Source organism: Pseudomonas fluorescens (assembly GCF_902497895.1).
GTDB lineage: Bacteria > Pseudomonadota > Gammaproteobacteria > Pseudomonadales > Pseudomonadaceae > Aquipseudomonas > Aquipseudomonas fluorescens_BP.
In genome coordinates this window covers 57,672-238,214 of record NZ_CABVHQ010000001.1, presented here as the reverse complement: position 1 = coordinate 238,214, position 180,543 = coordinate 57,672, and the positions used below count along the sequence as shown (strand labels likewise).

The following is a 180,543-nucleotide window of genomic DNA, read 5'->3' as shown; positions in this document are numbered from 1 at the left end:
GGCTGCTCCTAGTACGAGAGGACCGGAGTGGACGAACCTCTGGTGTTCCGGTTGTCACGCCAGTGGCATTGCCGGGTAGCTATGTTCGGAATAGATAACCGCTGAAAGCATCTAAGCGGGAAACTAGCCTCAAGATGAGATCTCACTGGGACCTTGAGTCCCCTGAAGGGCCGTCGAAGACTACGACGTTGATAGGTTGGGTGTGTAAGCGCTGTGAGGCGTTGAGCTAACCAATACTAATTGCCCGTGAGGCTTGACCATATAACACCCAAGCAATTTGTTGACTCGAAAGAGCACCAGATTGCGGTGTGTGAAGACGATACAAACCGAAAGTTTGCACGAACACACAAATCTATCGCATACCCATTCGCTGGAGCGTGATCTCGCAAGAGACGACGACCCGGCTCCCGAATTTCTTGACGACCATAGAGCATTGGAACCACCTGATCCCATCCCGAACTCAGCAGTGAAACGATGCATCGCCGATGGTAGTGTGGGGTTTCCCCATGTGAGAGTAGGTCATCGTCAAGATTGAATTCCGAAACCCCTATCTGCGTATGCAGGTAGGGGTTTTGTTTTTGCGCGCGATTTACAGGAGCTGCCGCCAGGCTGCGATAAGGCCGCAACGGCCTTCAAGATTCGCCAGGATCGTTGTTTCTCGTGTTGCCTGATCAACCGTTACCCCTCCCAGTACTAAAGGAGGTGCCAATGGAAGCGAAAGGACCATTCCAGTCTGGCGTGGTTGCTTTAGGCTCAATCCCACGATTTAACGATACCGGCTGCGATGGCCCATTCACCTCTGCATCTTAAAACACTGTTCGCCTGAACACTTGATGCAGCACCGTCTCCCCGCTGAACTTCGTCAATGATGACCATCAGACGAGCCTCACAGCCTGCGATATGAGTAGAAAACCTCACCTGATTTCCAGGTTTGCAGAATAAAAGAGGATTTATCATGAGCAGCACCTTCTTCATTCCATCCGTGAACATGATGGGTATTGGCAGCCTTGACGAAGCCATGCTCGCCATCCGCAAATATGGTTTCCGTAAAGCCTTGATCGTCACCGATGCAGGCCTGGCTAAAGCCGGTGTAGCCGACAAGGTAGCGAAACTTCTGGCTCAGCAGGACATCAACTCCACCCTGTTTGACGGCGCCAAACCGAATCCGACGGTCAGCAATGTCGAGAAGGGCCTTGAGCTGCTTGGCCGTAGCGACTGTGATTTCATTATTTCCCTGGGCGGCGGTTCGCCCCATGACTGCGCCAAGGGCATTGCCCTGTGCGCCGCCAACGGCGGGCACATCAGCGATTACGAAGGCGTGGATCAATCCGCCAAGCCACAAATGCCGTTGATCGCGATCAATACCACCGCCGGCACGGCGAGTGAAATGACCCGGTTCTGCATCATTACCGACGAAGTCCGGCACGTGAAAATGGCCATCGTCGACCGCAACGTCACCCCGTTGTTGTCGGTCAACGATCCTTCGCTGATGGCCGCCATGCCCAAAGGCCTGACCGCCGCCACCGGCATGGACGCACTGACCCACGCTATCGAAGCCTACGTGTCGACTGCGGCAACGCCGATCACCGATGCCTGTGCACTCAAGGCTGTGGAGTTGATCTCGGCCAACCTGCGCACCGCCGTTGCCACCGGTGACGACATGACCGCCCGGGAGAATATGGCCTACGCGCAATTTCTTGCCGGCATGGCCTTCAACAACGCTTCGCTGGGCTATGTCCACGCCATGGCGCACCAGCTGGGTGGGTTCTACGACCTGCCCCACGGTGTCTGTAATGCGATCCTGCTGCCCCATGTCGCCAGCTTCAACGCCAGCGTATGCCCGGCCCGGTTTAAAGACATCGCCAACGCAATGGGTGTCGACACCCAGCATCTGGATGCGGAAAAAGGCGCCGCCGCGGCCATCGCCGCCATCCGCAAACTGTCTGCGGATGTCGGTATTCCGAGCGGCCTCGCCGAACTGGGCGCCAAGGCCGACGATGTGCCGATCCTGGCAACCAATGCCATGAAGGATGCCTGCGGCTTTACCAATCCGCGTCCGGCCAATCAGGGTGAGATCGAGCAGATTTTCCATACTGCGATGTAACCCTTATTCAGGACGAGACACAGCCAAATCAAAAGCCCCGCCTTCGTTGAAGTGCGGGGCTTTTTTTCGATGTGTGACGCGCAAGGGCCTGGCGTTCGCTCAATAATGGCGTGGGCAAGCCACGCTGCAAAATAAACCGGCGAATACCTGCCCACACCTATAAGGGAACACCATCCGTGGCCGATAGCCTGACATGCAGTTGTCTCCCTGCGCTGCATTTGTCTTTTGGTTCATCTTCCTACTTGCCTGGAATCTTCGATGTTCGCGTACCACCAAAAAAGCTTTTTGATCGTCGATGATTTCTCTGATTTCCGCAGTTCAGTCCGGTCGATGTTGCGTGAGTTGGGGGTCAAGGATGTCGATACGTCCGACACCGGCGAGCAGGCTCTGCGCATGTGTGCGCAGAAGCGCTACGACTTCATCCTGCAGGATTACCATCTGGGCGACGGCAAGAAGAATGGTCAGCAGGTGCTTGAAGACCTGATGGTCGAGAAGCTGATCAGTCATGAAAGTGTGTTCATCATGGTGACTGCCGAGACCAGCCAGGCCATGGTGCTCAGTGCCCTTGAGCATGAGCCGGATGCCTACCTGACCAAACCGTTCAATCGTTCAGGCCTGGCCCAGCGGTTGGAGAAGCTGGTGCAGCGCAAGACTCTGCTCAAGCCAATCCTGCAAGCCCTCGACCGCGGCAAGCCCACCGAGGTGCTGGCGGCCTGCACCGCGCTCTGCCAGCAGGAGCCACGGTTCGCCCCGTTGTGCCTGCGCTTCCGGGCCGACGCTCTGCGCGACCTGAATCAGGATGAGGCACTGGAGCGCTTTCTCAACGCGATTCTGGCAGACCGTCCGCTGCCCTGGGCCTATGCGGGGTTGGGGCGGTTGCTGATCAAGCGTGGTCAGGTTAGCCAGGCGCAGACTCTGTACGAAACGGCGCTCAAGGTGTTCCCGATGATGCCGGCGCTCTACGACGGCATGGCGGATGTGCTGGTCGCCCAAGGAGACTGCAAACGCGCACAAAGTGTGCTGGAGGAGGCCGTCAGCTTGTCGCCACTGGCTGTGCGCCGCCAATCGCTGCTCGGCAAGCTGGCGTTGGCCAACGAAGATTTTGAATGTGCCTCGAAAGCCTATCGCCAGGCGGTAGCCCAGGGACAGCAGTCACGTTTCAAGGACCCGGAGTGCAATCTCGGACTGGCTCATGCGTTGATCAGTAAAGGCAGTGAAAAAGGGCTGGACACCCGGACCCGGCTGGAGATCAATACGACTCTGAGCGCAGTTGCCAAGGAGCACGTCAACGATCCAGGGCTGCAGGTGCGGACACGACTGATGAAAGCCACCAGCCTACTGATCAACGATGCCGAAACCGCGGAGAAACTGACTGAGCAGGCGCTGGCCCGGCTTGAAGGCATGGAGAACTTCATGAGTGCCGAGGCGGCGCTGATAGTCGCCAGACAACTCCAGCAACTGGGGCATCCGCAGGCTGGTGAGTCGGTATTGAAGAACTGTGCGGAAATCTACGGTGACGACCCGCTGGTGATGCAGGGGATTGCCAGGCTGACCGACGACCCATTGATCCTCAATGCCGGCACCACCGCAGCCGATCTGAACCGTCAAGGCGTGCGCAGCTACAAGGCGGGTACGCTGACCGAAGCGAGGGCGCTGTTCCGTGGCGCGCTGTTGTTGCAGCCGAAGAACATCAGCATTGCCTTGAACATGGCGCAATCGCTGTTGCACGGTGCCGACGCCAGTCTGGATACAACCCTGCTCGAGGAATGCCGGGTCTGCCTGAAAATGGTCGGCATGATGCCCGAGAGCGATGCGCGTTATCCGCGTTACCAGAAGTTGCGAAGCAAGGCGTTTGGCGAATGAACGACACTGAACAGGGGCTGGATTTTTCCACGGTGATGGCCTCCACCGTGCACGACATGAAGAACTCTCTGGCCATGCTCATGCTGACCCACGCTCAGTGGCTCGCACGTTTGCCCGACTCCCAGCGGCAAACTGCCGAGCAGGGGGTGATCGAGTACGAATTCGCGCACCTCAATGGCCTGCTGGTGCAGTTGCTGGGGTTGTACAAACTGGGGGTCAACCAACTACCTTTGCAGCCGGACTACCATGAGCTGGATGACTTCATCGAAGCGCAGCTGGCTTGTCACCAGGACGTATTCAGCAGCAGAGGGATTGTCGCGAGCTATGAAGTCGATGACTTCAGCCCCCTCGGTTTCTTCGATCGAGAGCTGATCGGCTCGGTGCTGGCCAATATCATCAACAACCTCATCCGCTATGCCCGCCATGCCCTGTTGATCAGCGTCCGCGAGCAGGACGGGCAGTTGGTATTGACCGTCAACGACGATGGGGACGGTTACCCGGCGCAGATGATCGAACGGCAGGCGGATTACGTGCAGGGCATCAACCACAGCAGTGGCAGCACCGGCCTGGGCCTGTACTTCGCCGCCCGCATTGCCCGGCTGCATCAACGCAACGGCGTGCGCGGGCGTATCGAGATCGGCAATGGCGGCCCCTTGGGCGGCGCATTGTTCAGCCTTTATCTTCCGTGAGCGCCGCCGACGTCCAACGACCACCCCTGCGTAACCTCCACTGGAATCCTGAATTATCGTTTCAGCCTGCATTTCATGGCTGACTGACACCTTTATCGCTGCTTTTTGCCTGTGAGTGCTTGATATCCCGAACGGGTGGTGCGTATTTTGTACAGGTCGCCGTTCGCGGCTTGTACAAAAACAACAAGGATTGAGTCATGACTACCGATGGCCACAGTTCACTCGCGCAGCGATTGACGGGCATTGATGAGATTGAATGTGTCACTCCGGATCTTAATGGTGTGCCACGGGGCAAGGTGATGACCGCCGAGGGTTTCCTTGAAGGGCGGCGACTGCAGATGGCGCGGGGAGTGCTGCTGCAATGCATCATGGGCGGTTATCCGCCGGCGCGTTTTTACGGCAGCGATGACGGCGACCTGGCGCTCAATGCCGATCCGAAACATATCTATCGCCTGCCCTGGAGCAAGCAGCCGCGGGCGTTGGCGATTTGCGATGCGGATGAGTTGACCGGGGAAAGCTCGCGTCTCTCGACTCGCGGTCAGCTCAAGGCGGTTATTGCCCGTTACGCGGCGCGAGGGCTGGCGCCAGTGGTGGCGACCGAGCTGGAATTCTTCGTGTTTGCGCCGAACACCGACCCGACTCAACCTTTCCAGCCGCCGCTGGGACTGGACGGGCGCCGCGAGCAAGGTCATTCGGCCTTCAGCGTCAGTTCCAACAACGGCTTGCGGCCGTTCTTCAGTGAAGTTTATGAGTGCATGGCGGCGCTGGGCTTGCCGCGCGATACCTTCATGCACGAGATGGGCGTCAGCCAGTTCGAGATCAATCTGCTGCACGGCGATCCGTTGCTGCTGGCTGACCAGACATTCCTGTTCAAGCACCTGCTCAAGGAAGTCGCCCTCAAGCATGGTTTGACCGTGGTCTGCATGGCCAAGCCGCTGGCACATACGCCGGGCAGCTCGATGCACATTCACCAGAGCATTGTCGAGCTGGGAACCGGGCGCAATGTGTTCAGTGACGACGCCGGGCAGCCGACCGCGACCTTCCGTCATTTCATCGGTGGCCAGCAGGCGGGCATGGCGGATTTCACTGCGCTTTTTGCGCCGCACGTCAACTCCTATCAGCGCTTGTGCCATCCTTACGCTTCGCCGAACAATGCCTGCTGGTCCCACGACAATCGGGCCGCAGGATTGCGGATTCCGGCCAGTTCGCCAGTGGCGCGCCGGGTCGAAAACCGTTTGCCGGGCGCCGATGCCAACCCTTATCTGGCAATTGCCGCGAGCCTCGCTGCCGGGCTCCACGGCATAGAAAACCAGTTGGAACCGACGCCGGCGATCCAGGGTGAATTCGCGGTGCCGGAAAGTTTGTCGCTACCTTGTACCTTGCACGCGGCTCTCGAGCGTCTGAAACGTAGCCAATTGGCAAAGGAACTGTTTGGCAAGGAGTTCATCGAAGGCTACATCGCTTCGAAGACTCTGGAACTGACGAGTTTCTTCGACGAAATAACTCCCTGGGAGCGGCGTGTTTTAGCAGCCCAGGCATAACCGACCCGTCGCCGTCGGGTTATCTTTGTGGATAGCTCGATACTCACCTCAAGGAGCCGCTCGGAACGCCGATGCGCCAAATCTGGAAATCCTTTCGCGCGCTTTATTTCGCCTCGCTGATGATGCTTATCGGCTCGGGCTTGCTCAGTACGTATCTGGCCTTGCGCCTGGCTGCCGACCATGTCGACGGCCTGTGGGTCGGTGCGTTGATGGCTGCCAACTATTTCGGCCTGGTGCTGGGCGGGAAAATCGGTCACCGGTTGATTGCCCGGGTCGGGCACATCCGGGCTTATGCGACCTGCGCCGGGATTGTCGGTGCGGCGGTGCTGGGCCATGGGCTGGTGGATTGGTTACCGGCCTGGTTGTTCCTGCGGGTGATCGTCGGCCTGGGCATGATGTGTCAGTACATGGTCATCGAGAGCTGGCTAAATGAGCAGGCCGAAGCCAAACAGCGCGGCCTGGTATTCAGCGGCTACATGATTGCGTCTTACCTGGGGCTGGTTCTGGGGCAGCTGATCCTGGTCATGCACCCGGCACTGGGACTGGAATTGCTGATGCTGGTCGCCCTGTGTTTTGCCTTGTGTCTGGTGCCCGTGGCCATGACCCGGCGCATTCACCCGGCGCCATTGCATCCGGCACCGATGGAGCCGCGATTTTTTATCAAGCGAGTCCCGCAATCCTTGAGCACCGTGCTCGGGTCGGGATTGATCGTCGGTTCGTTCTACGGTCTGGCGCCGCTGTATGCCTCCCAGCAGGGGCTTTCCACCGAGCAGGTCGGTCTGTTCATGGGTACCTGCATCTTTGCCGGACTGGTGGTGCAGTGGCCGTTGGGGTGGTTGTCGGATCGCTATGATCGAGCCCTGCTGATCCGTTGTTTTGCAGTTTTTCTGGCGCTGGCCGCCTTGCCTCTGGCGATCATGCCCAAGGTGTCGCTTGAGGTGCTGTTTCTCGCCGGTTTCCTCTGTTCATTGGTGCAGTTCTGCTTATATCCATTGGCGGTGGCGTTTTCCAATGACCATGTCGAAGGCGATCGGCGGGTGTCGCTGACGGCGATGCTGCTGGTGACTTACGGTGTCGGCGCCAGCATCGGGCCGCTGGCGGCCGGGGTGCTGATGAAGCTGTTCGGCAGTCATATGTTGTATGCCTTCTTCAGCTTTTTCGCCTTGGTGCTGGTGTGGCGTATTCGGCCTAAGGCCGTGACCAACCTGCATCAGGTCGAGGATGCTCCGCTGCATCACGTGGCCATGCCGGACAGTATGTCGAGCTCGCCTTTGGTGGCAGCGCTTGACCCGCGGGTCGATGAGCAGGTGGTGCAGGATCAAATGCAGAACCAGCCAAGCCCAGAGCCTGAGCCTGAGCCGGAACCTGAAGCGGAGCCTGATCCTGATCCGGACGCTCCACCTGAGGAGCTCGGGGAGGATCACCCCCACGGTCTGAGTGCCGCAAGGCCCTAGTGGTCGGTGTGGCGAGTGCAGGCCACTGGAACGAAAAACGGGCAGTCACCGCAAGGGACTGCCCGTTTTTATATTGCGCCATCGGCTTCACATATCGTCTTTGTCGAAGCGGCGTGCTTCACGTTGCAGCTGATAGACGAACCGCTCGACCTGCCGTTGCACCAGGCCGCTCATGTTGTGGAAGCGTACTCCGGCGAAGGTGATATCGATGCGCTCTTCGTAATGCAGGTAACGCAATTCCACCGGCGCAGTCATGTTGCCGAAGGGCAGGGCGGCGATGAAACGGTCGTAGACTTCGCCAAGCTGCAGACGGCCAGAGATATCGCCTTCAAAGCGCAACTTGCAGCCGGTCGCCGAAATGTCCAGCAGCTTGCCATTGATCGGGGCCTTGAGTTTTGCACCGCCGAGCTCGACGTTGACCAGTTGCGCCAGTTTCAGCGCCGCGCGAAATGCATTGCGCCGTTGGTGATAGACCACTTCGACCGGCATCGTGCCGCGATAGCAACGACTGCCATTGGATTCGTCGATGGTCAGTGTGCCGTTGCTGTCCCAGGCGATTCGCACGCCGTCATGGAAGCCCTCGACGCGAAACGCTTCGCCATTGAGCAGGTAGCGCTCACCGTCGCGAGGAATCATTTCGTCCAGGGCGATCATGTTGCTGTCTCGATCGATTTCGACCAGATAGCTCTGAAAGCGCTGAGTGCGCTCGTGGAAAGTGATGATCAGTGGGTCATGGCTCTCATGCAGCAGCCGCAGGTTGGCGGCGATTTCCAAAGGGGTGGTGAGCACCTTCGGTGGCTGCGGAGCATCTTCCGCGTTTAAGGCATTGAACACGGTTCATCCATCTCCAGACAAAATACCACTACACGCAATGAGCTGGCATTTTGCCAGCAAGTTTCGCGCCTTGATAGGGCGCGCTCATTAGGATTTCACGCTTGACTGAGCGGGCGCGGCTTCGCCAGCAGGGAGGTTGATCCACGGGCATCATAAAGGGCAGGCGGTTCACCACCGGTGAGGATCCGCAACTGATTGGCCGTGGTGGCTTGCTGAACCTGGATCGAGCGACCGTTGAGTTCGTTGGCTGCCTGGCATTGGGCCAGAAGCTGGTTGAGCGCATCGCTCTGCGCCATCAGCTGATCGCCAATGGCCGATTGCCCGGCGAGTTGTTCCAGGCCGCTGCGATTGGCAGGCAGGTTCAGGCTGACAAGGATCTGGCTGCGTTTGCGGCCATGCTGTTCAAGCAAAATGATCAGTGCCTGCTTCTGCGCGAGAATACCTTCGAGCAGTGGCATATCGCGACCGTGCAAAGCCAGAGATTCGGCTTGCAGCAGCTCCAGCAACTGCCCCGTTGGAGCAAAATCATCAATGATCAGTTGCAGTAAATTAGTATCGTGCATGGCTGGCCTTGGGTTTTAAGCGTCCAAAAGCCTGGCGCAGGCCGGTGGCTAGCGCTGGGCTTCGAAGTTGAGCAGTTTGCTGGCTACACGGTTGCTGTCGACTTTATAGCTGCCATCGGCAATCGCTTGCTTCAATTCGGCCACTCGGGCCTTGTCGACAGCAGGTTGATCGCGCAGCTTGTCAGTGACCTTCTGCAACTGTTGAGCCTCATTGCTGAGGTGTACCGATTCCCCGCTTTTACTGGTACCGGCCTGTTCGCCCGGGGTATTCACCGGCGCGGATTTGCCGGCGTCGCCGGTTTCCCTGATGCCGCTGGTACGCGTACTGCCTGTGAGTGTGGGGGAGTTATTCAACCGGCTGAAATCGATGACCATAATGGAAAACCTCTGGGTATTTGGACGCTTGCCATGTTTTCGGCCATACCCGGAAAAACTTTAGGCCCAATTATCGGTGAGCGCGCGCGCAGCGACTCTTGCCCTGCTTGAGGCACAGTTTAGGGAAGGCCGGGGCGTTGCGCCAGTTCCCTACATGGCGACCTCGACCTGACCCGGGGCGATTACGCGCGCCCTGATTACCCGTTGAGAGTTCAGATTCTTGACCCGGATCTGTTCGCTCAAGCCACCGTTGGACAACGCTTCGCCGGGCATCCGCACGCTGAGGGTCCCGCTGCGGGCGGAGATCACCACTTGATCGCCTTTGCGAACGACCTCCGCTTGCTCCATGTGGATAAGCGTGATGACCTGGTCGCTGACCATTGGTCGGAGAAGTTTCTGGCCGATGGCCTGATCGACAGAGGTCAGATAGCCCTGATTGATCTGGCTGATGTCGCGCTCGCGCAAGATAACGTCTTGCGAGCCGATGATTCCCGTGCGTTTCAGCGGGCGGGTGGTGGTGACAATTTCTCGAAACAGACGCACCTGAGCCGGGACGAACACCGTCCAGGGCGAGGCGCCATCGCAACGCACGCGCACGGTGACGCGGCCCAAGGGCAGCGCCGGACTCTCCAGGGTCGCTGTCAATTCCTTGTCGCACATCGGCATGCGCAGGCGCGGGTCGAGTTGGCTGACCTGGATTTCGTAACGTCCTTCGGTTTGGCTGGTTGCCAGATAATCTTCCACGGTGAATTCAAGAAAGCCTTGAGTGACGCCGATAAGTAGATCAGGCAAGGTAACCGTATCCGCAACGGCAGGGCTGCCAAGGTTGAAAAAACACAACGCAGACAGCGCGCAAAGCAATTTGCGGTAGTGTGATGTCAGGCGTCGGAAAAATGTCGTATGTGTGTTCATAAGAGTTAAAAAGCAAGCGCCGTGCCGTTTAGTGATGAATGTGCGTCGCAACACACTTAGCGTTGGTGTAGGAGTCTGGGCATGGCTGGTGTAATGGATTCGGTAAACCAGCGCACGCAACTGGTGGGGCAGAATCGCCTTGAACTGTTGTTGTTCCGTCTTGACGGCCAGCAGCTGTATGGGATCAACGTGTTCAAGGTTCGCGAGGTGCTGCAATGCCCCAAGCTGACCCTGATGCCCAAGTCCAGTCCTGTCGTGTGCGGTGTGGCGAGTATTCGCGGGGCAACCATTCCGATCCTTGATCTGGCGATGGCAACCGGTTCAGGTCGATTGCTCGATCAGAGCAATCCGTTCGTGATCATCACGGAGTACAACACCAAGACCCAGGGGTTTCTGGTCAGGTCGGTGGAGCGCATTGTCAACATGAACTGGGAGGAGATTCATCCACCACCCAAGGGCACGGGGCGCGATCATTACTTGACGGCGGTGACCCGGGTTGACAATCAGTTGGTCGAAATCATCGATGTCGAGAAGGTCCTGGCTGAAGTGGCGCCGACCTCGGAAGCCATTTCGGTGGGTGTGGTCGACGTTGAAACGCAGCACAAGGCGGTTTCCCTGCGGGTGCTGACGGTCGACGACTCGTCGGTGGCGCGCAAGCAGGTCTCGCGTTGTCTGCAAACGGTTGGCGTTGAAGTCGTGGCGTTGAACGACGGCCGGCAGGCGCTGAACTATCTGCGCAAGCTGGTCGATGAGGGCAAGAAGCCGGAAGAAGAATTCTTGATGATGATTTCCGACATCGAGATGCCTGAAATGGACGGCTACACTCTGACGGCCGAGATTCGCAACGACCCACGCATGCAAAAGCTCCATATCATCCTGCACACTTCGTTGTCCGGTGTGTTCAATCAGGCGATGGTGAAGAAGGTCGGTGCTGATGACTTCCTGGCCAAATTCCGTCCTGATGACCTGGCATCCCGGGTAGTTGACCGGATCAAAGCAGCAGACATCAGCTAGGGGCATCTGCCCCTGTGTTCAACACGATTTAAGAGGCGGTACCTTTGTCTACGGGTAATTTGGATTTCGAACAATTTCGGGTCTTCCTGGAAAAAGCCTGTGGCATCTTGCTCGGTGAAAACAAGCAATATCTGGTGTCGAGCCGTCTCAATAAACTGCTGGACCAGCAAGGTATCAAATCCTTGGGTGAGTTGGTTCAACGTATTCAGACCCAGCCGCGCAGTGGCTTGCGCGAGAAGGTGGTGGATGCCATGACCACCAACGAAACCCTCTGGTTTCGCGATACCTACCCGTTCGAAGTGCTGAAGCACAAGGTGCTGCCGGAGGCGATCAAGGCCAGTCCGGGGCAGCGCCTGCGCATCTGGTCGGCGGCCTGCTCGTCGGGGCAGGAACCCTATTCGTTGTCCATGTCGATCGATGAGTTCGAGCGAACCAGCCTGGGCCAGTTGAAAATGGGCGTGCAGATCGTCGCCACGGATTTGTCCGGCACTATGCTCAACAACTGCAAGACCGGCGAGTACGACAGCCTGGCCATTGGCCGTGGTCTATCTGCGGAGCGTCTGCAACGTTACTTCGATCCCAAAGGTCCGGGGCGTTGGGCAATCAAGGCGCCGATCAAGAGCCGGGTGGAGTTCCGTTCGTTCAACCTGCTGGACAGCTACGCCAGCCTGGGCAAGTTCGACATCGTGTTCTGCCGCAATGTACTGATCTACTTCTCCGCCGAAGTGAAGAAGGACATCCTGCTGCGGATTCACAGCACACTGAAGCCGGGCGGTTATCTGTTCCTTGGCGCTTCCGAGGCGCTCAATGGCTTGCCGGATCATTACCAGATGGTTCAGTGCAGCCCGGGGATCATTTACCAGGCGAAGTGATTTGTCCGGCTACACCAAAAACGGGAGTCCTGAGGGACTCCCGTTTTTTTGCCGGCAGAAAAGCAAAGATCGCAGCCTGCGGCAGCTCCTACGCCGACCGCATATCCCTGTAGGAGCTGCCGAAGGCTGCGATCTTTTCGGCGGCCATCACACCTCTCCAAGCGGCAGAAAAGCGGCAGACAGCGGAAATCAGTTGCCGCTTTTCTGGCATTGCCACTTTGCCGATGCCCGCAAAGCCCCGGTTTACGGGCTTTTTTGATTTGGCACGAGGCTTGCTATGTCCCTCTTACGAAAAAAACCGGTCACCCAAAGGTCACCCGACATGAGCATCAGCTTCGATAAAGCGCTCGGTATCCATGAAAAAGCCCTGGGCTTTCGCGCTCAGCGTGCCGAAGTTCTGGCCAACAACATCGCCAACGCCGACACCCCTAACTACAAGGCTCGGGATCTGGATTTCTCTGCCGTGCTTGCCGCGCAGAATGAAAAGACCAAGAGCGGGACCTTCGGCTTGAACATGACCAATAACCGGCATATCGAAGCTGAAGGTTTGGGCAAGAGTGACGAGTCGCTGTTGTATCGCACGCCGATGCAACCGTCGATCGACCAAAACACGGTGGACGCTCAGCTGGAACAGTCGAACTACGCGCAAAACTCGGTCAACTTCCAGGCCAGCTTCACCCTGCTCAACAGCAAATTCAAAGGGCTGATCTCAGCCCTGCGCGGAGAGTAAACCATGTCCCTAGCCAGTGTTTTTAATATTGCCGGTAGTGGCATGAGCGCTCAAACCACGCGTTTGAACACCGTCGCCAGTAACATCGCCAACGCCGAAACGGTGTCGTCGAGCATCGACCAGACCTACCGCGCTCGTCATCCGGTATTCGCCACCATGTTCCAGGGCAGCCAGAGCGGCGGCAGCGATTCGCTGTTCCAGAATCAGGATGCCGCCGGCCAGGGCGTGCAGGTACTGGGCGTGGTCGAAGACCAAAGCAACCTTGATGCGCGCTACGAGCCCAATCACCCGTCTGCTGACGCCAAGGGTTATGTCTACTACCCGAACGTCAACGTGGTCGAGGAAATGGCTGACATGATTTCTGCCAGTCGATCATTCCAGACCAACGCCGAAATGATGAACACCGCCAAAACCATGATGCAGAAGGTCCTGACGCTCGGTCAGTGATAAGGGGCGACTCAGATGAGTGTTACCGATTCCACCAGTGGCGCGAGCCTTGGCGATATTCTCAACAACACGTCGAAAACCACTAAGTCGACCACCGACGATCTGGCGTCGGCGGCCAGCAGCACGGCTGGCAGTAAAGCGTTGGGAAAGGACGCTTTCCTGCAGTTGCTGGTGACTCAACTGAAAAACCAGAACCCGCTGGAGCCGCAGGACAACGGTGCGTTTGTCGCGCAGCTGGCGCAGTTCAGCAGTCTGGAAGGCATTACCACGCTGAACGATTCGGTCACCTCCCTGGCCGGCAATTACAAGTCGTCCCAGGCCCTGCAGGCCTCCTCGCTGGTCGGTCGTTCGGTGATCGTGCAGACCGACTCCGCAGTGATCGACCCCGCCAAAGGTCTCACCGGTTCGGTCGCCCTGGGGGCTTCGGTGTCCAATGCCACAGTGACCATCTCTGACAAAGAGGGCAAAACAGTCAAAACCATCGAGCTGGGCGCTCAGTCTGCGGGTAATGCCGACTTCGTATGGGATGGTGTTGACGATAAAGGGGTCAAGGTCGAACAGGGCACCTACACCTTCAAGGCGACGACCAAAACCGACGAGGGCACGACGGCATTGCTCACCTATCTGCCAGCGACCGTCAACAGCGTGTCCCTGAGCCAGACGGGCGGCGAGATGATGCTCAACCTCGCTGGCCTGGGCAGCATCGCCCTGTCCAAAGTTCAAACTATTGGTCTATAGAGCCGGCTAACGCGGCACAAGGAGTGAGATATGTCTTTCAATATTGGCCTCAGCGGGCTCTATGCAGCTAACAAGCAACTGGACGTTACCGGCAATAACATCGCCAACGTCGCCACCACCGGTTTCAAATCCTCCCGCGCGGAATTCGAAGACGTGTACTCGGCAACCAAGCTGGGTACCAGTAGCAAAACTGTCGGCGGCGGCGTCAACCTGGCCAACGTTTCCCAGCAGTTTGGCCAAGGTGAGGTCAACGGCTCTGGTGGCATGCTGGACATGGGGATCCAGGGCGGCGGCTTTTTTGTCCTGGATGACAATGGCTCGCGCAGCTACACCCGTGCCGGTACTTTCCAGCGCGACAAAGACGGCTACGTCACCACCGCCGATGGTTCTGCGCGTCTGCAGGGTTATGGCGTGGATGCCAATGGCAAGGTTATCAATGGCGTGCTGACCGATTTGCGTATCAACCTGTCGAACCTGCCGCCCAAGGCTTCCAGCAAGGTCGATTCCAGCAGCAACCTCAAGTCGACCAGCGACGTTATCGATCAGGTGGCCAAGCCCTTCGATCCCAAGGATACGTCGAGCTTCACTTCTCAGTTCACCACGATCATCTACGATACCCAGGGCAATTCCCACCCGATGGATCAGTATGTGGTCAAGACCGCTGCCAACACCTGGAAGACCTATACCCTGATTGATGGTCGTAACCCGGACGGTACGCCAGTGACCGACACCGGCACCGGCACCGGCACCGTCGCCGTTCCGCCGGTGGCTTCGACCATGTCTTTCGATTCTTCCGGAGCGCTGACCGGCATCGTTACCCCACCCAGCGTCGTATCCAATACCACGTTGACGATTCCAGGCACCGGGGCTGGAGCCTGGGTGCCAGGCACGATGATCAACGGTGTCTGGTCGCCGAACGGGGCTGCGGCCAACCCGACCGGTGTCGGCATCAACATGGCGAACATCACCCAGTACAACTCGGTCACCTACCGAAATCCTCCGGTTACGGACGGCTATGCCACCGGTGAAATCACCGGGCTGAAAATCGATGGCAGTGGCGTCTTGTTCGCCAACTTCAGCAACGAGCAGAGCCAGGCGATCGGGCAGATCTCCCTGGCCAGCTTCAACAATGAACAAGGTCTGATACCGGCTGGCGGCACCAGCTGGAAAGAAACCTTCGCTTCAGGTACGCCGGGCTTCGACGCACCCCAGGTCGGTACCCTGGGAGCGATCGTTGCCAACTCTCTGGAAGGCTCCAACGTCAACCTGACCAGCGAACTGGTGGACCTGATCAAGGCGCAAAGTAACTACCAGGCCAACGCCAAGACCATCTCCACCCAAAGCACCATCATGCAGACCATCATTCAGATGGCCTGATGCCGGATAGCTGACTCACTGCAAAACGAGCCCCTCGATCGAGGGGTTTTTTTATGGGTGTACGCAACCCTGTAGGAGCTGCCGCAGGCTGCGATTTTTTGATCTTGCTCCTGAGCAATCTTCAGAATCGCCAAAAGATCGCAGGCTGCGCCAACTCCTGCGCCGACCCGGTACATCCCTGATTGATCGGGTGTACGCAATCCCCCTGTAGGAGCTGCCGCAGGCTGCGATTTTTTGATCTTTCGCTTGGGACTCAAGTGGACCTGGAAAGATCGCAGCCTCGTTTCACTCGACAGCTCCTACACCGCTCCTACCCAGCTCCTACGCCGACCGCATGCCCCCGCAATGTCGTGGGCGCAATGCCAGGCAGTGGTGAAGATCCAGGGTGGGAGCGGAATTTCTCCAGACAAAAGAAAACCCCCGACAGGTCCAGAGGACCCATCGGGGGTTTCGAGCAGGCGCCTCGCGGCGCCTACCGGCTCAGCTTATTGGCAAGCTTCGCAATCCGGCTCGTCGATGGCGCAGGCCTTCGGCACGGGTGCCGGACCGGCAGGAGCTGCCAGGACCGAATCGTCACCGTGGTTACCGCTGGAAACCGCGTTCAGCTTATTGGTGCTGATGGTCGACTTCTCGGTGCTGGTCGCGGCTAGGGCACGGAGGTAGTAAGTGGTTTTCAGGCCACGGTACCAGGCCATGCGGTAGGTCACGTCCAGCTTCTTGCCCGACGCGCCGGCGATGTACAGGTTCAGCGACTGAGCCTGGTCGATCCACTTTTGACGGCGGCTGGCGGCGTCGACGATCCACTTGGTGTCCACTTCGAAGGCAGTCGCGTAGAGCTCTTTGAGTTCTTGCGGGATGCGTTCGATCTGCTGCACGGAACCGTCGTAGTACTTCAGGTCGTTGATCATGACCGAGTCCCACAGATCGCGAGCTTTCAGGTCGCGAACCAGGTACGGGTTGATCACGGTGAATTCGCCCGAGAGGTTCGATTTCACGTAGAGGTTCTGGTAGGTCGGTTCGATCGACTGCGATACGCCAGTGATGTTGGCGATGGTCGCGGTCGGTGCGATGGCCATGATGTTGGAGTTACGAATGCCTTTTTGTACTCGGGCGCGAACCGGTGCCCAGTCGAGGGATTCGTTCAGGTCGACATCGATGTACTTCTGGCCACGCTGTTCGATCAGGATCTGTTGCGAATCCAGCGGCAGGATGCCTTTGGACCACAGCGAGCCCTGGAATGTCTCGTAGGCACCGCGCTCATCGGCCAGGTCGCAGGAAGCCTGGATCGCGTAGTAGCTGACCGCTTCCATGGACTTGTCGGCGAATTCGACGGCAGCATCGGAACCGTACGGGATGTGCTGCAGGTACAGCGCGTCCTGGAAGCCCATGATGCCCAGGCCGACCGGACGGTGCTTGAAGTTGGAGTTCTTCGCTTGTGGCACCGAGTAGTAGTTGATGTCGATCACGTTATCGAGCATCCGCACGGCGGTGTTCACGGTGCGTTCCAGCTTGGCGGTATCGAGCTTGCCGTCGGTGATGTGGTTCGGCAGGTTGATCGAACCCAGGTTGCAGACAGCGATCTCGTCCTTGTTGGTGTTCAAGGTGATTTCGGTGCACAGGTTCGAGCTGTGAACCACGCCAACGTGTTGCTGTGGGCTGCGCAGGTTGCATGGATCTTTGAAGGTCAGCCATGGGTGGCCGGTTTCGAAGAGCATGGAGAGCATTTTGCGCCACAGGTCTTTGGCCTGGATGGTCTTGAACAGCTTGATCTTGCCCGGGTACTGGGACAGGGCTTCGTAGTACTCGTAGCGCTCTTCGAAGGCCTTGCCGGTCAGGTCATGCAGGTCCGGTACTTCGGACGGCGAGAACAGGGTCCACTGGCCGTCATCGAAGACGCGCTTCATGAACAGGTCAGGGATCCAGTTGGCGGTGTTCATGTCGTGGGTACGACGACGATCATCACCGGTGTTCTTGCGCAGCTCGATGAACTCTTCGATGTCCATGTGCCAGGTTTCCAGGTAGGCACAGACAGCGCCTTTGCGCTTGCCACCCTGGTTGACGGCTACGGCGGTGTCGTTCACCACTTTCAGGAAAGGTACGACGCCCTGGGATTTGCCGTTGGTACCCTTGATCCAGGAGCCCAGCGCACGAACCGGAGTCCAGTCATTGCCCAGGCCGCCAGCGAATTTCGACAGCATGGCGTTGTCGTGGATCGCGTGGTAGATGCCCGACAGGTCATCCGGCACGGTGGTCAGGTAGCAACTCGACAGCTGTGGACGCAGGGTGCCGGCGTTGAACAGGGTCGGCGTCGAAGACATGTAGTCGAAGGACGACAACAGGTTGTAGAACTCGATGGCACGGTCTTCTTTGTTTTTCTCTTCGATCGCCAGGCCCATGGCCACGCGCATGAAGAAGATCTGCGGCAGTTCGAAACGGATACCGTCCCTGTGGATGAAGTAACGGTCGTACAGGGTTTGCAGGCCCAGGTAGGTGAACTGCTGGTCACGCTCGTGGTTGATCGCCTTGCCGAGTTTTTCCAGGTCGAAGGTGGCCAGCACCGGGTTCAGCAATTCGAACTGGATACCCTTGGCGATGTACGAAGGCAGGGCCTTGGCGTACAGGTCGACCATTTCGTGGTGAGTGGCGCTGTCGGCGACTTCGAGGAAGCTCAGGCCTTCGGCACGCAGGGTGTCCATCAGCAGGCGAGCGGTCACGAAGGAGTAGTTCGGCTCACGCTCGACCAGGGTCCGGGCGGTCATCACCAGCGCGGTGTTGACGTCTTTGAGGGCTACGCCGTCATAGAGGTTCTTCAGGGTTTCGCGCTGGATCAGGCCACCGTCGACTTCTTCCAGGCCTTCGCAGGCCTCGGTCACGATAGTGTTCAGACGACCCATGTCCAGAGGCGCCAGGCTGCCATCGGCGAGGGTGATACGGATCGATGGGTGAGCTTGCACCGGCTCGTCGGTCGTGGAGCGAACGGCACGCTCTTTGGAGCGGGCGTCACGGTAGATCACGTAGTCGCGAGCGACTTTCTGCTCGCCGGCACGCATCAGGGCCAGTTCGACCTGGTCCTGGATTTCTTCGATATGGATAGTGCCGCCCGATGGCATGCGACGCTTGAAGGTCGCGGTGACTTGTTCGGTCAGGCGGGCAACGGTGTCGTGGATTCGCGACGAGGCAGCGGCGGTGCCGCCTTCAACTGCGAGGAACGCTTTGGTGATGGCGACGGTGATTTTGTCATCGGTGTAAGGAACGACAGTGCCGTTACGCTTGATCACGCGCAGTTGACCAGGCGCAGTGGCGGACAGATCCAGATTCGAATCGGTGGCCTGCGGCAAGGTGCCCTGCGGGTTCTCGCGAGTTGTGTCGGTTTGCATGGGTGTCTCCACGTTCTCTATGTTTGTTTGGGCACCATCACGGTGCCCACCGTTCCGTCCTGAAGCACTACAACCGGCAAGCGCCGGGCATAACCACTTCGGGACAGGAGGAAGGAGCTCTTTCGGGCGTCGCTTCCATGCCGAAGTCTTTGGTTTCCAGCCGCAGGGCTGAAAGCCGAATTCTTGAAGGTGACACTAATCAGTACCGCAACACCCGTACCGTTTTCGCCGTCAGCGGCGGGAAAACAGCAGCCATCCGCAGGCGCGGTTTGGTCTTCGGAAAAAGTGTTTGGTTCAACCAAACAGAAGCAAGAAAGCGCTTGAGTTCCTTGTCTGATTTGTGTTTGGTTTTTTTGTGCAAAACCCTACATGTAGGGTTTTTTTATCGCCGGGCTACAAGATAATGCGTTTTGGCCCCGGATTGCAACGTGCTACCTGTGGATAAAGTGTGGGTAAATTGTGCATGAAATCCGCAAACATCGCGTAGGCCTTGAGTGCGCTGGAGTAGACCGTTTGTCATTGATTTTTGCCGCCGAAAACTGTCCTGGGCGGATTTTTGCGGGCGCGAACCCTATCACAAAAAAAACCAGTTACCGAGCGCATTTGCCGGCTTGTGTACTCCAGGGTGGCCGTTGCTACAATCGGATGTTCTATAGGCTGTATTACCCACTCCAATCATTACAAAAAGACGGGTGGATCCTTCCTGAATGTGGTTTTGACAAGCAGAGGTCACCGGTGGAGCAAGAAGCCTGGCAGGTATTGATTGTCGAGGATGACCAGCGTCTGGCTGAGTTGACCCGCGAGTACCTGGAGAGTAACGGACTGCGGGTGGCTATCGAGGGCAACGGAGCCCTGGCGGCGGCGCGGATCATTGCCGAGCAGCCGGATCTGGTCATCCTCGACCTGATGCTCCCCGGTGAAGACGGCCTGAGTATCTGTCGCAAGGTACGCGATCGTTATGACGGGCCGATCCTGATGCTCACTGCGCGTACCGACGACATGGACCAGATCCTGGGCCTGGACATGGGCGCCGATGATTATGTCTGTAAACCGGTGCACCCGCGCTTGCTGCTGGCACGCATCCAGGCCCTGCTGCGGCGCAGCGAGCCGGCGGAACCGGCGGCGCCGGAAAAACTCCGGCGTCTGCAGTTCGGCCCGCTGGTGGTGGACAACGCTTTGCGCGAAGCCTGGTTGCATGACAATGGCATCGAGCTGACCGGTGCCGAGTTCGATCTGCTGTGGCTGCTGGTGGCCAATGCCGGGCGGATTCTTTCCCGTGAAGAGATTTTCACCGCACTGCGCGGTATCGGTTACGACGGACAGGACCGTTCCATTGATGTGCGGATCTCGCGCATCCGTCCGAAGATCGGCGATGACCCGATTCATCCACGGTTGATCAAGACCATTCGCAGCAAAGGCTACCTGTTCGTCCCTGAAGCCTGCACAGACCTGCCGCGGTGAACTCGATTTTCCTGCGCATCTATGGCGGTATGTGCGCGGCGCTGATTCTGGTGGCGGTGCTTGGTGTACTGGCCTTGCACCTGCTCAATCAGGTACGCGGCGAGCAGTACCGTGAGCGTCTGGCGCACGGTACGTTTTCATTGATGGCCGACAACCTGCAACCGATGACCGAGATGGAACGGCGCCGGGCGCTGCTGGTGTGGGAGCGGTTGCTGGGGATTCCCCTGGCCCTGCAGACCTTCTCCCAGACCAGCCTCGATCTGGGGCAGCGCAATCGCGTGCTGCGCGGTCAGGCGCTGGTCGAACAGACCGGTCCGCACGCGGCGAAGGTCTATCGGTTGGTCAGTAATAAAGAGCAGCTTGTGCTCACTGGTGAAGTACAGCAAATCAGCGAGCAACTGGCGCGGGCCACTATTTACCTGTTGGCCGATGAGCTGGTGCGCTTCCCGGTAGCCGAGCAACCGCACCGCCTGGCAGCGCTGAAGGCGGACAAGGGCTTTGGCTTCGAGCTGCAGCTGGTGACCCTGGATCAGGCGGACATGGATGAAGACCAGCGTCGCCGGGTCTCCGAAGGCGACACGGTGATGGCGCTGGGCAAGGGCGGCGATTCGATTCGAGTATTTGCCGGAATGGTCGGCACACCCTGGGTCCTGGAAATCGGTCCGCTGTATCAGATGAACCCTTATCCGCCCGAGTGGCTGGTGTTGATTGCTGCGCTTGGCCTGAGCCTGATCGGCTTGATTGTGTATCTGCTGGTGCGGCAACTGGAACGACGCTTGAGCGGGCTGGAGTCGGCCGCCACGCGGATTGCCCAGGGCAGTCTGGAAACCCGCGTGCCGGCCCGGGGGGCTGATTCGATCGGACGTCTGGCCGCTGCATTCAATGGCATGGCCGAGCACTTGCAACGCTTGCTGGCGATTCAGCGCGAACTGGTGCGGGCGGTGTCCCACGAGTTGCGCACGCCGGTGGCGCGTTTGCGTTTCGGTCTGGAGATGATTGGTTCCGCCACCACCGAGCAGGCGCGGGAGAAATACCGGGTAGGCATGGACAACGATATCCAGGATCTCGACCGGCTGGTGGATGAAATGCTCACTTATGCCCGCCTGGAACAGGGCTCGCCGGCACTGAACTTCCAGCGGGTCGATCTGGATGCGCTGGTCAATCAGGTGATCAGCGAACTGGCGCCGTTGCGCGCCGACGTCAAGGTTCAGCGGGGTCTTTGTCTGTCGGCCGCCGACTGTGACGACGCCTGGGTCGAGGCCGAGCCGCGCTACTTGCATCGCGCGCTGCAGAACCTGGTGAGCAACGCCATGCGCCACGCCGAGTCGCAGGTGTCCATCAGCTATCAGGTGGGTCAGCTGCGCTGTCGGGTGGATGTCGAGGACGACGGTCCGGGAGTGCCGGAAAGCGCCTGGGAGCGAATCTTCACCCCGTTCCTGCGCCTGGACGACAGCCGCACTCGCGCGTCCGGTGGGCATGGCCTGGGGTTGTCGATTGTGCGGCGGATCATCCACTGGCATGACGGCCGGGCGTTGATCAGCAAGAGCAAGAACCTCGGAGGCGCCTGTTTCAGCCTGAGCTGGCCGCGGCATCAGGAGAAGAGTTGAGAGGTTTTGGCTGACCGTGGGAGCGAGCTTGCTCGCGATGGACATTAACGATAACGCGGTTTTCTGAATAACCGCGCCGACCTTGAGTCCATCGCGAGCAAGCTCGCTCCTACATAGAGGCGCTAAAAACCTCAGGCCTTGATGCTCACCAGGCTCAACAACTGCCCATCCCTCACGCTAAATTGCGCGTCGAGCTCACTGCCATGGCGCCATTCGCTGGAAAGATCGGTCAGCAGGCGCAGGCGAGCCTGCCCGCTTTCGCTCCATTCAAGCAGTTCGGCATGCTCGAAGTAGAAGCGTTGCCGGACGATCGGGTACAGCGCCTTGAACAGGCTTTCCTTCACCGAGAACGTCAGCGTCACCAGCAGCGCGATCTGCTCGGCGGGGCCGGCGGCCATGCGTTGCAGTTCCGCCGGGATGAGGATTTCACCCGCCAGCCGCCGGGCGCGCTCGACGTTGAGCAGGTTTTCCAGATCCATCCCCAACCCGCGCCAATGTTCCTTGCGCGCCACAATGGCCGCAGCCCGGCCGGTGCTGTGGGTGATCGAACCGCAGAGGTGCGCCGGCCACACCGGTGCGCGGTCCTCGCCAATGGCCGGGCAACAATCGAGTCCCTCAAGCTGCTGCAGGGCCGCCCGGGCACACAGGCGCCCGGCGAGAAACTCCGCCTGACGCTTGGCCACCGAACGCTGAATGCTCGCGGGTGGCTCAATGGCGCTGCGGCGGAAATCATCGGCTGTCAGCTGTGATGGATCGAAATGAGTCCCCAGCAGCACCGTGCCCGGCAGAGCGTCAGGCAACGGCCAGTGGGCATCGAGTGGAGTGCAGCAGGTGGGAAGGGTCGGGTGTGGATTCATGTCGGGCATTTTGCCGGGTTGCGGCGAAGCTGGGTAGTAGCCTGTGGCGAGGGAGCTTGCTCCCGCTCGGGTGCGCAGCAGCCGTAAACCGGCTACCGCGAGCTATCTGAAGAATCCCGATGGCCGGTTTGGGGCCGCTTCGCGACCCAGCGGGAGCAAGCTCCCTCGCCACAGGATTGATGTGTGGCTCAGGATTTTCTTGCTGGCAGGCCGATCACCCAAGGATCTTCTTGAGGAACGCCTGCATATCCGCCCACGAGCGCTCGTCGGCCGCCTTGTTGTAGGCGATGTCAGGCCCGCCATGTTCGCCGTGGCTCAGGCGATCGGAATCCGGGTTGCTGAAGCCATGTTTGGCGCCGTCGAGGCTGACGAATTTATAGTCGGCTCCGGCCTTGTCCATTTCGGCCTTGAAGGCGCTGACGTTATCCGCCGTGACCAGGCTGTCCAGTACGCCGTGCTCCACCAGTATCTTGGCCTTGACGCTACCAGGGGTGGCCGGGGTGGTGGTTGCCAGCGGGCCGTGGAAACTCACGACGCCGGCCAGCGGCACGCCCTGACGCGCGGCATCCAGCACGACTTTGCCGCCAAAACAGTAGCCGATGGCGGCGAGTTTGTTCGGGTCGGTCTGTGGTTGTTTTTTCAATAGCTCAAGCCCGGCCTTGAAGCGCGCACTGGTTGCCGCGCTGTCTTTGGTCGCCGCCTGCAGAAAGGCCATGGCGTCTTTCGGGTGTTCGGTGTTCTTGCCATCGCCGAACATATCGATGGCCAGCGCGCTGTATCCCAGGGCGGCCAGGTCACGCGCCCGGCGTTTGACGTAGTCGTTCAATCCCCACCACTCATGGACCACGACTATGCCGGGGCGCGGACCCTTGAGGCTGTCGTCATAGGCGTAGTAACCGATCAGCTTGCTGCCATCGGGACTCTGATAGGGGATTTCCTGGGTCTTGATCGCCGCTTGGCCCAGTCCGCTCAGTGCCAGTAATAGCAAAGCCAGTAACACGCGCATGGTCAGCCCTCCTTTGAAAGGTCTTCTGAAAGCCTAGTCGATTTGGTTCAGCTCGGGTTCAGAGAGTGTTCAGCAGGAGTTCAGGAGGCGCTGGTTAGTCTGGCTTCGTACCCAAACAGCGCAAAGCGCATAAGGAAATCAACCATGACGACTTTCACGAAATTCATTCTGGCTATCACTGTTATTGGCGCCAGTGCCGTGGTCCAGGCTTCTGACAGCAACTTCGCCAGCCTGACCCTGGGCCAGACCAGCGACAAGGTGAAAAAATCCAGCCCGGTCAACAGCAACCTGGACCGTCCCAATGCCGACGGAGTGATCGGCAAAGACACCACCTGGGGTCTGCGCGTTGGCCGGCAGAATGACGAGGGCCGTATTTACGGCACCTATGACAATGTTTCCGGCGCTCACAACGGCCTGAAACTGCGGCAGGAAAATCTCCTGGGCAGTTACGATATGTTCCTGCCAGTGACCAGCAGCACCAAACTGTTCGGCGGTGGTTCGGCCGGGCTGACCAAACTGACTCAGGAATCCCCGGGCTACAGCCGTGACAGCAACATCGGTTATGCGTTTGGCGTGCAGGCTGGTGTCTTGCAACAAGTTTCGCAAAACACCTCGATAGAACTGGGTTACCGTTATCTGCGCAGCAATGCCAGCACTGAAATAAGCGAGCGTGGTGGCAGCAAACAGGGTTCGCTGGGCTTGAACAGCAGCGCACAAACCTACCTGTCCGCCAATTACGCTTTCTGAAGACTGGTCCGGACTGGATCGACGCCGGATCGGCCGACGGGGACCCGGCGTTACCTTATAAGTGATCAGGGCGCGATGAAGCGCCCATGGAAATGTGGGTTTTGCCTGGGAGAGCGTTATGAAACTGCTGGTAGTCGAAGATGAGGCGCTGCTGCGCCATCACCTGCAAACCCGACTCACGGACAGTGGTCATGTGGTCGAGGCCGTGGCCAATGCCGAAGAAGCGTTGTACCAGAGCGAGCAGTTCAATCATGACTTGGCCGTGATCGACCTCGGCCTGCCGGGCATGGGGGGCCTCGATCTGATTCGTCAGCTGCGTTGCAGAGGCAAGACTTTCCCGATCCTGATCCTCACCGCCCGCGGCAACTGGCAGGACAAGGTCGAAGGCCTGGCCGCCGGCGCCGACGATTATGTGGTCAAGCCGTTCCAGTTCGAAGAACTGGATGCGCGTTTGAATGCCTTGCTGCGCCGCTCCAGCGGATTTACCCAGTCGACCATCATTGCCGGGCCTTTGCTGCTCGATCTGAATCGCAAGCAGGCAACCCTCGACGACCAGTCGCTGGCCTTGACCGCCTATGAATACCGGATTCTCGAATACCTGATGCGCCATCACCAGCAAGTAGTGGCCAAGGACCGCTTGATGGAGCAGCTGTACCCGGACGATGACGAGCGTGATCCGAATGTGATCGAGGTGCTGGTCGGGCGCCTGCGACGTAAACTGGAGGGGCCGGCCGGATTCAAACCGATCGATACCGTGCGTGGCCTGGGTTATCTGTTCAACGAGCGCTGCCGGTGATTCGTTCGTTACGTTTGCGCCTGATGCTGGCGGCGACCACCTTGGCCGTGTTGTTCATGCTGGCGCTGTTGCCAGCCATGCAAGGGGCGTTCAGCCTGGCGTTGCAGGAGTCCATCGAGCAGCGTCTGGCTTCGGATGCGACTACACTGATTTCCGCCGCGCGGGTCGAGAATAACCAATTGCAGATGCCGGAACAGCTGCCGGATGAGCGCTTCAACCTCACCGATAGCCGTTTGCTCGGCTACATCTATGACCGCGAAGGGCGTCTGGTCTGGCGCTCGAAGGCGACTCGGGAAGAAAACATCAACTACATGCCGCGTTACGACGGGCGTGGCAATGAATTCTCACGGTTTCGCGAGACCAATGGCCAGGAGTTCTTCGCTTATGACGTCGAGGTCAAATTGCTCGGCGGCAAAAGCGCGGCGTTCAGTATTGTTGCCCTGCAACCGGTACGCGAGTATCAGCTGACCCTGGAAGGGCTGCGGGAAAATCTCTACCTGGGGTTCGGTGCCGCGCTATTGGTGTTGCTGGTGCTGCTCTGGGTGGGTTTGACCTGGGGCTTGCAGGCCTTGCGGCGCTTGAGTCAGGAACTGGACCAGATCGAGAGCGGCACCCGTGAAAGCCTCAGCGAAGAGCACCCTCGTGAGCTGCTGCGATTGACCGGCTCGCTGAACCGCTTGTTGCACAGCGAGCACGAGCAGCGCAGTCGTTATCGCGATTCCCTGGATGATCTGGCCCATAGCTTGAAAACCCCATTGACGGTCTTGCAGGGGGTCAGTGAGGACATGGCCCGGCGCCCCCAGGACCGGGATCAGGCCAGGGTGCTGCAAACCCAGATCGAGCGCATGAGCCAGCAGATCGGCTACCAGTTGCAGCGCGCCAGCCTGCGTAAAAGCGGTCTGATACGCCATCAGGTGCGCCTGCAACCGGTGCTGCAAAGTCTGTGCGACACCCTGGACAAAGTTTATCGCGACAAGCGGGTGCGGGTGTCGTTCGACCTGCCGGAGCACTATTACGTGCCGATCGAGCAGGGCGCCTTGCTCGAGTTACTCGGTAACCTGCTGGAGAACGCCTACCGCCTGTGCCTGAGCGAGATCCGCATCAGCGTGCGCGAAACCTTGAGTGGTGCCGAGCTGTGCGTGGAAGATGATGGCCCCGGTGTGCCGCCGGATCAGCGTGCGCGGATACTTCAGCGCGGAGAGCGACTGGACCGCCAGCATCCGGGGCAGGGGATAGGCCTGGCGGTGGTCAAGGACATCATCGAAAGTTATGGCGCGCAGTTGACGCTGGATGATTCACCCTTGGGCGGGGCGGCGTTCCGGATTCATTTTTTGGGGGGCTGAATGCATTTCACCCGTCGAATGGGGCGAACCTGAAAAGATCGCAGCCTGCGGCAGCTCCTACGCCGACCGAGTACACCCGTGATTCATGGATGTACGACGACCCCTGTAGGAGCTGCCGCAGGCTGCGATCTTTTGATCTTCCGGCGCTCAAATCTCCTGCGCCCGATAAGCCCCCGGTGTCAGCCCGGTCCATTTCTTGAACGCCCGGTGAAAGGCCGAGGGCTCGGAAAAACCGAGCTGCTCGGCGATCTGTTGCAACGACAGATCGGCGCGTCTGAGGTGATAAATCGCAATGTCTCGGCGCAGTTGGTCCTTCAATTCCTGAAAGCTCGAACCTTCTTCGCGCAAATGCCGGCGCAGGGTTTGCGCACTGATGTGCAGGTGTTGAGCGACCGATTCAAGATCCGGCCAGCGCGCGCTGTCACGGCTGAGCAAGCGACGTAACTGGCTGCTCAAGCTGTCGCCGTCATCGGGTCGCGACAGCAGATCGGCCGGTGAGCGTTCCAGGAAGCGCTTGAGCGTGCGTTCGTCCTGCAGCAGCGGCATGCTCAGGTAGCGACTGTGAAACAGCAGGCTGCTGTTGGATGTGGAAAACTCCAGCGGACAAGGGAACAGCAGGTCGTACTCGGCGCTGTGTTCGGGCCTGGAGTAGCTGAATGTGGCTTGCTCCAGGCGAATGCGCTGGCCAATCAGCCAACTGCCGAGTCGATGCCAGATCACCAGCAAGCATTCGCTGAGAAAGTGCTCCGGGTCCCAAAACTGCGAATCGTCCAGACTCAGCCGGGCCATTTCACCCTCGCGGACCAGGCTCAGACGGGGAGCGTTCGGGAACAGGCTATAAAATAGCAAGCCGCGGCTGAGTGCTTTGTCCAGGGTCCGGCAATGGATCGCGGTGTGGCACATCATGGCGAAGGTCCCGCGTTTGCTCGGGCCGTGGCCGAAACCCAGGTACTCGTCATCCAGTGCCTGCCAGAGCGATTGCAGGAGCGCGGTGAATTGTTCGGGGGCGATACGCGCTTTGGGTTCGTCCAGCAACTCGGCATGGATACCAAGCTGTTGCAGCAAGCCCGAATAGTCATAGCCCTGCCTGCGCGCACCACCGAGGGCGGCGCGGGCAAAGTGACTGGCGATGGTACGTTCGCGCATGAGGGTAGATCCGTCCATTGAGGGACGGATGTTAGCCACGCCCCCCGTCGATGGACAAGGCGGATATCCGCCAAATTGTAGGGCGATGATCTATCGATAGGCGGATATCCGCCACATCGAGCCCGGGGAATGTTCCGGTCAACAACTGGCTACCCCGGATGGCTGAAGGCTTTCAGGGTTTTTCGGCAAGGTGGCACGGGCTTTGCGATAGGAGTGACAGAGGTCTGCCAGCGTGCAGCTCGCCAAAAACAAATCCCTCCAATGCAGGAGGGTTCGCACTTTAGGTGTCGTGGGCGTCAGTCGGATGATTGCCGGGCGACACACTTGAGGAACTCTGCAATGACGACTCGCCAGCCACTGTACAAATCCCTGTATCTGCAGGTAATCGTTGCCATCGTTTTCGGCATTCTGCTCGGCCACTTCTACCCTGAGACCGGCGTGGCGCTCAAGCCCTTCGGTGACGGGTTCATCAAACTGATCAAAATGGTTATCGCGCCGATCATCTTCTGCACCGTCGTCAGCGGCATCGCTGGCATGCAGAACATGAAGTCGGTGGGCAAAACCGGTGGCTACGCGCTGCTGTACTTCGAAATCGTCTCCACCATTGCCTTGCTGATCGGTCTGGTGGTGGTCAACGTCGTACAGCCGGGTGCCGGCATGCACATCGACGTGACGACCCTGGATGCCTCCAAAGTCGCCGCCTACGTCACTGCCGGTAAAGACCAGAGCATTGTCAGCTTCATCCTCAACGTGATCCCGAACACCATCGTCGGCGCCTTCGCCAATGGCGATATTCTGCAAGTGCTGATGTTCTCGGTGATCTTCGGTTTTGCCCTGCATCGCCTCGGTGCCTACGGCAAACCGGTGCTGGACTTCATCGATCGTTTCGCCCACGTGATGTTCAACATCATCAACATGATCATGAAACTTGCGCCAATCGGTGCCTTCGGCGCCATGGCCTTCACCATCGGTGCCTACGGTGTCGGTTCGCTGGTCCAGCTCGGCCAGCTGATGATCTGCTTCTACATCACCTGTCTGGTGTTCGTGCTGGTGGTTCTGGGCAGCATCGCTCGTGCCCACGGCTTCAGCATCCTCAAGTTGATCCGCTACATCCGTGAAGAACTGCTGATTGTCCTGGGTACCTCTTCTTCGGAATCGGTTCTGCCACGCATGCTGATCAAGATGGAACGCCTGGGTGCGCAGAAATCGGTAGTGGGTCTGGTGATCCCGACCGGTTACTCCTTCAACCTCGACGGTACTTCGATCTACCTGACCATGGCCGCGGTATTTATCGCTCAGGCGACTGACTCGCACATGGACCTCACTCACCAGATCACCTTGCTGCTGGTGCTGCTGCTGTCCTCCAAAGGCGCCGCCGGTGTGACCGGTAGCGGCTTCATCGTGTTGGCCGCCACCCTGTCCGCCGTTGGCACCCTGCCAGTGGCCGGCCTGGCGCTGATCCTGGGTATCGACCGCTTCATGTCCGAAGCCCGTGCCCTGACCAACCTGGTGGGTAACGCGGTGGCGACCCTGGTCGTGGCCAAGTGGGTCAAGGAACTGGACGTAGACACGCTGCAGGCCGAACTGGCTTCCGGTGGTCGTAGTATCTCCGACACCCGTGAAGAAGACGATCTGGGTGTAGCTGAGGGCCCGACCCCAGCGTCCGTCAAGTAACACTGTGTTGTAATGAAAAACCCGCTTTCGGCGGGTTTTTTCATTTGCGGGGTTTGAGCGTAACGGTCAGTCCGGCGGATGCGTGTGGTGATTGCCCCAGGGCTGCCGGGTGCTTACTCTGGGAGCAACCGATCGAATGGTGAAGCGCTCATGCAAGGTCCTCTGGCAACACTCAAAGTACTGGATTTCTCCACCTTGCTACCGGGGCCGTTCGCCTCGCTGTTGCTGGCCGATATGGGCGCCGAGGTCTTGCGCATCGAATCGCTGACCCGCATGGACTTGTTGCGGGTATTGCCGCCCCATGACCAGGGGATTTCCGCCAGCCATGCCTACCTCAACCGCAACAAGCGCAGCCTGGCGCTGGACTTGAAGCAACCCGCGGCGCTGGAGGTGGTCAAGCAACTGGTGCAGGACTACGACATCGTCCTGGAGCAGTTCCGGCCGGGGGTGATGGAGCGTCTGGGGTTGGGTTACGAAGCCTTGAAGGCGATCAATCCGAAACTGATCTATGTCTCTATCACTGGTTATGGCCAGACCGGCCCGTACCAGGATCGCGCCGGCCATGACATCAACTACCTGGCCTTGGCCGGGCTGGCCAGCTATACCGGACGCCGGGACAGCGGCCCGTTGCCCCTGGGGATTCAGGCGGCGGACATTGCTGGTGGATCGCTGCACGGCGTGATCGGTTTGCTGGCGGCGGTGATTGCCCGGCAGCACAGCGGTCAGGGCCAGTACCTGGACGTGAGCATGACCGACTGCGCGTTCAGCCTTAACGCCATGGCCGGTGCCGGTTACCTGGCCTGTGGGGTCGAGCCCGAGCGCGAGAACCAGATGCTCAACGGTGGCAGCTTCTATGACTATTACCGCAGTCGCGACGGCCGCTGGTTATCGGTGGGCAGTCTTGAACCGGCGTTCATGCAGCAACTCTGCACAGCGCTGGGACGTCCGGAATTGGCGGCACAAGGTTTGTCTCCCGTACCCGCACAGCAACAAGCGCTCAAGCTGGCATTGCAAATCGAGTTCGAGAAGCATGATTTTGCCCAGCTGTGCGAGTTGTTCGCCAGTGTCGATGCCTGCGTCGAACCGGTGCTCAGCCTCGCCGAAGCCGTCGAGCATCCACAGCTGAAGGCTCGGCAACTGGTCAGCCAGGTGCCTCGGGGTGATGGCAGTACCCAGCCGCAGATGGCTTGTCCGTTGAAGTTTTCCGGCGGATTGCCTGAGCCCCGGCATATTGGCGCGACCGTGGGCGCGCATACCGAGGAGGTGTTGGCCGAACTAGGGTACAGCGCACAGCGAATTGAAGAGCTGCGCAGTGCCAGGGTGATTGGTTAGCGCAGTATCCCTGCGGGAGCGGGCAAGCCCTAATGCCAGTCAGTTAAGACGTTACGCGAACCGTAGCAGCTGGCGAAGCCTGCGTCCGGCTGCGCAGCAGTCGTAAAATCAGGCGCTGCGGTATTCCAGACAAACCGTGCAAGCAGGATTTGCGACTGCTTCGCAGCCGGACGCAGCCTTCGGCAGCTGCTACGGGGGACAGTGCTGAACCTGAAACTCCTTAACTGACTGGCATTAGGGCAAGCCCGCGAAGGCGTCCGAATGATCTGCAAAAATGTCGGCCAGAATCACTCCACCCGCATCTCCCCACTGAACACCAATGTATTGCGACAGCGCCGGCACAGATACCTGCGCCCCTGCCGCACCAGGCTGTGGCGCTGGGCCGAGAACGGGAAGTCGCTGTCGGCGCACGGGCAACGGTAGATGTAACGGGTGGCGGTGCGGCGCTTGATCGCATAGGTGTGACAGCGATTGGGCGGCAGCTCATAGACCCCGCGCATGATCAATTGCCACTCTTCGCCATGGGGCTGGATATGCTCGCCGAACAGTTGATGGGCGATCAGGTGCGCGACTTCGTGGGCCACGGTCTGCTTGAGGAAGTCTTCGCTATTTTCCCGGTACAATTGCGGATTGAATCGCAGCAGGTTTTCATGCAAATGCGCAACGCCGGCTTTCTGGCCGCGCAGCTTGAGGCTGACCACCGGGCGTTTGAAAGGTCGTTTGAAAAAGGATTCGGCTAGTTGGAAACAGTCTTCGACGCGTGTATTGAGTTGCTCGGGCATGCTGTACGGATCTCCAGAGATGCCGAGTATGCCGCAAACCCGGCGCATTCCGAATCGTTCAAGCGCTCAATGGTCATCCATCATTAAAAGGCCGCCTTGCGGCGGCCTGTGTTGGCAGATTTCTATTTGTTTTATAGACAGCGTCTGTTGCCCTGGTGAATTGCCCCGTCAGTTGGTATAGACCGGGCCGACGCCCAGGCCCCAGACAATTACGGTAAAGGCCATGATCGCGACCAGCACGACCAACCCTACGGCCAGCACCGAGCTTGAAAACAGAAAACCCTCATCCGATGGAATGTTCATGAAGGTCGGCAAGCCGACATACAGCAGGTACACCGTGTAACAGATCGCCGCGGTACCGACGATCATTCCCAGCCACATGTGGGGATACAGCGCCGCAAGTCCTCCGACGAAGAGAGGCGTAGCGGTGTAGGTGGCAAACGCGACGCAACGAGCCAGGCTGGGACTTGCGTCATAGGTCCGGGCCATCCAGTGAATGAAGGCGCCCATCACGGCTACGCCGCCGAGCATGGCCAGGTAGGACATGATTGTCATCCACAGCGCACTTTCCTGAGTGAGCATGACCGGCGCGCGGTTACCAATAACCCAGCCGACCTGAGTGGTACCGATAAAAGCTGAAACTGCTGGAATCGCTGCGAGGATCAGCGTGTGGGTGAGGTACATGTGGCTGATGCTTTCCTCTGCGTCGCCACGGATTTCTCGCCATTCTTGATCAGGGTGGGTGAAGAGCCCCACGACGTGATGGATCATGCCAGTCACTCCTATTGTTATTGCCATCGCCCCCCAGTGGAGCGCTTACGGGCCAAGCGGCCTGAGCAAGTAAAGGTCTATATGTGTGCGACCTTATGTCGCAGTATAGAAAGGAGTTGCTTGCAACGGTACGGCGCTTTAGAGCAAATCGCGCTGTAAAAGCGTGGCTTAATCGCGGCATCTTCTGGAAACATGCAACTCTTTGTGGTGGCGGAGCTTTCTGTGGCGAGGGGGCTTGTCGGAACGCCGCATCGCCCCGTTCGGCTGCGGAGCAGTCGTAAAACCTGCATATGCGGTGTGTCAGGAAGAACCGGTTCTCAGGTTTCAGGGCCGCTCCGCGCCCCAGCGGGGGCAAGCCCCCTCGCCACATTAAGCCCCTCACCATAGGGGTTGCGATGGTCTGCCGGGATCGTCAGGGCTCTTCGCTGCCAGAAGATTTTTGCGTAAAATACTCGGCTTTTCGTCACCCACCTTCGCGGATTTCAGCGCCATGGGCACTCTTACGGTCAACCAGAACAAGCTGCAGAAACGCCTTCGTCGGCAGGCCGGTGAGGCCGTCGCCGATTTCAGAATGATCGAAGACGGCGACAAGGTCATGGTCTGCCTGTCCGGTGGCAAGGACAGTTACACCCTGCTCGACGTGCTGCTGCACTTTCAGAAGGTGGCACCGATCAGGTTCGAGATCGTTGCAGTGAACATGGACCAGAAGCAGCCGGGTTTTCCCGAGCATGTGCTGCCGGCTTATCTGAAAACCCTGGGTGTGGAATTCCACATCGTCGAAAAAGACACCTATTCGGTGGTCAAGGAGCTGATTCCCGAAGGCAAGAGCACCTGCTCGCTGTGCTCGCGCCTGCGCCGTGGCACGCTGTACACCTTCGCCGACGAGATCGGCGCGACCAAGATGGCCCTCGGTCACCACCGTGATGACATCGTCGAAACCTTCTTCCTCAACATGTTCTACAACGGCTCGCTCAAAGCCATGCCGCCCAAGCTGCGCGCCGATGACGGTCGCAACGTAGTGATCCGGCCGCTGGCGTACTGCAACGAGAAGGACATCCAGGCCTACTCCGACTTCAAACAATTCCCGATCATCCCGTGCAACCTCTGTGGTTCTCAGGAAAACCTGCAGCGTCAGGTGGTCAAGGAAATGCTTCAGGAATGGGAGCGCAAGACCCCGGGCCGGACCGAAAGCATCTTCCGCAGCTTGCAGAACGTCATTCCGTCACAATTGGCAGACCGCAACCTGTTTGATTTCACCAGCCTGCGGATCGACGAAACGGCCGCCTCGCGATTCGTCAATGTGGTGAACCTCTGATCCATATTGCGGTGCTGTGATTCTGATTGGCGGCGCTCCCTTGAGCGCCGTTTGTGTTTTTTGTCATTAGGAGAGGGCATGCGCGATTACAAGTGGCTGCACGAATATTGTCTGAACCGTTTCGGTTCGGCGGCCGAACTGGAAGCCCATCTGCCTGTCCCCAAGACTGCGGCGCAATTGCGCAAGATCAGCGATGACCGTTATCTGTCGACCCTGGCGCTAAGGGTGTTCCGCGCCGGCCTCAAACACAGTCTGGTGGACGCCAAATGGCCGGCATTCGAAGAGGTGTTCTTTGGCTTCGATCCGGAGAAAGTCGTGCTGATGGGCGCCGAGCACCTTGAGCGGTTGATGCAGGACACACGGATCATTCGCCACCTGGGCAAGCTCAAGAGCGTGCCACGCAATGCGCAGCTGGTACTGGATGTAGCGCAAGAGAAGGGCAGTTTCGGTGAGCTGATCGCCGAGTGGCCGGTGACCGATATCGTCGGCCTGTGGAAATACCTGGCCAAGCATGGTCACCAATTGGGTGGTTTGTCGGCGCCGCGCTTTCTGCGGATGGTCGGCAAGGATACATTCGTGCCGAGCTACGATGTGGTCGCGGCGCTGAATGCGCAGAAGATCGTCGACAAGGTGCCGACCAGCCTGCGGGATCTGGCGATCGTGCAGAACGCTTTCAACCAGTGGCATGCCGAGAGTGGCCGGCCGATGTGCCAGATCTCGATGATGCTGGCGTATACCGTCAACCATTGAGACCGAGTCATTACAGGCGCAACGTCCCCCCGTAGCAGCTGGCGAAGCCTGCGTTCGAGCGCGCAGCGCTCGCAAAACCTGACTCCGCGATTTTTCAGGTTAATTGCGGTGGCAGGTTTTGCGACGGCTGCGCCGCCGAACGCTGCCTCGCGTTGCTCGTCAGCTGCTACGGGGGGCCGCGGTGTCCGGTCAGGTGGTGGCGACCCCACCTTCCCCCGCCAACTTGCGATTGAGCTGAAACCGCCAGCGCACGTACAGCAACGCGCTGCAGAACAGCGCCAGGCTGGCGGCCATTTCCAGCAGACCAAACAGCTGTCGGTTCGGGTCGTAGGCGGCCAGCGCGCCCTTGATGAAGTACAGATTCACCACAAAACACATCCATGAATGCCCGCGGGCGCTGCCGCTGAGCATACCCGGTGCCATTAGCAGCAGCGGCACCAGTTCGATCAGCAGAATCACCCATGGTCGCGCGCCATGCAGGTCGGCGACGACCAGATAGTAGGCGCACAGCAGGCCGATCAGGCCGAGAAAGCAGATCAGGCTCAGTACGCGAGCGACCCGCACGCGCGGCTCCAGCCATTCGATTGGCGGCAGGATCTTGGGCTTTTTAGCCACGGTTGCTCTCCAATTGCAGGGCGGTTTTCGCCAGACGCAGGCCCAATGCCCGGCACAGCGCGATTTCGTGTTCGTCCAGTGCGCTTTTGCCATCGGCTCCAGCGTGGTGGCTGGCGCCGTAAGGGGTGCCGCCACCGCGGGTTTCCAGCAAGGCCGATTCGCTGTAGGGCAGGCCGGTAATCAGCATGCCGTGGTGCAGCAACGGCAACATCATCGACAGCAGGGTGGCTTCCTGGCCCCCGTGCAGGCTGGCGGTGGAGGTGAAGACCCCGGCCGGTTTGCCGACCAGGGCGCCGGTCAGCCACAGGTTACTGGTGCCATCGAGAAAGTACTTCAATGGCGCGGCCATGTTGCCGAAGCGGGTCGGGCTGCCCAGGGCCAGGCCTGAACAGTTCTTCAAGTCGTCGAGGCTGGCATAGAGTGCGCCTTCTTCCGGGATGCTCGGCGCTACTGCTTCACATTCGGTGGAAATCGCCGGCACCGTACGCAAACGTGCTTCTAGCCCGCCTTGCTCGATTCCGCGAGCAATCTGCCGGGCCATTTCGCTGGTCGAGCCATTGCGGCTGTAATACAGCACCAGAATGTACGGCGCACTCACGGCAGGAGCTCCAGCACTTTCTCCGGTGGACGACCGATCACGGCTTTATCGCCGATTTGCAGGATCGGTCGCTCGATGAGTTTCGGATGAGCGGCCATGGCGGCGATCAGTTGTTCCTCGCTCAGGCTGCTGTCCGCCAGGTTGAGGGTCTTGTATTCGTCTTCGCCGGTGCGCAGCAGTTCTCGGGCTCTGATGCCCAATTTGCCCAGCAGGCTCTGCAGCTGCGGGGCATCCAGCGGGGTTTCCAGGTAGCGCACCACGGTTGGAGTCAGGCCACGGGCTTGCAGCAGTTCCAGCGCACCGCGGGATTTCGAGCAGCGCGGGTTGTGATAAAGCGTCAGATCGGTCATGTGCGGGTCGCATCTTGCGTAAGGTGGCAGCTATTCTACCTGTGTGACGGGCAGTCCTGAACCTTGAGAGGCGATGGGCCTGCGTCAAGGTGGATTCAGAACCGGTTTTTCGACAAGGACCAAGACATGACCAGGCGAGTGACAGTGACATTGGCAATCATCACAACCTTGCTGCTCGGCGGTTGTGGCAATGACTATGGCGTCGATCAACAGGGGCAGAAGATCGCATCCGAGCGCCTGGACAAACAATGGCTGGTGCTCAATTACTGGGCCGAATGGTGTGGCCCGTGCCGAACCGAGATTCCCGAGCTCAACGCATTGTCCGAACAGTTGAAGGGCAAGTCGATCGATGTATTCGGGGTCAATTTCGACAATGTGCAGGGCGATGAACTGAAGAAAGCCAGTGAAGCGCTGGGGATCAGATTCACTGTGTTGGCCCAGGACCCGGCCGACTATTTCGAGTTGCCGCGCAGCGAGGCATTGCCGGTGACCTACATCATCGATGACAAGGGCAAGGTGCGTGAGCAGCTGATGGGCGAGCAGACGGCGGCGGGGGTGATGGCGAAGCTTGAGGCGTTGCAGGCGAAGAATTGAGGGGGCCTGTGGCGAGGGGGCTTTTTGTGGCGAGGGGGCTTGCCCCCGCTGGGGCGCGCAGCGGCCCTGAAACCTGCAACCCCAATCTTTCAGAAACACCGCATCTGCCGGTTTTACGACTGCTTCGCAGCCGAACGGGGCGATGCGGCGTTCCGACAAGCCCCCTCGCCACAGCAAACTCCTTCGCCACAGAAAGCTCACAATGGTTCGTGTTTAACCCTCTTCCCGCCACCAACGCAACGGCTTGCCTTCGGCCGGCCAGAAACGCACTTGCTCGATCGGCGAAATGTCCCAGTGTTGCACGGTTTCCAGTGATTGCAGGAAACGCTTCTCCTGCTCCATCAATGCCGGTGCGCACAGTTTGCGAGTGCTGCCGACCTTGCCGAAGCTGAGCTTGTCGCCTTCCAGGGTGTAGGGGGCGAACCAGTGGTTGCAGCCGGCAGTGCCATAAGCCCGACCATCTTCACCGAGGGTGATGGTCAGGTGGCTGCGGTCGATCAGCGGACGTTCGCCGATCCACTCAAGAATGTAGCTGTGTTCCTGTTGCAGCTTCACCGGTTCAGCGGCGCAACCCAACAGGCCAGCGCCAGCCATCCCCATGAGGGCAAGGCGTTTCATCAGTTTGCCTCCTGGCATTTGCGGCACAGGTGCTTCTCGTCTTTGCTCACCCAGCCAAGTTCGGCAATGCGCGCCGTGGCGGCAGGCTTTTGGGCCTTGTTGCCGAGTTTGGCGTCGACCGCAAACTCGAAGTTCAGCTCGGCCGAACAGCTGTCGCAGTTGACCTTCCAGGTGTGAATCGCCAGTTCACCGAACACCGGGCCACTGGCCACGGCAACCCATTGGCCAATCGGGTTGATCAGGTGACGGACTTTTTCCACCGTCAGGCGCATGGACAAGTCCTTGCTGCCTTTCAGGGTGACCACCAGCACGTCGTCGTTGCGTATCGAGCCACCGTTGCCGGTGACCTGATAGCGACCCGGCACCAGGGCACGGCATTCGATCAGGGTGTGTTGCGGGCTCATCAGGGTGTAGCGGAAATCGTGTTCGACCATGGGTCCTCCAAGTATGGGCGCTATGCTAGCACGCGGACGAATCCAGCATGGCCCGGGCGAATGACCTTCGATCAGCCAGGCGACCCGTGATTTCAGGCTTGCACCAGATTCTGCGGGGTGCCGGCGGCCCACGCGGCAATGTTTTGCAAGGTTGTCGCGGCAATCGCGGCCAGGGCTTCGCGGGTCAGGAAGGCCTGGTGGGCGGTGACGATGACGTTCGGGAAGGTCAGCAGACGCGCCAGCACGTCGTCCTGCAGCGGCAAGTCGGAGCGGTCCTCGAAGAACAGCTGGGCTTCTTCCTCATACACGTCCAGGCCCAGATAGCCCAATTGACCGTTCTTCAGCGCGTCGATCAGCGCCGGGGTGTCCACCAGGCCGCCGCGACCGGTGTTGATCAGCATCGCCCCGGGCTGCATATGGGCCAGTGACTGTTGGTTGATCAGGTGTTTACTGTCTGTGGTCAGCGGGCAATGCAGGCTGATGATCTGCGCTTGCGCCAGCAGGTCGGGCAGACTCAGGTAGCGGGCGCCAAGAGCTTCCACCTGCGGGTTGGGATACGGATCGTACGCCAGCAACTGACAGCCGAACCCGGCCATGATTCTGGCGAAGGTGGCGCCGATCTGCCCGGTGCCGACCACGCCGACGGTTTTGCCCACTAGATCGAACCCGGTCAGCCCATGCAGGCTGAAATCGCCTTCACGGGTACGGTTGTAGGCCCGATGCAGGCGCCGGTTCAGCGCCAGAATCAAGGCCACCGCATGTTCGGCCACCGCGTGGGGCGAGTAGGCCGGAACCCGCACGATGCTCAGCCCAAGGCGTTTCGCCGCCGCCAGGTCGACATGGTTGTAGCCGGCCGAGCGCAGGGCGATCAGTCGGGTGCCGCCGGCCGCCAACTGTTCGAGCACCGCGGCGCTGAGGTCGTCATTGATGAAGGCACAGACCGCTTCGTGATGCTCGGCCAGGGCCACCGTGTCCAGGCTCAGGCGCGCCGATTGGAACTGCAACTCGATACCGGCCGGTAACACGGTGCCGAGGAAGCTGTCGTGATCATAGGTCTGGCTACTGAAGAGAATCGTGCGCATGGCTTCATCCTTGTTCCGGGTGCGCCGAGCTTAACGCTCGGCTGCTAGTGGGTCAGGCACTGATGCGGGCTTCGCTGGCCAGGCGGTTGATGGCGCGGTCCAGTTCATCGAGGGCCGCCCAGGCTTTTTGGTCGTCCTGCTTGAGCAGGGTTTCACTGCGCTGGCAGGCTGCACGCAGTTGCGGTACACCGCAGTAGCGGGTGGCACCATGCAGGCGATGGACCCGCTCGATCAGTGCGTTCTGGTCACTGGCTTCACGGGCGATACGGATCGCTTCACGGTCGGCCTCCAGCGAAGCGAGCAACATGGCCAGCATGTCGGCTGCCAGATCGGCTTTGCCGGCCGCCAGACGCAACCCTTCTTCATGATCGAGCACCAGCAGTTCGGCGCCATTGACGTAGGACTCGCTGGGGCGCTCCGGTCCCTGATTGCGCAGCGCCAGCCCGGTCCACTTCAACACCACCTGCGCCAACTGGCGCTCACTGATAGGTTTGGTCAGGTAATCGTCCATCCCGCTTTGCAGCAAGGCGCGTTTTTCATTGGCCATGGCATGGGCGGTCAGGGCAACTATCGGCAGGGGAGTGCTGTGGCGTTCGCTTTCCCACTGGCGAATCACCTCGGTGCTCTGGCGTCCGTCCATGCCGGGCATTTGCACGTCCATCAGCACCAGGTCGAAGGCTTCCTTCTGTACCGCCTTGACCGCGGCATAGCCGCTCTCGACCGCGAGGACCTTGGCCCCCATGTCTTCAAGCAGGGTTTGCACCAGTAACAGGTTGGCCGGGTTGTCATCGACGCAGAGCACTCGCGGCGCGCGGCTGGAGAGCGGCTCGCCGGGTTCGTTGCGCAACGGCCGGGGGATGACCAGATCGGCCAGGGCCCGGCGCAGTTTGCGGGTGCAGGCCGGTTTGGCCTGCAGTTGACTGTGGGGGTTGGGTACCGAGAGATGAAACAGAGACTGTTCAGTGGTCGGGCAGAGCACCAGCACCTTGCAACCCAAAGTTTCAAGGTCCCAGATGTGCTGATTGAGACGCTCGGGCGGCATGTTCTGGGTGGTGACGCCAAGCACCGCCAGGTCGATCGCCTGATCGGTCTGGTGGGCGCTGGTGATGCCGTTGGTCAAGGCTTCCAGGGTGTTGAACGGAGTGACTTCCAGGCCACAGTCTTCCAGTTGATGCTGCAAGGCCTGGCGGGCCAGTTCGTGGTTCTCCAGCACCGCCACCCGCCGACCGAGCAGTGGCGCTGACGGCAGGTCTTCAGCATCGTCGCGGGCTTTGGGCAGGCTCAGGCTGATCCAGAACTCGGAGCCTTCGCCGGGCGTGCTCTCGACGCCGATCTCGCCGCCCATCTGTTCGATCAGGCGCTTGGAAATCACCAGCCCCAGACCGGTGCCGCCGGGTTGCCGGGACAGTGAATTGTCGGCCTGGCTGAAGGCTTGAAACAGTGCCCGTACATCCTGGTTCGACAAGCCGATGCCGGTGTCCTGAATGCTGATGCGCAGTTGCACACTGTCGTCATGTTCTTCTTCGAGCATGGCGCGGGCGACGATGGTGCCTTCGCGGGTGAACTTGATCGCGTTGCTCACCAGGTTGGTCAGGATCTGTCTGAGTCGCAGCGGATCGCCGATCAGCGACAACGGCGTATCGCGATAGACCAGACTCACCAGTTCCAGCTGCTTGGCATGGGCCGCCGGGGCGAGGATGGTCAGGGTGTCCTGCAGCAGGTCACGCAGGTTGAAGGGAATGCTGTCGAGCACCAGCTTGCCGGCCTCGATTTTCGAGAAGTCGAGAATCTCGTTGATGATCCCCAGCAGGTTGTCGGCGGATTTTTCGATGGTGCCCAGGTAATCCAGTTGGCGGGGCGTCAATTCGCTTTTCTGCAACAGATGGGTGAAGCCGAGAATGCCGTTGAGTGGTGTCCGGATTTCATGGCTCATGTTGGCCAGGAACTCGGATTTGATCCGGCTCGCTTCCAGCGCTTCCTTGCGCGCCAGGTCCAGCTCGATGTTCTGGATTTCAATGGTCTCCAGGTTCTGTCGAACGTCCTCGGTGGCCTGGTCGATGCTGTTCTGCAGTTCTTCCTGGGCATTTTGCAGGGTGCTGGCCATGCGGTTGATACCCGACGCCAACTCATCCAGCTCCTGGCTGCCGAGCCCCGGCAGGCGGGTTTCGAGATTGCCGTCCTTGAGTTGGGCGACGGCGTGTTTGATCCGGCTCAGCGGTCTATTGATGCTCCGGCTGATGTGCAGCGCCAGCAGCGTCGTGCCGGCCAGGCCCGCGGCAATCAACAGCAGGCTGACAAACAGGTTGCGATAGCCACGCAGCAGCATGCCGCTGTGGGACAGCTCGAGTTCGACCCAGCCCAACAGTCGGTTGGCTTCATTGGGTATCAAATCGCCGGCCAGGTTGCGGTGCCGGCCGAACACCGGCAGCAGGTAACGAGTCGCGTCGTTGCCGCTGCGTTGCAGCATGTGGCTGCTGTTACCGAGCGGCGGCTGATTGAGCATGCTCGGGCCGGCATGCGCCAGTAACGTGCGGTCGGGCGCGAGAAAAGACACGGCACGAACATCCATCTGTTCCAGGGCTTGAGTGGCGATGCGCTCCAGCAGATCGGTATTGTCATGGCCCATCGCGGGGGCCACCAGCGGTGCCAGTTGTTCGGCGATCATTTCGCCACGCTGCAGGAGCTGGGTTTGCAGGTCGGACTGCTGCATCCAGGTGAAATAACCGCCCAGCACCAAGGCCATCAGGCTGGTCGGCAGCAAGGTCAGCAATAGCACGCGGCCCTTTATTCCCAGTTTCTCAAGCACGCAACTCTCCTGCTTCCACGCTGTTTTTTTGAATGACAGACGAATGACTGACCCACATGCACCACCTGCGCAGTGTAGCCATTCGCAGACCGGCAATCTTCGTAGAGTAACGCCATTGTTCCCCTGCTACAGCAAGTGCCGTGCCCTTGATTGCCAGGCTCGGGTTGCTCGCGGGAGAGCAATCTTGAATAATCGTCAATTGAGAATTATTTGCAGAAGCTAATGACTCCCGTATCTGTTGGCCTTCCCCGTATTCTGGCGATTGAAGACGACCTTGTGTTGGGTGCTTATGTCCATGAGCACCTGGAGCGCTGCGGTTTTCAAGTGACCTGGTGCCAGAACGGCTGTGAAGGGCTGACGATTGCCCGGCAGCACGCCTTCGATCTGGTGCTGATGGATATTCTCCTGCCGGGCATGGATGGCCTGGCGGTGCTGACTCGTTTGCGCGAAAGCCATTCGATTCCGGTGATCATGATGTCGGCATTGGGCGCCGAGGCGGACCGCATCAGCGGCTTTCGGCTGGGGGCCGATGACTATTTGCCCAAACCCTTCAGCATGGCCGAGTTGCGAGTGCGCATCGAAGCCATTCTGCGTCGGGTCGCGCTGGATCGCCGGCAGACTCCGGCCCCGCTCGACAGCGACAGCCAAAGCCTGCGCTTCGACGATGAAGGGTGCGATGTCTGCTACGCCGAGCAATGGGCCGGTATGACCCGCAGCGAGTACCGGCTGCTGGAGACCCTGAAGCGCAATGGTGAGGAAGTGCTGAGCAAGGCCTTCCTTTATCAACATGTCCTGCAACGCGGTTATGCCCCCCACGACCGCAGCCTGGATATGCATATCAGTCAGATCCGCCGCAAGCTCAAGGCTATCGGCTACAGCGAACGTGAGGTGCGCACGGTCTGGGGCAAGGGTTATGTGTTGAGTGCGATCGATGAAATGCTCTGATCTGCCAGGCCGGCACTCGCTGTTCTGGAAGCTGGCTTTGTTGCTGGTGGCGTTCTGTCTGCTGATGATCTGGCTGAGTTGGTCCTGGGGTCGGTACATGGAGAAGAAGAATCTTTTCTTGTCCGATGAAGCCCGGATCACCCTCAGCAGGTACGCCGCCGAAGCGGAGCAGGCCTGGGTTCAAGGCGAGGGTGCCGGTGTCGATGCCTGGGTGCAGGCCATGGGCGAGCGTGAACGCAACTGGGTCGGGGTCATCGGCCACGATCTGCAATCGCTCGGCAGCTACCCGCTGAATGAAGCGCAGAGCCAACGCCTGACCTTTCTGCGGGGCCTGGATTGGCCGATGAGCCGGCGTACCCGGGGTTTGCCCTGGTTGAAAATTCCCTTCCCCGACGATCCCGCCGCCGGCAGCCTGGTAATCGAACTGCCGCAGCGTTTTATGCCCGGACGTTACCGGGTGTTCTGGCGGGTGGTGACCAACGGGGTGATCCCCGGGTTGTTCACGCTGCTGCTGTGCGTCGGTCTATATCGTTTGCTGGTGGTGCCCTTGAATAATTTGCGCGAGCAGGCCAACGCCTGGCGTGCCGATCAACTGGGCGCACGCCTGTCGACCCAGACCACCAGTCGCTCCGATGAGTTGGGTGAGCTGGGGCGGGCTTTCGATCAGATGTCCGAGCGCCTGCAAAGTACCGTGGCGTTGCAGCAACAATTGCTTCGGGACCTCTCTCACGAACTGCGCACGCCTTTGAGCCGCTTGCGCGTGGCCAGTGAAAGCGAGCAGAGCCTGGAGCAACTGCGCGAACGCCTGGGGCGGGAAGTCGACGGCATGCAGCGGCTGGTGGAAGACACCCTGCAACTGGCCTGGCTCGACACCGAACGCGCGCCGCTGGCCGAAGAAGAGATCCAGGTCCAGGCGCTGTGGGAAATGCTCACTGAAAACGCCTGTTTCGAAAGCGGCTGGCCGGCGAGCCAGTTGCAATGTTCCCTGGAGGCTTCCTGCTGGGTGCGCGGCCATCTGAACACTTTGGCCCAGGCATTGGAAAATATGCTGCGCAATGCCATCCGTCATTCTCCGGCGGGTGGCATCGTGCGCCTCGACGGTCGCCGGCAAGGCGCTTATTGGCATCTGTGGCTGGAAGATCAGGGTGGCGGCGTGGCCGAGGAGGCGCTGGAGCGAATTTTCGCGCCGTTCACCCGACTCGACGGCTCGCGTCCCGGCGACGGTGGGTTTGGCCTGGGCCTGAGCATCGCGCGCAATGCCGTGCAGCGTCAGGGCGGTAGCTTGTGGGCGGAAAATACCGGGCAGGGGCTGCGGTTGAACATGCGGTTGTTGGCCCTTTGATCGGCGCACACCACCTCGCGCGTAGGAGCTGCTGCAGGCTGCGATCTTTTGATCTTGCTTCAACCCACGAAACCACTGCTTATACCTATAAGCCATAAGCACCACACTTTGCGTGATATGGACTCCAGGCGTTTGTCGGTATGATAGTCGCCCCCGCAGTCTGGATTGCGAATACGCCATGACCTTGCAGTACCCAACCATCGCCGATTGCGTCGGCAACACTCCGCTGGTCCGTTTGCAGCGCCTGCCCGGCGCCACCAGCAACACCCTGCTGCTCAAGCTCGAGGGTAATAACCCGGCGGGTTCGGTCAAGGACCGTCCGGCGCTGTCGATGATCGCCCGCGCCGAGTTGCGCGGGCAGATCCACCCCGGCGATACGCTGATCGAAGCAACCTCGGGTAACACCGGGATCGCTCTGGCGATGGCTGCGGCGATCAAGGGCTACAAGATGATCCTGATCATGCCCGACAGCTCCAGCGCCGAGCGCAAGGCGGCGATGACCGCCTATGGCGCCGAGTTGATCCTGGTCAGCCAGGAAGAGGGCATGGAAGGCGCTCGCGACCTTGCCGACCGGATGCAGGCCGATGGCCGCGGCAAGGTGCTCGACCAGTTCGCCAACGGCGACAACCCCGAGGCGCACTACACTGGCACCGGCCCGGAAATCTGGCGCCAGACCGAAGGCAGCATCACCCATTTCATCAGCTCCATGGGCACTACCGGCACCATCATGGGCGTTTCGCGCTACCTGAAGGAGCAGAACCCCGAGGTGCAGATCGTCGGGCTGCAGCCGATGGAAGGCTCGGCCATTCCCGGCATTCGCCGCTGGCCGCAGGAATACCTGCCGAAGATCTATCAGGCCGATCGGGTCGACCGGATCGTCGACATGGCCCAAAGCGAAGCCGAGGACGTGACCCGTCGTCTGGCCCGCGAAGAAGGCATTTTCTGTGGCGTCTCTTCGGGCGGTGCGGTGGCAGCGATGCTGCGTCTGTCCCGGGAAGTCGAAAACGCGGTGATGGTCGCGATCATCTGTGACCGTGGCGACCGTTACCTGTCGACCGGCATTTTCGACGCGCCCAACTGATGGCCAAGCAAGAGAGAGGCCTGCGCTTCCAACCGACTGGTGGCAGTCGGGCCCCACAAGTGCCCACTGGCAAAAAACAGCGCTTGACCATTGAACGACTGGCCAACGACGGCCGGGGTATCGCCTTCCTTGAGGGGCGTACCTGGTTCGTTGCCGGCGCCCTGGCCGGTGAAGAGGTCGAAGCGCGGGTCCTGGGTGCCCACGCTAAAGTCGTCGAGGCACGCACCGAACGGGTATTGCTGGCCAGTGATCTGCGCCGTCCGGCAACTTGCGCCCATGCCGGACGCTGCGGCGGTTGCAGCGTGCAGCATCTGCCCCATAGCGAACAGCTTGCGCTGAAACAGCGCATGCTCGCCGAGCAGTTGTCGCGAGTTGCCGGTGTTGAACCCGAAGAGTGGGCTGCACCCTTGAGCGGGCCGGAGTTTGGCTACCGGCGTCGTGCCCGGGTGGCGGTACGTTGGGATGCCAAGGCAAAAAAACTCGAGGTGGGTTTCCGTGCGGCAGGCAGCCAGGACATCGTCGGCATCAATGATTGTCCGGTACTGGTACAGCCCTTGCAGCCGATCATCAAGCGCTTGCCGGAAATGCTGCGCCGCTTGAGCAAACCCCAGGCGTTGGGGCATGTCGAATTATTTCGGGGCTCATCCAGCGCAGTTTTACTGCGGCACCTGGCGCCGCTGTCTGCCGCTGATTTGACCATACTCAAGGAATTCTGTGCCTTCCATGAAGCCCAATTGTGGCTGCATGGCGAAGGCCAGCCGCAACCGGTCGAGCCGGATCAGCAATTGGGCTATCGTCTGGAGACCTGGGATTTGCATCTGGCTTATCGGCCAGGCGATTTCATCCAGGTCAACGCCGGGGTCAATGAAGCGATGATCGCCCAGGCGCTGGAGTGGTTGGCGCCGAAGGCTGACGATCGGGTCCTCGATTTGTTCTGTGGCCTGGGCAATTTTGCACTGCCTCTGGCTCGTCAGGTCAAGGAAGTGGTAGCGGTGGAAGGCGTGGCGACCATGGTCGAGCGTGCCACCGAAAATGCGGCTAGCAATAATCTGCATAATGCAAAGTTTTTTCAGGCCGATTTATCCCAGCCCTTGGCCGATACCGAATGGGCCGGCGAGGACTTTTCTGCGGTACTCTTGGACCCACCCCGTGACGGTGCTTTCGAGGTGGTGCGCAAGCTCGCAACCCTGGGTGCCAAACGGTTGGTGTATGTGTCGTGCAACCCAGCGACTCTGGCCCGCGACACGGCTGAATTGATCAAGCAGGGCTACCGGTTAAAACGTGCCGGGATCCTCGATATGTTTCCTCAGACGGCACATGTCGAGGCCATGGCGTTATTTGAAGCGAACTAGGATGGTTCTGGTCCGACTGGCCCGCTGATGCATGACCCTCGCCAGCCCAGCGAGGGAACATTGGCAACGAAGGGTCAGCGATTTTGACGCATTGAATGTGCGTCATAGGGAAGGTAAGCAAGATGGTACAGGTGAGAGCACACCAGCCGATCAACACCGACGGCAGTATCAATCTCGAGGCATGGCTCGATCATGCGGTCAGTGTCGATCTGGCGCTGGACCGTGAAGCCTTGAAAGAAGCCTGCGAGTTCGCTCGCGAGGCCGAGCAGCAAGACAATGCGGCGAAGAATCTCTGGGCCGAGGGGATGTCGAGTTTCCGTACCGGTCTTGAGATCGCGGAAATTCTCGCCGACCTCAAGCTCGATCAGGATTCGCTGGTGGCCGCGGTGCTGTACCGCGGAGTCCGTGAAGGCCAGATCCAGCTACCGGTGGTCAGTCAGCGTTTTGGCCCGGTGGTGGCCAAGCTGATCGACGGCGTGCTGCGCATGGCGGCGATCAGCGCCAGTCTGAGCCCGCGCCAGTCGTTGGTACTCGGCAGCCAGGGCCAGGTGGAGAACCTGCGCAAGATGCTGGTGGCCATGGTCGACGACGTGCGTGTCGCGTTGATCAAGCTGGCCGAGCGTACCTGCGCGATTCGTGCGGTGAAAACCGCCGACGATGAAAAGCGCAACCGGGTCGCCCGGGAAGTCTTCGACATCTATGCGCCCCTGGCTCACCGTCTCGGGATCGGGCATATCAAGTGGGAGCTGGAGGATTTGTCCTTCCGTTACCTGGAGCCCGATCAGTACAAGCAGATCGCCAAGTTGCTGCATGAACGTCGCCTCGATCGCGAGCGGTTCATCTCTGATGTGATGAACCAATTGCAGAGCGAGTTGCAGGCCACCGGCGTTGATGCCGACATTAGCGGCCGGGCCAAGCACATCTATTCGATCTGGCGCAAAATGCAGCGCAAGGGTCTGGAGTTCAGCCAGATCTACGACGTGCGCGCGGTGCGGGTGCTGGTGCCGGAAATGCGCGACTGCTACACCGCGCTGGGTATCGTCCATACCTTGTGGCGGCACATCCCGAAAGAATTCGACGACTACATCGCCAACCCTAAAGAGAACGGCTACCGCTCGTTGCATACGGCGGTCATTGGTCCTGAAGGCAAGGTGCTGGAAGTGCAGATCCGCACCCATGCGATGCACGAAGAGGCCGAGCTGGGCGTTTGTGCCCACTGGCGCTACAAGGGGACTGACGTCAAATCCGGTTCCAATCACTACGAAGAGAAAATCTCCTGGCTGCGTCAGGTGCTCGAGTGGCATGAAGAACTGGGCGACATCGGTGGTCTGGCCGAACAACTGCGGGTCGATATCGAGCCGGATCGGGTGTACATCTTCACCCCGGACGGCCATGCCATCGACTTGCCCAAAGGCTCGACACCGCTGGACTTCGCCTACCGCGTGCACACCGAAATAGGCCACAACTGCCGCGGTGCGAAGATCAACGGGCGCATCGTTCCGCTCAACTACAGCCTGCAAACCGGTGAACAGGTCGAGATCATCACCAGCAAGCACGGCACGCCGAGCCGCGACTGGCTGAACCCGAACCTGGGGTACATCACCACCTCACGGGCACGGGCGAAGATCGTCCACTGGTTCAAGTTGCAGGCCCGTGATCAAAACGTCGCCGCCGGTAAAACCCTGCTCGAACGTGAGCTGGGACGGTTGGGCTTGCCGCAGGTGGATTTCGATAAACTGGCCGAAAAGGCCAACATGAAAATCGCCGAGGACATGTTTGCCGCGTTGGGAGCCGGTGATTTACGCCTGGCACAACTGGTCAATCTGGCCCAGCAACTGGTCGAGCCGGAACGCGGCAATGAACAGCTGGAACTGATTCCGCGCAAGGCCACCGGTTACAAACCGGGCAAGCGCGGCGACATCCAGATTCAGGGCGTCGGTAACCTGATGACCCAGATGGCCGGCTGCTGCCAGCCACTGCCGGGGGATGCGATCGTCGGTTACATCACCCAGGGCCGGGGCGTCAGCATTCACCGTCAGGACTGCGCGTCGGTCTTGCAATTGGGTGGCCGTGAGCCGGAGCGAATCATCCAGGTCAGTTGGGGCCCGGTGCCGGTGTTGACCTATCCGGTCGACATTATCATCCGCGCCTACGACCGTTCCGGATTGCTGCGCGACGTCTCGCAAGTGCTGCTCAACGAGCGGATCAATGTACTGGCGGTCAATACCCGTTCGAACAAGGAAGACAACACTGCGTTGATGTCCTTGACCATCGAGATTCCGGGGCTGGATGCGTTGGGTCGGTTGCTGGGGCGTATCTCCCAGTTGCCGAACATCATTGAAACACGGCGCAACAGAACGCCTTGAAATGCGATCCCTGTAGGAGCTGCCGCAGGCTGCGATCTTTTGATCTTGATCTGCGGTGCTCCTGAAAAAAAGATCGCAGCCTACGGCAGCTCCTACGGGGAGCGCGTTTCAACGAGAGTTATTGATGTACAACCTTGAAGACTTGCTACACCTGATGGCCCGGCTGCGGGATCCGCAGTACGGCTGTCCGTGGGATCTCAAGCAGACTTATCAAACCATCGTGCCCCACACCCTGGAAGAGGCCTACGAGGTCGCTGACGCCATCGAGCGCGGTGACTTCGATCACCTGCAGGGCGAGCTGGGCGATTTGCTGTTCCAGGTGGTTTATTACAGCCAGCTGGCCCGGGAAGAAGGGCGCTTCGAATTCGACGGCGTGGTCGATAGCATCACCCGCAAATTGATTCGACGTCATCCCCATGTGTTCCCGACTGGCGATCTGTATGCTTCGCTGGATATCCCGCGGCTCGACGAAGATCAGGTCAAGCAGCGCTGGGAGGAGATCAAGGCCGAAGAGCGAGCGGAGAAATCCGCGGCGCCGCAACAGCTGTCCTTGCTTGACGATGTACCCGCGGCGCTGCCGGCGCTGTCCCGTTCGGCGAAGTTGCAGAAGCGTGCAGGACAGGTCGGTTTCGACTGGCCGGATGCCTTGCCGGTGCTGGATAAGGTCCGCGAAGAACTCGATGAAGTGCTCGAAGCTATGGCCGACGACGACTCGGTAGCGATTGCCGATGAAGTCGGCGACCTGCTGTTTTCCGTGGTCAATCTGGCGCGTCATCTCAAGGTTGATCCGGAAACCGCACTGCGTGGCGCCAACAGCAAGTTTGAAAGACGCTTCCGATTTATCGAACAGGCATTGCGCGACACCCACCGTCCCATAGAAGATTGCACCCTCGAAGAGTTGGACGCCTTGTGGGGCGAAGCCAAACGTCAGGAAAAGAATTTGCCCAGCTGCGGCTGAGCCGTTGCCTAAGTGAGTAAGTACATGAGCCTTTCCCTTCGCGACCAGTTGCTCAAAGCAGGGCTGGTCAACCAAAAGCAGGCCAAACAGGTCGGCAAAGAAAAACAGAAACAGCAGCGCCTGGTGCACAAAGGCCAGATTGAACAGGACGATACCCAGCAGCGACTGGCCCAGGAAGCCCTGGCCGAAAAGGTCAAGCGCGACCAGGAGCTCAATCGTCAGCAACAGGAAAAGGTCGAGCACAAAGCCCGTGCCGCGCAGGTCAAGCAATTGATCGAAGCCACGCGCTTGCCGAAGCTGACCACCGAGGACTACTACAACTTCGTCGACGACAAAAAGGTCAAGCGCCTGTCGGTGAACACGCTGATGCGCAACAAGCTCAGCAACGGTTCGCTGGCCATCGTTCATCATGGCGGCGGCTACGAAGTGATCCCCCGTGAGGCGGCGCTGAAGATCCAGGAGCGCGATCCGCAACGCATCGTGCAACTCAATGTGGTGACCGAAGCGCCGGATGAAGATGATCCGTACGCGGCTTATCAGATCCCCGATGATCTGATGTGGTGATGGGCTAGGGATTTGTGTGGTCTGTCCGGGCCTCATCGCGAGCAAGCTCGCTCCCACACTGGATCTGTGTCGGACATATGATGGTGTGATCGACACAAAACCTGTGGGAGCGAGCTCGCTCGCGATAGCGGTCTGACAGGCAACATCCAGACGGCAGACGAAAAAAGCCCCGCAATCGCGAGGCTTTTTTTATTTGGTGCGGATCAGCTGCCTTTGACAGTCTTGCCGTTGACGTCGCCGTTCAGGAGCATGATGTTGTACTCCTTGCCGTCGGTCTCGACCTGTTGCAGGCGCACCAGCAAGTAATCCCAGTCCTTGGCGAACCACATCACGGTGATGCGTTTGCTTTGAGTAGGGTCACGCACGCGCTCGACCTTGATCGCATCGATCTGGCCGGCCTTGGTGTCGACTTTTTCGGAGCCCAGCACGCGGAAGTCGTAGGTGTCGACATCGCCACCATCCACCACCTGGTAACTCATGCTTTTCTTGCCGGCGGCTACGTCATGCTGCAAGGCGAGCTGATAGGTGGATTTGTCGACCATGCCGCGATTCAAAGGCAATTTGACGGGGTCGCCGCGATCGGTGCCGGTGACCATTTTGGTCGACCAGTCGAAATCCAGGTCGGCCTTCTTGGCTTTACCCAGGCCGCCGCGCTCGAAGTGATACGACTGCGGCAGCAGGGTGTCCTTGTCCAGCGTCAGCGTACTTTCTTCGGTCAAGCTGGCGATCATCATGGATGCCTTGAAACTCATGGTCCATGAGCCGTCGGCATTTTTTTTCAGGCTGCGTTCTGCCGTGCCGCTCATGGGAAGTTGCTTCCAGTCGGCGGTATAGCTGGCGGAGAAAGGTTGAAGTTCTGCGGCCTGCACAACGGGCAGAGCAAACAGAGCACAAGCGAAGAGCAGGACGCGACGCATAAAATCTCCTAGTTTCGAATCAAGTGGCCACTGGCCCCCAGTAACTGTCCATCCAGTATTGCACCCTGTTCGCCAAGCGCTAACCGGCCTTCGGCAAACCAGCGCACGGCCATCGGGTAAATCCGGTGTTCCTGGACATGGACTCGCTGCGCCAGACTTTGCGGCGAGTCGCCTAACTCTACCGGGATCAATGCCTGTACGACCAGTGGTCCGCCATCGAGTTCCTCGGTCACGAAGTGCACGCTGCAGCCGTGCTCCGTGTCTGCGGCCTCCAACGCTCGCTGATGAGTGTGTAACCCTTTGTATTTGGGTAGCAGCGAAGGATGGATATTGAGCAGGCGACCCTGGTAGTGACGCACGAAATCAGCGCTGAGAATGCGCATGAATCCGGCCAGGACCACCAGCTTGGGCTCGAAGGCGTCGATCAGTTCGATCAACGCGGCATCGAAGGCCTCGCGACCTTCGAAAGCCTTGTGATCCAGCGTGCGGGTTTCGATACCCGCATCGAAGGCGCGTTGCAGGCCGTAGGCGTCGGCGCGGTTGGAGATCACCGCGCGGATGCGGGCCGGGTTGTCCCCGGCCTGACTGGCGTCGATCAGAGCCTGCAAGTTGCTGCCGGAGCCGGACAGCAGCACCACGACATCACAGGTTGCTTGCATCCGTTCTTGCATCCGTTCTTGCATCAGTGAACCTTGAGGTTTTTCAGCTCGACCGAAGCTGCGCCTTCGGCGGCAGTCGCGATCTGGCCGATGACCCATGGTTGCTCGCCGGCTTCACGCAGAACGTTCAGGGCAATTTCAACGTGCTCCTGAGCCACGCAGATCACCATGCCCACGCCGCAGTTCAGCACGCGGTGCATTTCCACTTCTTCAACGTTGCCTTTCTCTTGCAGCCAGTCGAACACAGCCGGGCGCTGCCAGCTGGCGACGTCAACCACGGCCTGAGCGCCTTTTGGCAGCACCCGCGGGATGTTGTCGAGCAGGCCACCACCGGTGATGTGGGCCATGGCCTTGACCGCGCCGGTGTCCTTGATCAACTTGAGCAGCGGCTTCACGTAGATACGGGTCGGGGCCATCAGCAGGTCGGTCAGCGGCTTGCCGTCGAGCTGGATGTTTTCGATGTCGGCACCGGACACTTCAATGATCTTGCGGATCAGCGAGTAGCCGTTGGAGTGCGGACCGGAAGACGGCAGGGCGAGCAGGGCATCGCCGGCGGCGACTTTCGAGCCGTCGATGATTTCGGATTTTTCCACGACGCCGACGCAGAAGCCGGCCAGGTCGTAGTCTTCGCCTTCGTACATGCCCGGCATTTCAGCGGTTTCACCGCCGACCAGGGAGCAACCGGACAACTCACAGCCAGCGCCGATACCGGTCACTACCTGGGTCGCGGTCTCGACATTGAGTTTGCCGGTGGCGTAGTAGTCGAGGAAGAACAGCGGCTCGGCGCCACAGACCACCAGGTCGTTCACACACATGGCAACCAGGTCGATGCCAATGCTGTCGTGTTTGTTCAGGTTCAGCGCCAGACGCAGCTTGGTGCCGACGCCGTCGGTTCCGGAGACCAGAACCGGTTGTTTGTAACCGGCCGGGATTTCGCAGAGGGCGCCGAAACCGCCCAGGCCGCCCATGACTTCCGGGCGCGCAGTGCGCTTGGCGACGCTCTTGATGCGTTCGACCAATGCTTCACCGGCGTCGATGTCTACACCGGCGTCCTTGTAGCTCAGGGAGGGTTGCTTGCTCATGATCCAGGCCTTTAGGGGGGATTCAGGGGTAACGACCGAGTCCAGTGGGACCCACTGAAACAGGCGAAGGGCAATTGCCGACGCGAATTTCCGGGTGCCCGACTGTTGCCGGTCTGCGAAGGCGCGCGATTTTATCAGGCTTGAGGGGCAGCGGCCATCCTCGGGCCGACGGGCAGGGACATATCACGTTAAAAAATCCGTTATTACACAAGATGGTCGCCTCTTCCGTGACTGTATAAGGTATAGACATTAACCAGCTATGGTTACGACTGTTCGAAAACTTACCAAGGTCCTGTGAATGTTTTGCCAGGCGTTGTGGTCACAGCCTTGCTCAATTCTGTTCATGCGGCCTGTTCCAGCCGCTTTTTGCCGTCAGGAATACTCCATGCGTCTGTGTAAATTACTAGTTGTGGGCTGTTTATCTTTTTTCAGCCTGGCGAGTCATGCCGAAACACTCAATGGGTTGTATCAAGTACGCGAACCGGTCAGCAGTCAGACCCCGCAAGAGCGCGATCAAGCCACGCAACGCGCTTTGGATACCCTGGTGCTGCGCCTGACTGGTGATGCCAAGGCGGCGCAAAACCCGGGGCTGGCGGCTATTCGCAAGGATCCGCAGCAGATCATCAGCCGATACGGCTATGACGCCGGGCCACCGGAAAGCCTGAAGGTGGATTTCGATCCGGTCAGCACCGATCGGGCCTTGCGTCAGGCCGGGTTGGCTTTGTGGGGCAGCAATCGCCCGTCGATTCTTGGTTGGTGGCTCAATGATTCAGCTGAAGGCTCGAGCCTGGTCGGCGATGGTCAGGCCAGCGCCGCGCCGCTGCGTCGTGCAGCCCAGCACCGCGGCTTGCCGTTGCGCCTGCCGTTGGCTGATTTGAATGAACAGATTGTCGCTACTGCACCGCATCTTGAGGGAGCCGACCCGGCCCCGCTGCGCGCGGCCTCGCAACGCTACGCCGCCGACGCCTTGCTGGCGGTGCATGCCAATGAGGAAGAGGGCGGGCAGTGGCAGGCCAAATGGCGTCTGTGGCTGGGTGATCAGCGCGAACAGGGCACTGTGCAAGGCGCCGACCCTGCGGCTCTCGCCGATGCGGTGTTACTGGCCGTCAGTCAGAAACTGGCACCACGCTTCGTCGCCAAGGCCGGAGCCTCCACCGAGCAGCTGCTGGAAGTGCAGGGCATGACCCTGGAACGTTACGCGGCACTCGGGCAACTGCTTGAGCCGTTTCGCGCGAAACTGCTGCGCGTCGAGGGCGACCGGGTTATTTATCAGGTCACTGGCAGCGCCGAACAATTGCGCGCGCAGTTGGGCCTGGCGAAGCTGCAAGAGGTGCCTGCCGGGCAACTGGCGCCGCCAGTGCCTGCTCAGCCAGCGGTCGCAGGCGCGGTGCCGGTTGCTGCGCCAGCACCCGCCGCGCAATTGCATTTCCGTTGGTAAGTTGTTCTTTCCCTATATAGAAGCTGGAGCGGTTCATGGCTGATACGCGTCGTTGGGTGTGGTTGGGTGGGGTGATCCTGCTGTTCGCCTTTGTGTACCTGTTGCATCCGATCCTCACGCCGTTCCTGGTGGCGCTGCTGTTGGCCTATCTGTTCGACCCGCTGGTGGATCGCCTGGAGGCGCTCGGTCTCTCGCGAACCTGGGGCGTGGTGGCGGTGTTTGCGCTGTTCTGCGTGATCGTCATGACGCTGTTGCTAGTGCTGGTGCCAATGCTGGCCAAGCAGCTGTTGCGCTTGTATGAACTGCTGCCGCAAATGCTCGACTGGTTGCAGCACACCGCCATGCCATGGGCGCAATCGAAGCTGGGGCTTGCCGATGGTTTCTGGAAGTTCGACAAGATCAAGGCGGCCATCACCGAGCATATGGGCCAGACCACCGACATTGTTGGCATAGTGCTTAGCCAGGCAACCGCTTCCGGCCTGGCCTTGATCGCTTTGCTGGCCAATCTGGTGCTGATCCCGGTGGTCAGTTTCTACCTGCTGCGTGACTGGGACCTGATGATGGCGAAGATCCGCAGCCTGCTGCCTCGCGATCGTGAGGAGCGCGCGGTGATATTGGCCGGCGAGTGCCATGAGGTACTCGGGGCTTTTGTTCGTGGCCAGCTGCTGGTGATGGTCGCCCTGGGAGTGATCTACTCGGCTGGTTTGATGCTGGTCGGGCTTGAACTGGGGCTGTTGATCGGGATGATTGCCGGGCTGGCGGCCATTGTGCCGTACATGGGCTTCGTCATCGGCATCGGCGCGGCCCTGGTGGCTGGCCTGTTCCAGTTTGGTGGCGACCTGTATCCGATGGTCGGCATCGTCGCGGTATTCATGGTCGGTCAGGCGCTGGAAGGCATGGTCCTGACGCCATTGCTGGTGGGGGACCGGATCGGTCTGCACCCGGTAGCGGTGATCTTCGCCATTCTGGCGGGCGGTGAGCTGTTTGGCTTTACCGGGATCCTGCTGGCCTTGCCGGTGGCCGCGGTAATCATGGTGCTGGTGCGTCATGTACACGATTTGTACAAGGATTCGGATATCTACACCGGAGTGGAAGACCCAGTAACGCCTTCTGACGTGTTGCCAAAGGCCGCCCGGGGCAATGCAGAACTCGCCCTGGGCGTCCCCGGGACGGTCACAAGCACCGTCAAACAAACCCCGCCGATTCTTCCGGGTTAACGCAAACCTTTGATTTTGCTTATGGTCTGCTGCATTGTGCGCCCGGCGTCACGGGTATAAACTTTGCACACTTTATACAGAGGCCACTAACGGTTCCTTTGGAACTGTTCAGTCAGCATGAAACCGATTCAGCTGCCCCTAGGTGTGCGTCTGCGTGATGACGCCACCTTTATCAATTACTACCCAGGCGCCAACGCCGCTGCACTCGGCTATGTCGAGCGGCTTTGCGAAGCCGACGCTGGCTGGACCGAAAGCCTGATCTACCTCTGGGGCAAGGACGGCGTCGGGCGTACGCACTTGCTGCAAGCCGCGTGCTTGCGGTTCGAGCAGATGGGCGAACCGGCGGTGTACCTGCCATTGGCGGAACTGCTGGATCGCGGTATTGAAATCCTCGACAACCTCGAGCAATACGAACTGGTCTGCCTGGATGATCTGCAGGCGGTGGCGGGGCGGGCGGACTGGGAAGAGGCGCTGTTCCATCTGTTCAACCGTTTGCGCGACAGCGGTCGACGTTTGCTGATTGCCGCTTCGACTTCGCCACGGGAGCTGCCGGTGAAGTTGGCGGATTTGAAATCACGCCTGACCCTGGCGCTGATTTTCCAGATGCGTCCGCTCTCCGATGAAGACAAACTGCGTGCCCTGCAACTGCGTGCTTCACGGCGCGGTCTGCACCTGACCGATGAGGTCGGACACTTTATCCTGACGCGTGGCACTCGCAGCATGAGCGCATTGTTCGAACTGCTGGAGCGTCTCGATCAAGCTTCGTTGCAGGCGCAACGCAAACTGACCATTCCCTTCCTGAAAGAAACCCTGGGTTGGTAAAATGACCCGGTAAAACCGCGCTCTGCAGCGTTTTTTGGCACTTTTCAGGCGCCAGAAAATCCGCTCCGAGGCCGTATCCAGGGTGCGCAAGCGTCTATATGGGCTTTAGGCCTTAGATGCAAACGACAAACCGAAAAGTCACATTCCCCTCGATTGAATTTGCAAATGAGGATGATAGAAGGCATAGTCGCGGCTCTTCAAAACTATCAGCCACGGTCGTGCCCATGCTAAATCGCTTCGCACCCCTCGTGCCTCTCGCACTCGTTACCCTGTTGTTTGGTTGCGCTGCGCACTCTCCAGTGTCCCAGCAAGAGCCACAACAGCAGGTTACAAACTCTGTTACTGCACAGTCTTCCAGTGTTTACCTGGAAGACCTGGCGACTGAAAAAGAACTGGCCGTATTCAACGATAACAAGCCTTATCAGATGCCGGTCCTGGCCGATAGCATCCTCGAGCGTGGCATGTCCCTGATCGGTACTCGTTACCGTTTCGGCGGCACCTCCGAGGCAGGCTTCGATTGCAGCGGTTTCATCGGGTATCTGTTTCGAGAAGAGGCGGGCATGAACTTGCCGCGCTCCACTCGCGAAATGATCAACGTGGACGCTCCGCTGGTCGCTCGCAACAAGCTCAAGCCCGGTGATCTGCTGTTCTTCAGCACCAATGGCCGTGGCCGCGTCAGTCACGCCGGGATCTACCTGGGTGATGACCAGTTCATCCACTCCAGCAGCCGTCGTAGCGGTGGTGTTCGAGTCGACAAACTGGGCGACAGCTACTGGAGCAAGACCTTCATCGAAGCCAAGCGAGCCCTCGCCATGGCGCCGACTATCGTTACCGCTCGCAAGTAAGCTTACTTTCAGTAAGGCGAACTTAAAGTCTTACTTGAAGTTTGCCGCGTAGCCGCTAGAATCCTGATCTATTGTTGATGGTAAACCGCCTGCGTTCTGCGTAGGCGGTTTTCTTTTCAGCCTCACGGCAGAGAAAGCCGCATCCAGATCAGGATTGTTCTGCACATGTCGACGTCGGCCCGCCTTGCGCTTCTCGTGTTCGCGGCACTGCTCAGTGCTTGCGCCAGCCGTACTCCGCCACCTGCGCCGGTGATCCGGGCACCTGTTTTCGCCCCCTCCCAAGCATTCTCGCCAGTGGCTGAAGATGTGCTGTTCCAAGCGTTGGGCCTGGTCGGTACACCTTATCGCTGGGGCGGCAATACGCCGGACTCGGGTTTCGATTGCAGTGGTCTGATCGGCTACGTTTATCGTGATGTCGCTGGCATCACTCTGCCGCGTACGACCCGCGAAATGATCGGTATGCGTGCGCAGGATGTCGACCAGAACGCCCTGCAGACTGGCGACCTGATATTTTTTGCCACCAATGGCGGCTCGCAAGTCAGTCATGCCGGAATTTATGTCGGCGAAGGCCGATTTGTTCATGCGCCTGCCACCGGCGGAACGGTCAAGCTCGATACCCTGTCCAAAGCCTACTGGCAGAAAGCCTATCTCAGCGCCAAGCGGGTGTTGCAGCCGGAGCGTCTGGCGCGTAACCCTTAGGTCGCACCTTTGCAGAGGTTTTCATGACCGCGCGCACCCTCAATCTCGACGATTCCCTCTACAGCTACCTGCTGGATGTTTCCTTGCGCGAAACGCCGCTGTTACGCCGTTTGCGTGACGAAACCCAGGCGCTGCCCATGGCCCGCTGGCAGGTGGCGCCCGAGCAGGGCCAGTTCCTCGCCTTGTTGGTCAAACTGACCGGCGCCAGGCGCTTGCTGGAAGTCGGCACCTTCACCGGTTACAGCGCCTTGTGCATGGCTGCTGCCTTGCCGGAGGATGGCAGCCTGATCTGTTGCGATATTCCTGGCGATTACAACGCCACCGCTCGCCGTTACTGGCAGGAGGCGGGCCTGGCGCAGCGGATTGATCTGCGCCTGGCACCGGCGCTGGAAACCCTGGCGCAGCTGGAGCAGCAAGGGCAGGGTGGAAGTTTCGACCTGATCTTCATCGATGCCGACAAGGCCAACTATCCGGCCTATCTGGAAAGCGCCTTGCGTCTGCTGCGAAGCGGCGGGCTGGTGATTTTCGATAACACGCTATGGAGCGGGCGCGTGCTCGAGGTCAATCCCGAAAGCGAAGACACCCGCGCCATCCAGGCCCTGAACCGCGCCTTGAAGGATGACCTTCGGGTCGATCTGTCGCTGCTGCCGCTGGGCGATGGGCTGACGCTGTGCCGCAAGCGGTAGGCAATTAAGAGTAAGGCACGCCGAACACCAAACCTGTGGCGAGGGGGCTTGTCGGAACGCCGCATCGCCCCGTTGGGTCGCGAAGCGGCCCCAAAAACCAGCGATCCCGATCTGTCAGGTACACCGCATTCACCGGTTCTACGACTGCTCCGCAGCCGAACGGGGGCAAGCCCCCTCGCCACAAATGCCCGCCAGACTATAGATTTTCATTAACTGATCAGGATTGGGGCAAGCCCGCTCCGCTTCTTTGGCGTAGAGGAGATCGATAAAGATCGCAGCCTTCGGCAGCTCCTACGGGGCCGCCGACACCCGCCAGATCTTGTTCCCCACGTCATCCGCCACCAGCAAGCCCCCTTGCTGATCAATCACCACCCCCACCGGCCGGCCCATGGCTTTTTCGTCTTCAGTGAGGAAGCCCGTCAGCACGTCAATCGGTTGGCCGCTGGGTTTGCCGGCGCTGAACGGTACGAAGATCACTTTGTAGCCACTGTGCGGCTTACGGTTCCAGGAGCCATGCTGGCCGATGAATGCGCCTTGGGTGAAGGACGGCGGCAATTTGCTGCCTTCGGCGAAGGTCAGGCCCAGTGATGCAGTGTGCGGGCCGACGGCGTAGTCCGGAACGATGGCTTTGGCTACCAGTGCCGGGTCTTGTGGAGTGACGCGCACGTCGACGTGCTGGCCATAGTAACTGAAGGGCCAGCCATAGAAGGCGCCGTCCTTGACCGAGGTGATGTAGTCCGGCACCAGATCGCTGCCGATTTCGTCACGTTCGTTGACGGCGGTCCAGAGTTGCCCGCTCTGGGGCTCCCAGGCCATGCCGTTGGGATTGCGCAGGCCTGAGGCAAAGATCCGATGCTGACCGGTGGCGCGGTCGACTTCCCAGATCGCGGCGCGCCCTTGTTCCTGCTCCAGACCGTTTTCGCCGACGTTGCTATTGGAGCCGACGGTAACGTAGAGCTTGCTGCCATCCTTGCTGGCAATCACGTTCTTGGTCCAGTGGTGATTCAAGGTCCCACCGGGCAGGTCCACCACCTTGGTCGGTTGCGCGGTGATCGAGGTTTCTCCGTCTTTATAGGGGAAGCGCAGCAACCGATCGGTATCCGCGACGTAGAGATCATTGCCCACCAGAATCATGCCGAACGGTGAGTTGAGGTTCTCGAGGAATATTGTGCGGGTTTCGGCGACGCCATCATGGTCCTTGTCCCGCAGCAGGGTGATGCGATTCGGGCTCGGGACAACGGCTCCGGCGCGGCCCATGAACTTGCCCATGACCCAGCCAAAAATGCCTTTGCGATCGTCGGGCCTGGGCGGAGCGTTGGTTTCGGCCACCAGCACGTCACCGTTGGGTAGTACGTAAAGCCAGCGCGGATGATCAAGCCCTTCGGCAAACGCCGCTACCTGAGTGCCACTTGCGGCGGTCGGTCTGGCACCTTCAGGCCAGCCGATCGCCGGGGCGATGTTCACGGTCGGGATCAGGGTTTTGTTCGGTTGCGGCAGCTTCGGCGACGGCCCGGTGCCATCGGAAACTTTCAGGGTGGCGGTTTCACTACAGGCTGCAAGCCCGCCGGCGAGCACGATGACAAGGGCAAGTTGAGGCTTGAGCATGCTGATCTCCCTACGAATGCACTGATGTATTCATAGAGGCGCATAGCTGCCGGTTGGTTCAACCTTTCAGCGGCGTGCCTCTTTGAATAGCACGGCAATGCCAGGGTGATAGTTGCCCGGGTTTAATTGACGCTCCACCCTCAACCCTCTAACCTTCGCGACTTGTTTCAGGTGCTCTGTGACCCTGGTCGAAAGAGTGAAACAGGGAAGCCGGTGAGTGCGCGTTCTGTTACAGAGCGGGCAGCGATCCCGGCGCTGCCCCCGCAACGGTAAATGAGTCAAGACTGTGCCTGGTGCCACTGTGTCGCGAGTCGACCCGGGAAGGCGCGCAGTCCGGGATTACACCCACTCATGAGCCCGGAGACCGGCCTGATCCATCCAACGGCATCACGGTGGGCGATGCCAGGCTTAATGCCGTCTATTTTTATTCCTGCCCCCCGTTATCCATTTCCAACGGAGAGCTGCTCCATGACTGATTCCCCCGATCGTGACGAACGCCATCTGGCGCGCATGCTGCGCAAAAAAGCGGTAATCGACGAACGTATCGCCAACTCGCCGAACGAGTGCGGGTTGCTGCTGGTGCTGACCGGCAACGGCAAAGGCAAGAGCAGCTCCGCCTTCGGCATGCTCGCCCGGGCCATGGGCCACGGCATGCAATGCGGCGTGGTGCAGTTCATCAAGGGTCGCAACAGTACCGGTGAGGAGCTGTTCTTTCGACGTTTTCCCGAGCAAGTACGCTTTCACGTCATGGGTGAGGGCTTCACCTGGGAAACTCAGGACCGTCAACGTGACATCGCGGCGGCCGAAGCGGCCTGGGCCGTCTCCCGTGAATTGTTGCGTGACCCGGCCATTGGCCTGGTGGTGCTCGATGAGCTGAATATTGCCCTCAAACACGGCTATCTGGACCTCGACCAGGTACTCAGCGACTTGCAGGCTCGCCCGCCGATGCAGCATGTGCTGGTCACCGGTCGCGGTGCCAAGCCCGAAATGATTGACCTGGCCGACACCGTCACCGAAATGGGCGTGCTCAAGCATGCGTTCCAGGCCGGGATCAAAGCGCAAAAGGGCATCGAGCTGTGAGTATTCAAGCATGAGTGATGCACGTCGTTGCCCGGCGGTATTGATCGCCGCCCCGGCTTCCGGTCAGGGCAAGACCACCGTGACCGCCGCGCTGGCCCGCTTGCATCGTAATCAGGGGCGCAAGGTTCGGGTGTTCAAGTGCGGTCCGGACTTCCTCGACCCGATGATTCTCGAGCGCGCCAGCGGTGCGCCGGTGTATCAACTGGACATGTGGATGGTCGGCGAACAGGAAAGCCGTCGACTGCTCTGGGAAGCGGCGGGCGAGGCGGACCTGATTCTGATCGAAGGGGTCATGGGCCTGTTCGATGGCACGCCGTCCAGCGCCGACCTGGCGCGGCACTTCGGCGTGCCTGTGCTGGCGGTGATCGACGGCACGGCCATGGCCCAGACCTTCGGTGCCCTGGCCCTGGGTCTGGCGCGTTATCAGCCGGACTTGCCGTTTGCCGGCGTGCTGGCCAACCGCGTCGGCACCTTGCGCCATGCGCAATTGCTCGAAGGCAGCCTGACCGAAGGCCTGCGCTGGTATGGCGCGTTGTCCCGGGAAACCGGGATCGAACTGCCGAGCCGTCACCTGGGCCTGGTGCAGGCCAGCGAACTGAATGACCTGGATCTGCGCCTCGACGCTGCGGCCGAAGCCTTGGCCGGCAGTTGCGAAGTGGCGTTGCCGCCAGCGGTCGAGTTCGCCGCGCCTGAAGTGGTTGTGGCCGAGCCGTTGCTGGCCGGTGTGCGGATTGCCGTGGCCCGCGATGAAGCCTTTGCGTTCACCTATGGTGCGAGCCTCGACCTGCTGCGGGCGATGGGCGCCGAGTTGCGGTTCTTCTCGCCGATCCATGACCGCGAACTGCCCGAGGCTGACAGCTTGTACCTGCCGGGTGGCTACCCGGAATTGCATCATGTCGCGCTGGCGGAAAACGCCACGATGCTGGCTTCGATCCGTGCCCACCACGTAGCCGGCAAGCCGTTGCTGGCCGAGTGTGGCGGCATGTTGTATCTGCTCGATTCGCTGACCGATGTCGAGGGCCAGCGTGCCCAACTGGCGGGATTGCTCGCGGGCGATGCGGTGATGCAAAAGCGTCTGGCGGCACTGGCCTTGCAGGCTGTTGATCTGCCGGAGGGCTCGTTGCGCGGCCATACCTATCACCACTCGCTGACCAGCACGACGCTTGAGCCGATTGCCCGTGGCCTGAGCCCAAATGGTGGGCGGGGGGCGGAAGCGGTGTATCGCGAGGGGCGGATGACAGCTTCTTATGTGCACTTTTATTTCCCTTCCAATCCCTCGGCTGTGGCTGCGCTTTTTGCGCCGGATGCCGAGACCGCTATCGCGAGCAAGCTCGCTCCCACAGAGCATACGCAATCGAATGTGGGAGCGAGCTTGCTCGCGAAGAGGCCATGACCGACAACGCATTCAGTCCGGCTGAACGTGAAGCGGTTTATCGGGTAATTGGCGAACGCCGCGACATGCGTCATTTCAGCGGCGGCACGGTCGAGCCTGAACTGCTCCGGCGCCTGCTCGAAGCCGCCCATCAAGCCCCGAGCGTTGGCTTGATGCAGCCCTGGCGGTTTATCCGCATCAGCGATCGCCCGTTGCGCGGCAAGATCCAGCAGCTGGTGGAAGAGGAACGGGTGCGCACCGCCGAGGCCCTGGGCGAACGTTCCGACGAGTTCATGAAGTTGAAAGTCGAAGGCATCAACGACTGCGCCGAAGTGCTGGTCGCCGCGCTGATGGATGATCGCGAGCGGCATATTTTCGGCCGCCGAACGTTGCCCGAAATGGATATGGCGTCCTTGTCCTGCGCCATTCAAAACCTCTGGCTGGCGTCCCGCGCCGAAGGCCTGGGCATGGGCTGGGTGTCGTTGTTCGAGCCCCAGGCCCTGGCCGATCTGCTGGGTCTGCCGGCCGGGGCCAAACCGCTGGCGGTGTTGTGCCTGGGGCCAGTAAAGGAATTTTATCCGGCGCCAATGCTGGTGCTCGAAGGCTGGGCGCAGCCGCGTGCGCTGAGTGATTTGCTGTATGAGAATTATTGGGGAGTGAGTCAATGAGTGTGGCGTTATTGAGCGTCGCCGCGGTTGCGCTGGATGCGCTGCTGGGTGAACCCAAACGCTGGCATCCGCTGGTGGCGTTCGGCCGGTTTGCCGATCGCATCGAGCAACGTTTCAACTCTGGCGGGCGTGGCTGGCGCAGCCATGGCGTCACCGCCTGGGTGCTGGCGGTGTTGCCGCTGACGCTATTGGTGACTGCCTTTTCCTGGCTGCCCTATATCGGCTGGCTGGTGGAAATCCTCGCGCTGTATTGCGCCCTTGGCCTGCGCAGCCTTGGCGAGCATGTCGAGCCGGTCGCGCAAGCCCTGCGCAGCGATGACTTGGACGAAGCGCGGCGGCGAGTGGGCTATCTGGTCAGCCGTCAGACCAGCGAGCTTGATCCAACGGAGGTCGCCCGCGCTGCCACCGAATCGGTGCTGGAGAACGGCAGCGACGCGGTGTTTGCCGCCTTGTTCTGGTTTGCCATCGCCGGCGCTCCGGGGGTGGTGCTCTATCGCTTGAGCAATACCCTGGACGCGATGTGGGGCTATCGTAATGATCGCTTCGAACGATTCGGCTGGGCGGCGGCGAAGATCGACGATGTGCTCAACTATATTCCTGCGCGGCTGGTAGCCCTGACCTACGCGCTACTGGGCAAGACCCGCCTGGCACTCAAATGCTGGCGAACCCAGGGGCCGACCTGGGACAGCCCGAACGCCGGTCCGGTGATGGCGGCGGGGGCGGGTGCCCTGGGCGTCGAGTTGGGCGGGGCGGCGATTTATCACGGCGAACTGCACCAGCGCCCGCCATTGGGCGAGGGTGTACCGGCCGATGCCGATTCCATCGACCGTGGCTGGCAACTGGTGCAGCGCGGCGTGTGGTTATGGCTGCTGATTCTCTGCGTGGGAGCTGAGTTCTATGCTTGAACACGGTGGACGGTTGCGCAAGGCGGCGTTGCACTACGGCATTGCCGAAGCCGATTGGCTGGACCTGTCCAGCGGCCTCGCGCCCTGGCCGTTTCCGGTACCGCCGATTCCCTTGCGGGCCTGGGCGCGCTTGCCGGAAACCGATGATGGTCTCGAGCAAGCTGCCTGCGACTACTACGGCGCCACTCAAGTGTTGCCGGTGCCAGGTTCGCAAGCGGCCATCCAGTTGCTGCCGCGTTTGCGCCGCACCGGCAAGGTCGGTGTGCTCTCGCCCTGTTACGCCGAGCATGCCGAGGCCTGGCGGCGCGGCGGCTACGTGGTGCGTGAAGTGCTGGAACAGGAAGTGGAGTTCTTTCTCGACGCCCTGGACGTGCTGGTGGTGGTCAACCCGAATAACCCGACCGGCCTGAGCCTGACCCCGGAGCGCCTGCTCGACTGGCACGCGCGGCTGGCGCAGCGCGGAGGCTGGCTGGTGGTCGATGAAGCGTTCATGGACAACACGCCCCACCTGAGTCTTGCCGCGCATACGAACCAGGTCGGGCTGATCGTCTTGCGTTCGTTCGGCAAGTTTTTCGGCCTGGCGGGGGTGCGCCTGGGTTTCGCGCTGGCAGAGCACAAACTGCTGAAACTGCTCGCCGAACAGCTCGGGCCGTGGGCGGTCAGCGGTCCGACCCGAGTGTTGGGTCAGATATGTCTGCGCGACACTGTGGGCCAGGTCCGCCAACGCCTGCGCAGCGAAGCAGCCAGCCAGCGTTTGGCCCAGGTGCTTGAACATCATGGCTTCAAGCCACAAGGAGGCTGCGCGCTGTTTCAATGGTTGATCACCGGGCACGCCGAGCAGTTACATGAATTCATGGCCCGGCGCGGCATTCTACTGCGCCTGTTCGCCCATAACAGCAGCCTGCGATTCGGCTTGCCGGCCGATGAAACCGATTGGCGGCGTCTCGAACAAGCCTTCCAGGCCTATACCCAGGAACAAGCGCCATGACTACGCTGATGGTGCAAGGCACCACCTCGGATGCCGGTAAAAGTACCCTGGTCACCGCGCTGTGCCGCTGGCTGATTCGCCAGGGCGTCAGTGTCGTGCCGTTCAAGCCACAGAACATGGCGCTCAACAGCGCGGTGACGGCCGACGGCGGTGAAATCGGTCGTGCCCAGGCAGTGCAGGCCCAGGCCGCCAATCTCCAGCCGCACACCGACATGAACCCGGTGTTGCTCAAACCTAACAGCGATACCGGCGCCCAGGTGATTATTCATGGTCGCGCGGTGACCAGCATGAATGCCGTGGCCTATCACGATTACAAGGCCATCGCCATGCAGGCGGTGCTGGCCTCGCACCAACGCTTGAGCGCTGCCTATCCGGTGGTAATGGTCGAAGGCGCAGGTTCGCCGGCCGAGATCAATCTGCGTGCCGGAGATATCGCCAACATGGGCTTTGCCGAAGCCGTGGATTGCCCGGTGCTGTTGATCGCCGATATCAACCGCGGCGGGGTCTTCGCCCATCTGGTGGGCACTCTGGAGTTGCTGTCGGCCACAGAACAGGCGCGGGTCAAAGGCTTCATCATCAACCGTTTCCGTGGCGATATCGCTTTGCTGCAGCCGGGCCTCGACTGGCTCGAAGCGCGGACCGGCAAGCCGGTGATTGGCGTGTTGCCCTATGTCATGGACCTGCACCTGGAAGCCGAAGACGGCATCGATCAGCGTCAGACCGACAAGGCCGAGCAGGTGCTGAAGGTGGTAGTGCCGGTCTTGCCGCGCATCAGCAACCACACCGATTTCGATCCGCTGCGCCTGCACCCGCAAGTCGATCTGCAATTCGTCGGCCCCGGCCAAGCGATTCCCGCGGCCGACCTGATCATACTGCCCGGCTCGAAAAGCGTGCGCAGCGACCTCGCGTTCCTGCGCGCCAATGGCTGGAACACAGCCATCGCCCGGCACCTGCGTTACGGCGGCAAGCTGCTGGGGATCTGCGGCGGTTTGCAGATGCTCGGCGAACACTTGCATGACCCGCTGGGCCTCGAAGGCGCGCCGGGCTCGAGTGCCGGTCTGGGCTTGTTGGCCTTTGCCACGGTCCTCGAAGAAGAGAAGCAATTGCGCAATGTCCACGGCCGTCTGGTCCTGGAAGACGCGCCCGTCAGCGGTTATGAAATTCATGCCGGGGTCACCAGCGGTGGCGCGCTGGAACGGGCTGCGGTGCATCTGGACGACGGTCGCTGCGACGGTGCGCAAAGTGCCGACGGGCAGATTTTCGGCACCTACCTGCATGGTCTGTTCGAATCGCCGCCGGCCTGCAGTGCGCTATTGCGCTGGGCCGGTCTGCAGGATGTGCAGGAAGTGGATTACCACGCTCTGCGCGAGCGCGACATCGAGCGCCTGGCCGACATGGTGGAAAAGCATCTGGATACCGGGTTGTTGCGCGAGCTCTGTGGGATTTAGGCCGACTGTTATGGCCCTATCGCGAGCAAGCTCGCTCCTACATGGGATCGGTGTGAATCGCTAATCTGCGGCTCAACTCGATCCACTGTAGGAGCGAGCTTGCTCGCGATGGCGCCAGTGGCTTCACCGCTAAATTAAGGATTTCAAACATGCTGCAACTGATCCTCGGCGGCGCCCGCTCCGGCAAAAGTCGTCTGGCTGAAAAGCTCGCCTGCGACAGCGGCCTGGCGGTGACGTACATCGCCACCAGCCAGCCTCTGGATGGCGAAATGAATGAGCGAGTCGCCCATCACCGGGCTCGTCGTCCCGCCGAATGGGCGCTGATCGAAGAGCCGCTGGAACTGGCCCGTGTGCTGCGGGAAACCGCCAGCGCCGAGCGTTGCCTACTGGTGGATTGCCTGACCCTGTGGCTGACCAATCTGCTGATGCTGGACAACCCCGAACGCCTGACGGCTGAGCGTGAAGCGCTGCTGGAGTGCCTGGCGTCGTTACCGGGCGAGATTATTTTTGTCAGCAACGAGACCGGTATGGGTGTCGTGCCGCTGGGCGAGTTGACTCGCCGCTATGTCGATGAAGCCGGTTGGTTGCATCAAGCTCTGGCCGAGCGCTGTCAGCGTGTGGTGCTGACTGTCGCCGGCCTGCCTCTGACTTTGAAAGGAACTGCGTTATGAGTAACTGCTGGTGGCTGAACCCGTGTAAAGCGATCGACGCGCAGGCAGTCGAACAGGCCGCAGCCCGTCAGCAACAACTGACCAAGCCGGCCGGTTCCCTGGGCCGGCTCGAGTCGATTGCGGTGCAGCTGGCCGGGTTGCAAGGGCGGGTCAAGCCAAGCCTGAATCAGCTATGGATTGCGATATTTGCCGGCGACCATGGCGTGGTCGCCGAGGGCGTTTCGGCGTTCCCCCAGGAAGTCACCGGGCAGATGCTGCACAACTTCGTCAACGGTGGCGCGGCGATCAGCGTGTTGGCGCGGCAACTGGGCGCGCAACTGGAAGTGGTCGATCTGGGCACCGTCAACTCTTCGCTGAAGCTGCCGGGTGTGCGGCACCTGAACATTGCTGCGGGCACGCAGAACTTCGTCAATGCCCCGGCCATGACTCAAGCCCAGGGCGAACTTGCGCTGCAGGCCGGACGTGACAGCGTGCGCCGCGCCTTGGCGGCAGGTGCCGAGCTGTTTATCGGTGGCGAGATGGGCATCGGCAACACCACCGCCGCGAGCGCCGTGGCGTGTGCCTTGCTCGATTGCCCGGTGGCGCATCTGGTCGGGCCGGGCACCGGTCTGAATGACGCAGGTGTCAATCATAAAGCCCAGGTCATCGAGCGCGCCCTGGCCTTGCATGGGGCCCAGCGCGGCGATGTCTTGCAGACCTTGTTCAATCTCGGTGGCTTTGAGATCGCGGCACTGGTCGGGGCGTATCTGGCCTGCGCCCAGGAAGGCGTGGCAGTGCTGGTGGACGGGTTTATCTGCAGCGTCGCGGCGTTGGTCGCGGTGCGCTTGAATCCGCCGAGCCGCGAGTGGTTGCTGTTCGGTCATCGTGGTGCCGAGCCAGGTCATCGGCATGTGCTTGAGACGCTCAAGGCCGAACCGCTGCTGGATCTCGGTTTGCGCCTGGGCGAGGGCAGCGGTGCGGCGTTGGCCGTGCCATTGTTGCGACTGGCCTGCGAGCTGCACGGGCAGATGGCGACCTTCGCCGAAGCCGCCGTCGCGGATCGTCCGGCATGACCTTGTACCTGGACTTGCTGCGCCACGGCGAAACCGAACTGGGTGGCGGTTTGCGCGGCAGCCTGGATGACGCACTGACGGCCAGGGGCTGGGAGCAGATGCGCGCCGCGGTGCTGGCCAAGGGACCCTGGGATCGGCTGGTCAGTTCGCCGCTGCAACGTTGCGCGCGTTTCGCCGATGAACTGGGCACGCGTCTTGGCTTACCGGTCACGCTGGACAAAGACCTGCAGGAATTACACTTCGGTGCCTGGGAAGGGCAGAGCGCGGCGGCACTCATGGAAACCGACGCACAAGCCTTGGGTTTGTTCTGGGCCGACCCCTACGGGTTCACCCCGCCCGAGGGCGAACCGGTGACGCAGTTTTCGGCACGGGTGCTGGCGGCGGTCGAGCGCCTGCATCAGAACTATGCCGGCGAGCGAGTATTGTTGATCAGTCATGGCGGGGTGATGCGCTTACTGCTGGCCCGGGCTCGGGGCTTGCCCCGCGAGCAATTGCTCAATGTCGAGGTCGGCCATGCTGCGCTGTTCTCGCTGCGGGTCGAGGCCAATACCGTGCTCCGGGAAGAAGCCTGAGCATGTTGCCTTTCTGGATCGCCCTGCAGTTTCTCAGCAGCTTGCCGATTCGTCTGCCGGGTATGCCGCAGCCCCGGGAGCTGGGGCGTTCGTTGCTGTTTTATCCGCTGGTGGGGTTGCTGTTCGGCGGGCTGTTGTGGGCGCTGAATGGGCTGCTGGCGGGCACGCCGTTGTTGTTACACGCGGCGTTGCTGCTGAGCGCCTGGGTTTTGCTCAGCGGCGGCTTGCATCTGGATGGTCTGGCGGACAGTGCCGATGCCTGGCTGGGTGGCTTTGGCGATCGCGAGCGGACCCTGACCATCATGAAGGACCCGCGCAGCGGACCGATTGCCGTGGTCACGCTGGTGCTGGTGCTGTTGCTCAAATTCACCGCGCTGCTGGCGCTGATCGAGCAGCCATACAGTGCTGCCTTACTCCTGGCGCCACTGCTCGGCCGCAGTGCAATGCTCGGCTTGTTCCTGACCACGCCCTACGTGCGGGCCGGCGGACTGGGCCAGGCGCTGGCTGATCACCTGCCGCGTCTGGCGGGAAAACAGGTGTTGCTGCTCAGTGCACTGGTTTGTTTACTGATCGCCGGGTGGGGCGGTGTGTTGGCCGTGGGGCTGGCTGTGGTGATTTTCTTCTGGTTGCGGCAAGTGATGCTGAGGCGCCTGGGCGGAACCACGGGAGATACCGCCGGAGCGCTGCTGGAGTTACTGGAAGTGGCGGTGCTGGTGGGATTGGCGCTCATCTGAAGGTTTCTCGGATCGGCGTAGATACCGTCTTAGCCCTCACCTGTCTCTCGCGGATGTACTCAGATTCCTAATGTGGGAGCGAGCTTGCTCGCGATGGCGGCCTGACAGCCGGCCTGGCTCTTGAGGGTGTACATATCCATTTCTGCGGTAACGGCCACTAATGGTTCCGCCCTTACGCCGGGTCACTTTGGAAAAGAGCCCCAAAGTAACCAAAGGGCTCTTGCCCCTTTCGTTCGGCCCTTCGCCTAGGCTCAGGGTGCCCTCGCTCCGGTCCTGCTCCGTGGGCCCGCCGCCATCGGCCATCCATGGCCGGGGGCGGCTAACCCGGCATCCATGCCGGGTTATCCACTGCGCAGAACCTCCTCTCGGCCTCTCGAGGGGGCGGTGCGTCAAAAGCAAGAGCAAGGCGGCCGACCCGGCCGGCCTGTTTGTGTGGAGTGCGCGTGCACCCTTGGGCCTGCCGCAGGCTGCGATCTTTTGATCTTGCTCCTGGGCAATCTCCAGAACCGCCAAAGATCGCAGGCTGCGCCAGCTCCTACGCCGATCCTGCACACCCGCGATGTTGCGGGGGTACACTAATCCTGTAGGAGCTGCCGCAGGCTGCGATCTTTTGATCTTGCTCTTGGGCAATCTCCAGAACCGCCAAAGATCGCAGGCTGCGTCAGCTCCTAGAGGTATTGCGTACGCCTAGCGCTTTTTCGGCGACTTGCTGCTGTCTGGCATGTGCAGGTAAGACATCACGCTTTCGGTCAATTCGGTCGCCAGCTTCACGGCTTCTTTGTTGCGCGCCATCACTCCCGCTACCAACCCTTCGATCAACGCGAGCACGGCGATGTTGGAGCTGGTCAGTACCGGGTGGTCGGCCGGAGCAAAGAGCACGTGCCGGGCAATCGGGGTCAGGGGCGAGGCGGGCGAGTCGGTAATCGCCAGCACCGAGGCGCCACGTTCATGGGCAAAACGTGCGAGCTGCAAAGTGTCCAGCGAGTAACGCGGCAGGGAGATCGCCAGCAGTACGTCCTGATCGGTGATCGCCGCCAGGCGGTAAGCGGCGTTTTCGTTGCCGCCTTCCATGCTGATGGCGGTGGCATCGGCACAGAAGGGCATCAGGGTCGAGGCCGCGAGGCCGGCAAAGTAGACGCTGTTACCGAACCCCAGGATGTAGATTTTACGGGCCTGGGTCAGGCTGGTGACGAAGGCTTCAAAGGTATCTGGATGGTTGTTGGTGTCGGTGGTGGCGAGGTTGCTGCTGGCGCTCTGGATTTGCTCATGCAGGCCAAACGCACCACCGGGGCGGTGCGCCAGTTCGTTGCGCAGTTTGTCGACCGGCGACACCATCTGCTGCAGAGTCGCCACCAGTTCGGCTTTCATGCCGGTGTAGCCTCCCAGGTTCAACGCCTTGGCCAAGCGGTTGACCGCTGCCGGTGAAGTGCCGGTTTCCTGGGCCATCTCCTCGATGGTCAGCGTCGCCGCCCGCAGCGGATGACGCAGGATGAAGTCCGCTACCTTGCGCAGCGAAGGCTGCAGATCGGCAACGATTTCCGCCAGTTTACGCATCACCGGTGCGGCATAGACCGTGGTGTTTTTCGAAGGGCTCGGCATATCCGGATCGACATTTCCTGATGGCATAAGGAGGGCTGGAGTGTATCCGAAGCCGACCCTTGGTGCAGAACGCTGAACCAAGGGACGGCGCAAGGCCGGCGGATTACTTCAAACTGCCGGCCAGGAACTGCTGCAGACGCTCGGACTGAGGCTTTACCAGCACTTCTCGGGGGTTGCCGCGCTCTTCGACCTGGCCCTTGTGGAGGAACACCAGCTGATTCGAGACCTCGCGGGCAAAGCCCATTTCATGGGTCACGACCACCATGGTGCGACCTTCCAGGGCGAGATCCTGCATGACCTTGAGCACTTCGCCGACCAGCTCGGGGTCGAGGGCCGAAGTCGGTTCATCGAACAGCATCACTTCCGGTTCCATGGCCAGCGCCCGGGCAATCGCCACCCGTTGCTGCTCGCCGCCGGACATATGCGCCGGGTAAGCATCCATGCGGTGCGCCACGCCGACCTTGTGCAGATAGTGCTCGGCCTTTTCCCGGGCTTCTTTCCTGGTTGAGCCCAACACATGCACCGGAGCTTCCATAACATTTTCCAGGGCACTCATATGGGACCAGAGGTTGAAGTGCTGGAACACCATCGCCAGGCGCGAACGCATGCGTTGCAACTGTTTGGGCTCGGCGGCCTTGAGCCCGCCGAATTTGTTGGTCACCAGCTTGAGTTGTTCGCCATTGAGCAGAATATTGCCGGCGTTGGGCTGCTCCAGCAGGTTGATGCAGCGCAGGAAGGTGCTTTTGCCCGAGCCGCTGGAGCCGATGATGCTGATCACGTCACCGGCTTTCGCCTCCAGGGACACGCCCTTGAGTACTTCGTGAGTACCGTAGCTTTTGTGTAGATCCTGAACTTCAAGTTTGTACATGGTTTTCACTCTCTGGAATCAGTCGCTGAGCAAGCGACCCTGGCGAATAGGGGTACTGCCGGCCACTTTGGCCAGCCACAGGCCGGGCTGGGCATAACGCAGGCGTTCGCGGGCATACAGAACGCCGTCGGTACTGGCGCACACCAGGCTATGGCGATCGGTCAGGGGATCGAGCACTTCGAACAGCGGATCGCCGACCTTGACCCGCGCACCCACAGGTTGCAGAAAACTCACCACGCCGGGATGCGGGGCATAGGCGTACTGCGCACCGGCGAATGGCGTCGCTTCACAACAGGTCGCTGGCGCGGCCGGCCACTCGCCGCTGATCAGGCCTTGCTCGGCGAGATAGCCGAGAATGGCCTCCGCGCTTTCGACGCAGTGCTCGCGATCGGTGTCAGCCATGCCGCGCAATTCGATGGTGGTGGCCACACACGCCAGCGGAATATTGGCCGGGGCAAAACGCTCGGCCAGCTGCAACCAGGGGATCGCGCAGGCTTCATCGAAGGCATTGCCTCCCGCGCCCTCGGCCAGCAGGGCGGCACCTGCGCCGAGGCGCGCGGCCAATGAACGCAAGCGTGGCCAGTTTTGCGGCATGGCATAGAGCAGCATGATCGACTCGAAGTCGCAGTGCAGGTCCAGCACCAGATCGGCATCGCAGGCATGTTGTAGCAACAGGCGGCGCAGGCCATCGAGTTCCGAAGTGGGCGCCGGCAGGTCCCGGATGACCTCGCCCATGGCACTGCGGATCAGTCCGACGTTGGCGCTGGCATCCCCGCCCAGTCGACCTTCCAGCAGCGGCGCCACGGCGTCGGCCAACTCCGGGAAGTCGCGATTGAAGTTCTTGCCGCTGGAGAACTCGAAACGACCCTGATGGGTGGCCTGGAACATCTGCCCGATCCCGATCGGATTGGCCATCGGCACCAGTTCGATCACCCCGGTCAACCGGCCTTGCTCTTCCAGCTCGCGCAGGCGGCGCTTGAGTTCGACGGCGACGCGCATCCCCGGTAGCTCGTCGGCGTGCAAGGCGGCCTGGATATAGACCTTGCGCGGCCCATTGCCAAAGCGAAACAGCGATAGATGCCGCTCAGTGCCCGATGAACTCCACGGCAACAGGTATTGAATGTGCTGCATAAAATTCCTTAGTGCTTGCGCGGTGCGAGATACGCCAGCCAGCGGCGCTCGGCCAGCTTGAACAGACGAACCAGGATGAAGGTCAGGACCAGGTAGATCAGACCCGCCGTGATAAATGCCTCGAACGGCAGATAGAACCGCGCACTGACCGTCCGCGCGGCCCCGGTGATGTCCACCAGGGTGACGATCGAGGCCAGGCTGGTGGTTTGCAGCATCATCAGCACTTCGTTGCTGTACTGCGGTAGCGCCCGGCGCAAGGCCGACGGCAGGAGAATCCGCCGGTACAGGGTAAAACGCGACATGCCCATGGCCCTGGCGGCTTCGATCTCGCCGTGGGCCGTGGACTTCAGGCTGCCGGCCAGGAGTTCCGCGCTGTAGGCGCTGGTATTGATCGCGAAGGCCAGGCAGGCACAAAAGGTCGCGCTGGACAGGTATGGCCAGAGCGCGCTCTGGCGTACCGCTTCGAACTGCGCCAGGCCGTAATAGATGAGGAACAACTGCACCAGCATCGGCGTGCCGCGAATTACATAGGTGTAGAGCCAGGCCGGGAAGTTGATCAGCGGCGAGCGGGAGACTCGCATCAGCGCCAATGGAATCGCCAGCATCAGGCCAATGGCCAGGGAGATCAGCAGCACTTTCAGGGTCAGCAAGGCGCCGTTGAAATACAGCGGCAGGTTTTCCCAAATCACGTTGTAGTCGAGAATCATGGGTTCGCTCCCAATCACAGCTCGGCGGCTTTGATGCCGACCGAGTAGTGTTTTTCCAGATAACGCAGCACCAGCAATGACAGGCTGGTGAGCATCAGATAAAGCGCCGCCACCGCGAGGAAAAAGGTAAACGGCTCGTGAGTCGCGTCCGCGGCGTTCTTGGCCTTGAACATCATGTCCTGCAGGCCGATCACCGAGATCAGCGCGGTGGATTTGGTCAGCACCAGCCAGTTGTTGGTGAACCCGGGAATGGCGAAGCGAATCATCTGCGGCACCAGAATCCGCCAGAACACCTGCACACTGCTCATGCCATAGGCAACGCCGGCTTCGCCCTGACCTTTAGGGATTGCCATAAAGGCGCCGCGAAAGGTTTCCGAGAGATAGGCGCCGAAAATGAAGCCCATGGTGCAGACGCCGGCGATAAACGGATTGATGTCGATATAACGGGTGTAGCCCAGCGCCAGGGCAATGCGGTTCACCAGATCCTGGCCGCCGTAGAAGATCAGCAGGATCAACACCAGGTCCGGGATGCCGCGAATAACGGTGGTATAGCCTTCGCCCAGCGTTGCCAGCCATTTGAGCGGCGACAACCGAAAGGCTGCCCCGATCAGACCCAATGCAATGGCCATGGCCATGGAGGTCAGGGCCAGGTTAATAGTCAGCCAGGCGCCATCGAGAATGCTCGATCCGTAGCCGTGAAGCATGATGAAGTTCCTCAAGCGAGCGCCAGGAGGCGCGCGGGACAAACCAAAGGCGGCGCCTGCAGCGGCCTGGCGCCGGGGTTACAGGTAGAGGTTTATTGGCCGTAGATATCGAAGGCGAAGTACCTGGCCATCACTTGCTGGTATTTGCCATTGGCGCGGATAGCGTCAATCGCGCTGCTCAGGCGCGCAGCATTGACGCTATCGCCTTTACGCACGGCGATCCCCGCGCCTCTGCCGAAGTATTTCGGGTCGTTGATGTCTGGCCCGACCAGCGCGAACCCTTTGCCGGCCGGGGTTTTGATAAAGCTTTCATCGGTGTTGACGATATCGGCGAGGGTGGCGTCCAGGCGGCCCGAGACCAGGTCGAGGAAGGCTTCATTCTGGGCCGAGTAGCGCACGACCACGACCCCGGCTTTCTCCAGTTGCTCGGTGGCGAAACGATCGTAGGTGGAAGAGCGTTGCACCCCGACTTTCTTGCCTTTGAGATCAACCAACGGGTCGTTGATCACGTTGCCGGCCTTCATCGCGAACTTGCCTGGGGTGTGGTAGTACTTTTTGCTGAAGTCGACGGACTTCAGGCGATCGTCAGTGATCGACATCGACGACAGCACCGCATCGATCTTGCGCACTTTAAGCGAGGGGATCATGCCGTCGAATTCCTGGATCACCCATTGGCATTTGACCTGCATCTCTTCGCACAGGGCGTTGCCGATGTCGTAGTCGAAACCGCTGACATTGCCCTCCGGGGTCTTGAAGGAGAAGGGCGGGTAGGCTGCTTCGATCCCGATTCGCAGGCTGTCTTCGTCGGCGTCGGCGTGGGCGAGAAGGCTGAAGGCACAAAGTGCCAGAGCACCTAGAAGTTCTGTCTTGTTCATATTGTTGACTCCTGTGTTGGGGCGTTTGGGTGGTCGACACCCGGACCGACTCGGTGGGTCGCTCCTGATTCTGTCGAGGCTATAAATGACACGTTTTATTTCATAAATCAATTTAATGAAAATAATTGTGTCTTTGCGGGTGGATTGCCTGAGGAGAAGGTGGGCGGAGGTGATATCGAATAACTTGCTTTTCGGTAACCGCGGGTATATACACGCACCATGCTTCCTTCCCAGTGTTTATGCACCAACCTGCGTCGCGCCGCTCGAGGCGTCAGCAGGCATTACGACGGCGCTCTCGACGGCTTCGGGATCAACGTTGCGCAGTATTCTTTGCTGTGCAATTTGCAACGCCTGGATCAGCCGAGTATTTCCACCCTGGCCCACGCCATGGGCCTGGACCGCAGCACTCTGGGCCGCAATCTGCGAGTGCTGGAGGGCGAAGGTCTGGTGACCCTGGTCGAAGGTGAAGATCATCGCAATCGCGTGGTGTTGCTCACCGAGGCCGGGTGCGAACGCCTGGCGGCGGCCTTGCCGGCGTGGGAAGCGGCGCAACAGCGTTTGATCGAGCGACTGGGTGCGCAGAAGCGCGAAACCTTACTGGCCTTGCTGGACGAACTTGCCTGAAGGCAATGAATTCTGAGCTTAAGCGGGTATATACCCGCTATCGGAGAGCAATAATGACATCGATGTGGCGTACCAGCGGTTGGGTTCTTCTCGGGAGTGCGCTGATCCTGGCATTGTCTTTGGGCGTGCGACATGGCTTTGGGCTGTTCCTGGCGCCGATGAGTGCCGATTTCGGTTGGGGGCGTGAGGTGTTCGCCTTCGCCATCGCCTTGCAGAACCTGATCTGGGGCCTGGCGCAACCCTTTACCGGGGCGTTGGCCGACCGTTTCGGTGCGGCGAAGGTGGTGCTGATCGGCGGGGTGCTATACGCCCTTGGTCTGGTCTTCATGGGGCTGTCCGACTCGGCCTGGTCGTTATCCCTGAGCGCTGGTCTGCTGATCGGCATCGGCCTGTCGGGTACCTCATTCTCGGTGATTCTGGGGGTGGTTGGACGTGCCGTTGCTCCCGAAAAACGCAGCATGGCCATGGGTATCGCCAGTGCCGCCGGTTCTTTCGGCCAGTTCGCCATGTTGCCGGGAACCCTCGGGTTGATCGGCTGGCTTGGTTGGTCGACGGCACTCCTGGTGTTAGGGCTGCTGGTGGCGATGATCGTGCCCCTGGTGAGCATGCTCAAGGACAATCCGCTGCCGCTGGCCGGGCATGAACAAACCTTGTCCGAAGCCTTGCGCGAGGCCTGCTCGCACTCGGGCTTCTGGTTGCTGGCATTCGGCTTTTTTGTCTGTGGCTTTCAGGTGGTGTTTATCGGTGTGCATTTGCCGGCCTATCTGGTGGACCAGCATCTACCGGCAATGACCGGCACCACGGTTTTGGCGCTGATCGGCCTGTTCAATATCTTTGGCACCTATACCGCCGGCTGGCTCGGCGGGCGGATGTCCAAGCCCCGCCTGCTGACGGGCCTGTATCTGCTGCGGGCGGTGGTGATCGGGCTGTTCCTGTGGGCACCGGTAACGCAGGTCAGCGCTTATCTGTTTGGCATGGCCATGGGCTTCCTGTGGCTGTCGACTGTACCCTTGACCAATGGCACGGTAGCGACGCTCTTTGGCGTGCGAAATCTGTCGATGCTCGGCGGTATCGTGTTCCTCTTCCACCAGCTGGGGTCGTTCCTCGGTGGTTGGCTGGGCGGGGTGGTCTACGACCGCACCGGCAGCTATGACCTGATCTGGCAGGCGGCGATTCTCTTGAGCCTGTTGGCCGCTGCGTTGAACTGGCCGGTACGTGAGCGTCCGGTGGCGCGTCTGCAAGCGCAGACAAGTTTGGCATGAACAGGTTCTGGCCGTGGTGTGTCGGCCTGGGTCTGGGCAGCGTGCTGCTGGCGTTGGTCTGGTGGGGTTGGCACCAGGGCGGCCTGGCGCTGATGCAACTGGGCATGGGTGCTTGCTAGGCGCGCCTTTTGGCGAGTAACGTCGCAGTCTGACGACCTTTCAAGGACATTGATCATGCTGATGCGCTGGCTTGCGGTTCCAGCTCTACTCGTGGCGTTCGGTGGTTCGGCGCTGGCTGCCGAGTGCCCGCCATTGTTGCAAGGCTCATTGCCCAAGTTGCACGCCAAGGAATCCATCAATCTGTGCGAGCGCTTTGCCGGCAAGCCGCTGGTGGTGGTGAATACCGCCAGCTTCTGTGGCTTCGCCCCCCAGTTCAAAGGGCTCGAGGCGCTGTATCAAAACTACAAGGAGCAAGGCCTGGAGTTGGTCGGCGTGCCTTCCAATGACTTCAAGCAGGAGGCCAAGGAGGGTGCCGAGACGGCCAAGGTCTGTTATGTGAACTACGGCGTGACTTTCACCATGACCGAACCGCAAAAAGTCCGTGGTCCCGATGCGACTCATTTGTTCAAGATCCTGGCGCAGCAGAGCAGTGCGCCGAAATGGAATTTCTACAAATACGTGGTCGACCGCCGTGGCAAGGTGATCGCCAATTTTTCCAGCCTGACCAAGCCCGATAATCCAGAGTTTATCGAAGCGGTGGAGAAGGCCCTGGCTTCAAAACCCTGATCGACGCCCATTGAAAAGCCCCGCCTCTGTAGCAGAGTGCGGGGCTTTTTTTTCGGGCGGCGAGTTGTTTAACCTCGCCGGAAATCAGAACTTGTAGGTTGCGCCTATACCGAAGTTGTTTGCCGAGTTTTCATACGTGGCGTTGTAGGCCTGGCCACGATTGTTGCTGTTGTTGATCTTGGCATCGTCTTCCTTGAGGTAGGAGTAGGCGACGTCGATGGTCAGATCGTCAGTCGGGCTCCAGCCGGCGCCGATGCTGAAGATCTTCCGGTCGCCAGTCGGGATGCGCGGCGAGCGGTGGGTGTTATTGGTTGGCGCCTGGTCTACCGACAGGCCGGTACGCAGCACCCATTGCTTGTTCAGCTGATAGGACGCGCCGATGGCATGAGCCCAGGTGTCGTGCCAGTCCTGTTCTTCGGAAATGGTCTCGAACTGGCCAGCCAGAATCGGTGGTACGCCCTGGTTGTCGACGGTGATATCTTTCAGGCGGCTCCAGCGGGTCCAGGTGCTGCCTGCGTAGAGGGTCCACTGGTCGTTCAGCGCGTGGGTGACCGAGAGGTCCACCGACTCAGGGGTGGTGACATCCAGCGAAGCGTCATACTTCTGGCTGGTGCTCTGGCCGAAGCGGGCCAGCAAGCCGTAGTTCACCTTGGTATCGCCTTCGAGCTTGTACTTCACTTTCGAGTGATAGGTCAGGCCGACGCGAGTGCTGTCAGTGGCTTGCACCAGGACGCCGACGTTGTAGCCCAGAGCGGTGTCGTCACCCTCGATCTTGACCTTGCCATCCGGCGCGGCCTGGGTCAGCGACAGATTGGATTCCAGGGTTCCGTCAATACGGTTGATGGTCGGACCAAAACCGATGGAAACCTTGTCGTTGAACGCATAGCTGATGGTCGGTTGCAGGGTCAGGACCGTGACTTCGCTTTTGCTGCCGAAATAGCGACCGGCGAAATTGTTCTCGTAGTCGGTCACCAGGCCGAACGGCGCGTATATGCCGAAACCCACAGCCCAGTGATCGTCGATTGGCTTGACGTAGTAACCCATGGGAACGGCAATGAGCGGCACCATGTCGCCTTTGTTGCTGCCGCCATTAGGGCGGGAGCTGGCGTCATTGATATCGGTATGGGCATCGATCAGGGCGACACCGCCGGTGACTTGTTCACGCTTGAGGCGCGACATCCCGGCAGGGTTGCCAAAAACGGTGCTTGCATCCTCGGCAGAAGAAGATCGACCGGCGAACCCAGTACCCATCCCGCTGATGCTTTGTTCGTTGACCGCAAAGCCGCTTGCGAAGATTTGGGTGGATGCCAACGTAACGGCAAGACTAAGGGTGGTTTTGAGCATTACTTTTTTCATTATTAGAACTCTTGGTGATCACCGGGGCGAAAATTACCAAGAATTTCGCTCCAGCGCTATAGGCTGGATAGCTTGATTTAGAGCGGTTTTGTAGGACAATCGGACCAGGATTGCGGATTATGGCGCGATCTTGCCAATTCACCATCAGCAGGCGATTTGATTGGGGGGGGAAATGCAGGTTTGCCAGGCGCAGGTGAAATCCCTGAGACGCCCTTGGGGGTGAAATGTCTGCCGCCAGATCCGGGCCATTGCGAGCAAATCGTCCGCTTCGGGCAGGGGAGTGTTTTGTTCCTCGACCAACAGCCAGGCAATGGCAGTGGCATAACGCAAATTGACCGTGAGTTCCATGTGCGGTCCGCTGAGAAAGGCATGTTGACTGGCAAGGCCGCGAACCAGGCTGGCGCGTTCGGGGTCGAGGGCCAGATAGTGGTCCCAGAGGGCCTGATGGCGAATTTCGGCAATCCGGTACAGGCCGTGTCCACGGCGGTCATGGAGGGCGGATCCGAGTGCCGATTGGCTGGCGGCAATGCCCAGTAGCAATGATTCGGCGGTCGGGCTGTGGCACCCGAGGTAAATCAGAGTCGGGCGGATCACGTAACGGCACAGCTCGCTGGCGGCGATACCCATACAGCCCTCCACGCGTGCGAATTAGGTGGCGAGATCTGAGCGGCTTGGCAGCAGGGGGAGTTCAGTCTCGCCATAAGCGGATCATGCCGCTTGAGTTGAAGTGTAGTGTCATATTCATGCTGTAAAGGACTGTTTTTAAAATATTTCTGGCTTCGAGTTATAATCGTTATATCTGTTGGTGCTTAAGCCGGTCCGCCGGGCTCAGAAATTTCAGGCAATAAAAAACCCTGCTGTTGAGGCAAGGTTTTGGCTTTTCGGTGTTCCGGCGTATCAGGCAACCAGTGCCTGACGGGTACGCTCGATCACGGCCTGCAGCGGCTCGGCGCTGGAGTATTGATCGGGGTACAGGCGTTCGCTGTGACGAGCGATGCCATGTTCGTTGACCAGGGTGAAGCTGAAGCAGCCTTTGCGAGCGGCCATGATCAGGCAGTTCATTGGTGCAAAAGCGTTGGTGAGGGTGCGAATGGCATCCTGAGTGTGAATTTGAGACATGGTTATGGTGTTCCTACAAATGACACGGATAAGAACCGTGCAACGTTAAAACGTTCCAGTAACGTCGACCACCGTTGGTCGAACGAAGAACCCGACTGGAACAAAGCAGCCAGTTAGAAGCGCTTGGATTTATGCGCGCTTGGGCTGGCAGGTAGGTACTTAGGAGGGCAGGCAGCACATCAAGGGCAAAGGTTCGGGGCCCGGGGTGAAGATCCTGATCAATCTGCAGGTTGGTTCGGTCAGAGTATGAGCACTTCGCAACACCCTTTGCTTTCGATCAAAGGCAGTGTCGTCGCAAGTGTTACCTGGAAACCATCGAGGTGGTCGATCCCGTGTTGTCGGTAGAAGCTTCTCTTTAGGGAAGGTATACCGGGGGACTTGTTCGACCGTAATTGACTTTCAGCTTGGTACTAACGCCGCGGATAGTAACGGATCGAGTTTCAGAAGGGAAGGGTGCGAGCAAAAAAACCTGTTCGGCAAAAAGCTCGTCATAGCATCACGCCGTAAGCAGGGGGTATTACGGTAGCACGGATTCTGGCCAATGCCAGGGCCAGTGTGACCGCTCAAGCAGCAGTTGGAAGGTGCTGCTTCACTGGTCAGTCATCGGTTTTTTGCAGCAGAACGTGGGGAAAAAGCGCGCTGATATAACTGCTTCGTGGGTACTTGTGCACATTAGTTGCGCGGCGCGTTACAGCACTGTCACTTCAGCCTTACAGCGGGTCTCTGCCTTCAGCGAAATTTTAAGTCAATGAAAAACATCGTTTTTTTTTACTGGTGAAAAAATCGTCAGTTTGACTGCGGGGCCCGCTCCATGGGGGTTTGCGCGAGTTGCAGGAGGGTTGTCCACTGAGTTATCCACAGCTTCTGTGGATTGTCCCAAGCGCTTGCTCTAGCACGGGCGTGCAGTATTTTTTTCGGCTTTACCCGTACGAAAAAAGGAGTAGAGTGGCGCGCCTTCCGATCTACCCCACAGTGCTTTATGAAGTTTCGCTTAGTACCATATGTAACCTCCACATCTCCAGGTGTTACCCCACCCAAACGCCTGGCCCTGCGTGTCGCCATGTGGCTGCTCGACAGTCCGCGCCTGGGCGACAACCGGAACGTCAAACACTTCGCCGGACGTTTGCTCAAGCAACCGGCCCGTGAAGGCGTGGTGGCTGCGCAAAGTCGTCTGGGGCAGTTGATGTACCGCGAATGCGGGAGTGCCCGGGATCGGCGGATCGGTCATGATCTGCTGCGCCAGGCCGCCCGCGCAGGTGATCGGTGTGCCCAGCGCGAACTGGGTCAGATCGAAGACTGAGCTGTTCCTGGCCCGACGCCTTGTTTAACCTTCAGGCTTTATCCCATCGGCAGGAGTGGTTATGGCTATGGACTTGACCAGCGCTTTGCTGGGGCTGGCGGGTGCTGCGCTGCCGCTATTGGTGTTGCTCTGGCACTCTCAGCGACGCTTGAGTGCCCGACAATCCGAGCTGTCGCTGCTCGAAGAGCGCCTGAGCACTGCACAACTGGCGCAGGAGGGGCTCAATGCCCAGCTCGATGCCAGCCGCGATGAAATCAGCGACCTGAGCCAGGCCAATGCAACTAAACAAGCGGATCTGGCCGCGGTTCGCCGTGAGGTCGAACTGCTGCAAATCGAGCGTGACAATGCGCGCGACGCCGCCCACGCCTGGAATCTGGAGCGCAGCAGCAAAGAGACCGAGTTACGCCGCCTGGACGCCCAGGCGGCGTCGCTCAACGCCGAGTTGCGTGAGCAACAGGAAAGCCATCAACAACGCCTCAGCGACCTGCAGGGCTCGCGGGATGAGCTGCGTGCGCAGTTTGCGGAACTGGCCGGGAAGATCTTCGATGAGCGTGAGCAGCGCTTCGCCGAGACCAGTCAGCAGCGTCTGGGGCAGCTTCTCGATCCGCTGAAAGAACGCATTCAATCGTTTGAAAAGCGCGTTGAAGAAAGCTACCAGGCCGAAGCCCGCGAGCGTTTCTCCCTGGCCAAGGAGCTAGAGCGTCTGCAGCAGTTGAATCTGCGCCTGAGTGACGAGGCGACCAACCTGACTCGCGCCCTCAAGGGCCAGAAAACCCAGGGCAACTGGGGTGAGTTGATTCTCGAGCGAGTGCTTGAGCATGCGGGCCTGGAGAAGGGCCGGGAATACCAGACCCAGGTCAGCCTCAAAGGCCCGGATGGCGAACGTTTTCAGCCAGACGTGCTGATCATGTTGCCGGGTGACAAGCAGGTAGTGGTCGATTCCAAGGTCAGTCTCACCGCTTATCAGCAGTATGTGGCTGCCGACGATGAGGTGATTGGCCAGGCGGCGCTGAAACAGCACGTGCTGTCTCTGCGCAACCATGTCAAGGGTCTGGCCGGCAAGGATTACAAGCGTCTGGAAGGCTTGCACAGCCTGGATTTCGTGCTGCTTTTCGTGCCGATCGAAGCGGCTTTCTCCGCGGCGTTGCAAGCCGAGCCGAACCTGTTTCAGGAAGCCTTCGACCGCAACATTGTCATCGTCAGCCCGACCACCTTGCTGGCAACGTTGCGAGTCATCGACAGCTTGTGGAAGCAGGAGCGCCAGAGCCAGAACGCACGGGAGATCGCCGAACGCGCTGGCTGGCTGTACGACAAGTTCGTGTTATTCATCCAGGACCTGGACGAAGTCGGCAATCGCCTGCAGCAACTGGACAAAGCCTACAGCGCGGCACGCAACAAACTGACCGAAGGCCGCGGCAATCTGATCAGTCGCAGTGAGCAGCTCAAGTTGCTCGGCGCACGGGCCAGCAAGAGCCTGCCGGCGGATCTGCTGGAGCGGGCGATGACCGATGTGGACGGGATGGCAGAATTGCCGGACTGATTGAAAATCAAAAGATCGCAGCCTTCGGCAGCTCCTACAGGATTTGTGTGCGCTCGTAGGAGCTGCCGAAGGCTGCGATCTTTGTCGGTCTTATGCCCGCTGAAGATTTTCGGCTACAACGGCAAATGCCGATTCAACAACGCCCGGAGCGCCGCCGGTTTCACTGGCTTGGCCAGATAATCCAGGCCCGCAGCATGGACCTCGGCGACCATTTCCGGTCGGCCATCGGCGCTGATCACTACCCCCGGCACCGGCTCGCCAAGTTCGGTGCGCAACCAGGCCATCAATCCGGTCCCGGTCTCACCGTCATCCAGGTGGTAGTCCACCAATGCCAGGTGCGGGCGAATGCCTTCACTGAGCAGCGTTGCGCATTCATCGCGGTTGCGTGCGGTCCAGACCTGGCAACCCCAGCGCGTCAGCAGGCTATTCATGCCCATCAGGATGCTGTCTTCGTTGTCGATACACAGCACTTGCACGCCGCCCAGCAGTTGGCCGTTATGCTCGGCGACTTTGGCCGGGGTGCTGATTTGCGCCCTGGCCAGCGGCACACGGACGCTGAACACGCTGCCCTTGCCGGGCCATGAACGCACCTCTAATTGATGCCCCAGTACCCGGCAAAGCCCGTCGGCAATCGCCAGCCCCAGACCCAGGCCTTTTTCGGCGCGAGTCTGATGGCTGTCCAGGCGCTTGAATTCCTCAAAAATCACCCGGCGCTTGTCTTCCGCGATACCCGGTCCGCGATCCCAGACTTCCAGGCACAATTGCCCGTTGCGACGGCGCACGCCCAGCAATACCGGGCCTTTGGCGTAGCGGAAGGCGTTGGTCAGGAAGTTCTGCAGAATCCGCCGCAGCAGTTTGATATCGCTGTCGACCCGCAAACGGCTGCCGCGCAGACGAAACTTCGTGCCTTGCTCCTGGGCCAGGGCCTTGAACTCGGCGCCGAGGGCATCGAACAATTCGTTGAGGGCAAACGGCTTGGGATCCGGGTTGATCATGCCGTTTTCCAGGCGCGACATATCCAGCAGATCGCTGATCAGGTCTTCGGCCGAACGCAGCGAACTGTCCAGGTGATGCACCAACTGCTGCGCCTCGGCGCAGAGCCCGTCTTCCTGATGGGAGAGGGCGGCGGAGAACAGCCGGGCAGCATTCAGCGGTTGCATCAAGTCGTGGCTGACCGCGGCAAGGAAGCGGGTTTTCGACTGGTTGGCCAACTCTGCGGTGCCCTTGGCCTCGGTCAGTGCGACGTTCAGTTGCGACAACTCATGGGTGCGCGCAGTGACCCGTTGCTCCAGCCCTTCGTTGGCCTCGGTCAGCGCTTTTTCGGCTTCGCGGAACGCGGTAATGTCGGTAAAACTCATGACGAAACCGCCACCGGGCATCGGATTGCCGATCAGCTCGATCACCCGGCCGTTGGGGAATAAACGTTCGGAGGTGTGCGCCCGGCCCTGACGCATCCAGTGCAGGCGCCGAGCCACGTGCACTTCGCTTTCACCGGGGCCGCAGAGGCCGCGCTCGGCGTTGTAGCGAATGATGTCGGCAATCGGTCGACCGACGCTGATCAGCCCGTCCGGGTAGTTGAACAGCTCCAGATAGCGCCGGTTCCAGGCCACCAGCTTGAGGGACTGGTCGACCACGCTGATGCCCTGGGTAATGTTCTCGATCGCGCCTTGCAACAGGGCGCGGTTGAATTGCAGTACCTCCGAGGCTTCATCGGCGATGCGCACTACGTCCTCAAGTTGCATGTCCCGGCCTTCGATGGCAGCTTTCACCACCGCCCGGGTCGAGGATGCTCCGAGTACACCGGCCAGCAGACGCTCGGTGTGGGCGATCCATTCGCCATCGGCATTCTGGTTCGGATTGAAGCTTTTGCCCTGGCGATAGGCAAAGCGAATAAAGCTCTGGCGCGCCCGTTCTTCACCGACAAAACGCGCCGCCAAGGCGAGCAGGTCGTTGATTTGCACCGCCAGCATCGAGCGCGAACTAGGGCGTGCGCTGATTTCCTGTCCGATAAACCGTCCGGCCTGCCAGTGCTCGGAGACCCGGGTGCGAGACAGTACCGACACCCAGGCGAACAGGGTGAAGTTACCTGCCAATGACAGCACCACACCCTGGGTCAGCGGGGTGATGGGCAGGTTCAGCGGGTTGCTGTGCAGCCAGGTCAGGCCAGGAAACCCGCTTAGCGGCCAGCCGAGGCTGTTGGCGGCAATTGGCAGGATCAGGGTATAGAACCAGAGGAAAGTCCCGGCGGCCAGACCGGCAAACACCCCACGGCGGTTAGCCTGTTTCCAGTACAGCGCACCGAGCATCGCCGGCGCCAGCTGGGTGACCGCGGCAAAGGCGATCTGGCCGATGGTCGCAAGACTCGCGGTAGAACCGAGCAGGCGATAGCTGACGTAGGCCAGCAACAGAATCACCACGATGCTCACCCGGCGTACCGAGAGCATCCAGTAACGGAACACCTCGAACGGCCGCTCGGCGTTTTTGCGCCGCAGCAGCCACGGCAGCAGCATGTCGTTGGAGACCATGGTCGAAAGTGCCACGCTGGCGACGATGACCATCCCGGTGGCCGCCGAAGCACCGCCGATAAACGCCAGCAGCGCCAGCGCCGGATGGGATTGGGCCAGGGGCAGGCTGATCACGAAAGAGTCGGGCAGCACCGAACTGGGCAGCATCATCTGTCCGGCCAGGGCAATCGGCACCACAAACAGTGCGGCCAGCGCCAGGTAGGCAGGGAACACCCACTTGGCCAGATTCAGGTCCTGCGGGTCGATGTTTTCTACCACCGTGACGTGAAATTGCCGTGGCAGGCAGATAATCGCCATCATCGCGACGCCGGTCTGCACCACCATGGACGGCCAGTTGATGGTTTCTTTCCAGTACTCCTCCAGGCGCGGCGCGAGCATGGCCTGATCGAACAGGTCGTCGAAGCCATCGTACAAACCAAAGGTGACGAAGGCGCCGACCGCCAGAAAGGCGAACAGCTTGACCAGCGATTCGAAGGCGATTGCCAGCACCATGCCGCGGTGGTGTTCGGTGGCATCGAGGTTGCGGGTACCGAAAACAATGGTGAACAGCGCCAGGACCAGCGACACGATCAGCGCCGTATCCTGGGCGCGGGTGCCCATGGCGTCGGGCCCGGCACCGATCAACAGGTTTACCCCTAGAACGATGCCTTTGAGTTGCAGGGCAATGTACGGCAGGACCCCGACCAGGCAGATCAGCGCGACGACTACCGCCAGCGACTGCGATTTGCCATAGCGGGCGGCGATGAAGTCGGCGATGGAGGTGATGTTCTCCTGCTTGCTGATCATCACCATTTTTTGCAGCACCCACGGCGCCAGCACCAGCAACAGAATCGGCCCCAGGTAGATCGGCAGAAATGACCAGAGTTGTTCGGCGGCCTGGCCCACCGCGCCGAAGAAGGTCCAACTGGTGCAGTAGACGGCCAGCGACAGGCTATACACCCAGGCACGCATGCGTGGCGGCAACGGCGCACTGCGCCGGTCACCATAGAAGGCGATGGCGAACAGGATGGCCATATAGGCGAGGGCGACGGCGGCGATCAGCCCGCTGGACAGCGACATGGAAACTCCAGACAAAAGACGTCCGGGCAATTCAGCCCGGTCAGACAGTCTCGCATGCTGGCCGGGATTCGTCAGTGTCGACCAAGGTCTCAGCGCGGCCGGGTGTCGCAGGGGAGTTTCAGTTGCGTCTTCGTCGCCTGTACCGGCCTCATCGCGAGCAAGCTCGCTCCCACAGGTTTTGAGTCGATCACACCATGGTGGGTTGACCCAGATCTAATGTGGGAGCGAGCTTGCTCGCGATTGGGGTCTTACTGATGCAACGCAATATCGATCAACTGATGAAGCTCTTCCACCGTCAGCGGCGCCGCTGCCGGCAATCCTTAGCCTATGGAACAACGAGTCGCGGGTAAATCCGCGCGCCTCGGCTTGATCGGTGTTGTAGCCTTGGCGCCAGGCTCGCGACGACCCGGCCTCCAGGCACAAGGACAGCCCCCATTAAGGACAACCCCATGAAAATCATTCGCAGCAAATCCTTCACCGGCAACCGCGCCTGGGCAGCGCTGGATATCGCCAACATGAACGGCATTACCACCCGGCTGCACTGGACCGACCAACCCTATATATGGCACACCAACGATGGTCAGGAAGTCTTTGTGGTGCTCGATGGGCAAGTTCGGATGCACTATCGCGAGCACGGGATCGAGCAGATTGCAGTGCTGGAGGAGGGTGACATCTTTTATGCGGATGTCGGCACCGAGCATGTCGCCCACCCAGTGGGTGCGGCCAGGGTTCTGGTGGTCGAGTCGCAAGGCAGTGTCTAGGCTCTATATCTGTTAAACAGATAACAGTTAGAGATATTACCCGTTATATAGATATTCGATGCGCTTCTACCATGAGCTCCACCTCACGCAGAGGACAGGAGTTCAGCATGCCATGCCCCCGTAGCGTCAAACCCGGCTTTCGGCCATTGAGCCATTTGCAGCACCCACACGAAGTCATCCGCCATTTCACCCCCAACTGGTTCGCCGCGACCATGGGCACCGGTGTGCTGGCGTTGGCTCTGGCCCAACTGCCGGTTCAGAGTGCCGGCCTGCAGGCGGTTGCCGAGGGCTTGTGGCTGTTCAATGTTCTGCTGTTTGTGCTGTTCTGTGGTCTTTACGCCGCCCGTTGGCTGTTGTTCTTCGACGAGGCGCGACGAATTTTCGGACACTCCACGGTGTCGATGTTTTTCGGCACCATTCCCATGGGTCTCGCGACCATTATCAACGGCTTTCTGCTGTTCGGAGTGCCACGTTGGGGCGCGGGCGTGGTGCATCTGGCTGAAGTGCTGTGGTGGCTGGATGTGCTCATGTCGGTGGCTTGCGGCGTGTTGATTCCCTACCTGATGTTCACCCGTCAGGAGCACAGCATCGACCAGATGACTGCGGTCTGGCTGCTGCCGGTGGTGGCCGCGGAAGTCGCAGCCGCCAGCGGTGGCTTGCTGGCGCCACATCTGGCCGATGCCCATGCGCAGCTGGTGGTTCTGGTCACCAGCTATGTGCTGTGGGCGTTTTCGTTGCCGGTGGCCTTCAGCATTTTGACTATTTTGTTACTGCGCATGGCCCTGCATAAACTGCCCCACGAGAGCATGGCCGCTTCGAGCTGGCTGGCCCTGGGGCCGATTGGCACCGGAGCGCTGGGCATGTTGCTGCTGGGCGTGGATGCACCGGCGATCTTCACCGCCAATGGTTTGCCCGGCATCGGCGAAATAGCCGCTGGCCTGGGGTTGGTGGCCGGGATCACGTTGTGGGGCTTCGGGCTCTGGTGGCTGCTGAGCGCGCTGCTGATCACCCTGCGTTACCTGCGTGAGGGGATCCCGTTCAATCTTGGCTGGTGGGGTTTTACCTTCCCGTTGGGCGTCTATTCGCTGGCCACGCTGAAACTGGCGAGCACCCTGGACCTGAGGTTTTTCAGTGTTGTTGGCAGCGTTTTGGTAGTGGCATTGGCGATCCTCTGGCTGATCGTTTCGATACGAACCATCCAGGGTGCCTATCGAGGAGAGCTGTTTGTATCACCCTGCATTGCAGGATTAACAAAATAGCGGCGAAGTTTAGGTAAGGTTGTGGCCTGGATCGAAGATCGACATTCCAATAACAGCATCCACGCCACTCAGGGACATGGAAGATGAGTCACCCCTCGCAGTTCACCTTGCTTCGCACCCGGCGTTTCCTGCCGTTTTTTGTCACCCAGTCCCTTGGGGCGTTCAACGACAATATCTTCAAGCAGTCGCTGATCCTCGCCATTCTGTACAAGCTGACAATCGAGGGCGACCGCTCGATCTGGGTCAATCTCTGCGCCTTGTTGTTCATTCTGCCGTTCTTCCTGTTCTCGGCCCTGGCCGGGCAATTTGGCGAAAAGTTCGCCAAGGACGCGTTGATCCGCCTGATCAAGCTCGGTGAAATCGCGATCATGGCGGTCGGCGCCGTGGGTTTTATGTTCGATCACTTGTCGTTGATGCTGGTGGCGCTGTTCGCCATGGGCACTCACTCGGCGCTGTTCGGCCCGGTGAAGTATTCGATCCTGCCCCAGGCGTTGCACGAAGAGGAGCTGGTGGGCGGCAATGGCCTGGTGGAAATGGGCACCTTCCTGGCGATCCTGGCCGGGACCATCGGCGCCGGGATCATGATGTCCTCCAGTCATTACGCGCCGATCGTGTCCACAGCGATCGTCGGCGTCGCGGTGCTCGGTTATCTGGCCAGTCGCGGCATTCCCCGGGCTGCAGCGGCCACCCCACAGCTGCGTCTGAACTGGAATATTTTCAGCCAGTCCTGGGCCACCTTGCGTCTGGGCCTGGGGCAGACACCCGCGGTGTCCCGCTCGATTGTCGGCAACTCGTGGTTCTGGTTTGTCGGGGCGATTTACCTGACGCAGATTCCGGCCTACGCCAAAGAATGGCTGTATGGCGATGAAACCGTGGTGACGCTGATTCTTACGGTGTTCTCGGTGGGTATCGCGACCGGCTCGATGCTCTGCGAAAAGCTTTCCGGACGCAAAGTGGAGATTGGCCTGGTACCGTTCGGGTCCTTCGGCCTGACGGTGTTTGGCCTGTTGCTGTGGTGGCACTCCGGCGGTTTCCCGCAGAACGTCCAGGCCAACGACTGGATCGCGGTGCTCAGCTACGGCCCGGCCTGGTGGGTGTTGATCGATATCCTCGGGCTGGGGATTTTCGGTGGCTTCTATATCGTGCCGCTGTACGCGTTGATTCAGTCGCGCACTGCGGAAAACCAGCGGGCGCGGGTCATCGCCGCGAACAACATTCTCAATGCCTTGTTCATGGTGATCTCGGCGATTGTCTCGATCGTTTTGTTGAGTCTGGTCAAACTGTCGATCCCGCAGTTGTTCCTGGTGGTGTCGCTGCTGAACATCGCGGTGAACGCCTACATCTTCAAGATCGTTCCCGAGTTCAGCATGCGCTTCATGATCTGGCTGCTCAGCCATTCCATGTACCGCGTCGAACATCGCAACCTGGATCTGATCCCCGATGAAGGCGCGGCGCTGCTGGTGTGCAACCATGTGTCGTTCGTCGACGCCTTGCTGATTGGCGGGGCGGTACGTCGGCCGATTCGCTTTGTGATGTATTACAAGATCTACAACCTGCCGGTGCTGAATTTCATCTTTCGCACCGCCAGGACCATTCCGATCGCCGGGCGCCAGGAAGATATCCAGATCTATGAAGGCGCCTTCAAGCGGATCGCCCGATACCTCAAGGACGGCGAACTGGTGTGCATTTTTCCGGAAGGCAAGTTGACTGCCGATGGCGAACTCAATGAGTTCAAGGGCGGGCTGACGCGGATTCTCGAAGAGACGCCGGTGCCGGTGATTCCATTGGCCTTGCAGGGGCTGTGGGGGAGTTTCTTCAGTCGCGATCCGGGCAAGGGCCTCTTTCGTCGCTTGTGGTCGCGGGTGACGCTGGTGGCGGGGCCGGCGGTGGCGATCGAGGCGGCGGAGCCTGCGCGGTTGCAGGCTTTGGTTGGGGAATTGCGGGGGGTGGTTAGATAGTTGCTGATTTTGCGGGCCTCATCGCGAGCAAGCTCGCTCCCACATGGGATTGATGGTGTGCCTGCTATTTGTGGCACACCACAAATCCAATGTGGGAGCGAGCTTGCTCGCGATAGCGGTAGTGGCCTAAGCGCTGACCTTGAGCCCAACCAGTCCGGCAATGATCAACGCCACACTGGCCAGCCGAAACAGCGCCATCGACTCACCAAACAGAATGATTCCGGCGATCACCGTGCCGACCGCACCGACCCCGGTCCAGATTGCATAAGCGGTGCCCAGCGGCAGCTCTTTCATGGCCAGGCCCAGCAAACCAAGGCTGATTGCCATGGCGGCAACGGTCAGGGCGGTGGGCAGAGGACGGCTGAAACCGTCGGTGTATTTCAGGCCGACAGCCCAGCCCACTTCGAACAGGCCGGCGAAAAACAGAATGATCCAGGACATGAAGACCTCCATCGAATGATGGGGTCGTCCCCAGATTAATGACTCGATTGAGCCGCGAGGTCGTCCTCGCGATGGGCAATATCGTGCCCAATATTAACCTGGGGATCAAGTTTACCCTGTGGGAGCGAGCTTGCTCGCGATGAGGCACTTACATTCAACAGAGATATTGACGGTCAGCCCGCTATCGCGAGCAGATCGCCGCACCGCCGCCCCCACATTCATTGCTCGTTAACTTAGATCCCCTGCGGAGTCTCTTCGCCGCCCAATGCTTCAACCAGCATCGGGAGGAACTCGCCGAAGGTCAGCATCATCAGGGTAAAGCTGGCGTCCTGCTGGCCGAGGGCATCGTCGCCGCCGTCCTGTTCCGCCTGATCCTGCAACAGGTCTTCGAACTTCAGGCGCTTGACCACCATCTTGTCGTCGAGCACGAAGGACAGTTTGTCCTGCCAGGCCAGTGACAGCTGGGTTACCACTTTACCGGTGCTCAGGTGCAGCTGGATTTCGTCACTGGTCAGGTCCTGACGCTTGCAACGAACAATGCCGCCGTCTTCGTGGGTATCGCGCAGTTCGCATTCGTCGAGGACGAAGAACCCGTCGGCAGCCTTCTGGGTTTTTACCCAGTCGGTCATGGTGGCGGTCGGTGCCATTTTCACGGTCAGCGGACGTACCGGCAGCGAGCCAATCACTTCACGCAGGGTCGATAGCAGGTCTTCGGCGCGTTTCGGGCTGGCCGAGTTGACCAGGATCAGGCCCTGTTTCGGCGCGATGGCGGCGAAAGTCGCCGAACGACGAATAAAGGCACGGGGCAGGAAGGCCTGGATGATTTCATCCTTGAGCTGATCGCGCTCCTTCTTGTAGACCTTGCGCATCTGCTCGGCTTCGATCTCTTCGACTTTTTCCTTCAGGGCATCACGCACGACGCTGCCCGGCAAAATGCGTTCTTCCTTGCGCGCGGCGATCAGCAGGAAGTCCTGGCTGACGTGGACCAAAGGCGCATCTTCGCCCTTGCCAAATGGCGCGACGAAACCGTAGGTGGTCAACTCCTGGCTTGCACATGGACGCGCCAGTTTGGTGGCCAATGCGGTTTCCAGCGCCTCGGCATCAAAAGGCAGATCTTGGGTCAGGCGATAGATAAGCAGGTTTTTGAACCACATGGGGTGAATCTCTCCTTTATACAAAAGGGGGGCATTATTCGCTTCGAAGCTCCATAGGCCAACCCTTAGCTAAGCCTTTGGAAGGCCTGAAAAAATTATTATAAAAAGTGCTTGCCAGAGTAGGGGGCGCTACGTAGAATGCGCGCCACACCGAAAGTGAAGGGTGATTAGCTCAGCTGGGAGAGCATCTGCCTTACAAGCAGAGGGTCGGCGGTTCGATCCCGTCATCACCCACCATTCGCTTCAAAGTGTTACGCGCAGCGGTAGTTCAGTCGGTTAGAATACCGGCCTGTCACGCCGGGGGTCGCGGGTTCGAGTCCCGTCCGCTGCGCCATATTCGGTAACCTGGAACGCTGAACGCCAGGTCACCACAGAAAGCCCGCCTTGTGCGGGCTTTTTGCTGTCCGGCTTTTGCAAAGTTCTCTCTAATTTGAATATTTTTTTATTTAAATCAGCACGTTATGAATTTTTGTGAGAGAATGCGCCTACACCGAAAGTGAAGGGTGATTAGCTCAGCTGGGAGAGCATCTGCCTTACAAGCAGAGGGTCGGCGGTTCGATCCCGTCATCACCCACCATTCGCTTCAAGTGTTACGCGCAGCGGTAGTTCAGTCGGTTAGAATACCGGCCTGTCACGCCGGGGGTCGCGGGTTCGAGTCCCGTCCGCTGCGCCATATTCGGCTTCAAGGCCCTTGAACTCCTTGAAGCAACAAAAAAAGCGACCTTGAGTCGCTTTTTTTGTGCCCGCCATTCGGTGAAATGCTTTATTTTCTTACATTACGTGTCGATTAAATCGGTGTTGCGGGCAATCCCGGTAATCACTGACGGCCTCATATACTGCCTTACGCGGTGAGGATCAGAAACGAAAGCACACCGGATATACGGCGCAAGGATAAACACCCTTGTCGGCTTATAGCCCCTTATGCCTTGGCCTCAGGTCGTGCGCCTAGAAACCATTACGCCAAATGTGCTGAGAAACATCCTGCACTGCTGCGCGTTCGGCCTGACAGACAAAGTTGCTCAATGCGGCAAAATGCGTTTAAACACGTGAACTTATCGGAAACTTCCGGCTCACATGCCGGTAGCCATTGGTCGTGGCCGCCTGATAAGCTCGCGACTTTACACTCGATTGCCCTTTAGGCGCATGAACAAGGAAATAGCATGAAACAGCATCGGTTGGCGGCGGCGGTGGCCCTGGTTGGCCTGGTACTAGCGGGTTGTGATTCGCAGACCAGCGTAGAGCTGAAAACCCCGGCGCAAAAAGCTTCCTATGGCATCGGCCTGAACATGGGCAAAAGTCTTGCCCAGGAAGGCATGGATGATCTGGATTCCAAAGCGGTAGCCCAGGGCATCGAAGATGCCGTCGGCAAGAAAGAACAGAAGCTCAAAGACGACGAGCTGGTCGAAGCCTTCGCTGCACTGCAGAAGCGTGCTGAAGAGCGTATGGCCAAGATGAGTGAAGAGTCGGCAGCCGCCGGCAAGAAATTCCTCGAAGATAACGCCAAGAAAGCCGGTGTAACCACCACCGCTTCCGGTCTGCAATACGAAGTGGTCAAGAAAGCCGATGGCGCTCAGCCAAAGCCGACTGACGTAGTGACTGTTCACTACACCGGCAAGCTGACCAACGGTACCGTTTTCGACAGTTCCGTCGAGCGCGGCAGCCCGATCGACTTGCCAGTCAGCGGTGTAATCCCGGGCTGGGTCGAAGGCCTGCAATTGATGCACGTTGGCGAAACCTACAAACTGTACATTCCTAGCGAACTGGCTTACGGCGCGCAAAGCCCAAGCCCGGCAATCCCGGCCAACTCGGTGCTGGTATTCGACCTGGAACTGCTGGCGATCAAGGATCCGGCAAAACAAGATCCAATCAAAGAAGACGCAACCAAGTAATTCGCGTCTGATCGACAACAACGCCCCGTCTATTCGGGGCGTTGTTGCATCTGCTGATTGGCACCGGGCAAAAAGCGAACCCACGCCGACGCAAACAGTCATATCATTGAGATGCCGGTGCTAGTCCCAGTCGCACCGCCAAGTCAATGAAATAATGGGTTTTTTTATGTGAGTAAAAAACGCCCGATCTGAGTTCAGCCCTTATGGATCGGGGCTTTCAGGCGTTAAAAGTGGCTCTGTTCACAAGGTTATCCACAATTTGTGTGGATAACATTTCAGTGGGAGGGATGATGAAAACACCCTGGAATTTCGCCCGTTTTCTGCCCCTGGCAGGCAGACTGCTGGCCCGAGGGCGTTTGCCGACCCTGCTCTTTGCGGTAGCGAGCAAAGGCGCGAGTCAAGGCAGCCGTCTGGGCAAACTCAAAGATGATCTACGATTGTTACAGGCATTGTGTCTGGCCTATTGGCGTGGCGAGTACCGGGCGATCAGTCCGAAATCGCTACTGTCAGTGGTTGCGGGCCTGATGTATTTCCTCAGTCCGCTGGATGCCATTCCGGATTTCTTTCCGATGTTCGGCATGCTCGATGATATCGCCGTGCTAGCTTGGCTGATGAAAACCCTGGATGACGAACTCAATGCCTTTCGTGCGTGGCGGGCACGGCAGGTGCCGGAAAAACTGGCGGTGGTCGAGCGCTTGCCGGACACACCGCAGCAGCTGCAGCTGCAAGGACCAAAAAAAACCTGAGTTGATTCAGGCTCATCCATAGATTCATAGCCCCTCGCGACCTTGCCGGCTGTTAGGATTACACTTCCAAGGAAAAGTGCCGACTCGCTCAGTGTTGTTGTCCTACGGGGTAGTAATGGATATTCAGATAATTGCACGCGATGGCGAGCCCGAATATGCGGTTCTGCCGTGGGCTCAGTATCAGGCTCTATTGAAGGCTGCAGGCGTTACCAAACAACCGCCGCGAGAAGCCACAGTTCGTCAGGCGCCAGCAGCCGATCAGGTGCTTCCTGGTCTGGATCAATTACGCAGTTTGCGCGAAGGGAAGGGCATCGCCATCGAGGCGCTGGCCCGTACAGTAGGCATCAGCCCGTCTTATCTGGCCTTGATCGAAAGCGGTGAGCGTCAACCAGACGCTGCTATTCGCCGTAGTCTGGCCTGGGAGCTGACGGTGCCGGGGTGGAGGGACGAGTTGTGAGCGTACGCATCAGTCGACAACACTGGGACGGGTTGCTGGGTGAGCTCGATCAAGCTCGTCGCCAACGCCATTTACTGACTTACCGGGCCTTGCTCGAGCGTTTGCAGCTACCCAGCCCGGCCATGCAAACCCTGACTGCCGCCCTGGAGCACCTGGCGGCGTTGGATGCCCGAGCGGAGCAGCCGTTGCGCAGTTCACTGGTGATCAGCCAGGGCGCAAGCCGATTGCCGCGCACCGGATTCTTCGAGTGTGTCGAGCGCCTTGGGCGTTTCTCCGGACCTTCCGATGGCGTTGCTGCCGCTTCCTGGCATGCGTCCGAGGTGGTACGGGTTTTCGAGTATGACTATCCCGAATCTGCGGAGGCTTGAATGCTCTGGCGACTGAGAGCGCGAGCCAGTTACTGGCTGGCGCGCAGGCTGTTTCATTGGTCGTGGTTCGTGCGTCAGCCACGTGGCTGGCAGTGGCTTGAAGGCCAGTTCTCGCGCATGGCAAACCTCGGGGACGTCGGTGCGCAGAGTTTCTACGGGCATATCCTGACCTTCCGCGGCCAAGGCCTGGGTGCTCGCGAAGAAGGCGTGCGTTTGTTGCGCCTGGCGGCGCTGGCAGGGGACGGCAAGGCGGCCTATCAGGTAGGCGTGATCAGCCTCGCCGGAACGCCGAGCAAGGCGCCTGACGCGGCTGAGGCGGCTCGTTGGTGGGCAATAGCGGCGAAGGCCGGGCATCCGCTGGCCGAGATCAAGCTTCAGCAGCTGCAGTCGAGTAGTGGTTCCGGGTCTGCACATTCCTCGTAGCAGCTGCCGGAGGCTGCGTTCGGCTGCGAAGCAGTCGTAAATAATTCCACCACGGTTAGCCAGTAAAACCGCATTGCCTGATTTTACGACGCTGCGCGGCCGAACGCAGCCTTCGGCAGCTGCTACGAGGAATGCGGCGCCTTTGTGGGAGTCGGGTTTGCCCACGAAGGCCTCAGACCAGGCAACGCATAGCTCGCCAGATAATCTAAACCGCCTCTGCCACCATTAACCCAACCTCCCGGCTGTCGATCACATGAATGCTGGATCCCGGCACATGCTTGGCGTGATGCTTGGCGTGTGACGCCAGTTCCGCCAGTTGGCTGGAGTCGAGTTGTCCACAGGCCTGTGGATATAAATGCACGACGCCGATGGACAGCGACAGCAGCGCAAACTCCTGACGGATGCCCTGGCGGTTGGGAGCGATAAAGCAACCGGCTTCCAGATGTTCGCTGCGATAGAAGCGCCGGCATTGAATGTGGAAGTCATCCAGTAGCTGGTTCAAACGCTTGCGCCAATCTTCAGGTCCGAGCACCAACAGAAAATCATCGCCGCCGATATGCCCGACAAAGTCGTGGCTCGGGTCGACGCGATCATTCAGGCACCGCGCCAGACACAGCAGCACTTCGTCGCCCCGGCCATAGCCGTAGATATCGTTGAAGGGCTTGAAGCTGTCGATGTCGACATAACAAATCACCGATTCGCGAGCCTGTTGCAGCAGGCGCGTCAGGCACTGCTGGATCGGCACGTTACCCGGCAACAGGGTCAAGGGGTTAGCGTAGCGGGCTTGCTGGATTTTCAGCTCGGTGATCAGCTTCAGTACGTCGATCACTCGTCCCAGCCCCAGGTATCCGCCATTGAGGGTGATGATGAAGTCTTCTTCGATCCGTTGCCGCGCGCGGCTGGTGATCAGGCGGCTAACCTGCTGCAGGGACTGGCTGAGCTCGACCGCGAGAAAGTCATCGTCCATCAGGCGGCTGATGGGCTTGCGGGCGTACAGGTCGGTGGCGAAAGGCTTGAGCAGCACGTCCGACAGTGAATGGCGGTGGACGATGCCGCAGGGCTGGCCTTGATCATCAAGCACCGCCAGAGAGTTGAGGTTGGCCTGGCGCCGGAAGGCTTCGAGGACGGTCGCGGTTGGCGTGTCACGGGCCACGGCCGGTTGTTCGTTGAGCAGGGCGCTGAGGTCGTTGCCTTCATCGTTCAGCGGCACCACGCTGTTGTGGTGTTTGGGCATCAGGGCCTGGGCGTCGCGCGGTGGCTGTTCTTGTGGACGGCAGAGGAGGTAGCCCTGGACCAGGTCGACACCCATTTCGGTCAGTACCGCGAGCTCCTCGGGCAGTTCGATACCTTCGGCGATCACCTGGGCCCGCGAGGCCTTGGCGATTTTCAGGATCGAGCCGACGAACTCGCGTTTGAGCGCATCCTGATGGATGCCATCGATGAAGTGCCGGTCGATCTTTACGTAGTCCGGGCGCAGCTCTGACCACAATCGCAAACTGGAATACCCGGCACCGAGATCGTCCAGGGCAATCGAGAACCCCATGGCCCGGTAGTGATGCAGCGCGTTTTGCAACAGTTGAAAATCGTCGGTAGGGGTCTGTTCGGTGAGCTCGATCACCACCTGGCTCGGCTCGATGCCAAAGGTCTCGAGCAATCGCAGGGTGCGGCCTGGCTGATGAGCCGCTTCGAGCAGGGATTCCGGGGAGACGTTGAGGAACAACTTGCCCGGCAGCTTCTGCTGGTTGAACCGTCGGCAGGCGCTGTGCCGGCAAGCCATTTCCAGCTCACTGAGGCGGCCGGCCTGACGGGCTATGGCAAACAGCGCGGTGGGGGAGTGCAAGGGGCTATTGGATGGCCCGCGAGTGAGCGCTTCATAGCCGACGATACGTCTTTTCGAGAGCGAGATGATTGGCTGGAACAGGCTGTGTAAAGCGCTTTGAGCGAGGATTGAACTCAAGGCGCTCAGCTGTTCGGTGGTGGTCATGATGATCTCTGTCAAAAAAAAAGGACTGGACACCATGGGCGTCCAGTCCTGTATTTCACGACAGAATGATGACTATTTGATGACGCTCCGGGGAACGATCACATTAAGTTGCCATCATCGTCAGTGCTTGGCTACCGCAGTGTTGAGCTTCAAGTAATCCAGCAGAATTCGCCCGGTTTCGCTCAGGTAGGCATCGTCTTCCGGTTTGGTCTTGTCCGGCTCGACCGCGAGCGCGTCTTCGTCTTCTTTCTTCAGCTCCTTGAGCGGCTCCTCACCCTTGGCCTTGCGGCGGATGTTTTCCATCACCAGCTGCTTGGCATCGATATCGGAGTGCTGCGCCCGACGTTCGACTTCGTAGAGGCTGACAGTTTTTTCGGTCATCAGCTTCTGGGCCAGGGCCAGTTTGTCGCGGATGAACACGAACTCCGCGTCCTTGGCGCTACGTACGTCATGCTCGGACTTGAGTTGCGACAAAAATGGTTTGAACGGATCCAGAGCGGGCTTGATCGCAGGACGGATGGTGTCCCACGGCATGGCCTCGGGCAGGGCGCTCTCGCCGATTTCCTTGGTGTCGAGGATCGACGGGAAATCGATATCCGGCAGCACGCCCTGATGCTGGGTGCTCTGCCCGGAAACCCGGTAGAACTTGGCCAGTGTCAGTTTCAGCTCGCCGTGATTCAGCGGCTGGATAGTCTGCACGGTACCTTTGCCGAAGGTCTGGCCGCCGACGATCAACGCGCGATGGTAGTCCTGCATGGCGCCGGCAAAAATTTCCGAAGCCGAAGCCGACAGGCGGTTGACCAGCAAGGCCATCGGTCCTTTGTAGAAGGCACCCGGGTTTTCGTCTTCCAGCACATCGACCCGGCCGTCGGCATTACGCACCAGCACGGTCGGACCTTTGTCGATAAACAGACTGGTCAGTTCGGTAGCTTCCTGCAGCGACCCACCGCCGTTGTTACGCAGATCGATGACCACGCCGTCGACTTTGTCTTTTTGCAGTTCGGTCAGCAGCTTCTTCACATCGCGGGTGGTGCTCTTGTAATCCGGATCACCGGCGCGGAAGGCTTTGAAGTCAAGGTAGAAGGCCGGAATTTCAATAATCCCGAGCTTGTAGTCCTTGCCGTCCTGTTTCAGCTTGAGGATCGACTTTTTCGCCGCCTGCTCTTCCAGTTTCACCGCTTCGCGAGTGATGGCAACGATCTTGCTGGTCTGGTCATTCGGCGCATTGCTGGCCGGAATCACTTCCAGACGCACCACCGAGCCTTTCGGTCCGCGGATCAGCTTGACCACTTCGTCCAGACGCCAGCCGACCACATCGACCATTTCCTTGTCGCCCTGGGCGACGCCGATGATCTTGTCGGCCGGTGCAACCTGTTTGGTCTTGTCTGCCGGGCCTGCCGGCACCAGCCGCACGACTTTTACCTGGTCATTGTCGCTCTGCAACACGGCGCCGATGCCTTCCAGCGACAGGCTCATATTGATGTCGAAGTTCTCCGCGTTATCTGGCGACAGATAGTTGGTGTGCGGGTCGTAGGACATGGCGAAGGTGTTAATGTAAGCCTGGAAGATGTCTTCGGCACGGGTCTGGTCGAGGCGCGCCAGTTGATTCTTGTAGCGCTTGGTCAGCAGCTCTTGAATCGCCTTGGGCTCTTTGCCGGAGATCTTCATGCGCAGGACTTCGTCCTTGACGCGTTTGCGCCACAGGTCGTCCAGTTCTGCGGTGGTCTTGAGCCATGGAGCATCCTTGCGATCGATCAGCAAGTTCTCCTTGACGGTGAAGTCGAGTTTGTCGACGCCTTTGTTCAGTTCGCTCAAGGTGAAGTCCAGACGCGCTTTGACACGGTCCAGATAACGCTTGTAGATGGTGAAACCGGGTTTCAGGTCGCCGCTTTTGAGGAAATCGTCAAATTGGTTTTTCCATTTGTCGAACTCGGCAATATCGCTGGCGAGAAAGTAACTGCGCGACGGATCCAGCAGCTTCAGGTAGCTGTCATAGATAATCACCGAGCGCGCGTCATCGAGGGGCGGCTTGCTGTAATGATGGCGCTTGAGCAATTCGACGACGTTAAGGCTGGCGATTACCTCCTCACGATCGGGCTGAAGCTTGTCCCAGCTATTGGCTGCGAACGAAGGGGTCGAGAACGGCAAAAGGCCGAGACCAATTAAAAAAGCTAGGGCGGTACTGGGGAACAAATGCTTCATGCTGATTCGACGCGGGGGCAATTGATAACGCATATTAGGCCGTCTTTGAAGTCGCCGGTTCCATTGGGGCCGGTCGCATAATGCAAAAAACCCGACGCTACATCAACGGGCTCAGTTCAGAACTCACTATGGAGGCACTGTGAAAGCATTGCAAGGCGTGGAAGGTCAAGCGGTATGGGTAGAAGAGCCAAGTCCCGTATGTGATGTAGGGCAAGTTCGCATTCGAGTGGCGGCTGCCGGCTTGAACCGGGCCGATCTGTTACAGCGAGCGGGGCTCTATCCCGCGCCACCGGGTGCCAGCCAGGTATTGGGGCTGGAGTGTTCCGGGGTAATCAGCGAAGTCGGGCCGGGTTCGACCTGGCAGGTTGGCGATCGCGTCTGCGCGTTGCTGGCCGGTGGAGGCATGGCCGAGGAGGTGGTGGTTGATGGTCGTCACGTGTTGCCGGTACCTGAGGGTATGTCGCTGGTCGAAGCGGCGGCGTTGCCCGAGGTCTACAGCACCGCGTGGTTGAACCTGTTCCAGCTGGCTGCGCTCAAGCCCGGCGAGAAAGTGCTGTTGCACGCGGGTGCCAGCGGTGTCGGCTCGGCGGCTATTCAGTTGTGCAAGGCATTTGGCAACCCATGCTGGGTGAGTGTCGGTTCGGCGGATCGGCTGGCGTACTGTGAGGCTTTGGGCGCACAGGGCGGGGTGGTCCGTACCGATGGTCTGGAAAGCTTGAACGATGTTGGGCCGTTTGACGTCATCCTCGATCCGGTGGGGGCCAATTATGCCGAACTGAACCTGAAGCTATTGGCGCGCGATGGGCGCTGGGTGTTGATCGGTCTGATGGGCGGTCGCCAGGCGCAGGTGGACCTGGCTCAGGTGCTGGCCAAGCGGGTGCAACTGCTGGGATCGACCCTGCGCAGTCGGGATGAGCAATTCAAGGCCGACCTGTTCAGCGACCTGAGCCAGCACGTCTGGCCGCTGTTCGGCGAAGGGCGCCTCAGCCCGCAACTGGCCAGGGCCTTCCCGATCAAGGACGCTGAAGCGGCGTTTGCGGAGCTTGCGACCAACAAGGTGTCGGGCAAACTGGTGTTGGTGATTGACGAGAGTCTGGTCTGAAACTTTAAAAGCTTCGCGGGCAAGTGTGGCGAGGGGGCTTGCCCCCGCTCGGCTGCGAAGCAGTCGTAATCCGGTAATCGGATTTTTGTCTGATGGAACGCAATCGCCGATTTTAGGGCCGCTGCGCGCCCCAGCGGGGGCAAGCCCCCTCGCCACAACAAGCCCCCTCCACATTGGTCATCCAGTACGGCTACTTCCACTGATGTATCGGCCACCCGGATTTTTCGGCGTGTTCAAGCAACACCGGATCCGGATTGACCACATGGGGGAAGTCGACTTTCAGCAACAATGGCAAATCGTTGCGTGAGTCCGAGTAGAAGCTCGCGCCTTCGAGGTTTTCCTCTTCGGTGTCCAGCCACTCCAGCAGACGGGTGATCTTGCCTTCGCGGTAGGTCAGGGTGCCGAGGGTCTTGCCGCTGTAGACTCCGTGGCTCACTTCCAACTCGATCGCCAATATCTCGTCGATGCCCAGCCGCTCGGCAATCGGTTTGACCAGGTGCGTGCCAGAGGCCGAGATCACCAGGATCCGGTCGCCGGCCTTGCGGTGTGCGGCGATGGCTTTGCAGGCGTCGCTGAAGATGATCGGCTCGATCACATCCTCGACCCAGGGTGCCACCAGGTGCTCGAGCTCTTCCGGCGTGCGCCCCGCTATCGGTTCCAGGCTGAAGGCCATGTAGTCCTCCATGTTCAGCTTGCCATGGCTGTAGGCGTCCATCAGCTCGTTGTTGCGCTGCATGAAGGACTCGCCATCAACCCAGCCGAGGCGGCCCATCTGTTCGCTCCACAAGGTAGCGCAGTCGCCATGGATCAGGGTTTCATCCAGATCAAAAATTGCCAAAGCCATCAGTGCAACTCTCTCTTCAAAATAATCAGGCGCATCAAAAACATCAGGCTACCTCACGCAGGGCCGTCGGATCGATGGAAAGCGCCAGCCGTTGACCGTCGGCATGCATATCAGCCGCTGAACGGTTCAGCACATCGACCACCAGTTCCACGCCGCGCGCTTCGATGCGGTAACGAATCACGTTCCCCAGCAGGCTATGGCTGCGAACCTGCGCGTCGAGTTCACCGGTCAGGCTCAACTCGATGGCTTCCGGCCGAATGGCGATACGCCCACTGATCGGCCGTTGCAGCAGTTTGCTGGCGCTGTCGGCATCCAGCAGGTTGTAGTTGCCGATAAAACCTGCGGCGAACACGTCCACTGGCGCAGTGTAGAGGGTCTCGGCATCGCCGCTTTGTACGATCTTTCCCTGGTTCATCAAGAAAATCCGGTCAGACATGGTCAGGGCTTCTTCCTGATCGTGAGTGACAAAAATTGTCGTCAGCCCCAGCTCGCGCTGAATCTGCCGGATCTGTTCGCGCAGGTGTTTGCGAATCCGCGCATCCAGCGCCGACAGTGGTTCATCCAGCAGCAGCAGGCGTGGCCGGGTCACCAGCGAGCGGGCCAGGGCCACCCGTTGGCTTTGGCCACCGGACAGCTGATGCGGATAACGCCCGGCAAACTCGGTCAATTCCACCAATTGCAGGACCTCGAGTACCCGCTTGCGGCTGTCGTCGGCATTGACCTTCTGCATGCGCAGGCCGAACGCGACGTTTTGCTCCACGGTCATGTTGGGGAACAGCGCATAACTCTGGAACACCATGCCGATCCCGCGTTTTTGTGGGCTTAGCGGGACCAGGTCGTGGTCATCGAGGAGGATCTTGCCGCCGTCCACCGCGGTCAGCCCGGCGATGCAGCGCAGCAGCGTGGACTTGCCGCAGCCGGATGGGCCGAGCAGCGTGACGAACTCACCTTTCTGGATCTCGCAGTTGATGTCGCTGAACACTGTGGTGCCCGAGTAGTTTTTCTGCAGGTGCTGGACGCTGACGAAGCTCATAAGCTTTTGTCCTTGTTCAAGAAATTGGCAACCCAGGTCAGAACCAGTACAAAGAAGAAGTAGGAGATCACCAGCGCACTGGTGAAGTGACCACTGCTGTTACGCATGTTATTCAGGTAGACCTGCAAGGTCTCGTAGCGAGTGCCGACCAGGATGTTAGCGAACACGAACTCACCGAAGAGGAACGAGAAGGACAGCAGCAACGCCACCATCAAGCCCTTGCGCAGGTTTGGCAGGACCACCAGGAACGCTGCCTGCCAGGTGCTGGCGCCGAGCAGTTGAGCGGAGTCCATCAGGTCGCGCAGGTTGATCGCCTGCAGGTTGTTGGTGATTGCCCGGTACATGAACGGCAGCGCCACAGTGAAGTAGCAGCCGATCAGGATCCATGGCGTGCCGACCATCGCGAACGGCCCGGAACCATAGAGCTGCAACAGCCCCACCGAAGACACCACCGGCGGTATCGCGAAGGGCAACAGGATCAGGATGTTCATCAGCGCGTCGAGCCTGGGAAAGTGGTAATGCACCACGAACAGCAGCGGCAGAATCAGCACCACTGACAGCACCAGCGCGCCGACACAAACCAGCAACGACTGACCGAAAGCCCCGAGAAACCGCGGGTCGCTCCATAGCTGGACGTACCATTTGAGGGTAAAACCGCTGGGCACAATGGTCGCCGACCAACTGCTGGCGATCGAGTAGACCAGCGTTCCGGCCAGCGGCAGCAAGAGAATGGCAAACAGCAGGTACACCACTATCCGATGATAGAGGACAGCCGGGCCGATTTCAGCGCGAGACATGGTAGCTCCTCTTTAACAGCAATTGATGCACGAGGGTGACCAGGGTCATCAGCGCCACCAGCACCACGGCCAGGGCGCTGGCCATATTCGGGTCCAGGGAGATGTCGCCGGAGACCATCGCCGCGACGCGGATCGTCAGCACGTTGAAGTTGCCGGTCGTCAGCGCATACACCGTGGCGTAGGCGCCAAGGGCATTGGCCAGCAGGATCACGAAGGTCCCGAGCAGCGCCGGGGTCAGCACCGGCAGGCCGATGTGCCGCCAGTACTGCCAGCCATTGGCCCCCAGCAGGGCGGCGGATTCACGCCAGTCTTCGCGCAGAGCGTCGAAGGCCGGGTAGAGCAGCAGCACCCCCAGCGGGATCTGGAAATAGGTGTAGAGGATGATCAGCCCGGTCTTGGAGTACAGGTTGAAATCCTGAATGATCCCGGCCTGCTTGAGCATGATAGTGAAGGTGCCGTTGAAGCCCAGCAGAATGATGAAGGCAAAGGCCAGCGGCACCCCGGTAAAGTTGCTGGTCATGTTGGCGAAGGCGTTGACGAAATTGCGCAGGCGCGAGTCGACCTGGCGCAGCGAGTAGCTGCCCAGCACAGCAATGATGATCCCGAAGACGCTGGACCAGAAGCTGATCTCCAGGCTGTATTGAATGGCCTGCAGATAGAATTTCGAGTTGAAGATCTTGCTGAAGTTCGCCAGGCCCCAGCCGAACTCTTCCGATTGCACGCTGTGGATCATCACCCAGAACAGCGGGGCGATCTGGAACACGATAAAGAACAGTGCAAAGGGCACCAGGCACAGCACCGCCAGCCATTTGCCACGAGTGATCGAGTTCACTTCAACAGCTCCCGGCAGACAGGTTTGTCGTGGGCGACGCCCAGCAATTCGCAGATAGTCCCGCAGAGCTCGGTCTGTTTTGGCGCGGCGCCGGGATCGAGGCTGAAGGCATCGCCGAGGACAAACAGCGGCACTTCACGTTCCTCGGCGAGCAGACCGTTGTGCGAGCGGTCATTGTTCATGCCGTGGTCGGCGGTCACCAGCACCTGATAACCAGCGTCGAGCCAGCCTTGCAGATAGTCGGCGAGGATGATGTCGGCCGAGCGAGCGCTGTTGCGGTACTGGGGGGTATCGAGGCCGTGCTTGTGCCCGGCGTCGTCAATGTTCATGGGGTGTACCAGCAGAAAATTCGGCAAGTGCCGCAGGCGCAGGTTTTCCGCATCGGCGAACAGGTGCGAATCCGGGTAGTGGTCGCTCCAGTAGAAATGCCCATGCTGGATCGGCAGATCCGCAGCGCTGGTGTGGCGATCACGCGCCGCATTGAAGGGCGAACGGTTGTACAGCTCGCTGATCCAGTGATAGGCCGCAGCTGCAGTGCTGAGCCCGGCATCAGTGGCGTAATGAAATACGCTGCGCTGATTGGACAGGCGCGAAACGTTGTTATGGACGATGCCGCTGTCGATCGGCGTAACGCCAGTCAGAATGCATTCATAGAGCGGTCGGGACAGTGCCGGCAGTTCGCACTCGATTTTATACAGCGCCGCGCGACCTGCGCCGGTGTAGGCCAGGAGGTGCCCCATGGCATGCCGGGCGACTTGGTAATTCAGACCATCGAGCACCACAAGGATGACGTTGTATTTCATAGAGACGAGGACTCCGCGTCGTAGGAGCTGGCGAAGCCTGCGATCTTTTGATCTTTTGGTCTTTGACTTGGGACTCAAGTGAGCCTGAGAAAAAGATCGCAGCCTATCGGCAGCTCCTACAGGATTGGCGTTCAGCAAGGGATTGCCTGTGTACTCGGTCGGCGTAGGAGCTGGCGAAGCCTGCGATCTTTTGATCTTTGACTTGGGACTCGAGTGAGCCTGGAAAAGATCGCAGCCTTCGGCAGCTCCTACGGATGCAGCATTACTGCATATTAATAATGACTTCTTCCTGCCATTTCTGCGGAAGGCCTTTGGAGGTCTTTTCCCAGGCATCGGCGTCTTTGATTGGCGTGACCTTTTTGTACTGTTCGTTCGGCAGCAGTTGCGCCTGTACGTCAGCCGGCAGCTTCAGGTGTTCGGCACGGATCGGCCGGGCATTGCCGCGCGCCAGATTGGTCTGGCCGGCATCGCTGAAGATGTACTCGCGAGCCAGTTTGGCGGCGTTCGGGTGTTTCGCGTATTTATTGATAATGGTGGTGTAACCGGAAATGACCGAGCCGTCAGACGGGATCAGCACGATGTAATCGTCCTTGTTGACCATCTTGTTGCGGTAGCTCAGACCGTTGAAGTCCCAGACCACGCCGACTTCGATTTCACCCTTTTCCATGGTGGCAATGGTCGGGTTGGCCATCGACAGACGACCTTGCTTGGCGATCTCGGCGAACATCAACAGCGCCGGCTGAATGTTCTTTTCATCGCCGCCCTTGGAGATGGCCGCCGCCAGCACGCCGTTGGCAGCCTGGGCTGCGGTGCTTACGTCACCGATGGAAACCTTGTATTTGCCTTTCTCCAGGTCTGCCCATTTGGTCGGGGCTTCGGAGCCGTGCAGCAGTTTTTTGTTGATGATGAACGCAATGGTGCCGGTGTAGGCCAGCGCCCAGTTACCGTCCTTATCTTTCGCCCAATCCGGGATCTGACCCCAGGTGCTTGGCTTGTAAGGCTGGACCACGGCCTGTTTGACCGCGATGGGCCCGAACGCTGCGCCGACATCGCCGATATCAGCGCTGGCGTTGTCTTTTTCCGCGGCGAACTTGGCAATTTCCTGGGCCGAGCTCATGTCGGTGTCGATGTGCTTGAGGCCATAGATCTTCGCCAGGTCTTCCCAAGTGCCTCTCCAGTTGGCCCAGTCATCGGGCATGCCGACGCTATTGACCGCACCTTCCGCTCGCGCAGCGGCCTCCAGGGCTTTTAAATCGGTATCAGCCGCCATGGCCGCGGTGCACATGACAATGGTCGAGCCTAACAGTGATGCCAGGAAAAGCTGTTTCATCCGAAGCTCCTTTGGGCGTTTTCAACGCTGCGTTTTTAGCTACAGTCTTGGGGTTGGTTGGTCTAGGTCAGCAATACTTGAGCCAATTTAAGCGGGCTGGATGACATTCTGATGTCGTTGTCATGCCGGCAAATATTTATCGAACTCGGGTACGGACGCTGCGAGATAAGCGTAGACCATGACTAATAGGCTGATATGAAAGGACTTGGTCATTAAATTGCAGGTGTCTGGATCAACCGTTGGGCGGCTTTGTCATCTGTCAGTCATCTGCTGTGCCTAGGCTTGCACAGAGCTGAAGGAGCCGATTTCAAGCACGGCTCGGCCCGGAAACAGTGCTGGTCTAGTCCAGATAGGTAACCTTGATGCGTGAAGAGGCAACCAAAGCGGTGACAACCATTGGGCAGGTGTTGCAGGAACAGATCGAACACCGTCTGTTGCCGCCCGGTGGCAAACTGCCGGCTGAGCGCAAACTCAGTGAGTTGTTCGCAACTACGCGAATCACTGTGCGTGAAGCGTTGTTGCAGCTGGAAGCGCAAGGGCAGATTTACCGAGAAGAACGCCGCGGCTGGTTTGTCTCGCCACCACGCCTGGCCTACAACCTGATGCAGCGCAGTCACTTCCACGCGATGGTCAGTGCCCAGGGGCGGCTGCCGTCCACCGAAGTGATTTCGGCGCGCTTGCAACCGGCGTCGGCGGCGGTCTGTGCCTGGTTGCAGTTGCCGGCGCTATCGAGCGTGATCCAGATCTGCCGCGCAAGAAGTATCGATGGGCGGCTGGTGCTGTATGTCGAGCACTACCTCAATCCGCAGTATTTTCCGCGGATTCTCGAGTTCGATCTGAACCAGTCGATTACCGAGCTCTATGCGCGGCATTACGATCTGCATTACGGGCGGGTACGTTTTGAAATCGTACCGACTGCGTTGCAGGTGGAAGCGGCGGCGGCCTTGAAGGTTTCGGTCGGCAGCCCCGGGTTGAGGATTGCCCGGGTCAATTACGATCAACATGGGAGGTTGATCGATTGTGATCTGGAGTTCTGGCGCCATGATGCGATTCATGTCGGGGTGGATGTACTGTAGGAGCTGCCGCAGGCTGCGATCTTTTGATCTTGGCTTTCGGGCCCGCGGCTGGGTTATTCGGCGAGTTTGGCGAGGATCTTGTACACCACGGTGGCGAAGATCAGCAGCATGCCGATCCACATGCTGAAGATGCCGGCGTTTTTATCGCGAAAGTTGTAACCGATGGCCAACAGGATCATGCCTGCCAGGATAGGCAAGAGCATGGAGTGGAATGCAGACATCGAAATCATGGCGACTACCTTGTCGAAGGGACCAAGTCTGAGTCTAGGATGCTTTTTCGCGATAGGGGCTGAGGTATCTTGTAGGAGCGAGCTTGCTCGCGATGGATTCAAGGGCGGCGCGTTTATTCAGAAAACACGCGTTATCGTTAACGTCCATCGCGAGCAAGCTCGCTCCTACAAGGGCACGCTCGCGAATGGCTTTACGGCAAATCGCGACTGGCGTAGAACGCGCCGAGCACTTTCACCAGATGTGCCAGGTCATGGCTGCCGCACAGTTCGCGGATCGAGTGCATGGCAAAGGTTGGCAGGCCGATGTCCACGGTGCGCACGCCCAGGTGGCTGGCGGTGATCGGGCCGATGGTGGACCCACAGCCCATGTCGCTGCGCACCACAAAGCTTTGTACCGGCACTTCTTCAGCCATGCACAGATGGCGGAAGAAGCCCGCGGTTTCACTGTTGGTGGCGTAGCGTTGGTTGCTGTTGACCTTGATCACCGGGCCGGCATTGAGTTTCGGGCCGTGGTTTGCATCGTGTTTGTCCGCGTAGTTGGGATGAACGCCATGGGCGTTGTCGGCCGAGACCAGCAGTGATTTCTGAATGGTCCGTACGAACTCATCACCTTCGGGTAACAGGCGGCGCAAGGTTTGCTCGAGCATCGGACCATCGGCGCCGCAGGCGGAGCTTGAACCGACTTCTTCGTGGTCATTGCAGACCAGCACGCAGGTTTCGTCGGTCTCGGTGTTGAGCAAGGCTTGCAGCCCCGCATAGCACGAAAGCAGATTGTCCAGCCGTGCGCCGGCGATGAAGTCGCCATGCAGGCCAATGATCGCGGCGCTTTGGGTGTCGTAGAAACTCAGCTCGTAATCGAGCACCACGTCGGCATTCAGGTCATGTTCGCGAGCAAGCTGGTCGGTCAATACGGCGCGGAAGTCGACCCGCTCATCACCGGCAAACTGCGCGAGGATCGGCGGCAGTTCGGTTTGCGCGTTGATCGGCCAGCCCAGGTTGGCGTCGCGATTGAGGTGAATGGCCAGGTTGGGGATGGTGGCGATCGGCAGTTTGAAATCGATCAACTGGCTCTCGACCTTGCCGTCACGACGGAAGGTCACACGCCCGGCCAGCGACAGATCACGGTCGAACCAGGGGGCGAGCAAGGCGCCGCCATAGACTTCGACGCCCAGTTGCCAGAAACCCTGGCGTTGCAGTTCAGGCTGAGGCTTGACTCGCAGGCACGGGCTGTCGGTGTGAGCGCCGACCAGACGGATCCCGCTGTGCAGCGGTGAGTGCCGGCCGAGCTTTATGGCGACAATGGAGGAGTCATTGCGGGTGACGTAGTAGCGGCCGTTGGCTTCGGTAGTCCAGGGCTCGCGCTCATCGAGGCGCTTGTAGCCCGCCGCTTCCAGACGCTGGACAAGACTGGCGGTGGCATGAAACGGGGTAGGGGAGGCCTTGAGGAAGTCAATCAGGCCTTGGTTCAACTCTTCGCGCATAAGTAACTCCAGACAGCAATGGCGGGAGTTTACCGTATTGGTCGCAGGTTGGGTGCTGGACGGCTCGTGTAGGAGCTGCCGCAGGCTGCGATCTTTTTCTCGATTTCACTTGAGTCTCAAGCAGAAGATCAAAAGATCAAAAGATCGCAGCCTTCGGCAGCTCCTACACACAGGGGGTATTTACCTGGCTTAGAACGGTGCCGGGCACTCGAAGCGCAAGCGTTCGCCCGTTTGCGGGTGGGTGAAGCTGAGCATGCTCGCATGCAGGCACAGGCGTGGCCAGGCCGCCAAGGCTTGCGGATGGGCATACAGCCCGTCGCCCAGCAGCGGGTGGCCGATGGAGAGCATGTGCACGCGCAACTGGTGCGAACGGCCGGTGATCGGTGTCAGTTCAACCCGGCACCAGTCGCCACAACGCTCCAGCACTCGCCAGAAGGTCAGGGCGTTTTTGCCGAACTCATGGTCCACCACATGCCGCGGTTTGGTCGGCGGGTCGTAGCGCAACGGCAGGTCTATGCTGCCGCTGTCCAGTTCCGGTTGGCCCCAGCAGAGCGCGGTGTAGGCTTTTTCGGTTTCCCGGTCATGAAACTGCCGAGACAACTCGCGGTGAGTGTCAGGGTCGCGGGCCAGCAGGATGATGCCGGAGGTTTCCCAGTCCAGGCGATGGACGATTCGCGCCTCCGGGTAGCCGTTTTCTTGCAGGCGGGTGATCAGGCAGTCCTTGTTGTCTTCGGCCCGGCCGGGCACGGAAAGCAACAGGGTAGGCTTGTCCACCACCAGAACGGCGGCGTCCTGATGGATGATGCGGATATTCGACAACGGCATTAAAACAGCCTCGTAACAAACGCCAACGGCGACTCGGACACCCCCGCGCCCCTTGTAGGAGCTGCCGCAGGCTGCGATCTTTTTCTCGATTCCACTTGAGTCTCAAGCAGAAGATCAAAAGATCGCAGCCTACGGCAGCTCCTACAGAGGCGGAAGGGACCGAGCCGCCGTGGCTCCAGCCGGATTGATCAGCGATCAGGCAGGGTGATATTGAGTTCCAGAATCGAGCAGCTGCCCTGGTTTTCCAGGGCGACATGCACGTCATCGGACCCGATATTGACGTATTTGCGGATCACCTCGACCAGTTCCTTCTGCAAGGCTGGCAGGTAGTCCGGGGTGGTGCGTTGGCCGCGTTCGTGCGCCACGATGATCTGTAGACGCTCTTTCGCGACCGACGCGGTGTTTACCTTTTTAGTGGCACGAAAGAAGTCAAAAATGTTCATTATCTATTTGCCTCCAAACAGGCGCTCGAAGAATCCCTTCTTCTGTGCATCGAGAAAACGATGCTCCACGGTTTTGCCCAACAGACGGTCGACGGCATCGCTGTACGCCTGGCCGGCGTCGCTTTGGTCGTCGAGGATCACAGGCACGCCCTGGTTCGAAGCCTTGAGTACTGCTTGGGATTCCGGAATGACGCCCAGCAAGGCCACCGCGAGGATGTCCTTGACGTCTTCGACGCCGAGCATTTCGCCCTTGGTCACACGCTCCGGGTTGTAGCGGGTCAGCAGCAAGTGTTCCTTGATCGGCTCTTCGCCTTTTTCGGCGCGGCGCGATTTGCTCGCCAGCAGGCCCAGCATGCGGTCGGAGTCACGTACCGAGGACACTTCAGGGTTGGTCACAATGATCGCTTCATCAGCGAAGTACATGGCCAGGTGGGCGCCTTTCTCGATACCGGCAGGGGAGTCGCAGACCACGAATTCGAAGGTCTCCTTGAGCTCCATCAGCACTTTTTCCACGCCTTCCTGGGTCAGCGCGTCTTTGTCGCGGGTCTGACTGGCGGCCAGCACGTAGAGGTTTTCCAGGCGCTTGTCTTTGATCAGGGCTTGCTGCAGATTCGCTTCGCCATTGACTACGTTGACGAAGTCGTACACCACGCGGCGTTCGCAGCCCATGATCAGGTCGAGGTTACGCAAACCGACGTCGAAGTCGACGATGACTGTTTTGTGACCGCGCAGAGCGAGGCCGGTACCGATAGCGGCGCTGGTGGTGGTCTTACCCACACCACCCTTGCCGGATGTAACCACGAGAATCTTGGCCAAGGTGTTTCACCCCTAAGGAAAAAGGACTTTTAGCCCCTGAAAAACATCTCTTGAAAACAACTGCGGTCGAACAGCTTTCGCTGAAACTCGCTTCGAAGCGGATTTACCTTGGGTAAAACCTGCTTTTCGCCGATTTCCTACTTCGTTTAAGCCGTTTTCGCTAGGTTTTAGAGATGCTTGGAAAATGCGGCAGTATCCGTTAAAGACGAGTGATGTTCAACATATCACCCGACAGGCTGATCTGAACTCCCGAGCCCCACAGCGGATCGCGACGCAGGTCTTCGGAAACCTTGTATTGCCCGGCGATCGATAACAGTTCGGCACTCATTTGCTGACAAAAAATTCTGGCCCTGATATCACCCTTGACTCCAGCCAGGGCACGACCGCGCATGGGGCCGTATACATGGATGTTGCCATCGGCGAGAAGTTCCGCGCCGGGACTGACCGAAGACACCACCACCAGATCGCCACCCTGAGCATAGATCTGTTGTCCGCCGCGCACCGGCGAAGTGATGATTTTGGTAGGTTTTATGCTCGGTTCCGGCGGTTTTTCCGGTTTTTTCCTGATTTCGCCCTCCTGATCGAGCGGCCGCTCCCGAGCACCGGAAGGTGGCAGCACGGGAAGGTCGACCGCGATGGCCGCGGCAATGTCTTCGATGCGGCTGGCGCGGATGGCCAGGGTGCGCAGGCCATGCTGGCGACAGATGCGCATCAGCGCGGGCAGGTCGACGGCGCCTTCGCCGGCTGGAAGCTTGTCCAGGGCCAGCACCAGCGGGGCGTTGCTGAAGAAGTTCGGCGCCTGGGCGACCTTGGCGGCCAACTGGCGGTCGAGACCTTCGAGGTCGTTGCGGGCCAGTTCCAGCACCGTAATGGCGAGCATGCTGCCCTTCAACTGGAACACAGGATCTTGGTCTAGCGGTTCGGTTCGGCTCATGATCGGCATTAAACGGCTTGTCACTGAAAGTGCCGAGACTTATAACGAGAACGCCCGCGAGCCGCAACCCGAGTCGAACCGATGTAGAATGCGCGGCCTTGTTGTCTGTCCGGAATCTGTAATGGATCGCCCGCGTTTTAGAGCTGCATTTTTACATCCGCGCTTCTGGCCACTGTGGTTTGGCCTCGGCCTGCTGTGGCTGATCGTTCAGTTGCCCTATCCGCTGTTGCTGAAGATCGGCCGCGCACTGGGTGCCTTGATGTATCAAGTGGCCGGCGACCGACGGCGCATCGCCAAACGTAACCTGGAGCTGTGTTTCCCGGAAAAGTCCGCCGCCGAGCGCAAACGCCTGCTCAAAGATAATTTCGCTTCCACCGGGATTGCCTTTTTCGAAATGGCCATGAGCTGGTGGTGGTCCAAACCGCGTCTGGCGCGTCTGGCCCACATTGAAGGGCTGGAGCACCTGACCCAGGCCCAGCGCGAGGGCAAGGGCGTGATCCTGATGGCCGTGCATTTCACCACCCTGGAAATCGGCGCGGCATTGCTCGGCCAGCAGCACACCATCGACGGCATGTACCGCGAGCACAAGAACCCGCTGTTTGACTTTATCCAGCGTCGTGGCCGCGAGCGACATAACCCCGAGTCCTTGGCAGTGGAGCGCGAAGACGTGCGTGGCATGCTCAAACTGCTGCGTGCCGGCCGCGCGATCTGGTATGCGCCGGACCAGGATTACGGCGCCAAGCAGAGCCTGTTCGTGCCCTTGTTCGGCGTCCCGGCGGCGACGGTCACCGCTACCAGCAAGTTCGCTCGATTGGGTAAAGCCCAGGTGGTGCCTTTTACCCAGCGGCGCCTGGCCGATGGCAGCGGCTACCGTCTGGTTATCCACCCGCCCCTGACGCAGTTCCCGGGGGAAAGCGAAGAAGCCGATTGCCTGCGGATCAATCAATGGGTCGAAGCGGTGTTGCGCGAGTGCCCGGAGCAGTACCTCTGGGCCCACCGGCGGTTCAAGACCCGCCCGCCCGGTGAGCCGAAGTTGTATCAGAAGCGTGGCTGACGCAGCAGCGTCAGATTGATTGCCCCCAAGCACCATGGAGTGTTGCGATGAGCCCAGCTGAACCGGTCACAGGTTTGATTCTTTCCGGCGGCGGGGCTCGGGCGGCGTATCAGGTTGGGGTATTGGCAGCGATTGCCGAGTTGCTGCCGGTGGCTGCACCGAACCCGTTTCCGGTGATCGTCGGCACGTCCGCCGGAGCGATCAACGCGGTCAGCCTGGCCAGTGGGGCGATGGACTTCGGCGGCGCGGTCGAACGGCTGACGGCGTTCTGGCAGGGTTTTCGCAGCCATCAGGTGATGCGCAGCGATTGGCCAGGGGTGGTCGGCCAGGCTGCCCGGTTCGTCGGACACAGTCTGCTGGGGCTGGGCGCTGCAGTGCCGGTGGCGCTGATCAACAGTTCACCGTTACGGCATTTGTTGAACAACAAGCTGCATTTGTCCGGGATCGAGGAAGCCATCCGGCAAAAACACTTGCAGGCGGTGGCGGTCACGGCTTTCGGCTATGAATCCGGTCAGGCGGTAACCTTCTATCAAGGCAGCGGCACTATTGAAGCCTGGTTGCGTCATCGGCGTATCGGCGTGCCGACTCAGCTGACGGTCGAACACTTGCTGGCCAGTTCGGCGATCCCGTTGTTGTTTGCTCCGGTCAAACTCGGTCAGGAATATTTCGGTGACGGCGCAGTGCGTCAGTCAGCACCGATCAGTCCGGCGCTGCACCTGGGGGCGAGCCGGGTGCTGGTGGTCGGGGTCAGCGGCAACCCTCGCGGGGTCGACCCGCAGAATCCGTTGCAGCGTGCCTATACGGGGCTACAACCGACGCTGGCGCAGATCGGCGGGCACATGCTCAACAGCACCTTCATTGACAGCCTGGAGAGTGATATCGAGTTGTTGCAGCGTTTGAATCAGTTCAGCCATCTGCTGCCAACAGGCACCCCGAGTCGCAGTCTCGGCGTAGCACCGGTGGAGGTGTTGGTGATTGCCCCGAGCCAGCCAATCGACGAAATCGCCGCCCGCCATCGCCATGAGCTGCCGGCCGCCTTGCGCCTGTTCCTGCGCGGACCGGGCGCGACCAAGACCAGCGGCGCCGGCGTGCTCAGCTATTTGCTGTTCGAAGCAGGGTATTGCAGTGAACTGATCGAGCTTGGCCGCAGCGATGCCCTGGCCAAGCGCGAAGAGTTGTGCCGGTTTTTGGGGGTGCCGGTGTTTACTGCCTTGTCTTGAGATTTGCAGCGCGGCCATCGCGAGCAAGTCGGATCGCCGCACCGCCGCTCCCACATTAGATCGCGATTCAATGTGGGAGCGGGCTTGCTCGCGATGAGGCCCTGACAGGCGATGCAAAGTTACATTGATCAGAAATGCAACTTCACCAACAAGCTGACGGTGTTCTGGTCGGTGTCGAAGAACTGGCTATCCTTGATCCCGTACTTGCTCTTCCAGTAGTCGTACTCGATACCGACATACAACTGCTTCTCGCCAACGTTAAGCGCCTTGCCCAGGTCATACTTGACCTGCGGGTTGATGTGCAGGTTGGCGTGATAGGTGCCTTTATCGTTCTGGTCGTTGTCGACCACCCAATCGATGAAACCGTCGATCAGGATGTCCGATTTGCCGACAGGAATGGTGTAGGCCCAGACCGGCGTAATCTGCCAGACGTTGTCGCCAGCGCGCGAACCTTCGGTATGGCGGTTGTAAAAGTTCACCTGGAAGTAGTCGAAGCCGGGGATTGCCAGGTCGAAGCCCGGGCCGATCAGGTAGGACTCGGTGTCGCCTTCGCCAAACTCGTAGGTCATGGCCAGCAGCACGTCCTTGATCGGGCCGAATTCGAGTTTCTGGTCGAAGATCTTGCCGAACGACAGGCGCGGCTGTACCTCGCCGTAATAGGTGTTCGGGCCGGCGAAGCTGTCCTTCTTGCCGTTATAGAAAATCTTGTCGATGAACATGAAGTTATCGCCGTATTTCCAGGCATCGGCATGTTCGAAGGTCACGGTTTGCTGGATCTCTGGATTGACCTCGAAGTTCTGGCCATACAGGTAGGTCAGGCTATTGTTCTGCCAGAACAGCAAATCGCCGGCCATGGCCTGGCAGCCCGCCAACAAGGATCCGGCAAGCATCAGGCTGGTGCATATACGTTTCATTCGGTTGCTCCCAAAAGTAGGTTGTTCCACGTTTTTTGAACCGGCGCTCTGGTGTGGCGCCTTTTTTCGTTGCTATAAGAATCATCCGATCGCTCAGTTTTATTGCTGTTGGCAAGGACTGAGCCACGGCAAAAAAACCAAAAAACTCCCGCTCGACTGCCTGGAAACAGTCGATTGAGAGTTGATCGGGGAGCCTTTGGACTGACCGGTGCCGGGATAAGTTGGCTTTCTGGTCAGGTTTTAAATCTGGAGTTTTTTTTAGACCAGATTCGGGCGGCCGCGGAGAATAATGGCTCCCGCCACATGGCTCAAGTGCCCCGTAACAGAGCGCTTGCAGCCGCATCGGGGGAGCCTTGCGGGCCATTTAGAAATGCACCTTGAGCAGCAGGCTCGCGGTGTTCTGATGGGTGTCCAGGTTCGAGCTGCTCTGGATACCGTATTTGTTTTTCCAGTAGCTGTATTCGGCACCGACGTAGACCTGCTTCTCGCGCCAGTTCAGGGCTTTGCCCAGGTCATATTTGATCTGTGGATTGATGTGCAGGTTGGCGTGGTAGGTGCCGCGTGAGTTCTGGTCGTTGTCCACCACCCAGTCCAGATAGCCGTCGATCAGCAGGTTCGAGCGGCCGAGGGGAATGCTATAGGACCACGACGGGGTGATTTGCCAGACGCCGTCGCCGGGGCGCGGGCCTTCGGTCTGGCGGCGGTAGAAATTCAGGTTGAAGTAATTGAAACCAGGCACCGCGAGGTCGAAACCGGGGCCGATCAGATAAGCCTCGCTTTCACCTTCGCCATACTCGTAGGTCATGGCCAGCAGCACGTCCTTGATCGGGCCGTAGGCGAATTTCCGGTCGAGGATCTTGCCGAACGAGAAGCGCGGGCTGAACTCGCCGTAAAAGGCGTGAGGACCTTTGATGCGGTCTTCGTCACCGTTGTAGAAAATCTTGTCGACGAACAGGAAGGTGTCGCCGTACTTCCATCGGTCGGCGTGCTCGAAGGTCACTGTCTGCTGGATCGACGGATTGATCTTGAAATTCTTGCCATACAGATAACTCAGGCTGTTGGTCTGCCAGAGCAGCAAGTCGCCGGCCATGGCCTGGGAGGCCGCCAGCAGTCCGCTGCTCAAGAACAGGCTTGATTGTCAAGGCGCAGGCAGCCGCTGACTGCGACCGGGCTACTGCCGGGTCTGCCTGTCATGCGTGGAGTGTTTGGAGCGGTTGGAATCGGGCGGCCAAGGCCGCCCGCTGGCGATCAGTACGGGTGCGCGTGATTCTTGTGGTTTAACAGCCGTCTATTTGCCGACATTTTTTTGAGTCTCTGGGAAGGCATTCAAGGCCAGGCACCCACCCTGTGGCGAGGGGGCTTGCCCCCGTTCGACTGCGCAGCAGTCGCAAATCCAGCAAACGCGATCTGTCTGATGTAACGCGGTTGCAGGTTTTGGGGCCGCTGCGCGACCCAACGGGGGCAAGCCCCCTCGCCACAAAAGCCCCGATACCACAGGACTTGGTATGTGCTTAGTTAGTCGGCGCTCCCTGAACAATCCAGGCGCCGATCAGGTCGCGTTCCTGCTGGGTCATCTGGGTGATGTTGCCCAGTGGCATGATCTGCGTGGTGACGGCCTGTGCCTGAATCCGCGCGGCTTGTTGCTGGATCTGCTGCGGGGTATCGAACATCACGCCGGCCGGTGCCGTGCTGAACAACGGGCTGGTGGGTTTGGCCGAGTGGCACACTGCGCAGCGTTCCTGAATCACGCTGTGAACCTTGTCGAAGTCCGCTCCCGCGGGTTTGACGGCAGCGGCTTGCGCCGGCGCCGCAGCAGGTGCGGGCACTGGAGCCGCTTCAGGCTTGGCACCGCTGATCGCGGTTCCCGGTATCGGCTGATACTCGATCTTCGGGGCCTTGGCCACTTCAGGGGCGCTGGACATCTGCGCCGGACCGGTCACGTAAGCCAGGCAGATCATGCCCAGTGCCGCCACCGGCAGGGTCCAGGCGAACTGATGGCTGTTATGACGGGTGTTGAAGTAGTGCCGCACCAACACCGCCAGTACCGCGATCCCGGCCAGGATCAGCCAGTTGTACTGGCTGCCGTAGGTGCTCGGGAAGTGGTTGCTGATCATGATGAACAGCACCGGCAAGGTGAAATAGTTGTTGTGCCGTGAACGCAACAGGCCTTTGGCCGGCAGCGCCGGATCGGGCGTGCGGTTCTCGGCGATGGCCGCTACCAATGCGCGCTGTGCCGGCATGATGATGCGGAACACGTTACCGACCATGATGGTGCCAATAATGGCGCCAACGTGCAGGTACGCACCGCGACCGCTGAACACTTGGCTGAAGCCATAAGCCGCACCGATGATCAGCACGAACAGGATCAGGCCGAGCAGGGCAGGGCGTTTACCCAGGGCCGAGTCGCACAGGAACGAGTAGACGAACCAGCCGGCGAACAACGAAGCGATGCCCAGGGCCACACCTTCAGGTCCGCTCAGACTGCTGCCGGGAGCCAGCAGGTACAGCGTCGGGTTGGCGTAGAACACTACGCACATCAGCGCGATGCCCGACATCCAGGTGAAGTAGGCTTCCCATTTGAACCAGTGCAGGTTGTCCGGCATGGTTGGCGGAGCCAGTTTGTATTTTTCCAGGTGGTAGATACCGCCACCGTGGATCGCCCACAAGTCGCCGGCCAGACCGGCTTTCGGGTTGACCCGGTTGAGGTTGTTTTCCAGCCAGACAAAGTAGAACGAAGCGCCGATCCAGGCGACGCCAGTGATCATATGAACCCAGCGAATGCTCAGGTTCAGCCATTCCAACAGATGTGCTTCCACAGTCTTTACCTCTCGCCTGTCACTCTGTAGTCGAGTGATCAGACCTTCTCTTATTGGTGGGGGGCAAGGATCAACCGCTCATCCTCTTTGAAAAAATGCTCATCGCAGTTATTGCCTGTGCCACTGCGATCAACCACCAGGAAGTCATCCCGCTTTTCGATCGTCAGCACCGGGTGGTGCCAGACGCCGCGATGGTAATTAATGCCCTGCCTGCCGTTGGTGACGAAGGCGCGGACCAAACCTGATACAGGTACATCGCCAAGTGGCGCGACCACGATCAGAAAGGGGTTGCCGAGCAGCGGTATGAAAGCCTGGCTGCCCAGCGGATGACGCTCCAGCATGCTCACGGTCAGCGGCATGTCCTGCGCATCGGCGCGGAAGATGCTGATGATCGCCTTGTCGTCCGGCGTGGCGGTTTCCACCTCGGCCAGACGATGGAAGCGCATGGTCGAACCGTTGTTGATCATGAAGTGATCGCTGCCATCGGTTTCGATCACGTCACCGAAAGGGGCGAAGGCTTCTTTGGTCAAAGGTTCAATCATCAATGTGCGCATGCTGGTCTTCTTATCTTGAGTTCGTTGTCGGTTCAGCGCATCCCCGCGTCTTGGCGGTTCACTGCATTCCCGCGTCTTGCATGGTTCCCTGTAGGAGCTGGCGAAGCCTGCGATCTTTTGATCTTTAAAATCAAAAGATCGCAGCCTGCGGCAGTTCCTACACGGGTTTTGCATTTCAATCCCTATTTAGCGACCTTGCCGAGAACCCGCAGGCGACTCACACCCCCATCCGGGAACACGTTCAGGCGGATATGGGTAATCGGCCCCAGTGCCTTGATCTGCTCGGCAAAGCTATGTTCGGCGTGCATTTCCAGCTTCTGTGCCGGCAACAATTCACGCCAGAACAGCGATTGGGTTTCGATCTGGCTGTCGGTACCGCCCTTGACGAACGCGCCCTGGATCGAGCAGGTGTCCGGGTAGTTGCCCTTGAAGTGCAGGGTGTCGACTATGACTTTCTCGATTACGCCCGGGTGACCCAGCGCGACGATCACCCAGTCATTGCCAGGCGTGCGACGACGGGCGGTTTCCCAACCGTCGCCCATGTTGATGCCGCGACCCGGGTTGAGGATGTTGCTCATGCGCCCGAAGTGTTCGTCAGAGCAGGCCAGGGCGCGACCGCCATTGAGAGCTGCTGCCAGATCCACCTGTTCGTTGTCGCCGACCGCCGACCAGTCGCGGAATGGAATGCCGTACACGCGCAGACGCGCCACGCCGCCATCCGGGTAGATATTGAAGCGCAAGTGGCTGAAGGCTTGATCGTTGTTGATCTCGTGGAAGTGATGGCTGTTGCCTTGCAACTCGACAGCCGACAGCACTTCGACCCACTGGGTGTCTTCAGTCGGTTCGCCTTGCGCCAGGAAGCAGGCTTCCAGCGAGGCAGATGGCGGGAAGTTCCCGGTGAAGAATGAAGTGTCGATGTCCACGCCTTTGATCGAACCCGGCACGCCCAGGCGGATTACTGCGCTGTCATAGCCTTCGAAGCGCTTGCGGCGCGACTCCCAGCCGTCCATCCACTTGCCGTTGTCATCGAAAACGCCCTCCTTCCACACTGCCGGAGTCGGCTGGAACAGCCGATTGGCGTCAGCGAACCAGTCATCGGTTACCGAAATGATCTTGGTGCCCAGACGGGCATCGGCCAGGTTGACGAACTTCTCGAAAGGTACGGCGTAAGCTTTCATTCTTCTTGTCTGCCTTTAATAAAGTGGCTTGGGATGCTTGCAAGGTCCGGGAAAACCTCAGCGTTCTTGAGGTTTCACGAGGCCTGGTCGCTATAGGGTCAGTAATCGGAACAACGCGATCTTGTTAATCTGCGCCAGCGCGCATTTGAATTCGGCGTCTGCCGAGTTGTGGATGCGCGTTTCGAACGCTGCGAGGATCTGATGCCGGTCGCTGCCTTTTACCGCCATGATGAAGGGAAACGCGAACTTGGCTTTGTAGGCCTCGTTCAGCTCGGTGAAGCGCTGGAACTCTTCGGCCGTGCATTGGTGAATACCCGCGCCAGACTGTTCTTGAGTGCTGGCTGCGGTAAGCTGGCCCTGGACGGCGGCTTTGCCTGCCAGGTCCGGGTGAGCGTTGATCAGTGCCAGCTGGCTGGCGTAATCGGCACTCAACAGGATGTCGCTCATGCGCTGGTGCAGGGTTTCGATCTGCTCGATTGACGCGTCCTGGCCCAGGTCATAAGCCTTTTCGGCCACCCATGGCGAATGTTCGTAGATATCGGCGAAGGCTTCGACGAAGGCCTCACGACCCAGGGTCGATGGCTTCAGGGTTTGGAACTGGCTCATTTCGCAGTCCCTTGGTACGGGTGGGTTTCATGCCAGTGGCGGGCGATGTCGACCCGACGGCTGAACCAGACCTGTTCGTGACTTTTAGCGTATTCGATAAAGCGTTTCAGAGCGGCCAGACGCGCCGGACGGCCGATCAACCGGCAGTGCAGGCCGATGGAAAGCATCTTCGGCGCCTCGGCACCTTCGGCGTAGAGCACGTCGAAGGCGTCTTTGAGGTACTGGAAGAAATCGTCGCCGGTGTTGAAACCCTGGACCTGGGTGAAGCGCATGTCGTTGGTGTCCAGGGTGTAGGGGATCACCAGATGCGGCTTGCCGGTCGGGTTGTTCGGTTCCCAGTAGGGCAGGTCGTCGTCATAGGTGTCGCAGTCATAGAGGAAACCACCTTCTTCCATCACCAGCCGACGGGTGTTCGGCCCGGTGCGACCGGTGTACCAGCCCAGCGGACGCTCGCCGCTGATTTCGGTGAGGATGCGGATCGCTTCGAGCATGTGCTCGCGTTCCTCGGCCTCGTCCATGTACTGGTAGTCGATCCAGCGATAGCCGTGGCTGCAGATCTCGTGGCCGGCCTCGACCATCGCCCGGATCACGTCCGGATGGCGCTGGGCGGCCATGGCCACGGCGAAGATGGTCAGCGGGATGTCGAATTCCTTGAACAGCTTGAGGACCCGCCACACGCCGGCTCGGCTGCCATACTCGTACAGCGACTCCATGCTCATGTTGCGTTCGCCCTGCAGCGGCTGCGCCGAGACCATTTCCGAGAGGAAGGCTTCCGACTCTTTATCGCCGTGCAGGATGTTGCGCTCGCCACCTTCTTCGTAATTGAGCACGAAGGACAGGGCGATGCGGGCATTGCCCGGCCAGTGTGGGTGAGGAGGGTTACTGCCGTAACCGATCAGGTCGCGTGGGTAGTCAGCGCTCACTGCAGTCTTCCTTCTTGTTCGTGGTGTCTTGTTCATGACAAGGGTTGCGTGGCGGCCTGATGGTGGTGATGCAGGCTGGCGTCACAGTGATGGAGTGATTGTATACAACTTTATTGTCACTTTGTAAGCCTGAATTTTCACAATTTTCATCGATTGTCTTCTTGGGCTGGTATTGCAAGAAACCTGCCTATCTAGTCAGCTTATAGATGGAAGACTGGCTATTCTCAAGGCGCGGCTGCAAATTCACCGGCAATCCGGGATCGGTAAGGCGTAAGGAGAGAATGTGATTTTTATTGTGTACAATTTTTTTGAAAAGTGTCTTAATAAATCCCTCGCCGTGCCTTTTCGTGCTCCGAAACGGTGCGGTCTCCTTTTTAACTGACTCCGGGAGGCGCGCGGCCTGACTGCTTGATCGCAGCCAGGCGCGCAGAATCAATGGGACGTTTGACTACACACGTTTTGGATGCCGCACACGGTTGCCCTGGCAGCTCGATCAAGGTTGAGCTGTACCGGGTTGAAGGCTCGCAGCTGGAATGGGTCGCCAGCGCGCTGACCAACAGCGATGGCCGCTGCGATGCCCCGCTGCTGCAAGGTGATGACTACCGATCCGGGGTCTATCAACTGCAGTTCCATGCCGGCGACTACTACCGCGGCCGTGGCGTACAGCTGCCGGAGCCGGCCTTTCTCGATGTGGTGGTGCTGCGCTTCGGTATCTCGGCCGAGCAGGATCACTATCACGTGCCGCTGCTGATTTCGCCTTACAGCTATTCGACCTACAGAGGAAGCTAAACTCTCCCACGAATCTGCGCAAAAGCTTCTTTGGTCTTTCGCCCGCTCACACTGCGGGCTTTTTTTCGTCTATGGGAAAGATCAAAAGATCGCAGGCTGCGCCAGCTCCTACGCCGACCGCGCACGCCCGCGATTGATCGGGTGTACAAAACGCCGACCGCGCGCGCCCGCGATTGATTGGGTGTACACAACGCCGACCGCGCACGCCCGCGATTGATCAGGTGCATGCAACCTTTGTAGGAGCTGCCGCAGGCTGCGATCTTTTGATCTTGCTTTACCTTACCGGCTCAGCAGAGAGGCCGCCCCCGCGCCACTGAACAACCCGGCACTGATCCGGTTGAACCAGCTCTGGCCCTTGCCGCTGCACAGATACCGCGCCGCGCCATGGGCACCGAGGCCGTAGGTCAGCTTGCACAGCAGATCAAGCACGGTCCAGGTGACGATCATGATCAGCAATTGCGGCAGGAACGGCTGCGCGGCGCTGAGAAACTGCGGCAAAAACGCGGCGAAAAACAGAATGTCCTTCGGATTGCTCGCACCCAGCACAAAGGCGCGCCCGAACAGTGCGCGAAAGCGCGGCACCCGTGCGACCTGCGGAACTTCAGTGGCGTGAGCCGGTTGCCGCGATTGCTGCCAGCTCTGCCAGGCGAGGTAGAACAGGTACAGCGCACCGACGATCTTCAGCGCGCTGAACAGCTGTTCCGAGGCCAGCAACAAGGCGCCCAGACCCAATGCCGAGGCGCTCAGCAGGCAGATCGAGGCAACCACCCCGCCCAGAAAAGCCGGATAAGAACGGCGCACCCCGTAGTTCAAACTGTTGCTGATCATCAATAACGACAGTGGCCCCGGGATCAGGATCACTACCAGCGCCGCGCCGCTGAACAGTAGCCAGGTTTCCAGACTCATCTCTTTCCTCCATCTGTGCAAAAGCCCCACCCGACGGGGTGAGGCTGGGTGTAGTGGTGTCGCTTACAAGAAAATGAACTTGGCGATAAAGATCGCACAGAGTACCCACAGGCTGATGGAAATTTCCTTGTGCTTGCCGGTGCCGGCCTTCAGTGCCACGTAGGTGATGAAGCCCAGCGCGATCCCGTCGGCGACCGAGAAGGTCAGCGGCATCATGATCGCTGTAACGATTGCCGGAATGCTGTCAGTGGCATCATCCCATTCAATGTGCTTCATGCCGCCCATCATCAGCATTGCCACATAAATCAGTGCGCCGGCCGTTGCATAAGCGGGAATCATGCCAGCCAGTGGGGCGAAAAACATCGCGGCAATGAACAGTACGCCGACCGTGACCGCTGTCAGGCCGGTTCGGCCACCGGCGGCGACACCGGCCGCACTTTCTACATAGCTGGTGACCGGAGGTACGCCAACCACGGCGCCGAAGACGCTGGAAGCGCTGTCGGCTTTCAGTGCGCGGGACAGGTTTTCGATCTTGCCGTCAGCGTTTACCAGGCCGGCCCGTTGCGCGACTCCCATCAGGGTACCGGCGGTATCAAACATGTGGACAAAGAGGAACGCCAGCACCACGCTGATCATGCTGACGTTGAACACGCCGGCGATGTCCATGGCCATCCAGGTCGGCGCCAGGCTTGGCGGTGCCGACATCAGGCCGCTGTAGTGCACCAGGCCCAGACCCCAGCCTGCCAGGGTCACGGCGATGATGCTGATCAGGATCGCGCCGAACACCCGGTGATAACTGAGCACGGCAATCATCAGGAAGCAGACGGCCGCGAGCAGCGGGCCAGGTTCGCGCAGGGAACCGAGCTTGATCAGGGTGGCGGGACTGTCGACGACGATCCCGGCGGTTTTCAGGCCGATGAGACCGAGGAACAACCCGACCCCTGCGCCCATGGCGTAACGCAAGCTCACCGGAATGCTGTTGAGCAGCCACTCGCGAATCCGTGAAAAGGTCAGGAACATGAACAACACGCCGGAAATAAACACCGCACCGAGGGCAGTTTCCCAGTTGTAGCCCATGGTGCCGACTACGGTGTAGGTGAAGAACGCGTTCAAGCCCATGCCGGGTGCCAGGCCGACCGGCCAGTTGGCATACAGGCCCATCAACAGGCAACCCAGCGCCGCGGCGATACAGGTCGCGACAAAGGCAGCGCCATGGTCGATCCCGGCGTCCGCCATGATGTTCGGGTTGACGAAGATGATGTAGGCCATGGTGATGAAGGTTGTCAGACCGGCAATCAGCTCGGTCTTCACCGTGGTGCCGTGCAAACTGAGTTTGAACAGACGTTCAAGCCAGCCGCTGTTCAACGGCGGCGAGAGATCCAGCGTAGGGGCTTCGGTTTTGCGGCTTTCCACAGCGAGTACTCCTCAAGAGTTTTATTGTTTTTTCCAGAACCGGACCCATGAGGGTGGCAGCGGCTCTTTGAGGCATGTAAGGCTTGCGGGCTTTTGTTGACCGTTAGGTCAGGAACTCGCACGAAACGAATTATGCTTTTGTATACAAAAAAAGCAAATAATGTTTTTGATATTGTGTGCGAAAAGGATGAAAGGAAGGATATATGGGGGAGGAAGTAGGTCGATCCCGTAGCAGCTGCCGAGCCTGCGAGGCTGCGTTTGGCTCGTGTAGCAGCTGCCGAGCCCTGCGAGGCTGCGTTCGGCTGCGAAGCAGTCGTAAAATCAAGCACTGCGGTATTTCAGACAACCCGTGGACGCAGGGTTTACGACTGCTTCGCAGCCGAACGCAGCCTCGCGCTGCTCGGCAGCTGCTACAGGGAGCGAGCCTGCTGGCGATGAGGCCAGCAAGAACAACACAGCCCTATCAGGCCGCCGCAAACCGCTTATCCAGATAATCAATAATCACTTTGGACTCATACATCCAGGTGGTCTGGCCGTTCTCTTCGATGCGCAGGCATGGCACTTTGATCTTGCCCCCTTGCTCCAGCAGGGTCTGGCGATCCTGCTGGTTGTTTTTCGCATCGCGCAGGGCCACCGGCACATTCAAGCGACGCAGGGTGCGGCGAGTCTTCACGCAGAACGGGCAGGCGTGGAATTGATACAGGGTCAGGTCCCTGGCAGCCTGCTCGACCTGAGCCTGGGCGGCGACAGGACGCTGCTGTTTGCGCGGGCGGGTGAGGAAGTCGATGAAGATGATGAGTTGGCCCAGGCCGACTCGAAGCGCTTTGACGAACACGGTGTAAGCCTCATGGAAGGTGAAGAGGGGCGCGCAGCTTACCTGATTTTCTGCGGGCGAAAAAAAACCGGCGATAAACGCCGGTTTTCTTCAGCTACGGTGTTACTTGATCAGGCTGAGAAACTCGCTGCGGGTCGCCGCGTTTTCGCGGAACTCACCGAGCATCACCGAAGTGATCATCGACGAATTCTGTTTCTCCACACCGCGCATCATCATGCACATGTGTTTGGCTTCGATCACCACCGCAACGCCCAGGGCGCCGGTCACTTCCTGGACCGCTTCGGCGATCTGCCGGCTGAGGTTTTCCTGGATCTGCAGGCGGCGGGCGTACATATCGACGATCCGCGCGACCTTCGACAGGCCCAGTACCTTGCCGCTAGGGATATAGGCGACATGCGCCTTGCCGATGAACGGCAGCAAGTGGTGTTCGCACAGCGAGTAAAGCTCGATGTCCTTGACCAGTACCATTTCGCTGTTATCGGAGCTGAACAAGGCACCGTTGGTGACTTCTTCGAGGGTTTGCTCATAACCGCGGCAAAGGTACTGCATGGCTTTGGCGGCACGTTTCGGCGTGTCGAGCAGGCCTTCGCGCAGGGGGTCTTCGCCAAGCTGGCCGAGGATCGCGGTGTAATTCTGTTCCAGGGACATGAAACTACCTGTGGGATTTTACGCAAAGGGCAAGGGTACGGTGGCGGACACGGCGCTGCAAGTCTGGCGAGACGGGTTACTCGTCGCGACCTTCCATCATGGTGCGTTTGAGTATCACGTACACCGCACCGGCACCGCCATGTTTAGCCTGGCACGAGGTGAAGCCGAGCACCTGTGGGTGCTGGCGCAACCAGGTATTGACGTGACTCTTGATCATTGGCCGTTTGCCGTCCAGCCGCACAGCCTTGCCGTGGGTGACGCGCACGCAGCGGATTTCGAATTTGGTTGCTTCAGCCAGAAAGGCCCAGAGGGTTTCGCGGGCCTTTTCCACGTTCATGCCGTGCAGGTCGAGGCTGCCTTCAAAAGGAATCTGGCCGACCTTCAGCTTGCGCATCTGGCTTTCCTGAACGCCGTCACGCGCCCACATCAACTCGTCTTCCGGACCGACATCGATGACAAATTGATCGGACAGGCCATCAACGGTGGTCGCATCGGTGCGCACGGTCGCCGCCTGGCGCAATTTGGCGATCTGCGCGCGGTCGGCCTTGGGTTTGCCCGTCTCGGCGCGATCATGTTTGATCGGCTTGACGCCGCGGATCTCGCTTTTGAACAGGGAAAAATCGTCGTCTTGCATGTCAGCCTCCGCGAAGGGCGGCTAGTTTACCCAAGTCGAGACGGATCGGGCATGCCAAAACGCTGCAGCCCAACACTCAGTCATTTTTTTTCATCAGGTGCGGCGCAATGTTCAGCCCGTGGGACAGGCGCCGACGGCGACGGCAGCGACGCCAGAACCAGATGCCGACATACAGCAGCAACAGGCCGATCGCCAGAATCACCGCCGAGCCGGCAGGGCTGGCATTCAGTTCGCCGAGCGCCGGCGGGCGGCCCAACAGGCTGGCGGCACCGGCCATTGCCAACAACACGCCGCACGTTGCCAGTAATGCCGAAAAAGCTGCGCCCAGCCGATAACGCCAGTTACTTGGACCCTTGGGGCGCAAGCGGCGAGCGTCAAATCCATCGGATATCTTCATTCCGATCTTCCTCAATGGGTATCGGCCCTTCGACCGGGAGATGACTGGGTGGTTCCTGAGGCTAAAGACAATTGTAGAGAATGAGCGGCCTTTGCGGATGAGCGGCGGGATCGGCCGCTCACCGAGGGTCGATCAGATCAGGTCTTTGGTCAGCGCGAGGGTGGCGAAGTTGTCCGCCATGATCGCCATTTCGGTCTGCTGGACATGCTCTGCGCTCAGGATGCCGCCTTTGTATGGCAGGTCGCGGGTCGCACACGCATCTTCCACCAGGGTGCAGCGAAAGCCGAGGTTCTTCGCCGCGCGTACCGTGGTGCTGACACTTGAATGGCTCATGAAACCGCAGACGATCAAGTCCAGCGAGCCGAGGTCCTGCAGACGTTTTTCCAACTCCGTGCCATGGAAGGCACTGGGCAGCAGCTTGCCGACAATGGTCTCGTCACCTTGCGGTTCCAGGCCCGGAATGAACTCACCGCGTGCACCCTGAGGATCGAACATGCCGCCCACGGTGCCGAGGTGATGCACATGCACGATCGGCCGACCGGCATTGCGGGCGGCGGCGACCAGTTGCTTGATGTTTTCGACGGCAGCATCCATGCCGGTCAGGGCCAGAGGGCCACTGAGGTACTCCTTCTGGGCATCGATAATGACCAGGCTGGCATGGCTCAAATTGGCCGGTGCATAACCACGGCCGCTGAGTTGAAACATCGTCTTTGGAACGGACATTCTGGGGCTCCTTTGGGTAGGGCTTTTGCGCCATTGTCCTCTGGCTGAGGGTTTCTGTGAATCGCTACCAACGTAGGCTGTGTGGTTGCTGGCCTACAGCCTTGTCAAGAGGGCGGTTCTGTTCAAGTAATAGCTTGAAAAATGGATAGTTCCTACATTTGTTGAGCGTTTTTCATACGTCGTCGGGGGGCGTTTTGGCTGTTAGAATCGTTAGTCGTTTTTTCAGGAGTTTGCCCCGTGATCACTTCCCGCCTGCGCACCTTGCGCGACCACATCCGTTGGGCCGTCAGCCGTTTTCATGGGGAGGATCTGTTTTTCGGCCATGGGGCTGACAACGCCTGGGACGACGCCCGTCAATTGGTGCTCGGGGCGTTGCACCTGCCTTGGGAAATTGCCGACAGCTACCTGGACTGCCGCCTGGAAGAGGACGAACTGGTCAATCTGCAGCGCCTGCTCAAGCGTCGTATCGAGGAGCGCATCCCTACCGCTTACCTGTTGGGTGAGGCGTGGTTTTGCGGCATGTCGTTCATCGTTGACGAACGAGTGCTGATCCCCCGTTCACCGATCGGCGAGCTGATCGAAAAACATTTTGAACCCTGGTTAGGCACCGAACCGGCGCGCATTCTTGACCTGTGTACCGGTTCCGGTTGCATTGGTATCGCTTGCGCTTATGAGTTCCAGAACGCCGAAGTGGTACTGGCCGACCTCTCGTTCGAAGCCCTGGAAGTCGCCAACCAGAACATCGAGCGTCACGCTGTCGACGAGCGGGTCTACACCGTTCAGGGGGATGGTTTCGATGGCCTGCCCGGCCAACGCTTCGATCTGATCGTTTCCAACCCGCCGTACGTCGATGCCGAAGATTTCGCCGACATGCCGGACGAGTATCAGCATGAGCCCGAGTTGGGCCTGGCCTGCGGTGAGGACGGCTTGAACCTGGTGCGCCGCATGCTCAGCGAAGCGGCGGATCACCTGACCGAAAAAGGTTTGCTGATCGTCGAAGTCGGCAACAGCCAGGTGCACGTCGAAGCGCTGTACCCGGAAGTGGACTTCGCCTGGCTCGAATTCGAACGCGGCGGGCATGGCGTGTTCATGCTCAGCGCCGAACAGTGCCGTCAGCATCAGGCGTTGTTTGCTTCGCGGGTTTGAGAAAGCCGAAAGGGCAATCCCATTTCCCCACGGTTGGCGCAGAACCCTATGGCGAGCGGGCTTACTGTGGCGAGGGGGCTTGCCCCCGTTGGGCTGCGAAGCAGCCCTGTAATTGGCAATCCCGTTATGCCAGACACACCGCATTCTCTGGTTTTACGACTGCTTCGCAGCCGAGCGGGGGCAAGCCCCCTCGCCACAAATATCACCAAACTCAAGAGTCGAGTTGCTGACTGGCATCATTCACTCACCCCTGCTTCCCGCCCTCCAGCATATTTTCCGGCCTGACCCAGGCATCGAACTCTTCATCGGTCAGGTACCCCAGTTGCAGCGCGGCTTCGCGCAGGGTCAGGCCTTCGGCATAGGCTTTCTTGGCGATTTCCGCCGACTTGTCGTAGCCGATGTGCGGGTTCAGCGCCGTCACCAGCATCAAGCCACGCTCCAGGTGTGCGGCCATTTGCACCGGGTCAGGTTCCAGCCCGGCGATGCAATGCTGCTGGAAGTTGCTGCAGCCATCGCCCAGCAATCGAATCGATTGCAGCAGGTTGTGGATGATCACCGGTTTGAACACGTTTAGTTGCAGATGCCCCTGACTGGCAGCAAAGCCGATGGCCACATCGTTGCCCAGCACCTGGCAGGCGAGCATCGACAGCGCTTCGCACTGGGTCGGATTGACCTTGCCAGGCATGATCGAACTGCCGGGTTCGTTGGCCGGCAGTTTCACCTCTGCAAAACCGGCTCTGGGGCCAGAACCGAGCAAACGCAGGTCATTGGCGATCTTCATCAAGGCCACGGCGAGGGTTTTCAGCGCGCCGGAGAGGGTGGTCAACGGCTCATGGCCGGCCAGCGCCGCGAACTTGTTCGGCGCGGTGACAAATGGCAGGCCGGAGAGGGCCGCCAGTTCGGCGGCGATCGCTTCACCAAAGCCATGGGGCGAGTTGAGCCCGGTGCCCACGGCGGTACCGCCCTGGGCCAGTTCGCAGACCGCTGGCAGGGCGCTGCGAATTGCCCGTTCGGCGTAGTCCAGTTGCGCGATATACGCCGAGAGTTCCTGGCCAAAGGTGATCGGCGTCGCGTCCATCATGTGAGTACGGCCGGTCTTGACCAGCTTCATGTGCCGCGCAGCCAGCTCCGCCAGCCCGCCGGACAATTCGTTGATCGCTGGCAACAGATGGTGCTGCACCGCTTGGGCGGCGGCGATGTGCATGGCGGTCGGGAAGCAGTCGTTGGAACTCTGCGAGCGGTTCACATGATCGTTGGGGTGCACCGGAATCTTGCCGCCGCGCGGATTGCCGGCCAGTTCGTTGGCGCGTCCGGCGATCACTTCGTTGACGTTCATGTTGCTCTGGGTGCCGCTCCCGGTCTGCCAGACCACCAGCGGGAACTGCTCATCGTGCTCGCCGTCGAGCACTTCGTCAGCGGCTTGTTCGATCAGCCGGGCGATGTCGGCGGGCACGTCACCGTTGCGGTCGTTGACCCGCGCAGCGGCTTTCTTGATCAGTGCCAGGGCGTGCAGCACCGCAATCGGCATGCGCTCGTTGCCAATGGCGAAGTTGATCAGCGAGCGTTGTGTCTGAGCGCCCCAGTAGGCTTCATCCGGGACTTCAACCTGGCCCAGGCTGTCGGTTTCGATACGGCTCATCGGTCACACTCCGGTTGGTCTGATTCGCCAGTTTAGGCCGCGATCCGTCGTCAGGGTTCCATCGGTCGATTTTTCTACCGTTCGGACCCTGCAAATCAGGCCTGGTAAGGCTTGGGGTTGAGTGACAGCGTTTTTTAGGTGCAGAATGGTCGCCCTTGGGGTTTTACCTCGCCAGCTAGAAAAGGAAACTTGATGACTCGTCTTCGTGCCATCTGTACCGCGGTTGTTCTGGTTTGCGCCAGCGGCCAGGCTCTTGCCGATACCGCCAGCCACAATGCCAGTGCCGAAGCCTTTCTGACTCTGGCACACGCCGACAAGCTCGGTACCCCGGTGTACATGCAAGTGCAGCAAATGTTCGCCCAGCGCTTTGAACAAACCAAAGCCCCTGAGTCGAAAAAAGCCCTGCTGGAAACCTACCAGGCCAAGGCTAACGCAGCTCTGGACCAGGCTATTGGCTGGAACAAGCTCAAACCTGACATGGTCAAGCTCTACACCAGCAACTTCAGCGAAACCGAGCTCAAGGACCTGGTAGCGTTCTACAAATCGCCGTTGGGCAAAAAAGTTCTGGAAAAAATGCCGCAGCTGACCCAGCAATCGGCCCAGATGACTCAGGCCAAGCTGGAAAGCGCGGTACCTGTAGTCAACAAGCTGTTGGCTGACATGACTGCCGAGCTTGAGCCAAAAGGCGCAGCAGCACCGGCCAAGAAAAAGCCTTAAGCGGAGCCGGGAATGACCATGCAACAACGTATCGAAGCGGCGCTGAGCGCATTGCAGCCCGAGCATCTGCAAGTACTGGATGAAAGCCATATGCACAGTCGTGGGCTGCAAACCCACTTCAAGGCAGTGCTGGTCAGTGAACAGTTTGCCGGGCTCAATAGCGTCAAGCGGCACCAGAAGGTATATGCCACGCTGGGCGACTTGATGGCTGAGTTCCATGCGTTGGCGCTGCATACCTACACGCCTGAAGAATGGGCGAAGATCGGCGCGGCCCCGGCATCGCCGACCTGCGCCGGCGGGAGCAAACCTTAAAAGATCGCAGCCTGCGAGACCGAAAAAAGATCGTCCGAACGCGGCCCGAACCTTCGGCAGCTCCTACGGGGTTGCGCAGGACGAGCTTTTGTAGGAGCTGCCGAAGGCTGCGATCTTGACGATCTACAGCCAACCGCAGCTGTTTTTGCTAGAATCCGCAACGCGCCACTAACGTGAGTTAGCCGGCGCGTTTTTTTTGCATCCGGTTCACCCTTTGCGAGGGTAGCCACCTGGAGATTACCCATGACACAAAACATCGTCGTGGCGGCACTGTATAAGTTCGTCACCCTTGAAGATTACGTTGCCCTGCGCGAGCCACTGTTGCAGGCGATGGTCGATAACGGCATCAAAGGCACGTTGTTGATCGCTGAAGAGGGCATCAACGGCACCGTTTCCGGTAGCCGTGAAGGCATTGACGGGCTCATGGCCTGGTTGAAGAACGATCCGCGCATGGACGACATCGATCACAAGGAGTCGTATTGCGAAGATCAGCCGTTCTATCGGACCAAGGTCAAGCTCAAGAAAGAAATCGTCACCCTCGGCGTTGACGGAGTCGACCCGAACAAGCAGGTCGGCACCTATGTCGATCCGCAGAACTGGAACGCGCTGATCACCGATCCGGAAGTATTGTTGATCGATACCCGCAACGATTATGAAGTCTCGATCGGCACCTTCGAAGGCGCCGTCGACCCGAAAACCACCAGTTTTCGCGAATTTCCGGACTACATAAAAGCCAACTTCGATCCGGCTCGACACAAGAAAGTCGCGATGTTCTGCACCGGCGGCATCCGTTGCGAAAAGGCCTCGAGCTACATGCTCAGCCAGGGTTTCGACGAGGTGTACCACCTCAAGGGCGGCATTCTGAAATACCTCGAAGAAGTGCCGCAGGAAGAAAGCCAATGGCGCGGCGACTGCTTTGTCTTCGATAACCGGGTCACTGTGCGCCACGACCTCAGCGAAGGAGACTACGATCAGTGTCATGCCTGTCGTACACCTGTCAGCGTCGAAGACCGCACTTCCGAGCACTATGTGGCTGGCATCAGTTGCCCGCATTGCTGGGATAAGCTGAGCGATAAAACCCGGCGCAGTGCGATCGACCGGCAAAAGCAGATCGAGCTGGCGAAAGCCCGCAACCAGCCACATCCGATTGGCTTCAACTACCGCCAGTCCAACACCGAGGCCTGAACCATGTCCGCACGCCTGCTCTATGTAATGGACCCGATGTGTTCCTGGTGCTGGGGCTTTGCTCCGGTAGCCGAGGCCCTGGTCGAGCAGGCGCAAGCGGCAGGTGTCGAGTTGCATCTGGTGGTGGGTGGCTTGAGGACCGGCAGCGGGGCCGCCCTGGAGCCGACTACGCGGCGCTACATCCTCGAACATTGGCAGGCGGTCACCGAGGCCACCGGCCAACCATTCAAAACCGAGGGTGCTTTGCCCGAAGGTTTTGTCTATGACACCGAGCCGGCTTGCCGGGCACTGGTGACGGCGCGCAGCCTGGCGCCGGACTGTGCCTGGAAACTGCTCAAGCTGATTCAGCAGGCCTTTTATGTCGAGGGCCGCGACGTCACCCACGCCAGTGTCCTGGTGGAGTTGGCCGAGGCGGCGGGCTTGCCGCGGATCGAGTTCGCGGCAGCCTTCGATCGCGCCGACCAGCATGCGGCGACCGCCGCGGATTTCACCTGGGTGCAGGACCTGGGAATCGCCGGTTTCCCGACTTTGCTCGCCGAGCGCAATGGCCAATTGGCGCTGCTGACCAATGGCTATCAACCACTCAACGAGCTGTCGCCGTTGCTTGGACGCTGGCTGGAGCGTGCCGCCTGTGCATGATCAGCCCGATGGCGTGGAGCAATCCAAGCGGGTTGATCGGCTGAGCTGGGCGGAAATCCGTCGTTTGGCGTTACACCATAAAAAGGCCCTGTGGATTGCCAATGGGGTCGCGGTCCTGGCGACCTTGTGCAGTGTGCCGATTCCTTTGCTCTTGCCGTTGCTGGTGGACGAAGTGCTGCTGGGACATGGCGACGCTGCGCTGAAGATCATGAACCACGCACTGCCCGACGCCTGGCAAAGCGCAGCCGGCTACATCGGCCTGATGCTGTTGATCACCCTGACGCTACGCTGTGGCGCGCTGCTGTTCAACGTGCTGCAGGCACGCTTGTTCGCCAGGCTGGCCAAAGACATTGTCTACCGCGTTCGCGTCAGACTGATCGAGCGACTCAAACGCATCTCTCTGGCGGAGTACGAAAGCCTGGGCAGCGGCACCGTAACCACTCATCTGGTCACTGACCTGGACACCGTCGATAAATTTGTCGGTGAAACTCTCAGCCGTTTTCTGGTAGCCATGCTGACGCTGGTCGGCACCGCCGGGATCCTGGTCTGGATGCACTGGCAGCTGGCGCTGTTGATTCTGCTGTTCAATCCGCTGGTGATCTACGCCACGGTGCAGCTGGGCAAGCGCGTCAAACACCTGAAAAAACTCGAGAACGACAGCACTTCGCGGTTTACCCAGGCGCTCACCGAAACCCTCGATGCAATCCAGGAAGTCCGCGCCGGCAACCGCCAGGGCTATTTCCTCGGACGGCTGGGGTTGCGGGCGCAGGAAGTTCGCAATTATGCGGTGAACTCGCAATGGAAGAGCGATGCTTCCAGCCGCGCCAGCGGTTTGCTGTTCCAGTTCGGGATCGACATCTTCCGCGCGGCGGCCATGCTCACCGTGCTGTTTTCCGACTTGTCGATTGGCCAGATGTTGGCGGTGTTCAGCTACCTCTGGTTCATGATCGGTCCGGTCGAGCAGCTGCTCAATCTGCAATACGCCTATTACGCTGCGGGCGGGGCACTGACCCGGATCAACGAGTTGCTGTCGCGTGCCGACGAGCCGCAATACCCTGGAGGCATCGACCCGTTCCAGGGGCGCGAGACGGTCGGTATCGAGGTTCGCGGTTTGAGTTTCGGTTACGGCGACGAGCTGGTGCTGGACCAGATGGACCTGTCCATCGCTCCCGGCGAAAAAGTTGCGATAGTCGGTGCCAGCGGCGGCGGCAAGAGCACGCTGGTGCAACTGCTGCTGGGGCTGTACACGCCTCAGGCGGGCAGCATCCGTTTCGGTGGTTCGACCCAGCAGGAGATCGGTCTGGAAACCGTGCGCGAAAACGTTGCCGTGGTCCTGCAGCACCCGGCGCTGTTCAACGATACGGTGCGGGCCAACCTGACCATGGGCCGCGCACGCAGTGACGAGGCCTGCTGGCAGGCGCTGGAAATCGCTCAACTGGACGCCACCATCAAAGCCTTGCCCCAAGGCCTGGACAGCATCGTCGGGCGCTCCGGTGTGCGCTTGTCGGGCGGCCAGCGTCAACGGCTGGCCATTGCGCGAATGGTCCTGGCCGAACCCAAGGTGGTGATACTCGACGAAGCGACCTCGGCGCTGGACGCTGCAACCGAGTACAACCTGCATCAAGCGCTGGCGCGCTTCCTCAATGGCCGGACAACCTTGATCATTGCTCACCGCTTGTCAGCAGTGAAACAGGCTGATCGGGTGCTGGTGTTCGATGGCGGGCAGATTGCCGAGGATGGCGACCATCAGCAACTGATTGCCGATGGCGGCCTGTATGCCAAGCTTTATGGGCATTTGCAGCAGGTGCAACGACCTTGAGTTTTGTTTGCATTTCTATGCTTAGTGCTTGAACTTACTGGGGAAAGGTTGCACTTGAGCCGCTGAGGTTCAGCTCGTGACTAAATCTGGTCAACCGCACATCCAACAGTTCGAACTAGCGAAAATTAGCCTAGTCTGTTCTGTCAGGAGCAAAACTCATTCGGGTGTTCATCTGACCAGTGCTTAATGCAAGGGACGACATGAAGCAAAAACGGACTCTCGGAACACCACGGCTGTTGGGCATCGTCTGGCCCTTTATCGCCGTTGTGCTATTTCAGGCGTTGCTGGGCGGCGTCAGCTTGTACGTGCTGTCGGCGGTGCGCGGTTATGTTGCAGGTGAAAGTCTGTGGTCCAAGGGCCAGAAAGACGCTATCTATTACCTCAACCTCTATGCCGACAATCGCGACGAAGCGATTTTCCTCAAGTACCAGAAGGCCATTGCCGTACCGCAGGGCGGGCATGACCTGCGAGTCGCCCTGGATCGTGAGCTTCCGGATCTGGATGCTGCCCGCGCGGCAATCCTCAAGGGGGGCAACCATGCGGACGACGTCTCCAGCCTGATCTGGTTGTACTTGAACTTTCGTCATTTCAGTTACCTGGAAAAAGCCATCGATCGCTGGACTGTCGGTGATAGCTATCTGGTGCAACTCGGTGCTGTCGCCAACGAGATGCACCAGCGGATCGCCAATGATCAGGTCACTGCAGGCGATGTTCAGCGCTGGAAAGCCTTTATATTGGCCATCAACGAGGGGGTTACGCCTGCCGCCAAGGCCTTTAGTGATGCATTGGGCGAAGGCTCGCGGGTCATTTTGCGGCTGCTGCTGATTACCAATCTGGCCACCGCACTGGTGCTGATCGCCCTGGCATTGCTGCGCACACATAAGTTGCTGACCCAACGCCATGCATTTGCCGACGCCTTGCAGCTGGAAAAAGAGCGCGCGCAAATCACTCTGCAGTCCATCGGTGATGGGGTCATCACCACCAATGTGGAGGGTGCGATCGCCTATATGAACCCGGCGGCGGAAGAGCTGACCCACTGGAAAGCCGAGCAGGCCACAGGTCTGCCGCTGGCTGCACTGTTCAATCTTCTGGATGAGAACGCCCAGGCTGACGGTTTTACCCTTATCGAGCGGATTCTGAGCGGTCAACTCAGTGGCGGCAGCGAACATTCGAAGCTGATTCAGCGCCTGGATGGCAGTACGGTCTCGGTCACGCTGGTGGGCGCGCCGATCCGCAATGGGGGCAAGGTCAGTGGCACAGTGCTGGTGCTGCACGACATGACTCAGGAGCGGCAGTATATTGCCAACCTTTCATGGCAGGCGACTCACGATGCGCTGACCGGTCTGGCTAATCGTCGCGAGTTCGAATACCGCCTCGAACAGGCGCTGCACAATCTGACCCGCCAGACGGGCCGTCATTCCTTGATGTTTCTCGACCTTGATCAGTTCAAGCTGGTCAATGACACCTGCGGCCATGCTGCCGGTGATGAGTTGCTTCGGCATATCTGCGCCTTGTTGCAATCGGGCCTGCGCGAAGGCGACACCCTGGCTCGGTTGGGCGGCGACGAATTTGGCATTCTGCTGGAAAACTGCCCGCCGCAAGCCGCGGAGAAAATCGCCGAAGTGTTGCGTCAAACCGTGCAGAACCTCCACTTCGTGTGGAAAGGCCGGCCTTTCGTGACCACCATCAGTATCGGTCTGGCTCACGTCGCGCAAACCCCCACCTCCCTGGAAGCGTCATTGCGTGCCGCCGACATGGCCTGCTACATGGCCAAGGAGAAGGGGCGCAATCGGGTGCAGGTCTATCATGCCGACGATTCGGAGCTGTCCCTGCGTTTTGGTGAGATGGCCTGGATACAGCGACTGCACATGGCGCTCGAGGAAAACCGCTTCTGTTTATATTCCCAGGAAATCGCTGCCCTGGGTCAGACCGAGCGTGGTGGCGGGCATATCGAAATACTGCTGCGCCTGCATGACGAATCCGGGCGGATGATTCTGCCCAACAGTTTTATTCCCGCCGCCGAGCGTTACGGCTTGATGACGTCGCTGGATCGGTGGGTGGTACAGAACGTATTCAAGATCATTGCCCAGGGTATTGCCGAAGGGCGCGAAGGGCCAATGGCGATGTGTGCGATAAATCTGTCAGGTATTACTATCGGAGATGATGACTTTCTGGCCTTCCTGCGTCAGCAGTTCATTTCCTACGCCATCCCGCCGGAGATGATTTGTTTTGAGATCACAGAAACCAGTGCCATTTCAAATTTGCCGAGCGCAATAAGATTTATCAATGAACTCAAGAGCTTAGGTTGTCATTTTTCGCTGGATGACTTCTGCGCCGGGATGTCCTCATTCGCCTATCTGAAACATTTGCCTGTAGACTTTCTGAAGATCGATGGAAGTTTCGTCAAGGACATGCTGGACGACCCGATTAACCGCGCTATGGTCGAAGTGATCAATCACATCGGCCATGTCATGGGTAAGCGCACCATTGCCGAGTTTGTTGAAACCCCTCAGATTGAGCAGGCCTTGCTGGAAATCGGCGTGGATTATGCTCAAGGGTACATTATCCAACGCCCGCAATTGTTTACCTGTGACAGCCTGCATTGTCGGCCTGCACGATCACAGCCCTTGTTGTTCAAGGTGCCCGGCACGTTCCGTTGAAATCTTTTGCCGATCAGTACAATCACAATCAAAAGGAGTTCGACAGTGATCGACACATTCAACAGAACCGGCCCGCTTATGGAAGCCGCAAGTTACCCCGCCTGGGCACAGAAACTGATCCAGGATTGCAGCGAAAGCAAACGCCGGGTGGTGGAGCACGAACTGTATCAACGCATGCGTGATAACAAGCTTGGCGCAAAAACCATACGTCAGTACCTGATCGGTGGCTGGCCAGTTGTTGAACAGTTCGCCTTGTACATGGCGCAAAACCTGACCAAAACCCGCTTTGCCCGTCACCCCGGCGAAGACATGGCGCGCCGCTGGCTGATGCGTAACATTCGGGTAGAACTCAATCACGCCGATTACTGGGTGCACTGGAGCCGTGCGCACGGCATCAGCCTGGAAGAATTACAGGGGCAAAAAGTTCCCGCGGAGCTCCATGCCCTGAGCCATTGGTGCTGGCATACCAGTTCGGCGGATTCGCTGATCGTGGCGATTGCCGCGACCAACTATGCCATCGAGGGCGCGACCGGCGAGTGGTCGGCACTGGTCTGCTCCAGTGGCATCTACGCGGCTGCGTTTGCGGAGGAAGACCGCAAACGGGCGATGAAATGGCTGAAAATGCATGCCCAGTATGATGATGCCCATCCCTGGGAAGCGCTGGAAATCATCTGCACGCTGGCGGGTACGAACCCAAGCCAGGCGCTGCAGACCGAGTTGCGGCAGGCAGTCTGCAAGAGTTACGACTATATGTTCCTGTTCCTGGACCGGTGCATACAGATGGAGCACTCGGAAAAGGCCTCGGTAACCCGTGGGCACATGGTAATGGCCGAGAGCTGACAATCCCCCCGTAGGAGCTGCCGCAGGCTGCGATCTTTTGATCTTGGCGATGGTGGTGTCCGCCGAAAAGATCGCAGGCTTCGCCAGCTCCTACGCCGACCGCATGCACCTGCAATGTCGTGGGTGTCCGCCATTCTCCTGTAGGAGCTGCCGCAGGCTGCGATCTTTTGATCTTCAGCCCGCCATCGCCAGTTGATTGCGACCTTGGCGTTTTGCCACGTACAACGCGCTGTCAGCTCGGCGCAACAGGCTTTCGGCTGACTCTGCGGGTAATAGCGTGGAGCAGCCGAGGCTAACCGTCAGTTCGATAAACGCGTCATCCACCCAATAATCCTGAGCCTGTGCCGCATGGCGCAGGCGTTCGCCCACCAGCGCTGCAGGTTCTCGACCGGTGTTGGAGAGCAGGATCAGAAACTCCTCACCGCCGAATCGAAACACCATGTCGACATTGCGCAACTGGCCCTTGATCGAGGCGGCTACAGCCTTGAGCACCTGGTCGCCGGCGGGGTGGCCGTGGCTGTCGTTGATTTTCTTGAAGTGGTCGATATCCAGCATCAACAGCGATAGCGGCTGCAGATGTCGGCGAGACAGGTCTATTTCCCGCTGCAGCGTCTGATCCATGGCGATGCGGTTGCCGGTGTCCGTCAACGGGTCGCGCAGCGCACTTTGAGTCGCTGCCCGGTACAGCAAGGCATTGCGTACCGGGTAGAGCAGGGCGCAGAGCAGACCTTCCAGGTTGCCTCGCTCCTGTTCGCTAAAGCGTTGATTACGCCGAAACAGCAGTTCGCCCAGGTGTTCGCCTTCGTGGCTGAGGTTGTAGCTCACGCAGTGGTGACCACCCTGGCCGAACTCCAGGCGCAAGTCGCTGGCCTGGTGCTGGTAGTTCAAGGCATCCAGTGGCACAAGGCGCTTAATTTCGCGGAAAAACAATCCGAGAATGCGCTGTGGCTCAAGACTGGTTTGCAGTTGCAGGCTGAGTTGCTGGCGCAGTTGCGCAAGGCTGACGGGACGCTGCAGGAGAGGAGACGGCTGACCAAAGCCCAGGCGTTGCAATTTGGTGCTATCGAAGTCAATTGCGTTGGTCTGGCTAGGTGAATTCATATGATGTGAGCCCCTAAGCACGTAATGCTGTCTTACAGGCTGGGTGAGAGCGGCTTCGGGCTGTGCAGTCCCGTAGGACAGGTGACTAGAATCTAGTCTGCTTTACCTACCGGAATAAGCCCGGTTCAGGCGAGTCCCGTTTCGCTAACACTTTGCGTGTCTGAGCAGTGTTAGAGCGAAAGTCGTGCCATTCGGTTCAGTTAAATCAAAAACCTTTGAATTCAAGGTGTTGAAAAACAAAGCTGCCCAGATTTATGGGTGCTTCGGCATTTTTGACAGAAAGGCTGCTCGCGACGGTATTCCGTCGCGGCGCTGGAGAGGGAGGTGTTACTGTGCGTCGAAAGCCTGGCCGTTGATGCCGGTGCTGTCCGGGCCCATCAGATACAGATAAACCGGCATGATTTCTTCAGGGGCTGGATTGTTGTCCGGATTTTCTCCCGGGTATGCCTGCGCGCGCATGCTGGTGCGGGTGGCGCCAGGGTTGATGCTGTTGGCACGCACCGGAGCGACGGCGTCCAGTTCATCGGCCAGGGTTTGCATCAGGCCTTCGGTGGCAAACTTCGACACCCCGTAAGCGCCCCAGTAGGCGCGGCCTTTGCGTCCGACACTGCTTGAAGTGAACACCACCGAGGCATCCTGCGACAGCTTGAGCAGCGGTAGCAGGGTGCTGGTCAGCATGAACATGGCGTTGACGTTGACTTGCATCACTCGCATGAAGTTCTCGCCGGACAGCTGCTCGATGGGGGTGCGCGGACCAATGATCGAAGCGTTGTGCAGCAAACCATCAAGGTGCCCGAATTCGTTTTCGACCATCGCCGCCAATTCGTCGTACTGATGGGGCAGCGCGGTTTCCAGGTTGAACGGAATGACCACCGGCTGTGGGTGGCCGGCCGCTTCGATTTCATCGTAGACCTGGGTCAGATTGGCTTCGGTCTTGCCCAGCAGCAGCACGGTGGCGCCATGGGCGGCAAAGGTCTTGGCGGCAGCGGCACCAATGCCGCGGCCGGCGCCGGTCACCAGGATGACCCGGTCTTTGAGCAATTCAGGGCGAGCGGAGTAATCAAACATAAAAAACCTCAACAAAAATCAGAAACAGGCACAGTGCCAAGGCGATCACGAAAAGATCGCAGCCTTCGGCAGCTCCTACAGGGGTACGCGCGATCGGTGTAGGAGCTGGCGTAGCCTGCGATCTTTTGCTGTCAGCGCGGAGCCTGAGCGTTCGAAATAATCAACAACCACACGCACCATCCAGCACCTTGCGCAACTCCAGCGGATGATCGACCACCACATCCGCACCCCAATGCCTCGGGTTGTCGTCCGGATGAATATAGCCATAGGTCACGGCAGCGGTTCGGGTCCCGGCATCGCGGCCCGATTCGATATCGCGCAGGTCGTCGCCGACGAACAACACACTGGCCGGATCCAGGTCGAGCATCTTGCAGGCGAGGATCAGCGGCTCGGGATCAGGCTTGCTGTTCTTCACATGATCCGGGCAAATCAGCAAGGCCGAGCGCTCGGCCAACCCCAGTTGTTGCATGATCGGTTCGGCGAAACGCAACGGCTTGTTGGTCACGACGCCCCAGATCAGCTTGGCCTTTTCGATGTCGGCCAGCAGTTCGGCCATGCCGTCGAACAGTTTGCTATGGACGGCGCAGTCTTTCAGGTAGCGCTCCAGAAACTCCAGGCGCAGGTCCTCGAAGCCCGGTGATTCCGGGTCCATCGAGAAGGTCACTGCCACCATGGCCCGGGCGCCACCGGAGATCTCGTCGCGGATGTGCTTGTCGGAAATCGGCGCCAGGCCGCGATCGGCCCGCATGCTCTGGCAGATGGCGATAAAGTCCGGTGCGGTGTCGAGCAGAGTGCCATCCATGTCAAAAAGAACCGCTCTGATGCGCATGGGCTTATTCCTCTCGCAGGGTCTGGATCATGTAGTTGACGTCAACGTCCGACGCCAGCTTGTAGTGCTTGGTCAGCGGGTTGTAGGTCAAGCCGATGATGTCCTTGACCGACAGCCCGGCCGAGCGGCTCCAGGCGCCGAGCTCGGAAGGACGGATGAATTTCTTGAAGTCATGGGTGCCGCGTGGCAGCAGTTTCATGATGTATTCGGCGCCGACGATGGCGAACAAAAACGCCTTCGGATTGCGGTTGATGGTGGAGAAGAACACCTGGCCGCCGGGCTTGACCATGCGGAAGCAGGCGCGGATCACCGAAGACGGGTCCGGTACGTGCTCGAGCATTTCCAGGCAGGTGATCACGTCGAATTGCTCGGGCATTTCCTCGGCCAGGCCTTCGGCGGTGATCTGCCGATAGTCGACGCTGACGCCGGACTCCAGTTGATGCAACTGGGCCACCGCCAACGGCGCTTCACCCATGTCGATGCCCATGACGGTCGCGCCGCGTTGAGCCATGGCTTCGCTGAGGATGCCGCCGCCGCAACCGACGTCGAGGACCTTCTTGCCGGCCAGTTTTACTCGCTCGTCAATCCAGTTGACCCGCAGCGGGTTGATGTCGTGCAGCGGTTTGAATTCGCTTTCACGATCCCACCAGCGATGGGCGAGGGCTTCGAATTTGGCGATTTCAGCGTGGTCGACGTTGCTCATGGGGTCATCCTCTAAAGCTGATAAATGCTGTGGTCAGCCTTGAGCCGCGGCTCAAGGTTTTCTGTCTATTGGCAGTGGCCGCTGATGCGTTCGCCCCAGACTGTCGCCGTGGCGCAGAGCTGTTGTTCGTCCAGGCGGGTCAGGCGCCGGTCGTCGAGCAATTGCTTGCCGGCGACCCATAGGTGCTTCACGCAATCCCGGCCGGTGGCATAGATAAGCTGCGAGACCGGGTCGTAAACCGGCTGTTGCGCCAGACCGGAGAGATCGAAGGCCACCAGGTCGGCGGCCTTGCCGACTTCCAGTGAGCCAATTTCGGCGTCCAGCCCCAGCGCCCGGGCGCCATTGAGCGTGGCCATGCGCAAGGCGCGATGGGCATCCAGGGCCGTTGCCGAGCCGGCAACGGCCTTGGCCAGCAGGGCGGCAGTGCGGGTTTCGCCAAGCAGGTCGAGGTCATTGTTGCTGGCCGCGCCGTCGGTGCCGACCGCCACATTGACCCCGGCCTGCCACAAACGCTCGACCGGGCAGAAGCCGCTGGCCAGTTTCAGGTTCGATTCCGGGCAATGAATCACGCTGCTGTTACTTTCTACCAGTAAAGTCAGGTCTTCATCGCTGATTTGCGTCATGTGCACGGCCTGGAAACGCGGCCCGAGCAAGCCCAGGCGCCCCAGGCGGGCCAGTGGCCGCTCGCCGCGCTGCTCGACGGATTGCTGCACTTCAAAGGCGGTTTCATGAACGTGCATATGAATCGAGACGTCCAGTTCCTCGGCGATCACCCGGATTTTCTCGAGGTTCTCGTCGCCAACGGTGTAAGGGGCATGGGGGCCGAAGGCGATCTTGATGCGCGGATGGTGCTTGAGATCGCTGAACAACGCGACGCCCTGGCGGATGGCCTCATCGGCATCGCTGGCACCGGGAATCGGGAAATCGAGGACCGGAATGGCAATTTGCGCGCGAATACCGCTGTTATGCACCCGTTCGCTGGCAACTTTCGGGAAGAAATACATGTCGGAGAAACAGGTGATACCGCCTTTCAGCTGCTCGGCGATGGCCAGATCGGTGCCGTCGCGGACAAAATCCTCATCGACCCACTTGGCTTCGGCCGGCCAGATGTGCTGTTCCAGCCAGGTCATCAGTGGCAAGTCATCGGCCAGACCGCGGAACAGGGTCATCGCCGCATGCCCGTGCGCATTGATCAGGCCAGGGCTGAGCAGCATGCCCGGCAGTTCGCGGACCTCGCCGGCCTCGAGTTTCAAGGCTGCGGCACGTGGGCCGATAAATGCAATACGCCCGTCACGGATGCCCAGGCCATGCTCTTTGAGAACCACGCCGGCGGGTTCGACTGGCACCAACCAGGTCGGCAGCAATAATAAGTCGAGCGGGGCGGCGGTGTTCGGCATCTCGGGCAGTTTCCGGTGCTGTTATAAAGGATGGCGAAGTATACCCGAGCGTCTTCGCGGGGGGATCGCTATAATCGGCGGCTTTTGTTAGTGAGTATGGGGTGAGGCATGCGCGATCGACTGTTGGCTGCGGAGAAGGTGAAGGCCATCGATTGGCGGGACGGCGCCCTTTACCTGCTTGATCAGCGCATTCTGCCGTTTGAGGAAAGCTGGATCGCTTACACCACCGCCGCCGGTGTGGCCGAGGCCATTCGCTCGATGGTGGTGCGCGGCGCCCCGGCCATTGGCATCAGCGCGGCTTATGCGGTGGTACTGGCGGCGCGCATCCGTTATGCCGCCGGTGGTGACTGGCAGGCCGCCCTGGAAGAGGACTTTGCCTTGCTCGCGGATTCGCGCCCGACGGCGGTCAATCTATTCTGGGCGCTGAATCGCATGCGCGAGCGTCTTGAGCGCCTGAAAGGGCACGCTCATCCGTTGGCGGTGCTTGAGGCCGAGGCCATGGCGATTCATGAAAGCGATCGCGAAGCCAATCTGACCATGGCGCAGTTGGGTGTGGATCTGATCCGCAAGCATCAGGGCAATGCCCAGGCGATCCTGACCCATTGCAATACCGGTGCCCTGGCTACCGGCGGCTTCGGTACAGCGCTGGGGGTGATTCGTGGCGCTTGGCTGGAAGGTATGGTCGAGCGCGTCTACGCCGACGAAACCCGGCCCTGGCTGCAAGGTTCACGGCTGACCGCCTGGGAGCTTGCCAACGAAGGCATCCCCGTCACCCTGAACGCCGACTCGGCGGCTGCGCATATCATGAAAACCAAGGGTGTCACCTGGGTGATCGTTGGCGCTGACCGGATCACCGCCAATGGCGATGTGGCGAACAAGATCGGCACCTACCAGCTGGCGGTATGCGCCATGCACCACGGCGTGCGCTTCATGGTGGTGGCGCCGAGTTCGACCATCGACATGAGCCTGGCCAGCGGCGATGACATCCCTATCGAAGAGCGTGCCGGCAGTGAACTGCTGGAAGTCGGCGGCAAGCGGGTCGGGGCCGATGTCGATGCGTTCAACCCGGTGTTCGACGTCACCCCGGCGGACCTGATCGACGCAATCATTACCGAGAAAGGCATAGTCGAGCGACCGGATACCGCGAAAATGGCGCAGTTGATGTGTCGCAAGCGGTTACATTGAGGCGTGCTGCGGGGCCACATGTTCCGGCAATATCGCGGGTGTAACGGGGCGGCGTAGGAGCTGCCGCAGGCTGCGATCTTTTGATCTTCTTGGCGAATCGGCGGTGATCCTGAAAAGATCGCAGCCTTCGGCAGCTCCTACGGTCGGTGTTTGCAGCACCGGATCATCGGTAAACGATCCAGAATCTTCATTCAACTCGGCTCTAAGCCTCTCTCGTCCCCTATCAGCCTGTCACCGGTCAACTAACTATGCTCCATGCGCGTCTGGGGGATAGGTGCGTGGCGGCGATTGTGATAACATCCGGCGGTTTCCAGGGTTGCCCGATGTGGCTGCCTTTACTGCGCAGATCCAGGCATAACTCGTTGATTTGTCGTAAGTCGATGCACGGCACCGAGCCTGCAGCGACGAGCTTCGTTCGTCCCATATGGATGTGACGAGGTTTCACCAGAAAAAGGAATCAGGCTTCTCATGGGCGAACTGGCCAAAGAAATCATCCCGGTCAATATCGAAGACGAGATGAGGCAGTCCTACCTCGATTACGCAATGAGCGTAATTGTCGGGCGGGCACTGCCTGATGCGCGCGATGGCTTGAAGCCCGTGCACCGGCGCGTACTGTTCGCGATGAGCGAGCTGAGTAACGACTGGAACAAGCCGTACAAGAAATCCGCCCGTGTTGTCGGTGACGTGATCGGTAAGTATCACCCCCACGGTGATACGGCGGTCTACGACACCATCGTTCGTATGGCCCAGCCTTTTTCCCTGCGCTACCTGCTGGTAGACGGCCAGGGCAACTTCGGTTCGGTCGACGGCGACAACGCCGCGGCCATGCGATACACCGAAGTGCGCATGAGCAAGCTGGCGCACGAGCTGCTGGCCGACCTGCACAAAGAAACCGTGGACTGGGTGCCGAACTACGACGGCACCGAAATGATCCCGGCGGTCATGCCGACCAGGATCCCCAACCTGCTGGTCAACGGCTCCAGCGGTATTGCCGTGGGCATGGCGACCAACATTCCGCCGCACAACCTCGGTGAAGTCATCGACGGTTGCCTGGCACTCATCGAAAACCCCGAGCTGACCATCGATGAGCTGATGCAATTCATCCCCGGTCCGGACTTCCCGACGGCCGCGATCATCAACGGTCGCGCCGGCATCATCGAAGCCTATCGCACCGGTCGCGGGCGCATTTACATGCGTGCCCGCTCGATGATTGAAGACATCGACAAGGTCGGTGGTCGTCAGCAGATCGTCATTACCGAACTGCCTTACCAGCTGAACAAGGCGCGGCTGATCGAGAAAATCGCCGAGCTGGTCAAAGAGAAGAAGCTCGAAGGCATCACCGAACTGCGCGACGAGTCTGACAAAGACGGTATGCGCGTGGTGATCGAGCTGCGTCGTGGCGAAGTGCCTGAGGTGATCCTCAACAACCTCTACGCCCAGACCCAGCTGCAAGCGGTGTTCGGCATCAACATCGTGGCGCTGATTGACGGCCGTCCGCGGATCCTTAACCTCAAGGACCTGCTGGAAGCCTTCGTGCGTCACCGTCGCGAAGTCGTGACCCGGCGTACCGTGTTCGAACTGCGTAAAGCCCGCGAACGTGGGCATATCCTCGAAGGTCAGGCCGTTGCCCTGTCGAACATCGACCCGGTCATCGCCCTGATCAAGGCCTCGCCAACGCCGTCGGAAGCCAAGGAAGCGCTGATCAGCACGCCTTGGGAGTCCAGCGCGGTAGTGTCGATGGTCGAACGTGCCGGCGCCGATTCCTGCCGTCCGGACAACCTCGACCCGCAATACGGTCTGCGCGAAGGCAAGTACTTCCTCTCGCCAGAACAGGCGCAAGCCATTCTGGAGCTGCGTCTGCACCGTCTGACCGGCCTGGAACACGAAAAGCTGCTGGCCGAATACCAGGAAATCCTCAACCAGATCGGTGAGCTGATCCGCATCCTCAACAGCGCAGTGCGCTTGATGGAAGTGATCCGCGAGGAACTGGAAGTCATTCGTGCCGAATACGGCGATGTGCGTCGTACCGAGATTCTCGATGCCCGTCTCGACCTGACCCTGGGTGACATGATCCCGGAAGAAGAGCGCGTCGTGACCATCTCCCACAGTGGCTATGCCAAGACCCAGCCATTGGCTGCGTACCAGGCCCAGCGTCGTGGCGGTAAAGGCAAATCGGCTACCGGCGTCAAGGATGAGGACTATATCGCTCACCTGCTGGTCGCCAACAGCCACACCACGCTGTTGCTGTTCTCCAGCAAGGGCAAGGTCTACTGGCTGAAAACCTACGAAATTCCGGAAGCGTCCCGCGCTGCCCGTGGTCGGCCATTGGTCAACCTGCTGCCGCTGGGTGAGGGTGAATACATCACCACCATGCTGCCGGTCGACGAGTACACCGAAGGTCACTTCATCTTCATGGCCACCGCTGACGGTACCGTGAAGAAGACCCCGCTGGAGCAATTCAGCCGTCAACGCAGCGTCGGTCTGATCGCGCTGGAGCTGGACGAAGGCGACGTGCTGATTTCCGCGGCCATTACCGATGGCGAGCGCGAAGTCATGCTGTTCTCCGACGGCGGCAAGGTCACCCGCTTCAAAGAGTCCGACGTTCGCGCCATGGGCCGTACCGCTCGCGGTGTGCGTGGCATGCGCCTGCCGGAAGGGCAGAAGCTGATTTCCATGCTGATCCCGGAAGAAGGCAGCCAGATCCTCACCGCTTCGGCGCGTGGTTATGGCAAACGCACGGCAATCACCGAGTTCCCAGAGTACAAACGTGGCGGTCAGGGCGTTATCGCCATGGTCAGCAACGATCGCAACGGCCGTCTGGTCGGCGCGGTCCAGGTGCTCGACGGCGAGGAAATCATGCTGATTTCCGACCAGGGCACACTGGTTCGTACCCGCGTCGACGAAGTGTCCAGCCTCGGCCGCAACACTCAGGGCGTGACCCTGATCAAACTGGCCAGCGACGAAACACTGGTCGGCCTGGAGCGGGTTCAGGAGCCATCCGAAGTTGAAGGCGAAGAGCTGGAAGGCGAGGAAGGCGAAGAAGGCGCCGAGTTCGAAGCTGGTGTAGTCATCGATGATGTTGTTGAAGATCAGCAACTCGATGCCGCTGCTGACGACGCCGAACCGCAGGAGTAAACGGACACGCAAGGGGGGCGGATGAAAATTCTCCCCCTTGTTGTTTGTCCTCCACGAACTGTGGAATTGTTTTTAATGTAGGGCCGTAGGAGCTGTCGAGCGAAGCGAGGCTGCGATCTCTTGATCTTGCTTTCGCTATGTGGGGTCCGCACGAAAAGATCGCAGCCTCGCTTCGCTCGACAGCTCCTACAGGTCAAATAGATTTATTGCGTGATCCCACCAAATCAGAGCGAGATTGGATGTGAGCAAGAGAGCCTATAACTTCTGTGCCGGTCCCGCGGCGCTTCCTGAATCTGTCCTGCAGCGCGCGCAGGGTGAACTTCTCGATTGGCATGGCAAGGGTCTGTCGGTCATGGAAATGAGCCATCGCAGTGATGAGTTCGTGTCCATTGCGACCAAGGCCGAGCAGGATCTGCGTGATCTGCTGGATATCCCCTCGAACTACAAAGTGCTGTTTCTGCAAGGCGGCGCCAGCCAGCAATTTGCCCAGATTCCGCTGAACCTGTTGCCGGAAACCGGCAAGGCCGACTATATCGACACCGGTATCTGGTCGCAGAAAGCCATTGAAGAAGCTTCGCGCTTCGGCACCGTCAATGTCGCGGCCACGGCCAAGCCTTACGACTATTACGCGATTCCCGGCCAGAACGAATGGAAGCTGTCGCAAGACGCGGCCTACGTGCACTACGCGCCGAACGAAACCATCGGCGGCCTGGAATTCCAGTGGATCCCGGAAACCGGCGATGTGCCGCTGGTCGCCGACATGTCTTCGGACATCCTGTCGCGCCCTGTGGATATCTCGCGCTTCGGCATGATTTACGCCGGCGCCCAGAAAAACATCGGTCCGAGCGGTCTCGTCGTCACTATCATTCGTGAAGACCTGCTGGGTCGCGCCCGTTCAATCTGCCCGACCATGCTCGACTACAAGGTCGCGGCCGACAACGGCTCCATGTACAACACTCCGCCAACACTGGCCTGGTACCTGTCCGGGCTGGTGTTCGAGTGGCTGAAAGAGCAAGGTGGTGTAGAAGCCATCGGCAAGCTCAATGACGTCAAACAGCGCACGCTGTATGGCTTCATCGACGCCAGCGGCCTGTACAGCAACCCGATCAACACGTCCGACCGCTCGTGGATGAACGTGCCGTTCCGTCTGGCTGACGATCGCCTGGACAAGCCGTTCCTGGCGGGCGCCGAGGCGCGCGGCCTGTTGAACCTCAAGGGTCACCGTTCGGTAGGTGGCATGCGTGCCTCTATCTACAACGCCGTAGACATCGTCGCGGTCAACGCGCTGGTGGCCTACATGGCAGAGTTCGAGAAGGAACACGGTTAATGTCCGAGCAAGAACTCAAGGCACTGCGCCTGCGTATTGATAGCCTGGACGAAAAGGTCCTCGAACTGATCAGTGAGCGCGCGCGCTGCGCCCAGGAAGTCGCACGAGTCAAGATGGCTTCATTGGCCGAAGGCGAAGTGCCGGTGTTCTATCGTCCTGAGCGTGAAGCCCAGGTGCTCAAGCGCGTCATGGAACGCAACCAGGGGCCGTTGGGCAACGAAGAGATGGCGCGGTTGTTCCGTGAAATCATGTCTTCCTGCCTGGCCTTGGAGCAGCCGCTGAAAGTGGCTTACCTCGGCCCGGAAGGCACCTTCACCCAGGCCGCGGCCCTGAAACACTTCGGGCATGCGGTGATCAGCAAGCCAATGGCAGCGATCGATGAAGTGTTCCGCGAAGTGGCGGCCGGTGCGGTGAACTTTGGCGTGGTCCCGGTGGAAAACTCCACCGAGGGCGCGGTCAACCACACCCTGGACAGCTTTCTCGAGCACGACATGGTGATCTGCGGCGAAGTCGAGCTGCGGATCCACCATCACCTGCTGGTCGGTGAAAACACCAAGACCGACAGCATCAGCCGCATCTATTCCCACGCCCAGTCGCTGGCCCAGTGCCGCAAGTGGCTGGACGCCCATTACCCGAATGTCGAGCGCGTGGCGGTGTCCAGCAACGCCGAAGCGGCCAAGCGGGTCAAGGGTGAGTGGAGCTCGGCGGCGATTGCCGGCGACATGGCGGCCGAGCTTTACGGCTTGACCCGTCTGGCCGAGAAAATCGAGGACCGTCCGGACAACTCCACGCGGTTCTTGATGATAGGCAGCCAGGAAGTGCCGCCGACCGGCGACGACAAGACCTCGATCATCGTCTCCATGAGCAACAAGCCAGGCGCGCTTCACGAGCTGTTGGTGCCGTTCCACGACAATGGCATCGACCTGACGCGGATCGAAACCCGGCCTTCGCGCAGCGGCAAATGGACCTATGTGTTCTTCATCGACTTCGTCGGCCATCACCGCGACCCGCTGGTCAAGGGTGTGCTGGAGAAGATCAGTCAGGAAGCAGTGGCACTCAAGGTGCTGGGTTCCTACCCGAAAGCGGTTCTCTGAGGCTTAGACAATGAGTGGCGATTTCCTCGCTCTGGCACAGCCAGGCGTACAAAAACTCTCGCCTTACGTTCCGGGAAAACCCGTGGACGAACTGGCACGCGAGCTGGACCTGGATCCGGCCAAAATCGTCAAACTGGCGAGCAACGAAAACCCGCTGGGTGCCAGTCCTAAAGTGCTGGTGGCGATTCGTGAAGCGCTGGGCGAACTGACCCGTTATCCGGATGGCAATGGTTTTACCCTCAAGAGCCTGCTGGCCGAGCAATGCCGCGTGCAGCTCGACCAGGTGACCCTGGGTAACGGCTCCAACGACATTCTCGAACTGGTCGCCCGTGCTTATCTGGCGCCGGAGCTGAATGCGGTGTTCAGCGAACATGCGTTCGCGGTCTATCCGATCGTCACCCAGGCCGTGGGTGCCGAGGCACGAGTCATTCCAGCCAAAGACTGGGGGCACGATCTGCCGGCGATGCTCGAGGCCATCGACAGCAATACCCGGGTGGTATTCATCGCCAATCCGAACAACCCGACCGGGACCTGGTTCGGTGCCGAGGCGTTGGATGAATTCCTCCAGGATGTGCCTGAGCATGTGCTGGTGGTACTCGATGAGGCCTATATCGAGTATGCCGAGGGCAGCGATCTGCCGGATGGCCTGGACTTCCTCGCGGCTTACCCGAACCTGCTGGTTTCGCGGACCTTCTCCAAGGCCTACGGCCTGGCCGCATTGCGAGTTGGCTATGGCTTATCCACAGCCGTCGTCGCCGATGTCCTGAACCGTGTGCGGCAGCCGTTCAACGTCAACAGCCTGGCCCTGGCCGCGGCCTGTGCCGCGCTGCAGGACGCCGAGTATCTGGCCGAAAGCCGGCGCTTGAACGAGTCCGGCATGCAGCAGCTGGAAGCGGGCTTTCGCGAGTTGGGTCTGAGCTGGATCCCCTCCAAAGGCAACTTCATTGCAGTCGATCTGGGCCGTGTTGCCGCACCGGTGTATCAGGGATTGCTGCGTGAGGGCGTGATCGTGCGTCCGGTGGCCAACTACGGCATGCCGAATCACCTGCGCGTGACCATTGGCCTACCGGCGGAAAACAGCCGCTTCCTCGAGGCATTGGCCAAGGTTCTGGCTCGTGGTTGATGTCATTGCAACGCAACCTGCTGTGCCTATGATCGGTCGCCTGGTGGTGGTCGGTCTGGGGTTGATCGGCGGCTCCTTCGCCAAAGGCTTGCGCGAAAGCGGCCTGTGCCGCGAAGTGGTGGGCGTCGATCTTGACCCGCAATCGCGCAAGCTGGCGGTTGAACTGGGCGTGGTCGATCGTTGCGAAGAAGACCTGGCTCTTGCTTGCCAGGGGGCTGACGTGATCCAGCTGGCCGTGCCGATCCTGGCCTTGGAGAAAATCCTCGCGCGCTTGGCTGGCATGGATCTGGGGCAGGCGATTCTGACCGATGTCGGCAGCGCCAAAGGCAATGTAGTGCGTGCGGCAACCGAGGCGTTTGGCGGGATGCCGGCGCGCTTCGTGCCGGGGCATCCGATTGCCGGTTCCGAGCAGAGCGGGGTGGAAGCCTCGAATGCCGAGCTGTTCCGTCGGCATAAAGTGATTCTGACTCCGCTGGATCAGACCGATCCGGCCGCTCTGGCAGTGGTCGACCGGTTGTGGCGCGAATTGGGCGCCGATGTCGAGCACATGCAGGTCGAACGTCACGACGAAGTGCTGGCGGCGACCAGCCATTTGCCGCACTTGCTGGCGTTCGGTTTGGTCGATTCATTGGCCAAGCGCAATGAAAATCTTGAGATCTTCCGTTACGCTGCGGGCGGTTTCCGCGATTTCACAAGAATCGCCGGTAGCGACCCGGTCATGTGGCACGACATCTTCCTCGCCAATCGCGAAGCTGTCCTGCGCACACTCGATACATTTCGCAGCGACCTCGACGCCTTGCGCGACGCGGTCGATGCAGGGGATGGGCACCAATTATTGGGCGTGTTCACTCGCGCCCGGGTTGCCCGCGAGCATTTCAGTAAAATCCTGGCCCGCCGGGCCTATGTGGACGCTATGAATTCCAACGACCTGATTTTCCTGGCACAACCTGGTGGCCGCCTGACTGGGCGGATTCGTGTACCGGGCGATAAATCGATTTCCCACCGTTCGATCATGCTTGGCTCCCTCGCTGAAGGCGTCACCGAAGTGGAAGGGTTCCTCGAGGGCGAAGACGCCCTGGCGACCCTGCAAGCCTTCCGCGACATGGGCGTAGTGATCGAAGGTCCGCACCACGGTCGCGTGACCATTCACGGCGTCGGCCTGCACGGCCTGAAACCGGCTCCGGGCCCGATCTATCTGGGCAACTCCGGGACCTCGATGCGTCTGCTGTCTGGCCTTTTGGCTGCGCAGAACTTCGACAGCACCCTGACCGGCGACGCTTCGCTGTCCAAGCGCCCAATGAACCGCGTGGCCAATCCGCTGCGGGAAATGGGCGCGGTCATCGAAACGGCCGCAGAGGGTCGTCCGCCGATGACCATCCGCGGTGGCAACACGCTCAAAGGCCTGACCTACAGCATGCCGATGGCCAGCGCCCAGGTTAAATCCTGCCTGCTGTTGGCCGGCCTGTACGCCGAAGGCAAAACCACCGTGACCGAGCCGGCACCGACCCGCGACCATACCGAGCGTATGTTGCGTGGTTTCGGCTATCCGGTCAGCGTGGAAGGCGCGACCGCTTCGGTCGAGTCCGGACACAAGCTGACGGCGACCCACATCGAAGTCCCGGGGGATATTTCCTCCTCGGCGTTCTTCCTTGTCGCGGCGTCGATCGCCGAAGGCTCCGAGCTGGTGCTCGAGCATGTCGGCATCAACCCGACCCGTACCGGTGTCATCGATATCCTGCGGTTGATGGGGGCTGATATCACCCTGGAAAACCAGCGTGAAGTCGGCGGCGAGCCAGTGGCCGACCTGCGTGTGCGGGCGGCTAAACTCAAGGGTATCGAGATCCCGGAAGAGCTGGTTCCATTGGCCATCGACGAATTCCCGGTGCTGTTCGTGGCTGCCGCCTGTGCCGAAGGGCGCACGGTGCTGCGTGGCGCCGAAGAGCTGCGAGTCAAGGAGTCGGATCGAATCCAGGTGATGGCTGATGGCTTGCTGGCGCTGGGCGTCAAATGCGAACCGACCCCGGATGGCATCATCATCGACGGCGGCCAGATCGGCGGCGGTGAAGTGCATGGTCACGGCGATCACCGGATTGCCATGGCCTTCAGCGTCGCTTCGCTGCGCGCCAATGCGCCAATCCGCATCCATGACTGCGCCAACGTCGCGACTTCCTTTCCCAACTTCCTCGCGCTGTGCGCGCAGGTGGGTATCCGCGTTGCGCAAGAGGCCCAGTCGTGATGATCAAGGCACCTGTCATTACCATCGATGGGCCGAGCGGTTCAGGCAAAGGCACCATCGCCGGTATCCTGGCCAAGCGCCTGGGCTGGTGCTTGCTGGATTCCGGTGCGTTGTACCGCTTGCTGGCCTTTGCTGCGCGTAATCATGGGGTCGACCTGACCAATGAAGAATCGCTGAAATTGCTCGCGGCTCATCTCGACGTGCAGTTCGTCGCGGCGACCGACGGTCATCCGCAGCGGATCATCCTCGAAGGCGACGACGTCACCGACGACCTGCGCAACGAACAAGTCGGCGCCTGGGCTTCCCAGGTCGCCGCGCTGCCGGCGGTGCGCGATGCTTTGCTGCAGCGTCAGCGGGCGTTTCAGGAACATCCGGGGCTGGTGGCTGATGGCCGGGACATGGGCACGGTGGTGTTCCCCGATGCGCCACTGAAGATCTTTTTGACCGCCAGTGCCGAGGAGCGTGCTCGTCGTCGTTACTTGCAGTTGAAGGCCATGGGCGATGATGTTAGTCTGTCGAGTCTGCTAGATGAGATACGTGCACGCGATGAGCGTGACACCCAGCGAGCGGTAGCCCCGCTCAAGCCGGCGGCTGACGCCATACAGCTGGATTCCACGGAATTGTCCATCGAGCAGGTGTTGCAACGCATCATGAGCGAGATCGCCCTTCGCGATATCGCCGGGTGACCAAGAAATTCCGCAGGGGACTCCAGGCATAGTCCTGCGGCTTTTCTTTTATATGAACGTAACCCACATCGTCTGGGATGTGGCAGATGGGCGTATTCTTCGCCCTTATCAACAGGAATTAAAATGAGCGAAAGCTTTGCAGAACTCTTTGAAGAAAGCCTAAAAACCCTGAACCTTCAGGCAGGCTCCATCATCACCGCAGTCATCGTTGACATCGATTACCAGGCTGGTTGGGTAACCGTTCACGCTGGTTTGAAGTCTGAAGGCCTCATTCCGCTGGAACAGTTCCACAACGACGCTGGTGAACTGAACATCAACATCGGTGATGAAGTTCACGTTGCGCTGGACGCGGTCGAAGACGGCTTTGGCGAAACCAAGCTGTCCCGTGAAAAAGCCAAGCGCGCTGAATGCTGGATTGTTCTGGAAGCAGCCTTCGCAGCCGAAGAAGTGGTCAAGGGCGTTATCAACGGTAAGGTTAAAGGCGGCTTCACTGTCGACGTTAACGGCATCCGTGCGTTCCTGCCAGGTTCTCTGGTTGACGTCCGTCCAGTGCGCGACACCACGCACCTGGAAGGCAAAGAGCTCGAGTTCAAGGTCATCAAGCTCGACCAGAAACGCAACAACGTTGTCGTTTCCCGTCGCAGCGTCCTCGAAGCCGAGAACTCCGCCGAGCGTGAAGCTCTGCTGGAATCCTTGCAGGAAGGTCAGCAAGTCAAAGGTATCGTCAAAAACCTCACCGATTACGGCGCATTCGTCGATCTGGGTGGCGTCGATGGCCTGCTGCACATTACCGACATGGCTTGGAAGCGTATCAAGCATCCTTCCGAAATCGTCAACGTTGGCGACGAGATCGATGTCAAGGTTCTGAAGTACGATCGCGAACGCAATCGTGTTTCCCTGGGCTTGAAACAGCTGGGCGAAGATCCATGGGTCGCTATCAAGGCTCGTTACCCGGAAAGCACTCGCGTCACCGCGCGTGTAACCAACCTGACCGACTACGGCTGCTTCGCTGAGCTGGAAGAAGGCGTGGAAGGCCTGGTACACGTTTCCGAAATGGACTGGACCAACAAGAACATCCACCCTTCGAAAGTCGTACAAGTCGGCGACGAAGTGGAAGTCATGGTTCTGGACATCGACGAAGAGCGTCGTCGTATCTCCCTCGGCATCAAACAGTGCAAATCCAACCCATGGGAAGATTTCTCTGGCCAGTTCAACAAGGGCGATAAAATCTCCGGCACCATCAAGTCGATCACCGATTTCGGTATCTTCATTGGTCTGGACGGCGGCATCGACGGCCTGGTTCACCTGTCCGACATCTCCTGGAACGAAGTGGGCGAAGAAGCCGTTCGCCGCTTCAAGAAAGGCGACGAACTGGACACCGTTATCCTGTCGGTTGACCCAGAGCGCGAGCGCATCTCCCTGGGCATCAAGCAACTGGAAAGCGATCCGTTCTCCGAGTACGTTCAAGAGAACGATAAAGGCGCAATCGTTAAGGGTATCGTGAAAGAAGTTGACGCCAAAGGCGCCATCATCACCCTCGCTACCGATATCGAAGCTACTCTGAAAGCCTCCGAAATCAGCCGTGACCGCATCGAAGATGCACGTAACGTTCTGAAAGAAGGCGAAGAAGTTGAAGCCAAGATCATCAGCGTTGACCGCAAGAGCCGCGTAATCCAGCTCTCGATCAAGTCGAAAGACGTTGAAGACGAGAAAGAAGCTATCCAGAGCCTGCGCGACAAGCCAGCCTCGGATAACATCGCTGCTGGTCCTACCACTCTGGGCGACCTGTTGCGTGCACAAATGGAAAAACAGAACTAAGTTCTGTCCGACCATAAAAAAAGGGCGACTTCGGTCGCCCTTTTTTGTGCCCGCGATTTGACCCCCCCACTATCAGATGTACACAAACCCCCGTAGGAGCTGCCGCAGGCTGCGATCTTTTGATCTTTGCGAGGGTGGTGCCTGCAGAAAAAATCACAGGCTGCGCCAACTCGTCGACCGGATACCCAAAAATTAGAGAGGCACGCAACCCCGTAGCTGTCGCAGGATCGGGTCGCATTCGAACGATCTTTTTGAAGCCCCTGTATCGTTCTTTTGACGGATCAATCGTATATTCAAGGTTAGGCTAGGCTTTGACGTGAAATGAACGACCGCAGGGTAGGCCTTCCTGCATAAGGAATTGGATGAACAAGTTCATTTTCATAATGGCAGTACTGGTTCTGACAGGCTGTGCAACAAACACCAAAACTCACGTGGTACGTGGAGTCAGCGGCACAGAGATCGACTGTTCAGGCCTCGGCTCGGGCTGGGAAAAGTGCTACAAACGCGCGGATCGCGAATGCAAAGCGCAAGGTTACTAAGTTGTCACCAAGTCCAGCGATGCCAAAGAAGAAGAGGGGGATTCCCTGTTTGGCTGGAATCCGGCCGGCTACCTCTCACGCAACATGCTGGTTATCTGCCGATGAACGGCAAAAAATTCGTACTGCCTGAATACAGCCCTCAAACTTTATGCTTCAACAAATGTCGCGCCTCTCGGCCTGCGCGCGCTATCTCAAGCACCATGCAGATAAGTCAATACACGGGCTGTTCAAAATCCTCCGAGCATGCTAAAACCTTTGGAGCGCTGATCTAGCTGCTTGAAAAAGAAGGGAAAAATATGACGAAGTCGGAGTTGATCGAACGAATTGTCACCCATCAAGGGCTGCTCTCATCCAAGGATGTGGAGCTGGCCATCAAGACCATGCTCGAGCAAATGTCCCAGTGCCTGGCTACCGGCGATCGCATCGAGATCCGTGGCTTTGGCAGCTTCTCTTTGCACTACCGCGCACCGCGCGTGGGCCGCAACCCTAAGACTGGTCAGTCCGTCAGTCTGGATGGGAAATTCGTTCCTCATTTCAAGCCGGGTAAAGAGCTTCGGGATCGGGTGAATGAAGACGAGGAGGAGGAGATTTGATAGCGCCAGACCAAGGAGCAATCCATGCGTAATCTAAAGCGCGTACTCCTCGTGGTAGCTGTTCTCTTGCTGGTACTGGCGATACTGGCTTTTGTGCTGGAGAACCAGCAATCGGTATCCTTGCTGTTCCTGGGCCTGGCCGGGCCTCAGTTGCCGGTATCAGTTGTGGTCGTCGTTGCATTGCTGACAGGCATGCTGATCGGGCCCTTGCTCGGCTGGTTGGTCAGTCGTACCGCAAGAGCGCGACGCAAACGTCTCGTCTGATTCCCGAAAGCGCAGGGGGCACATCAGATTTTCATGCGTTGCCTGTCTATATCCGTTAGTAAATATGTCTTTAAACTGTAAAATGTTGCGCCTGTCCGAGAGCTCGGAGATACCACTGTGTGTTTCGACTCGGCACGGACGGGAGACAGGCTATGGTTGATGCAGTAGCCTTTGCATTCATGGATTAGATGGCGCTCGATACAGAGCACTTTCAGCAACTCAAGGGTATGGTCCTCGCGTGAAAATTCTAGTTACCGGCGGCGCCGGGTTTATTGGCTCTGCAGTCATTCGCCACATCATCTCGAATACCGCAGACTCTGTAGTAAATCTGGATAAGCTTACCTACGCCGGCAATCTTGAGTCTGTGGCAGAAGCGGCTCAGAGTGAGCGCTATGTGTTCGAACGCGTGGATATCTGCGATCGCGACCAGGTTGATCGCGTCCTGCGTGAACACCAGCCCGATACGATCATGCACCTGGCAGCAGAATCCCACGTTGATCGCTCGATCTCTGGCCCTTCCGAGTTCATACAGACCAACATCATCGGCACCTACACCTTGCTGGAAGCCGCTCGTCAGTACTGGAGCGCTCTGGATGACGTGCGTAAGGCCAGTTTCCGCTTCCACCATATTTCCACCGACGAAGTCTACGGAGACCTCGAAGGTCCGGAAGACCTCTTCACCGAAACCACCCCCTACCAGCCAAGCTCGCCGTATTCGGCCAGCAAGGCCAGCTCCGATCACCTGGTTCGTGCCTGGAACCGCACCTACGGCCTGCCGACCCTGGTCACCAACTGCTCGAACAACTACGGCCCGTGCCACTTCCCCGAGAAGTTGATCCCGCTGATCATTCTTAATGCGCTGGAAGGCAAACCACTGCCGGTCTACGGCAAAGGCAATCAGGTTCGCGACTGGCTCTACGTCGAAGACCACGCCCGTGCCCTGTACAAAGTCGCGACCGAAGGCGTCATCGGCGAGACGTACAACATCGGTGGCCATAACGAAAAGCAAAACATCGAAGTCGTGCACACCCTCTGCGCGCTGCTCGATGAGCTGCGCCCGGATTCCGCGCATCGCCCTCATGCCAGCTTGATCACCTATGTTCAAGATCGCCCTGGCCATGACCAGCGCTACGCAATCGATGCCAGCAAGATCCAGCGCGAATTGGGCTGGGTACCGGAAGAGACCTTCGAGACCGGAATCCGCAAAACCGTCGAGTGGTACCTCAACAACACCGAGTGGGTAGCACACGTGAAAAGTGGCAGCTACCAGCAGTGGATCGACAAAAACTACAGCGACCGTTCGAGCCAAGCATGAAAATTCTTTTACTGGGCAAGAACGGCCAGGTCGGCTGGAAACTGCAGCGCTCACTTTCGCCACTGGGCGAGGTGATCGCTCTGGATCGCCACAGGGTCAATGGACTATGCGGCGACTTGTCCGACCTTGACTCACTTCGAGCAACGATTCGCCAGGTCAAACCTGATCTTATCGTCAACGCCGCGGCTTACACCGCGGTGGATAAAGCCGAATCAGAACCTGAACTGGCAACCCGGGTAAATGCCCTGGCGAGCCAGGTCATGGCCGAGGAGGCCTTGGCCCTTGATGCCTGGCTGATTCATTACTCGACGGACTACGTGTTCAGCGGTGATGGGCAAAAACCATGGCGAGAAGATGACGCCGTTGCACCCGTGAATCACTACGGCGCAAGCAAGCTCGCTGGCGAGCAGGCCATTATCGCTTCGGGCTGCAAACACCTGATCTTTCGCACCAGTTGGGTCTACGGCGCTCGTGGCAACAACTTTGCCAAGACCATGCTGCGTCTGGCCAGGGAGCGGGAAACCCTTAGTGTCATCGCAGACCAGATCGGCGCACCCACCGGTGCGGATCTGATCGCAGACGTAACCGCGCTAGCCATTCAAAAAGTCATACAGCATCCAGAACTCGGAGGCATGTATCACTTAGCGGCGAGCGGTGAAGTGTCATGGTACGGCTATGCTAGTCATGTGATCGAATTCGCCCGCAGCCATAGTGAACAACTGGCGGTGACGGCCATCAATCCGATCGACACCACGGCCTATCCAACACCTGCACGTCGCCCGCTGAACTCACGCTTGAACACTCAGAAGCTGCGTGACAATTTTTCTCTGCACTTGCCGAATTGGCAACGTGGCGTAACCCGAATGCTAATGGAAGTTCTCGATAAATGATCAACACGACAAACCGCAAAGGCATCATCCTCGCAGGCGGCTCGGGCACGCGTTTGCACCCGCTGACCCTCGGCGTTTCGAAGCAGATGCTGCCGATCTACGACAAGCCGATGATCTTTTATCCGCTGTCGGTATTGATGCTCGCGGGCATGCGCGAAATCCTGATCATTTCCACCCCTGAAGACTTGCCGTGCTTCCGCAAGCTGCTGGGTGATGGCAGCCTCTATGGCATCCAGCTGACCTACGCTGAACAGCCGAGCCCGGACGGCCTGGCGCAAGCCTTCATCATCGGCGAAGAGTTCATCGGCAAGGACCCATGCTGCCTGATTCTGGGCGACAACATCTTCTATGGTCAGCACTTCTCGGACAAACTGCATTCGGCCAGCAGCCAGGAACACGGCGCGACGGTTTTCGGCTATCACGTTTCCGATCCGGAGCGTTTTGGTGTGGTTGAGTTTGATACTTCGGGTCGAGCCTTGAGCATCGAAGAGAAACCCCTCAAGCCGAAATCCAATTACGCTGTAACCGGTTTGTACTTTTACGATAACCGGGTCGTTGAAATAGCGAAGAACATCACACCGTCCAATCGGGGCGAACTGGAAATAACCGACGTAAATCGTGCTTATCTGGAACAGAATACTCTCAACGTCGAAATGCTGGGGCGCGGCTTTGCGTGGTTGGACACAGGTACCCATGACTCTCTGCTCGAAGCCAGCCACTTTGTGCATACCATCGAGCAGCGTCAGGGCCTCAAAGTAGCCTGTCTCGAAGAAATCGCCTTTAGTAACGGATGGATCACAGTGGAGCAATTGAGTCTTCAGGCTGATCGATTGAAAAAAACCGGTTATGGCCAGTATTTGCACAACCTTGCACGGGCTGTTCTCGGCTTGAAGCAATGAAGCCTGTGATTTATATGTTGCAATATTTGAGAAAGTGCGGAGCGAGTGAATTGTTATGTCCTGCCCTACGTCAATCAGCTTTGGAGCACACTTCAATATTCAAACTACGTTCCACAATTATATAAACTTTGCTCGAGCGGTGCTTGTTAAATGGGTGAGGGGGATATCACAGTCTGTTTTGACGCAAAAAGGAATGGATTGCACCGTGAGTTGTAAAAAACGTGCGTATGTGGACAAGGAAATGGATTCTGAGGCCTGTCTGCGGAAGTATTTATGCTGAAATAAGGACCTCATCAATAGCATTGATAGGTTGTGAAATCTAATAAAAGGTCAGTTTTTATGCAAAATAGTCCCGTGGAGCCCGGTAGCCTGCAGGAGATCGATTTCAGAGGCGTTCTCAGGATATTGTGGAAACAAATATGGTTGATGCTCGGTGTTGCAGCCATTACAACAGTATTTGCGGTTATCTATGCGCTCACGAGCGCGCCAGTCTATGAGGCGCGAGCTTATGTGATACCTCCGACACAAAATGACATCGCAAACTTTAACTACGGTCGAACCAACGATTCAGAACTCACGCCGTACAGTGTCAAGGATATCTATGGTATTTTTGTCCTGAACTTACAGTCTGAGTCATTGCGGCGCAAGTTTTATGAAGATATGTATCTCCCGATACTGAGCAGCAGCGAACGTGAAGGATCACAGGGTTTGCTGTATTCAGAGTTCACAAAGAAAATTTCTGTGGTGCCGCCAAGTAAAGATGCGCCGGACCGCTATCTGGTTGTCGCTCAGAGCAGTGATCCGGAGCGTGCTAGAGAGTGGGTTGACACCTATGTCAGACGTGCAGGCGAGCGTGCAGAAAACGAGATGATTAAAAACGTAGCGCGTGAAGCTGAAGTACGAGCTCGCAGCCTCAATCAGCAACTTCATACGTTGCGCGAAACCGGTAAAAAGAATCGCGAAGACTCAATCACCAAGTTGCGCGAGGCGTTGCATGTTGCAGAAGCGATCAATCTGGAAAAGCCCCCAATCATCACGGGTAACCCTTCCGTAGAAATTGCGGGAAGCATGGAAGGGCAGCTGATTTATATGCGCGGGACCAAGGCGCTCAACGCTGAGATTAAAAATCTCGAGGCTCGGGTTTCTGATGATCCTTTTATAGGTCGCCTCAGAGACCTTCAAGCCAAATACAGCTTTTACAAGGAGCTTGAGACAAGGCCTCAAGATGTAGCGGTTTACCGCTTCGATGGTGTGGTCGAGCACCCTGATAGGCCGGTCAAACCAAAAAAATCTTTAATAATTTTGCTTGGATTGATCTCAGGTCTGGTTCTCGGCGGTGTAGTGGCGGTGTCTTACCAAATCTTCGTCAGAAGAGAGGGAATCCGCTAGGTATTGCTGGTCGGCTTCAGGTTTGTCTGGATGTAACGAGCAATGATATTGGGCGCACTGGCCGACATGAAGTGTGCCCTTTGCATCTATAGGGTTGTCGCTAGCTGTCTTGTAGCGGCGACGACGGCAAGCAGCTCTCATCATGGCGGTAGGGGGATAACAGATCATCGATTTTTGTAGTTAGCACCGTTGCGAGTAGAATGTCGAAGAAATCTGCAGGGTTACGATCGGAGAATGGTGTCAGCGTCACGTTTTTTACCTGCAAACGGGTGGGGATACAAGCCCATGTGATGGCGAACGAGAGTGGGGTCGGTTTCAGTGAACGGCTTTCATCGACATTGCATGTGCGCGACTGATCCCATGGAAGCGACCATTTGTGATATGTGTACGGATATGAACATTCATAGTGCGGCGAGCGACCTAAACGCTCCTCGAGAACAGACCTGGTATCTGATTCAATGCAAGCCTCGTCAGGACGGACGTGCGGAGGAGCACTTGATTCGCCAAGGCTATCAATGCTTCCGGCCCACCTGTTGCCGTGAAAAATCGGTGCGAGGGCAGCACCAGTGGGTGACCGAATCGCTCTTTCCAGGTTACCTGTTCATAAATCTACCTAACGATGCAAATTGGGTCCCTTTGCGGTCGACTCGAGGTGTGAGTAAAGTGGTAGGTTTCGGCGGTAAACCTTTGCCAGTCAGTGATCCGCTCATCGTCGAACTACAGCACCGGTCGGCACAAGCTTCTACATCAACGCTAAACGTCGATGATAAACTGAATGTTGATGGTAGTGCTTTTTCAGAGCTGGACGTCATTTTTATGACATCGGATGTGAAGAAGCGTGCACTACTCTTCATAGATTTCGTTTCTCGCCAGCAGACCTGGCGTAAAAACGGACGGGTGGCAGGTTCCATAAAGCGTAGATGCTCACATTTCAAATAATGGTGAGAACGCTTGACATAGCGGTACACATCGTTTTCAGGGAACTGACGTCAAATCCTGGGGCGGTAGCGTGTTTGAAACACCGTTCCAGTGCCGTGCGATTCATCAAAAATTTGAACTCGTCAGCATGAACAAATTTCAATTTCCCATAGTGTTGGTAAAAAAATGCCCTTAAAAGTACTTTCTGTATTTGGAACCAGGCCTGAAGCAATAAAGATGGCTCCCCTTGCGCTGGCGCTCGCAGAGGACAGACGTTTTGAGTCGAAAGTTTGCGTCACCGCTCAACACCGGCAGATGCTGGATCAAGTGCTGGACCTGTTTGCCTTAACACCCGAATATGATCTGAACATAATGCAGCCCGGGCAGGATCTGAACGCGGTGACAACCGCGATTCTGCAGGGTATGAAAAACGTCTTCGATGATTTTAAACCCGATATTGTTTTGGTTCACGGCGACACTGCCACAACCTTTGCGACTGCTTTGGCCGCCTATTACCAGCAAATTCCAGTCGCTCACGTTGAAGCCGGTTTGAGAACAGGAAATCTTTATTCCCCCTGGCCGGAGGAAGGCAATCGCAAGCTGACCGGGGCGCTGGCTGCACTGCATTTTGCCCCAACAGAAAATTCCGAGCGTAACCTTCTCAAAGAAGGCGTCAATCCAGAAACCGTGTATATAACCGGTAATACGGTTATTGACGCCTTGCTCGATGTAGTCAAGAAACTTGAAGAGTCGAGTTTTTTGAAAGCTGGTCTGGAAGAGCAGTTTTCGTTCATTCGAAGCGGAAAAAAGGTGATCCTGGTGACTGGGCATCGCCGCGAAAGCTTTGGCGGCGGATTTGAACGTATCTGTCACGCGCTGGTGGATACGGCCAAAGCATTTCCCGACGTGGAAATTGTTTATCCCGTGCATCTGAATCCCAATGTCAGAGAGCCGATCAACCGGCTATTGTCAGGCATAGACAACATTCACCTGATTGAACCGCTAGACTATTTGCCGTTCGTTTATTTGATGAATCAGTCTTTTATCATTCTGACGGACTCCGGTGGAATCCAGGAAGAGGCGCCATCGCTTGGAAAGCCAGTGCTTGTCATGCGAGAGACAACCGAGCGTCCGGAAGCCGTTGAGGCAGGCACCGTAAAACTGGTTGGCACTGAAACACGCACAATAGCTCAGCATCTGGAGCTATTGCTTTCAGATACAGCAGCCTACGAAAGCATGAGCTTTGCTCATAATCCGTACGGGGATGGCAAAGCTTGCCAACGTATAATCGAAGTGCTGGCTAACTTTCCCGTCACTGTAAAAATTTAATATATCGGAATCGGGAGATTTTAACTCCCAGGAATTGAAGGGCGGGCATCGTGTTTAAGACTATCTCAGTTATTGGTTTAGGTTACATCGGTTTACCCACTGCTGCCGTTTTCGCATCGCGAAAAATCAAGGTAGTTGGGGTGGATGTGAACAAACTCGCAGTTGATACCATCAACAAAGGGATGATTCATATCGTTGAACCGGATCTTGATATTGTGGTTCATGCCGCAGTAACAGAGGGCTACCTGCGTGCAACCCAGACCCCTGAGCCAGCTGATGCGTTTCTGATCGCGGTGCCAACCCCATTCAAGGGCGACCATGAACCTGATCTTTCGTATATCGAGTCAGCGTGCAGGGCCATTGCACCGGTACTGAAGGCCGGCGATCTGGTGATCCTGGAGTCCACCTCACCTGTTGGCGCGACGGAGCAAGTGGCAAACTGGTTAGCTGAAATGCGCGCCGATCTTACTTTTCCTCAGACCCATGGAGAGTCGTCCGATATCCGTGTTGCTCACTGTCCCGAGCGCGTCTTGCCAGGACATGTGCTGCGAGAACTGGTACAGAATGATCGTGTGATTGGTGGGATGACCGCTAAATGCTCCGAGCGTGCGGCCAAACTTTATCAGTTGTTTGTAGAAGGCGAATGTGTAATCACCAACGCTCGAACAGCCGAAATGTGTAAACTTACCGAAAACAGTTTTCGGGATGTGAACATTGCGTTTGCCAACGAACTTTCGATGATTTGCGATAAGCTAAATATCAACGTCTGGGAATTGATTCGATTGGCGAATCGCCATCCGAGGGTGAATATTCTTCAACCCGGCCCAGGCGTCGGTGGGCACTGCATCGCTGTAGACCCTTGGTTCATCGTCAGTAAAACCCCTGAAGAAGCTAAAATTATTCGTTGTGCACGCGAAGTGAACGACGCAAAACCTGAATGGGTTATTGATAAGGTCAAGCTGGCCGTTGCGGAATATCTGCAGTCCAATCCAGAAAAAACAGCAAAAGAAGTCACGGTGGCGTGTTTCGGACTCGCTTTTAAACCCGATATCGACGATCTGCGCGAAAGCCCTGCGGTCGCGATCACCAAGCGCATCGCTCACGAACACCCAGGGCGTGTATTCGCAGTAGAACCCAACATTTCGGAACTGCCGGCTACACTCGACGAAGTTGTGGAGTTCAAATCGGTAGAAGACGCTTTGAGCGAAGCCACTATTGTGTTGATGTTGGTTGACCATAAGGTGTTCAAAGAACTGCCTCCTGCTCGTTTGGGTGCAATCAAGCTGATTGATACGCGCGGTGTCTGGAGTAAGTGAAGTAGTACGTCGTCATGGTTTAGTTGCAGTCAGCTGCAACAATCTAAATGAGCAGTACCTTGGCGGGTACTGCTTTCTGTGTGTTTGCGAAGTGCAAAATTAACGATACAGTTCGCATTTAGTAAAGACGAGGGAGGTGAAAGGACCAGTTAATAAGCAGGAAAATATAATTAAATAACTTACTTTGATTCGAGATATGACATTGTTGCGAAAAGACCTAACAAATATAGCCTCGCTAGCTTGCATTCAAGGCGCAAACGCAATTCTGCCTATCTTCATTTTTCCGTATGTACTGCATTTGTTCGGTTCAGCCAAGTTTTCAGATCTTGTTGTGTCCGAAGCCGTATCGCTCATTATTCTTGCTGTCGTGTTGTACAGTTATGAAGTCAATGGCGTTTCGCGAGTCGTGAGTTCATACGCGCGTGGCGGAATTGCCGCGGCTTCCAATGTATATTGTGAAATCTTTTTTTCAAGAATCATAATTTGGCTTGTCTGCGCGATCGCGGTGCTGATTTCCGGCTTTTTTTTGCAAGAGCAGTTTTTCTTTTCATTGTTATGCTGGATGCTGGTGCCGTTGAGTTTTATCTTTCAGTCAACCTATTTCTATCAGTCGATCGAGAACAATCTTCCGGTCGCAGTTTTTACATTGATAAGTCGTTTGTCCTGCTGTTTGGTTGTGTTTCTCTTTTTGAAAGCAGAGGATCCTGTCTATTTCCTGCCGTTGATAGTAGGTGGATGTTATCTGGCGGGTGGACTTGCCTCATCGATCTATTTAAAAGCGGCGCTGGGTTTGAAATATATCAGTGTGTCGTTCTCTCGCCTCTGGGAATGTTTGCATGAGGGTAAGGATATTTTCTTCGGGAACATCGCCGTTGTTTTGTTCAGGGACTCCAATTTGCTGGTGTTGAGTTTTTTCTCGGTGAGCCCCGCAGCCATAGCAAGCTATTCCGTGGTCGAGAAACTCATCAAGGCCTTCCAGGCGCTCATTAGGCCGCTCAACCAGTTTTTCTTCACCAGGGCGATTCACTCGTTGCGTGACGAAAATGCGCCCGGTCCGGGCGCTTTTGTCAAGGTGATGAAATTGACCTGGATGCAGTTGGCTGCCCTTGCGACTATTCTTTCGGGGTTTATTATCATATGGCTTATGTTTAATGATTACCTGGAATTTTTGAGATCCTATCCAAACAAACAGCTTATGGCCGGGCTGTTCCTATTTATGACGATTGGCGTCTTCTTTGGAGTTGCCAATTTCATGTTGGGAACAGCGGGCTTGAACAATTTGAATTCGAAGAAATATTATGCCAAGGTTTTGATATTGACGGGCGTCGTAACAGTGTCCGCTTGTGTGACATTGACGAGCATATGGGGCGTTTATGGCGCAGCAATCAGCTTTGTTCTAGGTGAATTGATTCTGTTCACCCTGATTACAACAAAATACCTAAAAGCTTGAGGCTGAAAATTGACTTGCAAAGTCTTGTTTTAATGTCTCGAAGTATAATTCAGGCATGTAGCGTGCCGACTTGTCAAGTGTACTCGGAGTTAGCATGAGTAAAAGACCCTATCAAATTTGCACAAACTGTGTGATGGATACAACAGACGAAAATATTGTATTTGATGACAAAGGCGTTTGTGATCACTGCAACGGCTACCATCGTGATTTACTTCCTCATTGGGATACAGGTCCCAAGGGAAGGCAGCAAATCACCGAGATTTTCGAGAAAATCAAAGCGGATAGTAAAGGCAAACCATTCGATTGCATTATGGGCATGAGTGGCGGGCTGGACAGTTCGTATTTGCTGCATATTGCCGTTAAAGAATTTGGTTTGCGCCCGCTGGTTTTTCACGTAGATGGCGGCTGGAACTCTCAGTTGGCAGTGCATAATATTGAGGTTATCGTTGAGAAACTGGGCCTTGATCTGTACACCGAGGTTATCAATTGGGAAGAAATGAAGGATTTTCAGAGAGCTTTTTTCAAGGCCTCTGTTCCACATCTCGATATCCCTCAGGACCACGCTTTCATCGCGACCCTGTACCACTTCGCCAATAAGCACGGGATCAAATACATTCTGAATGGCGGAAACTATTCAACTGAGTGCGTCAGGAATCCATTGGAGTGGATGTACTACGGTACTGATATGTGGCAGTTGAAAGACATTCATAAAAAGTTTGGCGAGCGCCCGTTGGTGGACTACCCACTGAGCAGTATCTGGTTTCACAAGATTTATTTGCGTTTCTTCAAGGGTGTCAAGGTGATTAAGCCCTTGAACTACGTGCCGTATATTCGTTCCGAAGCGATCGAGACGCTGTCTAGAGAATATGGCTGGAAGTCGTATCCTCGTAAGCATGATGAGTCAAGATTCACGAAGTTCTACGAAGGTTACTGGTTGCCGACCAAGTTTGGTTACGACACAAGGAAGATCCAGTATTCGAGCCTTATCCTCACCGGGCAGATGACTCGTGAAGATGCGTTGAATAACCTGGCCCAGCCGGCGTACGATCCGGAGACAGTGGATCAGGATTTTGAATACATCGCGAACAAACTGGATATGACTGTTCCCGAGTTAACAGCATTGATGGAATTGCCAAACAAGTCCTATCGCGATTACAAATCTCAGCGCTATCTGTTTGAGCTTGGGGCGAAAGTCATGCATATGTTGGGCATGGAAAGGGCAGTCAAGAGATGATTACTGTTGTTGATTATGGTCTCGGTAATATACTGTCGTTTATAAATCTTTATAAACGGCTGAATATCGAATGTTGTGTTGCAACGTCTTATCAGGACCTTTCCGGGGCGAGTAAAATAATATTGCCTGGTGTCGGTTCGTTTGATCACGCGATGATCAGTCTCAATCGTTCCGGTATGCGTGAAGCGCTGGATGATTTGGTACTGGACAAAAAAATTCCGGTATTGGGCATCTGCGTAGGCATGCAGATGCTCGCCAACTCTAGTGATGAAGGCGAACTACCTGGATTGGGTTGGGTACCCGGCACCGTTAGAAAGTTTGATATCGAGAAAGTAAAGCAACTGCCTCATATGGGGTGGAACGATGTCGTGCCTTTGCACGCAAGTGGGCTATTCAAGAACTTTCTGGAAACTCCAAAATATTATTTTCTGCATTCTTTTTATTTTGAATGTGCTGAACGCGATCATGCGCTTGCGTCCTCCACGTATGGAGAGGAATTCACGTGCGCGGTCAATGCCGGTTCAGTATACGGCGTGCAGTTTCACCCGGAAAAGAGTCATCACTTCGGCGTTAACTTACTGAAGAACTTCTCGGAGTTGTCATAAATGCTACGGCCCAGAATAATTCCGTGCTTGCTTATTCGCAATAAAGGTCTTGTCAAGACTGTCAAGTTCAAAGACTCCAAATATATTGGCGATCCTCTCAATGCGGTCAAGATTTTTAATGAGAAAGAAGTCGATGAGCTGATCGTTTTAGATATCGATGCATCAGCAGAAGGTCGTGAACCCGACTACGCGTTGATAAAGAAAATGGCGATGGAATGCCGTATGCCATTCTGCTATGGCGGAGGCATTTCCACTGCCAATCAGGCACGCAAGATTATCGGATTGGGTGTCGAGAAAATTGCCATCAGTTCGGCAGCGATCGAAAATCCTGCTCTGGTAAAGGAAATTGCTCAGGAAATTGGTAGCCAAAGTGTTGTTGTCGTTCTGGATGTCAAGAAGAAACTCTTGGGCGGGCGATACGATGTCTGGATTAACAATGGAAAGAAGAATACTGGCAAGTGCCTATTGGAAATGTGTAGCGAGTTGCAGGAGCAGGGTGTTGGAGAAATCGTGATCAACTCCATCGATTACGATGGCGTTATGAAAGGCTACAATCTGGACGTTGCTGGAAAAGTCCACGACAAGGTTCATGTACCGCTGACAATATTGGGCGGGGCTGGCTCAATCGACGATATAGGTGCGTTGATCAACAAATTTGGAGTAGTGGGTGCTGCGGCGGGCAGCCTTTTTGTATTCAAGGGCGTGTATAAAGCTGTGTTGATAAATTACCCAACATTTGCTGAGCGGGATTCGTTGCTGGATCGTTATTTCCCAAAATAATTTTGGTTTTTTCATCGGTATGTACAGATCAAATTGACCGGAAATTTTAATTTAAGCAGGCTGACATGAGAGTAGCGATAGTTTGTGTTTGTTATAATGCGTACGATCATCTGTTGAATCTCGCAACCTCTCTAAGCGAATCGCTTTCTCGTGCGAAAGACATAAGTTTTACCTTTGTGATCGTTGATAATTCAACGAAGGAAATAGATGAGCAGGTATTGGTGAGCGTTTCAGCCATGAACTTCACAACGCACTACCTGAAGTCGGACAATGTTGGGTACTTTCCAGGATTCAAGAAAGGAACCGAGTTGCTGGGTTCTTTGCTTGATTTCGACTGCGTCGCCATTTCAAACGTCGATTTGACCGTGCGCGCGGACTTTTTTGAATCGCTGAAAACTCAAATTAATGCGGTCTCTGATGAGACTGGGATTATAGCGCCTGCCATCCTTTCCAAAGGCCGCGGAGGTGATTTGAATCCGAAGACTTTATACAGACCAACGCGTTTTTCCCTGTTGAAAAATATTTTCATTTTCAAGCGCCTCTGGTTGTTGAAGATCTATCGAAAACTTTCGGATTTGAAAGTTAAAAGCTCCATCGGCTCTCTGGCTGCGGGCGAAAGCTTCTATTCCCCCCACGGCTCATTTATTTTATTTACTAAACAGTATTTTTCACAGGGCGGCTCGGTCGACTATCCGCAATTTTTGTTTGGTGAGGAGGATTTCGTCGCTGAGCAATGCCTGAGAGTCGGTCTAAAGGTTCAATACCAACCGAGTATAACGATCATTGACGATGACCATGGCTCTACTTCCCGCGAGAAGCTCGAATTTATCGCGAGCGAACATGTAAAGTCCCTTAAATATATTGTCGACACTTATCATTCTTGACGGTGGTTTTATGAAGCAGATTTTGCAGGATATGGCGAAGGGTGAAACCACTATTACGGAGGCTCCCTCGCCCCAGGTTTCACGCGGTAGCGTTGTAATCAATACGCGTGTGTCGTTGATCTCGGCGGGTACCGAGCGCATGTTGGTTGGATTTGGCAAGGCCTCATATCTGGAGAAAGCGCGCCAGCAGCCCGACAAAGTAAAAATGGTATTGGAGAAAATTCAGACCGATGGCCTTGTCACTACGCTCGAGGCTGTCCAGTCCAAGCTTTCACAGCCCTTGCCTTTAGGCTATTGCAACGTAGGTGTCGTCCACGAGGTAGGGGCGGGTGTCGACGGTTTCAAAGTCGGTGACAGGGTGGTCTCCAACGGACCTCACTCTGACGTAGTAAAGATATCGAAGAACCTGTGCGCCCTTATTCCTGATGAAGTAGGCGACATCGAAGCTTCGTTTACCGTTGTCGCGAGCATTGGTCTGCAAGGCATTCGGCTCGCCGAGCCCACGTTGGGAGAGGCTTTCGTCGTCATAGGGGCCGGTTTGATCGGGCTTCTTACTGTGCAACTGTTACGTGCACAAGGTTGCAGAGTCCTGGCGATTGATTTTGACGAATCAAAACTTGCTCTTGCACGCCAGTTCGGAGCGAGCACCTGTAACCCGGCCAAAGGTGAAGATCCGGTTGGCGCAGGGATGGCGTTCAGTCGCGGCAACGGGGTCGATGGAGTCATCATCACTGCGTCGACAAAAGCGAGCGATCCGGTAACTCATGCGGCTCGAATGTCTCGCAAGCGTGGGCGCATCATATTGGTCGGCGTAACGGGCCTGGAGCTTAATCGCGCTGATTTCTATGAAAAAGAACTGAGTTTCCAGGTTTCGTGCTCATACGGCCCAGGCCGCTATGACCCGTTATATGAAGATAAAGGCCAGGATTACCCGATAGGTTTTGTTCGTTGGACTGAACAACGTAACTTCGAAGCTATCCTCGACATGCTTGCCGCAGGGCAGCTGGACGTCAAACCGCTCATCAGCCAGCGATTTGCGTTTGAGGACGCGGCCGAAGCTTACAAAATGCTCACCGAAGACAAATCCGGTTTAGGCATTTGCCTGGAATATGCATCCGATGTTGCTGAGCGTGGAATCAGGACTGTTGTACTTGACTCATCCAGCGCCTTTAATGCGCAGCGTCCGGTTATGGGTTTCATTGGTGCAGGGAACTATGCTTCACGCATGTTGATTCCAGCATTCAAAAATGCCGGGGCGCAGTTTCATACAATCGTTACCGCTGGTGGCGTGAACGGAGTCATTCACGGAGCAAAAGCCGGTTTCGCAGTTGCTTCCACTGATGTGGATGGAATGCTGGCTGATTCGACAATAAACACGGTAGCGATCGTTACTCGTCACGATAGTCATGCACATTTTGTGAACAAGGCATTGACTGCGGGGAAAAACGTCTTCGTCGAGAAGCCGCTGGCAATCACCCATTCAGAACTGGACGAGGTGCAAGCCGCCTATACAGAGGCCCATTCGGGCGGCAAAGGGCCGCAACTGATGGTCGGTTTCAACCGACGCTTTTCCCCTCATGTTGTGAAGATGAAGGAATTGTTAGCCTCGGTCAAAGAGCCGAAAACGTTCCTCATGACAATGAATGCGGGTGCCATTCCAGCGAATCATTGGACTCAGGACAATGCTGTTGGAGGTGGTCGAATTATTGGCGAAGCATGCCACTTTATCGATCTGATGCGATTCCTTGCCGGTAGCAAAATCATTTCGGTGCAAGCTCGTCGAATGGGCGATACACCTGGTGTTGATATTACTGAGGACAAAGCCTCGATAACGTTGGGATTCGAAGATGGTTCATTCGGCACCATTCTTTACGTGGCCAATGGTGCCTCCAGCTTTGCCAAAGAGCGCGTCGAAGTTTTTGCTGCCGGGCGCGTTCTTCAGTTGGATAACTTCCGTAAACTTAAAGGGTTTGGCTGGCCAGGGTTCAAGAAACTAAATCTCTGGAAACAGGATAAAGGCCAGAATGGCTGTGCGGCTAGCTTCATGAATGCGATCGAAGCGGGGGAAGCTGCCATTCCTGCTGATGAAGTTTTTGAGGTAGCACGGATTTCTATTGAAGTAGCAGAGTTATTGCGTAATCAATGATGCGGCTATTCATAAAAATTTCATCCATCCTCTCTCTGGGGATTCCCAATCTGATCCGGGTTTTTCGGTACAGAATGGGAATCAAACTCGGGATCAGCCCTGTACTGCGTCTTCACGACGCTGTACAGCTGGGGCCTTTTTTTGTTGAGCGCGATTATCCTCCATCAGATATTGCGCTACCCACTCACTGGGCGACAACGGCGTTGCTATTCAGCTATTGGCCATATCCGATAACGGCTACTGCGCCTGATTGGCACTGTAACCCTCTGACGGGAGTTCGGGTGGACCAGCCAAATCGGAACTGGTGGGAGATTCCTGATTTTGATTCTCGCCTGGGCGACATCAAGATGGTTTGGGAAACCTCCCGACTTGACTGGCTGTTGGCATTTGCTCAGCGCGCGAAAGCGGGAGAAAGCTACTATTTATCGCAACTCGATAGCTGGCTTGCAGACTGGTGCGCAAACAATCCTCCCTATAAAGGCGTGAACTGGAAGTGCGGTCAGGAAGCGTCTATTCGAGTCATGCACCTGGCGATGGCATCGCTGATACTGGAGCAGACGGGCGAAGCGACCATTGCGCTGCTTGAACTTATAAAACAGCACCTGAAGAGAATCGCACCGACCCTGAGTTACGCAATGGCCCAGGATAACAACCACGGAACTTCCGAAGCCGCTGCGCTCTTTATTGGCGGCAGCCTGCTTACTCATAACGGACAAGCAGAGGGCGCTGAGTGGGTCCGACAGGGTTATAAGTGGCTGGAAAACCGAGCGGAGCGTTTGATCGAAGTGGATGGCAGCTTCAGCCAATACTCCCTCAACTATCACCGCGTGATGCTCGATACGTTCAGCATGGTTGAAGTGTGGCGCAGGCATCTGAACTTGTCGAAGCTTTCAGATACCTGGTACTCGCGCGCCGCAGCGGCTACGATCTGGCTTCGAGCGATGGTAAGGGAAGAAAATGGTGACGCTCCGAATCTGGGGGCTAATGACGGAGCACGCTTGCTTCAGTTGAGTCGCTCGGACTACCGTGACTTTCGTCCAAGTGTTCAACTTGCCATGAATCTTTTTTTGGGAAAAAACGCTTATGGTGAAGGAAGCTGGAACGAGCCTGCTGGCTGGCTAGGCTTGAAAGAATCGGTAGATAGGGCAGATCCACAGGTTAGTCAGGTCTTCGATAAAGGTGGTTTTGCTGTACTTCGTAACACTTATGCAATGGTGATGTTGAGATATCCTCGGTTTCGATTTAGACCCAGTCAGGCGGATGCGTTGCACGTCGACCTTTGGGTGGGAGCAAGTAACCTGCTGCGTGACGCAGGGACTTATTCTTATAACACTGAGGCCAAGTGGCTAAATTATTTTCCAGGCACAGCAGCTCATAACACGGTCCAGTTCGACAGCCGCGATCAAATGCCAAGGATCAGTCGCTTTCTGTTCGGTAACTGGTTGAAGACTTCTTATGTAGAACCGCTGCACACAGAGGAATCTGTTGCCAGTTTTGCAGCTGGCTACAAGGATGCGTCCGGAGCAGCGCATAAGCGCAAGGTCATGCTGACGGACAATTCCCTGACCGTCGTGGACCAAATTTCTGGCTTTAAACAAAAGGCTGTTCTTCACTGGCGCCTGATGCCGGGCTCCTGGCATCTGGAGGGTAATCGGCTGACGTGCGGTGATCATGTCATTGAAGTGCATGGCACCATGCCGATTGTCCGGCTGGAAATGGTCGAAGGCTGGGAATCCCTTTATTATCTCGACAAGACTGAAGTTCCAGTTCTTGAATTGGAAGTCAATCAGTCAGGTTCATTGACGACAGAGTATCGTTGGAGCTTATGAATATTCTTTATTTTCATCAACATTTTTCTACACCCAAAGGAAGTGTTGGTACCCGGTCCTACGAAATGGCCCGACGGTTGTTGGAACGTGGTCATACGGTGACCATGGTGTGTGGTAGTTATGGCGGGGGCGATACGGGGCTAACCACGAGTTTTGTGAACTCGCGTCGTCGCGGTGTTGTTGATGGAATCGACATTATTGAACTTGACCTTTCATATTCAAACAGAGACGGCTTTGTCAAACGAGCCCTCACGTTTATGAAATTTGCATTGGCAAGCGTTCGTATCGCCTTAACTGAACGCTATGACCTAGTGTTCGCGACCACCACGCCACTGACCGCCGGAATACCCGGTATATTTGCTCGCTGGCTGCGCGGTAAACCTTTTGTTTTTGAAGTAAGAGACTTATGGCCAGAACTGCCCAAGGCCATGGGAGTTATAACGAACCCGCTTATACTGGGCGCCATGTCAGTGCTGGAATGGACGACTTACCACTCGGCGCATCGTCTTATCGGTCTTTCGCCCGGTATCGTTGAAGGCATCGCGCATAGAGGGATAGAGACGAGCAAGATTACGCTGGTTCCCAATGGCTGTGATTTGGACATCTTTAATTCAGAGGTTGCATCCTGGCGCCCTGAAGGTGTGGAGGAGAGTGATTTGCTCGCGGTCTTCGCGGGAACGCATGGCATTGCCAACGGCCTGGATTCATTGCTGGATGCGGCTGCTGAATTGAAACGCCGTGGACGCCTCGACATCAAGTTGCTGTTGATTGGTCAGGGTAAGCTAAAGTCAGCCTTAGTCGCCAGAGCCAAGGCAGAACAACTGGATAACGTAGTTTTTCATGACCCGATCAATAAGGCAAAGCTGTCTGGACTGATGGCCAGTGCAGATGTGGGCTTGCAATTATTGGCCAATATTCCGGCTTTCTATTTCGGTACCTCACCCAACAAATTTTTTGACTATATTTCCGCGGGATTGCCGGTACTCAATAATTATCCGGGTTGGCTGGCCAAGATGATAACAGAGCATAAGTGCGGCTTTTCCGTGCCACCGGAAGACGCTGTTACTTTTGCACAGGCGCTTGAGAAAGCGGCCGATGATAGAGACGCTTTGAAGCTGATGGGTAAGAACGCGCGTCAATTGGCTGAATGCGAATTTGATCGAAAAATGTTGTCAAATCATTTCGTCGATTGGTTGGAAGGGGTGAAATCTTGATCAAGCGAATGTTCGATATCGTCGCGTCACTCTTGGGGCTGCTCCTGCTTTCGCCAGTAATTGCCGTTACAGCTTGGCAAATTAAACGCAAATTAGGTTCGCCGGTTCTTTTTCGACAGCTACGTCCGGGTCTCAATGGCGTGCCATTTGAGATGATCAAGTTCCGCACCATGCGCGATGCACTGGATGCCGAGGGCAACCCTTTGCCTGACTCCGAGCGGATGACCCCTTTCGGGAGCTTCTTGCGCGCTACGAGCCTGGATGAGTTGCCGGAGCTGCTGAATGTACTCAAGGGCGACATGAGTATGGTTGGGCCGCGCCCTCTTCTAGTCGAGTACTTGCCGCTCTACAATGCCGAGCAATACCGCAGGCATGAGGTGAGGCCAGGTGTTACGGGCTGGGCACAGATCAATGGGCGCAATGCGCTGAGTTGGAATGAGAAATTTACACTGGATGTTTGGTATGTCGATAACAAGTCGATTTGTCTTGACCTCAAAATAATCTTCAAAACGATACGAAAAGTGGTCATCCGTGACGGGATTAGTGCTGACGGCGAGGTTTCTATGTCAAAATTCACGGGCAATGAGTAGATCGATCAGTTGCGCCCGGTGACGTTTCTCCCGGGGAGGGCGCAGCGGCAGGCGGCAGCGCCAGACACCACTCTAGGTGATTTTTCCAGGACCCAGCTGTTAAGCTCCAATTCGCCTATCCATAAAATTTGGACCTATTAATTATGCTTAACACTCCATTTTCTCCTTGGCCATCGTTTTCCGAAGAGGAGGCTAATGCAGTTCGTGATGTGATTCTCTCCAATAAAGTCAATTATTGGACAGGGCAAGAGTGTCGAGAGTTTGAGAAAGAGTTTGCCTCGTGGAGTGGGACTAAATATGCAGTTGCCGTCGCGAACGGCACTGTTGCTTTGGATCTGGCCTTGAAGGCTTTGGGCATTGGTAATGGTGACGAAGTTATCGTTACTTCGAGAACGTTCCTTGCATCGGTCTCAAGTATTGTCAATGCCGGGGCGATCCCGATTTTTGCTGATGTGGATCGCGACTCGCAGAATATTACGGCTGACACCATCCGCGCCGTTTTGTCCCCCAACACTAAAGCAATCATCTGCGTACACCTTGCGGGCTGGCCATGTGACATGGACCCGATCATGGCGCTTGCCGACGAGCTGGGCCTCAAGGTTATCGAGGATTGCGCTCAGGCCCATGGCGCGTGTTACAAGGGGCTGCCGGTCGGTAGCATAGGTCACGTTGGGGCATGGTCCTTCTGCCAGGATAAAATCATGACGACCGGAGGGGAGGGCGGCATGGTGACAACCAATGATCGAGATCTCTGGGCAGCGATGTGGGCCTATAAAGATCACGGCAAGAGTTGGCATGCGGTTTACGAGCAGGAACATCAGCCTGGATTCCGCTGGTTGCACGAGAGCTTCGGGACAAATTGGCGGATGCTTGAGGTTCAGGCAGTGTTGGGGCGTATCCAACTCAGTAAAATGGCGGAGTGGACCGCGCGAAGAGTTAAGAATTCGAACCAGATCTGGGATTGCGCCAAGCACCTGAAAGGGCTTCGCGTACCCGCTGTTCCGAATGACTATTCCCATGCAGCTTATAAATGTTATGTGTTCCTGAAATCTGAAACGTTGAAGGACGGATGGTCGCGGGACAGGATTTTGGCCGAAATTGGCTCGCGCGGCATTCCTTGTTTCTCCGGCTCCTGCTCCGAAGTTTATCTAGAAAAAGCCTTCGATAATACTGACTGGCGCCCTGCCAAGCGGCTTGAAGTGGCGGCCGAGCTTGGCGAAACAAGCATTATGTTTATGGTGCACCCAACGCTTAGCGAGGCTGAAATAGACAAAACCTGTCAAGTGTTGACAGAAGTGATGCTGCTCGCGACGCATTAAGCTGCTACGGGATAGGCTGACGCGGGACATGGACCAACAAGCTGCCTGAAATGAGGCAGTTTTTTGTGCTATTTTGGAGGCACGGCCAACTGGTAGCTAAAGTTTATTTTATTGCATTAGCCTCAGGGATTTAACGCTCATCGTTGAGGGTTTTTGCGGTGTTTCAGAAGGGAGTAGAAAGGTTGAGAGGTTTCTTGCTGGGTTTGCCACGCCGAAAAAAACGTGCCTTTCAGTTAACTGCTGATGTTGTTTTAGTATGGGTCGCGCTCTGGATGGCATTTATTGTGCGTCTGGGCATCGACGAAATGATAAACCCCTTTAAAGAGCACTTCTGGCTGTTTCTGGTTGCCCCTGTTGTAGCTATTCCGATATTCATCAGGTGCGGTATGTACCGTGCGGTAATGCGTTATTTTGGAAATGACGCATTAATTGTAATCATCAAAGCTGTGACGCTGTCTGCGCTTATACTGGGTTTTATCGTTTATTGGTATAGTAACCATCAGCATGTGGTGCCTCGCTCCATTATGTTTAATTACTGGTGGCTCAGCCTGATAATGATCGGTGGGCTACGCTTGGCCATGCGCCAGTATTTTCTGGGTGACTGGTTTGCTGCTGCTCAGCATGTGCCATTTGCCAGCAGGAATGATGGAATACCTAAAGTTGCCATATATGGAGCCGGCGCTGCAGGTAATCAACTTGTTGCTGCGCTTCGAATGGGCAGGTTAATGCGACCTGTCGCATATATTGATGATGATCATAGTATTTCAAACAGTGCAATCGCCGGTTTGCAAGTTTATAAGCCCAAACATATCAAGCGGATGATTGAGGTGACGGGAGCTCAGGAAATTTTATTAGCTATTCCTTCATCAACTCGCGCCCGTCGCCGCGAAATCCTTACTTACCTGGAAGGGTTTCCGTTACACGTTAGAACTGTTCCGGGCTTTATGGACCTGGCGAGCGGACGGGTCAAAGTTGACGATATCCAAGAAGTAGACGTAGCGGATTTGCTAGGGCGTGATTCCGTACCCGCGAAGGATAACTTACTGGAGCACTGCATCAAAGGGCGCGCCGTTCTGGTAACGGGAGCTGGCGGATCCATAGGCTCGGAACTGTGCCGCCAGATCATGTCGCTGGGTCCTACAACACTGTTGCTGTTCGAACACAGCGAATTCAATCTATACGAAATCACCTCCGAACTGGAACATCGGTTGGTCAGAGAGTCCCTTCCCATCAAGTTGCTTCCGATCCTTGGTTCTATCCGCAACCAACCCAAGCTGTTGGACGTAATGAGGACTTGGAAAGTCGATACGGTTTATCACGCTGCTGCTTATAAACATGTACCTATGGTCGAGCATAATATTTCCGAAGGTATTTTGAATAATGTTATCGGTACGTTAAATACTGCGGAAGCAGCGTTAAGATCCGGTGTATCAAATTTTGTACTCGTTTCGACGGACAAGGCGGTTCGGCCAACAAATGTTATGGGCAGTACCAAGCGCCTGGCAGAGTTGATTTTGCAAGCCTTGAGCCATGAAGTGGCACCTGT

Annotated in this window: 167 protein-coding genes, 4 tRNA genes, 2 rRNA genes, 2 pseudogenes and 1 riboswitch (1 of these 176 cut by a window edge); of the genes and pseudogenes, 108 read left to right on the top strand and 67 right to left on the bottom strand. The window is 58.4% G+C overall.

Annotated elements, in window-relative coordinates; all coding sequences use genetic code 11:
- From F8N21_RS01090 to F8N21_RS01060, 7 genes are all read left to right on the top strand, one after another.
- Positions 1-261, top strand: a 23S ribosomal RNA gene (locus tag F8N21_RS01090); the annotation flags it as partial.
- A gap of 154 nt (positions 262-415) precedes the next feature.
- Positions 416-531 (top strand): 5S ribosomal RNA (gene rrf, locus F8N21_RS01085).
- Positions 532-955: 424 nt separating this feature from the next.
- The gene (gene yiaY / locus F8N21_RS01080; RefSeq protein WP_150640340.1) at positions 956-2,104 is read left to right on the top strand and encodes an L-threonine dehydrogenase; all 1,149 of its coding nucleotides are present in this window, start codon (positions 956-958) and stop codon (positions 2,102-2,104) included.
- Between the two features lie 258 nt (positions 2,105-2,362).
- On the top strand, positions 2,363-3,967 hold the full coding sequence (locus tag F8N21_RS01075) for a tetratricopeptide repeat-containing response regulator (protein WP_150640339.1): 1,605 nt from the start codon (positions 2,363-2,365) through the stop codon (positions 3,965-3,967).
- Positions 3,964-4,656, top strand: coding sequence for a sensor histidine kinase (locus F8N21_RS01070; protein WP_150640338.1), 693 nt, complete (start codon positions 3,964-3,966; stop codon positions 4,654-4,656). The genes F8N21_RS01075 and F8N21_RS01070 overlap by 4 nt, the downstream gene beginning before the upstream one ends.
- 299 nt (positions 4,657-4,955) lie before the next feature.
- Positions 4,956-6,197, top strand: coding sequence for a glutamine synthetase family protein (locus F8N21_RS01065; protein ID WP_191624156.1), 1,242 nt, complete (start codon positions 4,956-4,958; stop codon positions 6,195-6,197).
- A gap of 71 nt (positions 6,198-6,268) precedes the next feature.
- The gene (locus F8N21_RS01060) at positions 6,269-7,651 is read left to right on the top strand and encodes an MFS transporter (protein ID WP_150640336.1); all 1,383 of its coding nucleotides are present in this window, start codon (positions 6,269-6,271) and stop codon (positions 7,649-7,651) included.
- Positions 7,652-7,738: 87 nt separating this feature from the next.
- Here the strand turns inward: F8N21_RS01060 and F8N21_RS01055 are convergent, their stop codons facing one another.
- From F8N21_RS01055 to flgA, 4 genes are all read right to left on the bottom strand, one after another.
- Positions 7,739-8,485, bottom strand: coding sequence for a flagellar brake protein (locus F8N21_RS01055; RefSeq protein WP_150640335.1), 747 nt, complete (start codon positions 8,483-8,485; stop codon positions 7,739-7,741).
- A 95-nt stretch (positions 8,486-8,580) separates the two neighbouring features.
- Positions 8,581-9,048: a flagella synthesis protein FlgN gene (locus tag F8N21_RS01050; protein WP_150640334.1), complete on the bottom strand. Its 468-nt coding sequence runs from the start codon at positions 9,046-9,048 to the stop codon at positions 8,581-8,583.
- A 48-nt stretch (positions 9,049-9,096) separates the two neighbouring features.
- Positions 9,097-9,423: a flagellar biosynthesis anti-sigma factor FlgM gene (gene flgM / locus F8N21_RS01045; protein WP_150640333.1), complete on the bottom strand. Its 327-nt coding sequence runs from the start codon at positions 9,421-9,423 to the stop codon at positions 9,097-9,099.
- A gap of 150 nt (positions 9,424-9,573) precedes the next feature.
- Complete coding sequence (gene flgA / locus F8N21_RS01040) at positions 9,574-10,335, bottom strand: flagellar basal body P-ring formation chaperone FlgA (protein WP_150640332.1); 762 nt, start codon at positions 10,333-10,335, stop codon at positions 9,574-9,576.
- A gap of 81 nt (positions 10,336-10,416) precedes the next feature.
- On the opposite strand from flgA, the gene F8N21_RS01035 reads away from it, so the two are divergent.
- From F8N21_RS01035 to flgE, 7 genes are all read left to right on the top strand, one after another.
- Positions 10,417-11,349, top strand: coding sequence for a chemotaxis protein CheV (locus tag F8N21_RS01035; RefSeq protein WP_150640331.1), 933 nt, complete (start codon positions 10,417-10,419; stop codon positions 11,347-11,349).
- Between the two features lie 44 nt (positions 11,350-11,393).
- Entirely contained in the window at positions 11,394-12,221 is an 828-nt protein-coding gene (gene cheR, locus F8N21_RS01030) for a protein-glutamate O-methyltransferase CheR (RefSeq protein ID WP_150640330.1), read from the top strand.
- Between the two features lies 1 nt (position 12,222).
- Positions 12,223-12,480 (top strand): hypothetical protein, encoded by a 258-nt coding sequence (locus F8N21_RS01025; RefSeq protein WP_150640329.1) that lies wholly within the window; start codon positions 12,223-12,225, stop codon positions 12,478-12,480.
- A 63-nt stretch (positions 12,481-12,543) separates the two neighbouring features.
- Positions 12,544-12,951 carry a flagellar basal body rod protein FlgB gene (gene flgB / locus F8N21_RS01020; protein ID WP_150640328.1) on the top strand — a complete coding sequence of 136 codons (408 nt, stop codon included), beginning with the start codon at positions 12,544-12,546 and terminating at the stop codon, positions 12,949-12,951.
- Positions 12,952-12,954: 3 nt separating this feature from the next.
- Positions 12,955-13,398 carry a flagellar basal body rod protein FlgC gene (flgC, locus tag F8N21_RS01015; RefSeq protein WP_150640327.1) on the top strand — a complete coding sequence of 148 codons (444 nt, stop codon included), beginning with the start codon at positions 12,955-12,957 and terminating at the stop codon, positions 13,396-13,398.
- 15 nt (positions 13,399-13,413) lie between these two features.
- Positions 13,414-14,136: a flagellar hook assembly protein FlgD gene (gene flgD, locus F8N21_RS01010; RefSeq protein ID WP_150640326.1), complete on the top strand. Its 723-nt coding sequence runs from the start codon at positions 13,414-13,416 to the stop codon at positions 14,134-14,136.
- 30 nt (positions 14,137-14,166) lie between these two features.
- The gene (gene flgE / locus F8N21_RS01005; RefSeq protein WP_150640325.1) at positions 14,167-15,513 is read left to right on the top strand and encodes a flagellar hook protein FlgE; all 1,347 of its coding nucleotides are present in this window, start codon (positions 14,167-14,169) and stop codon (positions 15,511-15,513) included.
- A gap of 485 nt (positions 15,514-15,998) precedes the next feature.
- On the opposite strand, the gene F8N21_RS01000 is transcribed toward flgE, so the two are convergent.
- A complete protein-coding gene (locus F8N21_RS01000; RefSeq protein ID WP_150640324.1) occupies positions 15,999-18,890 on the bottom strand; it encodes a ribonucleoside-diphosphate reductase subunit alpha in 2,892 nt (963 codons plus the stop codon).
- 137 nt (positions 18,891-19,027) lie between these two features.
- Here F8N21_RS01000 and F8N21_RS00995 point away from each other — a divergent pair, with 137 nt between their 5' ends.
- The 3 genes from F8N21_RS00995 to F8N21_RS00985 all read left to right on the top strand — a co-directional run bounded on the left by F8N21_RS00995 (position 19,028) and on the right by F8N21_RS00985 (position 21,958).
- Positions 19,028-19,294, top strand: a complete 267-nt coding sequence (locus F8N21_RS00995) for a hypothetical protein (RefSeq protein WP_150640323.1) — start codon at positions 19,028-19,030, stop codon at positions 19,292-19,294.
- Between the two features lie 331 nt (positions 19,295-19,625).
- Complete coding sequence (locus F8N21_RS00990) at positions 19,626-20,351, top strand: response regulator (protein WP_150640322.1); 726 nt, start codon at positions 19,626-19,628, stop codon at positions 20,349-20,351.
- The gene (locus F8N21_RS00985) at positions 20,348-21,958 is read left to right on the top strand and encodes an ATP-binding protein (protein ID WP_150640321.1); all 1,611 of its coding nucleotides are present in this window, start codon (positions 20,348-20,350) and stop codon (positions 21,956-21,958) included. Before F8N21_RS00990 ends, F8N21_RS00985 begins: the two co-directional genes overlap by 4 nt.
- Positions 21,959-22,089: 131 nt before the next feature.
- Here the strand turns inward: F8N21_RS00985 and F8N21_RS00980 are convergent, their stop codons facing one another.
- The gene (locus F8N21_RS00980; protein WP_150640320.1) at positions 22,090-22,815 is read right to left on the bottom strand and encodes a 4'-phosphopantetheinyl transferase family protein; all 726 of its coding nucleotides are present in this window, start codon (positions 22,813-22,815) and stop codon (positions 22,090-22,092) included.
- A gap of 214 nt (positions 22,816-23,029) precedes the next feature.
- Entirely contained in the window at positions 23,030-23,821 is a 792-nt protein-coding gene (locus F8N21_RS00970; RefSeq protein ID WP_150640319.1) for a dienelactone hydrolase family protein, read from the bottom strand.
- Between the two features lie 144 nt (positions 23,822-23,965).
- On the opposite strand from F8N21_RS00970, the gene F8N21_RS00965 reads away from it, so the two are divergent.
- From F8N21_RS00965 to F8N21_RS00955, 3 genes are all read left to right on the top strand, one after another.
- Complete coding sequence (locus F8N21_RS00965; RefSeq protein ID WP_150640318.1) at positions 23,966-24,568, top strand: hypothetical protein; 603 nt, start codon at positions 23,966-23,968, stop codon at positions 24,566-24,568.
- 118 nt (positions 24,569-24,686) lie between these two features.
- On the top strand, positions 24,687-25,364 hold the full coding sequence (locus F8N21_RS00960; RefSeq protein ID WP_150640317.1) for a response regulator: 678 nt from the start codon (positions 24,687-24,689) through the stop codon (positions 25,362-25,364).
- A complete protein-coding gene (locus F8N21_RS00955) occupies positions 25,361-26,707 on the top strand; it encodes an ATP-binding protein (protein ID WP_150640316.1) in 1,347 nt (448 codons plus the stop codon). The genes F8N21_RS00960 and F8N21_RS00955 overlap by 4 nt, the downstream gene beginning before the upstream one ends.
- A gap of 147 nt (positions 26,708-26,854) precedes the next feature.
- On the opposite strand, the gene F8N21_RS00950 is transcribed toward F8N21_RS00955, so the two are convergent.
- Entirely contained in the window at positions 26,855-27,853 is a 999-nt protein-coding gene (locus F8N21_RS00950) for an AraC family transcriptional regulator (RefSeq protein WP_150640315.1), read from the bottom strand.
- Between the two features lie 339 nt (positions 27,854-28,192).
- On the opposite strand from F8N21_RS00950, the gene F8N21_RS00945 reads away from it, so the two are divergent.
- Both F8N21_RS00945 and F8N21_RS00940 read left to right on the top strand, forming a co-directional pair.
- Positions 28,193-29,527 (top strand): dicarboxylate/amino acid:cation symporter, encoded by a 1,335-nt coding sequence (locus F8N21_RS00945; RefSeq protein ID WP_150640314.1) that lies wholly within the window; start codon positions 28,193-28,195, stop codon positions 29,525-29,527.
- 150 nt (positions 29,528-29,677) lie between these two features.
- Entirely contained in the window at positions 29,678-30,859 is a 1,182-nt protein-coding gene (locus F8N21_RS00940; RefSeq protein WP_150640313.1) for a CaiB/BaiF CoA transferase family protein, read from the top strand.
- Between the two features lie 287 nt (positions 30,860-31,146).
- Here the strand turns inward: F8N21_RS00940 and F8N21_RS00935 are convergent, their stop codons facing one another.
- Together F8N21_RS00935 and F8N21_RS00930 are read right to left on the bottom strand one after the other, a co-directional pair.
- On the bottom strand, positions 31,147-31,641 hold the full coding sequence (locus F8N21_RS00935; protein WP_150640312.1) for a SprT family zinc-dependent metalloprotease: 495 nt from the start codon (positions 31,639-31,641) through the stop codon (positions 31,147-31,149).
- A gap of 168 nt (positions 31,642-31,809) precedes the next feature.
- Positions 31,810-32,412, bottom strand: coding sequence for a Yip1 family protein (locus F8N21_RS00930; protein ID WP_150640311.1), 603 nt, complete (start codon positions 32,410-32,412; stop codon positions 31,810-31,812).
- Positions 32,413-32,902: 490 nt separating this feature from the next.
- On the opposite strand from F8N21_RS00930, the gene ttcA reads away from it, so the two are divergent.
- Together ttcA and F8N21_RS00920 are read left to right on the top strand one after the other, a co-directional pair.
- Positions 32,903-33,727 carry a tRNA 2-thiocytidine(32) synthetase TtcA gene (ttcA, locus tag F8N21_RS00925; protein WP_150640310.1) on the top strand — a complete coding sequence of 275 codons (825 nt, stop codon included), beginning with the start codon at positions 32,903-32,905 and terminating at the stop codon, positions 33,725-33,727.
- 78 nt (positions 33,728-33,805) lie between these two features.
- Positions 33,806-34,477, top strand: coding sequence for a DNA-3-methyladenine glycosylase I (locus F8N21_RS00920; protein ID WP_150640309.1), 672 nt, complete (start codon positions 33,806-33,808; stop codon positions 34,475-34,477).
- 189 nt (positions 34,478-34,666) lie between these two features.
- Here F8N21_RS00920 and F8N21_RS00915 read toward each other — a convergent pair whose 3' ends face one another.
- The 3 genes from F8N21_RS00915 to arsC are packed head-to-tail and all read right to left on the bottom strand — an operon-like array spanning position 34,667 to position 36,040.
- The gene (locus tag F8N21_RS00915) at positions 34,667-35,092 is read right to left on the bottom strand and encodes a DUF2069 domain-containing protein (RefSeq protein ID WP_150640308.1); all 426 of its coding nucleotides are present in this window, start codon (positions 35,090-35,092) and stop codon (positions 34,667-34,669) included.
- On the bottom strand, positions 35,085-35,690 hold the full coding sequence (gene wrbA, locus F8N21_RS00910; protein WP_150640307.1) for an NAD(P)H:quinone oxidoreductase: 606 nt from the start codon (positions 35,688-35,690) through the stop codon (positions 35,085-35,087). The genes F8N21_RS00915 and wrbA overlap by 8 nt, the downstream gene beginning before the upstream one ends.
- Positions 35,687-36,040 (bottom strand): arsenate reductase (glutaredoxin), encoded by a 354-nt coding sequence (arsC, locus tag F8N21_RS00905; protein ID WP_150640306.1) that lies wholly within the window; start codon positions 36,038-36,040, stop codon positions 35,687-35,689. The genes wrbA and arsC overlap by 4 nt, the downstream gene beginning before the upstream one ends.
- 126 nt (positions 36,041-36,166) lie before the next feature.
- On the opposite strand from arsC, the gene F8N21_RS00900 reads away from it, so the two are divergent.
- Complete coding sequence (locus F8N21_RS00900; protein WP_150640305.1) at positions 36,167-36,634, top strand: TlpA family protein disulfide reductase; 468 nt, start codon at positions 36,167-36,169, stop codon at positions 36,632-36,634.
- Positions 36,635-36,847: 213 nt separating this feature from the next.
- On the opposite strand, the gene F8N21_RS00895 is transcribed toward F8N21_RS00900, so the two are convergent.
- The 4 genes from F8N21_RS00895 to F8N21_RS00880 all read right to left on the bottom strand — a co-directional run bounded on the left by F8N21_RS00895 (position 36,848) and on the right by F8N21_RS00880 (position 41,574).
- Positions 36,848-37,252, bottom strand: a complete 405-nt coding sequence (locus F8N21_RS00895) for an META domain-containing protein (protein ID WP_150640304.1) — start codon at positions 37,250-37,252, stop codon at positions 36,848-36,850.
- Positions 37,252-37,686, bottom strand: a complete 435-nt coding sequence (locus tag F8N21_RS00890; protein ID WP_150640303.1) for a hypothetical protein — start codon at positions 37,684-37,686, stop codon at positions 37,252-37,254. Before F8N21_RS00890 ends, F8N21_RS00895 begins: the two co-directional genes overlap by 1 nt.
- A 92-nt stretch (positions 37,687-37,778) precedes the next feature.
- Positions 37,779-38,768 (bottom strand): 2-hydroxyacid dehydrogenase, encoded by a 990-nt coding sequence (locus F8N21_RS00885; RefSeq protein ID WP_150640302.1) that lies wholly within the window; start codon positions 38,766-38,768, stop codon positions 37,779-37,781.
- A 52-nt stretch (positions 38,769-38,820) separates the two neighbouring features.
- Positions 38,821-41,574: a response regulator gene (locus F8N21_RS00880; protein WP_150640301.1), complete on the bottom strand. Its 2,754-nt coding sequence runs from the start codon at positions 41,572-41,574 to the stop codon at positions 38,821-38,823.
- 222 nt (positions 41,575-41,796) lie between these two features.
- On the opposite strand from F8N21_RS00880, the gene F8N21_RS00875 reads away from it, so the two are divergent.
- The 7 genes from F8N21_RS00875 (at position 41,797) to F8N21_RS00845 (ending at position 50,182) form a co-directional block, all read left to right on the top strand.
- Positions 41,797-42,519 carry a response regulator transcription factor gene (locus F8N21_RS00875; protein WP_150640300.1) on the top strand — a complete coding sequence of 241 codons (723 nt, stop codon included), beginning with the start codon at positions 41,797-41,799 and terminating at the stop codon, positions 42,517-42,519.
- Positions 42,506-43,861: a sensor histidine kinase gene (locus F8N21_RS00870; protein ID WP_150640299.1), complete on the top strand. Its 1,356-nt coding sequence runs from the start codon at positions 42,506-42,508 to the stop codon at positions 43,859-43,861. The genes F8N21_RS00875 and F8N21_RS00870 overlap by 14 nt, the downstream gene beginning before the upstream one ends.
- Before the next feature lie 178 nt (positions 43,862-44,039).
- Complete coding sequence (gene cysM / locus F8N21_RS00865) at positions 44,040-44,942, top strand: cysteine synthase CysM (RefSeq protein WP_150640298.1); 903 nt, start codon at positions 44,040-44,042, stop codon at positions 44,940-44,942.
- The gene (gene rlmD, locus F8N21_RS00860; RefSeq protein WP_150640297.1) at positions 44,942-46,294 is read left to right on the top strand and encodes a 23S rRNA (uracil(1939)-C(5))-methyltransferase RlmD; all 1,353 of its coding nucleotides are present in this window, start codon (positions 44,942-44,944) and stop codon (positions 46,292-46,294) included. The genes cysM and rlmD overlap by 1 nt, the downstream gene beginning before the upstream one ends.
- Positions 46,295-46,416: 122 nt before the next feature.
- Entirely contained in the window at positions 46,417-48,660 is a 2,244-nt protein-coding gene (relA, locus tag F8N21_RS00855) for a GTP diphosphokinase (protein WP_150640296.1), read from the top strand.
- Between the two features lie 124 nt (positions 48,661-48,784).
- Complete coding sequence (mazG, locus tag F8N21_RS00850) at positions 48,785-49,618, top strand: nucleoside triphosphate pyrophosphohydrolase (RefSeq protein WP_150640295.1); 834 nt, start codon at positions 48,785-48,787, stop codon at positions 49,616-49,618.
- A gap of 24 nt (positions 49,619-49,642) precedes the next feature.
- Positions 49,643-50,182 (top strand): DUF2058 domain-containing protein, encoded by a 540-nt coding sequence (locus F8N21_RS00845; protein WP_150640294.1) that lies wholly within the window; start codon positions 49,643-49,645, stop codon positions 50,180-50,182.
- Between the two features lie 203 nt (positions 50,183-50,385).
- On the opposite strand, the gene F8N21_RS00840 is transcribed toward F8N21_RS00845, so the two are convergent.
- From F8N21_RS00840 to purM, 3 genes are read right to left on the bottom strand one after another with little or no spacing between them, the layout of a single operon-like run.
- Complete coding sequence (locus F8N21_RS00840; protein ID WP_150640293.1) at positions 50,386-51,099, bottom strand: DUF3108 domain-containing protein; 714 nt, start codon at positions 51,097-51,099, stop codon at positions 50,386-50,388.
- Positions 51,100-51,107: 8 nt separating this feature from the next.
- Positions 51,108-51,758 carry a phosphoribosylglycinamide formyltransferase gene (gene purN / locus F8N21_RS00835; RefSeq protein ID WP_150640292.1) on the bottom strand — a complete coding sequence of 217 codons (651 nt, stop codon included), beginning with the start codon at positions 51,756-51,758 and terminating at the stop codon, positions 51,108-51,110.
- 23 nt (positions 51,759-51,781) lie between these two features.
- The gene (gene purM, locus F8N21_RS00830) at positions 51,782-52,840 is read right to left on the bottom strand and encodes a phosphoribosylformylglycinamidine cyclo-ligase (protein WP_150640291.1); all 1,059 of its coding nucleotides are present in this window, start codon (positions 52,838-52,840) and stop codon (positions 51,782-51,784) included.
- A gap of 385 nt (positions 52,841-53,225) precedes the next feature.
- Here purM and F8N21_RS00825 point away from each other — a divergent pair, with 385 nt between their 5' ends.
- The 6 genes and pseudogenes from F8N21_RS00825 (at position 53,226) to F8N21_RS00800 (ending at position 58,547) form a co-directional block, all read left to right on the top strand.
- Positions 53,226-54,278 (top strand): DUF2066 domain-containing protein, encoded by a 1,053-nt coding sequence (locus tag F8N21_RS00825; protein ID WP_224788145.1) that lies wholly within the window; start codon positions 53,226-53,228, stop codon positions 54,276-54,278.
- A 35-nt stretch (positions 54,279-54,313) separates the two neighbouring features.
- Positions 54,314-55,378, top strand: a pseudogene (locus F8N21_RS00820) (AI-2E family transporter); the annotation flags it as partial.
- 234 nt (positions 55,379-55,612) lie between these two features.
- The gene (hda, locus tag F8N21_RS00815) at positions 55,613-56,317 is read left to right on the top strand and encodes a DnaA regulatory inactivator Hda (RefSeq protein WP_054049492.1); all 705 of its coding nucleotides are present in this window, start codon (positions 55,613-55,615) and stop codon (positions 56,315-56,317) included.
- A 224-nt stretch (positions 56,318-56,541) separates the two neighbouring features.
- Positions 56,542-57,162, top strand: coding sequence for a C40 family peptidase (locus F8N21_RS00810; protein ID WP_150640289.1), 621 nt, complete (start codon positions 56,542-56,544; stop codon positions 57,160-57,162).
- Positions 57,163-57,327: 165 nt separating this feature from the next.
- Positions 57,328-57,861 (top strand): C40 family peptidase, encoded by a 534-nt coding sequence (locus tag F8N21_RS00805; protein WP_150640288.1) that lies wholly within the window; start codon positions 57,328-57,330, stop codon positions 57,859-57,861.
- A 23-nt stretch (positions 57,862-57,884) separates the two neighbouring features.
- A complete protein-coding gene (locus F8N21_RS00800; RefSeq protein ID WP_150640287.1) occupies positions 57,885-58,547 on the top strand; it encodes a class I SAM-dependent methyltransferase in 663 nt (220 codons plus the stop codon).
- 291 nt (positions 58,548-58,838) lie between these two features.
- Here F8N21_RS00800 and F8N21_RS00795 read toward each other — a convergent pair whose 3' ends face one another.
- On the bottom strand, positions 58,839-60,152 hold the full coding sequence (locus F8N21_RS00795) for a PQQ-dependent sugar dehydrogenase (RefSeq protein WP_150640286.1): 1,314 nt from the start codon (positions 60,150-60,152) through the stop codon (positions 58,839-58,841).
- Positions 60,153-60,304: 152 nt separating this feature from the next.
- A riboswitch (cobalamin riboswitch) is annotated at positions 60,305-60,540 on the top strand.
- Positions 60,541-60,620: 80 nt separating this feature from the next.
- Between F8N21_RS00795 and cobO the strand changes: the two genes are divergently transcribed.
- The 10 genes from cobO to F8N21_RS00745 all read left to right on the top strand — a co-directional run bounded on the left by cobO (position 60,621) and on the right by F8N21_RS00745 (position 69,642).
- A complete protein-coding gene (gene cobO / locus F8N21_RS00790) occupies positions 60,621-61,232 on the top strand; it encodes a cob(I)yrinic acid a,c-diamide adenosyltransferase (protein WP_150640285.1) in 612 nt (203 codons plus the stop codon).
- A gap of 10 nt (positions 61,233-61,242) precedes the next feature.
- Positions 61,243-62,625 carry a cobyrinate a,c-diamide synthase gene (locus F8N21_RS00785; protein ID WP_150640284.1) on the top strand — a complete coding sequence of 461 codons (1,383 nt, stop codon included), beginning with the start codon at positions 61,243-61,245 and terminating at the stop codon, positions 62,623-62,625.
- A complete protein-coding gene (bluB, locus tag F8N21_RS00780) occupies positions 62,622-63,272 on the top strand; it encodes a 5,6-dimethylbenzimidazole synthase (RefSeq protein ID WP_150640283.1) in 651 nt (216 codons plus the stop codon). The genes F8N21_RS00785 and bluB overlap by 4 nt, the downstream gene beginning before the upstream one ends.
- Positions 63,269-64,177 (top strand): adenosylcobinamide-phosphate synthase CbiB, encoded by a 909-nt coding sequence (cbiB, locus tag F8N21_RS00775; protein WP_150640282.1) that lies wholly within the window; start codon positions 63,269-63,271, stop codon positions 64,175-64,177. The genes bluB and cbiB overlap by 4 nt, the downstream gene beginning before the upstream one ends.
- The gene (cobD, locus tag F8N21_RS00770) at positions 64,170-65,165 is read left to right on the top strand and encodes a threonine-phosphate decarboxylase CobD (RefSeq protein WP_150640281.1); all 996 of its coding nucleotides are present in this window, start codon (positions 64,170-64,172) and stop codon (positions 65,163-65,165) included. Before cbiB ends, cobD begins: the two co-directional genes overlap by 8 nt.
- Positions 65,162-66,613, top strand: coding sequence for a cobyric acid synthase (locus F8N21_RS00765; protein WP_150640280.1), 1,452 nt, complete (start codon positions 65,162-65,164; stop codon positions 66,611-66,613). Before cobD ends, F8N21_RS00765 begins: the two co-directional genes overlap by 4 nt.
- Positions 66,614-66,762: 149 nt before the next feature.
- Positions 66,763-67,284, top strand: a complete 522-nt coding sequence (gene cobU / locus F8N21_RS00760) for a bifunctional adenosylcobinamide kinase/adenosylcobinamide-phosphate guanylyltransferase (protein WP_150640279.1) — start codon at positions 66,763-66,765, stop codon at positions 67,282-67,284.
- Positions 67,281-68,336: a nicotinate-nucleotide--dimethylbenzimidazole phosphoribosyltransferase gene (cobT, locus tag F8N21_RS00755; protein ID WP_150640278.1), complete on the top strand. Its 1,056-nt coding sequence runs from the start codon at positions 67,281-67,283 to the stop codon at positions 68,334-68,336. Before cobU ends, cobT begins: the two co-directional genes overlap by 4 nt.
- Entirely contained in the window at positions 68,333-68,908 is a 576-nt protein-coding gene (cobC, locus tag F8N21_RS00750) for an alpha-ribazole phosphatase family protein (RefSeq protein ID WP_150640277.1), read from the top strand. The genes cobT and cobC overlap by 4 nt, the downstream gene beginning before the upstream one ends.
- A 2-nt stretch (positions 68,909-68,910) precedes the next feature.
- The gene (locus tag F8N21_RS00745; protein ID WP_150640276.1) at positions 68,911-69,642 is read left to right on the top strand and encodes an adenosylcobinamide-GDP ribazoletransferase; all 732 of its coding nucleotides are present in this window, start codon (positions 68,911-68,913) and stop codon (positions 69,640-69,642) included.
- Positions 69,643-70,329: 687 nt separating this feature from the next.
- Here the strand turns inward: F8N21_RS00745 and F8N21_RS00740 are convergent.
- The 6 genes from F8N21_RS00740 to F8N21_RS00715 all read right to left on the bottom strand — a co-directional run bounded on the left by F8N21_RS00740 (position 70,330) and on the right by F8N21_RS00715 (position 75,526).
- The gene (locus F8N21_RS00740) at positions 70,330-71,241 is read right to left on the bottom strand and encodes a MurR/RpiR family transcriptional regulator (protein WP_150640275.1); all 912 of its coding nucleotides are present in this window, start codon (positions 71,239-71,241) and stop codon (positions 70,330-70,332) included.
- Between the two features lie 103 nt (positions 71,242-71,344).
- Positions 71,345-72,109 carry an ABC transporter ATP-binding protein gene (locus F8N21_RS00735; protein ID WP_150640274.1) on the bottom strand — a complete coding sequence of 255 codons (765 nt, stop codon included), beginning with the start codon at positions 72,107-72,109 and terminating at the stop codon, positions 71,345-71,347.
- A gap of 18 nt (positions 72,110-72,127) precedes the next feature.
- On the bottom strand, positions 72,128-73,240 hold the full coding sequence (locus F8N21_RS00730; protein ID WP_150640273.1) for a succinylglutamate desuccinylase/aspartoacylase family protein: 1,113 nt from the start codon (positions 73,238-73,240) through the stop codon (positions 72,128-72,130).
- A gap of 8 nt (positions 73,241-73,248) precedes the next feature.
- Positions 73,249-73,947, bottom strand: a complete 699-nt coding sequence (locus F8N21_RS00725; protein ID WP_150640272.1) for an ABC transporter permease — start codon at positions 73,945-73,947, stop codon at positions 73,249-73,251.
- Positions 73,948-73,961: 14 nt separating this feature from the next.
- Positions 73,962-74,651 (bottom strand): ABC transporter permease, encoded by a 690-nt coding sequence (locus tag F8N21_RS00720; RefSeq protein ID WP_150640271.1) that lies wholly within the window; start codon positions 74,649-74,651, stop codon positions 73,962-73,964.
- Between the two features lie 92 nt (positions 74,652-74,743).
- Positions 74,744-75,526, bottom strand: a complete 783-nt coding sequence (locus F8N21_RS00715) for an ABC transporter substrate-binding protein (protein WP_150640270.1) — start codon at positions 75,524-75,526, stop codon at positions 74,744-74,746.
- A gap of 219 nt (positions 75,527-75,745) precedes the next feature.
- Between F8N21_RS00715 and F8N21_RS00710 the strand changes: the two genes are divergently transcribed.
- From F8N21_RS00710 to F8N21_RS00700, 4 genes are read left to right on the top strand one after another with little or no spacing between them, the layout of a single operon-like run.
- Positions 75,746-76,150 carry a MarR family winged helix-turn-helix transcriptional regulator gene (locus tag F8N21_RS00710; protein WP_150640269.1) on the top strand — a complete coding sequence of 135 codons (405 nt, stop codon included), beginning with the start codon at positions 75,746-75,748 and terminating at the stop codon, positions 76,148-76,150.
- Positions 76,151-76,203: 53 nt separating this feature from the next.
- Entirely contained in the window at positions 76,204-77,412 is a 1,209-nt protein-coding gene (locus F8N21_RS00705) for an MFS transporter (protein WP_150640268.1), read from the top strand.
- Positions 77,409-77,531, top strand: a complete 123-nt coding sequence (locus F8N21_RS31250; protein WP_263597288.1) for a hypothetical protein — start codon at positions 77,409-77,411, stop codon at positions 77,529-77,531. The genes F8N21_RS00705 and F8N21_RS31250 overlap by 4 nt, the downstream gene beginning before the upstream one ends.
- A 55-nt stretch (positions 77,532-77,586) precedes the next feature.
- Positions 77,587-78,138, top strand: coding sequence for a glutathione peroxidase (locus F8N21_RS00700; RefSeq protein ID WP_150640267.1), 552 nt, complete (start codon positions 77,587-77,589; stop codon positions 78,136-78,138).
- 84 nt (positions 78,139-78,222) lie between these two features.
- Here the strand turns inward: F8N21_RS00700 and F8N21_RS00695 are convergent, their stop codons facing one another.
- From F8N21_RS00695 to F8N21_RS00685, 3 genes are all read right to left on the bottom strand, one after another.
- Positions 78,223-79,494 carry an OmpP1/FadL family transporter gene (locus F8N21_RS00695; RefSeq protein ID WP_150640266.1) on the bottom strand — a complete coding sequence of 424 codons (1,272 nt, stop codon included), beginning with the start codon at positions 79,492-79,494 and terminating at the stop codon, positions 78,223-78,225.
- A 144-nt stretch (positions 79,495-79,638) separates the two neighbouring features.
- On the bottom strand, positions 79,639-80,121 hold the full coding sequence (locus F8N21_RS00690; RefSeq protein ID WP_150640265.1) for a hypothetical protein: 483 nt from the start codon (positions 80,119-80,121) through the stop codon (positions 79,639-79,641).
- 270 nt (positions 80,122-80,391) lie between these two features.
- Positions 80,392-80,613: a hypothetical protein gene (locus tag F8N21_RS00685; protein WP_150640264.1), complete on the bottom strand. Its 222-nt coding sequence runs from the start codon at positions 80,611-80,613 to the stop codon at positions 80,392-80,394.
- Positions 80,614-81,592: 979 nt separating this feature from the next.
- Here F8N21_RS00685 and F8N21_RS00675 point away from each other — a divergent pair.
- The gene (locus tag F8N21_RS00675) at positions 81,593-81,913 is read left to right on the top strand and encodes a sel1 repeat family protein (RefSeq protein WP_150640263.1); all 321 of its coding nucleotides are present in this window, start codon (positions 81,593-81,595) and stop codon (positions 81,911-81,913) included.
- A gap of 175 nt (positions 81,914-82,088) precedes the next feature.
- Entirely contained in the window at positions 82,089-83,453 is a 1,365-nt protein-coding gene (gene rmuC / locus F8N21_RS00670) for a DNA recombination protein RmuC (protein ID WP_191624153.1), read from the top strand.
- A 113-nt stretch (positions 83,454-83,566) separates the two neighbouring features.
- Here the strand turns inward: rmuC and F8N21_RS00665 are convergent, their stop codons facing one another.
- Positions 83,567-87,037, bottom strand: a complete 3,471-nt coding sequence (locus F8N21_RS00665; RefSeq protein ID WP_150640261.1) for a PAS domain-containing hybrid sensor histidine kinase/response regulator — start codon at positions 87,035-87,037, stop codon at positions 83,567-83,569.
- 449 nt (positions 87,038-87,486) lie between these two features.
- On the opposite strand from F8N21_RS00665, the gene F8N21_RS00660 reads away from it, so the two are divergent.
- From F8N21_RS00660 to F8N21_RS00650, 3 genes are all read left to right on the top strand, one after another.
- Positions 87,487-87,798: a cupin domain-containing protein gene (locus F8N21_RS00660; protein WP_150640260.1), complete on the top strand. Its 312-nt coding sequence runs from the start codon at positions 87,487-87,489 to the stop codon at positions 87,796-87,798.
- Between the two features lie 107 nt (positions 87,799-87,905).
- Complete coding sequence (locus tag F8N21_RS00655) at positions 87,906-89,057, top strand: TDT family transporter (RefSeq protein WP_150640259.1); 1,152 nt, start codon at positions 87,906-87,908, stop codon at positions 89,055-89,057.
- Between the two features lie 83 nt (positions 89,058-89,140).
- A complete protein-coding gene (locus F8N21_RS00650; RefSeq protein WP_150640258.1) occupies positions 89,141-91,015 on the top strand; it encodes an MFS transporter in 1,875 nt (624 codons plus the stop codon).
- Between the two features lie 126 nt (positions 91,016-91,141).
- Here the strand turns inward: F8N21_RS00650 and sugE are convergent, their stop codons facing one another.
- Entirely contained in the window at positions 91,142-91,456 is a 315-nt protein-coding gene (gene sugE, locus F8N21_RS00645) for a quaternary ammonium compound efflux SMR transporter SugE (RefSeq protein ID WP_027922462.1), read from the bottom strand.
- Positions 91,457-91,689: 233 nt separating this feature from the next.
- A complete protein-coding gene (gene rdgC / locus F8N21_RS00640; protein ID WP_150640257.1) occupies positions 91,690-92,610 on the bottom strand; it encodes a recombination-associated protein RdgC in 921 nt (306 codons plus the stop codon).
- A gap of 161 nt (positions 92,611-92,771) precedes the next feature.
- On the opposite strand from rdgC, the gene F8N21_RS00635 reads away from it, so the two are divergent.
- From F8N21_RS00635 to F8N21_RS00595, 9 genes are all read left to right on the top strand, one after another.
- A tRNA-Val gene (locus F8N21_RS00635) sits at positions 92,772-92,847 on the top strand.
- A 20-nt stretch (positions 92,848-92,867) separates the two neighbouring features.
- Positions 92,868-92,944, top strand: a tRNA-Asp gene (locus tag F8N21_RS00630).
- A 167-nt stretch (positions 92,945-93,111) separates the two neighbouring features.
- Positions 93,112-93,187: transfer RNA gene (locus F8N21_RS00625), tRNA-Val, on the top strand.
- 19 nt (positions 93,188-93,206) lie between these two features.
- Positions 93,207-93,283, top strand: a tRNA-Asp gene (locus tag F8N21_RS00620).
- Between the two features lie 487 nt (positions 93,284-93,770).
- On the top strand, positions 93,771-94,499 hold the full coding sequence (locus F8N21_RS00615; RefSeq protein WP_150640256.1) for an FKBP-type peptidyl-prolyl cis-trans isomerase: 729 nt from the start codon (positions 93,771-93,773) through the stop codon (positions 94,497-94,499).
- A gap of 290 nt (positions 94,500-94,789) precedes the next feature.
- Positions 94,790-95,245: a YkvA family protein gene (locus tag F8N21_RS00610; RefSeq protein WP_150640255.1), complete on the top strand. Its 456-nt coding sequence runs from the start codon at positions 94,790-94,792 to the stop codon at positions 95,243-95,245.
- 115 nt (positions 95,246-95,360) lie between these two features.
- Positions 95,361-95,702, top strand: coding sequence for a helix-turn-helix domain-containing protein (locus F8N21_RS00605; RefSeq protein ID WP_150640254.1), 342 nt, complete (start codon positions 95,361-95,363; stop codon positions 95,700-95,702).
- A complete protein-coding gene (locus tag F8N21_RS00600) occupies positions 95,699-96,070 on the top strand; it encodes a hypothetical protein (protein WP_150640253.1) in 372 nt (123 codons plus the stop codon). Before F8N21_RS00605 ends, F8N21_RS00600 begins: the two co-directional genes overlap by 4 nt.
- Positions 96,071-96,493, top strand: coding sequence for a sel1 repeat family protein (locus F8N21_RS00595; RefSeq protein ID WP_150640252.1), 423 nt, complete (start codon positions 96,071-96,073; stop codon positions 96,491-96,493). It begins immediately after the preceding gene.
- A gap of 205 nt (positions 96,494-96,698) precedes the next feature.
- On the opposite strand, the gene F8N21_RS00590 is transcribed toward F8N21_RS00595, so the two are convergent.
- Positions 96,699-98,477: a bifunctional diguanylate cyclase/phosphodiesterase gene (locus F8N21_RS00590; protein ID WP_150640251.1), complete on the bottom strand. Its 1,779-nt coding sequence runs from the start codon at positions 98,475-98,477 to the stop codon at positions 96,699-96,701.
- 120 nt (positions 98,478-98,597) lie between these two features.
- Entirely contained in the window at positions 98,598-100,679 is a 2,082-nt protein-coding gene (locus F8N21_RS00585) for a carboxy terminal-processing peptidase (protein WP_191624149.1), read from the bottom strand.
- Between the two features lie 139 nt (positions 100,680-100,818).
- Here F8N21_RS00585 and F8N21_RS00580 point away from each other — a divergent pair, with 139 nt between their 5' ends.
- Complete coding sequence (locus F8N21_RS00580) at positions 100,819-101,781, top strand: zinc-binding dehydrogenase (RefSeq protein WP_150640249.1); 963 nt, start codon at positions 100,819-100,821, stop codon at positions 101,779-101,781.
- A 190-nt stretch (positions 101,782-101,971) separates the two neighbouring features.
- Here F8N21_RS00580 and F8N21_RS00575 read toward each other — a convergent pair whose 3' ends face one another.
- The 6 genes from F8N21_RS00575 to F8N21_RS00550 form a co-directional block, all read right to left on the bottom strand.
- The gene (locus tag F8N21_RS00575) at positions 101,972-102,625 is read right to left on the bottom strand and encodes an HAD family hydrolase (protein ID WP_150640248.1); all 654 of its coding nucleotides are present in this window, start codon (positions 102,623-102,625) and stop codon (positions 101,972-101,974) included.
- Positions 102,626-102,668: 43 nt separating this feature from the next.
- Positions 102,669-103,658, bottom strand: coding sequence for an ABC transporter ATP-binding protein (locus F8N21_RS00570; protein WP_150640247.1), 990 nt, complete (start codon positions 103,656-103,658; stop codon positions 102,669-102,671).
- Positions 103,655-104,455 (bottom strand): ABC transporter permease, encoded by an 801-nt coding sequence (locus F8N21_RS00565; RefSeq protein WP_150640246.1) that lies wholly within the window; start codon positions 104,453-104,455, stop codon positions 103,655-103,657. The genes F8N21_RS00570 and F8N21_RS00565 overlap by 4 nt, the downstream gene beginning before the upstream one ends.
- The gene (locus tag F8N21_RS00560) at positions 104,442-105,287 is read right to left on the bottom strand and encodes an ABC transporter permease (RefSeq protein ID WP_150640245.1); all 846 of its coding nucleotides are present in this window, start codon (positions 105,285-105,287) and stop codon (positions 104,442-104,444) included. The genes F8N21_RS00565 and F8N21_RS00560 overlap by 14 nt, the downstream gene beginning before the upstream one ends.
- On the bottom strand, positions 105,284-106,090 hold the full coding sequence (locus F8N21_RS00555) for an alkaline phosphatase family protein (RefSeq protein WP_150640244.1): 807 nt from the start codon (positions 106,088-106,090) through the stop codon (positions 105,284-105,286). Before F8N21_RS00555 ends, F8N21_RS00560 begins: the two co-directional genes overlap by 4 nt.
- A 262-nt stretch (positions 106,091-106,352) precedes the next feature.
- On the bottom strand, positions 106,353-107,420 hold the full coding sequence (locus F8N21_RS00550; protein ID WP_150640243.1) for an extracellular solute-binding protein: 1,068 nt from the start codon (positions 107,418-107,420) through the stop codon (positions 106,353-106,355).
- 362 nt (positions 107,421-107,782) lie between these two features.
- On the opposite strand from F8N21_RS00550, the gene F8N21_RS00545 reads away from it, so the two are divergent.
- Positions 107,783-108,496, top strand: coding sequence for a UTRA domain-containing protein (locus tag F8N21_RS00545; protein WP_150640242.1), 714 nt, complete (start codon positions 107,783-107,785; stop codon positions 108,494-108,496).
- Positions 108,497-108,549: 53 nt separating this feature from the next.
- On the opposite strand, the gene F8N21_RS30375 is transcribed toward F8N21_RS00545, so the two are convergent.
- The 6 genes from F8N21_RS30375 to minC all read right to left on the bottom strand — a co-directional run bounded on the left by F8N21_RS30375 (position 108,550) and on the right by minC (position 113,225).
- The gene (locus F8N21_RS30375) at positions 108,550-108,726 is read right to left on the bottom strand and encodes a hypothetical protein (RefSeq protein ID WP_191624147.1); all 177 of its coding nucleotides are present in this window, start codon (positions 108,724-108,726) and stop codon (positions 108,550-108,552) included.
- A gap of 191 nt (positions 108,727-108,917) precedes the next feature.
- A complete protein-coding gene (locus F8N21_RS00540; RefSeq protein ID WP_150640241.1) occupies positions 108,918-110,207 on the bottom strand; it encodes a M18 family aminopeptidase in 1,290 nt (429 codons plus the stop codon).
- Positions 110,208-110,396: 189 nt separating this feature from the next.
- Positions 110,397-111,032, bottom strand: a complete 636-nt coding sequence (locus tag F8N21_RS00535; RefSeq protein ID WP_150640240.1) for an RluA family pseudouridine synthase — start codon at positions 111,030-111,032, stop codon at positions 110,397-110,399.
- Between the two features lie 188 nt (positions 111,033-111,220).
- Positions 111,221-111,475: a cell division topological specificity factor MinE gene (minE, locus tag F8N21_RS00530; protein WP_150640239.1), complete on the bottom strand. Its 255-nt coding sequence runs from the start codon at positions 111,473-111,475 to the stop codon at positions 111,221-111,223.
- A 3-nt stretch (positions 111,476-111,478) separates the two neighbouring features.
- The gene (gene minD, locus F8N21_RS00525; protein WP_150640238.1) at positions 111,479-112,291 is read right to left on the bottom strand and encodes a septum site-determining protein MinD; all 813 of its coding nucleotides are present in this window, start codon (positions 112,289-112,291) and stop codon (positions 111,479-111,481) included.
- A 199-nt stretch (positions 112,292-112,490) separates the two neighbouring features.
- Positions 112,491-113,225 (bottom strand): septum site-determining protein MinC, encoded by a 735-nt coding sequence (gene minC, locus F8N21_RS00520; RefSeq protein ID WP_150640237.1) that lies wholly within the window; start codon positions 113,223-113,225, stop codon positions 112,491-112,493.
- A gap of 121 nt (positions 113,226-113,346) precedes the next feature.
- Here minC and F8N21_RS00515 point away from each other — a divergent pair, with 121 nt between their 5' ends.
- Together F8N21_RS00515 and F8N21_RS00510 are read left to right on the top strand one after the other, a co-directional pair.
- On the top strand, positions 113,347-114,279 hold the full coding sequence (locus F8N21_RS00515; RefSeq protein WP_150640236.1) for a lipid A biosynthesis lauroyl acyltransferase: 933 nt from the start codon (positions 113,347-113,349) through the stop codon (positions 114,277-114,279).
- A gap of 47 nt (positions 114,280-114,326) precedes the next feature.
- Entirely contained in the window at positions 114,327-115,499 is a 1,173-nt protein-coding gene (locus tag F8N21_RS00510) for a patatin-like phospholipase family protein (protein ID WP_150640235.1), read from the top strand.
- A 128-nt stretch (positions 115,500-115,627) separates the two neighbouring features.
- On the opposite strand, the gene F8N21_RS00505 is transcribed toward F8N21_RS00510, so the two are convergent.
- From F8N21_RS00505 to puuE, 7 genes are all read right to left on the bottom strand, one after another.
- Complete coding sequence (locus F8N21_RS00505) at positions 115,628-116,413, bottom strand: outer membrane protein OmpK (protein WP_150640234.1); 786 nt, start codon at positions 116,411-116,413, stop codon at positions 115,628-115,630.
- 364 nt (positions 116,414-116,777) lie between these two features.
- A complete protein-coding gene (locus F8N21_RS00500; RefSeq protein WP_150640345.1) occupies positions 116,778-117,503 on the bottom strand; it encodes an outer membrane protein OmpK in 726 nt (241 codons plus the stop codon).
- Positions 117,504-117,924: 421 nt separating this feature from the next.
- Positions 117,925-119,229: a urate hydroxylase PuuD gene (locus F8N21_RS00495; protein WP_150640233.1), complete on the bottom strand. Its 1,305-nt coding sequence runs from the start codon at positions 119,227-119,229 to the stop codon at positions 117,925-117,927.
- A 50-nt stretch (positions 119,230-119,279) separates the two neighbouring features.
- On the bottom strand, positions 119,280-119,783 hold the full coding sequence (locus F8N21_RS00490) for an ureidoglycolate lyase (RefSeq protein WP_150640232.1): 504 nt from the start codon (positions 119,781-119,783) through the stop codon (positions 119,280-119,282).
- A gap of 182 nt (positions 119,784-119,965) precedes the next feature.
- A complete protein-coding gene (alc, locus tag F8N21_RS00485; protein WP_150640231.1) occupies positions 119,966-120,961 on the bottom strand; it encodes an allantoicase in 996 nt (331 codons plus the stop codon).
- 90 nt (positions 120,962-121,051) lie between these two features.
- Positions 121,052-121,567 carry a 2-oxo-4-hydroxy-4-carboxy-5-ureidoimidazoline decarboxylase gene (gene uraD / locus F8N21_RS00480; protein ID WP_150640230.1) on the bottom strand — a complete coding sequence of 172 codons (516 nt, stop codon included), beginning with the start codon at positions 121,565-121,567 and terminating at the stop codon, positions 121,052-121,054.
- Positions 121,564-122,490 (bottom strand): allantoinase PuuE, encoded by a 927-nt coding sequence (puuE, locus tag F8N21_RS00475; protein WP_150640229.1) that lies wholly within the window; start codon positions 122,488-122,490, stop codon positions 121,564-121,566. The genes uraD and puuE overlap by 4 nt, the downstream gene beginning before the upstream one ends.
- Before the next feature lie 435 nt (positions 122,491-122,925).
- Here puuE and uraH point away from each other — a divergent pair, with 435 nt between their 5' ends.
- Positions 122,926-123,279 (top strand): hydroxyisourate hydrolase, encoded by a 354-nt coding sequence (gene uraH / locus F8N21_RS00470; protein ID WP_150640228.1) that lies wholly within the window; start codon positions 122,926-122,928, stop codon positions 123,277-123,279.
- A 279-nt stretch (positions 123,280-123,558) separates the two neighbouring features.
- On the opposite strand, the gene F8N21_RS00465 is transcribed toward uraH, so the two are convergent.
- The 7 genes from F8N21_RS00465 to F8N21_RS00435 all read right to left on the bottom strand — a co-directional run bounded on the left by F8N21_RS00465 (position 123,559) and on the right by F8N21_RS00435 (position 128,835).
- Positions 123,559-124,185, bottom strand: coding sequence for a LysE family translocator (locus F8N21_RS00465; protein ID WP_150640227.1), 627 nt, complete (start codon positions 124,183-124,185; stop codon positions 123,559-123,561).
- 63 nt (positions 124,186-124,248) lie between these two features.
- Positions 124,249-125,598, bottom strand: a complete 1,350-nt coding sequence (locus F8N21_RS00460; protein WP_150640226.1) for an NCS2 family permease — start codon at positions 125,596-125,598, stop codon at positions 124,249-124,251.
- 463 nt (positions 125,599-126,061) lie between these two features.
- A complete protein-coding gene (locus tag F8N21_RS00455; protein ID WP_150640225.1) occupies positions 126,062-126,433 on the bottom strand; it encodes a glutathione S-transferase N-terminal domain-containing protein in 372 nt (123 codons plus the stop codon).
- 102 nt (positions 126,434-126,535) lie between these two features.
- A complete protein-coding gene (folE, locus tag F8N21_RS00450; RefSeq protein ID WP_150640224.1) occupies positions 126,536-127,081 on the bottom strand; it encodes a GTP cyclohydrolase I FolE in 546 nt (181 codons plus the stop codon).
- A 76-nt stretch (positions 127,082-127,157) separates the two neighbouring features.
- Complete coding sequence (locus tag F8N21_RS00445) at positions 127,158-127,715, bottom strand: Smr/MutS family protein (protein WP_150640223.1); 558 nt, start codon at positions 127,713-127,715, stop codon at positions 127,158-127,160.
- Positions 127,716-127,791: 76 nt separating this feature from the next.
- On the bottom strand, positions 127,792-128,112 hold the full coding sequence (locus F8N21_RS00440; RefSeq protein ID WP_150640222.1) for a hypothetical protein: 321 nt from the start codon (positions 128,110-128,112) through the stop codon (positions 127,792-127,794).
- Positions 128,113-128,244: 132 nt separating this feature from the next.
- The gene (locus F8N21_RS00435; protein WP_150640221.1) at positions 128,245-128,835 is read right to left on the bottom strand and encodes a cysteine hydrolase family protein; all 591 of its coding nucleotides are present in this window, start codon (positions 128,833-128,835) and stop codon (positions 128,245-128,247) included.
- Between the two features lie 237 nt (positions 128,836-129,072).
- Here F8N21_RS00435 and prmB point away from each other — a divergent pair, with 237 nt between their 5' ends.
- Positions 129,073-129,981, top strand: coding sequence for a 50S ribosomal protein L3 N(5)-glutamine methyltransferase (prmB, locus tag F8N21_RS00430; RefSeq protein ID WP_150640220.1), 909 nt, complete (start codon positions 129,073-129,075; stop codon positions 129,979-129,981).
- A gap of 244 nt (positions 129,982-130,225) precedes the next feature.
- Here prmB and F8N21_RS00425 read toward each other — a convergent pair whose 3' ends face one another.
- A complete protein-coding gene (locus F8N21_RS00425; RefSeq protein ID WP_150640219.1) occupies positions 130,226-131,620 on the bottom strand; it encodes a class II fumarate hydratase in 1,395 nt (464 codons plus the stop codon).
- A gap of 192 nt (positions 131,621-131,812) precedes the next feature.
- On the opposite strand from F8N21_RS00425, the gene F8N21_RS00420 reads away from it, so the two are divergent.
- The 7 genes from F8N21_RS00420 (at position 131,813) to F8N21_RS00390 (ending at position 139,792) form a co-directional block, all read left to right on the top strand.
- Complete coding sequence (locus F8N21_RS00420) at positions 131,813-132,337, top strand: DUF2059 domain-containing protein (RefSeq protein ID WP_150640218.1); 525 nt, start codon at positions 131,813-131,815, stop codon at positions 132,335-132,337.
- A 12-nt stretch (positions 132,338-132,349) separates the two neighbouring features.
- Positions 132,350-132,649 (top strand): BolA family protein, encoded by a 300-nt coding sequence (locus tag F8N21_RS00415; RefSeq protein ID WP_150640217.1) that lies wholly within the window; start codon positions 132,350-132,352, stop codon positions 132,647-132,649.
- 243 nt (positions 132,650-132,892) lie between these two features.
- The gene (locus F8N21_RS00410) at positions 132,893-133,834 is read left to right on the top strand and encodes a rhodanese-related sulfurtransferase (RefSeq protein ID WP_150640216.1); all 942 of its coding nucleotides are present in this window, start codon (positions 132,893-132,895) and stop codon (positions 133,832-133,834) included.
- A gap of 36 nt (positions 133,835-133,870) precedes the next feature.
- On the top strand, positions 133,871-134,473 hold the full coding sequence (locus F8N21_RS00405; protein WP_191624151.1) for a DsbA family protein: 603 nt from the start codon (positions 133,871-133,873) through the stop codon (positions 134,471-134,473).
- On the top strand, positions 134,466-136,292 hold the full coding sequence (locus F8N21_RS00400) for an ABC transporter ATP-binding protein (RefSeq protein ID WP_150640214.1): 1,827 nt from the start codon (positions 134,466-134,468) through the stop codon (positions 136,290-136,292). Before F8N21_RS00405 ends, F8N21_RS00400 begins: the two co-directional genes overlap by 8 nt.
- Positions 136,293-136,492: 200 nt before the next feature.
- On the top strand, positions 136,493-138,952 hold the full coding sequence (locus F8N21_RS00395) for an EAL domain-containing protein (protein ID WP_150640213.1): 2,460 nt from the start codon (positions 136,493-136,495) through the stop codon (positions 138,950-138,952).
- A gap of 78 nt (positions 138,953-139,030) precedes the next feature.
- Positions 139,031-139,792 carry a TenA family transcriptional regulator gene (locus F8N21_RS00390; protein WP_412071616.1) on the top strand — a complete coding sequence of 254 codons (762 nt, stop codon included), beginning with the start codon at positions 139,031-139,033 and terminating at the stop codon, positions 139,790-139,792.
- Between the two features lie 174 nt (positions 139,793-139,966).
- On the opposite strand, the gene F8N21_RS00385 is transcribed toward F8N21_RS00390, so the two are convergent.
- The 5 genes from F8N21_RS00385 to F8N21_RS00365 form a co-directional block, all read right to left on the bottom strand.
- Positions 139,967-140,893: a GGDEF domain-containing protein gene (locus F8N21_RS00385; protein WP_150640211.1), complete on the bottom strand. Its 927-nt coding sequence runs from the start codon at positions 140,891-140,893 to the stop codon at positions 139,967-139,969.
- 327 nt (positions 140,894-141,220) lie between these two features.
- Entirely contained in the window at positions 141,221-141,961 is a 741-nt protein-coding gene (locus F8N21_RS00380; RefSeq protein WP_150640210.1) for a YciK family oxidoreductase, read from the bottom strand.
- Between the two features lie 160 nt (positions 141,962-142,121).
- Entirely contained in the window at positions 142,122-142,790 is a 669-nt protein-coding gene (gene mupP / locus F8N21_RS00375) for an N-acetylmuramic acid 6-phosphate phosphatase MupP (protein ID WP_150640209.1), read from the bottom strand.
- Between the two features lie 4 nt (positions 142,791-142,794).
- Positions 142,795-143,493, bottom strand: a complete 699-nt coding sequence (gene ubiG / locus F8N21_RS00370) for a bifunctional 2-polyprenyl-6-hydroxyphenol methylase/3-demethylubiquinol 3-O-methyltransferase UbiG (RefSeq protein ID WP_150640208.1) — start codon at positions 143,491-143,493, stop codon at positions 142,795-142,797.
- Between the two features lie 65 nt (positions 143,494-143,558).
- On the bottom strand, positions 143,559-144,890 hold the full coding sequence (locus F8N21_RS00365) for a TRZ/ATZ family hydrolase (RefSeq protein ID WP_150640207.1): 1,332 nt from the start codon (positions 144,888-144,890) through the stop codon (positions 143,559-143,561).
- 108 nt (positions 144,891-144,998) lie between these two features.
- On the opposite strand from F8N21_RS00365, the gene mtnA reads away from it, so the two are divergent.
- The 29 genes and pseudogenes from mtnA to F8N21_RS00220 form a co-directional block, all read left to right on the top strand.
- Entirely contained in the window at positions 144,999-146,075 is a 1,077-nt protein-coding gene (gene mtnA, locus F8N21_RS00360) for an S-methyl-5-thioribose-1-phosphate isomerase (protein ID WP_150640206.1), read from the top strand.
- Between the two features lie 468 nt (positions 146,076-146,543).
- The gene (gene gyrA, locus F8N21_RS00355) at positions 146,544-149,210 is read left to right on the top strand and encodes a DNA gyrase subunit A (RefSeq protein ID WP_150640205.1); all 2,667 of its coding nucleotides are present in this window, start codon (positions 146,544-146,546) and stop codon (positions 149,208-149,210) included.
- A 241-nt stretch (positions 149,211-149,451) separates the two neighbouring features.
- Positions 149,452-150,537 (top strand): 3-phosphoserine/phosphohydroxythreonine transaminase, encoded by a 1,086-nt coding sequence (gene serC / locus F8N21_RS00350; RefSeq protein WP_150640204.1) that lies wholly within the window; start codon positions 149,452-149,454, stop codon positions 150,535-150,537.
- Entirely contained in the window at positions 150,537-151,631 is a 1,095-nt protein-coding gene (gene pheA / locus F8N21_RS00345; RefSeq protein ID WP_150640203.1) for a prephenate dehydratase, read from the top strand. The genes serC and pheA overlap by 1 nt, the downstream gene beginning before the upstream one ends.
- A gap of 10 nt (positions 151,632-151,641) precedes the next feature.
- Positions 151,642-152,754: a histidinol-phosphate transaminase gene (gene hisC, locus F8N21_RS00340; RefSeq protein WP_150640202.1), complete on the top strand. Its 1,113-nt coding sequence runs from the start codon at positions 151,642-151,644 to the stop codon at positions 152,752-152,754.
- 28 nt (positions 152,755-152,782) lie between these two features.
- Positions 152,783-154,990 (top strand): bifunctional prephenate dehydrogenase/3-phosphoshikimate 1-carboxyvinyltransferase, encoded by a 2,208-nt coding sequence (locus tag F8N21_RS00335; protein ID WP_263597289.1) that lies wholly within the window; start codon positions 152,783-152,785, stop codon positions 154,988-154,990.
- Positions 154,990-155,676 carry a (d)CMP kinase gene (cmk, locus tag F8N21_RS00330; protein ID WP_191624143.1) on the top strand — a complete coding sequence of 229 codons (687 nt, stop codon included), beginning with the start codon at positions 154,990-154,992 and terminating at the stop codon, positions 155,674-155,676. The genes F8N21_RS00335 and cmk overlap by 1 nt, the downstream gene beginning before the upstream one ends.
- Before the next feature lie 123 nt (positions 155,677-155,799).
- The gene (gene rpsA, locus F8N21_RS00325; protein WP_150640199.1) at positions 155,800-157,494 is read left to right on the top strand and encodes a 30S ribosomal protein S1; all 1,695 of its coding nucleotides are present in this window, start codon (positions 155,800-155,802) and stop codon (positions 157,492-157,494) included.
- A 362-nt stretch (positions 157,495-157,856) separates the two neighbouring features.
- Positions 157,857-158,138: pseudogene (locus tag F8N21_RS30705) on the top strand (hypothetical protein).
- A gap of 191 nt (positions 158,139-158,329) precedes the next feature.
- Positions 158,330-158,626, top strand: a complete 297-nt coding sequence (gene ihfB, locus F8N21_RS00315; protein WP_150640198.1) for an integration host factor subunit beta — start codon at positions 158,330-158,332, stop codon at positions 158,624-158,626.
- Positions 158,627-158,650: 24 nt separating this feature from the next.
- The gene (locus tag F8N21_RS00310) at positions 158,651-158,890 is read left to right on the top strand and encodes a lipopolysaccharide assembly protein LapA domain-containing protein (protein WP_150640197.1); all 240 of its coding nucleotides are present in this window, start codon (positions 158,651-158,653) and stop codon (positions 158,888-158,890) included.
- Between the two features lie 238 nt (positions 158,891-159,128).
- The gene (gene rfbB / locus F8N21_RS00305; RefSeq protein ID WP_150640196.1) at positions 159,129-160,205 is read left to right on the top strand and encodes a dTDP-glucose 4,6-dehydratase; all 1,077 of its coding nucleotides are present in this window, start codon (positions 159,129-159,131) and stop codon (positions 160,203-160,205) included.
- Entirely contained in the window at positions 160,202-161,095 is an 894-nt protein-coding gene (rfbD, locus tag F8N21_RS00300; RefSeq protein ID WP_150640195.1) for a dTDP-4-dehydrorhamnose reductase, read from the top strand. The genes rfbB and rfbD overlap by 4 nt, the downstream gene beginning before the upstream one ends.
- The gene (rfbA, locus tag F8N21_RS00295; protein WP_150640344.1) at positions 161,095-161,994 is read left to right on the top strand and encodes a glucose-1-phosphate thymidylyltransferase RfbA; all 900 of its coding nucleotides are present in this window, start codon (positions 161,095-161,097) and stop codon (positions 161,992-161,994) included. Before rfbD ends, rfbA begins: the two co-directional genes overlap by 1 nt.
- Positions 161,995-162,333: 339 nt before the next feature.
- Positions 162,334-163,383: an LPS O-antigen chain length determinant protein WzzB gene (locus tag F8N21_RS00290; RefSeq protein WP_150640194.1), complete on the top strand. Its 1,050-nt coding sequence runs from the start codon at positions 162,334-162,336 to the stop codon at positions 163,381-163,383.
- A 360-nt stretch (positions 163,384-163,743) separates the two neighbouring features.
- A complete protein-coding gene (locus tag F8N21_RS00285; RefSeq protein WP_224788144.1) occupies positions 163,744-164,322 on the top strand; it encodes a transcription termination/antitermination NusG family protein in 579 nt (192 codons plus the stop codon).
- 165 nt (positions 164,323-164,487) lie between these two features.
- Entirely contained in the window at positions 164,488-165,630 is a 1,143-nt protein-coding gene (gene wecB / locus F8N21_RS00280; RefSeq protein WP_150640193.1) for a non-hydrolyzing UDP-N-acetylglucosamine 2-epimerase, read from the top strand.
- Positions 165,631-165,677: 47 nt separating this feature from the next.
- Positions 165,678-166,946 (top strand): UDP-N-acetyl-D-mannosamine dehydrogenase, encoded by a 1,269-nt coding sequence (gene wecC / locus F8N21_RS00275; protein WP_150640192.1) that lies wholly within the window; start codon positions 165,678-165,680, stop codon positions 166,944-166,946.
- Positions 166,947-167,142: 196 nt separating this feature from the next.
- Positions 167,143-168,396: an oligosaccharide flippase family protein gene (locus F8N21_RS00270; RefSeq protein WP_150640191.1), complete on the top strand. Its 1,254-nt coding sequence runs from the start codon at positions 167,143-167,145 to the stop codon at positions 168,394-168,396.
- 94 nt (positions 168,397-168,490) lie between these two features.
- Complete coding sequence (locus tag F8N21_RS00265; RefSeq protein ID WP_150640190.1) at positions 168,491-169,630, top strand: N-acetyl sugar amidotransferase; 1,140 nt, start codon at positions 168,491-168,493, stop codon at positions 169,628-169,630.
- Complete coding sequence (gene hisH, locus F8N21_RS00260; RefSeq protein WP_150640189.1) at positions 169,627-170,235, top strand: imidazole glycerol phosphate synthase subunit HisH; 609 nt, start codon at positions 169,627-169,629, stop codon at positions 170,233-170,235. Before F8N21_RS00265 ends, hisH begins: the two co-directional genes overlap by 4 nt.
- Positions 170,236-171,015: an AglZ/HisF2 family acetamidino modification protein gene (locus tag F8N21_RS00255; RefSeq protein ID WP_150640188.1), complete on the top strand. Its 780-nt coding sequence runs from the start codon at positions 170,236-170,238 to the stop codon at positions 171,013-171,015.
- Positions 171,016-171,128: 113 nt separating this feature from the next.
- Positions 171,129-171,899, top strand: coding sequence for a hypothetical protein (locus F8N21_RS00250; protein ID WP_150640187.1), 771 nt, complete (start codon positions 171,129-171,131; stop codon positions 171,897-171,899).
- Between the two features lie 10 nt (positions 171,900-171,909).
- Entirely contained in the window at positions 171,910-174,045 is a 2,136-nt protein-coding gene (locus F8N21_RS00245; RefSeq protein ID WP_150640186.1) for a bi-domain-containing oxidoreductase, read from the top strand.
- Positions 174,046-174,326: 281 nt separating this feature from the next.
- A complete protein-coding gene (locus F8N21_RS00240; protein ID WP_224788142.1) occupies positions 174,327-175,874 on the top strand; it encodes a heparinase II/III family protein in 1,548 nt (515 codons plus the stop codon).
- Positions 175,871-177,088, top strand: a complete 1,218-nt coding sequence (locus F8N21_RS00235; RefSeq protein ID WP_150640184.1) for a glycosyltransferase family 4 protein — start codon at positions 175,871-175,873, stop codon at positions 177,086-177,088. Before F8N21_RS00240 ends, F8N21_RS00235 begins: the two co-directional genes overlap by 4 nt.
- The gene (locus F8N21_RS00230) at positions 177,085-177,678 is read left to right on the top strand and encodes a sugar transferase (RefSeq protein ID WP_150640183.1); all 594 of its coding nucleotides are present in this window, start codon (positions 177,085-177,087) and stop codon (positions 177,676-177,678) included. The genes F8N21_RS00235 and F8N21_RS00230 overlap by 4 nt, the downstream gene beginning before the upstream one ends.
- Positions 177,679-177,821: 143 nt before the next feature.
- Positions 177,822-178,997 carry a DegT/DnrJ/EryC1/StrS family aminotransferase gene (locus tag F8N21_RS00225; protein WP_150640182.1) on the top strand — a complete coding sequence of 392 codons (1,176 nt, stop codon included), beginning with the start codon at positions 177,822-177,824 and terminating at the stop codon, positions 178,995-178,997.
- Between the two features lie 182 nt (positions 178,998-179,179).
- Positions 179,180-180,543, top strand: partial view of a polysaccharide biosynthesis protein gene (locus F8N21_RS00220; RefSeq protein ID WP_412071615.1) — the 5' portion only. Its footprint extends 622 nt past the window's final position; only the first 1,364 of its 1,986 coding nucleotides appear in the window; it begins with the start codon at positions 179,180-179,182; its stop codon lies beyond the right edge, outside the window.

Coding starts and splice junctions, on each gene's coding strand:
- F8N21_RS00605 (WP_150640254.1), top strand. CDS start 95,361: ATGGATATTCAGATAATTGCACGCGATGGCGAGCCCGAATATGCGGTT.
- F8N21_RS00505 (WP_150640234.1), bottom strand. CDS start 116,413: ATGAAACGTATATGCACCAGCCTGATGCTTGCCGGATCCTTGTTGGCG.
- F8N21_RS00655 (WP_150640259.1), top strand. CDS start 87,906: ATGCCATGCCCCCGTAGCGTCAAACCCGGCTTTCGGCCATTGAGCCAT.
- F8N21_RS00510 (WP_150640235.1), top strand. CDS start 114,327: ATGAGCCCAGCTGAACCGGTCACAGGTTTGATTCTTTCCGGCGGCGGG.
- yiaY (WP_150640340.1), top strand. CDS start 956: ATGAGCAGCACCTTCTTCATTCCATCCGTGAACATGATGGGTATTGGC.
- gyrA (WP_150640205.1), top strand. CDS start 146,544: ATGGGCGAACTGGCCAAAGAAATCATCCCGGTCAATATCGAAGACGAG.
- F8N21_RS01065 (WP_191624156.1), top strand. CDS start 4,956: ATGACCGCCGAGGGTTTCCTTGAAGGGCGGCGACTGCAGATGGCGCGG.
- cmk (WP_191624143.1), top strand. CDS start 154,990: ATGATCAAGGCACCTGTCATTACCATCGATGGGCCGAGCGGTTCAGGC.
- F8N21_RS00875 (WP_150640300.1), top strand. CDS start 41,797: ATGACTCCCGTATCTGTTGGCCTTCCCCGTATTCTGGCGATTGAAGAC.
- F8N21_RS00950 (WP_150640315.1), bottom strand. CDS start 27,853: ATGCGCGAACGTACCATCGCCAGTCACTTTGCCCGCGCCGCCCTCGGT.
- F8N21_RS00465 (WP_150640227.1), bottom strand. CDS start 124,185: ATGAGTCTGGAAACCTGGCTACTGTTCAGCGGCGCGGCGCTGGTAGTG.
- F8N21_RS00365 (WP_150640207.1), bottom strand. CDS start 144,890: ATGCCGAACACCGCCGCCCCGCTCGACTTATTATTGCTGCCGACCTGG.
- F8N21_RS00500 (WP_150640345.1), bottom strand. CDS start 117,503: ATGGCCGGCGACTTGCTGCTCTGGCAGACCAACAGCCTGAGTTATCTG.
- F8N21_RS00935 (WP_150640312.1), bottom strand. CDS start 31,641: ATGCCCGAGCAACTCAATACACGCGTCGAAGACTGTTTCCAACTAGCC.
- F8N21_RS00890 (WP_150640303.1), bottom strand. CDS start 37,686: ATGGTCGAACACGATTTCCGCTACACCCTGATGAGCCCGCAACACACC.
- F8N21_RS01000 (WP_150640324.1), bottom strand. CDS start 18,890: ATGCAAACCGACACAACTCGCGAGAACCCGCAGGGCACCTTGCCGCAG.
- F8N21_RS00285 (WP_224788144.1), top strand. CDS start 163,744: ATGGAAGCGACCATTTGTGATATGTGTACGGATATGAACATTCATAGT.
- F8N21_RS00785 (WP_150640284.1), top strand. CDS start 61,243: ATGAGTGATGCACGTCGTTGCCCGGCGGTATTGATCGCCGCCCCGGCT.
- relA (WP_150640296.1), top strand. CDS start 46,417: ATGGTACAGGTGAGAGCACACCAGCCGATCAACACCGACGGCAGTATC.
- F8N21_RS30375 (WP_191624147.1), bottom strand. CDS start 108,726: ATGATTTCGATGTCTGCATTCCACTCCATGCTCTTGCCTATCCTGGCA.
- F8N21_RS00545 (WP_150640242.1), top strand. CDS start 107,783: ATGCGTGAAGAGGCAACCAAAGCGGTGACAACCATTGGGCAGGTGTTG.
- alc (WP_150640231.1), bottom strand. CDS start 120,961: ATGAAAGCTTACGCCGTACCTTTCGAGAAGTTCGTCAACCTGGCCGAT.
- F8N21_RS00980 (WP_150640320.1), bottom strand. CDS start 22,815: ATGAATCCACACCCGACCCTTCCCACCTGCTGCACTCCACTCGATGCC.
- F8N21_RS00235 (WP_150640184.1), top strand. CDS start 175,871: ATGAATATTCTTTATTTTCATCAACATTTTTCTACACCCAAAGGAAGT.
- F8N21_RS00380 (WP_150640210.1), bottom strand. CDS start 141,961: ATGTTTGATTACTCCGCTCGCCCTGAATTGCTCAAAGACCGGGTCATC.
- rfbD (WP_150640195.1), top strand. CDS start 160,202: ATGAAAATTCTTTTACTGGGCAAGAACGGCCAGGTCGGCTGGAAACTG.
- F8N21_RS00420 (WP_150640218.1), top strand. CDS start 131,813: ATGACTCGTCTTCGTGCCATCTGTACCGCGGTTGTTCTGGTTTGCGCC.
- pheA (WP_150640203.1), top strand. CDS start 150,537: ATGTCCGAGCAAGAACTCAAGGCACTGCGCCTGCGTATTGATAGCCTG.
- F8N21_RS00960 (WP_150640317.1), top strand. CDS start 24,687: ATGAAACTGCTGGTAGTCGAAGATGAGGCGCTGCTGCGCCATCACCTG.
- F8N21_RS00575 (WP_150640248.1), bottom strand. CDS start 102,625: ATGGCTTTGGCAATTTTTGATCTGGATGAAACCCTGATCCATGGCGAC.
- F8N21_RS01035 (WP_150640331.1), top strand. CDS start 10,417: ATGGCTGGTGTAATGGATTCGGTAAACCAGCGCACGCAACTGGTGGGG.
- F8N21_RS00245 (WP_150640186.1), top strand. CDS start 171,910: ATGAAGCAGATTTTGCAGGATATGGCGAAGGGTGAAACCACTATTACG.
- F8N21_RS00945 (WP_150640314.1), top strand. CDS start 28,193: ATGACGACTCGCCAGCCACTGTACAAATCCCTGTATCTGCAGGTAATC.
- cysM (WP_150640298.1), top strand. CDS start 44,040: ATGACCTTGCAGTACCCAACCATCGCCGATTGCGTCGGCAACACTCCG.
- F8N21_RS00740 (WP_150640275.1), bottom strand. CDS start 71,241: ATGCCGAGCCCTTCGAAAAACACCACGGTCTATGCCGCACCGGTGATG.
- flgA (WP_150640332.1), bottom strand. CDS start 10,335: ATGAACACACATACGACATTTTTCCGACGCCTGACATCACACTACCGC.
- rpsA (WP_150640199.1), top strand. CDS start 155,800: ATGAGCGAAAGCTTTGCAGAACTCTTTGAAGAAAGCCTAAAAACCCTG.
- F8N21_RS00810 (WP_150640289.1), top strand. CDS start 56,542: ATGCTAAATCGCTTCGCACCCCTCGTGCCTCTCGCACTCGTTACCCTG.
- mtnA (WP_150640206.1), top strand. CDS start 144,999: ATGCGCGATCGACTGTTGGCTGCGGAGAAGGTGAAGGCCATCGATTGG.
- ubiG (WP_150640208.1), bottom strand. CDS start 143,493: ATGAGCAACGTCGACCACGCTGAAATCGCCAAATTCGAAGCCCTCGCC.
- F8N21_RS00695 (WP_150640266.1), bottom strand. CDS start 79,494: ATGAAAAAAGTAATGCTCAAAACCACCCTTAGTCTTGCCGTTACGTTG.
- F8N21_RS00700 (WP_150640267.1), top strand. CDS start 77,587: ATGCTGATGCGCTGGCTTGCGGTTCCAGCTCTACTCGTGGCGTTCGGT.
- ihfB (WP_150640198.1), top strand. CDS start 158,330: ATGACGAAGTCGGAGTTGATCGAACGAATTGTCACCCATCAAGGGCTG.
- F8N21_RS00650 (WP_150640258.1), top strand. CDS start 89,141: ATGAGTCACCCCTCGCAGTTCACCTTGCTTCGCACCCGGCGTTTCCTG.
- F8N21_RS00720 (WP_150640271.1), bottom strand. CDS start 74,651: ATGCTTCACGGCTACGGATCGAGCATTCTCGATGGCGCCTGGCTGACT.
- F8N21_RS00970 (WP_150640319.1), bottom strand. CDS start 23,821: ATGCGCGTGTTACTGGCTTTGCTATTACTGGCACTGAGCGGACTGGGC.
- F8N21_RS00610 (WP_150640255.1), top strand. CDS start 94,790: ATGAAAACACCCTGGAATTTCGCCCGTTTTCTGCCCCTGGCAGGCAGA.
- cobO (WP_150640285.1), top strand. CDS start 60,621: ATGACTGATTCCCCCGATCGTGACGAACGCCATCTGGCGCGCATGCTG.
- purM (WP_150640291.1), bottom strand. CDS start 52,840: ATGAGCAAGCAACCCTCCCTGAGCTACAAGGACGCCGGTGTAGACATC.
- F8N21_RS01060 (WP_150640336.1), top strand. CDS start 6,269: ATGCGCCAAATCTGGAAATCCTTTCGCGCGCTTTATTTCGCCTCGCTG.
- F8N21_RS00920 (WP_150640309.1), top strand. CDS start 33,806: ATGCGCGATTACAAGTGGCTGCACGAATATTGTCTGAACCGTTTCGGT.
- F8N21_RS00725 (WP_150640272.1), bottom strand. CDS start 73,947: ATGATTCTCGACTACAACGTGATTTGGGAAAACCTGCCGCTGTATTTC.
- F8N21_RS00385 (WP_150640211.1), bottom strand. CDS start 140,893: ATGAATTCACCTAGCCAGACCAACGCAATTGACTTCGATAGCACCAAA.
- uraH (WP_150640228.1), top strand. CDS start 122,926: ATGGGACGTTTGACTACACACGTTTTGGATGCCGCACACGGTTGCCCT.
- F8N21_RS00590 (WP_150640251.1), bottom strand. CDS start 98,477: ATGACCACCACCGAACAGCTGAGCGCCTTGAGTTCAATCCTCGCTCAA.
- F8N21_RS00800 (WP_150640287.1), top strand. CDS start 57,885: ATGACCGCGCGCACCCTCAATCTCGACGATTCCCTCTACAGCTACCTG.
- ttcA (WP_150640310.1), top strand. CDS start 32,903: ATGGGCACTCTTACGGTCAACCAGAACAAGCTGCAGAAACGCCTTCGT.
- F8N21_RS00825 (WP_224788145.1), top strand. CDS start 53,226: ATGCGTCTGTGTAAATTACTAGTTGTGGGCTGTTTATCTTTTTTCAGC.
- wecB (WP_150640193.1), top strand. CDS start 164,488: ATGCCCTTAAAAGTACTTTCTGTATTTGGAACCAGGCCTGAAGCAATA.
- F8N21_RS00410 (WP_150640216.1), top strand. CDS start 132,893: ATGACACAAAACATCGTCGTGGCGGCACTGTATAAGTTCGTCACCCTT.
- F8N21_RS00540 (WP_150640241.1), bottom strand. CDS start 110,207: ATGCGCGAAGAGTTGAACCAAGGCCTGATTGACTTCCTCAAGGCCTCC.
- minC (WP_150640237.1), bottom strand. CDS start 113,225: ATGAGCCGAACCGAACCGCTAGACCAAGATCCTGTGTTCCAGTTGAAG.
- F8N21_RS00660 (WP_150640260.1), top strand. CDS start 87,487: ATGAAAATCATTCGCAGCAAATCCTTCACCGGCAACCGCGCCTGGGCA.
- F8N21_RS00665 (WP_150640261.1), bottom strand. CDS start 87,037: ATGTCGCTGTCCAGCGGGCTGATCGCCGCCGTCGCCCTCGCCTATATG.
- hisH (WP_150640189.1), top strand. CDS start 169,627: ATGATTACTGTTGTTGATTATGGTCTCGGTAATATACTGTCGTTTATA.
- F8N21_RS00940 (WP_150640313.1), top strand. CDS start 29,678: ATGCAAGGTCCTCTGGCAACACTCAAAGTACTGGATTTCTCCACCTTG.
- F8N21_RS00995 (WP_150640323.1), top strand. CDS start 19,028: ATGCCGAAGTCTTTGGTTTCCAGCCGCAGGGCTGAAAGCCGAATTCTT.
- F8N21_RS00555 (WP_150640244.1), bottom strand. CDS start 106,090: ATGAAATACAACGTCATCCTTGTGGTGCTCGATGGTCTGAATTACCAA.
- F8N21_RS00965 (WP_150640318.1), top strand. CDS start 23,966: ATGACGACTTTCACGAAATTCATTCTGGCTATCACTGTTATTGGCGCC.
- F8N21_RS00565 (WP_150640246.1), bottom strand. CDS start 104,455: ATGTCTCGCGCTGAAATCGGCCCGGCTGTCCTCTATCATCGGATAGTG.
- minE (WP_150640239.1), bottom strand. CDS start 111,475: ATGAACATTTTTGACTTCTTTCGTGCCACTAAAAAGGTAAACACCGCG.
- F8N21_RS00515 (WP_150640236.1), top strand. CDS start 113,347: ATGGATCGCCCGCGTTTTAGAGCTGCATTTTTACATCCGCGCTTCTGG.
- F8N21_RS00715 (WP_150640270.1), bottom strand. CDS start 75,526: ATGAACAAGACAGAACTTCTAGGTGCTCTGGCACTTTGTGCCTTCAGC.
- F8N21_RS00805 (WP_150640288.1), top strand. CDS start 57,328: ATGTCGACGTCGGCCCGCCTTGCGCTTCTCGTGTTCGCGGCACTGCTC.
- folE (WP_150640224.1), bottom strand. CDS start 127,081: ATGTCCCTGGAACAGAATTACACCGCGATCCTCGGCCAGCTTGGCGAA.
- rdgC (WP_150640257.1), bottom strand. CDS start 92,610: ATGTGGTTCAAAAACCTGCTTATCTATCGCCTGACCCAAGATCTGCCT.
- F8N21_RS00310 (WP_150640197.1), top strand. CDS start 158,651: ATGCGTAATCTAAAGCGCGTACTCCTCGTGGTAGCTGTTCTCTTGCTG.
- F8N21_RS00270 (WP_150640191.1), top strand. CDS start 167,143: ATGACATTGTTGCGAAAAGACCTAACAAATATAGCCTCGCTAGCTTGC.
- F8N21_RS00795 (WP_150640286.1), bottom strand. CDS start 60,152: ATGCTCAAGCCTCAACTTGCCCTTGTCATCGTGCTCGCCGGCGGGCTT.
- F8N21_RS01050 (WP_150640334.1), bottom strand. CDS start 9,048: ATGCACGATACTAATTTACTGCAACTGATCATTGATGATTTTGCTCCA.
- F8N21_RS01075 (WP_150640339.1), top strand. CDS start 2,363: ATGTTCGCGTACCACCAAAAAAGCTTTTTGATCGTCGATGATTTCTCT.
- F8N21_RS00900 (WP_150640305.1), top strand. CDS start 36,167: ATGACCAGGCGAGTGACAGTGACATTGGCAATCATCACAACCTTGCTG.
- F8N21_RS00765 (WP_150640280.1), top strand. CDS start 65,162: ATGACTACGCTGATGGTGCAAGGCACCACCTCGGATGCCGGTAAAAGT.
- F8N21_RS00845 (WP_150640294.1), top strand. CDS start 49,643: ATGAGCCTTTCCCTTCGCGACCAGTTGCTCAAAGCAGGGCTGGTCAAC.
- uraD (WP_150640230.1), bottom strand. CDS start 121,567: ATGAGCCAGTTCCAAACCCTGAAGCCATCGACCCTGGGTCGTGAGGCC.
- flgE (WP_150640325.1), top strand. CDS start 14,167: ATGTCTTTCAATATTGGCCTCAGCGGGCTCTATGCAGCTAACAAGCAA.
- purN (WP_150640292.1), bottom strand. CDS start 51,758: ATGCAAGCAACCTGTGATGTCGTGGTGCTGCTGTCCGGCTCCGGCAGC.
- F8N21_RS00395 (WP_150640213.1), top strand. CDS start 136,493: ATGAAGCAAAAACGGACTCTCGGAACACCACGGCTGTTGGGCATCGTC.
- F8N21_RS00550 (WP_150640243.1), bottom strand. CDS start 107,420: ATGAAACAGCTTTTCCTGGCATCACTGTTAGGCTCGACCATTGTCATG.
- F8N21_RS00710 (WP_150640269.1), top strand. CDS start 75,746: ATGCTTCCTTCCCAGTGTTTATGCACCAACCTGCGTCGCGCCGCTCGA.
- F8N21_RS31250 (WP_263597288.1), top strand. CDS start 77,409: ATGAACAGGTTCTGGCCGTGGTGTGTCGGCCTGGGTCTGGGCAGCGTG.
- F8N21_RS00705 (WP_150640268.1), top strand. CDS start 76,204: ATGACATCGATGTGGCGTACCAGCGGTTGGGTTCTTCTCGGGAGTGCG.
- hisC (WP_150640202.1), top strand. CDS start 151,642: ATGAGTGGCGATTTCCTCGCTCTGGCACAGCCAGGCGTACAAAAACTC.
- F8N21_RS00290 (WP_150640194.1), top strand. CDS start 162,334: ATGCAAAATAGTCCCGTGGAGCCCGGTAGCCTGCAGGAGATCGATTTC.
- flgD (WP_150640326.1), top strand. CDS start 13,414: ATGAGTGTTACCGATTCCACCAGTGGCGCGAGCCTTGGCGATATTCTC.
- F8N21_RS00405 (WP_191624151.1), top strand. CDS start 133,871: ATGTGTTCCTGGTGCTGGGGCTTTGCTCCGGTAGCCGAGGCCCTGGTC.
- F8N21_RS00585 (WP_191624149.1), bottom strand. CDS start 100,679: ATGAAGCATTTGTTCCCCAGTACCGCCCTAGCTTTTTTAATTGGTCTC.
- F8N21_RS00445 (WP_150640223.1), bottom strand. CDS start 127,715: ATGCAAGACGACGATTTTTCCCTGTTCAAAAGCGAGATCCGCGGCGTC.
- F8N21_RS00690 (WP_150640265.1), bottom strand. CDS start 80,121: ATGGGTATCGCCGCCAGCGAGCTGTGCCGTTACGTGATCCGCCCGACT.
- F8N21_RS00490 (WP_150640232.1), bottom strand. CDS start 119,783: ATGCGCACATTGATGATTGAACCTTTGACCAAAGAAGCCTTCGCCCCT.
- F8N21_RS00570 (WP_150640247.1), bottom strand. CDS start 103,658: ATGAGCTTCGTCAGCGTCCAGCACCTGCAGAAAAACTACTCGGGCACC.
- F8N21_RS00255 (WP_150640188.1), top strand. CDS start 170,236: ATGCTACGGCCCAGAATAATTCCGTGCTTGCTTATTCGCAATAAAGGT.
- F8N21_RS00425 (WP_150640219.1), bottom strand. CDS start 131,620: ATGAGCCGTATCGAAACCGACAGCCTGGGCCAGGTTGAAGTCCCGGAT.
- F8N21_RS00685 (WP_150640264.1), bottom strand. CDS start 80,613: ATGTCTCAAATTCACACTCAGGATGCCATTCGCACCCTCACCAACGCT.
- F8N21_RS00435 (WP_150640221.1), bottom strand. CDS start 128,835: ATGTCCGTTCCAAAGACGATGTTTCAACTCAGCGGCCGTGGTTATGCA.
- flgM (WP_150640333.1), bottom strand. CDS start 9,423: ATGGTCATCGATTTCAGCCGGTTGAATAACTCCCCCACACTCACAGGC.
- F8N21_RS00335 (WP_263597289.1), top strand. CDS start 152,783: ATGATCGGTCGCCTGGTGGTGGTCGGTCTGGGGTTGATCGGCGGCTCC.
- F8N21_RS00265 (WP_150640190.1), top strand. CDS start 168,491: ATGAGTAAAAGACCCTATCAAATTTGCACAAACTGTGTGATGGATACA.
- mupP (WP_150640209.1), bottom strand. CDS start 142,790: ATGCGCATCAGAGCGGTTCTTTTTGACATGGATGGCACTCTGCTCGAC.
- F8N21_RS00870 (WP_150640299.1), top strand. CDS start 42,506: ATGAAATGCTCTGATCTGCCAGGCCGGCACTCGCTGTTCTGGAAGCTG.
- F8N21_RS00535 (WP_150640240.1), bottom strand. CDS start 111,032: ATGCCGTTGTCGAATATCCGCATCATCCATCAGGACGCCGCCGTTCTG.
- F8N21_RS00730 (WP_150640273.1), bottom strand. CDS start 73,240: ATGCAGCACATTCAATACCTGTTGCCGTGGAGTTCATCGGGCACTGAG.
- cobD (WP_150640281.1), top strand. CDS start 64,170: ATGCTTGAACACGGTGGACGGTTGCGCAAGGCGGCGTTGCACTACGGC.
- sugE (WP_027922462.1), bottom strand. CDS start 91,456: ATGTCCTGGATCATTCTGTTTTTCGCCGGCCTGTTCGAAGTGGGCTGG.
- cbiB (WP_150640282.1), top strand. CDS start 63,269: ATGAGTGTGGCGTTATTGAGCGTCGCCGCGGTTGCGCTGGATGCGCTG.
- bluB (WP_150640283.1), top strand. CDS start 62,622: ATGACCGACAACGCATTCAGTCCGGCTGAACGTGAAGCGGTTTATCGG.
- cobU (WP_150640279.1), top strand. CDS start 66,763: ATGCTGCAACTGATCCTCGGCGGCGCCCGCTCCGGCAAAAGTCGTCTG.
- F8N21_RS00735 (WP_150640274.1), bottom strand. CDS start 72,109: ATGTACAAACTTGAAGTTCAGGATCTACACAAAAGCTACGGTACTCAC.
- cobT (WP_150640278.1), top strand. CDS start 67,281: ATGAGTAACTGCTGGTGGCTGAACCCGTGTAAAGCGATCGACGCGCAG.
- F8N21_RS00390 (WP_412071616.1), top strand. CDS start 139,031: ATGGAAGCCGCAAGTTACCCCGCCTGGGCACAGAAACTGATCCAGGAT.
- flgB (WP_150640328.1), top strand. CDS start 12,544: ATGAGCATCAGCTTCGATAAAGCGCTCGGTATCCATGAAAAAGCCCTG.
- F8N21_RS00895 (WP_150640304.1), bottom strand. CDS start 37,252: ATGAAACGCCTTGCCCTCATGGGGATGGCTGGCGCTGGCCTGTTGGGT.
- F8N21_RS00225 (WP_150640182.1), top strand. CDS start 177,822: ATGCTTAACACTCCATTTTCTCCTTGGCCATCGTTTTCCGAAGAGGAG.
- F8N21_RS00930 (WP_150640311.1), bottom strand. CDS start 32,412: ATGATCCATCACGTCGTGGGGCTCTTCACCCACCCTGATCAAGAATGG.
- F8N21_RS00840 (WP_150640293.1), bottom strand. CDS start 51,099: ATGCGTCGCGTCCTGCTCTTCGCTTGTGCTCTGTTTGCTCTGCCCGTT.
- flgC (WP_150640327.1), top strand. CDS start 12,955: ATGTCCCTAGCCAGTGTTTTTAATATTGCCGGTAGTGGCATGAGCGCT.
- F8N21_RS00440 (WP_150640222.1), bottom strand. CDS start 128,112: ATGAAGATATCCGATGGATTTGACGCTCGCCGCTTGCGCCCCAAGGGT.
- cobC (WP_150640277.1), top strand. CDS start 68,333: ATGACCTTGTACCTGGACTTGCTGCGCCACGGCGAAACCGAACTGGGT.
- F8N21_RS01070 (WP_150640338.1), top strand. CDS start 3,964: ATGAACGACACTGAACAGGGGCTGGATTTTTCCACGGTGATGGCCTCC.
- F8N21_RS00615 (WP_150640256.1), top strand. CDS start 93,771: ATGAAACAGCATCGGTTGGCGGCGGCGGTGGCCCTGGTTGGCCTGGTA.
- F8N21_RS00745 (WP_150640276.1), top strand. CDS start 68,911: ATGTTGCCTTTCTGGATCGCCCTGCAGTTTCTCAGCAGCTTGCCGATT.
- mazG (WP_150640295.1), top strand. CDS start 48,785: ATGTACAACCTTGAAGACTTGCTACACCTGATGGCCCGGCTGCGGGAT.
- hda (WP_054049492.1), top strand. CDS start 55,613: ATGAAACCGATTCAGCTGCCCCTAGGTGTGCGTCTGCGTGATGACGCC.
- F8N21_RS00885 (WP_150640302.1), bottom strand. CDS start 38,768: ATGCGCACGATTCTCTTCAGTAGCCAGACCTATGATCACGACAGCTTC.
- rlmD (WP_150640297.1), top strand. CDS start 44,942: ATGGCCAAGCAAGAGAGAGGCCTGCGCTTCCAACCGACTGGTGGCAGT.
- F8N21_RS00415 (WP_150640217.1), top strand. CDS start 132,350: ATGACCATGCAACAACGTATCGAAGCGGCGCTGAGCGCATTGCAGCCC.
- F8N21_RS00595 (WP_150640252.1), top strand. CDS start 96,071: ATGCTCTGGCGACTGAGAGCGCGAGCCAGTTACTGGCTGGCGCGCAGG.
- F8N21_RS00675 (WP_150640263.1), top strand. CDS start 81,593: ATGAAGTTTCGCTTAGTACCATATGTAACCTCCACATCTCCAGGTGTT.
- arsC (WP_150640306.1), bottom strand. CDS start 36,040: ATGACCGATCTGACGCTTTATCACAACCCGCGCTGCTCGAAATCCCGC.